This is a genomic window from Rhodococcus sp. PSBB066, assembly GCF_017068255.1.
In the GTDB taxonomy this organism is placed as follows: domain Bacteria; phylum Actinomycetota; class Actinomycetes; order Mycobacteriales; family Mycobacteriaceae; genus Rhodococcus; species Rhodococcus aetherivorans.
In genome coordinates this window covers 2,163,881-2,394,566 of sequence record NZ_CP070859.1, presented here as the reverse complement: position 1 = coordinate 2,394,566, position 230,686 = coordinate 2,163,881, and the positions used below count along the sequence as shown (strand labels likewise).

The window sequence follows — 230,686 nt, the reverse complement described above, 5'->3', positions numbered from 1 at the left end:
GTTGACGGTGCCGCAGTTGCCGCAGATGGGTGCGACATCCGCGTTCGAGATCCGTCCTGAATCGTCCATGTCAGCCGGCTTCTTACTCGACCTACCCGTCCCCCTACACACATCGATCTGCGGCGATCATCTTCGACCTGGTCCGCCTTCGGTCTGGCTTAGGCCGTCTACAGCGTTCCCGATCAATCGTTCCAGGGGGACAAATATAGGAGGAATCATCGTCCTCGGGCGTATAGCAGGTCCCATCAGGCAAGGGAATGCTTCCCAGCGGGCAGTCGGGAGGCTCGTAACATGTTCCGTCCGCTAGGGGATAGCTTCCCGGAGGGCAGTCAGGAGGCTCGTAACACGTCCCATCCGGCAACCGAGGACTACCATCCGGACACGGCTCCGGAGGCTCGTAACACGTCCCATCCGGCAACCGAGGACTACCATCCGGACACGGCTCCGGAGGCTCGTAACACGTCCCATCCGGCAACCGAGGACTACCATCCGGACACGGCTCCGGAGGCTCGTAACACGTCCCATCCGGCAACCGAGGACTACCATCCGGACACGGCTCCGGAGGATCCACAATCGGCGGACAGGTCTGCCCCGCCTGCACCGTAGTTCCATCCGGGCACGTGGTTCCTGTAGTTCCGGGATTCGGTGTTCCCGGTCCGGGGCTTGGTCCGGGGCTTCCCGGCTTGTGAGGCTGAGTCCCCGACCCCGGCGGTACCTGCGGAATCGGGACGCATGGGCCGGTCGGGTGCTGCAGACGCTGCTCTCCCTCAGCGCATTCCGGCGGTGGTGGCGCCTGGGTCGGAATTTCTGGGAAGAAGGAGATGAGGCTGACGCGCCAGTCGTTCCCTTGTTTGACAGCAGCGACACGGTCCACGCGCATGTCGCTCTCCTCGAGAACCGCCCCGTCCGACGCCGTCACCTTCTGGTTCAGCATCACCGCACGCTCGACGGCGTTTTCGGAGTCCTTCGGGTGCTCTCCGAAGATCACCAGGGCATCGGCGATCACCGAAGCATCCGCGGCTTTCCATTCGTCCCACCACACGCTGGTTCCGCGTTCACTGGAGTGATTCGCTGCCGCGAGCTCGGGAGTCAGATACTTCGATGCCCGCTCGTAGGCGTCGCGTGTCGAGGCGTCCGTCGTCGGATACCACGTGAACATGGTTTCGAGGGCACCTTCGATGGCGTCTCGGGCTCCGTCCGGAAGTGAGTCTTCGTCGGTCCCCGTCCATGCCGACTGCGGATCCGGTTCTCCGCCTCCGCACGCCACGACGAACCCCAGCGCTGCGATCAGCGCTACGAATGCCGAGAGGAAGCGCAGCGATCTCATCAACCCTCCTGGGAGTCGATCGTCGCACGCTCCATGGTCGAAGAGCGCTGGCAAGCAACAGAATGCCCGATCGGGAACGGCAGTCGGAACGTTCGAGCAGGCATACCGGACAGCGGGGGCACGGATCCTCGACGAAAGGGCCGAACCGGCCGGCAACCCTGCCGTTGTAGAACAGGTCTGGTGATAGTTGAAGCCGTACAACGGATGCGATCGAGTCCACAAAATGCCGGCGGGATCCATGCCATGAGAATGCGTCGTGCACTCGGACGGCTCGCGGGCCTGCTCGTGGTCGTCCTGACAGTTGCATTGGGTCAACCGGGACCGGCGTTCGCCGACACCGGGGCGGGTGTCCCGTGCCCCATGAACCGGAAACCGGTCGCGGACGGCACGTTCGTCGTCTCGTCCCCGTTTGGTGCCCGAAGTGGGGGTTTCCACCAGGGCGTCGACATGGCCGGGGATGCCGGAACCGACATCTACGCAGCTCTCGACGGCACCGTCTCGGCGGCCGGGCCTGCCAGTGGCTTCGGGCAATGGATCGTGATCGACACACCGACACGTACCGGGGTCGTCTCCACCGTCTACGGGCACATGTACCCCGACGGCGTGCTGGTGCGCACCGGTGATCCGGTGAGGACCGGGCAGCACATCGCCGACATCGGATCCAACGGCCAATCCAGCGGACCGCACCTGCACTTCGAACTGTGGGAGGGCGGGCGCTTCAACGGTCGAGCCGTCGACCCCGCTCCCCTGCTCGACGAGGGCGCATCGTCGGGTTCCTCCGTGGTGGAACTGGTGGCCGCCACCACCGACTGCTCCGTCGGTGTTCTCACCCCCGGACTCGTCCCGCCCGAGTTCGTACCGTGGCTGCTGAAGGCCGGCGTGATGTGTTCGGGTATTACCGCACCGCTCCTGGCGGCGCAACTGGAGGCGGAGAACGGATTCCGGCACGGCCCGTCGGCCCCCGTCTCGTCGACGGGAGCCCGCGGCCCAGCACAGTTCATGCCTGCCACGTGGACGACCTGGGGCAAGGACTACGACGGCAGCGGACCTCCCCCGGACGTCAACAGCATCGCTGACGCTGTGATGGCCCAGGGCGCGCTGATGTGCGAAAACCACCGATCAAGCGCCGACGCCATCTCCACGGGCCGTGTGGTCGGCGATCCGGTGGCCCTGGCGCTCGCCGCCTACAACGCCGGATTCGGTGCGGTGCTGGAGGCGGGAGGCATGCCCTTCGGTGGGGAGTACACCACCCAGACACAGCCCTACGTGAAGAAGATCCTCGAGCGCGCCAAGGCGTTCGCGGCCGCGCCCTGGGCGACGGGGACGATCCCACCGCCGCCGACCGAGGCGCCGCAGCCCGATGTCGGCGACCGGATCGTCGAGGTGGCCCGGACCCTCGAGGGGACATCGTGGGTCTGGGGCGGCGGCAACATCGACGGCCCGACCAGGGGTGGTATCGACAGTCCCGGCCTCACCCGGCATGCGGTGGCGCAGGCAACGGACGGCAAGGTCGTGTTGCCACGTTCGACTCAGGAACAGTGGGAGATCGGCGACCCCGTTCCGGTCAACGAACTCGACCCCGGGGACCTGGTCTTCTCAGGGTGGAACGAGTTCGACATTCCCACCCACGTCGGGATCGCGGTTGGCGGCGGCAAGATGGTGCACGCCTCGACCGACAGTGGCGTGACCGTCTCGAACTTCGACCCCGAGTCGGAGGGGCGGCGAGTGACATGAACCTCGGGAAGTGCTCCGGATCGCTGCTCGCGTCGTGCGCAGTGGTGCTCATCGCGTCCGGATGCGGGGAGAGTGTCCAGGGAACGGCCACTCCGGACATCGACCGGGAGGATCCGCTCGTCGTCATCGAGACCGCACTGGAGACGATGTTCACATGGAGGCCGGCAGAGGACGAATCGGGAGCAGCCGCACTGGAGCGGGCCGCACCGTACCTCGGTCCCGAACTCGGGTCCCAAACCGTCGTCTCTCAACCAGGACCCGGATCACAGTGGGAGCAGTGGAAACGCGACCAGGCGACCGTCCGCGCGGACGCCGCCTTCCTCGCCGACGAGCATCCCCCCGACAGCGACGACACCGTCCACCGTGTCCTCTCGATCAGACAATCGGCAACGACACCGAACGACCTGCTCATCGACGAGAACGAACACGTCGCATGGGCGATTGCGACCAGAGGTGACGACGGATGGCGGCTGACGTCGCTGCAGTTCTGATCTTCCTGTAGAGATGGGATCCCGGCATGCTCGAGAACGGCGGACGGATCTTCACCGCTGCGGTCGGTGTGGTCGCTCTCGTGGTGGCAGTGATCTTCGTCGGCCACGGTCTCCTTACCGGCCCTACTACACCTTCGGCAGTCTCCGACACGTCCATCGCCGCGAACGCACCGCCGGGTGAAGCCGACTCCAGCGCAGCGACGGGTGGCCCCGACCACCCACCTGAGGGAGGCGGAGCGCCCGACTCCGCACCAGCACCGGAGCCCAGCACCGTACCGGGACCGTACGGGAACGGCGGCGCAGGCGGAGGTGGCGCTGGCGGAGGCGGCGGAGGTGGCTCCGGCACCGCCACCCCGGAGCCCTACACCGACGCCTCGACCGAAGTCGTCACGCCGAATCCCGTACCTGTCGATGTCGTCCTCCCCCAGATCACCGGGGGCGACCCCGCCGTCACCGATACCTTCAATGCAGCGATGCGCGCCGCTCTGGACGACCGCATCGCGGAGGTACGGGCAGGTGGTCGATTGACCGGCTCGGACGGCGAGGTCGCCCATATCGGCGAACGCGTCACTAGTGGCGTGCTACTGGTGACAGCCGAATACGAGGAGTCCGCAGAGGACTTCGCAGACACCGTCGTGGTCGGCATCGACTCCGGTGACGTACTCACGCTCGACGAGATTTTCACCGACACCGCTGACGGCCTCGATCGTCTTGTTGCCGTCTCCCGCGAACTCGGCCCGAGCACCGACGCGGGCGCCTCGTTCGACCTGAATGCCGTCAGCGCCGACCCGGCATTGTTCTCTCGCTGGCTTGCGACCCCCGACGGGATGCGGATCTACTTCGCCGAGGGATCCGTCGCACCGACCTACTCCGATCTTGTGGAACTCACCGTGCCGTGGGAGGAACTGAGTACTGTGCTCGACCCGGACATGCATGCAGTCCTCACCAGCTGAGAATCCTGCCCGATCAGATGCACGTTCGGGCAGTCATCGTTGCCCGAACGGCCACGCCTTCGCATCTTTCGTACAGCTGGAGAACGGTGGATGTTCGGTGCGTACCGACGGAAGCGAGAGACCATGCGCACGCACGAGACAGATCACGACGGCGATGCGGAGCTGCGTCCCAAGGCTTCGCGACTCGACGAACCGAACTCGGCTCTCGCTCTGAGAGCGGCGTTGTCCGGACGTCTGGACGTCGCCGGACCCGAAGGCATGGCCGGGTTGCAGCGTGTCGTCGGCAATGCCGGAGCGTCGGCACTCCTCGACGAGGACCGTTCGCCCGTGCACGACGTCGTCGCCTCTGCGGGAACACCGCTGCCCACCGACCTGCGCACTGAGATGGAGGGCCGGTTCGGTCAGGACTTCGGAGACGTGCGCGTCCACAGCGACGGAACAGCGCACGAATCCGCGAAATCCGTCAATGCACAGGCGTACACGGTGGGTTCGGACATCGTCTTCCAGAACGACAGGTACGACCCCGGATCGGACACCGGCAAGCACATGATCGCTCACGAACTGACGCATGTCGTGCAGCAGCGCAATGGCCCTGTCGACGGCACCGACGCCGGCGGTGGGGTACGGATCAGCGATCCCTCGGATCGGTTCGAACGCGACGCCGTCGCGAATGCCGAGCACGTCATGGCCGCACCCGCTCCCACGACCGCGCCCTCCGGCGCACTCCAGCGAACCACGGAAGAGGGATCCGCTGCCGTGCAGCGTGAGGAGGCCGCGGAGGAAAAGGAAGACGAAACCGCCCAGACCTTCGTGCAGCGTCAGGAGGAGGAGTCCGAGGAAGAATCGGCGTGATGCCATGACTGCACCCACTCGAGTCACGAGATCCGTTGCCCCGGAACGCACTCCTGCGCGATCGGCTGCTGCTGTGCGGTCGGATTCCAACTCACTACGCCGCTTGCAGTCCGCCGCGGGCAACCACGCCGTTGCGTCTCTCGTCACCCAGCGTCTCGACGCCGGACCCGTCCAGAGCGGTTGCGTTGCGCCACCCGTAGAACCGACACCGGCTGATCCGCAGAAGGATCCGCAATGGGCCCACGCGAAACATGAGATCGAGACCAAAGCCGATGCAACCAAAGCGCATCCCCCTGCCTCGAAGGAAGTGGGCGAGGCACAGAACGCGGCCGTCGCGCCACCCGACGACAAGGAAGCCCAGGCCAAGGCCGCTCACACCGGCAAGATGGACGCCGCGAAGCCAGGAGGCTTCGACAAGGCGGGCTTCATCGCCGCGGTGAAGGCCGCGATCGCGGCGAAGGCTCCGAAGAACCTGGACGAGGCGGACAAGTTCGCGCAATCCGGCAAGGCGGATCAGGTCAAGAACGAGGTGATGAGCAAGGTCACCGGAGGGAAGCAGGCGTCCGCCCGAGAAATCAAGGATTCGACCGAGGCGACACCGGATACCTCCACTGCGAAGGACAAGCCGGTCACACCGCTTCAGCCACCCCCGTCGCCGTCCGCGCCTCCACCACCGGATCCGAAACTGTTGGCACCGAAACCTGCACCCGCCGACCAGACGAGACTGGGTGCGGACAGCTGCGCCACCGACCACAAGATGGCGGAAGCCGGGGTCACCAAGGAACAACTCGCCAAATCGAACGAGCCCGAGTTCACCGGTGCACTCGAGGCGAAGAAGACTGCCGAGGAGCACGACGCGAATGCGCCCGCTGCTGTGCGCGAGAAGGAAGCTCAGGTCATCGCCGGCGCCACTGCGGATGCCGATGCCACGGCGAAGACCGGATTGAGTTCGATTACCGCCTCGAAAGGCAGTGCGCTGCAAGCCGCCGGTGCGGGCAAACAGGCCACAAAGTCCGCCGACGAAGGGGAACGAAGCCGGATCACCGGCGAGATCAAGAAGATCTTCGACAAGACAAAGGCCGACGTCGAGGGGATCTTGACCGGTCTCGACAAGACCGTGTCCGAGCGGTTCGAGGAAGGTGAAAGGAAGGCCAAGGAAGCGTTCGTCGCCGACCACCAGGCCCGCATGGCTGCGTACAAGGCGAAGCGATACGGCGGTCCTGGTGGGTCCGCGTTGTGGTTGAAGGACCTGCTCCTGGACATGCCGCCCGAGGCGAACGCGCTGTTCCTGGAATCGAAGAAGCTGTACGAGTCGCGGATGGAGGACGTCATCGGCGGCATCGCCGATCTCGTGGGCTCCGAACTCGCACGTGCGAAGGCCCGGGTGTCCGAGGGGCGCGCACAGGTCCAGAAGTTCGTCGCGGAGCAACCCAAGAACCTTCAGAAGCTGGCCGGTGATGCCGCCAAGGAAATTGGTTCGCAATTCGAAGATTTGGAGAAGTCCGTCGACGAGAAGCAGGAGTCGCTCGTCGACGATCTGGCGGACAAGTACATCGAGGCACGCAATGCGGTCGACGAGGAGATCAAGAAGCTTCAGGCGGAGAACAAGGGATTCGCAGGCCAGGCCGCCGAGGCGATCGGCGGCGCTATCGACACGGTGAAGAAACTCAAGGACATGCTGCTCGGCGTCTTCACCCGAGCCGCAAACGCCGTCGAGAAGATCATCAAGGACCCGATGGACTTCCTCGGGAAGTTCGTCAACGCGGTCAAGACCGGCATCCAGAACTTCATGTCGAACATACTCACGCACTTGAAGAAGGGTCTGCAGGGCTGGTTGTTCGGTACCCTCGCCGAAGCCGGCATCGAGATCCCCGAGAAGTTCGACCTGAAGGGCATCATCGGTCTGCTGCTGTCCCTTCTCGGCCTCACGTGGACGTCGATCAGAACCCGGATCGTCAACGTGGTCGGCGAGAAGGCGATGAGCGCGATCGAGAAGGGTGTCGATTTCGTCAAGATGATCCTCACCGAGGGCGTCCCGGCATTGTGGAAGTTCATCGCGCAGAAGATCTCGGACCTGAAAGAACAGGTGATGAGTCGCATCCGCGACTTCGTCATCACCAAGGTGATCACGGCCGGCGTGACGTGGCTGATCTCGCTCCTCAATCCCGCAGCAGCGTTCATCAAGGCCTGCAAGATGATCTACGACGCGGTGATGTGGTTCGTGGACAACGCGCAACGGTTGAAGGACTTCGTCGATTCCGTCCTCGACTCGGTCGAGTCGATCGCAGCCGGTGGAGTCGGCAAGATGGAAGCCCTCATCGAAGGCACCCTGTCGAAGACGGTCCCGATGCTGATCAGCGGCCTCGCCAGCCTCCTCGGCCTGGGCGGAATCGCCGACAAGATCAAGAGCATCCTCGAGAAGGTCCAAGCACCTGTCGGCAAGGCAGTGGACTGGTTGATCGCCAAGGCGGTCAAGTACGGCAAGAAGTTCCTCGACAGACTGAAGAAGTCCAAGTTCGGGAAGGCGGCCGCGAGCGTCAAGGCGAAGGCGAAGGCCGCCTACGCCAAGGGCAAGGCGTGGGCGAAAAAGAAGTATGAGGCCGGCAAGGCATGGGTGAAGAAGAAGTACGAGGGCGCGAAGTCTTGGGTGAAAGGGAAGATCTACGACGACAGTCCGGAAGGAAGGCAGAAGCGACTCGACCAGGGGCTCGCGGCCGGAGTCGCAGCGGCGGACAAGTACGCAGGTAAACCTGTGGGCGAGAGCATCCTGCGACCGTCCCTCGGTTTCATCAAACTCAAGCATGGCCTCCAAGTCCTCGAACCTATTAAGGAAGGAGAAAATTGGGCGATCCACGCGGAGGTACAACGGGCAACCGCCAAGTCGAAGGCTCTCGTAGAATCCAAGAACGAAAAGGCCCGGACCGGTCTCACCAGAGAAGATGCGATCTTCATGGAATGGCATAAGCCTGCCGAATGGTACCCAGATTGCCTCTACCGACCTAATTCGAGAACCGGAAAAGGTCGTGGGGAAAAGATCTGGAAATTCCCGAACAAGACGTACGACAACGGCTTTACTGCAGGCGTCACGTTCTGGCCGCACGAGGGGGTGACCCTGACATGCAGAAGCGGCGAGGAACCGCGCGGTAACGGTGTCAAGAAGTTCAGGGAGGAGCTCCTGGAAGAAGGCATCGAGCTGGACGGCGACCTGGCTTACGAGGTCGACATTGATCATGTTATCGACTGGTCGTTCAATGGGATAGATGGAGGGGAAGACAACGAGAACCTCTGGCCCCTTTACCGGTCGGCGAACAGGAGTGCCGGAACCACTCAGAATAGGCTCCAGAAGGTCTGGTGGGCCGAGTCCAAGGGAGCCCCGCCGAAGCAAACTCCGATAGAAGATGTCCCGCACGGACGATGGTTCGTGATCAAGAGAATGAGGGGATCGGGTGGCAAGCGGGGCTAAGAGCTGCCTACTGGTGGCGCCGGCATTGGACAGCACCGAAGTTTACTGATCGAGTTGTCAGTGCCCTATCGCGCACTCCGCGATGCCTACTCGGCCGTCCCGCAATGTCTGGTTCCCGGTCGAAATGCAGGTCAATATCAACTCATCCACCGAATCCATCCGAGGAGGCGCCATGCCGACCTACCTGTCGCCCGGGGTCTACGTCGAAGAGGTTGACTCCGGATCCCGGCCGATCGAAGGCGTCGGGACCGCCGTCGCCGCCTTTGTCGGGTTGTCGGAGAAAGGGCAGTTCAACGAACCGACCCTCGTCAGTAACTGGACCCAGTTCACCGGTCTCTTCGGTGGTTTCGTCGATGGCGCATGCCTCGCGCGGTCGGTCTATGCGTACTTCCAGAACGGTGGCGGCAACGCGTACATCGTTCGCATCGGCGACAGCAACGGCAGCAGTGGTTCGAAGCCGGTTCCCAAGCCCGTCGAGGCTGCCCCGCAAGGCATTCTCGGCAACTTCCGTGTGCTCGCAATCGATCCGGCCGCAGCCGAATCCGGCATCGAGGTAGAAGTCGCACCGAGTGACGCAGAGCCCGCAGACGGGACCTTCAAGCTCGTCGTCCGCAGGGGCGGTGAAACCGTCGAGGAGCATTCGGGTGTCACGCCCGGACGGGGCAAGGCGAATGCCGCGACCGTCGTCAACGGCCAATCCCGGACGATCAAGCTCGAACAGATCCCCAACGCCCAGGCCTCCGACGAACTCGCCGTCGGCAAGAAGGTGACGCTGGCGGCACCCGCACAACCGGCGCTGCTGCCGTCCGCTCAACTCACGACCGACGACTACGTCGGTGACGTCTCGGAACGCACCGGTTTTTCCGGTCTCGAGGCGATCGACGAGATCACCGTGATCTGCGTGCCAGATCTGGTCACCGCCTACCAACGCAGCGCGATCGACCTCGACACCGTCATCTCCGTCCAGCAGGCCATGATCGCGCACTGCGAGCTGATGGGTGACCGGATGGCGATCCTCGACCCGCCGCCCGGCCTCAACGCGCAACAGATCAAGGAATGGAAGAGCGACAAGGCCAACTACGACTCCAAGTACGCAACCCTGTACTGGCCGTGGGTGAGCACGGACGGTGGAACCTACCTTCCGCCTTCCGGTTTCATCGCGGGTGTCTGGGCGCGCAACGACGACACGCGAGGTGTCCACAAGGCCCCCGCGAACGAGGTGCTGCGCGGTGTCGTCTCTCTGCAGACACAGATCACCCGCAACGAGCACGACCTGCTCAATCCTGTCGGCATCAACTGCATCCGTTCGTTCCCCGGCCGTGGGATCCGCGTGTGGGGTGCCCGTACGCTGTCGTCCGATCCGGCGTGGCGGTATCTCAACATCCGCAGGCTCTTCAACTACCTCGAGGAGTCCATCCTCAACGGGACGGACTGGGTGGTCTTCGAGCCGAACGATCAAGCACTGTGGGCGAAGCTGCGCCGGACGATCAGCGCGTTCCTCGTCAATGAATGGCGGAAGGGCGCTCTGTTCGGCAGCACGCCCGACGAGGCGTTCTACGTCAAGTGCGACGACGAGACGAACCCGTCCGAAGGAATCGACGCGGGCGAAGTGGTCTGCCTGATCGGTGTGGCGCCCGTGAAGCCAGCCGAGTTCGTGATCTTCCGACTGTCCCAGTTCTCCGGCGGCACCAGCCTGGTCGCCGAGTGATCGACGTATCGAACAGTGAGGAACTGTAATGCCTCTACCGGAATTCGACAGCTCGGTAGGCCACTCGTTCGGACTCGAGTTCGACGGGCTTCAGATCAAGGCCATCACCGAGGTGACCGGCCTGAAAATGGAACAGGACGTCATCGAGTACAAGTCCAACGAAGCGAAGGACGGAAAGTACCTCGTCAAGAAGCTTCCCGGACGTTGGAAGGCCGGTGAGGTCACTCTCACCCGGCCGCTCACCGAGGACCACGGATTCGACAAGTGGATCAAGGACTCTCAGCTGGGAAAGATGAAGGACGTTCGCAAGGGGGGCGCCATCGTGGTGTACGACTACGAAGGACAGCCCGTCAAGCGATACACACTCACCAATGCCTGGCCGAAGAGCCTCGAGGTCAGCTCGATGAAGGCAGGCGACACCAGCGTCATGACGGAGAAACTGGTACTGACCTTCGAACGCGTCGAGGTGGACGGTGCGTAGAACCAGCACCTCCACCCTGACAGTGGAGCACGAGCCGGACCGTTCGGCAGAAACTTCGGGTACCCGAGAAGCGCTGCGCACGGAATTCGGTTTCCTGTTGCCCCGTGGCTACATCGATTCGGCAGGCACCGTCCACCGCGACGGTGTCATGCGCCTCGCGACGGCCCGCGACGAACTCGTCTCCCAACGCGACGACCGGGTGCGGGAGGATCCGTCGTATCTGACGGTGGTGCTGATCAGTCGGGTCGTGTCCCGGCTCGGCGGCATCGAGGACGTGCACGCCGGAGTCGTGGAGAACATGTTCGCGTCCGACCTCGCCTTCCTCCAGGATCTGTATCGGCGGATCAATCAGGACGGGCACACCCGGGCGGGCGTCACCTGTCCGGAGTGCGGATGCGACTTCGCCGTCGACATCGCCGGGGGCCGCCTGGGGGAATCATGACGTACGGGACCGAACGTCTGCACGCCGAGGTCGCGTACATCGCCTATCACCTGCATTGGTCGTTCGACACGATCCTCGACCTCGAACACGCAGATCGGCAACGGTATGTGCGCTTGAGCCGGAACTTGGCGCCGGAATCCGCGAGGAGGTGAGCGATGACCATCCGATGGCCGTGGCAGCGCCGGTCGGCCGAACCCGCCCGGACACCGACCGAACGTCCGGACGTTCTCCCCTCGCGGACCTCTCGCGAACGGCTGTCGTTGCCCCCGGTGCAGCGGGTGGTCGAACCGATCGAGTCGACCACACAGTTCGACGGATTCACTCGAACGCTAACAACCTCCCGATCGCCGGCTCTCGTCGAACCGCTCCCGACGGTCGGCGCCGGTGTGCCGTGGTTGTCGCTGACCGCGGCCCCTACGTCTACGCCGGTGTCCCGGCACGACGGTCCACCCCCCCACACCGTCGCACAGCGGCACCACCGGCCACCGGGCTCCCTCCAGCGAGCAAGGGTCGGTGCCGTGCCGTCCACCCCCACCGACACGGCTCCCCCGCCCGCTCCCGTTCGTTACCTCGAGTCGTCGCCCGTATCGAACGAGGTACCCGGTGCACATACCGAGATCGACGAGATGGTCACTGCGTCGCCACCGGACGACGAACGGGCACTCCCTACTGTTCCGACGCCCCCGGTCGAAGAGCTTCCGGTGGGGCAGATCTTGCCTCTCCCTGCCGACGCCGGCCACGAGAGTTCGGACCCCGCGGAGGGTGTGCCGGACCAGCCCGTCGATCCACCGTCGGTGCCGCAGCCGGAAGTCGCACAGCGAACATCCACTGACCCACGCCCCCAAACCCGATTCGAATCCCAACCACAACCGACGCGGGCGCTTCCCACGCATCACAATTCACCGCACGTGCAACGGCAGAGCATCGATCCGCCTCCTCCCCCGCGCGAGCAACTACTCCGTCTTCCCGTTCAACGATCGGCGGCGGAGACATCGACGCCACACCTCGAACGTTCGCCATCGCTCCCGGCCCCGGCCGAGCATTCCGCCACGCCCGAATCTACCCATCGCCCCACTCGCCTCGACATCCGAGCCGACGACACCGCGGTCGAGACGGTGCAGCCCACACTCGACCTACCGTCGGTGCAGACACCCCCGCCTGAAGTACCTCGCCCCGCGAGCACACCGATCCCCGAATCGCCACGTGCACCTCGTTCGAAGTCCACTCCGCCGACCCTCGACGAGCGAGACGTCCAACGGATCATCCCGTCCCCCGAAGCTGCCGCTACACACGAGTCCGTCGCCCCGCCCGAGCTCACTCCGGCGCTCGCTGAAGTTCCGATGAGGACATCACCGTCGCTCCCGGTCTCGGAACCTCCGACAGTGCAGCGCCATATTCTTTGGGTTCCGGAGCACGGAGGCGGTCCGGAACCCGACCCGAGTCCGACCGTCACGGGACCGATCCTCGAGGCGAGTGAACCCTCCCCGGTTGTCCCCGTGGTCGCTCGTCACACCACCGCCCCCGCCCGAGTCGAACATCGATCACGTGGAGAAGAAACTCCGCTGCAGATCGCCCAGAGTGTCCAACGAGTCGACGCCGCTCCCACGATCGCAGCGTCGAGTCGTTCGCGAACGTCCGAACCCGTTCCGAACAGAGCAACAGCGGTCGATCTCCCACCTGCCCGAACCGTCCCCACCGTCTCGAGAAGTCCCGGACCGCCGATCGACGAAATCAGCCCTACAAGCCCTCCGGTGCAGCGGATTTCGACGGACGAAGTAGATCCGATCGAGGCATCCGAGAGCCCGATCGGTACTCCGACAATCGCAGATGACATGTCACCGGTGCCGGACGAGGTCGCGCCCCGGCCGGTCGTGACGACGCACCCTCTACCGCCGACACGGACAACGGACCCGGAGGCGGTCCGCTCCAGCTCTCCCGACCGAAGAGAACTACTCGTCCCACCGCGTCGGATCCCGTTGCAGCCGAACCCCACATCCGAAACCGTCACCGCTCCTGCTACGCCGCAACCCCACCCGACAACGTCGGTGCAATTCGCCCCGGATCCTCCTAACACTGCGGCACAGGATGAGCCGGTTCTGCTCATGCGAGTAGCGGCCGTTCCTGCCGATCCGCCCGGGACGCCCGGCGCCCCGCCCCCACCCCACCGCAACGCGGCCCATGACGTAGACCCAAGCCCCTCCGCACCCATGGTCACCCTTCGCGGTGCACCGAAACCACCGATCACAGCCCAACGACACACCGGAACTTCGCAACCCGCAGGTATCGGATCGCCGATCACGGCTCCGGCGCCGGGACCGATCTCCGGCGGAATCGACCGACCGGTGTCGCTTCGGGAGATGTTCGCCCACGTCGCACGTGAGGTCGACGACGACGACGCCGAGCCGTCCCGGCAAGCCCCCGTCGCTCAGCGCCTGGAGGAGCCTTCCCCTCCATCCGAGCCGGCTTCGACCACGGAACCACAACCTCCGACCACGGCAACTCCGACCGCCGGTACCGCTCCCCCGACCGGCCCCTTAGCGGGCATGAACATCGACGATCTCGCCAACCGCCTCTACGAACCGATCGTCACCCGCATCAAGACGGAACTGTGGCTCGACCGGGAACGCGCCGGTCTGCTCGCCGATCCACGAATCTGAACCGAAGGAGGGTCTGATGCCGACCTCGGACGATGACCCTGCCGTGAGCGTGTGTTTCACGGTGGAGGTGGACGGCACGGACCTGGGCTCCTTCAACAGCTGCGAAGGACTCGGGGTGGAGATCGTCATGGAGCAGCGCGAAGAGGGCGGCAACAACACCATGGTGTGGCAGCTTCCCACTCGCATGAAGTTCACCAACGTCAAACTCACTCGACCGGTCGGCCCGAACAGCCGCAAACTGACCGAATGGCTCAGCCAGGCCCTCGAGGATCTCCAACCCACCACGGCTGGCATCACTGCTCGTACGGCGGACGGAACGGTCATCGCCGGCTGGTCGTTGCGCGGCGTCGTGCCGGTCCGATGGACCGGACCGAGCCTGAACGTCGACACCGCGAAGGTCGCCACCGAGACCCTCGAGATCGCACACCACGGCATCCTGCCGGGACCTACGAAGTGAAGGCCGACGAATGTCCGATCCGATCGCACTGGCCAATACCCCCGGCACGGCCCCGGCAAAGAAGGCCGGAAAGGCTGCCGCGAAGAAACCGTCGCCACCACCCGAGGCGCAGAGCCACGCGGAGTTGCTCCTCTACAAGGCGGAGAAGGCCGTGGGTGGAAGCAAGCGAGGCAGTTCGCTGGGGACGATCGCGTTCCAGTTCAATCCCAAGGAGATCACCATCTCCAAGTCCGCGAAGTGGGACCGGAGCCCGGCCAAAGGAACGAAGAAGGCAGGCCCACCGGAATACTCCGGGCCCGAGCCGTGCAAGCTCACCCTGGAGATGTTCTTCGACGCGACCTTCAAACAGGACACCGACGTCGCGAAGTGCGTCGACAAGCTCTTCTCGTGTTGCGTCCCGGTCGACGAGAAGGACAAGAAGCCCATGCCGCCGCTGGTGGTGCTGAAGTGGGGTGGAACCACGAGTTTCAATGCCTTCGTCACCCAGGTGAGCGCGAAGTACACCCTCTTCTCGGCGTCCGGCAAACCGATCCGCGCTGTGTGCAGCGTGAGCCTGGAGGAGATGCCGGGCGAGACGAGCCGACAGAATCCGTCGTCGGGTTCGGTCACCCACTCCCGGGTCCACGAGGTGATCGAGGGCGACACGCTGCACCTGCTGGCCTATCGCGAATACGGAGATCCAGCCATGTGGCGAGCGGTGGCCGCCTACAACGGAATCGACGACCCGACGCGCCTCCCGCCCGGCCGATCGCTCGTGCTGCCGAATGTGACGGACCTGCTCACGCGGATCGGATCGCTGCGATGACATCGGCATCCGGACTGGAGATCGAGGTCGACGGCGATCGTCTGGCCGACGATCTCGTGGCCGTGCTCGCAACGGCATTCGTGGATTCGAGCCTGCAGGTGCCCGACATGTTTGCCCTGCGCTTCCGCGACACCGACCGGACCCTGCTCGCCAAATCGAAGATCAAGATCGGCTCCGAGCTGAGGATCGCCGTCGTCACCGACGCGGTCGCCGTTCCGGAACCGTTGGTGACAGGCGAGGTCACCGCCGTCGAACTCGAATTCGACGGTACGGGAACGTTCACGACCGTGCGCGGCTACGACGCCTCCCACCGGCTCTTCCGCGGCCGGCACACCCGGGCCTTCACCCAGACGACGGCGTCGGACGCGGCGGTCGGCGTTGCACGTGACGCCGGCATCGAACTGGGCAACATCACGTCCACCGGAACCGTCTTCGATCACTTGTCCCAGTGCGGCCGAACCGACTGGGAATTCCTCGTCGGCCTCGCGCGACGGGTCGGTTTCGAGGTCGCCGTGCGCGAGAACAAACTCGACTTCGGTCCCCGGAAACCCGCCGAGGAGGCCCCGCAGGCCGAGGGCACCTCCAGCCGGGATCCGCTCGTGCTGACCTTCGGAACCGATCTGCTGCGGGTGCGTTCGGTGGTGACCGCCGCCGAGCAGGTCGCCAAGGTTCAGGTACGGGGGTGGGACATCGCGCAGAAGCAGGCGATCGTGGCCGAAGCGCCCGCGGAGACGAAGAGCGCGGTGCTGCCGACGATCACCCCGGCGGAGGTCGCGGCGACCTTCGGGGACCCCACCTACGTCGCCTCCGACGTCGCCTACCGCACCCAGCCCGAAGCCGACTCGGCGGCGACCGCTCTCGCCGAGGTGATCGGCGGGTCGTTCGCTCAGGTCGAGGCCCTCGTCCGCGGGAACCCGAAACTGCGGGCGGACACCCCGATCTGCCTGGCGAACATGGGTGAACCGTTCGACGGGAAGTACCTCGTGACCGCAGCCCGCCATCGGTACGTGCCCGGCGCCGGGGGCTACACCACGTCGCTGTCCGTCACCGGCAGGGAGGAACGCAGCCTGTTCGGGCTGTCGTCCGGCACCGGTGGCGAGGCGGACTACGGAGTGGTCGTGGCCGTCGTCAGCGACGCCCGCGACCCGGAACAGCTCGGCCGGGTCCGTCTGACCTTCCCGTGGTTGTCCGAGGACTACGTCAGCGACTGGGCGCGCGTCGTGCAGCCGGGCGCCGGGAAGGATCGCGGCGCACTCGTCGTCCCCGAGGTCGGAGACGAAGTGCTCGTCGCTTTCGAACAGAACGACCCGAATCGACCCTATGTCCTCGCCGGGCTGCACAACGGAATCGACACACCGGACACGAAGGGACCGGATCTCGTCGACGCCGGATCGGGAGCGGTCAATCGTCGTTCGTTCGTCTCCCGCAACGGACACCGGATCGATCTGCTCGACGAGGACGGGAAGACCGAAGGCATCCTGGCCGAGACCGGTGACGGACGACTGCGTCTGTCGCTGGACAAGATCGGCACCAAGATCGAGATACACAGTGACGGACGGATTCTCGTCGAGGGAACTCAGGGCGTGGTGATCGACGGCGCAGACTCGAAGATCGAGCTCACGTCGGGTGAGATCGTCCTGAAGGGCAAGCGTTCGGTCAAGATCTCGGGCGCCCGGGGAACGGTCGAGGCGGACACCACCGGCGTGAAGGTCGACGGCCCGAGCGTGAAGGTGGCCGCGAGCGCGACCGCCGAGTTCAAGTCCGGCGGACCGGCAATCGTCTCCGGTGCACTCGTCAAGATCAACTGAGGAGGTGGTCGTGCCCCCTGCCGCGCGCGTCGGTGATCCCACAGGCCACCCCGGAGTCATCGGCCCTCCGGGAGTCCCCACCGTCCTCATCGCCGGTCAACCGGCGGCGACGGTGGGAACCCCGCACATCTGCAGCTTCCCGCCTCCCCCACCGCATCCACCCTCGGTGATCGCCGGACCCGGCTCGGCCACCGTTTTCATCGGCGGAATGCCCGCCGCACGGATCGGAGACATGGCTGCCTGCGGAGCTCCGATCGTCTCCGGTGCGCCCACCGTCCTGATCGGAGGTTGACCCATGTCCACCGATTTCATCGGGCGCGGCTGGAACTATCCCGTCGGATTCGACGCCGCGGGCGCGGTGGCACTGGCGTCGGGGCCCCGCGACATCGAGCAGGCGATCGAGCTGATCCTGCGAACCACACCGGGTGAGCGGCCGATGCGACCCGAATTCGGCTGCCGCGTACAGGATCACGTCTTCTCACCCGCCGACGACGGGACCGCCGCCGCGATCGCGGCCGACGTCCACGACGCCCTCACCCGCTGGGAGCCCCGCATCGACGTGGTCGACGTGGCGGTCCGGTTCGATCCGGAAATACCGACGACCTGCTACATCGACATCTCCTACTCGCTCCGCGAGCGCAACGACATCCGCAATCTCGTCTTCCCGTTCTATCTGATCGTCGACGAACCCGTCGAGTCGTTCACGGCCGTCGAACCACCGCAGAGGAAGTGACACCGTGCTCCCCGCCCCGAACCTCGACGACCGAACCTTCCAGCAACTGGTGGATGATGCACGTCGACTGGTTCAGGACAGATGCCCCGAATGGAGCGACCACAACATTTCCGATCCCGGCATCACGCTCATCGAGACGTTCGCGATGATGGTCGATCAACTCATCTACCGGCTCAATCGCGTCCCCGACCGGAACTACCTCAAGTTCCTGGAACTGATCGGCGTGGAGCAGCGACCACCGGGAGTTGCTCAGGGAGCGGTCACCTTCTGGCTCTCCGCACCGCAACCGCAGACGGTCGTCGTGCGCGCGGAGACCGAGGTGGCGACGGATCGCACGGACGTCACCGAACCGGTCGTGTTCTCGACGGTAGAGCGCCTCGACATCGTTCCCTGCAGCGCCGCCTGGGTGGGCGTCCAGCTGGTCGGCTCGGAACCGGTCGAACGCACCAACGAGATGCGCGGCTCGGCCGGGTTCACATGCTTCTCACCGGTCCCCCGCCCCGGGGACTCCCTGGTGATCGGCTTGTCGAACGCCGTTCCGCGCTGCGCGGTACTGCTCCGGATCGACTGCGAGGTCTCCGGCATCGGTGTCGATCCACGACGACCACCGCGGGTCTGGGAGGCCAGGACCCCCACCGGCTGGCAGCGCTGCGAAGTCGACCGCGACCAGACGGGAGGCCTGAACAAGCCCGGCGACGTGGTCCTGCACATCCCCCCGGAGCACACGGAATCGGTGTTCGCCGGCGTGCGCCGGGCGTGGATCCGCTGTCGGCTGCGGGAAACCGAGAGCGGCGAACGCACCTACTCCGAACCTCCCCGCATCCGGAAGATCACCGCCCGGACGATCGGCGGCACCACTCCGGTCATCCACGCCCGTGTGGTGCACGACGAGTTCCTCGGGGTCTCCGACGGTGCTGCCGACCAGCACCTTCGGGTGCGGCACACGCCGGTCCTGCGGTGGCCGGGATGCAGCATGGTGGTCGTCGACGCCGGTCAGGAGTCGCGGTGGCATTACGTGGAACACTTCGCCGAGTCGACCGCGCAGGACAAGGTGTTCCACGTCGACGCCGTCACCGGCGAGGTGTCCTTCGGTCCCGCCCTGCGTCAGGCCGACGGGACCCTGCGGCGGTACGGTGCGGTGCCGGCGAAATCGTCGGCGATACGCATGGCCGCATATCGGACGGGCGGCGGCGCCGAAGGGAATGTCGCGACCGGACGGATCCGGGTGCTGAAGACGAGCGTGCCCTATATCTCCCGAATCGAGAATCGCGGCCCGGCGATCGGCGGTGCACCCCCGGAAACCCTGGAGGAACTCAAGATCCGCGGACCGTTGCTGTTGCGCTCCCGCGGGCGCGCGGTGACCGCCCGCGACTTCGAGGAGTTGACACGCGAGGTCGCGCCGGAGACCGCGCGTGTGCACTGTCTTCCGTCCAACGACGCGTCCGAGGCGGGCGTGGTCCGGGTCCTCCTGGTTCCCCACGTCCGTCCGGACGATGCGGGACACATCGCCCTGGCCGATCTCGAACCCCCGGACGACACCGTCCAGCGAATCCGGCGGTATCTCGACGAACGCCGGCTCGTGGGCACCCGTCTGATCATCGAACCACCGGTCTATCGGGCCGTGACGGTCGTCGTGGTGAACGTGCGTCCGGGACCCGGATTCACTGCCGCCCAGGTCGAATCGGGCCTGCTCGATGTCCTGTACCGCTATCTCGACCCCGTGCGTGGCGGACGGGACGGCCGAGGCTGGCCGCTGGGCCGCGCGGTGCGCGACGGTGAGATCGCGGCGGCGATCAGTGCGGTGCCCGGCTTCGAGATGTCGAGCAGCACGTCGATCCGGTTGTACCCCGCGGATCCCGTCACGGGCAGTCGCGGGGAACGCGCATCGGTCCTGCCGCTGGCCGCGGACACGCTCGTTTACTCGTACGACCACCAGGTGGTGATGACGGCATGAGAGGCACCCTCGCAGCGCTGTCGTCCCCGCGACCACTCGTCGAGACAATGCCCGCGGTGTATCGACAGGATGCGCGCACACAACAGCTCTGCGACGCATTCGACGAGGTCCTCGCGCCGATACTGGCGACCCTCGATTCGTTCTGTGCCTACCTGGACCCACACACCACGCCGGAGGACATGCTCGGCTGGCTCGCCGGCTGGATCGGACTCGCCTTCGACGGCCACGAATCCGAATCCCGCCGACGCGACCTCATCGCCGCAGGAGTCCGGACGATGGCGGTTCTCGGAACCGTGCATGGGATCAGGGAGGCCGTAGCGTCCGTGTTCGACCTCGAGCCCGAGATCGAGGAGTCCGGAGGGACCGTGGGTTCCACGACGGCCGGTGTCGCACCACCGGGAAGTCCCCATCCCCATCTTGTCGTCCGCCTGACCGTCACCGACCCGAGGATGGTCGACGAACGCCGATTCGACGCCTTGGTCGAGGCGGTCAAGCCTGCACATATTCCGCACCGAGTCGAGATTTCCGGAGGCGCCGTTTGATCAACTCTCGACGAGACCGAGTTCTTCCTGCACCCGTCGATGGTCGAGTCGTACCCGTTCGGCGGCGCTCATGTCGCCGGCCTTCTCGCGGATGTCGACCATGATCCGCCAGGGCCGATCCTGGTAAGGGTCCAGATCCACCGCCCGGTGGGCAGCGATGTCGGCGTTCATGCTGTCGCCGAGCGCAACATAGTCTTCGGCGAGTGCCACGGCTGCGCTCGCAGCAGCACTGCGCAGCCGTTGCCGCTCGGAGGCCACGAACTCCGCGGGACCGTCCTCCTGCAGCAGGTCGCCGGTGTAGAGAGTGAGCGCGTATTCGAGGGATGCCACCCGGTCACGTGCCGCCTCCGGGTCGGTTCGGGCGGCGGCATTCGACAACGCGCGTTCGAATTCGACCACGTCCGAGAAGATATACCCGGGCGCCGCCAATCGATACGACTCGTCACTGCGCTGCAGCGTCAGCCCGTACTCACCGAGCAGACCTCGCACGCTCGAGACCGCGACCTGCAAGCGGTGGCATGCCACCTCGTGCGCGGCACCGGGCCACAGTGCGTCTTCGAGGACCTCCCGGTGGTACTCGAGGTCCGGGGTCATCGACAGGAGGTGCAGCAGTATCCGTGCCTGGGGCCGGAGACCTGTGAGGTCGACGATTTGTCCGAAGGCCTCCAGTCGGTATCCGCCGAAGCAGAAGATCCCGATCGCGGGAAGCACCGCATCGCGGATCGGGTCCGTCTGATTCGCCGTCATTGGCGCAAGTTCTCCGAGAGTGGGAGAGCGACTCTTGTCGGAGCCTGTTGCATACGACAGGGCCATTATCTCGGCTCGGTGTAGTCCGACGTCGTGCGCGGCGGCGGCTGCCAGTTTCGACCGGGCGACGATGTCGGGGGCGGCCGGGTTCAGCCCCAGGACGCGACTCCACACCACGAGAACCGGCGCATCCAGGCGCTCGAAGCGGCGTGCCGCATCCTCGAACCGCTCGAACGCCGTCGGGTCACGTCGGTGCAGCGCTACGAGCGCGAGCCCGAATGTCAGCAGCCCAGCGCCCCAGTGATCGTCGACCTTCTCGCACTCGGCCAGCATTTCCTCGCAGATGTCGGCGCGCCACTCGGCGGGAAGATCCCGCATGAGCACCAATTCCTGCAGGCCGCGGCAAACTCTCTCCAGCCACAGAAGGCCCTCCCGATAGCATCTCGACGCCAGATCGTTCACTACCGCAGGATCTGGCATCGCTCCGCGGAGCGCATCGACGATCGTGACCACCAACCGTGACGAGATCGCGGCAATCGGCTCGTCCGCGGCTTGCGCCTCGACCATTGCCTCTCTGGCCGAGTCGACGTCGCCCACGCTGAGGGCGCACATCCCCTCCACGAATCGCGCCTTCGGCGCTCTTGGTTCGGTTGCGGCGTGCCCAGTGGTAGGGGCCCGCAATGCGGCTCGCAGGGGCCCGAGCCAGTGTTGCAGGAGTCGCGCGTCGACCGACGCTCCCGGCAACCACGCCAGCAGTTCGCGCCGCTCGGATTCGCACCGTGCGACGAACTCCGGGTCGTCGAGCAACTCGCGCGCCGCTCGATAGGTTTGTTCGGCTTCGGCGATGGCCCCCTCCCGCACGCGCAAGCGCGCCAACGCGAGTGCCAGCCACGGATCGGTATGCCACTCGCTGCAAGTAATGAGGGGATCGTCGTTCCCTATCGGCACGGTGCAGCTGGCTGCGTGTCGGACCAGTCGCGAGACCGCCGCCCAGTCCGATGCCTTGGCATAGGCGTGGGCGGCATGTCGGTGCTCGCCGGCCTCTTCCAACACCCGGGCTGTCCGTAGGTACCACGCCTTGGTTTCCCTCTCCCCGTTGGCTTCCAGCAATGCGAGCTCGAGGTATGTCCGGAGCACCTCGTGATACCGGAAGGCCCGACCCACGTCATCGCACTCGGTGAACAGCTGACGTTCGGTCAACTGTTGAAGAATGCGCCCGCTGTCGCTGATTCCCAGCAGAGTATCGCAGAGGGCAGGTGTCATGAGCTCGAGCGAGGCGGTGTGCGTCATGAACCATCGCTGATCGGCCGGCAGTTCCGCCAGAACGTTACGGGCGAGGTACGCCCGGACGAGTCTGGAGTGCCCCGTGAGGTGGCCGACGGCACGCTGCCGGTCGCAGTCCGCGAGTTTGGACGTGGCGAGATGGAACAGCTGCAAGCCTGCTGCCCATCCTCCTGTTCGGCGCGTCAGTCTGGCTGCCGGCTCAGGCGAGAGTGGCTCGCCGTAGAAGGTCGCGAACAGCTCTTCCACTTCCCACGACCGGAATCGCAACTGGTCCTGATCGATCACGCGAGCCTCGCCCGACACGACGAGTCGCGGTAGGTTGATATCCAGAGTGCGCCGCGTTCCGAGGATGATGCGTAGACGAGGAGGGCGCAATGCGACGAAACGACCCAGTGCCGTTTCGGCGCCACTATCGGCGATCTCGTGAGCATCGTCGATGATCAACAAGGCATCGACATCGCCGATTCTGTCCAATTCGCCGAGAACAGCGTCGATCGAATTCGTTTCCGGTTCGAGAGAAAAGCCCATTTCCCGAGCAGCAGCGCAGAGACATCTACCGAGGGTATGTTCGGTCGAGTCGTCCTCGGTCACCCGATACCACCCGACCGGGGAGTCAGTCGACGCGGCGACCTGGGACAACAATGTCGACTTCCCCGATCCCGCCGGCCCGACGACGACGACCACGGGGGTCAACTCGTCGTAGCATTGTTTCAACAACCTTTCTCGCCGCAACCCACGTGGAGCGGGCGCTCGAAGTTTTGCCCTCAAAATTTCCGACGTTGACATTTCGGATCCACCCCTGGCACCGGACTGCAATCCCCCACCGTTCGAATATCCTCCCGAACGAAACCGAACGCCAGTGTTCGGTGGGCCAATTTCCGAACTCATTGCAGCTCCGAGGGACGCAACACTTACGGATGCCGCGAACAGTAGAGCCTCGACGGCCGTGTTCGTGAGGATCCGACGCCGGTGCCTACCCGCCGCACAACCTGCCTCGGTCGCGAAACGAATGTTCCGCCTATCTGTACGACGCGCGCAGAGTCTTCTTGTCCAGCTTGCCCAGCGGGGTGAGTGGCAGGGCATCGAGGAAGTCCACCGACTTCGGGGCGTGAACAGAGCCTTTGGCGGCGCGGACTCTCTCGATCAGCTCCTCCGCGCGGACCGACCGGCCGTCGCGCAGCACCACGCAGGCCTTGACGGCCTCACCCCACTTGGCGTCGGGCACGCCGACGACCGCGACGGACGCGACCGCCGGATGCGCGGAGATGACGTCCTCGATCTCGCGGGGGAAGACGTTGAATCCGCCGGTGACGATCATGTCCTTCTTGCGGTCGACGATGGTGAGGAAACCGTTCTTGTCGGCCCGGGCGACGTCGCCGGTGTGCAGCCAGCCGCCCCGCAGCGCCTCGGCGGTCTCTGCGGGCTTGCCGAGGTATCCCTTCATCACCAGCGGCCCGCGCACGCAGATCTCCCCCAGCTCCCCGCGCGGCACCTCGTTCAGGTCGTCGTCGAGCAGCCGCACGTCGAGCCACGGGACCGGCCGCCCGCACGTGGCGAGGCGTTCCGGATCGTCGGCGAGGTGGTCCTCCTTGCGCAGCACGGAGATGGTCATCCCGCATTCGCTCTGCCCGTAGAACTGGAAGAACACCGGGCCCAGCCGCTCGATGCCCTCCCGCAGCCGCGCCGGGGACATCGCCGACGCGCCGTAGAACAGGGTCTCGAGGCTGGACAGGTCGCGGCGGTCGAAATCGGGGTGGTCGAGCAGCAGGTAGATCATCGTGGGCACCAGCATGGTGGCGTTGATGCGGTGCTTCTCGATCGTCTCGAGCACCAGGCCCGGCTCGAAATACGGCAGCACGTAGAGGGATCCGCCGCGCAGCAGCGTCGGGACGAAGAACGCGGCGCCGGCGTGCGAGAGCGGCGTGCAGATCAGGAAGCGCGGCTCGTCGGGCCACTGCCATTCGGCCATCTGGATCCGGGTGAGCGTCGCGCCGGAGCGGAACGAGCCCATGACGCCCTTGGGTTTGCCGGTGGTGCCGCCGGTGTAGACGATGCTCGACGTGTCCTCGGCCGCCACCGGCGCGGCGACGAGCCGCTGCGGCGTGAACTGTGCGGCCAGGGCGAGGATGTCGGTGCCGACCTCCGACGGGCCGAGGGAGAAGACGTTCTTCAGCGTCGGCACCTGTGCCCTCAGTTCGGCGGCGCGTTCCTCGAAGTGGTTCGGATCGAAGATGAGGGTCTCGATGGCGGCGTCGTCGACGATGTAGAGGTGGTCCGACAGCGAACCCAGGGGATTGAGCGCGCTGTTGCGGCAGCCGGCGACCATCGTCGCGCCCATCGAGATGAGAACCTCGGGGCGGTTCTTCGACAGCATCGCCACCGACGATCCCTGCCCCACCCCGACCGAGGCGAGTGCCTGCCCGAACCGGCTGATCTCGTCGCGCATCTCCCCGCCGGTGAGCACGACGTCGCCGAGGTACAGGGCCGGCTTCTCGGCGCTGCGCTCGAGGGCGGTGATGAGCAGGTCCGCGGTGAACACGGGCCGATGCAGGTCGGCGTACTCCTCGGTCATTGAGCGTCCTTCCGGTCGTGGGCGGCGTGACGGCAGCTGGGCGCGACGGGGCCGCCGCCTTCGTCACCATAACCACATCGACACCGAAATTGGAACATGTTTCATTCCGGACGCGGTCCGGTCGCATCCCGATGGTCCTCGTCGACGGATACCACTCGCTACGCCGACGTCGAGATCCTCATCCGGAGATCGAATGTCTCGGCGTAGCAGTTGCCGGGTCGCGCTGAGCCGCGCTGCCGACGCGCATCGCCTCGGCGAACGTTCACCGATCGCGACCCGGTCGATCTCACGCAGCGTGGGTAGCGCCTGATGCTCACCCGTTTCGGGGGCGAGCGGTTGCCCTGCAACGCCGCCGGGCGGGTGGCGGCACACCGCCGGGCCCGAAGACAGGGCAGCATCTGCATCGTCGGGGCGAGCACACCGGCGAATGCTCGAAGGTGTATACCCTGCGGCGGGTCCACTCCGCTGATCGCCGCGGCTGCGCCTTGCCGTCGCCTCGCCCCCTGGCGGCTCTGTCGCACGATGCGGTCGGGTGCCGCAGGTGTCCGGATCAGAGCGCGGATGCGGCGCTTCTGTGCGGGCCGGACGACTGTCTCGGAATCAGCGTGGGCAGCGCTCGGCGGATCGGAGTGCCGACAGGGCCGGCGGCGAGCATCAAATCCAGTGCGGTAGCCGCGATCTGATCGAACGGCGTCCGTACCGATGTCAGCGGAACTGGGAGGCGCTGCGACAACGGGATGTCGTTGTAGCCCACCAGGGCCACGTCGTCGCCTATAGCCAGCGACCTCTGGTGGGCCGCCGCCATGACCCCCAGGGCAAGATTGTCGTTGGCGGCGAAGACGGCCGTTGGGCGCACGGAGGAAGCGAAGAGCCGCCGTCCGGCTTCCTCTCCACTTTCGATGCCGAATCCCGTTTCGACGATCCAGCCCGGATCGACCTCGATCCCGGCTTCCCGCAGGGCCTTCTGTGCACCGGCAAGGCGGCCGGCGGCGGTGGAGGTGAACAACGGTCCCGACAGCACGGCAATGTCGGTGTGCCCGAGGTCGATCAAGTGCCGGGTGGCGAGGTATCCGCCGGCTTCGTCGTCGCCGATCGAGGACGGGCTGATGCCGTCGGTGCGCAACACGAGGGCATGGGGCACGTTCTGCTCGCGAAGCTGGCGGGGTAACGGATCGTCGCGGCGGCTCGAGGCGATGATCAGCCCGTCGACGTTGCGGCCGAGGAGGGAATGCGCCGCGTCCTGCTCGTCGGCGGGGTCGTCGCCGGTGGTGGCAACCATGGTGAAGTAGCCGAGTCGCTTCGCGGCCCGCCCGACCGCCTCGTACATCAGGGCCATAACGGTATCGCTGAGCCGGGGGACGAGCACACCGATCGTGGCGGTCTGGCCACGGCGCAGGCTGGAGGCGAAGGTGTTGCGCCGGTAGCCGAGGGCGGCGGCGACCTCGCGGACGCGTTGGGCCGTCGGTGAGTGCGAAGGGGGAATCCGATCGTCGAGCACCCGGCTCACCGTCGAGGTGCTCACGCCGGCAGCCTCGGCCACCTCGCGCAGCGTGACGACCTTGTGCCTGCTCTCTGCCGCGTTCCCGTTCGTCTTCATGATCGTCCCTGTCTACCGCGTTGGCCCTCGTCTGCCCGGCCAAGGCCGGCTGATCACATCCCGAGTCGAGAGTGACCCTTGACACAGAGACCGATCGTACCGCACGATGAAATCGTTCACGGGAACGTTCCCGGGAACGTTTGCAGAGAAGCGTCATACTTCCAGGAAAGAGCGATCATGAGCACACTCGACCTCCGCGGCCTCACCCCTGCACCGGTCACCCCGTTCACCCGTGACGGCGACGTCGACTACGCCGCCATCCAGCGCCTCGGCTCGTGGCTCGGCAGCGTCGACGGTGTCAAGGGCCTGGTGGTCCTGGGCCACGCCGGCGAGGGCACGTTCCTCACCCAGGACGAGCAGGTGCGCGTCATCGCCGCGTTCAAAGACTCCGTCGACGGCCGTCTGCCCATCATCGCCGGCATCACGGGCGAGGGCACCGCAGTCTCGGTGGAGGAAGCCAAGCGTGCCGTCGATGCCGGCGCCTCGGCCGGACTGGTCTATCCCTCTCACGGGTGGCTGCGCTTCGGTTACCAGGACGGCGCTCCGCAGGACCGCTACAAGGCCATCTACGAAGGATCGGGGCTTCCGCTGATCCTGTTCCAGTACCCGGATGCCACCAAGGCCACGTACAACCTGGACACCCAGCTCGAGATCGCCGCCCAAGAAGGAGTGTTCGCCACCAAGAACGGCGTGCGCAACATGCGCCGCTGGGACCGCGAGATCCCGGTGCTGCGCAAGGAGAACCCGGACCTGCAGATCCTCAGCTGCCACGACGAGTACCTGCTGCACACCGTGTTCGACGTCGACGGCCTGCTCGTCGGCTACGGCGGACTTGCTCCCGAGCCGCTGGTCGAGCTCATCGCCGCCGGCAAGGCCAAGGACTACCCCGCCGCCCGCGCCCTCCACGACCGCCTGCTGCCGGTGACCGCCAACGTCTACCACCGCGGCTCCCACATGGAAGGCACCGTCGCCCTGAAGGAAGGCCTCGTCGCCCGCGGCATCCTCGAGCACGCCACCGTCCGCTCTCCGCTGCTGCCGCTGGCCGCCGGCGCCGGCGCCGAGATCGCGGCCGCGCTGCAGTCGGCCGGCCTCGGGTCGGTCGCCGCCTTCGCCTGACCCTCATCGCTGCGCCCGTCAGCATCCGACGGACCATCCGCATTCCGCGTTCCCGGCCGTCACCGCTTGTGCGTGACGCACAGGTTCGGCCGGCCCGCCGCTCACATGGCCCGGCGGGCCGGCCGACCTCCACCACATGCCACCGGCACCACACTCGTGCATCCGTGGTCACCTTCCCGTCGAACCGTCAGCGCCCGCACGACCTCCTCGTCGTCCACGCAGCCGTCCGCCCGCGGTTCGAGCACCAGAAAGTAGGCTCGTCGATGAGTCAGCACACTTCTCTCTCCACCGAGGCCCCCGGAGGCGAAACAGTGGTCGCGGGCAGCGCCTCACCGCAACAGAGCCGGCCCCGACCCCGACGGAGCTGGGTTCGCACCCTGGCAATGGCCGGACCGGCGTTCATCGCGGGAGCATGGCAGTTCGGCCCCGGCAACCTCGCCAGCGCCGTACAGGCCGGCAGCGCATACAGCTACTCCCTGATCTGGGTCATCGCACTGTCGACGACCTTCATGCTCGTCTATGCCGACATGAGCGTGCGCCTCGGTATCCGCACCCCGGTATCGATGATCAGCTCGGTCAAGGACGTCCTCGGCCGTCGCGTCGGCGTGGCGGCCGGTGCGGGCGTCTTCCTCATTACCTTGTGTTTCTCCGTCGGCAATGCCGTCGGGTCCGGCCTCGGGCTGTCCATTGTCTTCGGGGGCTCCCCACTGCTGTGGTCGGCGATCTGCACAGCCTTCGTCGGGCTGATCCTGCTGTTCCGCAACGTCTATCGCACCGTCGAACGGGTGCTGCTGGTGATCGTCGCCCTGATGGCGGCGACGTTCGTCCTCAGCGCCGTCATCGCCGAGCCGGACTGGTATCAGGCCCTCAGCGGCGCCGTCCCCACCATCCCTGCCGGCGGACAACTACTCATCGTCGCCCTCGTCGGCACCAACTTTTCCCTCAACGCTGCCTTCTTCACCGCCTACGGCACCCACGAACGCGAGCGCTCCGCCGCCGACTACCGGCGGACCACCATCGCCGACACCATCCCCGGCATCGTGGCACCTGGCATCATGACCTGCCTCGTCATCATCGTCGCCGCCGCAGTCCTCGGCCGTACCGGCACCGAAGCCACCACCCTCACCGGCCTGGCCAAAGTCTTCGAACCCATCGCCGGCCCCGTCGGATCCACCATCTTCGCCCTCGGCCTGTCCGGCGCCGCGTTCTCCTCGATGGTCGCCAACGCCACCGCCGGCGGCACTATGCTCTCCGACGCCCTGGACAAGGGCCCCTCGCCCAGCACCCCGACAGCAAAACTCACCAGTGCGGCAATCCTCACCTTCGGCCTGGCCATCACGCTGCTGTTCACCAAGTCCCCGGTCCAACTCATCATCGTTGCCCAAGCCCTGACAGTTCTCATTGCGCCTCTCCTGGGCGTTCTGCTGCTGGTGATGAGCAACAACCGCGATCTGATGGGCACCCTGCGCAACACCTGGTGGAAGAACGCCATCGCCGCGGCCGGCCTCGTCGCCATCCTGTCGCTCTCCGCGCTGCTGCTCTACGAACTGCTCAGCTGAAGCACTTCACGCACACATGGCAGGCAGTGTGGCGGACACCGGGCCTCGGTGTCCGCCCCACTGCTTGCCACACGAAAACCACTCGCCACCACCTCCGGCCCGACAAGGAACCCGAGAACATGCCGCTCTTCGTCGTCGACTACACCTACACCGCCGAGACCGCCACCGGCCGGGACACCTATCGAGCCGCACACCGAACATGGCTCGCCGCCTTGGTCGACCGCGGCACCGTCATTGCCTGCGGCCCCTACGCCGACGACTCCGGCGCCCTCATCCTCCTCGAGTCGGACACCGTCGACACCGTCGACTCCCTCTTGACCCACGATCCTTTTGTCGTCCACGGCCTCGTTCCCCACTACCGAATCGACGAATGGACTCCCGTCCTCGGCCGCCTTCCCGCATTCGACGCGCGTCCTCCAGCACGTCAGGGACTCCCGGGATAACGGCCGATCCGGCTTCGGCCGACGCGCCGAGCTTGTTTCGCGAGAACTCACGATCGTGACCGAAACACTCGATCCCCAGCAGTTGGCGCAGCAGCTGCTCGCGCTGGACGCACGAGTCGCTGATCGTCTGTGGCGAGGTCGCGGTGGGCGCGTGCAAGCCGCGTTGGAGCGGTCCCTAGAGTGGGGCCACCTTCACGCTCGAGCACCGGGAGTCACACCATGCAGCCGGCCGGACAGACCCTGCACACCCCCGACACGGTGTGGTCGGCGACCGTCGTCGAGCACCACCGGCTCCGCCACGACGTCGCGGTGGTACGCCTCGAATGCGACGACGCGATGGTGCCGTTCGCGCCCGGGCAGTACGTCGACGTCACCGTGCCGCAGCATCCCCGGCTGCCGCGCCGCCTCTCCCCCGCACTGCCCCCGTCGCTCGACGGCAAGCTCGAGTTCCACGTCCGTACCGTCCCCGGCGGCTGGGTCAGCGGCAGCATCGTCACCGCCACCCGGCCCGGCGACGTGTGGACGATCGGCGCGCCGCAGGGCGGCAACCTGCACGTCGACGACTCCGGCCGCATCGTGATCATGGTGGCCGGCGGCACCGGCCTGGCCCCGCTGAGGGCGCTGATCCTCGACGTCGCGCGCCGGCCGGACCCGCCCCAGACCTTCCTGTTCGTCGGCGGCCGCACGCCCCGCGACCTGTACGCCGCCGACATGCTGATCCTGCTCGCCGAGACGCTGCCGTGGCTGACCGTGGTGCCGGTGGTCGAGTCGGTCGACGACCCCGGGATCCCCGACGAGTGGTACGACCGCATCGTCGCCCACGTCGGCGATCCCGGGTTCCACCCCGACGAGCTGCTCGAGGGCAGCCTCGACGAGGTGGTCACCTCCTACGGGGCGTTCGGCGACCACCAGGTGCTCGTGTGCGGGTCCGCGGCGATGGTCCGCGCGACCCTGCACACGCTCGTCGAGACCGGGACCCCCGCCGAGAACGTCCGGTTCGACCCGTACTGACCGGGCCGCGACGGCCGGCCGGTTGACCGGGCGGTACGCCCGCGACGATACTCGAGGGGGCCACCAGCGCGACGAGTGAGGGCTGCGCCGGGTCGTGACCGTTCGAATCACGGGAGCTGCCATGGGTATTGCGGATTCGCACGCCGACCCCCCGACGCCGGCAATCCTGTCCCGCGCCCACCTCGACCGGCTGATCGAGGTGCTGCAGGCCGAGGGATATCGCGTCGTCGGCCCCACCGTCCGCGACGACGCCATCGTGCTCGACGAGCTCGGGTCGGGACGAGAGCTGCCCGACGGGTGGGGCGTGTCGACCGCACCCGGGCGGTATCGGCTCCGGCGACGCGACGACACCGCCGTGTTCGGCCATTCCGCGGGTCCGCAGTCGTGGAAGCAGTTTCTGCACCCCGCACGACAGCAACTGTGGTCGACCGCGCCGGACGGCAGTTTCCGGCCCCCACCCGCGGACGAGACCCGGTACGCGTTCCTCGGCGTCCGCGGCTGCGACCTGGCCGCGATCGGCATCCTGGGCACGATGCTGACCCGCGGCGCCCATCCCGACGGGGCCACCGCGCGACGGTTCCGCGGGCTGTTCGTCGTCGCGGTCAACTGCACCGAACCCGGCGAGGTCTGCTTCTGCGCCTCGATGGCCACCGGTCCCGCCGCGGGCCCGGGGTACGACCTGGGCCTGACCGAACGCGTCGACGAGCAGGGACACCGTTTTCTCGTGGACGTCGGGACCGACGAGGGCGCCCGCATCCTGGACCTGCTCCCCCACCGCGACGCCACCGCGGACGAGACCACCGGGGCCCGCAACGCGGTGGCGGCGGCCGGCGACCGGATGGGACGGAGCATGCCCAAGGTCGACCTGCGGGCGATGCTCCGCGACGCCCGCGAGGCGGACGTCTGGGAGGATGTCGCCGATCGCTGCCTGACGTGCGGAAACTGCACGATGGTGTGCCCCACCTGCTTCTGTACGTCGACGGAGGACGTCACCGACCTCGCCGACGGGCACGCCGGCAGGTGGCAGCACTGGGCGTCCTGTTTCGAACCGGACTTCTCCTACATCCACGGCGGTGACGTCCGGGCGTCCGGCCGGAGCCGGTACCGGCAGTGGATCTCGCACAAGCTCGGCACCTGGCACGACCAGTTCGGCAGCTCGGGATGTGTCGGCTGCGGCCGCTGCATCGACTGGTGCCCCGTCGGCATCGACATCACCGCGGAGGCGGCCCGCCTCACCGGCGCGCTCGCCACCCACGACGACGAACCGGACGGGCACCGATGACGACCCCACCGCTCGACGGCATCCGGGCTCTGGCGGGGCTGGGCCCGGAGGCGCGGGATCGGATCGCCGCGCTCGCCCACCCGGTCCGCTTCGCCGCCGGGGAGCACGTCTTCCACGAGGGCGGGGAGGCGCGCAGTTGCTGGCTGCTCCAGGACGGCCGGGTGGATCTGTACACGGTGGTGCCCGGCCGCGGCCCGGTCACCCTCGACACGTTTGTCGACGGTGACGTCCTGGGATGGTCGTGGCTGACGCCGCCCTACCGCTGGCATTACGGGGCCGTCGCGGCCGCTGCGACCTCGGCTCTGGAGGTGGACGCCGCGGCGCTGCAGGCGCTGAGCGAGGCCGACGCCGAGTTCGGATACACGGTGATGCGGGCCCTGTTCGGGGCCCTCCTGGAGCGGTTGCAGGCCACCCGGGCGCGACTGCTGGACCTGTATGCGGGTCCCGATGTTCGGTGACCTCGCGCACGACACCGCAGCGGCGCCGGGCGCGCCGATGCTGCCCAGCGCCCACCGGGTTCGCTCGCGGACCGTCGAGACCGCCGATGCGGTGACGCTGTCGCTGGCCCCGCTGGGGGCGCCGCGACCGCGGTTCCGGCCCGGGCAGTTCATGATGCTCTACGCCCCCGGGGTCGGCGAGATCGCGCTCTCGGTCAGCGGGGATCCCACCGACACGACCGGGGAGCTGGTCCACACCGTGCGGAAGGTGGGTGCGGTGAGCCGGGCCCTGCACGACGCCGAGCCCGGCGCGATCGTCGGCGTGCGCGGCCCGTTCGGGGTGGGCTGGGACCTCGAGTCGTGCACCGGCCGGGACCTGGTGATCGTCGCCGGCGGGGTGGGGTTGGCCGCGGTGCGGGCCGCCGTTCTCGGCGCGGTGGCCGCGCGCGGCGACTTCCGGCGCGTCGTGCTCGTGGTGGGAGCGCGCCGGCCGGCCGAGATCCTGTATCGGCGCGAGCTACAGGACTGGGCCGACGGCGGCGTGGAGATCCGGCTGACGATCGACCAGCCGGTCCAGGGCTGGTCCGGGTCCGTCGGATTCGTCACCGCGCCGCTGAGCCGGCTCGACCTCGATCCCGCGCGGACGACGGCCCTGCTGTGCGGGCCGGAGGCGATGATGCGGTTCTCGGCCCGGGTGCTGCTGGGCAAAGGGATTCGGCCCCCGGATATCCGGGTCTCGCTCGAACGGAACATGCAGTGCGGGATCGGGCTGTGCGGGCACTGCCAGCTCGGCGAGATCCTGCTCTGCCGGGACGGCCCGGTGCTGGATTACGCGGTGGCCGGACCGCTGCTGCACGTACGGGAGCTGTGATGGACAGGCCGAAGCTCGCGGTGTGGAAGTTCGCGTCGTGCGACGGATGTCAGCTGTCCGTGCTGGACTGCGAGGACGAACTGCTCGCGCTGTCGGGGGCGGTGCAGATCGCCCATTTCCTCGAACTGTCGAGCGCCGTCGACGACGGTCCGTACGACCTGTCGCTGGTCGAGGGCTCGATCACCACCGCCGCGGACGTCGCGCGCATCCACCGGGTCCGGGAGCGGTCCCGGACCCTCGTCACGATCGGCGCGTGCGCAACCGCCGGCGGCATCCAGGCGTTGCGCAACTTCGCCGACGTCGCCGAGTTCACCTCGATGGTCTACGCCCACCCGGAGTACATCGAGACCCTGGCGACGTCGACGGCGATCGCGGCGCACGTGCCGGTCGACTTCGAGTTGCGCGGTTGCCCGATCGACCGGCGCCAGTTGCTCGAGGTGATCACCGCGTTCCTGGCCGGCCGCCGGCCGAACATCCCGAACACCAGTGTGTGCACCGAGTGCAAGCGCCGGGGATTGACCTGCGTGATGGTCGCCGACGGCACGCCCTGCCTCGGCCCGGTGACCCACTCCGGCTGCGGCGCCCTGTGCCCGGCGCAGTCGCGCGGCTGCTACGGCTGTTTCGGGCCGACGACCGACCCCAACATCGCGTCGCTGGCCGGGTGGCTGCGCACGTGCGGCATGAGCGACGACGACATCGACCGCGCCTTCGCGACGTTCAACGTCGGCGCCCCCGTGCTCGCCGAGAGGCACCGCCGTGAGCGGGAGCCGTAGAGAGCTGACGGTCCGTGCTCTCGCCCGCGTCGAGGGCGAGGGCAGACTGAACGTGTCGGTGCGCGACGGGCGGGTGCAGCGCGCGGAGCTGAACATCTACGAGCCGCCCCGGTTCTTCGAGTCGTTCCTGCGGGGAAGGGATTTCCGCGAGCCTCCGGACATCACCTCCCGGATCTGCGGGATCTGCCCCGTCGCCTACCAGGTCAGCGCCTGCAATGCGCTGGAGCAGGCCTGCGGGGTCGAGCTCGACGAGCCGGTGCTGAACCTGCGCCGCCTGCTCTACTGCGGCGAGTGGATCGCCAGCCACGTGCTGCACATCTACTTCCTGCACGCCCCCGACTTCCTCGGCCTTCCCGACGCGATCGCCCTCGCCGAGCGTCATCGGAGCGCGCTCGAACGCGGGCTGGCCCTGAAGAAGGCCGGCAATGCGATCCTCGAGCAGATCGGCGGACGGCCCATCCACCCGGTCAACGTGCGGATCGGCGGGTTCTATCGCGCGCCGACCCGCACGGAACTCGCCCCGCTCGCCGAGCGGCTGCGCCGCGCCCTCGACGACGCGCTCGACACGGTCCGCTGGGTGGCCGGGTTCGACTTTCCCGATGTCGATCTCGATCACGACCTGCTCGCCCTGCACCGGCCCGACCGCTACGCCATCGAGGACGGGCAGATCCGGTCGTCGACCGGATCCTCCTTCGCCGCAGCACAGTTCCCGGACCATGTGGTCGAACACCAGGTCCCGCACTCGACGGCCCTGTACGCGCGGCTCGACGGGCGCCGGTACCTGACCGGACCCCTGGCCCGATACACCCTGAACTCCGCGCAGCTGTCGGACACCGCACGACAGTCGGCACACGCGGCGGGACTGGGGACGCAGTGCCGTAACCCGTTTCGCAGCATCGTTGTTCGCGCCGTCGAAACCGTCTATGCGGTGGAGGAGGCGCTCCGCCTGATCGCCGGGTACGAGCGTCCCGGCCGGCCCGGCACCGAGGTCGCCGCCCGCGCCGCGACCGGGCACGGCGTCAGCGAGGCACCGCGGGGACTGCTGTACCACCGTTACGAGCTCGGCGACGACGGACTGATCCGCTCGGCCGTGATCGTCCCCCCGACCTCCCAGAACCAGGCTGCCGTCGAACACGATCTGCGCACGCTGATCGCCGGCCACCTGGAGCTGTCCGATGCCGATCTGACGTCGCTGTGCGAACGGGTGATCCGCAACTACGACCCGTGCATCTCGTGTGCCACGCACTTCCTCGACCTCACGATCGACCGCGGGTGATCGCGACGAACTTCGTGGTGATCGGCGTCGGCAACGAGTACCGCCGCGACGACGGCGTCGGGCCCGCGGCGGCCCGGGAGGTAGGCCGGTCCCGGCCCGGATGGCGGGTCCTGATCTCCGACGGCGAGCCGACGGCAATGCTGGACGCGTGGGCCGGGACGCGGTTGGCGGTCGTCGTGGACGCCACCGTCGGCACCGGTCCGCCCGGCGCGATCCGGCGTCACGAGATCGGGGAGGCGAGTCTCGCCCGCCGCTCGCGACACGCCGGCTCGCACAGCCTCGGCCCCGCCGAGGCGTGGGCGCTGAGCCGGATCCTGGGCGTCGACCCGGGTCGGGTCGTGGTCTACACCCTCGAGGTGACGGAGGTCGGTTACGGCGTCGGCCTGACGCCCGCCACCGCCGCGGCACTGCCCGCCGTGGTGCGGGCAGTGATCGACGAATGCGAGCGGTAAGGCCGTTGCCGAGTCATCCGTTCGCGGGAACGGCTGCCTTCGCGGCGTCCTGCGCGGCGATGTACCCGAACACCAGGCCCTGACCGATCGTCGCCCCCGCACCCGGGTACGTGTTGCCGAACGCGTTCGCGGCGGTGTTGCCGATCGCATAGAGACCGTCGATCACACTGCCGTCCTCGCGCAGCACCCGCGCCCGCTCGTCGGCCTTCACGCCACCGCACGTGCCGAGGTCGCTCAGCGTCATCTTCACCGCGTAGAGCGGCCCTTCGGTCAGCGACCGCAGGTTCGGGTTCGGCTCGACCGTCGGATCGCCGTAGTAGCGGTCATATGCGCTTCCCCCACGACCGAATTCGGAGTCCGTTCCCGACGCGGCGTCGTCGTTGAACCGGCGGAAGGTCTCGGCGAACGCGTCCTCGGGTATCCCCATCGAGCGCGCCAGCTCGACCGGATCCGTGGCCCGGTGCGCGATGCCCGCCTTGTACCAGGAGCCCGGGATGGGCTGGCGCGGGAACAGCCCCGCCGCGAACAGGTAACTGTTGCGGTACTTCTGGTCGAAGACGATCCACATCGATTCGACCGGGTCGCCGGCCCGCTCGCGCTCGAGGACGACCTGACCGAACGACATGTAGTCCGAGGACTCGTTGGTGAACCGGCGGCCCGTGTGGTCCACGATGAACGAACCCGGCAGGGACCGTTCCGCCAGCATCACCAGCGGCGGCTTGCCCGGGGCCGTCGGCGCGACGGCGGGGAACCACCATGCCTGGTCCATCAGGTCGAGGCCGGCGCCCACCTCCTGGGCGACCTTGATCGCGTCGCCGGTGTTGCCTTCGGCGCCGAGACTTTCGTTGTCGGCGAGCCTGTCGGACTGGAACTTCCGTCGCATGGCCATGTCGTGGTCGAACCCGCCGGCCGCGAGGACCACACCGCGACGGGCGGTCACGGTCACCTCACGGCCGTTCTGTTCGAGGACGGCACCGGTCACCCGCTCGCCCTCGGTGACCAGCCGCACCAGCGACGTCTCGGTCCAGACGGGGATCCCGGCCCGCAGCACCCCCGCGAACAGGCCCGCGGCGATTGCCTGCCCGCCGGCGACGTACTGCCGGCCGAGCGCGAGGCCGCCCACACCCTGCGCCAGCCGCCGGAAGATGCGCGGGAATCCCTTGAGGGGGACCCGCATCATGAGGTTCAGCCACTTGTAGTCGGCACCGGTGGTGGGCATCGGCAGCCCCGCCTCCATCAGACCGGGGCGCAACCGGCCGCGCTCGTCGCCGAGCACCGACGTGTCGAACGGCCGGCACTCACAGGTACGTCCGACGGCGGCGCCGCCCGGCTGCTCCGGGTGGTAGTCGGCGTAGCCCTTGGCCCAGAAGAACTTCATCGGCGTGGTGCGCCGGAGCATCTCGACGGTCGCGGCGCCGTGATCGACGAACGCCTCGCCGCGCTCGGCCGGCGCCGAGCCGTCGACCACCGACCGCACGTAGGTGTGGCCCCGCTCGGGGGTGTCGCCCGAACCGGCCTCGCGCAGCACCGGGTTGGCGGGCACCCAGAACGCGCCGCCGGAGCGGGCGGTGGAGCCACCGACGTAGCTGGTCTTCTCCACGATCAGCGCCGACAGGCCGAGCTCGCGCGCGGTGAGCGCGGCGGCCATACCGGTGCCGGACCCGATCACCAGCAGATCCACGGTGGTGTCGTGGGCGGGGGTCACGGCCGGTACGGGACTCGTCGCCATTTCGAATTCTCCTTCACATCGTCGCTGCCTGGTCGGGTCGCGCCTCGGACCCGAGGCGACCCACTGCACGCATGCCCGACGACGCTAGGACAGTTCCACCACGCCGGCGGGCGGGTTCCCGGCCACCGGGACGTCCGTGGGCGCGGTCGCCACCGGCTCACCGCAGCGCGCGCAAACGCGACCCCCAACCTCCCGATGCGTGGGACGACGACCCCGACCGGGTCCACGGTGCCGCTAGCGTCGACTCGTCTCGCGACGAACCGTCGATCCCACAGGAGCAGCCATGACCACGTCCGGCACCGTCACGCACGCCGAACGCATCCGCGCCACCGTCGTCGAGTATCTGGCGGCCGTCGCCGACGGCAGCGGCGCCGACATCGCTGCGCTGTATGCGGAGGACGCCACCCTCGAGGACCCGGTCGGCTCCGCGCCGAGGACCGGACGGGCGGCGATCGCCGAGTTCTACCGCGCACTCGAGGGCTCCCGGCGCGCGACCGAACTGCTGGCGCTGCGGGTGACCGGGTCGTGCGCGGCGTTCCACTTCCGGGTCGTCACCGAGACCGGGGGCCGGGTGCACGAGGTCGAGCCGATCGACGTGATGACCTTCGACGACCAGGCCCGGATCACGAGCATGCGCGCCTACTGGGCGCCGTCGGACATGCGGCAGCGCTGAAAGCCCCGGCACGGTCCGCCGGACGCCGGTCGCAACCCGCCGCCGGAATGACGGACACTGGAGAGATACCGAACGGCGAGAGGAACCTTATGAGCGCGGAACACACGGTGCTCGATCCCCGGACGATGCGCGACGTGCTGGGCAACTTCTGCACCGGCGTCACCGTCGTGACCGGCCACGACGGCCGCGAACCGCTGGGTTTCGCGTGCCAGTCGTTCGCGTCGGTGTCCCTGGATCCGCCGCTCGTGTCGTTCTGCCCCGCCCGCACGTCGCGGACCTGGCCGAAGATCCGTGAGATCGGCACCCTCGCGATCAACGTCCTGGCCCACGACCAGCGCGACACGTGCATGGCGTTCGCCGTCAGCGGCGGCGACAAGTTCACCGGCGTGGACTGGACGCGCGGCGACAACGGCGCGCCCGCCATCGCGGGCGCGCTGGCCCGCATCGAGGCCACCGTCGAGGCCGAGCACGACGCCGGCGACCACACCATCGTCGTCGCGCGTGTGACGGGGCTGACCGCGCTGCACGACGACGGACCGCTGTTGTTCTACCGCGGCGGCTTCGGCAGGTATGCGGGCGAGACGCTCCTCGATCCCCGCACCGCCACCGACGTGAACCCGGTGCGGTGAGCGGCGAGGCGCACGTCACGGAATAGTGGACCGGCCGGTGTGGTTGGACCGATCGTGTGCCCGGATCCCGAACCCGGGCCCCGGACACGCGAAGGATCCAGGTGACCACACCACTATCGATTCTCGACCTGGCTCACATCGGCCGCGGCGAAACCGCGCGCGACAGCTTCGCCGCGAGCGTGGACATGGCGCAGCGCGCCGAGCGGTGGGGCTACCGCCGCATCTGGTACGCCGAACACCACAACATGCCGACCATCGCCTCGTCGGCCACCAGCGTGCTGATCGCGCACGTCGCCGCCCACACGTCCACGATCCGGCTCGGCGCCGGGGGCATCATGCTGCCCAACCACTCGCCGCTGACCATCGCCGAGCAGTTCGGCACCCTCGAGACGCTGCATCCCGGCCGCATCGACCTCGGTCTCGGCCGCGCCCCCGGCAGTGACCAGAACACCCTGCGGGCGCTGCGCCGCGACCCGTCGTCGGCCGACAGCTTCCCGCAGGACGTGCTCGAGCTGCAGGGCTACCTGCGCGGCACGTCGCGCATTCCGGGCGTCGACGCCGTCCCCGGCAAGGGCACCGACGTGCCGCTGTACATCCTCGGCTCGTCGCTGTTCGGGGCGAAACTCGCCGCGCTGCTCGGCCTTCCGTACGCGTTCGCGTCGCACTTCGCGCCGCAGGCGCTCGAGGACGCCGTCGCGCTGTACCGGCGCGAGTTCCAGCCGTCCGAGCAGCTCGCCGAGCCGTACGTCATCGCAGGCGTCGGCGTGATCGCCGCGGACACCACCGACGAGGCGAATGCACTGTTCGAGGCCACCAAGCGACAGCGCATCCGGCAGATGCTCGGCCGCGGCCGCACCTTCACCGACGACGAGGTCGAGATGCTGCTCGACGCCCCCGCCGGGCAGCAGGTGCTGCAGATGCTGCGGTACACCGCCGTCGGCACCCCGGCCGAGGCGCGTGCCTACCTCGACCGCTTCACCGAGCGCGCGCAGGCCGACGAGCTGATCGTGGTGTCGTCGGCGCCCGGGCGCAAGGCGTGGCTGCGTTCGCTCGAACTGCTCGCCGACGTCAGCGGGCTCGTCCCGGCCTGAACGGCCCGTGACCGCCCGTGACCGCCCGTGACCGCCCTGAACGGCCGAATGTCACATCGTGTCGATCTGATCGACGCGATGTGACATTCGGCCACAACGGTATTGGGTGACCGAGGCCGGAGGGGCCGAGCACCTACCTGTCGCGCTGGTGCTTCGGCTTCCAGACCACCAGCGCGTTGCTGCGCGGCACCGGCACCAGCGCGCGGCGCGACGCGTGCAGTTGCGCGATCTCGGCTGCCATCTCGGACAGCCGCTGCTGCAGGGCCTCGACCTGATTGGTCAGCTCGATGATCCGCTTGATGCCCGCGAGGTTCACGCCCTCGTCCTGCGACAGGCGCTGCACCTCACGCAGCAGCGCGACGTCGCGCGGGGAGTAGCGGCGCCCGCCGCCCCGCGTGCGGTGCGGGGTGACGAGGCCGAGCCGGTCGTAGTTGCGCAGCGTCTGCGCGTGCATGCCGGCCAGTTCCGCCGCCACCGAGATCACATAGACCCGGGCGTCCGGGTCCATCGGCGAATCGTGCCGGTTGCGGTTCTCGCTCATCATGCACCTGCCCAGCCCGCCCGCGGATCGAAGCCGCTCGCCTGCTCCGCGTGCATGTAGATCCGCAGTGCGTCGATCGCCTGGTCGTCGAGGTTCTGGGGCACGGCCACCTTGACGGTCACCAGCAGGTCGCCGGCGCCGCCCCCGCGCTTGGGGACGCCGCGCCCGCGTACCCGCAGCACGCGCCCGTCGGCCGTCCCGGCCGGGATCTTCAACCCGACCCGGCCCTCCAGGGTGGGGACCGAGACGGTGGTGCCGAGCACCAGCTCGCCGTAGCTGACCGGCAGCACCAGCGTCAGGTCGTCGCCGTCGCGGCCGAACACCCTGTCGGCGCGCACGTGCACGGTGACGAACAGGTCGCCGGGCGGGGCGCCGCGCAGTCCCGCCTCGCCCTGACCGGCCAGCCGGATGCGCTGGCCGTCCCGGACCCCGGGTGGGATCCGCACCGTGATGGTGCGGGTGCGGTTCTGGATGCCACTGCCGCGACAGTCCGTGCAGGGCTCGTCGATGATCGACCCGGTGCCCCGGCAGTCGTCGCACGGCTCGGAGAACCCGAACGCACCCTGGTTGCGCGAGACGATGCCACTTCCGTTGCAGCGCGGGCACACCCGCGGGCTGGTGCCGGGTCGGGCGCCACTGCCGTGGCAGGTGGTGCACGGCGCCGGGCTGGTCAGCCGCAGCGGGACGGTGACGCCGAGGGCCGCGTCGCGGAAATCGAGCGTGGTCTCGGCGTCCACGTCGGACCCGCGCCGGGGCCGCGACGTGGTGCGCGCGTCACCGCCGCCGGTCCGGTTGAACAGGCCGCCGAACAGGTCGCCGAGACCGGCGTCACCGGCCCCGCCGCCGCCACCGAACAGGTCACCGAGATCGAAGGTGGTGGTGCCGCCGGAGAACCCGCCGCTGCCGGCGCCGGGACGGAACCCGCCGCCGAAGCCGCCGGAGGCGAACATCTGCCGGGTCTCGTCGTACTCCTTGCGCCTGGCCGGATCGGACAGCACGGCGTACGCCTCGCTGACCGCCTTGAAGCGCTCCTCCGTCCGGGTGTCGCCGGGGTTGGCGTCGGGATGCAGATCCCGCGCCAGCTTGCGGTAGGCCTTCTTGATGTCGTCGGCCGACGCGTCGGAGGAGACACCCAGCTCCTTGTAGAAGTCCTTCTCGATCCACTCCCTCTGGCTCACCGGGCGTCTCCTCCTCTCGCTGTTTCCCTGTACTTACTCGTTGTCCGCACCGGAGGCCGGCTTTTCCGCCGGTGCGTCGCCCGCGTCCGTCACGGTCACCATCGCGTGCCGCAGGATCCGCTCACCGAGCCGGTATCCCTTGCGCAGCACCGTGTCGAGCACCGGGTTCGCGCCGTCGCCCTCCATGTGCACGGCCTCGTGGATCTCCGGGTCGAAGGCGTCGCCCTCGTCGCCGAAGGGCTGGAGTCCCAGGCCCGACAGGACGCCGTTCAGCTTGTCCGCCACCGACTTCAGCGGCCCCTGCTCGAGGTCGCCGTGGGCGCGGGCCCGGTCGAGGTCGTCCACGACGTCGAGCAGCTGGGTGACCACCGAGGCCTTGGCCGCCTCGGTCGTGACCACCCGCTCGCGCTCCACGCGACGCCGGTAGTTGGCGTACTCCGCGGTGAGGCGCTGCAGGTCCGCCGTGCGCTCGGCCAGCTGAGCCGACTCGGGCGACGGTTCGGCCGCGAGTGCGGCCTCCTCGTGTTCTCCCGCAGCCGGAGCCTCGGTGTCCGCACCGCCGACGGGCTGCGACCCGGTCTCCGGGTCGCGAACCTCGAAGGTGTCGGGGTCGATCCGACGCTTGTCGGTGACGGTCACCGGCTCCTGCTCGGGCTTCTCCGCCGTCACTTCTTCTCCGAGTCGGTCGGCTCGTCGACGACCTCGGCGTCGACGACGTTGTCCGAGCCGGCAGCCGCGCCGTCACCGGCGGCAGCACCCGCGTCGGCGGCCTGCGACTCGTACAGGGACTGGCCGAGGGCCTGCGACTCCGTCGCGAGCTTCTCGACGGCGGTCTTCACCGCGGCGATGTCCGTGCCGGCGAGGGCGTCCTTGGTCTCCTTGATCGCGGCCTCGACCTTGCTCTTGGCGTCGGCGGCGACCTTGTCCCCGTTCTCCTGGAGGAACTTCTCGGTCTGGTGCACGAGCGACTCGGCCTGGTTGCGGACCTCGGCCTCCTCGCGACGCTTGCGGTCCTCCTCGGCGTGCGCCTCGGCGTCCTTGATCATCCGGTCGATCTCCTCCTTGGAGAGGCCGGAGCCCTCCTGGATCTTGATCGTGTTCTCCTTGCCGGTGCCCTTGTCCTTCGCGGTGACGTGCACGATGCCGTTGGCGTCGATGTCGAAGGTCACCTCGATCTGCGGGACGCCGCGCGGAGCCGGGGCGATGCCACCGAGCTCGAACGAGCCGAGCAGCTTGTTGTGCGCCGCGATCTCACGCTCACCCTGGAAGACCTGGATCTGCACCGACGGCTGGTTGTCGTCGGCCGTGGTGAAGGTCTCGGAGCGCTTCGTCGGGATGGTGGTGTTGCGCTCGATGAGCTTGGTCATCACGCCACCCTTGGTCTCGATGCCGAGGGACAGCGGGGTGACGTCGAGCAGCAGCACGTCCTTGACCTCGCCCTTGAGGACGCCGGCCTGCAGGGCGGCGCCGACGGCGACGACCTCGTCCGGGTTCACGCCCTTGTTGGGCTCACGGCCACCGGTCAGCTCGCGCACCAGGTCGGTCACGGCGGGCATGCGGGTCGAGCCGCCGACCAGGACGACGTGGTCGATGTCCTTGACGGAGATGCCGGCGTCCTTGATGACCTGCTGGAACGGCGCGCGGGTGCGGTCGAGCAGATCCGAGGTGATCTTCTGGAACTCGCTGCGCGAGAGCTGCTCGTCGAGGAACAGCGGGTTCTTGTCCGCGTCGACCGTGATGTACGGCAGGTTGATGGACGTCGACTGCGAGCTCGACAGCTCGATCTTCGCCTTCTCCGCGGCCTCGCGCAGACGCTGCAGGGCCATCTTGTCCTTGGTCAGGTCGACGCCGTGCTGTGCCTTGAACTTCTCGACCAGCCAGTCGACGACGCGCTGATCCCAGTCGTCGCCACCGAGGTGGTTGTCGCCGGAGGTCGCGCGGACCTCGACGACGCCGTCGCCGATCTCGAGCAGGGACACGTCGAAGGTGCCGCCACCGAGGTCGAAGACCAGGATGGTCTGTTCCTTCTCGCCCTTGTCCAGGCCGTAGGCCAGCGCCGCGGCAGTCGGCTCGTTGACGATGCGCAGCACGTTCAGGCCGGCGATCTGCCCGGCCTCCTTGGTGGCCTGCCGCTGTGCGTCCTCGAAGTAGGCGGGGACGGTGATGACGGCGTCGGTGATCTCCTCACCGAGGTAGGCCTCCGCGTCCCGCTTCAGCTTCATGAGCGTGCGCGCGCTGATCTCCTGCGAGGTGTACTTCTTGCCGTCGATCTCCACGGTCCAGTCGGTGCCGATGTGACGCTTGACCGAGCGGATGGTGCGGTCGACGTTGGTGACCGCCTGGTTCTTGGCGGGCTGGCCGACCAGCACCTCGCCGTTCTTGGCGAAGGCGACGACCGACGGGGTGGTGCGCGATCCCTCGGAGTTGGCGACCACTACGGGCTCGCCGCCCTCCAGAACGGAAACGACGGAGTTGGTGGTTCCGAGGTCGATACCGACCGCACGAGCCATAGTGTTTCTCCATTCTTCGCTGCGGCACACCGGTGTGCCGCATAGGTGTCCTTGCACAACCTGAGCCGGATCGGCTCAGCTGAGCGCAGTCGACTCAAGCTTGCACCCGCCCGGAATCCCGAGTCAAGTCAAAGTTGAGCCTGTGACGCTCAAGTTGTCTGCTTCCTCCAACGGCAGACCGCCCCGCGATGTTCCCTTTGTGACTCGGATCACAAGAATTGCGGGAGGCTACGATCCCGGGGTGAGCACGCGCCCGCAGCCGCCCCGCCCGGAGTTCTCCGTCACCCCGCTGCACCCCACCGCCTCCCCCGCACCGCGCGTCGGCGCCGCGGTCTCGGCCTGGGTCCTGTCGTTCGTCGTCTTCGCCGGACTGCTCGGCGCCGTCCTCCTCGACCGCGAACCCGTCCGGGACGCCCTCGAGCACTCGCTGCGCAGCGCCAACCCCGGCACCACCGCCGAGAGCATCGCCGACACCGTCGCCCTCACCCTCGCCGGTTTCGCCGCCGCCGGCCTGCTCCTCGTCCTGCTCGCCGTCGTCTTCCTCGAACTCCTGCGCCGCGGCCACCCCCGGGCACCCCTCGCGCTCGCCGTCGTCTCCGCCGCCACCGTCGTCACGGCCGTCGCCGCCCGCAGCGTCCTCGCCGACGCCGGCGACGCCACCGCCGGCGTCCTGCTGTGGGCTCCCCTGCTCTGGGCCGGGCTCACCGTCGTCGGCGCCGTCGCGGCCCGGCGTCGCTGACGCCGGAGCCAGCCACACAGCTGTCGGACATCGACAACCGTCGCAACCGCTGTCGAGGTCCGGGAGTTGTGTCTACCGTCGGGCACGTTCGGCAGCCCGAGCCAGCCGCTCCAGCACGACGTCGAACCGGAACAGTTCGGCCCACGTCCAGCGCACCACTTCGAGACCCAGCTCCCGGATCGCATCCTCCCGCAGCTTCTCCCGCCGTACTACGTCGGCGGCCACACCCGGTGCCCCGCTTCCGTACTTGCCCATGCCGTCGAACTCGCCGACGATGCCGGGGTCCTCCCAGAAGAAGTCGACCCGGGCGACGAAAAGGCCCGCGGGCGTGCGCAGCTCGTGCTGCAGTTCCGGCGGGCGAGTACCTGCCTCACGCATCCGCAGGCGGCTGAGCGACTCGCCAGGGCTCTCGCTACGCCCGTCGAGGAGACCGGCGATCCGGCGCGCCGCGGCGATTCCCGCCCTGCTCCCGGCCGCGTCGAGCACGGCCCGGAGGTCGAGTGCCGGGTGCATACGCATCGCCGAATCCCCGATCACCACCGCCTGCTCGGGCGGCAGGGTACGTGCGAGGTCGACGACGGTCCGGGCTGCGGAGGTGACGGGCACACCGTCGACGATCTCGACGTCATCGACGGCCAACAGTGCCGCGTGCGAGTGCAGATGCGTGGTGCGACGCGCACCCGTGGCACGGTTGTGCGTGAGGTGGACCCGGGAAAGGTCGGCGTCCCAGACGTCGAACCCGTGGACGATCGCCGCCGAAACATGGCTGATCGCGGCTCTCGATCCGAGCGCACACCGGACGGCGCGAATCCGGGCACGGTGCAGCTCGGTCGCGTCGAGCGTTTCAAGGACGGTGCGGGAAAGGTAGGCACCGGGAGCGATGCGCTGGAGTTCGCCCGTGCGTAGCGCCTGGCGAAGTTCTGCCTCCGTGGTCCCGGAGGCGAGGGCGGCGGAGCGGAGGATCGGATCGACCATGGCGTCGAGTCTGAGATCGATCCGGCCCGGTCGAGGCGACACGGAACCCGCAACCGCGAATCTGTGGATGAGTGCTCCGACTGTGGACAAATGTGTCCACATGCGTCTCGGACTTCGACAACCGTCGCGACCGTTGTCGAAGTCCGAGACCTGTCAGCCTGCGACGTCGGCGAGGATGCCTTCCCCGCTGCGCGCCGCCACGCTGCACGCGTTCGCGGTGAACCGGTCGAGCAGGGGATGCTCGGCGCGGGCACGCCAGGTGCGGACGGCGGCGACGCCGGCGGCGTGGATCTCCGCGGCGGTCGCCTCCGGCCCGAGACCCAGCCGCTGGGCAGGACCGATACCGAAACCGCCGATCAGCCGCTGCAGTTCGAGCAGGTCGTTCTCGCTCAGCGCGACCCGGGTCGAGCGCAGGCGGCCGAGCAAGCGCAGCTCGGTGAAGCCGTGGACGTCGGCGAGCAGCCGCTGCACCGAGGCGAGCAGCGGGCCGTCGCGGTGGGCGCGCAGGACCCGTTCGAGCGACATCAGCGCCGAATGCGCCTTGAGCTGATCGGCGCGCTGGCCGAACTGCACGTCGATCACCTGACGCAGTTCGTCGAGCCCGCTGCGCGCCACCAGTTCCGCGGCCAGCGTCGGCGAGTCCCGTACCCCGAGATGGATCAGCGTGACGGCCATGCGGATCCCGAACAGGCCGAACCGGTCGACCAGGTGCGCCCGCGTCCCCGGATCGACAGGCAGCGCAATGTCGGGGCGCGCGAACCGATCCGCCGACAGCATCGCCACCTGAAGATCCTGCGACGGCACCTGCGCGAGCGCCTCGAACGCGGCGAACTCGCTCTGCCGCAACGTCCGCGCGCCCAGCGCGAGCAGCCCCGCGACCGGCACGACGGCCTGGCACAGTCCGGTGCGCTCGAGCTCGCCCGCGAACCGGGCCGCGACCTCCTTGGCGGACATCATCGCGTCCATGCGGCCGGCGCCGACCTCGTCGGCGCGGGAGACCACGCCGATCACGCCGAGCGGACCGGACTCGCCGCCCACGTGCTGGCCGATCCGGCCGAGGAACTGCACGTCGGCGGCACCGAGGGTGCGCATCAGGTAGACGACGGCGTCGGCGCCGGACGCTTCGTCGTCGGGGGTCAGCAGCTCGAACGTCCGGGCCGAGACGTCCTGTGACAGCGACGACGTGCCCGGAGTGTCGATGATCGTGGTCTGGGCGAGCGCACTGGCGGGCCACTCGACGTCGATGCGGTCCACCCGGTCCGCGGTCAGCTCGCCGAGGTCGAAGGTGAGCCGGCCGTCGCGGCGCTGCACCGGCACCGGGAGGATCCGGTCGCCGTCGTAGCGGGCGGTGACCGAGGGGGTCGAGCCGCTGCGGTACCACGTGACGACGCGCGTGCACTCGGTGGCGTCGGTGGGGGCGATGTCCTGCCCGACCAGGGCGTTGAGCAGCGTCGACTTGCCGGCCTTGAGAGAGCCGGCGAGCGCGACGCGCAGCGGCTGCTCGAGCCGCGCCGCACACAGCGCGAGCTGCTCGGCGGCGCGCGGGTCGCCGCCGTACCGGGCACGCGCGTGGGCGACGAGCTCGCGGGCCTGCTCGACGCTCACGCGCCGGCCCCGGCCAGCTGCGCGGCCCGCTCGCGGAGGGTCGTCAGCGCACGCACGTGCGTCTCGAGTTCGGCGATGCGGCGCTGCCGCTGCGCCTCCTCGACCGTCGCGGCCTCCTGCGCGGCGCGCAGCGACTCGGACAGCGACCGCAGCGTCTGCTCGGCCAGCTCGGTGAAGTGGTCGCGCAGCTGGCGCTGGATCAGCCGGAGCCGGTCCTTCGACTCCTTGCCCACCTGGAAGCCGACGTCGTCGGTGAACTTGCGGACGGCGACCTTGGCGTCGGCGCGGCGCTTGGCGATGCGCGCCTGCTTGTCGTCGCGATAGGCCTTGGTGCCGAGCACAACTCCCGCCCCGACGGAGATCGGGTTGACCAGCGCCATGCCCATGAGCGTGGTGATGAGCCCGAACATGAGCACGCCGCCGTAGGAGCCCTTCATTCCCACGAGCATCTTCTGGCCGACGCCGATGCGGCCCGACTCGAGGTCCGAGAGCCGGGAGACGGGCTCGAGCAGCCCCTCGAGGTCGCCGAGGCGCAGATCCGGCAGGTCCACCGCACCGCTGTCGGCGAAGTGCCGGGCGACGACCTCCGCGAGCCACACCGAACGTTCGTGGGCCCACACGAAGTTGTCGCCCACGGATTCGGCGACCTGCTCGCCCAGCCATTCCCCGATCCGCGGCCATTCCTCACCGGGGTCGCATTCGTCGACGGTGGCCTCCGCCTCGCGGGTGACCCGGCGCAGCCGGTCCCGCAGGTCGTGGTCGATGTCGGCGGCGAGGTCGGCGATGCCGTCGGCCAGGGTCTGCTGCCACTGGGCGGCCCGGGTGCGCAGCGCCTCCGCGGCGGACTTGGCGCGCTGCAGTTCCGCGACGGCCGCCGCACCGGTCTCGGGGTCGCGCAGCGCCGCGAGCTCGCTGCCCAGGCCGAGCGCGACGTGTTCGACGACCGACTTCACGTCCAGCGCGACGGACCGCCGGGCGGCGTCGGCGCCGCGCGCGACGACCCGCTCACGGAGGAACCCGTACACCGATTCGAAGCCCGACTCCTCGTGCAGCGACGCGTCGTCGAGGCGCAGGGCGTGACTGCGCAGCAGCGACGAGACGGGCAGCAGGGGCACGTCGAGGCCGGCGCGCTGCAGGTGCCCGCGGTCGGCGGCGACGATCTCGCGCCAGTGCGGGTACAGGTCCGTCTTGGTGATCAGCACCGCTGCGGCCGGGCACAGCTGCAGCACCTGCCGCAGGAAGCTCAGCTCCGGCTCGGTGAACTCCTGGCTGGCGTCGGAGACGACGAACACCGCGTCGGCCGCCGGAAGCAGACCCAATGTTGCTGCGGCGTGCGGGTTTCCGTGCCCGCCGACACCGGGGGTGTCGACGAGGACGAGACCGTCGGCGAGCAGCGGGCTCGGCACGTTCACCTCGAGCCGCAGCACTTCCCGGCCGCCCGCGCGCGGCGTGCCGGGCGTGACGTGCTGCAACTCGTCGATGGGCAGGTCCACCCGGACGGGATCGCGGCCGGGCTCGGCGAGCACGAGTTCGGCGAAGGTGCGGTCGGCGTTCTGCACGACGGTGGGCACCGCGGTGGTCTCGTCGTCGCCGACCGAGCACACCTCGAGGTTGAGGAGCGAGTTCACGAACTGGCTCTTGCCCTGTTTGAGCTGGCCGACGACGACGACCCGCAGCCGGGGGTCGACGACGCGAGTGCGCGCCGCCTCGAGCCTGGCGGCGAGGTCACCGCGCTCGGCGGCGCGGATGTGTTCGGCGGCCGCGTCGATCAGTTCGACGAGGGCCGCGCGGCGAGCGGCGGCATCTGCGGACGACGTGTGCATGGTGATCGCTTCGACTCGCCTTCTGTCGGAGTGCGGGCTGCACCGAGATTATGTCCTCCGCGACGAACGCCGGCCCCGCGTGGTGCACGCGGGGCCGGCGCCGGGTCCGTGCGGTGGGTCAGCCGAGGAAGGTGTCGAAGTCGGAATCGGTGCCGACACCGGCGCCGGCGTCGATCCCGCCGTGCAGATCGGCGTCGGCACCGGTGTCGGCGGAACCGAACAGGCCACCGGTGCCGCCCGCGCTGCCGAAGACGTCGCCGGCGTCGATGGACGACCACGCGTCCGTCGTGCCGTCGAGGGCTCCCGAGAGCTGGCCACCGAGCTGCGAGGTGCCCTCGGCCGCGCCGCCGAGGCCCGTACCGAGCGCACCGCCGGCGTCCGTGGCTCCCTCGAGCCCGCCCGTGACGGCGCCGCCGACCTGCGACGCGCCGCCCGCGGCGCCGTCGAGGCCACCGCTCAGGCTGCCGCCCAGGTCGGTCGCGCTGCCCAGGCCGCCCGCCAGGCCACCGGTCAGCTCGCCGCCGAGGTCCGCGGCACCCTCCAGGCCACCGGTCAGGCCGCCGCCGAGCCCCGCCCCGAGATCCGCGGCGCTCCCGAGCCCGCCGGTCAATCCACCGGCCAGGTCCCCGCCCAGGTCCGCTGCCCCGTCGAGCCCGCCCGTCAACCCACCGCTCAGGCCGCTGCCGAGTCCGGCGCCGAGGTCAGCGACGGTATCCAGTCCCCCGGACACGCCGCCGGCGAGGCCGCCGACCGCCTCGCCGCCGCCGGCGAGCTGCCCGCCGAGGTCGAGCGCGCCGTCGAGGGCGTAGCCGAGCTGGCCGGTCAGGTCCGCGTCGGCGCCGAGACCGCCGCCGAGGGTGGTGGCCAGCTGGGAGCTCAGGTCCACGGTGGAGTCGAGCGTTCCGCCGAGGCCGGCCTCGAACACCCCACCCAGCGCGGAACCGAGGTTCGCGCCGGCTTCCCCGCCGACGGAGAACGCGGAGCCGAGCACCGCGGAGAGGGTGCCGTCGGCGCTCGATTCGACGGTCGTCGACAGGTCGAGCGCGACGTTGAGGGCGTTGCCGAGCTCGAGGGTCGCGGAGTTCTCGAGACCGAGCGCGCCGCCGAGGAGGCCGCCGACCGCGGTGCCGAGGTCCACGCCGCCGGAGGCGTCGCCGCCGAGGAGGGCGCCGAGGTCGATGCCGCCGACGAGCCCGCCGTCGGCACTGCCCTCGAGTACGGCGCCGAGGGTGCCACCGAGATCACCGGCGACGGAGCCGCCCGCCTCGAGCAGCGCGGACAGGGAGGCTCCGAGTCCCGCGGTCACGCCGGTGAGGGCGTCGAGGCCACCGCCGAGGTCCAGGCCACCGGCGAGCCCGGTACCGACCTCGAGGACGGATTCGAGGGCGCCGCCGAGCTGTCCGGCGAGGTCGGTGCCCAGGCCCAGCGTGCCGCCGAGGGTCGCGCCGACGGCCGTCGCGAGGTCCGCGCCACCGGCGAGGGCCGCCTCGACCGCGGTGGAGAAGCCGCCGCCCGCGGCGAGCGCGGTGTCGAGCAGACCGCCCAGCGCCCCCCCGAGCTGGCCGCCGAGCTCACCGCCGACGCCGAAGGCGGCCTCGAGCGCACCCGACAGGTCCAGGGCGGTCCCGGCCGTCGCGCCGAGCGCCGCGTCGAGCGCTGTACCGAGGTCCGCGACGACGCCGGTCGCGGCGTCGAGCCCGAGGCCACCGGCGAGGGCGCCGGAGAGCGCCGCGCCCAGGTCCAGGTCGCCCGCCAGGTCGAGCGCGCCGGAACCGATGCCGCCGAGCGCGCCGCCCGCGCCGAGGGCCGCACCGAACGCCGCACCGAGCGCGGCACCGAGATCGCCGCCGAGTTCCAGGGCCGCGCCCAGCGTGCCGGCGAGATCGGCGGCCAGCTCGGCCGCGAAGTCGGTGTCGAGGCCGAGACCGCCGCCGAGGCCACCGCCGACGGCACCCGCCAGGCCGAGCCCCGCGCCGCCGGCGAGACCGAGGCCCGCGCCGCCGGCCAGGCCACCGGTGAGACCACCGGCCGCACCGGCACCGATCGCGCCGGCCGCACCCGCCGCCCCACCGAGCGCCGCGGTCAGCTCGGCGGCCGTCCCCGCGAACAGTCCGCTGTCGGCGACCAGGGGCGCGACGGCGACGATGTCGGCGTGGCACACGTCGGCGAGACCGGCCTGGGCCAGGGCGGCGTCGGGGTTCGCGCAGTAGCGGGCGAGGGCCTCTTCGTCGCGCAGCAGGCTGAGGATGAAGTCGAGCACAGCGTTGGTGGACATCGCATCTCCTGAGGTCGGTGTTCTGCGATTCACGCTACGAACGGCCCGTCCCCCGCCCAAGGGGGCGGAGTCCCCCATCGGTCCGGGGCCCGTACGGGGGCGGGGGTTAGGGGATCGGGACGGATAGGGGGATCGCCCCCGCGCCGGGGCCGAAGGTCTCGAATCGGGCTAACGACATCGTGTCCGATTACGACATCCAACGCGACACGGCGGATCCGTCCGCCCCGACCAGGGGAGCGAAACGACATGGCAACAGGACTCGGAGTCACGATCGGTTCGGCGGACTCGGTGGCGGCCACCGCGTTCGATCGCGCCGACACGTACCGCCCGGTCGTCCTGTCCCGCGCCAGCGAGCTGCACCTTCCCGCCGACGACGCGCCGCACCTCGGTCGTCGTCCGGCCGCGCCGGGTTCGCTGGTGTTCACCGACTTCGTGAGCCGGGTCGGGGATCCGGTGGGGGTGCTCGCCGACAACGGGGCGTCGTACTCCGGGGAGGACCTCACCGCCACGGCGATCGGCTGCCTGGTGCACGAGGCGTCGCGTGACCTGCCGGAGGCGCCCACGATCACGGTGGCGCATCCGGCGCCGTGGGCCGGCTACACCGTCGATGCGTTGCGCGATGCGCTGTCGCGGGCCGGTCTGCCCGACGTGACGCTGATGCCCGAACCCGTCGCCGCGGTGCGCTGGCTCGACGCCGCCCAGGGCCCCCTCGGCGACGGCGTGGTCGTCGTCTACGACCTCGGCGCCCGCACTCTCGACGTCTCGGTGCTGCGCACCGGCGCCGAGCCGGTGCTCCTCGGTCGCCCGATCGGCAGCGAGGACGTGTGCGGCGGTCACCTCGACCACCTGGTCACCACCCATCTGCTGGACACCGTGCGCGACGACGTCCCCGACTTCGATCCGTTCGCCGCCCCCATGACGGCGGCGCTGGCCGAGCTGCGTGCCCGCGCGACGGCCGCGAAGGAACAGCTGTCGACCGACACCGAGACGGTCGTCGCGATCGACCTGCCCGGCGTGCGGCGGGACGTGCGTCTCGTCCGCGACGAGTTCGAGGAACTCGCCCGCGGCCCGCTGCAGGCGTCGATCGCGCTGGTGCACGAGGCGCTGCGCGGCGCCGGGGTCGAGCCGTCCGACGTGGGGCGGGTGCTGCTCACCGGTGGCGGCGGCGCGATCCCCCTGGTCGCCGAGCTGATCTCGGCGGAGCTGGGCATTCCGGTGGTCGCCGGCCCGCGGCCCGCCCACACCGCCGCCCTCGGGGCAGCCCAGCCGCCGGTGAGCTCGGCAGCGGCCCAGCCGCCGACGGTGAGCTCCGCGGCCGCGGCGACCGTCACCCCGCCGGCGGACGACGAGGTGCCCACCACCGCGCTGCCCGTGACGACCCTGCACGACCGGCCGGCCGAGACGGTCTCGCCGGTTCGCCCGGCGATCGTCCCGGCCCCGGCCGCCGCGGCGGTGGCGCCGGCGCCTTCCCGTTCGCGGCGCTACGTGCTCGCCGGGGCCGCGGCCGCTGCGCTCGTCGTGCTCGGCGCGGGTGGTCTCGCGATGGGCACGCTCGGCACCTCCGACGCGTCGGAGACCGGTGCGGGCGTCGCCACCTCCGAGACCGTCCCGGGCGCGACCCCGGCCTCGGCGGGGGGCCCGGCGACGACCGCGACCACCGGGGCCGGCACGAGCGGCACCACCCCGGGTGCGGCACCGGGCACCCAGGCCGCGGCCACGGCGGCGACACCCGGGGCGCCGGGCACCGTCGCCCCCGCCGGGAGCATTCCCGCCGGCACCCCCGCGCCCGGTGCGGCGCCGGGAGCGCCGGCCCCCGGTACCCCCGCGCCCGGCACCCCCGCCCCCGGCACCGTCGCCCCGGCACCCACGACCACGGTCGTCCCCGCCCCCGCGCCGGCTCCCGCTCCCGCCCCGGCGCCCGCGCCGTCCCCGAACTACGGCTCGCAGGTCGGTGACGCGCTCGGCGGCGCCGGTCAGGGTGCCGGCGCGGTCCTCGACGGCACCGGCAACGCGGTCGGCGGCGTCGTCGACGGGGTCGGTGGTGCCGTCGGTGGCGTCGTCGACGGTGTCGGCGGACTCCTCGGCAACTGACCGATGCCGCAGCCCACCCCCCTGCCGCGCGACGTCGCGCACGCCGTCGCCGCGACCCCGCCGCGGCTGCTGCTCACCGGTCCCGCCGGCAGCGGCAAGTCCGCATTGCTGTCCTCGGTGCGGCAGACGCTCGCCGGCCGGGGCCTCACCGTCGGAACCGATCCGCGTTCCCCCGCGCCGGCGGCGCTGGTGGTCGACGACGCGCACACCCTGCCCGCCGAGTCGGTCCTCGCGCTCGCCGAGCAGGTGCGGCGCGGCGAGCGGCCGGTGGTCGTCGCGACGGAGCCGCGGCCGCACCGCAGCGATCTGCGGGCGCTGCTGTCCGCGTTCGGCGCGCACTCGGCGCTCGTCGAACTGCACCCCCTCAGCCCGCGCGAAATTGCCGGTCGCGCAGCAACTCTCGGTCTCACCCCGCGCCCGGAACCGATCCGCGCGGTGCACCGGCTGACCGGCGGCGCCCGCGACGTCGTCGACGCGGCCCTCGCGGCGTTGCGCGACGGCACCGATCCCCGGCGGGCCGCCGCGGCCCGCGTTCGCGACCGCCTCGGCGGCGGCGACCCCGACCTGCCCCGGGTCCTGGTCCTCGCCGGCCTCGGCGGCACCCTCGACCCGCTCGAGGTCGCCACCGTCCTCGGCGTCGACGCGGACCGCGCCCGCGAGCTCGTCGACGCCGCGCGGGCCAGCGGCCTGCTCACCGTCGACGGCGACGTCCCGATCCCCGCGGCCGCCGCGGTGCCCGCCGCCGTCCTCGGGACCCACGCCGTCCGCACGCTGGCGCACCGGCTGGCGGCGCTGCGCCTCGACGCGGGGCTGCTGACCGCGGACGCCGCCCGGGCTCTCGCCGAGGCCGGGGTGGCCGACGCCCGCCTCGCCGCCCTTCTCGTGACGCTCGCCGACGCGGCCGAGCCCGCGCAGGCCCGCACGCTGTACGACGCGGCGATCCGTGCCGGCGCCGACGCCGATGCGCTGGACGTGCGCCGCGCCGAGGCCGCCGGGCTCGCCGGCGACCTCGCCACCGCCGGACAGCTCACCGACCGTCTGCTCGACCGGGCCGGTGCCCTGCCCGCCGGCGAGCTGGCCGCCGCCACCCGCATCGCCGCGACCGTCGCCGCGCGCCGCGGCATGCTGGGGCGCAGCGCGGATCTGTACGAGTGGCTCGGCCCCGAACGGGCCGGCGCCGACGCGCCCATCGCCGCGACGGTGCTGCTCGCCGCGGGCCGCCCGGGCACCGCCGCCCGGTTCGGCACAGAGGCCGCGGCGCCGACGTCGTCCGCGGCGGCCGCGCAGCTGCTGGCCGCGGGCCTGCGCGAGTCCGTCGGCGGCGACGGGCGCGTCGCGATGAACACCCTCACGCGGGCCCTCTCGGTGCACGGGGCGACCGACCGGACGCGGCTGCTGCCCGACACCCCGGAGGCGATCACCGCGCTGCTGTGCCTGCACTCCGGCGAACTCGCCCACGCCGGCGCCGTGCTCGGCCGCGCCACCGCGGCGCCGTCCGTGCGGCACCGCCTGCTCGCGGCGTGGACGGCGCTGATCGGCGGCGACCTGCCGGCCGCGACGGCCGCCGCCGACGAGCTCGCCCCCCACGCCACCGAGCAGCGGGACCTGCTGTTCCTGCACGGGCTGCGGGTGGGCCTGGCCCGCCGAGGCGGCGACGTCGGCGCGCTGACCGCCGCCTGGACCGCGGCGCAGGGCGTGGTGGCCGAGTACTCGGTGGACCTGCTGAGCCTGCTGCCGCTCGGCGAGTTGTGGCTCGCCGCGGTCCGGCTCGGCGAGGCCGACCGCATCGCCCACCTGGTCGGTCAGGCCCAGGATCTCCTGACGACCCTCGACGAACCGCCGCTGTGGGGCGCGACGCTGCACTGGTACGGGGTGCAGGCGGCCATCGCCGCGGACCGGCCCGCGGAGCTGCTGCCGCACGCCCGGGCCCTCGGGGCGGCGGCGGAGACCACCGCCTACGCGGCCGCCCTGGCCCGGGCCGGGCAGGCCTGGCTGCGGGTGCTGCAGGGCGATGCCGACCCCGCGCGCGTGCAGGCGGCCGCGGAATCGCTCGCCGCGATCGGCCTGCCGTGGGACGGGGCGCGGTTGGCCGGCGAGGCCGCGCTGCGCGTCGACGACACGGCGACGGCGACGGCATTGCTCCAGGTCGCACGGGCCGTGCGGCACCCGTCGGCCGCGCCGCGCACCGCCGCGCCCACGCCCACGCCCGCGGCCGACGCGCCGGCGGCGCCGAGCCCCCTGTCGGATCGGGAGGCGGAGGTCGCCGACCTCGTCGTCGCCGGCCTGACCTACCGCGAAGTAGGGTCGCGCCTGTACATTTCCGCGAAGACTGTCGAGCATCACGTCGCGCGCATCCGGCGGCGGCTCGGCGCCGGCTCGCGATCGGAGCTCATCTCGATGCTCCGTGCGCTCGGCCACGGCGCCGAGGTTCGGCAACCGGCAACCAGTGGGAACGGGGGGATTTCTGCATGTCCGTAGGCGTGGGCCTGAGAGTCGGCACCATCGTGTCCGCCGTGGCCGTCACCTCCGCCGAGGGCATCCGTCCCGACCCCGAGCCGGTCGAACGCCTCACCCGTCTGCACCTGCACTCCGACGGCACGGCAACGCTCGGCGTCCGTGACCCCGGCGCCGCCGACGAGTGCAGCTCCTTCTCCGGCTTCGTCGACCGAGTGGGCGAACCGGCCGGGGTGCGCGCCGAGGACGGCGCCCTCTCCCGCGCGGAGGACCTCGTCGCGACCGCGATGGAATGCCTGCTCGCCGACGCCGCACCCCTGGTCGGCGACGCCCCGGCGACCGTCGCCGCCGCACATCCCACCGCATGGTCGCCGGCGACCGTGGCGGTGCTGCGCAACGCTCTCGACTACGTCGGGCTGCGGCACGTCACCCTGATCTCCGACGCCGAGGCCGTCGCGGCCTGGTTCGAGTCCCGGGTCGCACAGCAGAGCGGCCGGCTCGTCGCCGTCTATCACCTCGACGCCGGCGGATCGACGGTGACGCTCGTGCGGTCCGGTGTCGCCGCGGGCCGCTCGTTCCGTTACCCCGAGGGGGACGCCCCGTCGGTACCCGCGCAGCTGTCGGCCGCGCTCGGCGCGTTCGGCTGGCTCGTCAGCAACCTCGACGCCGTCGTGATCAGCACCGAGGAGCCGGTGGACCCGTCGGCGGCGCAACTCGTCGCGCAGACAGTGAAGGCCGGTATGGGCGTGCGGTGCGTGCTGCCGCCGCAGCCGCAGCACGCGGTGGTGCGGGGCGCGGCGCTCGCCGCCGCGGCCGGTTCCGCGGACATGCTCGGCGCCACCCGGATCATGCCGGCGGTCCGCACCGGCGCCGCGGCGCGCACCCAGCTCGACCCCGTCGCCCCCGTCGAGCCGCCCGTCGCGGCCACGGCCCCCGTCGCGGCGGCCGGCACTGTCACAGCGGCCGGCACTGTCGCAGCGGCCGGCACCGAGGCGGACGCGGTGCCCGGGGGCCCGGACCGGGCCCCGCACAACCGGCTGGTCGTCGGCGGCGCCGTCGCGGCGGCCGTCGCGCTGCTCGTCGGGATGGGCGCCCTGGTGTTCTCGCTGCGGGACACCCCCGCGGACACACCCGTGCGGGAGGCGGGCGCCGCCTACGAGTCGCTGTCGAGCGCGGTGCAGGTGCCCCCGAGCACCGGCACCCCGACCGGTACCGCCACCACCACGACGACCGCCCCGGACGCGGCGCCGGCCACCGTCGACTCCGGGCTCGTGGCGCTCACCCCCGCCCCCGGCACCGCCGTCGAGGCCGCGCCGCCGAGCACGTCGGCCCGGGCCACGATGTCCCGGCCGGCCCCGTCCACCACCACGCGGTCGACCACGGTCGCACCGACCACGAGCGAAGCCACCCGCGAACGGGACCGGCCCGCCCGGACGACGACCCCCACGACCGTCGCGCCGACCGGGACGTCAACGTCGACGCCCCCCGAAACCACGGAACCGGACCCAACGGACACGACCGGTTCCGAGGCGGCAGGGTGACCCTCCCCGTCCCGTACGCTGTCACACGGTTGTGTCCGCTTCCGCGGCACGACCGCGCACGAAACCCGTCAACCCATTCTCGAAGGGCCCCCATGCGTCACTCGTCGGCGTCGCGCGCCGCTGCTCGTACCACCGTTCGCCGTGTCGTCGTCGCGGCGGCGTCGGCACTGCTGCTGGCCGGGCCGCTCGCTGCGACCGCCCACGCCGCCCCGGCCGATCAGCTGCCTGCGGATCAACTGCCCGCCGAACTCGTCGAGGCCATCAGCCGCGACCTGAAGATCAGCGCCGACGAGTACCTCGCGCGATCCGAACGCGCGCAGGAACTCGCGGACTACGCGCGCAGCTTCCGTGCCGAACGGCCGGAGGACTTCGCGGGGGCATGGCTGGGCACCGACGGCCGGCCCGTCGTCGCGGTCACCAACCCCGACGCCGCCCGGCAGGCCGAGAACGACGGCTACCACGTCACCGTCGCGCCGGTGTCCGCGGACGGGCTCGAGCAGTCCCTCGCCGAGCTGAACCGCTGGGTCGCCGCGCTCCCCCGCGAACTGTCCTCCCAGGTGAACGCGACGTCGATCGACGTGTTCAACAACCGCCTGATCGTCGACATCGCCAACAGCCCGGCCGGCCGCGCCCTGAACCTGCCGACGCTCATCGCCAACGTCCAGGTCATGCTCACCCCGGGCCAGCCGCCGAACGAGCCCGGCCCGCTCGGTGGCGACACCTACATCACCGCCGACGGGGACGTCCGCTCGACGCCGCTCGACCGCATCGGTGTCTGCTCGTTCGGCTTCAACGCCGTCGACGCCGACGGATCGGCCGCCAACATCACCGCCGGCCACTGCGACGCGGTCGCCCGCGAGGACGGCGGCTCCACCGTCTACCTGCCCAACCGGGAGAACATCGACGAGAGCCTGAAGATCGGCGCGTTCACCCGCTCGACCGTCGGCGAGGGCAGCACCCTGGACTACGGCATCATCGGCCTCGACCAGGCGGGCGAGGACGTCGGCCTGAACCGGCCCGTCATCCGCGGCGGCAACGGCTCGACGCTGACCGTCACCGGCACCGCCGCGCCCGTCGCCGGCGCCCCGGTGTGCAAGTCCGGACAGTCGTCGTACTTCACGTGCGGCATCGTCGCCGCCGACCGGATCGAGACCCAGCTGGTCCGTGCCGACGGCACGAGCACCACGATCCGCGGCTTCGCGACCACCGCCTGCACCCTCTCCGGCGACAGCGGCGGCGCCATCGTCACCGGCACCCTCGCGCTCGGCGTGATCAGCGGTTCCAACAGCTCCGGCGCCCCCGACTGTGTGGAGGCCAACCTCGTCCTCGCACCGCAGGGTGGCACCTCCAGCCTGGGCATCTCGATCCAGGACATCGAGGCCGAGACCGGCGCGCGGGTGCGCACCGGCGCTGCAGCCTGACCGGTCCCGCGCCACGCCGCGCGGCTGGGTGTTCGCGCGGCCGACCCCATATGATCGTCCCGTCCAGCACCGGCCCGCCCGGGGCCGGCATCTTCGCGCACCGTCGCGGAGATCAACGAGGAAGGCATCCATGCGACGCTCCTTCGCCCGTCGAGCAGCGGTTTACGGTTCGGCAGCGCTCATGCTGCTCGGCCCTGCCGCCGCCATCGCACAGGCCGACCCGGCCCCGATCGAGGCGACGGCGCTGCCGAACGAACTCGTGGAGGCGCTGGCCCGGGACCTGCAGATGAGCCCCGAGCGGTACCTGACGGATGCTGCCCGCAGCCAGGAGCTGGCCCGCTTCGCCGAATCGGCGCGGGAGGAGTTCGCTGCCGTGTTCTCCGGCGTGTGGCTCGAGCGGGACGGCACGCCGAAGGTGGGGCTGACCGAGGGCGAGGGTTACGACGCGGCCCGCGAGGCCGCCGAGGACGCCGGATTCACCGTCGAGGACACCGACCGCACCGAGACGCAGCTGCGCGACGAACTGAAGGCGCTGAACGACTGGCTGGCCACCCAGCCGCCCGCCGTCGCCGACCTGGTGCGCGGCGTCGCCATCGACGTCGTGAACAACGACGTCGTGCTGCGCACCGAGAACGTCGCCGGGATTCGGCTGCCCGACTTCCTGCAGGGTGCCCGGGTGCTGTTCGCGCCCGCGCCGCTCGTCCCGGAGCCGGCCGCCGGCGACCTGCGGCCCGTCGCCGACCTCGCCGCCCCGACGGCCCTGTTCGGCGGGGACGCCTACGCCGCGCTCGGCGCCGGGGAGGGCCTGCGCTGCTCGCTCGGCTTCAACGCTGTCGACAGCTCGGACCGCCCGGTCAACATCACCGCCGGGCACTGCGACCCGAACCGGCCGTCCGCCGGCACCCAGTTCGCGTCGAAGGTGTACCAGCTGCTCGGTGAGGAGCTCGGCCAGCAGCTCGGCACCTTCGAGAAGACCAGCCTGGACGGCCGCGACTACGCCGTGATCCGGCCGACCACCGAGGCCCAGGGCCGGTTCGAGAACAACGGTGTGCGGGTGCCGCTGGCGGCGCCGCTGCCGATCACCGGCGTCGCCGAGCCCGTCGTCGGTGCGCCCGCGTGCAAGTCCGGCGTCCGCTCGGGCTACAGCTGCGGTGTCGTGACCGCCTCGGGCCAGACCGTCGAGGTCGGCCACCGCGTGCTGGAGAACGGCTTCTCCACCAACCTGTGCGCCCTGCAGGGCGACAGCGGCGGCACGATCGTCACCGGCACCCTGGCCCTGGGCATCTCCAGCGCCTCCAACGTCGGTCAGTACGGCATGTGCGAGATTGCCGGCGTGGTCAGCGGCCTGCTGGGCGAGTCGCCGGAGTTGTTCGCGACGCCGATCTCCGCGGTCCTCGCCGAGAACCCCGGGCTGCGCGTGCGCACCTGGTGATCGTCGCTCCCTGAGAGCTCCACGAGGGCCCGCCTCCGGCCGGAGGCGGGCCCTCGTGCTGTGCGGCGTGTCGCGCCGAGCGAGACGCCGGGAAACCAGCCGCCCGGTTTAGGATCCTGAGGTCCCGAGGTCCGGCCACGGAGTGTGCTCCGCGGCCGGACCGTCGCATATCCCGGCGTCCGTTGACGGCCGGTTCGACGAAAAGGTGAGTGACCGGTGTCAACAGATCTGTTGCTGGTCGGGGTCGATATCGTGGGCTACGCCGTCGAGATCGTGGTGCATCTCTTCCGGTTGATCACACTCAACTCCTGAGACCCGGAAACAGCTGTGGCCCCCCGCCGAGATGGCGAGGGGCCGCAGCTGGATTCTTAGGACTACTCAGCCCACTGCGTGGTGCCCGGAGGCGCAGTGAGGGTCTGGATCAGGCCGATGCCAGCGATAACCAGGGTGGGACCACCGGCAGCGATGGTGCCGACGACACTACCGATACCGAAGCCAGCAGCACACGCCGGCAACGCGCCGACCGCGAGAGTAAGCAGTCCGACAGGAATACCGGCAACGAGGCACCCGATGATGCCGCCCGTCAACCCACCGACCGCGGAGGCGATGCCGAGCTGGGAGGCAAAGTTCTGCTGAGCCTTGAGGTTCTCCTCGGGCGACGCGACGTCGCTCAGCTTGAGGCTGACCGGACTAAGGCCCGGAGCGACCTTGTCCTCGGGCGCAACCGGCGTCAGCTTGTCCTCGGCAACGACCGGCGTCAGGGTGAGGGTCTTGCCGTCCTCGCTGATCTCCCGCTCGAAGGGCAGCTGCAGGTCGCCGAGCTGGATGGCCAGCGGCAGGCTCACGACCGCGTTGCCGTCGCTGTCCTGCAGCTCGACGCTCTTGCCGTCGCCGGACACGGCGAACGAGCCGGCGTCGATGACGGTGACGACGGAGTCGCCCTCCGCCTTGGTCTCGTAGTTGATCTTCTCCGGTGCCGTGACCGCCGGTGCGGCGTAGGACGTGCCGGCGGTGACGCCGACGGCGGCGATGGTCATCGCCGCGACGGCGGCGAGCTTCCTGAACTTCATTCGATTCCGTTCTGTGACTTCGGCGCACGCCCCCGACGGACGCCCCCCAAGTTCTGACACCAATGTGCCCCTGCGCACCGTAGGCCCTGATCGCGGGTGCGCGAAGCACATCTCGCGCAGCATCATAACCGACATCACACGGATCCTCGCGTCCGGAATGTACCGAATCCGTTGCCACTCCGTTGCCGGACTCACGAGTACGTATGCCGAAGCGTGACCAGCTACCGCACGTTAGGTTTGCCTGACTCAATGAGTCGAAAGGTTTAACGCTTAACGTGAGCGGACACTCACGCTACGGCGCGATGCGGCAATTCGGCCGCCCCCCACGCGGTCGACCTCTGCTCAGCACCGCGCCGCAGCACCGCGAGACTAGACTACCGGCCGGTAACTTCCTATAGCTACCGGCTGGTAACTTAGTTCGGGTTAGGATGCGTGGGCTTATACCAGGCGGCGCGCTGCCGCCCCCGACACGAAAGGCCACCTATGAATGCCCTGACGATCACGTTGGGCACGATCGGCGTGCTGCTCAGTCTGGTGTGCTGGTACTCGTTCATCGGTGGCGCGATGAAGATGGTCAACGTCGTCCGGATCGGCCAGCCGGCTCCGGATCGGTGGCGGCCGTTCTTCCCGCGCTTCAAGCAGATGCTCGTCGAGTTCGTCGCACACACCCGGATGAGTAAGTTCCGCACCGTGGGCTGGGCCCACTGGCTGGTGATGGTCGGCTTCATGCTCGGCGCGATCGTCTGGTTCGAGGCTTACGGCCAGACCTTCGACCCGGCGTTCCACTGGCCGCTGATCGGCAACACCGCCGTCTATCACCTGATCGACGAACTGCTCGGCCTCGGAACCGTGATCGGAATCACGGCGCTGATCATCATCCGGCAGCTGAACCACCCGCGGAAGCCCGCGCGGCTCTCGCGCTTCGCCGGCTCCGACTTCCGGGCCGCGTACTTCGTCGAGACCGTCGTCCTCATCGAGGGCCTCGGCATGATCTTCGTCAAGGCCGGCAAGATCGCGACCTACGGCCACGCCAACCCGTGGACCGACTTCTTCACGATGAACCTTGCCAAGCTGCTGCCGGCGAGCGCCGTGATGGTGTCGATCTTCGCGTTCGTCAAGCTGATGTCCGGCATGGTCTGGCTGTACGTCGTCGGCCGCAACATCACGTGGGGTGTCGCCTGGCACCGCTTCGCCGCGTTCTTCAACATCTACTTCAAGCGCGAGGACGACGGTGGCGTCGCCCTCGGCGCCGCGAAGCCGATGACGTCGAAGGGCAAGGCCATCGACATGGAGACGGCCGATCCGGACACCGACACCTTCGGTGCCGGCCAGATCGAGGACTTCTCCTGGAAGGGCTGGCTCGACTTCACCACGTGCACCGAGTGCGGTCGCTGCCAGTCGCAGTGCCCGGCCTGGAACACCGGTAAGCCGCTGTCGCCCAAGCTGGTCATCACCTCGCTGCGCGACCACGGCTACGCCAAGGCGCCCTACCTGCTCGCCGGTGGCCGCAAGGACCTCGGCGGCGACGAGGTCGGCCTGGTCGACGCCGAGGGCAACGCGGACGAGGCCAAGCTCGGGAAGATCCCGGCGGCAGCCCTGGCCGAGGCCGATCGCAAGCTGGTCGGCGAGACCGTCGAGGGTGAGCTCGCGCCCGTCATCGACACGGAGACGCTGTGGAGCTGCACCAACTGCGGTGCCTGCGTCGAGCAGTGCCCGGTGGACATCGAGCACGTCGACCACATCATCGACATGCGCCGCTACCAGGTGCTCATCGAGTCCGACTTCCCGTCCGAGCTCGCGGGTCTGTTCAAGAACCTCGAGAACAAGGGCAACCCGTGGGGCCAGAACGCCAAGGACCGGCTCAACTGGATCTCCGAGCTGGACTTCGACGTTCCGGTGTTCGGCCAGGACGCGGACAGCTTCGCCGACTACGAGTACCTGTTCTGGGTCGGCTGCGCCGGCGCCTACGAGGACCGGGCCAAGAAGACCACGAAGGCCGTCGCCGAGCTGCTCGCGACCGCCGGCGTGAAGTTCATGGTTCTCGGTGCCGAGGAGACCTGCACCGGTGACTCGGCCCGTCGCGCGGGCAACGAGTTCCTGTTCCAGCAGCTCGCGATGCAGAACATCGAGACCCTGAACTCGGTGTTCGAGGGCGTCGAGGACTCCAGGCGCAAGATCGTCGTCACCTGCGCGCACTGCTTCAACGCGCTCAACAACGAGTATCCCCAGGTCGGCGGGAACTACGAGGTCGTGCACCACACCCAGCTGCTGAACCGCCTGGTGCGGCAGAAGAAGCTGGTGCCGGTGGCGTCGGTGAGCCAGGACGTGACCTACCACGACCCGTGCTTCCTCGGCCGCCACAACAAGGTGTACGACGCACCGCGTGAGCTGATGGCCGCGTCCGGCGCGAAGCTCACCGAGATGCCGCGGCACGGCGAACGGTCCATGTGCTGTGGTGCCGGTGGTGCCCGCATGTGGATGGAAGAGAAGATCGGCAAGCGGATCAACATCGACCGCGTCGACGAGGCACTGTCGACGAATCCGTCGAAGATCGCCACCGGCTGCCCCTTCTGCCGCGTCATGCTCAACGACGGTGTCACCGCGCGTCAGGAGAAGGGCGAAGGCGAGGGCGTCGAGGTCGTCGACGTCGCCCAGCTCATGCTCGACTCCATCACCCGTCTCGAGCCCGCGACGCTCAGCGAGAACATCAAGGTGATCCCGCGTGAGCGGCCCGTCGCGGAACCGGTGGCGACCGCCGGCACCCCGGAGGCCGCCGTGGCCGCGGAGGCGACCGCCGAGACGGTGAGGAAGGAGCGCGTCGAGGAGATCGAGGAGGCGGCCGCGACCCCGGCGGCCCCCAAGACGGCCCCGGCCGGCGGCCTGCAGATGAAGGGCGCCGCCAAGGCTCCCGGCTCGAAGCCGGGCGGGCTGCAGATGAAGGGCGGCCTGAAGGCCCCGGGCGCGAAGGCTCCCGCAGCCGGCGACGGTGCCGCGGCCGGCGACGGTGCCGCGGCCGAGGCTCCCGCGGCCCCGGCCGCCAAGCCGGGCGGACTGCAGATGAAGGGCGGGCTCAAGGCCCCGGGCGCCAAGAAGGCCGCTCCGGCCGCTCCCGCTGCCGAATCCGCTCCGGCCGAGGCCCCGGCGGCCCCGAAGGCCAAGCCGGGCGGACTGCAGATGAAGGGCGGGCTCAAGGCCCCGGGCGCCAAGAAGACGGCTCCGGCCGCGGCCGCCCCGGCCGCGCAGGCACCGGCTGCCGAGGCCCCCGCGACGGCACCGGCCGCCGAGGCCCCCGCCGCGCCGTCGGTTCCGAAGGCCAAGCCGGGCGGCCTGCAGATGAAGGGCGGGCTCAAGGCTCCGGGTGCGAAGAAGGCCGCGCCGGCACCGGCCGCCGAGGCCCCCGCGACGGCACCGGCGGCCGAGGCCCCCGCGAAGGCACCCGCCGCCGAGGCACCCGTCACGGAGGCTCCGGCGGCTCCCGAGCCGCCGAAGGCGAAGCCGGGTGGCCTGGCGTTCAAGGGCGGAGCGAAGGCTCCCGGCGCCCGCAAGGCCGCCGCGCCGAAGCCTCCGGCAGAGAGGCCCGCGCCTCCGGCGGAGAAGCCCGAGGCTCCCGCGAAGGCACCGGAACCGGCGCACGCACCCCCGGGTGAGGCGCCCGATCCGGATGCACCGCCGGAGAAGGCACCGGCCCCCGAGGCGCCGTCGACCAACGGCACCGAGGCCTCGCCGACCAATGGCACCGAGGCCTCGCCGACCAATGGCGCCGAGGCACCGGCCCCGCCGCAGGCCAAGCCGGGAGCGCTGGGCTTCAGGTCCGGCGCCAAGGCCCCCGGCCGGCGCGGATAGCACCCACGGCGACGCCCCTCACCCGCTCGGGTGGGGGGCGTCGCCGTTTCCCGGAGCAGACATCCCTTGCACCGTCCTTGCACCTCCTGCCTACGCCTGCAACGGAGGCAAGCACGCAACGACGGGTGCAAGCTCGACGTCAGGCCCTGAACGTCCCGGTGGGCCCCGGCCCACGTCCGGCCCGGGCGATCGCCTCCCGGATGCGGTCGGCGACCACCGAGGGTGTAGCCAGCTCGTCCCACACCCAGCGCACCACGGTCCAGCCGGCGTCGCGCAGACGATCCTCGCGCTGCTTTTCCCGCCACACCGTCTCCTCCGGGGTGATGTCGTCGCCCCGATACTTCACGCGACCGTCGAACTCGCCGATCACCCCGTGTTCCGGGAGCAGGAAATCGACCCGGGCCAGCCACCGACCGCGGTCATCGTGGATCACCGCCTGGGTCATCGGCATCGGTAGCCCGTCGCGGACAAACAGCACGCGACTGCGGGACTCGCCCACGCTCTCGCTACGCCCGTCCAGGAACCGCGCCGCGCGCAGGCCCTTCGCGTGGCCGGGATGGCGGGTGTTGCGAGCCAGTGCGCTGATCACGTCGGCGGTGGTGAGCCCGCACAGCCGCAGCGCGTGATCCCCTGCGACGACGGCCTGCTCGAACGGCAGGGTGCGGGCGAGGTCGGCGACCGTGCGGGCGACGGTGAGCACGCGCGCCCCGCCGACGTCGGTGACCTCGTCGGGAGCGAAGGGCGACGCGTGCAGGTTCCGCCCCGGCGTGCGCTTCGCTCCGCCGATGCGGTTACGGGTCAGGTGGACCTCCCCGAGCGGGGTGTTCCAGAGGGCGAGGCCGTGCAGGACGGCGGCAGAGACGTGGCTGAGCGCGGCGTCGGAGCGGAGCCCACCGGCAACGGCGACGGCTCGCCGGTGGTGACGGCCGTATTCGTCGAGCTGTGCGTAGCTCTCGGCCGGCAGATAGGCGCCGCGGTGGATGCGGTGCCAGTGCCCGCGGCCGCACAGCCGCCGGATCTCGCGATCGGTGACGCCGCGCTCGCGTGCGGCGGCGCGCCGGATGATGTCGTGTTCGTCGCCCATGACGGTCACGGTGCCGTATCCGGGCGGGCGCACACCGCATCAAACGCAGGAGGCGGCCCGATCTGTGGACGAACCGCCCGGCTGTGGACAGCCGGGCGTGCACCCGAAGCCACGTCCCGACAACCGGATTCGACTGCTCCACCTGGTGCGAGCACGCGGGTTAGCCGTGCCGGGCGAGCAGCTCCTCGCGGCGCTTGGGATCGAGGTTCACGCGCGAGATGTCACCGTCGTAGTGGTCGAGCAGGCGCGGGTCCATCACCTTGCGCCACAACGGCGGAACGAACGACAGCAGGATCATGACGGCGTAGCCGGCGGGCAGCTGCGGCGCCTCGTCCATCGTGCGCAGCGTCTGGTAGCGCCGCAGCGGATTGGCGTGGTGGTCGCTGTGCCGCTGCAGGTGGTAGAGGAACAGGTTGCTGCAGCTGTGGTCGCTGTTCCAGCTGTGCCGCGGCGCGACGCGCTCGTACGTGCCGTTCGGACGCGTGCCGCGCAGCAGACCGTAGTGCTCGAGGTAGTTCGCGGCCTCGAGGAACATCACGGCCAGCACGGCCTGCACCACCAGCCAGGGCGCGACGGACCATCCGAAGACCGCGATCAGCCCGGCGTACAGCACGACGGTCAGGACCCAGGCGTTCAGGACGTTGTTGCGCGGGCTCCACCAGGGCAGCCCGCGACGGGCCAGGCGCTCACGCTCGTACCGCCAGCCCGACCGGAGGCCGCCGAACACCGAGCGCGGCAGGAACTCCCAGTACGTCTCGCCGAACCGCGCCGTCGCGGCGTCCTCCGGGGTGGCGACGCGCAGATGGTGACCGTGGTTGTGTTCGACGAAGAAGTGCCCGTAGCCCGACTGGGCGAGGGCGATCTTGGCGAGCCGGCGTTCGAGGTCGGTGCGTTTGTGCCCGAGTTCGTGCGCGGCGTTGATGCCGACGCCGCCGACCACGCCGACGGTGGCGGCCATCGCGAACCGCTCGGGCCAGCCCATCGGCGCGACGGTCCACACCCAGCAGGCGAAGACGAGGCCCGCGTACTGCAGCGGCAGGTACAGGTAGGTGCACCAGCGGTAGTACCGGTCCTCCTCGAGGTCGCGCACGACCTCTTCCGGCGGGTTGGCCTTGTCGACGCCGGTGAACCGGTCGACGAGCGGGACGATCACCGCGATCAGCAGCGCACCGAACGCCCAGAACACACCGAGGTGCAGGTACTCGACGAGCAGCCACGCGACGAACGGGCTCAGCGGGACGGCGAGCCCGCACAGCCACAGGTACCGTTTCCGGTCCTTCCAGCGCGCCCCCGCGCTCCCGTCCCCCACCATGTACACCAACCCCCTGGTTGTCTCGCCCGTCCCCCGAACATCACGGTTCTTACATCCCATATGTCCGCAACGCGCCGGGATGTTACCGAATAGTAGGACAAACGAGACGAACCACCCACGAAGTTGTGACCGGTCCGAATACAGCGACGGCGCCGCACCGTAGGTGCAGCGCCGTCGAACCGTCGGGACGACCCGCTCAGATGGGACGGACTCCCTGGGCCTGCGGGCCCTTCTGTCCCTGCCCGATCTCGAACTCGACCCGGGCACCTTCGTCCAGCGACTTGAAGCCGGAGCCCTGAATCTCCGAGTAGTGGACGAACACGTCGGGTCCACCGCCGTCCTGCTCGATGAAGCCGAAACCCTTTTCGGCGTTGAACCACTTCACAGTTCCCTGTGCCATACCGTGCGACTCCTCAATCCACCCGCGCGTCACCCCGACGCAACGGTCACAAGTGGTCATGATTGCACTTTTCGGGCCGATCGTCGCGGTGGACGCGGCGATGCAGGCGAAATCCGGCTGAAACCCGGTTGCGGCCGGGTGGCACCATGGACGCCGTGAGTACAGGAGAACAGGGCCACCTTCATCACCGCATCACCCGCAAGCTCGAGCAGTCCGCGAAGCTGCAGAACGTGCTGTACGAGATCCGGGGGCCGGTGCACGCGCATGCCGCGCGGCTCGAGGCGGAGGGGCACCGCATCCTGAAGCTCAACATCGGCAACCCGGCGCCGTTCGGGTTCGAGGCACCCGAGACGATCGTGCAGGACATGATCGCGGCGCTGCCCAACGCCCAGGGCTACTCCGAGTCGAAGGGCATCGCGTCGGCGCGCCGGGCCATCGTCACCCGTTACGAGCTCGTGCCGGGCTTCCCGAAGCTCGACATCAACGACGTCTACCTCGGCAACGGCGTCTCCGAGCTGATCACGATGACGATGCAGGCCCTGCTCGACGACGGCGACGAGGTGCTGATCCCGGCGCCGGACTACCCGCTGTGGACGGCGATGACGTCCCTGGCCGGCGGTACGCCGGTGCACTACCTGTGCGACGAGTCCAACGACTGGAATCCCGACATCGAGGACATCGAGTCGAAGATCACGGAGAAGACCAAGGCCCTGCTGGTCATCAACCCGAACAATCCGACGGGTGCCGTGTACTCGCTCGAGGTGCTCGAGCAGCTGGTGCAGCTGGCCCGCAAGTACCAGCTGCTGCTGCTCGCCGACGAGATCTACGACAAGATCCTCTACGACGACGCCAAGCACATCTCCCTGGCCACCCTCGCGCCCGACCTGCTGTGCCTGACCTACAACGGCCTGTCGAAGGCCTACCGGGTCGCCGGGTACCGGTCGGGCTGGATGACGATCACCGGCCCGAAGGACCACGCCGGCGGGTTCCTCGAGGGCATCGACCTGCTCGCCTCGACCCGCCTGTGCCCCAACGTGCCGGCCCAGCACGCCATCCAGGTGGCGCTCGGCGGGCATCAGAGCATCGAGGACCTGATCCTGCCCGGTGGCCGGCTGCTCGAGCAGCGCGACGTCGCGTGGGAGCGCCTGAACTCGATTCCCGGCGTCAGCTGCGTCAAGCCGCGCGGCGCCCTGTACGCCTTCCCGCGCCTCGACCCGGAGGTGTACGAGATCCACGACGACGAGAAGCTGGTCCAGGACCTGCTGCTGCAGGAGAAGATCCTGATGGTGCAGGGCACCGGCTTCAACTGGCCGGATCCGGACCATCTGCGGATCGTGACGCTGCCGTGGGCCCGCGACCTGGCGGTGGCCATCGAACGCTTCGGCAACTTCCTGTCCAGCTACAAGCAGTGACCGCGGCGACCTCCTCGCGACACGCCCGGGATGCACGACACGCCGACCGTTGTCGAAAGTATATGTTGCGACGAACGAACGGCGTCACCGCAGGCAGAGCCGTCGACTCCCCCCGAAAACGAGCGTGCGGCCGGACCCCGGTGAGGACCGACACACGGTAGGTACTACCCCGGGGGCCGACAGAGCCAGTACGTTTGTCTACGGCACCTCAGCGTGCTGGGCTCCCTGATCATCGCCATCCCCCCTGTGCGAGATCAGGTCGAAGGTGGCGGGGACACCCCCCCCCTGCTCCCCGCCACCACCAGCCCTTGTCCCCCGGATGCGGCCGGTCTTCCGCGATGCGACCTCGCCGCGATCTCGTCGTTACCCTGATGCGGTGACTCGCGCAGAGCCCCCCGGCCACGGACACGGACACGGCCACTTCTCCGGGCCGATCCCGGTCGGACCCACCGCTGCGAAGGTCGTCGTCGGACTCCTCGTCGCGATCGGCGTCGCCGTGCTGGCCGGCGCCGTCGCGCTGTGGCCCAGCGGGCAGGCGGTCGACATCCCGGCCCCGTTCCAGACCACCGGCGGCGGAGCCGTCGTCACCGAGGCCGGCACCGTCGTCGAGCAGGACATCGGCCCATGCGGGAGCAGTTCGGCCGGCCGCCCGTTCACCGGCGACCCCGTTCCCCCCGCGACCGACGCCTACCAGTGCCAGCGCAGCATCGTCACCATCGATTCGGGCCCCAACGAGGGCACCCGCACCCTGCTCGAGATCGGGCCCGGCCCGGGGCAGCCGGACCTGCGCGTCGGCGAGGAGATCCGGCTGGTGCGGCAGGTCGACCCGTCCGGCGCCACCCAGTACTCGTTCTACGACTACTCCCGCGGGCTCCCCCTCGCGCTGATCATCACGGCGTTCGCCGTGGTCATCGTGGCCGTGGCCCGGTGGCGTGGCCTGCGCGCCCTGATCGGCCTGCTGATCGCGTTCGGGGTGCTCGTGGTGTTCATGCTCCCCGCGCTGCTCGACGGCAAACCCGCCGTGCCCGTCGCGCTGGTCGGCGGCGCGATCATCCTCTACGCAGTGCTCTATCTCGCGCACGGGGTGAATCTGCGCACCAGCTCGGCCCTGCTGGGCACCCTTGCGTCGATGCTGCTCGCCGCCCTGCTCTCGTACCTCGCGATCTGGATGACACACCTGACCGGGCTGTCCGAGGAACAGAACACCGACGTGCAGCTGTACCTCGAGCAGGTCAGCATCACCGGCCTGCTCCTCGCCGGCTTCATCATCGGTTCGCTCGGTGTCCTCAACGACGTGACCATCACCCAGGCGGCGTCGGCGTTCGAGCTGGCGGCGCTCGATCCCACGGCCTCGCGCCGGAAGGTGTTCTCCTCCGCGATGCGGGTCGGCCGCGACCACATCGCCAGCACCGTCTACACCCTGGTGCTGGCGTACGCCGGTGGCGCCCTGCCCCTGCTGCTGCTGTTCAGCGTCGCCGGCCGGTCCATCTCGGACGTCCTCACCGGCGACGCCGTCGCCATCGAGGTGGTGCGGGCGTGTGTGGGCGGCATCGCGCTCGCTCTGTCCGTTCCGCTCACCACCGGCATCGCCGCGCTGCTGGCCCGGCCCGGCGCCCCCGAGCCCGTCGCACGCAAGGGCCGCCATGCCCGGTGACCGGTTCGTCGTCCGCGGGCGACGGCGGGCGGGTGAACGATAGGTATTCTTCCTCTGTTGTCGTCCGGAGCGAGGGATCCGGGATCACGGCACGCGAGATCGAAGGGCAGGGGCCATGTTCTCCGAGCAGCACGGGCCTGCCGGCGCACCACCAGGAAGTAGCAGCAAAGGTACATCGGTTGCTCTGGAGACCGACTGGGACCGGGAGGAGCCGTCGGTCCTCCTGATCGAGGACGACGCCGGCGACGCACTCATCGTCGAGGAACTGGTGGCGGACAGCGCGCAGGGCATGCGCCTGGAATGGGTCCAGACCATGGCCGCGGCTCGCGCGGAGCTGGCCGGCGGACTGCCCGACTGCATCCTGCTGGACCTGCATCTGCCCGACGCGCAGGGCATGGACGCGCTGGCCCGGGTGCAGCAGTACGCCGCCGGCGTTCCGGTCGTGGTGCTCACCGGTCTCGCCGAGGAGCAGACGGGGCTGGCGGCGGTGACCGCCGGCGCTCAGGACTATCTCGTCAAGGGCCGGGTGGAGCCGGACATGTTCGGCCGGACCGTGCGCTACGCGATCCAGCGCAAGCAGGCCGAGCATGCCGCCGTCGCGTTGCAGGCCAGCCGGCTGCAGGCGCGCGAGAACGCCCGCCTCGAACGCGGCCTGCTGCCGTCGCCGATGCTGCGCGGCACGGGCGACGTGGACGTCGTGGCCCGCTACCGGCCCGGGCGCGAGCAGTCCCTGCTCGGCGGCGACTTCTACGACGTCGTGCAGACCGAGGACGGCACGGTGCACGTGCTCATCGGCGACGTCAGCGGGCACGGTCCCGACGAGGCGGCACTCGGGGTGAGCCTTCGGATCGCGTGGCGCACCCTCGTGGTCACCGGCGTCACCGGTGTCGCGCAGTTGCAGAAACTCGAGCGGATCATGGTCGCCGAACGGGCGAACGAACGGCACTTCGCCACCCTCACCAGCCTCGCCATGTCGCCGGACCGGCGCCGGGTGCAGGTGATGCGCGCCGGGCATCCGGGTCTGCTGCTGCACAGTTCCCGGGGCGTGGACTGGGTGGAGGCACCCGGCGGACCCGCCCTCGGTCTGCTGCCCGGTGTCTCGACGTGGCCCGTGCACGAGCTGGAACTGCCGCCAGGCGGCGGCATCATGATGTTCACCGACGGGCTGTTCGAAGGCCGGATCGGCGACGGCGGCGAACGCCTCGGCGAGGAGGGCCTGCTGCGGCTGGCCCGCGAAGAGGGCCACTTGGCGCCCGAGGCGTTCGTCGACACCCTGATCGACCGGGCCGAGGCGCTGGCGGAGAGTCACGGAGGACTCGCCGACGACGTGGCCGTGGTACACGTGCGCTGGAGCGAGAAGGTGACGGAACAGTCATGAGAGACCCGTCGATGCCCGAACCCAAGGTCGAGCGGGTGCGCTCGCGGCTGACGGTCCAGAGCTGGTTCCAGGTCGCCTTCGCGGTCCTCGCCGTGTTCGTCGTCGTCGGCACGGCGGTCGGCGGGTATTTCATCCAGCGCACGGCCCAGATCACGGACGAACTGGTCGACCAGATCCAGCCGGCCCGCGCCGAGGCGTACCGGCTGCAGGCGGCGCTGCTGGATCAGGAGACCGGCGCCCGCGGCTACGCCGCCACCGCCGACGTCGAATTCCTCGAGCCGTACCTGACGGGCAAGCGGATCGAGCAGGAGGCCGCGGACCGGATGCGGGAGTTCACCGCCGGCCATCCGGAACTGCTCGCCGCCGTCGAGGAGATCGAGGCGGCGGCGGCCGCGTGGCGCGCCGACTACGCCGACCCGCTCGTCGCGAGCGTCGTCCCCGGCGTCCCCGCACCCGTGGATCCCGGCAGCACCGAGCGGGGCCGATCCACGTTCGACGCCATGCGCACCCTCTTCGAGGCGCAGAACGCCGAACTCGTCCAGGCCCGCGCGGAGGGCTACGACAACCTCATCCACGCCCGAACGATCCGCAACTCCGTGCTCGTGGCGATGGTGGCAGGCTTCCTGCTCACCGGCCTGCTCATGGTGATCCTCGTGCACAACCTCGTCGCCATGCCGCTGGTCAGCCTGCGCGCGGCGACGCGGCGCGTCGTCGCGGACGGCAACTTCGACCAGCACATCCGCCCCCAGGGCCCGAAGGACATCCGAGCCCTGGCACAGGACGTCGAAGCCATGCGCGGGCGCATCGTGTTCGCGCTGGCGGCCGCCCACACCCAGCACCAGCGCCTCGCCAGCCAGACGGCGGACCTCGACGCCCAGGCCGAGGAACTGCGCCGCTCCAACGCCGAGCTCGAGCAGTTCGCCTACGTCGCCTCCCACGACCTGCAGGAACCGCTGCGCAAGGTCGCCTCCTTCTGCCAGCTGCTCGAGAAGCGCTACGGCGACAAGCTCGACGAACGGGGCGTCCAGTACATCGCGTTCGCCGTCGACGGTGCCAAGCGCATGCAGGTCCTCATCAACGACCTGCTGGCGTTCTCCCGGGTGGGCCGGGTCAACGACGCCCACGTGCGCGTCGACCTGGATCAGCCGCTGGACAAGGCACTGACCAACCTTTCCGCCGCGGTCGACGAGTCCGAGGCGCGCATCGAGCGGCCCGAGAAGCTCCCCGAGATCACGGGCGATCCGACCCTGCTGACGATGCTCTGGCAGAATCTGCTGGGTAACGCGATCAAGTTCCGCCACCCGGACCGCACCCCCGTCGTGCGGATCACGTGTGAGCGGGCCGACGGCGACGGTGGCGGTGACCAGGCGGGTGCCGGCAGCTGGCAGCTGTGCGTCACGGACAACGGCATCGGCATCGACAAGGAGTTCGCCGAGAAGGTGTTCATCATCTTCCAGCGCCTCCACGGCCGCGACGTCTACACCGGCACCGGCATCGGCCTGGCGGTGTGCAAGAAGATCGTCGAGTACCACGGTGGCAGGATCTGGATCGACACCGAGCACACCGGAGGCACCCGGTTCTGCTTCACCGTCCCCGCCCTGCCCGAGGCAGAACCCGAAGAGCACGCCCCGGCCGACACCGATCTCGAAGGAGCCCCCGCATGACCCCCGCAGAGCCCATCGACGTCCTACTGGTCGAAGACGACCCGGGCGACGAGCTGATGACCCGCGAGGCCTTCGAGGACAACAAGATCGGCAACGAGCTGCACGTGGTCCGCGACGGCGAGGAGGCGCTGGACTTCCTGTACCAGCGCGGCGCGCACACCGGAGCGCCGCGTCCCGACCTGATTCTGCTCGACCTCAACCTGCCCAAGTACGACGGGCGCCAGGTCCTCGAGAAGATCAAGTCCGACCCGGACCTGTCCGACATCCCGGTCGTGGTGCTGACCACCTCGGCCGCCGAGGAGGACATCCTGCGCAGCTATCGGCTGCACGCCAACGCGTATGTCACCAAGCCGGTGGACCTCGACCAATTCATCGGGGCGGTCCGGCAGATCGACGAGTTCTTCGTCCAGGTGGTGCGGCTGCCCCGCCGCCGGTAACCATCGGCGTCGATAGCGACAGTCGTCGCTAGATGCTCCAGCGCATGGTGACGACGGTCCCGGTGTCGGCGGGGGCCACGGTCGCCGTGTCCGCCAGGGACTTGATCAGCGTGAGACCGTGCCCGCGCGAGCTGGTGCCCGGGTCGGTGTCGTTCGCGCGCCAGCTGCCGCGGTCGATGATGGCGACCTCGACCTGACGGTCGCCCGGAATCAGCGTCGCCTCGAGGTCGAGGGTGCCCGACGCACCGTCGCGGTAGGCGTGCTCGACGGCATTGGCGAGGGCCTCGTAGCTGGCCAGCAGCACGTCGCGGGTCAGCTCGGGGCGCACGTGCACCGCGTCGAGCCAGCGCTCCAGGGCCCGCCGCAGCACGGTCAGCTGACCGGGCTCGGCGCGCACGCGCCGATAGGCCAGCGTGACCGAGTCGCACAGCGGGGTGTTCTGCGGCGAAAACATCGTCTGTACTCTAACCCGTCGCGCCGGGCGCCATCGGCCACGAGGGTCCCCGGCGGCGGAGGGGTCCGTCAGATCGGTAGCCGCAGCTCCGGCGGCACTTCGATCGTGGGCAGGGGCGGCAGCGGCGGCAGTGTCGGTACCGGGATGTTGAGCCCGGGGATCAGCGGCGGCGGCGGGGCGGTGGCCACCGGCGGGGGCGGCACCACCCGCTCCGTCGTGGACTCCTCGGTCGGCGGCACGGTGGTTGTCGTCGGCGCCGGCGCCGGCGCGACGGCGGGCGCCGGCTGCGGGGTCCGCGGCGGCGTCGTCACGATCACCTCGGTCGGCCGGGGCTCCGACTCGTCGTCGCCGGCGAAGGTGTTCTGTGCGCCCAGCGCCAGCCCGATCATGGCCACCACACCCAGGGCGGTGCCGGCCAGCCCGGCCCCGCTGATCTGGCGGCCCGACACGTGCGGGCCGGGCGCGGTCGCCGCCCGCTTCCACGCCGGCGCCCGCTCCGGCGGCCCGGCGTCGTCCACCGCGGCCGGCGCGGGTGTCTCGGTCCGCGCGAGCCGCTCGGTGCGCTGCGGCGCCACTCCGCGCGGCGGGACGATGCGTTCGGTCGCCCCCGGCGGGACGATCAGTTCGGTGACCGCCGACGCGGTGGGGCCCGCGGCGACGGCGCGCAGGGCGCCGCCCTTGGCCAGGACGAGTTCGGGTTCGTGCGGCACCACGACGGGCAGCTTCATCCACGTCTCGAGCACCCGGCGCACCAGCCGGACGTGGGCGCCGCCGCCGAGCAGCACGATCGTCTCGGGCCGGGCGCCGGACCGGTGCACGACGTCGCGCAGGAACCGCGCGGAACCCTCCACGAGCGGGGTGATCAGCGGGTCGAAGGTCTCGAGGGACATGAGGATCACGCCGGCGGTGCCCGGCACGGCGACGGCGTCGCTGCCGGACAGCTGTTCCTTGGCCGTGCGGCACTGGGCGACGAACTCCTCGTCCTCCGGGTCGTCGGGTCGCCACACCCCGTCCGAGCCGAGCTGGTGCAGGCGCACCGCGTCGTCGAACAGGCGGCCGGAGACGGTCCTGGTGCGTTCGGTGTGCACGGCACCGGTGGTGCGGTCGACGACGGTGACCGTGAGCCCGGAGGCACCCAGGTCGTAGAGCACCGCGACGTCGCCGGGGAGCTCGCCGGTGGCCCGCAGGTAGGCCAGGGCCGCCTCGGACTCGCCGACGAGGGTGTAGCGGTCGAGTCCCTGCTCGGCCATCGCGGCGCGGAGCCGCTCGGCGTCGGCGGCGTCGCGGTACACCAGGCCCACCCGCTCGACGGTGTCGCCCGCGATGCCGGCCTGCACGAGCACGCCCACGGTCTGCGCCGCGAGCCGTGCCGGATCGTCCTGCCTGGTCTCCACCACCTGGAACTGGTAGCCCGCGGCGGGCGCGGCCGGATCGATCGGACGAACGATCCGGACGGCACTCGTCCCTGCGGTCACCCCGAGAACCGAACTCATCAGCCGCCTTCTGATTGTGTTTTGCGCCGCACATCCACCCCCGGCGCATCCCGACCGCCCGATGCTACCGAACGGTCCGGACACGCCCACCCGGCGAATCGGACACACGCCGTCACAACCGGACGAGCGACCCGTGTGCTGCCTAGGATCGAGCGATGCGGGTTCTGTACGTCTGTACCGGGAACATCTGCCGATCGCCCACCGCCGAGCTGTTGACCACCGCATACGCGACGGAAACCGGCCGGAGTGAGTTGTCCGCGCACAGCGCCGGCACCCGCGGCATGGTCGGGCGGCCCATGGAGCCGACGGCCGCGCTCGTGCTGCGCCAGCTCGGCGGCGAGCCCGACGGTTTCGTCGCCCGGCGCCTGTCGCCGCACCTCGCCCAGGACGCCGACCTGGTGATCACGATGGCCGAGTCGCATCGGGGGGCCGTGCTGCAGGCGGCGCCGCGGATGCTCAAGCGGACGTTCACGCTGCGCGAGGCCGCGCGGCTGCAGCAGCTCAGCGGCGCCGAGACCGTCGCCGAGCTCGCCGCGGCCCGGGCGCAGTTCCCCGCGCCCGGACCGGAGGACGTCACCGATCCGATCGGTCTGGACGAGGACACGTTCGTCGCCGTCGGGACCGAGATCGCCGATCTGCTGCTACCGCTGCTCGCCCGGATCCACGACTGACCCGTTGCGCGGGCCCTGCATGGGCGACGGCGCGACGGGCCGCGACACCGCCGTCGGCACCGCCTGCTCGCGGTAGGCGGGGTCGGCGGTGTACGCCTGCGGGGCCCGGTAGTGCTGTCCCGGCTGCGCGTCGTCGTGGTCCGGCCCGCCCCGATGCGGCTGCTCCGGCCGGTACGGTTCCGGCCGGTTCTGCTCCTCGCGGTAGCGGCGTCCGCCGGTGGTCTGTGCAACAGGACCCGGCTGCACGGGAGCCGACCCGGCCGGGGCGGGCGTCGACGCAGCGGCCGTGGCCTTCTTCGCCGACTCGTCGGACTCGTAGTAGTACCGGTACTCGTAGGCGCCGCGGCCCTTGTTCGGCGTCATCGTGATGATGGTGCCGAGCAGGTGCGCGCCGGCGCTGCCCAGGTTGCCGACCGCGCGGCTGAGCTGCTCCCGGGTGGTCCTGCCGTGGCGAGCGATGAGCAGCGCGCCGTCGGTGGCCGCGGCGAGCACGACCGAGTCGGTGACGGGCAGGACCGGCGAGCCGTCGATGATCACGTACTCGAAGCGCGCCCGCAGGTGGTCGATGACGTGCTTGGCGGTTTCGGAGCCGAGCAGCTCGCTGGGGTTGGGCGGCAGCGCCCCGGAGGCCAGCACCCACAGGCCCTCGTACTGGCTGGGCTGCAGCACGTCCTCCAGACCGGCCTGGCCCGACAGCACGGTGCTGAACCCGACGTCGCCGACGACCCCGAGGTACTTCGACACCCGCGGCCGGCGCAGGTCGCCCTCGACGAGCACCACGGAATGGCCGGCCTCCGCGAGCACCAGCGCGGTGTTGATGGCCGTGGTGGTCTTGCCCTCGGCCGGCAGGGCGCTGGTGACGACGATGACGCGCGGCGGGTTGTCGACGTCGAGGAACTTGAGGTTGGTGCGCATCTCCCGGTACGCCTCCGCGCTGCCGGAGTTCGACTCCTGGAAGTCGATCGCCGCGTGCTCCTGCCGTTCCTTGTCGAGGGGGATGGTGCCCACCAGGCCCGTCCCGGCGAGCTCCTCGACCGTCTTGCGGTCCTTGACGGTGTTGTCGAGCCGGTCGCGCAGCACCGCGAGGGCGATGCCGAGGAGCAGGCCGACGGCGAGGCCGAGCGCGAGGTTGCGCTTCGTCTTCGGCGACACCGGGGTCACCGGGGTGTCGGCGTGCTGCTCGACGACGACCCGCGCGGTGGGCTCACCGCCGTTCTCGGGGGTCTCGAGCTCGCGCGCCATGACGACGAACTCGTCGGAGAGGGCGTTGGCGAGGTCCCGGGCCCGCTCCGGCGACTCGTCGTCGACCTTGACGTCGACGAGGACGGTGTCCGGGGCGGACGATGCGGTGACCTTTCCGGCGAGCTGCGACGGCGTGACGTCGGACAGGCCGAGCCGGTCGAGGGTGCGCTGCGCCAGCGTGGTGCCGGTGAGCAACTTGGTGTAGGAGGCGACGCGCTGCTGCGAGAACAGGTTGCCCTGGTAGATCTCGTTGACCGAGGCCCCGGAGGAGGTGGAGACGAACAGCCGGGTGCTCGCCTGGTAGATCGGGGTGGTGAGCAGGGAGGCTCCGAGCGCACCGAGTACCGCCACCACGGTCGTCACGGCGACGATCTTCCATCGCGCCTGCAGGATGCGTAGGTAGTCGTGTACTTCCATTACGGTGTCTCCCTCGTTGCTGTGACACTGTCGGTGCACCCTACGGGCGCGGAAATCTGTCGTTCGGTCAGGTGCCGGGCGAGCGTGGGGCCGATCAGGGCCAGCGCGCCGGGGGTGGTCAGGTCGGAGTGCGGGTAGGGCACGTCGTGCTCGGTGACGCGGCGGACGTGGCGCCGCCAGCTCGCCGCGAGGTCGGGTCCGGTCTGCCCGCCGGGCCGGGCCCGGAACAGCAGCGCGTCGCCGTCGAGGACGCGGGGGGTGTGCGCGGTGACGGCCTCCTCCAGCGCGGCGCCCGCGGCCAGAGCCCGCTCCCGGATCTCGGCGACGAACGTCGGCGGCAGGCCGGGCACCTCGAGCTCGACGACGGGTTCGTCCGGCAGGGCCGCGACGTCGGGGAGGGTGTCGGGGGTGAGCGTGTCCAGCAGGATCAGCGACGCCACCTGCTCCCCCGCCTCGTGCAGTTGCACGGCCATCTCGTGCGCGATGGTGCCGCCGAGGGACCAGCCCAGCAGGTGGTAGGGGCCTTCGGGCTGGACGGTGCGGATCCGGTCGAGGTAGCGGGCGGCGAACTCGGCGACGGTGCGCGGCAGCGGCGCGAGCCGGGTGGCCTGCAGCCCGTACAGCGCGACTCCGGGCAGGTGCGGCGCGAGTCCCGTGTAGCACCACGACATTCCGCTGATCGGGTGGACGCAGAACAGCGGGGTGCCGTCGGGGCGCCCCGCGAGCGGCACCAGCGTGGCGAGCGGGTCGGTGTCGTCGCCGCCGTGGTCGATCCGGTCGGCGAGGTCGGCGACGGTGGGTGCGGTGAGCAGCCAGTCGAGCGGGACGTCGCGGTCGAGTTCGGCACGCAGGTCGGCGGCGACGGCGACGGCCCCGAGCGACGTGCCGCCGAGGTCGAAGAACCCGAGGTCGGCGGACACCGATCCGGGGGGCCGGCCGAGGTGCCGGGCGAACACGGCGGCGACCGTCTCGGCCGTCGCCCCGTCGAGTGGCACGAATCCCTCTGCGGGCGAGGCGAAGTCGGGCCGGGGCAGCGCGGCGCGGTCGACCTTGCCGGACGGCAGCAGCGGCAGCGCGTCGACGACGGTGATCGCGGCGGGCCGCAGCGCGCGCGGCAGGTGCGCGGCCACGCGGGTGCGCAGCGCGGCGGCGTCGGCGCTGCCCTGCGCGTAGGAGGCGAGGACGGTTTCGCCCGCGGGGCCGGGCACGGCGACGGTGACGGCGGCCTCGACGCCGTCGGCGGCGGTGAGCACCGCGTCGATCTCGGCGGGTTCGACGCGGATGCCGTGCAGCTGGATCTGCTCGTCGACACGGCCGAGGACGTCGAGTTCGCCGTCGGCGGTGACGCGCGCGAGGTCGCCGGTGCGGTACAGGCGCGCGCCCGGCTCGCCGTGCGGGTCGGCGACGAATCGGGTTGCGGTGAGCCCGCTTCGGCCGTGGTAGCCGCGGGCCAGGCCCGCCCCGGTCACGTACAGCTCACCGATCACCCCGGCCCGGACGGGGTGCAGGCGCGCGTCGAGGACGTGGGCGGTGGCGCCGGCGACGGGGGCGCCGACGGTGGGCCGGGCGCCGGGGTCGAACGGCCCGCCGAACGACACGGCGATCGTGAACTCGGTGGGCCCGTACCCGTTGAGCAGACGGTGCCGCCGCCAGCGTTCGACGACGGGCGCGGTGAGCGCCTCGCCCTCGGACAGGACGGTGACCGGGCGCCCCAGCGCGTCCGGGTCGACGGTGCCCAGCACGGTGGGGGTGGCGACCACGTGGGTGACGTGCTCGTCGACGATCAGCCGCTGCAGCGCCGCGCCGGCATAGACGTGGTCGGGGGCGACGACGAGGGTTGCGCCGTGCGCGTGGGCGGCGAGCAGTTCGAACACCGACGCGTCGAAGGTGTGCGACGCCGCGTGCAGCACCCGGCTGCCCGGCGCGACGCCGAGGACGTGCCGCTGCGCGTCGACGACGGCGGTCAGGCCGCGGTGCGGCACGGCGACACCCTTGGGGGTGCCGGTGCTCCCGGACGTGTAGATCAGATACGCAGTGTCGTCCGGATGCGGCTCCGCCGCGGTGTCGTCCGGATGCGGCTCCGCCGCAGTGTCGTCCGGATGCGGTTGCGGCGCAGTGTCGTCCGGATGCGGTTGCGGCGCAGGGATTTCCCGCGACTCCCACTCGCCGGTCAGGTCCACCCAGTCGATGCCCTCCCCCACCGGTTCGGCACCTGCCACGGTCAACCCGACGGTGGCGCCGCTGTCGCGCAGGACGGTCTCGACGCGGGCGGGCGGCTGCGCCGGGTCGACGGACACCCACGCCGCGCCGGTCCGGACGACGGCCCACACCGCGAGCGGCCAGCATTCCCCGCGCGGCACGGCCACGGCGACCACGTCGCCGCGGGTCACGCCGCGCGCGCGCAGTTCCCCGGCGACGACGTCGGCGCGGGCGGCGAGCCCGGCGTAGGTCCAGGCGACGGCCCCGGCCCGCACGGCGATGGCGCCGGGGTGCGTGCGGGCGGTGGCGGCGAGGAGCTGCGGCAGCGTGCGCGGCGCCGCGGCGGGCGCGGACAACGGCGCCGGCGCGGAGGCGGCGAGGTCGCCGACGGCGGTGCCGGGGTCGGCGAGCGCGGCGCCGAGCAGCGCGACGTAGTCGTCGAGCAGCGCGCCGGCGGTGGCGGGGTCGAACAGGTCGGTGGCGTACACGAGACGCACGTCGATGCCGCCGTCGCCGTCGCGTTCGGTGACGTCCCAGGTGAGGTCGAACTGCGCGGCCGGGGTGCCGGCGTCGAATTCGCGCACGCGCAGGCCGGGCAGCTGCGGCAGGTCCTCCCCCGCGGGCACCGTGCGGTGGGCGAGCAGCACCTGGAACAGCGGATGGTGGGTGCCGCGGGCCGGCGCGACCCGCGCGACGACCCGGTCGAACGGGACGTCCGCGTGCGCGAGGGCGTCGAGGCCGGTGGTGCGGATGCGGCGCAGCAGGTCCCCGAACGGCTCGTCCCCGGCGACGGTCGTGCGCAGGGTGAGGGTGCCGACGAACATGCCGACTAGGGCGTGCAGGCGCGGGTCGGCGCGCCCGGCGACGGCGGTGCCGACGGCGATGTCGGCGCGGCCGCTGCGGCGGGCGAGCAGCGCGGCGAGCGCCGCGTGCAGCACCATGAAGCCGGTCGCGTCGTGGGCCCGCGCGACGTCGCGGAGGCGGCGGTGGGTGCCGGCGTCGAGGTGGGCGGTGACGGCGCCGCCGCGGTGGCTGGGCCGCGCGGGCCGGGGCCGGTCGGTGGGCAGCGGCAGCGGCGTGTCGGGCAGGCCCGCGAGAGTCGTTGCCCAGTGGTCGAGTTGGCGGGCGGCGAGGCTGTCCGGGTCCGCGGGGTCGCCGAGCAGGTCGCGTTGCCAGCGGGCGTAGTCGCGGTAGCGCACGGGCAGCGGCCACCAGATCGGCTCCGCCCCGGCGAGGCGGGCGGCGTAGGCGTGCTGCAGGTCGGTCAGCAGCGGCGCGACGGAGCCGCCGTCGAACGCGATGTGGTGGACCGCGGCGGCGAGCACCCATTCGTGGGCGCCGAGTTCGACCAGCCGGATCCGCAGCGGCGCGTCGGCGGTGAGGTCGAACGGCGCGGTGAGCACCTCGGCGACGGCGGCGGCCGGGTCGGTGCCCGGAACCGCTTCGAGCACAGGCGGATCGACCTCGGCCGCGACGCCGTCGGGGTAGGCGGTGCGCAGGATCTCGTGCCGGGCGGCGACGTCGGCGACGGCCGCGGCCAGCGCGGCGGTGTCGAGGTCGCCGGTCAGGTGCAGCGCGACGGGCACGGTGTAGGCGGCGCTGCCGGGCTCGGCGCGGCCGAGCAGCCACAGTCGCTGCTGCGCGGGCGCGAGCGGGGTGGGGGCGTCGTCGTCGTAGCGGCGCAACGGGATCCGGGTGCGGTCGCCGTCGCGGATGTGGGCGGCGAGTGCCGCGAGGGTCGGTGCCTGCAGCACGGCACGGGCGGGCACGTCGGTGCCGAAGGCGTCGGCGAGGCGGGCGGCGAGGACGACGGCGGACAGCGAATCACCGCCGGCGGCGAAGAACCCGGCGTGGATGTCGGGCCGGGCGCCGAGCACGCTCTCGGCGACGGTGACGACGAGGTCCTCGACGTCGGTGAGCGGCCGGTCGTCGGCGGGCGCATCCCCGGCGGTGTCGAGGTCGCGCAGGGCTGCGGTGTCGACTTCGCGCAGGGCTGCGGTGTCGAGTTTGCCGTTGACGGTGGTGGGCAGTTCCGGCAGCAACCGCAGCCGCGTCGGCATGCGGTGCGGCGGCACCACGTCGGCGAGCCCGGCGAGCACGCGGCTCGGCTCGACACCCGGATCGGCGGCGGCGAAGGCGACGAGCGCGCCGCCCGCGGCCAGCGCGACGGCGTGCCGGATGCCGGGCTGCGCGAGCAGGGCGGCCTCGAGTTCCCCGGGTTCGATGCGCACGCCGCGGACCTTGAGCTGCCGGTCGGTGCGGCCCCGGAAGGCGAGGGTGCCGTCGGGACGGCGGTGCACCAGGTCGCCGGTGCGGTAGCGGCGGGTGCCCCCGGGGGCGGCGACGAACCGCTGCGCGGTGAGCGCGGGGGCGCCGAGGTAGCCGAGCGCGACGGACGCCCCGGCCAGGTACAGCTCGCCGACGGCGTCGTCGGGCACCGGGCGCAGGCGGGCGTCGAGCACGTGCGCGACGGTGCCGGGGACGGGCCGGCCGATGCCGCCGCGGCCGTCGACGTCGGTGAGGGTCGCGACGATGGTGGCCTCGGTGGGTCCGTACGCGTCGAGCATGTGCCGGCCGTCGGTCCAGCGGGCGGCGAGCGCCGGCGGCAGGGTTTCGCCGCCGGACGCGACGACCCGCAGGTCGGGCAGCTCGTGCGGGTCGAGGGTGCCGAGCACCGCGGGGGTGGACAGGTAGTGGGTGATGCGCTGCGCGCGCAGCAGCCGCTGCAGGTCCTCCCCCGCGTACACCTCCGGCGGGGCGACGACGAGGGTCGCGCCGGTGGTGTGGGCGAGCAGGATCTCGAGCAGGGCCGCGTCGAACGCCGGATGGTAGCCCTGCAGCACGCGGTCGCCGGGTCCGACGCGGTAGCGGCGGGCGGCCTCGGCGGCGAGCGGGGCAAGGCCGGCGTGGGTGACGGCGACGCGCTTGGGCGCCCCGGTCGAGCCGGAGGTCGACACGACGTACGCGACGTTCGCCGGCGCCGGGCCGGCCGCGTCGGGGGCGCCGGTGAACGCGGCGCCGGTCTTGGTGATCGCCCACAGCCGCAGCACGTACTCGAGGCCGCGGGGCCGGTCGATGGGCACGACGGTGCCGGGGCCGGCGCCGGCGGCGCGCAGTTCGTCGGCGAGCGCGTCGGAGCGGGCGTCGAGTTCGCGGTAGGTCAGGGCGGTGTCGCCCTCGCGCAGGGCTTCCCGGTCGGGGTGCGCGGCGGCGGTGGCGCGCAGCAGGTCCGGCAGGGGTCGGGCCGGGGCGGGGGCGGCGCCGGTCAGCGGCGCGGCGGGACGGTCGACGGGCAGGTCCCCGACGGTGGTGCCGGGCGCGGCGACGAGGTGCCGCAGGACGGCGACGAACCGGTCCGCGAGCCGCCGCGCGGTGGGTCCGGCGAACCGCGACGCGTCGTGCACGAGGGTGCCGGCGTAGCCGTCCGCGGCGGGCGCGAACGCGAACTGCAGGTCGAATTTCGGTGCGCCGCGGACGATCTCCTCGGCCTCGACGGTGAGGTCCCCGATCCGGGTGGGGGCGAGGGTGAAGTCCTGCAGGGCGAGCGCGACCTGCGGGGCGCGGCCGGGCAGGCCGGCGAGGATCTGCTCGTACGGCACCCCGGCGTGGTCGAGGGCGGCGACGTCGAAGTCGCGGACCTGCGCGAGGAGCCCGGCGAACGGCATGTCGGGTTCCACGCGGGCGCGCAGCACGAGGGTCTCGAGGAACGGGCCGACGAGGTCCTCGACCTGCGCCCAGCGGCGGGCGGAGACCACGGCGGCGACGGCGACGTCGTGTCCGGCGCCGACGCGGGCGAGCAGCACCGACAGCGCGGCGTGCAGCACCATGAACTCGGTGGCGCCGTGGGCCCGCGCGAGCTCTGCGATCCCGGCGCGCACGTCGGCGGGCACCTCGAACGCGACGGTCCCGGCCTCCTGCTCCGACGACTCCGTCTCCGAATACCCTGCCTGCGTGGGTAATTCGACCGGGTCGAGCCCGTCGAGGGCGCACCGCCAGTGCGCGGCGTCCGCCTCCGGGATCCCGCGCGCCTGTTCCCACAGCGCGTAGTCGGCGTACTGCAGCGGCAGCGGCTCCCACCGCGGCGCCTGCCCGGCCGCGCGGGCGGCGTAGGCGACGGCGAGGTCGCGCAGCAGCGGCGCGAGCGACGGCCCGTCCGCCGCGGCGTGGTCCACGGCGAGGCGCAGGCGCCGTGGCGTCCTTTCGGTCCCCTCGAGGTCCCAATGGACACCACGGTCTGCCAGGACCTGATGCGGACCCTGCTCGTCGACGGCGATGCGGGTGCGCAGGATCTCGTGCCGCGCCACGACGTCGCCGAGCGCGGTCTCGAGGGCGGGCACGTCGAGCGGGCCGGTCAGGCGCACGTCGGCGCGCAGCAGGTAGGCGTCGGGGTCGAGGCGGCTGAGCCCCCACAGGCGACGTTGCGCGCGGCTGAGCGGGATCCGGGCGGGGCGCGGGTGGACGGGCACCGGCCCGGCCTCGACGTCGAGTCCGCCGGCGTCGAGCGCGGCGGCGAGCCCCTCGACGGTGGGGTGCTCGAAGATCAGCCGCAGCGGCACGGCGACGCCGGTCTCCTCGCGCAGCCGGCCGACGAGCACGGTCGCGAGCAGCGAGTTGCCGCCGACGGCGAAGAAGTCGTCGGTCCTGCCGACCGGGGAGTCGAGCAGTTCGCCGTAGACCCGCGCGACGAGCGTCTCGGTCCCGGTGCCGGGCTCGTCGCGCCCGCCGAGGTCGGGGGCGGGCAGCCGCGCGACGTCGAGCTTGCCGTGCGCGGTGCGTGGCACCGCGTCGAGCGGCACGACGGCGACGGGCACGAGGTGGGCGGGCAGGCTCTGCCGCAGCCGCCCGCGCGCGTCCTCGGCGTCGACGCCGGCGGGCACGACGTAGGAGACGAGCGCCCCGTCGCGCACGACGGTCGCGGCCTGCTCGACGCCGGGCACGGTCCGCAGCGCGGCGTCGACCTCGCCCGGTTCGATGCGCACGCCGCGCAGCTTGACCTGATCGTCGCTGCGTCCCACGAACCGCAACGCGACCCCGCCGCCCGTGCGCGTTTCTGGTAGCTCCGACGACCGGAAACGCGCACGGGCCCAGCGGGCCAGGTCGCCCGTGCGGTACCGGCGACGACCGCCGTCGGCGGCGACGAACCGCGTCGCGGTGCGGCCCGGGTCGTCGCGGTACCCGTCGGCGAGCCGCTCCCCCGCCAGGTACAGCTCGCCGGCCACGCCGGTGGGCACGGGCCGCAGCCGTTCGTCGAGCACGACGGCCTGGACCCCGCGCACGGGGGTGCCGATCACGACGTCCGCGCCGGGCGCCAGCGGCGGCGAACAGGTGGCGAAGACGGTGGCCTCGGCGGGGCCGTAGCCGTTGTAGAGGCGACGGCCCGCACCCCACCGGGCGACGAGCTCGTCGCTCACGGCCTCGCCGCCCAGCATGAGCACCCGCAGGTCGGGCAGCGCCCGCGGCGGCACGGTCGCCAGCGCCGACGGGGTGACACACGCGTGCGTGATGCGCTCGCCGGCGAGCAGGTCGGCGAGGGCGTCGCCGCCGTACGCGTCGGGCCCGGCGACGACGAGGGTCGCGCCGGCGGTGCCCGCGACGAGCAGCTCGAGCATCGCCGCGTCGAAGCTCGGCGACGCGACGTGCAGCATCCGGTCGCCGGGCGCGGCGGCGAACCGCTCGGCGAGGTCCTCGGCGAGGGCGCTCACCCCCCGGTGGGTGATGGTGACGCCCTTGGGGTTTCCACTGGTACCGGAGGTGAACACCAGGTAGGCGGGCGCGCCGGCGCCCGGGTCGGCCACCGCGACACCGCCACCGTGAAAGCCGCCACCGTGGGAGCCGGCACCGTGGGAGCCGGCGACATCGAGCCACGTCACGGCGGCGGGCAGCGACCCGCGGTGCGCGGCGCCGGTGACGCCGACGGTCGCGTCGCCGAGCATCGCGGCGAGCCGCGCGGCGGGCTGGGCGGGGTCGACGAGCATCGGGGCGGCGCCGAGCCGGGCGATGCCCCACACGGCGACGACGGAGTCGAGCGAGCGGGGCAGCGCGCACGCGACGGCCGTGCCGGGCCGGGCGCCGGCGGCGTGCAGCCGGGCGGCGAGCGCGTCGGCGCGCGCGAGCAGCTGCGGGTAGGTCAGTTCGGTGTCGCCGTCGCGCACGGCCACACCGTCGCCGCCGCGGGCGGCGCCGGCGGCCAACCACTGCCACAGCGTCCGCGCCGGGGCCGGCTCGGGGCCGGCGGCGGGGACGAGCGCGGCGCGTTCCCGCTCGGTGAGCAGGTCGATGTCGCCGATCCGCACGGCCGGGTCGGCGACGGCGGCCCGCAGGATCGCGACGTACCGGTCGGCGAACGCGGCGACGGTGCCCGCGTCGTACAGGTCGGTGGCGTAGGCGAATTCGAGGTCGACGCCGGGGCCGGTCTCGGTGACGACGAGCTGGACGTCGAAGTTGGCGTGCTCGTCGGCCACCGGCAGCACCCGCGCGGTCAGGCCGGGCAGCTCGAACGCGTCGACGGTGGGGCGGCGCAGCGACAGGGCGACCTGGAACAGCGGATGCCGGGCGGGGTTGCGGGCGGGATTGAGGCGTTCGACGAGGGTCTCGAACGGCGCGTCGGGGTGGGTGTAGGCGGCGAGGTCGCGGGCGTGGACCTCGGCGAGCAGGTCGGCGAAGGTGGCGTCCGGGTCGACGGGGGTGCGCAGGACGAGAGTGCCGGCGAACATGCCGACGAGGGCGTCGAGCTGCGGGTCGCCGCGCCCGGCAACGACGGTGCCGACGGCGATGTCGTCGCCGGCGCCGTGCCGGGCCAGCAGCACGGCCAGCGCCGCGTGCAGCACCATGAACGTCGTCGCGCGACCGTCCCGCGAGAGCCGCGAAACACCTTCGGCCACAGCATGATCCACCGCCACACGGTGGGTGGCACCGCGGCCGGTCGGGCGCGCGGGCCGCGGCCGGTCGCCGGGCAGGGTCACCTCGTCGGGCAGGCCGGCGAGCACGGTCGTCCAGTGCGCGAGCTGGCCGTCGGCGCCGGCGCGCTGCCAGCGGCTGAAGTCGGTGTACTGCACCGGCAGCGGGGCCCACCGCGGCGCCTGCCCGGCGCGCCGGGCGGTGTAGGCGTCGACGAGGTCGCGCAGCAGCGGGGTGAGCGACCATTCGTCGGCGGCGATGTGGTGCACCACCACCGCGAGCACGTGCCGCCGCGGCGCGAGCCGGTACAGCCGCAGCCGCACCGGCGTCTCGCGGGTGAGATCGAATCCGGGGGCGGCGAACTCGCGGACGAACTCGTCGAGCCCCTCGGCGGGCACGGCGACGGGCTCGAGGCCGGGCCGCGCGACGGTCCGCACCACCTGCGCGGTGGCGTCGGGGTACACGGTGCGCAGGGTGCGGTGCCGGTCGAGGACGTCGGCGACGGCGGCGGTGAGCGCCGCGACGTCGAGCCGGCCGTCGAGCCGCACCGCGAACGGCAGGTTGTAGCTGCCGGATCCGGGGTCGAGCCGGTTGACGAACCAGAGCCGCTGCTGCGCCGGCGACAGCGGCGCCGGGGTGTCGTCGCCGGCCGCGACGAGCGGGGCACGGCGACGGCCGGTGCCGGCGCGGGCGGCGAGGAGCGCGGCGAGGTCGGCGACGGTGGCGGTGTCGAACACGTCGCGGACGGTGACGTCGACGTCGGCGATGTCGGCGAGGCGCCCGGCGAGGCGGGTCGCGAGCAGCGAGTTGCCGCCGAGGTCGAAGAAGTCGTCGCCGGCGCCGACGGGCCCGGCGCCGAGCAGTTCCCGGTACACCTCGGCGACGAGTTCCTCGAGCGGCCCGTGCGGGGCGAGGCCGCCGGTGGGGGCGACGGTGGGTGCGGGCAGGGCCGCGCGGTCGAGCTTGCCGTTGGCGGTGCGCGGCAGCGCATCCAGCGCGACGGCGGCGGCGGGCACGAGGTAGTCGGGCAGGGTGCGGCGCAGCGCGCGCAGCGCCCCGGTGGGTGAGCCGCCGACGAGGTAGGCGACGAGCCGGTCGTCGCGCAGCACCACCACGGCCTGGGTGACGCCGTCGCAGCGCAGCAGGGTGGCCTCGATCTCGCCGGGTTCGATGCGGTAGCCGCGCAGCTCGAGCTGGTCGTCGGCGCGGCCACGGTGGTGCAGCACCCCGTCGCGGCCGCGGCGGCCGAGGTCGCCGGTCCGGTAGCGGCGGGCGCCGCCGGGCGCGGCGACGAACCGGGTGGCGGTCAGGCCGGGGCGGTCGCGGTAGCCGCGGGCGAGTTGGCCTCCGGCGACGTAGAGTTCGCCGACGGTGCCGGGCGGGGTGCGGCGCAGCGACCGGTCCAGGATCTGCACGTCGAGCCCGGGCAGCGGCCGCCCGACGCCGGGCTCGGCGGCGGGGCCGCGGGTGACGTGCACGGTGGTCTCGGTGATGCCGAACATGTTCACCGCGCGCACGTGCGGCCGGTCCGCGAGCCACGGCCGGACCCGCCCGGGGTCGAGGGCTTCGCCGCCGAAGATCAGCAGCCGCAGCGTGGGCAGCGCGGTGTCGACGGTGGCGAGCTGGCCGAACGCGGTGGGCGTCTGGTTGAGGACGGTGACGCCCTCGCTGTCGAGCAGCGCGGCGAACGCCCCGGGGTCGCGGGCGGTGTAGTGGTCGACGACGACGAGGCGCCCGCCGGTGGTGAGCGCTCCCCACATCTCCCACACGGAGAAGTCGAACGCCGGGGAGTGGAACAGGGTCCACACGTCGCGCGGGCCGAACCCGACGTCGCCGGTGGCGGCGAACACCGCCGCGGCGGCCTCGTGCCCGACGAGCACGCCCTTGGGGATGCCGGTGGAGCCGGAGGTGTAGATCAGGTACGCGCCGGCACCGGCGGGCACGGCCGCGTCGAATGCGGCGCCGGCGTCCAGGCGTTGCCGAACCTCGGGCGCATCGACGTGCAGGAGAGCCACATCCGTGTCGACCGCGAACCCGGTGTCGCACAGCACCGCGGCGGGGGCGGCGTCGTCGAGCAGGGCGCGCAGCCGCGCCGGCGGGTGGGTGACGTCCAGCGGCAGGTACACGGCGCCGGCGCGGGCGACGGCGAGGATCGCCACCACCAGGTCGAGCGAGCGGGGCAGCGCGACGGCGACGACGTCCTCGACGCCGTGCCCGCGCTCGGCGAGCATTTCGGCGAGCGCCCCGGAGCGGGCGTGCAGCTGGGCGTAGGTCAAGGTGTCCTCGCCGTGGGTGAGCGCGACCGCGTCGGGGCGGCGGCGTGCCTGCTCGGCGACCAGCGCGGGCAGCGTGGCCGTGTCGGGGGCCGGCCGGGGCGCGGACGCGTCGTCGTCGGGGCCGAGCAGGTCGATGCCGCCGACGGCGACGGCCGGGTCGGCGGTGACCACGTCGAGGATGCGCAGCAGGAACGGCGCCCACGCGGCGACGGTGTCGTGGTCGAACAGGCCGCGGTCGTAGGTGAGCACCCCGTCGAGCCCGGTGGGGGTGCCGGCGGCGGAGCGGGTCTCGCGGACGGTGACCTCGAGGTCGAATCGGGCCGTGCCGGTGGATATCTCGCGCACCCCGGTCACGCCGGGCACGTCGAGGCCGTCCAGCGCGAAGCTCTCGTAGGCGAGCATCACCTGGAAGACCGGGTGGTGCCGCGACGCGGAGGCGCCGAGGGCGTCGACGACCCGGTCGAACGGCACGTCGGCGTGCGCGAACGCGTCGAGGTCGACGCGGCGGGTGTCGGCGAGCAGCTCGGCGAACGTCGCGCGGGCCGGCACGGGCAGCCGCAGCGCGACGGTGCCGACGAACATGCCGGCCACGTCGTCGAGCATCGGGTCGACCCGCCCGGAGACGGGGGTGCCGACGGTGACGTCCTCGGCGGCGGCCAGGGTCGCGAGCAGCACGGTGAGCGCGGCGTGCACGACCATGAACGTCGTCGCGTCGTGGGCGCGGGCCAGCTTGTCGACGGCGGCGTGCAGTTCGGCGGGCACCGAGAAGCGCACGCGCCCGGCGGCGCCGTCGCCGTCGCCGCGCGGACGGTCGGTGGGCAGGGCCAGCAGCGGCGGGGCGCCGGCGAGGGTGCGGGTCCAGTGCGCGAGCTGGCGGGCGGCGAGGCTGTCGGGATCGGCCGGGTCGCCGAGCAGGGTGTGCTGCCATCGGGCGTAGTCGCGGTAGGTGACGGGCAGCGGCGGCCACGCCGGGGTGCGCCCGTCGCGCCGGGCGGCGTAGGCGAGCGCGAGGTCGCGGCCGAGCGGCAGCAGCGACAGCCCGTCGACGGCGAGGTGGTGCAGCACCACCGCGAGGGTGTAGCCGGCGCCGGTGCGGTAGAGGCGGGTGCGCAGCGGCGGGTCGACGGTGAGATCGAAACCGGCGCGGGCGAATTCGGTGAGGGCGTCGTCGAGGTCGGCGGGTGTCGCGTGTGGCGCGAGGTCGAGGGCGATGCCGGGCAGCATCCGCTGTGTCGGCCCGTCCGGGCCGTCGGGGTGGACGGTGCGCAGCACGGCGTGCCGGGCGATCACGTCCGCGGCGGCGGTCGCGAGGGCGTCGAGGTCGGTGCCGGCGGCGAGGTCGACGGCGAACGCGACGTGGTCGCCGGGGGCGGCGTCGGCGACGTCGAGCCGGTTGGCGAGCCACATCCGCTGCTGCGCCGGCGCGAGCGGCACCGGACCGGTGTCGCCGGTCGGCAGCAGCGGAAGGCGTTCGCCGGCAATCGGATCGGACACGGCGACGGCGAGGCCGGCGACCGTGGGGTGCTCGAAGATCTCCCGCACGCCGACGCGGTGGCCGGCGACCGCGCCGAGGCGCGCGGCGAGCCGGGTGGCGAGCAGCGAGTTGCCGCCGAGCGCGAAGAAATCGTCGTCGGCGGCGACGGCGGGCAGGTCGAGCAGGTCGGCGACGACGCCGGCGACGAGTTCCTCGGCGGCGCTGCGATATCCGGTGCTCGGGCGGTCCGGGTCTGCGGTGGGTTCGGGCAGCGCGGCGCGGTCGATCTTGCCGGTGCTCGTGAGCGGCAGCGCGTCGAGGACGGTGACCGTGGCGGGCACCATGTGCCGCGGCAGCCGCGCGGCGACGAACTCCCGCAGCTCGGCCGGGTCGAGGCGGGCGGGGTCGGGGCCGTGCACGTACGCGACGAGCGCCTCGCCCCGCACGACGGTGACGGCGGCGGCGACCGCGGGATGCCCGGTGAGGGTGGCGTCGATCTCGCCGAGTTCGATGCGGAATCCGCGGAGCTTGACCTGATGGTCCACCCGCCCCACGAACTCCAGGGCGGCTCCGCCGCCGGTGTGTCCTTTGGGCTGCTCCGGCCGCCCAAAGGGCACACCGCTCCAGCGCACCAGGTCGCCCGTGCGGTACATGCGACCGCCGCCGAACGGGGACGCGACGAAGCGGCTCGCGGTCAGGCCCGGCATCCCGAGGTAGCCGCGGGCCAGGCCCGGCCCGGCGAGGTACAGCTCGCCGACCACGCCGACGGGCACGGGCCGCAGCCGCGGACCGAGCACGAGCGCGGTGACGCCGTCGAGGCCGGTGCCGATGGTCAGCCGCTCCCCCGGCACGAGCGGCGCGCTGGCGGTGGCGAGCACGGTGGTCTCGGTGGGCCCGTACACGTTGAGCATGGTCCGGCCGGGCGCCCACCGGGCCGCGGTCTCGGCCGGCCACGCCTCGCCGCCGACGGCGAGCACGCGCAGCGCGTCCAGGCCCGTGGGGTCCAGTTGCGCAGGCACGGCCGGGGTGGAGAACCAGTGCGTGATGCGCTCGGCGCGCAGCAGTTCCAGCAGGTCCTCGCCGCCGTACACGTCCGGCGGCGCGACGACGAGGGTGCCACCGGCCGCGGCCGCCATGAGGTATTCGAGCACCGACGCGTCGAACGTGGGCGACGCGAAGTGCAGCACCCGCGCCTGCGGGTCGAGGTCCATGCGGCGGCGCAGCGACGCGACGAGCGGCGCGAGCCCCCGGTGGGTGACGACGACCCCCTTCGGCGTGCCGGTCGAGCCGGAGGTGTAGACGAGGTAGGCGGTGTGGTCGGGCCGCAGCGGCCGCGTCCGGTCGGCGTCGGTGATCTCGCCCGACCGCGCGGATCCCGCGTCCGGGTCGACGAGTGCGACGCCGTCGGGCAGCGACGTACCGGGCCGGGCGACGACGTGCCGCACCCCGGCGTCGGCGAGGATCTGGGCGATCCGCACCGCGGGCTGCGCCGGGTCGACGGGCACGAACGCCGCCCCGGTCAGCGCGACGGCGGCCACCGCGCGCACCGAGTCCACCGACCGCGGCAGCAGAATCGCCACCCGATCCTCCGGGCCGAGACCGCGCTCGATCAGGTGCCACGCCAATGGTGTTGCGGCGGCGATCAACTCGACCGGCACGCCGCACGGCGCCGCGACCCGCAGCGGGTGCGCGGCGAGCAGCTCCGGCAACGTCGCGACCGGCCCGGGGTCTGCCAGGACGACCTCGGGAGCGCCGAGCTCGAGATCGCCGACGGGTGCCTGCGGCGCGGCGACGGCCGCGTCGAGCACCGCGTGCAGGCGGGCCACCGCGGCGGCGACCGTCGCGCGCTCGAACAGGGCACCGTCGTAGATCACCCGTCCGCACAGCGAGCCGTCGGGCAGCTCGCGCACCGCGATCTCCACGTCGAACCGGGCGCGGCCGGGCGGGATCTCCTCGGCGCGCACGGCCAGGCCGGGCAGCGCGAGGTCGGGCACGGCGACGTTGTCGTAGGCGAGCATCACCTGGAACGGCGCGAAGCCGAGCGCGTCGACGACGCAGTCGAACGGCACCGTCGCGTGCGCGTAGGCGTCGAGGTCCGCGCGACGGGCGGCGGCGAGCAGCTCGGTGAACGACGCGGCCGGGTCCACGTCGAGCCGCAGCGCGACGGTGCCGACGAACATGCCGACGAGACGCTCGAGGTCGGGGTGCTCGCGGCCGGCAGTGCCGGAGCCGACGGCGACGTCGCGCCCCCCGGTCCACGCCGACAGCCACACGGCGACGGCGGCGTGCACCGCCATGAACGCGGTGGCGTCGTGCGCGGCGGCCAGGCGGCGCAGCGCCTCGAACCGCGCGGCGGGGACGGCGAATTCGAGCGACTCGGCCGGTCCGGGGCGGCCGGGGCGGGGACGGTCGGTGGGCAGCGTCGGCGCCTCGCCCAGCCCGGCGAGGGTGGTGGTCCAGTGCGCGAGTTCGCGGGCGGCGAGGCTGTCCGGGTCGTCCGCGTCGCCGAGCAGGGCGCGGTGCCAGCGGGCGTAGTCGGAGTACCGCAGCGGCAACGGCTCCCACCGCGGGCCGTGCCCGGCGGCGCGGGCGGCGTAGGCGGCGGCGAGGTCGAGGGTCAGCGGCACGAACGACGCGCCGTCCACGGCGATGTGGTGGGCGACGACGGCGAGCACGTGCCGGTCCGGGCCCACGCGCAGCAGCCGCACCCGCAGCGGGATGCCGGTGGCGAGGTCGAACGGTGCGGCGGCCCACTCGGCGATCAGGGCGTCCACGTCGGCCGGGTCGACGGGTTCGACGTCGAGGGCGGGCAGCACCTCGGCCACGGGCCGGACCCGTTGCCGCGGGCCGGGTTCGGTGTAGACGGTGCGCAGGATCTCGTGCCGGTCGAGGACGTCGCCGAGCGCGGCGCGCAGCGCGGCCACGTCGAGGGTGCCGTCGAGGTGCAGCGCGAACGGCAGGTGGTAGGCGGCGGTGTCGCCCTGCGCGAGCAGCCACAGCCGTCGCTGGGCGGGGGCGAGCGGCGCGGGCGTGTCGTCGTCCGAGCGGGTGGGCGCGGGCATCGCGGCGGCCGGTCCGGCGTCGACGGCCGCGGCGAGTCCGGCGACGGTGGGATGGTCGAACACGTCGCGCAGGTGTACGTCGCGGCCGAGCGCGGCCCCGAGCCGCGCCGCGAGCTGTGCCGCGCCGAGCGAATGCCCGCCGAGGGCGAAGAAGTTCGCGTTCGCCCCCACCCGGTCGACGCCGACGATCTCGCACATCAGCTGCGCGACGAGCGCCTCGGTCGGGCCGGTCGGCGGGCGCGAGCCGGTGGCCGTGTCGACAGCCGGGGCGGGCAGGGCGCGACGGTCGATCTTGCCGCCCGGGGTGAGCGGCAGCGCGTCGAGCACGGTGACCGTCGCGGGCCGCAGGTAGGCGGGCAGGCGCTCGGCGAGGCGGACGTGCACGTCGTCGGGCTCGACGTCGCCGACGACGTAGGCCGCGAGCGTGTCGCCGCGGACGACGACGGCCGCGCTCGCGACGTCGCCGAGACCCGTGAGCGCCGCCTCGACCTCGCCGGGTTCGATGCGGTAGCCGCGAATCTTCACCTGCCGGTCGGCGCGCCCGACGAACTCCAGGACGTCCCCGCCGCCCGTGCGCGTTTCTGGTAGCTCCGACGACCAGAAACGCGCACGGCTCCAGCGCACCAGGTCTCCTGTGCGGTACATGCGACCGAACGGCGACGCGACGAACCGGGCCGCGGTCAGCGCCGGGTCGCCGAGGTAACCGCGGGCGACGGCCGGCCCACCCAGGTACAGCTCGCCGACCGCGCCGACGGGCACCGGGTGCAGCCGCGCGTCGAGCACGACGGCCGTCACGCCGTGGACGGGTGCGCCGATGGGCACTCCCCCGCCCGGCCGCAGCGGCTCGCTGAGCGTGGCGAGGACGGTGGCCTCGGTGGGCCCGTAGGCGTTGAGCATCGTGCGCCCGCGCGACCACCGGTCGGCGACGTCGACCGCCAGGGCCTCGCCGCCCGCGTCGAGCATCCGCAGCGCCGGCAGGTCGGCCTCGGGCGTGACGGCCAGGACGGCGGGCGCGGTGATCGCGTGGGTGACGGCCTGCTCGCGCAGCAGCGCGGTCAGGTCCGGTCCGCCGACCACGTCGGGCGGGCAGACCACCAGGGTGGCGCCGGCGTCGAAGCACAGCAGCAGTTCCTGCAGCGACGCGTCGAAACTCGGGGCGGCCAGGTGCAGCACGCGCGACGCGGCGTCGGCCGGGTACCGCTCCCGCAACGTCGCGACGAGTCCGGCGAGACCGCGGTGGCCGACGGCGACGGCCTTGGGGGTGCCCGTGGAGCCGGACGTGTGGATCACCCACGCGAGGTGGTCGGGGTGCAGCGGACGCAGCCGTTCGCCCGCGTCGAACGGCGCCGGCGACACCTCGCCGCCCGCCGGATCCACGCGGGTCACGCCGTCGGGCAGGGCGACGTCGTCGCCGCACACCGCGACGAGCACGTCGCGCAGCAGTTCGGCGAGCCGCAGCGCCGGGGTGCCCGGATCGATCGGGGTGTAGGCGGCGCCGGCCTTGGCGACGGCCCACAGCGCGACCACCGCGCCGGCCGAGCGCGGCAGCAGCACCGCGACCCGGTCGTCGGGTCCCGCGCCGCACGCAATCAGCCTGCGCGCGAACGCAGTTGAACGCTCGTCCAGTTCTCGGTAGGTCAGCGCGACGGCGCCGTCGCGCACGGCGACGCGGTCCGAGCCGGCGTGCGCGGTGAGCACGTCGGGCAGCAGGCGTACGTCCTCGACGTGCGGGCCACGCGCGGGGACGAGGCCGGCGAGTTCGCCGGGCGCCGCGAGCGGCAGGTCGCCCACCGCCCGGTCGGCCGACCGCGCGAACGCGCCGAGGAAGTCCAGGAACCGCCGGTGGTGCCGGGCGAGCGTCTCGTCGCCGTACCGGCGCGGGTTGGCCTCGAAGTCCACCCGCGTGCTGCGCCCGGCGATCCCGGCGTACACATTCACCGACAGGTCGTCGACCGGGCCGGTGGAGAGCAGGTTGTACTCGCCGGTGATGTCGCCGTACGCGTACTCCGGGTTGAACATCATCAGGTTCACCACGGGCCCGAACGCGCTGCGGGTCTCCCGGTGATCGCCCACGGCGTGCAGGTCGCGCAGCATGTCCTCGTAGCGGTACCGCTGGTGCCGCAGCGCCCCGGTCAGCTCCACCTGCACGCGCCGCACCAGCTCGGCGACGGTGACGCCGGGTTCCACGCGGACCCGCAGCGGCACGATGTTCGAGATCGAGCCGGCCGAGCGGCGCAGCGGTGCGGTGGTGCGCGCCGAGACCGGCAGGCTCAGCGCGACGTCCGTGGTGCCGGTCATGCGGGCCAGGTAGGCGGCGAAGGCGGCGACGACGATCGGCACGTCGGTGGAGTTGGCGTCGCGGGCCAGCTCGGCCACGGCGTCGGTCACCTCGGCGGTGAGTGCCGCACCGACGTGTCGGCACGGCATCGAGGGGGCGGCGGAACCGGCGGCGAGCGTGACGGGCGGCGGCAGGTCCACCAGGCGCTGCCTCCAATGCTCGCGGTCAGTGGCCTGCCGGGTGCTGCCGACGTAGGCGAGCTCGTGTTCGGCGATCTGCTCGAGGCTCATCGCCGCGAGCGGCGCCGGCGCCTCCCCGCGCGCCCACGCCGTGTACAGCTCCGCGCTGCGGCCGAGCATCACCATGCCGCCGTGCCCGTCGAGGGCGAGGTGGTGGATGTAGGTGAAGAGGTAGAAGTGCTCGTCGGCGAGCTGGATCAGCGTGGTGACGATGAGCCGGTCGTGCAGCGGGTCGAGCGGACGGGTGTAGGTCTCGTCCATCCACCGTCGCGCCTCGGCCTCGGGGTCGTCGTGGCCGCGCAGGTCCAGGTAGCCGGGGTAGTCGTCGACGTCGGGGATCACCCGTTGCCGCGGCTCGCCGTCGACCATTTCGAGGAACAGCGTGCCGGATTCGACCTCGCGGGCGGCCTGGTTGCAGGCCGCGCGGATCAGGTCCGCGTCGAGCGGGCCGTGCAGGTCCAGGTACTGGGCGATGGTGAACGGGACGTCCGGGGTGAGCTGCTGAGCAAACCACAGTCCACGCTGACTCGTGGACATGGCAAAAGACGGCACCGCACCCCCTCGTTTTCCCTCGAGACCGACGGGCGTGCAGTGGAACCCCTCGATCGACCACGGCGTGGACGCCTCCCTGCATCCATCACCGTCGAATACATCGACCCTAACGATCCCGAGCGTTACTCACCACTCGAACCGACCATCCGACCGGTTTCTCGGATATGGTCGCCGCGGAGGAATCGAAGGGGGTTTGACCGCGTGAACGATGTTACCGACGAGTCACTTTCGCCGGAACCACGCCGGCGCAAGGTGCGCCGACGCAAGACCGACGAGCAGATCGCCGCCGAGCGCCACAAGCGCCGGACCATCGCGATCGGTTGCACCGCAGGAGCGGTCGTCGTCGTCGGCCTCGGCACCTGGCTGGCTTACGAAGGGCTGCAGGCGAAGTCGAGCCTCGAGCAGGCCCGGGAGTATGCCACCAGTTCGAAAGAGGCTCTGCTGGCGGGTGATACCGAGACGGCCCTGCGCACCGCCGGCGACGCCGACAATTACGCGAATCAGGCCCAGGACTCCACCCACTCGCTGCCGTGGAGCATCGCCGCGGCCATCCCCTGGCTCGGCAGCCCCTTCGCCTCGAGCCAGCAGATGAGCGACGTTGTGACAGGCCTCACATCGGATGTTCTGGTGCCAGCCGTGGACGCCGGCTCGGCGGTCTCCCCCGATCAGCTGATCCTCGACGGCGCCCGCATCAACCTCGCCGCACTGCGCGATGCCGCCCCCGTCCTCGAGACCACCGCGGCGGCGGCGGCCGAACTGGACGCGCGCGCGCAGGACATCGACGGCACCTACCTCGGCCTGATCGACGACGCCCGCGTCCAATTGCAGCACCAGACAGCCGAGTTGTCCGGTTTGCTCCACAACACTTCCCTCGCGGCCGAGATCGCGCCGGCCATGCTGGGCGCCGACGGGCCGCGCAGCTACTTCATCGGCTTCCAGACCAACGCGGAGGCCCGGGGCACGGGCGGCCTGCTCGGCGGGTTTGGCATCGTCCGCGCGGCCGACGGCGCGGTGCGCGTGGACGACCTGGCGAGCAACCGGGAACTGCGCACGAACTACCAGCCCATCGACCTGGGACCGGACTTCGCCCGCACCTACGGGCACAGCCGGCCGACGGTCGACTTCCGCAACAGCAACGTCAGCTCCCATTTCCCGTACGCGGCGCAGATCTGGCAGTCGCTGTGGCGGCAGGAGTCGGGCGAGCGCGTCGACGGCGCGGTGGCCACGGATCCGGTGGCGCTCAGCTACGTCCTCGAGGTGGTCGGGCCGGTGACGTTGCCGGGCGGGGAGAAGATCACGGCCGACAACGTCGTCGAACTGACCGAATCCACGGCGTACTCGCGTTTCGGCGACAACCAGGCGGCCCGCAAGCAATACCTGGAACGGGTGGCATCGGCGGTCGTCCAGAAGATGACGGGCAGCATCAGCCGCCCCCAGGCCCTGCTGGAAGCCCTCGGCCGCGCGGCGAGCGAAGGGCGGCTCGCCGTGTGGAGCGCCAACCCGCACGAGCAGGCGGTTCTTGCGGGAACACCGCTCGGCCACACGGTTCCCGAGGATCCCGCCCCGTACGCGGGCGTGGTCGTCAACAATCTCGGTGGCAACAAGCTGGACTACTACCTGCGACGCGAGATCGAGTACACCGCCGGCTCCTGCGACGGCGATACCCGGAACTCCACGATCACGGTCCTGCTGAGCAACGACCTGCCGGCCGGTGACTACACCGATTACGTGGCAGGCATGTTCGACAACCCGGTGGGTGCTCCGTTCGGTTCCAATCTCACGGACTTGTCGCTGGTCGCCACCCAGGGCGCAAAGCTCGACAAGGTAACGGTGAACGGGACAGCGGCCATGAGCTTCACAGGCAAGGAACTGGGCCACCCGGTGTACAGCGTCCAGCTCCCGGTTCCCCGCGGCGAGACCGCCGAGATCGTCTTCGAGCTGACGGAACCTGTCGTCGAGGGAGAGGCACGCATCCCGGTCCAGCCACTCGTCGACGAGCCGGAATTCAGCGTGGAGGTGCCCGCCTGCGGCTAGGACCGGGCGGGCGGCCTCACAGCCACCGACCCGGCCCACCTCGCTTGTAGCGGCGGTAGGACGCCCAGAAACCCCATGCTGCGATTCCGAATCCGACGAACGACAGGAGATCGGATTCGGTGAGACCGTGGCCCGGGTTGAATACGTACAGCACCCGGCCCTCGAGCGGTCCGCTGAGCGCGAGCCACAGAAACGATGCCACTGCGACGGCTGTGCTCGACAGAGCATTCGGTCGAGCCAGGCACCATGCGGAGGCGGCGAAGAGCGAACACATGAAGACCAGGGCTTGGAAGATTTCCGGACTGACGATCTTGCACCCCTGATCTCACGTGGCGGCCGATTCGATGAGCTTCAACGGTACTGGCCGCGAGGAAGAACCTCGCGGTCAGCGCCTGTTCTATGCCCGGGATTACGTTCTCGGACGGGGTCGCTCGGTCACTTCTCGAGCACCGATTCTCCCGCCTCGCGATAGGTAGTCTCGGTGGCGTCCTTCTGCGGTCGCCACCAGTGCTCGTGGGTGCGGTACCAGTCGATGGTCGCGGCCAGGCCCTCGCGGAAGTCCCGGTAGCGGGGGGTCCAGCCGAGCTCGGTGCGCAGGCGGGTGGCGTCGATGGCGTAGCGCAGGTCGTGGCCGGGGCGGTCGGTGACGAAGTCGAAGTCGCCCCGGTCCTTACCGCACAGCTCGAGGATGGTCTCGACGACGGTGCGGTTGTTCGTCTCGCCGTCCGCGCCGATCAGATAGGTCTGGCCGATCTCGCCCTTGTCGATGATCGTCCACACCGCCCGGTTGTGGTCGTCGACGTGGATCCAGTCCCGCACGTTCGCCCCGGTGCCGTACAGCTTGGGCCGGATCCCGTCGAGGACGTTGGTGATCTGCCGCGGGATGAACTTCTCCACGTGCTGATAGGGGCCGTAGTTGTTCGAGCAGTTCGAGATCGTCGCGGCCACCCCGAACGAGCGCACCCACGCGCGCACCAGCAGGTCCGAGCCGGCCTTGGTCGACGAGTACGGGCTCGACGGGTTGTAGGCGGTGGCCTCGGTGAACCGGGCCGGATCGTCGAGCTCGAGATCGCCGTACACCTCGTCGGTGGAGATGTGGTGATACCGCACCGACTGCCGGCGCACCGCCTCGAGCAGGGTGAACGTGCCGATCAGGTTGGTCTGCACGAACGGCGACGGATCGGCCAGGGAGTTGTCGTTGTGCGACTCGGCGGCGAAGTGCACCACCAGATCCGACTCGGCGACCAGCGCGTCGACCAGGTCCGCGTCGGCGACGTCGCCGCGGACGAAGCGGATCTTCTCGGCGACCGGGTCGAGGGAGGCCGGGTTGCCGGCGTAGGTGAGCTTGTCGAGCACGGTCACCCGCGCCTCGGGGCGGTCGGCGACGGTCCGATGCACGAAGTTCGCACCGATGAAACCGGCACCGCCGGTGACGAGCAATCGCATTGAAATGGACCCTCCGTAATTTCGCCCCAACTCGCCGGTAGCGAACGACAATGAAAGACTGTGCCCCATGCGCGGAATCATTCTCGCCGGGGGGACCGGATCGCGGCTACATCCGATCACTCTTGGTCCGAGTAAGCAACTCGTACCGGTCTACGACAAGCCGATGATCTACTACCCGCTCTCGACCCTCATGCTCGCCGGGATCCGCGACATCCTGATCATCACCACCCCACACGATTCGGAGCAGTTTCAGCGCCTGCTCGGCGACGGGTCGCGCTACGGGGTGAACCTGACCTACCGGGTCCAGCCGGAGCCGAACGGGCTCGCCCAGGCGTTCGTGCTCGGCGCCGAGCACATCGGTAGTGAGTCCGCGGCCCTCGTGTTGGGGGACAACATCTTCTATGGACCCGGAATCGGATCGCAACTGAGCCGATTCAGCAACATCGACGGCGGCGCAGTGTTCGCCTACCGCGTCTCCGATCCCAGGGCCTACGGTGTCATCGAATTCGATGACACCGGACGAGCATTCTCCTTGGAGGAGAAGCCGGCCACCCCGAAGTCGAACTTCGCGGTGCCCGGGTTGTACTTCTACGACAACGACGTCGTCGCCATCGCCCGCGGCCTGCGCCCGTCGGACCGCGGCGAATACGAGATCACCGACATCAACCGCATCTACCTCGAGGCCGGCCGGCTCCAGGTCGAGGTCCTGCCGCGCGGCACCGCCTGGCTCGACACCGGCACCTTCGACTCGCTGCTCGACGCCGGCAACTACGTCCGTACCATCGAACAACGCCAGGGCCTGAAGATCGGCGCCCCCGAGGAGGTCGCGTGGCGGCGCGGCTTCATCACCGACGACGACCTGCGCGCCCTGGCCGCGCCGCTGGTCAAATCCGGCTACGGCAGCTACCTGCTCGACCTGCTCGACCGGGAAGGACACTGACGGTGCACTACCGCGAACTGAAGATCCCCGGCGCCTACGAGATCACCCCCCGACAGTTCGGCGACGACCGCGGCGTCTTCTACGAGTGGTTCAAACAGCCCACCTTCACCGACGCCGCCGGACGCGCCCTCGACCTCGCCCAGGCCAACTGCTCGGTCTCCGCCGCCGGGGTGCTGCGCGGCATCCACTACGCCGACGTCCCCCCCGGGCAGGCCAAGTACGTCACCTGCCCGGCCGGCGCGGTGCTCGACCCGAGTTGCACCAGATTAGTGTGCCAACTCCGTGCGGGGATTCGCGATGCCGAGGGAGTCGAGGATGTGTACGGCGTCGTCGGTGAGCGGATCGAAGGCGGTGTGCTCGTGGCCGGCGATCGTGACGGTGACTTCCTGCAGAGGTCGTAGGGTCCGCACGATCTTCCTGATCGACATCCCGGTCGCATCCTGCAGATAGCGGGAGATCGCCAACGCGGTGAACACGATGGTCAGGTGCGCCTCGATCGACTCCCGGGTGTGGCTGAAAATCGGGCGGGCCCGCAGATCCGTCTTCGACATCCGAAACGACTGCTCGACGTGCCACAGATCGTGGTACTTCTTCATCACTTCCCGCGGATTCATCAGCGAGACAGGCAGGTTGGTGACGTAGCCCTTCAGACCGAGGAGTGACCGCGCCCGGGCCAGAGCGTCGGTGTCGAGCGATTTGCCCTTCGTGGTGGTCTTGACGAACCGGGGCGTTCGGGCAGCGCGGGTGCCGTCGATGACCTCCCGGGCCCGGGTTTCCTGCGCGTTCAGGGTCTGGTTGTCCCGCACGGCACGCGTGGCCGAGTACGCCCAGATCGCCCGCCACGCCGACGTGTCGGCCGGCTCCCACACCGGCTCACCGCGGCGACCGATGTCGTTGACCGTGCTTTTGGCGTGCCGTGGGGTCACGGTGTCGATGATCTGTCCGTCGGTGAACACGTCTCCGTTCCAGTGGAAATGGCTGGCCAGATCCGCCGGCGCCTTCGTCACCCTCGAGCCGACGATGAACTTCAGTCCGGCCGCATCGAGATCCTTCAGGTTCGTCGCCGACAGCATCCCGGCGTCGGCGGCGATGACCATCTCCACCCAGTCGATACTGTGGCGGGCCTGGAACTGCCGCACGATGGGCACGATGGTGCGGGTCTCGGCGTGATTTCCTTCGAAACACCCGATCTCCAACGGAAATCCGGTGCGATCGACGAGCAGCCCGACGACGATCTGTCCCGAGTTGGCTCATTTGGTTAGTGCGTGAGTCCGGGTCCTGAAATTCGGTCGAGCAAGGCCTGCAGGTCGACGTCGACCTGCGGTGGGAAGGTGTGTCGGGTGCCGTTGATCGCGATGGTCGCCGACCGCAGCGGCCGCAGCAGTTTGACGACCTTGCCGATCGCGAGGCCGCTGCGCTCCTGCACCACCCGGGAGACGGCCAACGCCGTGAACACCACGGTCAGGTGTGCCTCGATCGCGTCGCGGGTGCGGTGGAAGATCGGCCGTGCCCGCAGGTCGGTCTTCGACATCCGGAACGACTGTTCGACATGCCACAACTCGTGGTACTTGGCGATGATCTCGCCCGGATCCATCAGGGAGACAGGAAGGTTGGTGACATAGCCTTTCAGTCCGACGAGCATCCTGGCTCGCTCCAGCGAGACGGTGTCCAGGCGCCGGCCCTTCGCGGTGACCGTCACGAACCGTGTGGACTTCGGGGCGGCGTCCCCGTCGACCACCGCCCGGGCGCGGGCTTCCTGCGCGTTGAGGGTCTTCTCGTCCCGAGCGGCGCGGCTGCGCGAATACTGCCACACCGCCCGCCACGCATTCGGATGCTCCGCCGGATCCCACACCGGTTCGGCGCGTTTGCGGGAGTTGTTGACCACCGAGCGCCCGTGCCGCGGTGTGATCGTGTCGATGACCTGACCGTCGGTGAACACGGTGCCGTTCCAATGAAAGTGCGAGGCGAGATCCCCGGGTGCCTTGGTGACACGCGAGCCGACGATGAACTTGAGCCCGGCCCGGTCCAAGGCAGCGAGATTCGCCGCCGACAGCATCCCGGCGTCGGCGGCGACGACCATCTCGACCCCGCCGAGGTCGTGGCGGGCCTGGAACTGCCGCACGATCGGCACGATCGTGTGGGTTTCGGCCGAGTTGCCTTCGTAGCCCCCGATCTCGAGCGGGAAACCGGTCCGATCCACCAGCAGCCCGACGACGATCTGCGGGTCGACCCGACGTTCCTTCGAGTACCCGACTTTCCGCAGGTCATCTTCCTTTTCGGCCTCGAAGTACAAGGTCGTCACGTCGTACAACAACAGGCTCAGACCGCCGGTTTCGGCGGCATGGACGAAGCACTGTTCGGCGATGCGATCCCGGTAGTGACCGGTGATGACCTGCTTCAGGTGGCGCTTGATCGTGGCGTAGCTCGGTGGATCCGCCCCGAGGTCCTGCAGGACCCGGCCGGCGTCGAGCTTCGAGCCGGGTTCGACGATCCGGGCGATCACCAGGTCCCGGAACACCGTGTCGCCGAGGATGCCGAAGCCGAGCTGGTCGTAGACGTCGGTCAGTACCTGGCGCAGCAGCACCGACCCGGTCGATTCCGTCCGTCCCGGCGCGTCCACCTGCACGGGTCCGGGTATGGGCTCGAGCAGGGCACTCTGCCCGCCGGCCAGGGGCTTTTCGACCGGGAACTGGGGCGTGACGCCGAGGTCGAGGGTCTGCTGATCGGGTTCGAGCCAGGTCCGGGCCCGTTCGAGCAGCATGCCGAGTTCGACGTCGGTGTGGGCGGAGCCGATGTGCTTGACGATCTCCTGCCGGCCACCCACGTAGCGGGCGATCTGCACGGCCGTGGCCCCGGACTTGGTGCGCACCTTCCTGACAAACACCACTCGCCGAGCCTAGAACCAGCGCCGTTAGTGCGTGAAATCAGACCGATCCCGACGAGAACCCGCAGCTCACAGACGTGAGCCGTCGATCATCCCGAAAACGTGAGCCAACTCGGGACGCACCGTCTCTACCTGCACAGATACGCGGGACCACCCCGAGAACCGGCTCACCTGGTGCAACTCAGGCTCGACGTCGTCGTCGACCTGCGCGTCGGCTCGCCCACCTTCGGGCAGTGGGACGCGGTGCTGCTCGACGACGTCGACCGCCGCGCGATCTTCCTTCTAGATCCGATTCTACTTTGCTAGCGCCGATTCAACCCTCTGCCCTGGTGAACCTGGTTCAAATAACAACACATCACGAACCCAAGGCGGTCTTAAAATCCCGAGATCCGATACGAGCCTGCGGGTTGAGACGCTGACCTTCCAAACCGCCAGAGTGGAACCCATTCGCACAACCGCTTACCTCAAGTCTGCACAGCCTGATCGTAGCCAGCAAGAACGCAATCAGCACCCACAGCCACGGTCGCCCAAACGCATTATTGAACTGCATCACTCCAGGTAGGAGGGCTAGTGCAACCCACGGCCCCCATACAGTAGGGACGCCGAAACCTGCCCCCACTCGCCGTGGCAAATACCACGAGACCATCCACGCCCATACCAAGAAAAATACCAAGCCTCCGACGCCGAACTTCCAGTAGAAATCAAACGACAGGACATTACTCGTCGTCGGAACCACTCGATTACGCACCACGTCGAACACTTTCACAAACTCAGAGCCAAACGGAGAGAAATCACCACCGTTCGCAAGCCTGATTGCAAAGATGTCCAACTGGCGCGTATCAAGGGACGTTATCTGACGAACCCTCTGCCCCGCACTCACCGATCTGTAAACGAAAAGTCCGGAGAACACGCTGAAGCCAGCAACGAGTGCGAGCGCAGCAGGTTTTGCCCAACGCCTGAGGGCCGGAATTGATACTAATGCCAAGCTCACAGCAATCATCAACGCCGACCGAGTGAAGATTGCCAGAACCAACGCAGCGAGCAAGACAGAGCACCACCGCAGTCCCATCGCCACCGCGCCAGCGAGAATCAGCACCGAAAAAAGTGCCACCCAGGTCGGCTCATTGAATAGCAGTACCGGACGCGGCAGACCAAAAAGTCGGACCCCCATGCTGGCGCTACGCGCCGGAAAAAGGGCCACCTGGATCAGACACCCCAGGGCTAGCGCAACTGTCACCACACGAACGACCGTCCTGAGCTGAGAAGACGAAAGCGAGCAAAACAACCCATACGCCAGCAGGAACAGCGCGCCATTCGCAAAGAGCTGAAGGAAATACCCCGTACGGCTACCCGAACCGAACAACATAACCGCCGGCATACCAACTGCCACGCCGACTACCAGCAACAAGAAGACGGAACCAAACAGCGGCCGAGCACCGCGAGTCCCCATAACAATCATCGGGAACATTATGAAGCACAAGATGTGAGCAAAATAGAACGAATACCCGCCATATCCAATGACCACTCGTTCAGTCGTACTTCCCACAATGAGAAGAACGCATAATGTCACATTCAGGCCACTTACAGGACTGGCACGAGAGAAATCTCCATTAGACGACCTGGCCCAATCTAACGTTCTGGTAGTCATCGTCATAAGTTCACCTGCCCGCCGACTCAGATCTACGTCCTAAACTGCGAGTCGGGTACACACTCGAATCAAGGTTTTGAACGAGGAAATCTTCCGGGTCTCCGAAAGAGCTCGGATATTTCCACACTGAATCGCCATTCATTCCCACGCGTAAGGATTCAAGCTTCTGCAGGTCACCGACCACTTCAACCGAATTTCCCGCAATCAGCCCAGCTAAGCCAGGGTGAAATCTCATTGTGAAGACGGTTCCGCACTCCATCAATCGCCGAAACGGCGCTGTGCAGCTTCTCCATCCGCCAATAAACCTCAAGGCTTCAGTGTCACCGCCCATGTCCGCGTAAACAGAAGCCAAGTCCTTCAGGACCGCACCGTCACTCCAATGAAACTCGAACAGTTCTAACCTCAGGCCATTGCGGCTCCAATCCACCATCCGAACCGCAATAGCACGAAGGTCCTCCTGCCGAAGCGTCTCCTGCGAGTCTCTAGCACGCTCAAAACTCGGCCACCGATACCTATCCAGTAGCACGATGCCAACGGTTCTTGGACGGCGCTTACAAGCCGGTGCCATATGATAAAAGAGACTACTGGCGGGGTCACGTACAAGGACGGCATCTATGCCATTAGCCGCCAGCACATCCACACTCTTCTGATCGCGCACAGAAATCCCTCTTGCCATCGAAAGCGCCTTACAAACTCCTCGGGAAACCCACCTATCCGAATAAAGTACAGGCGACACGCCGATACCGTGCACCAGAACGGTGTAGCCCAGGATCCTTGCTATGAGAAGCTTGCCGCAATATTCCAACACCAACCGATGAACATTGACATCGTCCATCTTTCCCTCAAGCAACCCTCCGCCCCCCAGGATCGCCACATCGAGACTCGATCCAGCACGCGGAATCGATCTCCAGGTCTCGATCAACCCCGCGAACCCGTCACCGCAGAAGTGCATTTGAGCTCCAGGAACGTCCGCCTCAAGGAGGTCAAAATCAGGCCTCCTACCGATCACTCTCACGGAGTCAAAATTCAGCGCACGAGCAGACTCGACAATACTCACAGCAACAATATCGTCGCCAAAGTTCGAATTTCCATATGCACCAATCAGCACCAGCGATCGCCGCGGTGCAGGGGTATCTGCACTAGATTTGCGCGAGCCCGTTCGGCGTTTACTAATCATGAAGGCGCCAGGCCTGGTCCAGGAAAGGGCGATGCAAAACAGCGCCAATGAAAAAACACGGATTCTACGCACGATGTCAGTGACGAGTGAGGACATCGAATACTCCGTCCAGCAGTGAAAGAAGATTGTTCTCCTCAAGCCGAAGTGGGGTAAATTGACCACTCCATGAATACTCCTCCATCCGCGCAATCAAACCATGAACTGCATTCTGGTCTGGGACGCTCCCAACGGCCTTCGTGATAGATTCCGAAATAAGTCTAGGATCACGAACATCCATTGTAATGCCATAGCCGCCGTAGAAGGGGCTTCCGTAGCACACAACAGGCTTTCCTAACTTGAGAGCTTCGAATCCAAGCGTCGAGGCAAGCGTGAATACCACATCACAGCCATTGATCGCATCCACATAGCTTGTTTGCGGATTCAGGAATCCGATGTTCGGAATATCTCTGATCTCTCGCAATAACAGTTGATGGTGCGCCTCAAGGTGATGAGGATGGGGCTTTATCCAGAGCCGATAGCCCGGCGGCAGTGTCGAAGCGACGTACTTCAAGAGGTGCACCTGAGGCACGGCATGTCGTTCGCGAACGGCAACCTGAAAGTCTCGCTCGTCGTGCATCGGATATAGCACATTCACGCCATCCGCCTCTCCAAAAGTCGCCGGCGAAGGAATACGCGACAGAATGGCGGACTTTACACCGCTTATCGACTTGCGCTCATACCAAGTTCGCGGGTAAATTCCTGCATCGCGAATCTTAGTTTCGTAAAGACGAACAAGGGCGTCCCATTTCGAGTCCTGTAGATGGCTTCTGAACGTAGCCCGCGAGACCGCCGCTGCTCGACTCACCCTCGAAGCGCTGCCCGACGGCTTGTAGCCGACCTCCCCCGGAGGTGGAACAAAGGGCGCCGACATCGAAGGGAGTAGCACGAAGCGCTCATCAAGCGGAATAGCGTTAAAGTACAGTGAAACGCAATTGAAGTGCCTACCTAGGGCTTCGAACACAACTCGAGTCGTCTCACCTCCAACGGCAGAGACAATCACGTTCGGACCCCAACTCCGGAAGATGAATTCGCCCGTTGAAATTATTCGAAGTACGTGACGTCGCTTCGCAGCGGCCGTCGCGAAGTGCCAGTCCCGGTCAAAATCCGCCGCCATGCCAGGGTCCGGAAATCCGAGTTGAACCGCGAGCGAAGTATCGAATTGCGAGGTCGAAATATCCTTTGACATCGCGTGAATCGAATCAACGCCACATCCAGATAGCCTGGGAAGCCACGTCACAACGCGACATTCATACCCCTCTTCCCGCATACGTTCAGCCAAAAATCGATAGCCCTGAACTTCCGTTTCACCAACGGCGACAAACAACACCTTACGCTGTTGGACCATTTCACTTTCCTCCCCATGAGGCTCGGGACGACGCCCCCATGCGCAATGCGCGAGGGGCGCCATTATGTACTGGCACCGAACGACCTTCCCGCCGGGACGTGAACCACTGTTGCGAAGCCGCTATCACGAGATAGGATGTCGTTTGAACCAATGCATAGACGATCGTTTCGCTCGGCCGTGATATCGCAATGAACATAGCTGCTATTGCAGTTACTGCAATAAACTGCGTCGAGAGCGCTCCTAACGTGCCGACCGCCAATGATCGTTGACGCCAAGAGGAAAGATATAGCCGCGCGATTGCCCCGAGTAAGAGCACCAGCGATATTTCGATGGAGAACGAATATCCGTCATTAGCGAACTCACCCAATACCGTCGGCAATAGAATCAGCGCCGGAATAGACACTGCGAGTAGACTTGCGGTTGACCATAGGAATGGACCGAGCGGGCGGGTGGCGCCATCCAATAGACGGTTCGCAGAGAAAGTAATAACAGTGACCGCAACTGTAAAAGCAGACTCGATAACCGTCGATGATATTGAGAACTCCGCCATGGCAGTTTCGCCGAGATTGAGGCCCAGCAAATATCGCACCACAAAAACTAGGAGCCACGGCCCTACCAATGTTGGAATCGTTCTAATCCCGTCTAAAAACAACCGCCGAGGGCGCCCATACACTGGAGGCAGTGAATTCACACGAGCGTCTGGTCCGGTTCGGTCCGAAAGCCGCCAAGCTCCGGCCATGACGAGACCTGCCGATAGGAAACACCCCGCAGCCCAAGAAATCAATATTGCCGGCACGCTGGACCAGTTCATAAGATAAGGAATGCACATCGTCCATGTCAGAGCCGAGTTCACCCAAAGCAAGGATGCAGCTGCGGTCGCACGGTACCCAGCCCCGAGTAGGAGCTGGGAGGAAAATATCGCGCACCCAATTCCGTGGCAGACAATTGCTACCGCAAATGCCGAGATTGCCAGTTCCGTACTTGATTTCACGAACGGGCGGAGGACTGCGTACAATCCCACAACGGTCGGCAAGAAGGTGAGACCGCACGCCGTCAATCCTCGGATTATTCCAAAGTGGATATACTGTGTGCCGCTGTTTCTAACGATCTTCTGTAGATGAAGCGGAATGCCAAGGATGACCACCATTGGAAGCAGGCTTGAGACGGTCGTCAGCAGGTTAAGCAGCCCGTACTGTTCGGGTTCCAGCAGCCTGACCATCATGACAAACCGCACGGCAGTGAGCACCGCTAGGATCGACGCACTTCCCACGGACACAAGCAGCGGCCGCTTCCCTGTCTCCATACTGAGAACCCAGGGGGGCGCGACTAGGCGAGATGTCGCCATCACCCGAATACCAGGATTTTCGCGAGGTGGTCGCGCTCCCTCAGTCTTCACGTCGAGTCCCTCCAATCTGCAACGACGGGGTTACGAAGGCTGAATGAAGAGTTGCCCCATGGAAGATGACTCAGAGTGGATCCCGGCTGCCATGAGTAGATCACCGAGCTCCCGGAGAGCCCCGTGGCCACCTCGCTTCTTGAGGACGTGGCGTGCAACCCGCACGACGTCCGGCGCGGCGTCCGCCACAGCAATCGGCCACCCTACGTAGTTCATACACGCCAGATCGTTCACATCATTTCCGACATATGCGACCTTCTGTGGAGGAATCCCCAGCGCACTAATCCACTCGATAACGGCCGGTAGTTTGTTGTCGACGCCCTGGCGTACGTCTACTCTCAACTTTTCCGCTCGTCGGGAGACCACGGGATTTCTTTCCTTGGACAGGATGAGAATCGGTAGGCCGGCGTCGCGCAACATACTGATACCCATTCCATCGGACCGACTGACCTTCACATGTTCGCGGCCGTCCTCGCAGACGTACGCGGTGTCGTCAGTATGGACCCCATCGAAGTCGGTAACCAGCGCCGCTATCCCGGACAGATCGCCGATACTGCTGGCGTCCAGGTGAGCAAGGGATTCGGCAATCCTAAGGTCCACTTCCGTATCAATCTCAATTGCCGTCCACTCCGGAACCTCAAAGCCGACCGTTCTATCCATGAATCGCTGCCGACGCCTTCGAAATTTCTCCGTCCTCATTACGTAGAACGCTCCGGTCTCGGCGTATTCAATTCCGAGATCCTGTCGACGCTTCCTTGGACCTCCGATATGGTTTACGCCGACAAGTGCGCCATCGTGTTCCCTCCAAATAAAGCGGTGAGATTCCGCGACTGATAGCACCGTATCTGCACCGTGCTCATGCAGCCTACCGATCGCGTCGTCAAGGTCATTCGCTCGAATGAACGGACTAGTGCACTGTACAAACACGGTCGTAGAGGGCAACAGGCAATTGCGCTGTTCTAACTCGTCCAACGCATGGAGGAGCGCTGCCTCTGAACTTGCAATGTCCGATGCCAGTTCTTGAGGACGCATGATGACGGTTGCACCTGATTGACGCGACACCGAGGCGATCTCTTCGTCATCAGTTGAGACAACTACAAGCTTGATGCTTGCTGTTGCATTACAGACGTCGACTGCACGGGCTACAAGTTCACGCCCGCCGATTCGACGAAGGTTCTTTCTTAGAATCCCTTTTGACCCGCCGCGAGCGGGGATGATGGCCACCGCCGATCCCGTAGCGATGGTGTGTCCATCCGAAATTCCGCCCATATCAACGCCTCGCTGCGTGCATGCCTGAAGTGGAGGCTGCGATCGCCGAGGCCAGTGTGGCTTCGTACGAGGCACATACCTGCTCCCAGCCAAAGGACTCCGCTGCTCGCCGTTGAGCTGCCTCGCCGTACGCTTCTTGGCGTACGTTGTTCTTCAGTAGGTTGAGGACCGCCGAGGCGATGTCGCTCGGGTTTGGGGAGCAAAATTCGCCTGCAGCGCCGAGCACATGCCTATTGAAGGGGGTGTCCCGCGCGACGATCGGCGCACCACACGCCATAGCCTGAACGAGTGCTGGATTCGTTCCACCTACGCTGTGGCCATGGAAGTAAGCCCCCGCGTTTCTCCATAACGAGAAGAGCCTCAGATCATCACTGACATGGCCCATCCAGCGAACTCGCGGGTTCGTGTCGACAAGGGCTTGAACCTCATCCTCGATCGCCCCGCCATACCCTGAGGACCCAACGATCACGACGTCATAATTGCGACTGATCTCACGCGCTGCCTCAAGGAACTCAGGCACCGTATTCTCCGGAACGAATCGTGCGACGAGCAGAGCATACGCACCTCTTTCAAGGCCGTCGACCGGACCGAGATCACCTACTACGTCGCCTCCGTACGGTATGTAAGTGCCACTTCGGCCAAAGTCGCGCTCCCAGCGTCGCTGAATTTCAGGCGAGTCGTAGACAAGGTGATCGGCAAACTTGGCAGTCATCGTCGCGCCAATCCGAAATATAGACTTTGCCGCGGCCCCCCATTTGGCTCGCTCCCACTCGATTCCATCCACATTGAGCACAGATGGGATATTCGCGGCTTTCAGCATCGGAAGCCAATAACCGTTGGCTACATTCATGATTAGCGCAACATCGGGTTTCCTAGCGAGTGCTGATGCGGTCGACGAGAGGCCATATGTCAGCGTACTGAGGGACTTGGTCTCGATGCCCCAGGTATTAAGTACATTCACTCGTGGATCCCGCTCAGAGGCCTTGGTGGCCGCCGCGGCCGCCCGTCCGTACACAGTCACCGACCATCCACTGCCGGCTAGGTAGGGAGCCAATCGCCGTACCAACGTTTCGAAGCCACCGTAATAGCTTGGGTATCCTCTTGTCCCGATGATTGCGACGGAACGGGTCACCATTTTCTCCTAGCGAGTATTGAAAATACGGTTATTATCGGAACGGACGTGGCTGGGCGAGCGAAGAAGGTCCACAATCGGGCGCCAGCTATCATCGACAGCCTTCACGTACGCCGCATGTGTTTGCGTATCGTGGTGGTTAGCTACAGCAGCTATCGTATGCGGCCAGGAATCGCTATTATTGACGAGACCCGGATAGTCTGCCCCTAGCAGTCTTGTCAAGAACTCCGTTCTTTCACCGACTACAGAAACTCCGCGTTCTACTGCCCGTACCGCGATGCCACTCTGCCAGTATTTCCGATACGGTATGACAACCACGTCACTGTCGTCCAGGGCACGGTCGAGATCGTCTTCACTCACAAAGCGATCGGTAACGCGCCAACCGTCAATATGAGGCCATCCACGTCCAATGATCTGGAGATCGTATTCCTCGGGCGAAAGAGTCTCGGCAATTTCGCGCAAAACGTCGACATTCCGCGAGGGTTTGAATTGTCCCAGCACGGAGACCACGCCCCGACGACCGGGCAATATTTCCCTCGCTGGCGGTGATGTACTCAGGACCGGGTGCAGTGCTATGCGAGGTCTAGTCCCTATAACCTGCACCGCCGCATTTGCGGCGCTTTCCGTGTGGCAGAGCCATTCGACGCGCATTGACCGTTTAGCGACAGCATTCCAGAATCGTCCGGTTAGGAATTGCCGGCGTATCGGGACCGGGTCGTGCGATATCTCAAGAATCCTAGATCGACTCCGTGACCATAACGACCCATCGAGCCATCCGAACGCTGGCCAGATCACGATAGTGGGTAGATCCGAACGTGAGATCTCCCGCGCCTGGCGGATATGCGACAATCCACGTACGACTATGCTCCGAGAAGAGTCAATTGGAACCCGACTGTCGACCTGCGTAACCTCGACCTGAAGCCTCGCCAGAGTGTCGGATAGTTCGGAGGCGTAGTGCGCCAGCGTCGTCGGTAGGCAATTGAAAACGCGAACCTTCATGGCGCTAGCCTGGTGGGTCATCTTCACTCCGACCGGTCGTGCCACCTTCAGACTGCGAAGGAGCTTTCGTTAACTGGGGTCCACTTGAGTTTCTTTCGGGTGGCGATCTCCACGTCCAGCAGTTCCTCCTCCTTGTAACGAAGCGAGGCCGAGACGTGCTTCAGATCCCGTTTTAGGCGCCGGAGCCCGTCGGGTTCAAGGGAAGCCGAGTGGTCTGTTCCCTTGGCGGTGCGGTCTAGGGTGAAATGGCGCTCAACGGTGGTCGCCCCAAGGGTCATGGCCGCAACATCGGCGGCTATTCCAAGGTGATGGCCAGAGAAGCCGACACCGGACAGCTCGGATCCGTACGTATCCTTTAGGCGCTTGACCTCCATCAGCGCGAGCTGATCAAAGGGAACCGGATATCCGGAAGTACACGCATACAACACGACATCGTCGATGCGGCCTTTCGCTCGCAAGAAGTCAACGATCCGTTCTTCCTCCTCCCTCGTGGTCATACCAAGAGAAATGTGGATTTTTCCGCCGTATTCATCAGTCAGCACAGAAAGGACGTCAAAGTTGAGGTTGGTCGCGGACGGAACCTTTATGAATTCGGGGTTGATACTTGCAACCTGCTTCGCCGACGGGACATCCCACACTGAAGTCGAGTAAACGACGCCTTCCTTCCTGCAGTGTTCAGCCAATTCAACGTGCTGTTCTATCGTGAATTCAAGAAACTCTCGGTGGGCACCATATGTCTCGCCGAAGCTGTGCATCGGATTCGGATGCGGCGCGTTGTACTCTTCCTCGGAGAAAAGAACCTTGTTGTCTCGCTTTTGAAATTTGACGGCATCAATCTCGCAGAAGTTTGCCGCGACGGAGATCATCTTCTTTGCGATCTCCAGGTCACCGGCATGATTGCAGCCGATTTCGGCAATGACGAATGGCACAATCGGATTTTGAGACACGACTACCTCCTGGCAGGTGTGGACATGCGCCCAGGTTATTGGAACGCGAACTGATTAATGTAGGTTGCGGCAGCGCTTGTTGTGGTATTCCACTTGATTCCGCATCGGCAAGTTGATCGATCGATGAGGACTCAGTAGGCGCCCTCACCGGCAATAACTGCCTTCACTGTCTTCGCGATTATCAATATATCGCTAACCATCGACCAGTTCTCGACATATGACAGGTCCAGGCGAACCGATTCGTCCCACGAAAGGTCCGAACGCCCACTCACCTGCCATAGCCCTGTCACGCCCGGCCTCACCAAAAGGCGCCGGCGTATCATGCCATCGTAGTTCTCAACCTCTCTACGCAGCGGAGGCCGAGGACCTACGACACTCATTTCCCGACGTACAACGTTGATGAATTGGGGGAGTTCGTCAATGCTATACCGGCGAATAAATCTGCCAACGCGCGTGATTCGCGGATCCTCCCGCATCTTGAAGAGAAGTCCGGCACCCTCGTTCTGCTTTATAAGAGCCGTTACTTGCTGGTCGGCGTCCATGACCATGGAGCGGAACTTGATCATGCCGAAGGGCTGACCGTCCAGACCAATACGTTCGGAACGGTAGAACACCGGTCCCTTGCTGTCCAACTTGATTGCCACGGCAACAACTGCGAAGACGGGAGCTAGCAAGAGGAGCGCAATGGTTGCGAAGATCAGATCAAATGCGCGCTTTCCGCTCCGCTTGGCGCCGTGGTAACTCGGCTTCTCCACGTGTATGAGGGGCAAGCCAGCAACGGGACGCATTTCCATGCGTGGGCCGGCGACGTCGACGACGCCGGTGGCAACCACGAGATCCGCCTCGTAGGGTTCGAGGTCCCAGACCAAGTCGCGGATTCCCTCGTGTCCGAGCGTTTCGGTTGCCGTCACGACGACCGTGTCCGCGCCCGACTCGGCCAGGGCGCCGACGACCGATCGTTCGTCGCCGTAGATGGCGATCCGGTTTCCCTCCACCTCGATGGACTCACCGCGAGCGCCGGCATAGCGCGGAACGCAGACACCGACAACCCGATAGCCATCGGAGGCCTCGCGCTGGAAGGTCCTCGTCATGAGGCGTACCGCGTGCTCCCCTCCAACCACGAGGACGGACGTCTGGAACTCGCCGCGGCTCCGCTTCTGTGCCACTACGCGGCGCCAGATCCATCGGCTGAAGATCAACATGATGAGCCCGGCCGGCAGAGCGATGGCGAGATAGCCCCGCGCCAAGTCGAGCTTGAAGACCAGCGACACAATCGCGACAGCACCGAAAAGCCTTAGTGTTCCAGCAATCACGCGCTGATATTCTTCGTATCCACTGCCGATGACACGGCGCGACCGCGTGCGGAAGAGTACGAGAGTCCCGATCCACGCAACGGCGAGGCAGGCCGACACGACGGCGTAGTTCAACTCACTGAACGATGTAGCCGCGAGCAAATCCGCCTCCCCGAAGCGCACGACGTGCGCAAGGACGACGGCCAACACGACGATGACATTGTCGGTCCAGAAGAGGCGCTCGACGTACGCGCTCTGCCACGACCATCGAGTGTGGCCGGAGCGGTCTCCGACCGGAAAGGCGTCGTGCCTCGCCGGCACTTCCCTGGTGGAGTCGACCGCGGCTTGCGCCCGGTCCGACTGACCCACTGCTGCTTTCATTCTGTTCCCTCCCCGAGCCCGATACGGGCGTGGTGCCCATATCGATGCGATCACCTCAGGCGGAACATGCGTATGCCTTCGACGGTATGCGAATACCTCCCCGTACCGCACACATCTCAAACCTGCGCTTGCCCTCGGTAAGGAACATCTTGGGGCATTCGGCAACGACTTGCATCTCGACGGGTACACGACTGGGACTTGCAATCACGCCCCTTGACCAGCGAAGTTTCACTACTTCTCAGTAACTTCTCAGCAAGTAGCAGGTCAAGCGGTATGTTCCAGCCAGAAGCGTTCCAGCTGTTCGAATGTGGGCGCTTCAGCGTTACGGTGTGAAACATCACATACCAACCGATGCCTCGCCCGGAAATGTGGACAGTTGGACGCACGACCAGTTTGTTCGAACGTGCAGACACTAGGCGGCATACGTTGATACAGAACCTGTAATTGCCGCGCAAGTTTTCGGATCCCGGGACGGCGGTTCCTATGCATATTCACCGGCATGCCGGTGCAGACCGGAACCGTGCAGGACGTCCGACGCCGGCGACATGACTTGACGTGGAGGAACCTTCGATGAACGTTCGGGGGCGTTCTCGTCCACAGCTCCGCCGTCGCATACAAGCAACTACGAATGTCGCGAATCTCGATCGATGAGTCTAAACTCTGCACAATCGCGCATTCCTGCGGCAACTCTCCCACACCGCGACAGTTCGGCGCGTACCTATTCCGACCGACATTCCTGATGGCGCGGGTACGTCCTACCGATGAGTATCCGATTTGCCCCAATCGAGAGACGAGGTGTCGCCATGGGCGAATTGATCGCCGAGAACCCGAGCGTCTTCAAGACTGCGGTCGTGCCGGCTGCCGGCATGGGCACGCGGTTCCTCCCCGCAACCAAGACGGTGCCCAAGGAGCTCCTGCCCGTCGTGGACACCCCCGGCATCGAACTGGTCGCCTCGGAGGCTGCCGAGTCGGGTGCGGGCCGCCTGGTCATCGTCACCGCGCCGGGCAAGGCCGGCGTTGTCGCGCACTTCGTCGAGGACCTGGTCCTCGAGAATCACCTGGCGGCGAAGGGCAAGCATCACCTGCTCGAAAAGGTGCGCAAGGCACCGAGATTGCTCGACGTCGAATCCGTCGTTCAAGCCGAGCCGCTCGGTCTCGGACATGCGGTTGGTTGCGCTGAGCAGGCCCTCGACGACGACGAGGACGCGATTGCGGTCCTCCTTCCCGACGATCTCGTCCAGCCCTGCGGCGTCCTCGAGGTCATGGCCCGTGTGCGTGCCGAGCGCGGCGGCAGCGTCCTGTGCGCCATCGACGTGCCGAAAGCCCAGGTCAGTTCGTACGGCGTCTTCGAAGTCCAGGAGGTTCCCGGCGTCGCGAACCCGGATGTGATGAAGGTTCTCGGCATGGTCGAGAAGCCGAAGCTCGAGGACGCGCCGTCCACCCTCGCCGCAGCCGGCCGTTACCTGCTCGACCGCGCGATCTTCGATGCGCTGCGCCGTGTAAAGCCCGGCGTGGGCGGGGAACTGCAGCTCACCGATGCCATCTCGCTGCTGACCGACGAGGGCCACCCTGTACACGTCGTCGTCCACCGCGGCTCGCGGCACGACCTCGGCAATCCCGGCGGTTACCTGCGTGCGTGCGTCGACTCGGCCCTGGCGAGCCCGGAGTACGGCCCGATGCTGCGATCCTGGCTGACGGACCGGCTCAAGCAGATCGATCCGGACGCTGCGACCGGCGCCCTGCAGTAGGACCTGGCCGCCGGCGGACGTGGTTACTCCGTCATCGGCCCATGCCGCGGTAGCGCCAGCCGTGGGAACGCCAGCGCTGCGCGTCGAGGCAGTTGCGCCCGTCCAGAACGGTGCGCGCCCGAACTGCTGCGCTGATCTCCTCCGGATCCAGTTCTTTGAAGTCTTGCCACTCGGTGAGTACCAGTACAGCGTCGGCACCTCGGCATGCCTCGGGGATGTCCGCCGCGTAGGTGAGGGTGGGGAACAGCCGTCGAGAGTTCTCCATTGCTTTCGGATCGAAGACCGTCACCGCTGCTCCCTGCAATTGGAGCTGTCCCGCCACGTTGAGAGCTGGGGAGTCCCGAACGTCGTCGGAGTCGGGCTTGAAGGCCGCGCCCAAGACTGCGATCCGGGCGCCCAGGAGCGATCCGCCGCAGGCTTCTTTCGTCATCTCGACCATCGTGGTGCGGCGCCCCATGTTGATGCCGTCCACCTCCCGGAGCAGGTGCAGAACGTTGTTGGCACCAAGCTCGCCGGCCCGCGCCATGAACGCCCGGATATCCTTCGGCAAGCACCCACCTCCGAATCCGAGGCCGGCATTGAGGAATCGCCGCCCGATCCGGGCGTCGTAGCCGAGCGCATCGGCCAGCTCGACCACATCTGCGCCACTCGCTTCGCAGACCTGTGCGACGGCGTTGATGAACGAGATCTTTGTTGCCAAGAATGCGTTCGCAGCAGCCTTCACGAGTTCGGCCGTGGCAATGTTCGTGACCAGGAAGGGCACGCCCTCCGCGATCTGGCATGCGTAGAAGTCACGCAGTGTCGCTTCGGCTCGCCCGCCGCGACTGGGGTCGACCCCGACGACCAGCCGATCCGGGGCGAGAGTGTCCTGTACCGCGTACCCCTCGCGAAGGAACTCGGGGTTCCACGCCACCTCGACGTCGTCGCCGGCCGGTGCGGCGCTCCTGGCACGCTCTGCCAGTTGCTCGGCTGTTCCGACCGGCACCGTCGACTTCCCGACGATCAGCGTCGGACGGGTCAGGAGCGGGGCGAGCGCGTCGACGACCGCATGCAGCTGGGACAGATCCGCGGCGAATTCGCCGCTCTTCTGTGGGGTGCCGACACCGATGAAGTGGATGTCCGCAAAGTCTGCCGCCTCGGCGTAGGACGTGGTGAAACGAAGCCGTCCGCATTCGAGGTTTCGTCGCAATACCTCGGAAAGGCCGGGCTCGAAGAAGGGCACCTCCCCTGCCTCCAGCTTCGCGATCTTCCCGGGGTCGATGTCGACGCCCAGGACGTCATGCCCCAGTTCTGCCATGCATGCGGCGTGAGTGGCGCCCAGGTATCCCGTGCCGAAGACTGTGCAACGCATTCTCCCAGAGGTACTCAGCGGGCGTGTTCAGCACACCGATGCACGCTGAGTACTGAACCAACAATGTGTGAAGAGTTGGCGCTGTCGGCCCACTCAGGTCGACTCCGACGGAACTGGCAGTGTTGCCGCGAACACCGTCGCGTGAGGACTCCTGGCCTGTACAACGAGTTCGGGGTCCGAGCCCGGAACCCACGCCGCTTCCCCCCGCTCGAGGTTCAGTATCTGATCGCTACACCGCAGCTGAGCTGATCCCTCCACGCAGAGCAGGATCCGTGACGCCGGGCCACCGAATGCAGCAGAGGTCGGTCTCGAAGTACCCGATAGATCCAATTCGGCGCGCACCAACTCGAACTCGCGCACCGGCGGTGCGTACAGGCATTCGTCCCTGTCGATGCGTGCACGTACCCATGGCACGTCCACCGATCCGAAGTCGAGCACGCGCAGCAGTTCCGGCACGTCCACGTGCTTGGACGTGAGCCCGCCGCGGAGCACGTTGTCCGAGTTCGCCATGATCTCCACGGCTGTGCCCCGCAGGTATGCGTGGAGGTTGCCCGCCGGCAGGAACAATGCGTCGCCCGGTTCCATGCTCACCCGGTTGAGCAGGAGCGACGCGATGACGCCCGGGTCCTCGGCGTAGGCCCGGCCTAGGTCGAGGGCGGTGCGTGCGGCAACGGTGAACTCGTCGTCCGAGCCGGCCCGCGCCGCCAGGTAGCGCTCGCACCCGGCCAGAACGGCGTCCGTCAACGCGACGAGAGACTTGGTCGGCAGCGTCATCCACGCGGTGAACAGGGCGCGCAGCCCCGTCGCGTCGAGGTGGTCGCCCAACTCCGACGCGTAGGGAGTCAGTTCGGGGACGCTCAGGTCACGAAGGAACTCGACCGTCTCGGTCGGGGCCCGAAAGCCGGCCAGCGCCTCGAAACGGCTCAGCGCCACGACCATCTCGGGCTTGTGGTTGTCGTCCCGATAGTTGCGGTGCGGTGCGCCCAATGGAATTCCGGCGTCGTTCTCCCGCGCGAACCCCTCCCGAGCCTGCGCCCGGCTCGGATGCGCCTGCAACGAGAGCGGCTGCTCGGCCGCGAGGACTTTCAACAGGAACGGCAGCCGGCCGTCGAATTCTCGGGCACATTCCGATCCGAGCTGGCCTTCGGGATCGCGAGCAATGAGATCGAGCAGAGACACGGTGGTGCCGTCTTCGTCCACCACGGCCGGGGCCGCCGGATGGGCACCGAGCCACAATTCGGCTTCGGGTTCCTCGGTGGGCGCAGGCCGGCCGGTCAGCTCGGCCAGCGCGGTGTGCGAACCCCACGAATAGTTGCGAACGGCCCCGCGAAGCGGATACATCGAGCTCCTCCCCGGAACCGGATCAGCTTGTCCTACATGTCTCTACACGTCGGTGGAGAACCGGACCCCGCCGTCCGGCAGGACGACTCCCGGCCACACCCGCGCGCCGCGTAGCAGTTCACAGCGGGCTCCGACCTCGGCGCCGTCGCCGATCACGGCGTCACGAACCAGAGCACGCGGCCCGATCCGGGCACCGAATCCCACGATCGAGCGCTCCACCACCGCTCCCGCGTCGATGCGTGCGCCGTCGAACACCGCGACTCCGTCGAGCCGGGCTCCGCCACCGACCACGACGTCGCGGCCGACCACGGTTCCGCCGATCAGCATCGCCCCGGGGGCGACGCGGGCTGTCGGGTGTATGCGGGCCTCGCCGCGCTCACCGTCGAGCGCCGGCAACGGCGCAATTCCCCGGACCAGGTCGGCCGAGCCCTTGACGAAGTCGTCCGGCGTCCCCATGTCACGCCAATACGCGGCGTCGACGTGGCCGAACACGCGGGCGCCGTCGACGAGCAGCGCCGGGAATACCTCCCGCTCCACCGAGACGGGACGTCCGGCCGGGATCTTCTCGATCCACTCGCGACGGAAGACGTAGCAGCCGGCGTTGATCTGATCGGTCGGCGGATCCTGTGTCTTCTCCAGGAACGCCGTGACCCGTCCGTCCGCGTCGGTGGGCACGCATCCGAAGGCGCGTGGATCGGCGACGCGCACCAGGTGCAGCGTCACGTCGGCGTGGTTGACCTCGTGCGTGTGCAGGATCTCGCGCAGGTCGCTGCCGCCGAGAACGTCGCCGTTGAACACCATGACGTTGTCGGAGCGCAGGTGGGGCAGCACGTTGCGGATGCCGCCGCCGGTGCCGAGCGGCTCGGTCTCGGTGACGTACTCGATCTCCAGCCCGATGCTCTCGCCGCTACCGAAGCACTCCTCGAACACCTCGGCCTTGAACGACGTACCGAGCACCACGTGGGTGATGCCCGCGCTCCTGATCCGCGCGAGCAGATGCGTCAGAAAGGGCAGTCCCGCCGTGGGCAGCATCGGTTTGGGCGCCGACAGCGTCAGGGGCCGCAGACGCGTTCCCTTGCCTCCCACCAGGACCACCGCATCGGTCACGGCTCCTCCGCCCATGTCCCTCCCCTATCGAGCGCGCGCCCGGCGCGACCGTGCGCGAATGCAACTGTCACTGCCGCGAAGCACGCGGCGGCGGCATCCCGGGTGGGATGCCGCCTGCGCGTGCCGAAGGTCAGCTCTGCGAGAGGTCCGGCAGCTGATCGCCGAAGAGATCGATCACGAGACCGATCAGCTCTTCGGGGGTGTCGATGACGTCGTCGGTCTCGGGCGCGGCGTCCGCCTGCGGAACGGTCCCCTCCGACTTGGTCGGGGCGGACTGCGCGGCCGGGGCCGCGGGTGCGGGAGCGGCGCCGTCGCCGGCGACGTTCACGACGATCGGGTTCTGGAACGGCGCGCCGGACTTCAGGCCGACGTTGTCCCACTGGGTGCCGGCGGCGTCCTGGCAACCCCAGTACACGTAGTAGGTGCCGGCCGCGATGGGCTGCGGGCCCTGGGAGACGGGTTGGCCGTCCTGGACGAAGGTGATGGCGGAGGTGCTGGTGTTCTCGACGGAGAACTTCGAGCCGGGCGCCTGTGCATCGGCGCGGCCCGACGGATCGGCGGCGTCGAGCCCGCTCTGCTTGGTCGACACATAGGTCACGCAGGTGACACCGCCGGCGACGTCCACCCCGGCGAAGTCGAAATCGACGGTGATCGAGCCGGGCGTGCCCGACGCCCCTACGGACGGGTTACCTGCCGCGACCGCGGTCCCCGGCACGCACAGCGCCAGCGCTCCCACCCCGACAACGGCCACAGCGGTCTTCTTCAGAACGGATTGCATCAAAGCTCCCTCGAATACGGCGTTTTCCGCGGAAGTCGCGGCATGCACTTCGACCCCCCGGTCGGAATGTTCCGAAACACCGTAACCCGAGGCGGCCTCAACTGCGAGTTGGTCGGTCTGTTTCGAGCGGCGCCGCCCGCGCCTACACGCCGCGCCTCCAATCTGCACTCTCGGTGTCGTTTCAGCGGACTATTCCAGTCCACGTCCGTCGCCGCGGACGAAACGATGGACTCGGTCGGCATCGTTCAGGGTTCGACGGATGGACATCGTCTTGCGCCTGGTGGTCCTGTGGGCAGCGCTGTCGGTGCTGATCGCGGTTGTGGCCGGTGATGCTGTCCGGCTCCGGGAGGAACGGTCCCGCCCGACGCGCGCCGGGATTGTGCACGAAGCTGCCGCGGCTCCCGGTCCCTACTCGGCCACGGTGAGGCGCGTCGACTCGGCAGCGCCGATCACCGCGCCCGACGTGGGAAGCGGAACGAGCGCGCACTGGCTGGACCCGGACGTGAGGGCACACAGCGCGGCGGGAAGAACGTAAGGAAGCAGATCGGTACTTCCGGTGTCCGCACTTGCGGTGGCCGGCACGGCGACCGTGATCGCGGCACAGCCCAGGATGCCGGCGAGAAGACGCTTCACGAAGACCTCGATTCGAAGAGGAAGGACCTGACGGTCCATTAAATCGGGCAAATCGCCAAAACATTACGTCTGCGAAATAGCGCTGCTCGAGAGATCGGTACCCGCCGTGCGCTCGCCGGGCTCCTATCCGTGCCCGGTTTGGTCCACCGGCGCCGCTGCGGAACGCAGGAAGCCAGCCGGCACGGTGTACTGATCCACGGGACCGATACCCGGATAGTCCACGGTGCGGCCCCACCCGCAGTGCTCGGCCCTCGACGTCACGGCGTAGGAGCTCGCTCCCGCGAGAAGAAGACCGGAACCACGAGAACGACGATCAGGCCCACCCCGGCCAGGACAGCAGACCACGCATTCAAACGACCTTCCCGCTCCTCGAATTCGACACTCTGTTGCGCGGATTCCGCTATCGCCTTGTTTCTCTCGAGAACCGACCGCCGAAATTCGTCCACTTGGATGAGGAACAGTTCGACCGCTCGGGGTTGCAGATCCGGGTCTGTCGCGGCCGGCACGGCCGGTGGGGTGGGCATGGCAGGAACTTCGGGAGGGCGCGGACTGCTGACGAAGGGTGCGACGATGAAGACGAGTCCCACCGCCAGACTGAGCACACTCGCTTGAATGAAGTACCGCCGCTGCCCCGTCGCTCGATTGACCCACTCCATGAAGAAGATCAACCTCTGCATCTGGTGATTGTGCAGGGTGCCCGTCGGAGGGTGCAGCGTCGAGCGACTCGCAGGCATGAGGAAGGCCAGATAGAACCCGGAAAAGGCGACGGCCATACCCAGAAAGAGCGGGGCAAAGACCCCGCGCAGGGGTAGCGAATTATCGGTCACCGAAAACGACACACCCAACACGCCGATATAGATGGTTCCGATGGCAGCGGCGGCGGTCTGCACGAACTTCGCACTGTCTCGACTTCGCTCGAAACCGCCCTTCGATGCGTCGTACAGGTTCTCCTGGAACAGCTTCCGCAGTTCGTACTCGGCAGCCCAGCCGGCCATCTGAAAGTCGGTCGTCGCCTTGTCGAGCGCGGCGCTGCGCTCCGCCTCCTCCGCACGCTCCGCCTCCAGCCGGAGTCTCTCGAGTTCCTGCGAGCGCCTCGCGGCAGGGCTCCACATTCGCACCAGTGCGACCGCGGATCTCAATCCGCGTCCTCGGGCGACTTGGACGGCATCACGTAGCTGTCCGGAATTCCCCACGCCCGCCCCTGGCAGTGCATATGCACGTCGCCTTGGAACTCCTCGGCCGGAAAGAACTCGTTCTCGACCTCGCACCACTTCCGACCGACAGGCATGGCCCGAGTGTGCTCCGAAATCTGTGGACCGATGTTGCACAGCCGCAACGAGTGGGTATCGATACAGAGCACCGCATGCGGACGAAGCCCGATACACGAGCACGACTGGAAACCGGCCGGGCAGTTCTGCCGGTACCGGCGCCGGATACGGCCGTAGAAATCCTATTCCTGCGCCCGGTGCGCGGCGTCCGCGTGCCCCAGATCCCGCTCCGGATCCACGACGTCCCGCACCCGTTGCTTGAGCGGGACGATGTCGGGAAACCCACCGTCGGTCTTGCGGTCCCACACCACCCGATCACCGGCCGTGACGACGAAGATGCCGCCGGTGCCGGGGACGAGCGCGACCTCGCCCAGATCCGTGCCGAAGGTGTTGAGCAGCTCCTGCGCCATCCAGCCGGCGCGCAGCAGCCAGTTGCACTGTGTGCAGTACGTGATGGTGATGCGGGGTGCGGTGCGCGGCTCGGTCACCGCCCGAGCGTATCGGTCGGTACGCCGCCCGAAAGGGGTGAGGCCCCGCCGATCGTGGTGGCGAAACGGCGGGGCCTCAGCGCGGGCCGGCGATGGGGGGTTACCGGCCTGCGAGCGTCGCCTTCGCAGGGGGGACAGGAAGGCGACACAGGAACACTAGTCCTCAAGATCGTTACTCGCGAGTACAAACACTAAAGCGCTGGTCAAAAGCATGTAAAGCGATGTCAGGGCTGGTTGGTGTGACGTTCGCTCTCGCGCTCGGCGCGCTGGATCTCGACGAGGGATTCCTCCATGTCGGCCACGCGCAGCACCTTGCCCAGCACCAGACCGATCGCCACCGAGACGAGCAGCCAGGCGCCCAGAACCGCCGCAACCCACCACCACATACCCACAGTGTGTACGAACTTGGTCGCCGATGGGTAACGCGCGGAGGACTGTGAGCGATATTGCGTCCACGCTATCGCGGCCGTGTCGCACTTGTCCCACATTTCGTACCGAACAACCGTAAAGTCCCCGATGTGCCGACCCAGACAATTCGCCGCGCCGGACACGCCATCCTCGTTCCCGCCCTGGCCGCGCTGACCGTGCTCGCCGCGGGCCCTGCCGCCGCGCAGGACCCCGTCGCGCCGCCCGGCGACATCGTCTTCGGCACGCAGACGCTGGGATTCGGCGACACGGTTGCCTTCCGCGGCCACAGCGACACCGCGACCCTCACCGTCCCGGTGCCGGACGGGCTGCGGCCCGCCGCGCTCGACGCGACGGTGCAGCTGCCCGCCAACGTCGCCCGCGGCTGGATCGACGTCCAGTCGCAGGGGCTACTGCTCGCCCGCATCGACCTGCCCGCCGCCGGAACTCTGGTGCCGGTCTCGCTGCCCCTGGATGCTGCGCCGATCGCGGACCGCGCCGTCACCGTCACCCTGACCCTTCACCTGCTGCCGTTCGACGGGATCTGCCCCGAGGACTGGACGGATCGCTCGGTGGTGCTGCGCGACGGACGCGTCCGCTACACCGGGGCGGCGACCCCGCCGGCCGTGGTCGCCGACTTCCTGCCGCCGATCCTCGAGTCGCTGGAGCTGGCGCTGCCCGCCGACCCCACCCCCGCCGAGTCGGCCACCGCTCTCGATCTCACCGCGGCCGTCACCGCCCAGTACACGGGCCGGCCGCTGCGGGTGACGGTGCAGACCCTGCCCGGTGACGACGCGGTGCCGCCCGCCCCGGCCGGGCCGTTCACCCGGCAGATCGCGATCGTCGAGACCGACGGCGACGGTGCCGCCACCCTGGTCCAGGTGCCCGGCGGCGGTCCGGCGCTCGCGGTCACCGGCGACGCCGACGCCCTGCGCAACCAGGCCCGCCTCATCACGAGCGACATCTCGTCGGTCGCGGTGGCCTCGGCGGCGACGGTCGGCACGCTGGGCCGGCCGCCGCGGCTGTCCCCCGACGCGACGACGCTCGCCGAACTGGGCCTCGGCGCCCTCACCGACACCGGCGTCGGCGTGGTGGAGGTGCCGCTCGGCATCGACCAGACCCGTCTGGGACGGCCGTCCCACAATCTGCGGATCAACCTGCAGGGCTCCTACACCCCGCTGCCCACAACCGAGGGCGGCCTGGTGTCGGTGACGGTCGGCGACACCGTCGTCGACTCGTGGCCCGCCGACGCGTCCGGCCGTCTCGATCGGTGGATCACGGTGCCGGACAACGTTCTCGGACGGACCACCGACGTAGTGGTGTCCCTGCGCGCCACCGGCGGCACCCACCAGTGCGGCCTGCAGCAGCCGATGACGCTGACCGTCGACGCCGGCAGCCGCGTCACCACCGAGCCCGCCGACCCGCCGCTGCCCGGGGGCTTCCGGTCGCTGCCGCAGGCGCTGCTGCCGAAGGTGAACGTCGCCGCCACCGAGGCCGGGATCGCCGACACCGCCCGGGCCGTCGCGCTCGTGGCCGGGCTGCAGAGCCTGACCTCGGTGCCGCTCGATCCCGAATGGGTGAGCGTCGACGAGGCCGCCACCGGCGGCACCCCCGCCATCGTCGTCGCCGCCGACGGCCGCGTCCCCGACACCCTGGAACTGCCGCTCGCCGGGACGCAGGGCCGCACCCTCGACCTCCTCGACCCGGCCACCGGGAACGCCACCACCGTCACCTTCCCCACCGACATCGAGTTCGCGTCGCTGCAGGTGGCGCGCGACGGCGACCGCACGGTCCTCGTCGCCGCCGCCACCGAGGTGCCCGCCGAACTCGACCGCACCCTCGGCTGGCTCGCCGCGACCCCGCAACGCTGGGCCGACCTCGACGGCGACGTGCTGTTCACCACCGCCGACCGCGACCCGGTCGAACTCGCGCTCACCGACCCGGCCGCCGAGCCCGGCACCCAGGAGTCGCTGGGCCGGACGACGGGCTGGGTGCTCGCCGGTGGCCTCGCCCTGCTGGCCGTGGGGCTCGTCGCCGCGGGCGTCACGGCCCTGCGATGGCGTCGCGGCCGGCCGCGCCCGCTCTGATCGGATGTCGCCATGAGCACCGTCACGACCGCCGAGCGCGCCGCACTGTTCGCACACACCAGCGCACGGTGGACGGTGATCGTCGCCGCCACCGTGCTCGGGTACTGGTCGACGTGGGAGCAACTGCTCACGGAGATCTCCCGCGGCACGGGCGGCGGCTACGTCCTGCTCGTGCCGCCGTTCGCGGTGCTCGCCGCCGAGGGCGTCACCCGGCGCCGCCGCGGCGAGTTGCCGATCCACGACCGGCAGACCGACCGGATCGTCGGCGGCGCCGTCCTGCTGATCGCGCTCGCGGTCAAGTGGCTGCTGCTGCCGCGATACGGGCCGAACTACCAGATGATGCACCTCGACGTGCTGTCGGCGTGGACGTTCGTGATCGGCGCGTGCGTGCTGCTGTTCGGCTTGCGCGTCGCCTCCCGGTACTGGCCGGTGTGGCTGTTGCTGCTGGGCACGTCGCCGTTGTTCTACCGGGCGGTGCTCGTGCAGCTCGGCGGCACCAAGTTCGCCGCCGGGTTCCTGATGGTGCTGCTGGGCGCGATCGCGATCGCCGTCGCGGTCGGCCGCACCCGGCGCCGCACGCTGATCGGCTTCTCCGCGACGATGCTGCTCGGCCTGGCGCTGCTGTTCGCGGTGACCACCCGCTACCCGGACGCGCGGGTCGCCGTCGCGCAGATCGTGCCGTCGGGCACGGCGGCGCTCGTCGTCGGCGGTGCGTTCTACCTGTACCGGTATCGCGGCCTCGCGCCGCGCACGCTGCCCCCGAACCCGGTGTCGCCGCGGGAGGCGACGCGCTCGGCGCTGTTCCTCGTCGTCCCGGCCGCGCTGGTGCTCGCCGTGCTGCCGCTGCCGGATCAGCAGCTCACGCCGGTGTCGGTGGGCCCACCGCCGAGCGGCACCGTCACGCAGGTGGTCCCCACCGGCTGGTATCAGATCGACTCCATCGACTACGACTGGCCGCGAAGGTATTTCGGCTCCACCGCGCAGCTGCGCCGGCAGATGATCCGGGCCGTCGAGCCGCGCGCCGACTGGGATCGGCTGTCGCGGCCGCGCACCGTCGCCGTGCAGACCCTGCAGGTGCGGCGGGTGGGGGTGTTCGAGGTGTATCCGGTGCAGACCTCCTACGATCTCGGGCGGGCGCGGGTGAGCCCGAAGATCCGGGTGGACCTCGGCCACGGTGTGCAGGCCGACTTCTTCACCGTCGTCGACGACGAGTTGCTGCTCACCTGGAGCCTGATGAACTTCATCTGGACGCGCGGCGACGCCCTCGCGCAGCGGGTGAGCCTGCTGACCGTCGACAACCACGAACTCGATGCGCCGTTCCCGCAGCCGACGCCGAACATGGCGTCGAACGGCCGGAATCTGCTGTCGGTGTTCCTGCGCGGGCGGGCGTCGGTGGAGGATTCCGATCCCGAGTACAAGGACTTGGACATGCTCACCGAGCTGGGCCGTGATCTGGTGGAGGCGCAGTGGCGCGGAATCTAGTCGACGAGGAGTTCAAGGCCGCCGCGCTGCACGACGCGGTGTACGGACTGCGGGAGAAGCGGCCGCTGTCGTCGGCGTCGGTGGCGTTCGTGCCGTGGCAGAAGTGGCTGACCCTCGGCCTGGTCACCGCGGCGATCGTGGCGCTGATGTTCGCGACGACGCCGACGCTGACCGTGCTGATGGCGGTGTGCACGGCCGGGTACATCGCGACGCTCGCGGACCGGCTGCTGCTGTTCTCCCGCGGCCTGGCGCGCGACGCGATCCTCACCGTCGACGACGACGTGGCGCGGGCCGTGCCCGGGCACGCGCTGCCGACGTACACGGTGCTGGTCCCGGCCTACAACGAGCCGGAGGTGGTGGGTGATCTGATCGCGGCGATGGCCGCGCTGGAGTATCCGGCCGAGAAGCTGCAGGTGCTGTTGCTGCTCGAGGAGGACGACGCCGTCACCATCGCCGCGGCCGAGGAGGCCGGGCTCGGCGAGAGCGTGGAGATCCTGCTGGTGCCGGCGGCGGACCCGCGGACCAAGCCGAAGGCCTGCAACTACGGGCTGCACTTCGCCACCGGCGACATCGTCACCATCTTCGACGCCGAGGACCTGCCGGAGCCGCTGCAGTTGCGGCGCGTGGCGGTCGCGTTCGACCGGCTCGGCGACGACGTCGCGTGCGTGCAGGCGAAGCTGGCCTTCCACAACGGCACCCAGAACATGCTCACCGGCTGGTTCACCGCCGACTACGCGCTGTGGTTCAACTTCGTGCTGCCCGGCCTGATGCGCTCGAATTCGCCCATCCCGCTGGGCGGCACGTCGAACCACATCCGGCGCGCCGTGTTCGACGAGATCGGCGCGTGGGATCCGTACAACGTCACCGAGGACGCCGACCTCGGGGTGCGCATCGCCGAGTCGGGCTACCGTACGGCCGTATTGGACTCGACGACGCTGGAGGAGGCGAACAGCGATCCGATCAACTGGATCCGGCAGCGTTCCCGCTGGTACAAGGGATATCTGCAGACATGGCTCGTGCACGTGCGACGACCCGTACAACTGTGGCGGGGCATCGGCACGGTCGGGATGCTCCGGTTCACGACCCTGCTCGCCGGGACGCCGATCATCGCGTGCCTGAACATGGTGTTCTGGTTGATCACCATCGCGTGGCTGCTCGGGCAGCCGTTCCTGATCGAGGAGATCTTCCCCTGGTACGTGTACTTCCCCGCGCTGATCTCGCTGGTGTTCGGCAACTCCGCCGTGCTGTACATGAACCTGGTCGCATGCCGGGAGACCGGCAACTCGGCGCTGTGGCTCGCGTGCCTGACGGTGCCGGTGTACTGGCTGATGATGTCGGTCGCCGCGATCAAGGGCACCTATCAGCTGATCCGCAATCCCTCCTACTGGGAGAAGACCTTCCACGGGCTGTCGTCATGAGAGGCGACTCGGCCCGGGTGTTCTGGCTGTCCTGCCTGCTCTATGCGGCGGTGGGACTGTACCTGTCGCTGGATGTGGCCTATTTCCAAGGTGATTCGCTCAGCCGCGTCGCGGCCGCGCGCAGCGCCCTGCACAGCCGCGACCCGCACCTGGCGGCCATCGGGTTCGTGTTCACGCCCCTGACCGCGCTGATGCAGTTGCCGCTCGTGGCGCTGTCGGACTGGTGGCCGGCGCTGACCCGGTGGGGCCTCACGGCCGTGGTGATGTCGGCGCCGTTCATGGCCGGGGCCGTCACCCAGGTCCACCTGTTCGCCCGCGATCGCGGCGCGTCGCCGTGGCTGGTGTGGACGGTGACGGCGCTGTTCGCGCTCAATCCGATGATCGTGTACTACGGCGCCAACGGCATGAGCGAGGCGCCGTTCCTGATGCTGCTGTGCTGGGCGACGCGCCGGCTGGTGCGGTGGATCAGCACCGACGACGTGCACGACCTCGCCGTCGCCGGGATCGCCGTCGGGCTGGCGTATCTGGCGCGCTACGACGCGCTCGCCGTCGGCGCGGCCGTCACCGTGCTCGTCGTCGCGGTGACGTGGTGGCGCACCCGCGTGTGGCGGGCGGCGCTGCTCGACGCGATCCTCGTCGCCGCCCCGGTGGCGTTGGCGTTCCTCGTGTGGGCGGCGACGAGCTGGCTCATCACCGGCGAAGCGCTGCAGCAGTTCTCGTCGTCGTACGGCAACGCGGCGATCCTCGAGCAGAGCGGCGGCGGCTCCACCGGGGGCCTGGGGGCGCTGGCGTTCTCCGTCGCCGAGATCCTGGTGCTCGGGCCGGCGCTGCCGCTGCTCGCGCCCGTCGTCGCGGTGCTGGCGTGGCGCCGCCGGGACTTCGAGCCCGCCGTGCCGTTCGTCGTGCTGGGGGCGGTGCTCGCGTTCGCCGCCCTGTCGTACTTCCGCGGCATGACGTTCCCGTTCCTGCGGTTCTACCTCGTCGCGGTGCCGCTGGCGGCGATGTGGGTGGTTCAGCTCGCGCCCCGTCGCGGGCAGCTGCGGGCGCGCCGGATCGGCGCGCACGCGACGGTGCGGCCGCAGGACCGCGGCACCCTCGCACCGGTCGGGGCGCTCGCGCTCGCGGTGTCGGTGCCGGTCACGTTCGTCGCGATGGGCAACGCGACGCTGTCACAGGAGCAGCACGCGCTGCGCACCGTGCTGTTCCCCGATCCGGACGACACGTCGCAGCTGCGCGACCAGGAGAACCGCATCATCGCGTCGTTCGGCACGGAACGTCGCATCGCGGACCATCTCGACGCGCTCGGCCTGCCCCCGGGTTCGGTGGTGATGGACACCGTGTACGGGTTCGCGGTGCTCACCGCGACCGACCGGCCCGAGCAGTTCGTCATCCCGTCCGACGCCGACTTCACCCGCATCCTCAACGATCCGGCCGCGAACGGCGTGCGGTATCTGCTCACCGTGCCGAACGAGGGTCGCGGCGTCTCGGATGCGGTGAACCGCCGCTACCCCACCGTCTTCGAGACCGGCGCCGACATCGCGACCCTCGATCTGGAGATCCCCAACGACGGCGACAACCAACCGACCTGGCGTCTGTACCGGATCGGTTGACGCACCCGCAGGCCGCGTGCCACCATCGCTGCACCGACCCCGAAAACGGGGCGACCCCGGCCGGTGCGCCAACACCGAACCGGGGTCTGGGCACACGACAGAGAAGAGCTGTCATGCACCGTGAGGTGGATTGTATCCACACGCCGATTCCAGGCGTACATCTCCGGGAGTGGCCGGCGCCGCGCGCCGCGCACCCCGTCTACCGGCCCGGCGCAGCGTCCCGCGCCGCCGACGTGACCCGGACGAGTCCGCCGACGTCCTGACCCGTTCACCAGCCCTCGCACACGACTGTCACCAGCCGTGCCCGGGGGCCACGGGTGTTTTCCCTGCGTGCGTGCGAGGGCCGTTCCGGTGACCGAGGCGCACGCGGTCACGTCGTTTTCCGTGCGGGTCCGACGCTAACCAACCGCATCCGGCATTCCACCGTCCCGGTGAACGGCACCGGGCACCCGATCGAGCACGGGTCGACACGTCCGACCGGGTCCAGCTCAGCCGCTTGCCTTTTCGGCACGCGGCCAGACGTGCTGGCCGAGACGCGGTATCGGGGTATGGTCCGTGGGTTTGCTTGGGGAAGGGGCCGACAAGTCAGCGACCCGCAGGGTCTCCGTTCAGAGCAGGCGCCGGGCCTTCATGCCGGGGAAGACCGCGCCGACGCGCACCACGTCCCCGAACGTCGGGGCGTGCACCATCTGACCGCCGCCGATGTAGATGCCCACATGCCCCGGCCCGTCGGACTGCCAGTTGCCGAACACCAGATCCCCCGGCCGGGCCAGCTGGATCGGGATCTCGGTGCCGACCCGCCACTGCGTCTGCGAGGTGCGCGGCAACCTCACCCCGGTCGCCGCGTACACCGCGTACGACGTCAGGCCCGAGCAGTCGAACCCGCCCCCCGACGGACCGTTGACGTTGCCGCCACCCCACACGTACGGCAGCCCCAGATACCGGAACGCCAGGTCCACCACCCGGTTGCCGGTCTCGGTCATCCCCGGCAACCCGAGCCCGAAGAACGGCGAGAGCAGCCGCGCGAACACCATCTCCGTCGCCCGGATCTTCGCCACGTACGGCTTGGTCTGGTTCTCGTAGTCCGGCGACCCGGACGGCATCCCCCCGGACCGGCGCACCGCCCCCAGCCCGGCGTTGTACGCCGCCAACGTCAGGTCCAGGGTGTCCCCGCGCACCACCCCCTGCGCCTTCCACTGCTCGATCTGCCGGTAGTTGTCGCACAACAGATTCCCCGACGCCATCACCGGATCGGCGATGCCCAGCACATCGGCCCGCCCGTCCCCGTCGGCGTCCTTGCCGTAGGCATCCCAGGTTCCGGGCATGAACTGCCCCGGCCCCTTCGCCCCCACCGGCGAGACCGGGGCGCTGGGCCCGTACCGGAAGCCGTTCTCCGCCGAGTACAGCGCCGCCAGCACCGGCGCGCCGACCCCGTCGCACAACTGGCCGGCCTTGCGCAGCCACGGCGCAAACACCGCGATCGCGCCGATCGGCGCCAGGTTCGTCCCGGGCAGGATCGCCGGGATCGACGGCAACGTCACCGCGTCGCCACCCCACGCCGGACCCGGCGCCCACGCGTCGCTGCCCGTCGCCCCGGTGGCCGGCGCCCCGAACACCGACGGCCGTCCCGCCGGCGCGGCCGGCGCCGGCACCTGTTCGAGCACGGCCTGCACCGGGTTCTCCACCGGCGCCGGCGGCGGTTCGAGCACCGCGGCCGCCTCCGCCGGCAGGTGCGGCATCAGCGCGTCCGTCGCCGCCGACGTCGCGTCCGCCACGGCCTGCTCCGCCGCCGGACGCATCGGCTCGGGCAACCCCGCCACCAGATCGGCGACCTGCCGGTCCAGAGTGCCGGCAGCCTCCTGCACCGCCTCGACTGCCACCCGGGCCTGGTCCTCGAGCGGCTGCGGCAGATCCATCCCCGAGACCACCACGCCGACCGCGGTTCCTATCGCCATCACCATGCTCGCCGGCTCACTCGACGACATCTCCGACCTCCTTCCACCGACCGCCGCCACCGACAATGCACGGCGCCCCTCACCTGGGTGTATTGCCGTCGCCCAGAGCCGATCCGACACCGCTGATTTCGGCGATCTTCCACTCGTCGCGGCTGTCCATGCTCAGCTTGTACGTCGCCGTCGATTGGATGCCCTCGGGGGCCTGGGCGTTCTTGGTCACCACACTCACGAAGCAATCGACCGTGTAGATGCCGTCCGGACCGGCTTCGGCTTTGGCCGTAATCGGCTGCGCCGTCGACGTCCACTGAAGCGGAACGATGATCTGCTCCATCGAGGTCGCCGCGCGAGTGAGCCGCTCCGAGAGTTCGGGGCTGGTTCCGGTGGTCAGCCGGGTTCGCCAGGTCTGCAGGTCGCGGAAGTCCATTTCGGCAGCACCTGTCGCGTATTCGAGCGCGGCCTGTTCGGCACGCTCGAGCGCGGCCGCCTCGGTGCGAACTCGGTCGAGTTCGCTTGCCTTGTCGCTCACCTGCCAGCCGAGGAGGGCCACGGCGGCGCACAGTGCCACCACGAGTCCACCGATGAGTATCTTCCCGGGTTGTAGCCGCACCGTGAACCCGGACCGCTGCGAATCCGCCTGCTCCCGCGGAGGGACACCGTCCTCGGCCGTACTGCGGTCGTTCTTATCGGTGGACTGATCGGAGGTGATCATCTGCATGGTGCGCCTCATTCCTGTTCGTATCGATCTGATGGGATGACGTGCCGGGACCGTCGGACGGTCAGTTGCCCGGCGCCTGCACGTGCACGGTCACTGCGTCCCCCGACGATGTGGAGGTCAGGGCATTGTCGAGCAGACGGCCGACGTCGATCGTGCGGACCGCCCTCGCGCCCTGAGAAACCGAAGGCAGAAGATCGACGCCGATGACCTCGAGGTCCGCGGCCGTCGCATCGAGGAACTTCTGCAGTTCACCGATGAACGGACTGGCACCGTGCGCGATACCGGCATTCAGCGGCCCACGATCGGCAGCGAACTTGATGCCGGCGAGCAGATCGCGGAACCCGCTTCCGAACTCGGCGAGGTGCGGCTCGGCGTTGTGCATCCCCAGGGGAATCGTCGTGCTGTCCAGCAGCAACGGTTGAACGGTCCGCAGCAGCGTGGTGAAACTGTCCGCGTTCTGGGCGAACGTGGCTGCCATCAGTTCCCCCGCCCGCGAAAGATTGCCCAGCACACGCGGATCGTCGGGCAGAGCGACATCCAGCGCCTCGAAGATCTGGCGCACGCCCTCCGGATCGACCTGCGTGAGCAGGCGGGTGAGGCGCTCGGACAACTCCTCGAACGTCGTCGGCACCACAACCTGGGTGGACGGCACGAACGCGCCGTCGTCCAGATACGGTCCGGCCGCCGACGCCGGCCACACGGCGAGATACGGTTCGCCGAGCGCCGACAGATTGTCCACGCGGAACGCACTGTCGGCGGGGACGGGATGGTTCCGGTCGTACTTCCACGACACGTCGATCGCGTCCGCTGATGCGGTGATGTCGGTGATCTCGCCGATCTCCACCCCGCGCAACAGCACCCGCGAGCCCTCCACCAGGCCGTTCGTGTCGGGGACCTGCACCCGTGCCGTGTAGACGTCCTCCATGAACCCTGTCCGCAGGCCCAACTGAGTCATGTACAGGAACGAGAGCACCGCTATCAGACCCATACCCACGATCGACCGCGCTGTACGCCGGCTCACTTCACAGCTCCCAACATGCGCAGGATGTTCTCGGCATCGGCAAGCAACTGATCACCGTCCGCCGTTTCCACCGAGACGATGTCCATCGAGGGATTCTGGGCAAACGGAATCAGTGTTGTCCGAAGGAAATTCGACACTTCCACGGTGGCCGAGGGCCCGCCCCGAGAGACGTCGGTGGTGTCGGCGAGCGATTCGAACATCGGGATCAGCCACAGTCCACCCTCGTACAGGCTTCCGACGGAAGGAAGGATCTGACCGATGTGCGACACGACATCCACCGCGAGCCGCCGCCAGTAATGCACGGTCGACGAGTCGAAGATCGTGGCGAGCGAGTCCGCATTGGCGTCCACGGTGACCGCAGTGGCATCCATTTCCACCAGCAGCCGGTCGATCTCGGCCGTCCGATCGCCGAGGTCGCGCAGGTCCACCGACACGATCGACGCAAGTCGTTCCACTTCCGGGACGGGCGGCATCACCGCGTTCACCCGGGCCATGACGTCCTCGACCCTTCGGATGCTGCCGCCGTTGACGAATGTCGCGAGCACGGCCATGGTGTCCTCGAGCTGCGGCGGCGACGTGGTCCGGCTCAACGGGACGGTGCTTCCCTCCTCGAGGTAGCCCCCGACGGCGGCGTCGGGGTCGCGGACGAGGGCGACATAGGTGTCACCCAACAGGGTGTTCTGCCGGACGATGGCCCTCGCGCCCGCAGGCACCCGCGTGTCCTGCCGGATCCCCGCGACGACGGCGACGCTGTCGTCCGCCACGTCGAGCTCGCGGACCTCACCGACTCGTACGCCGTCCATGATCACATCGGCTCCGGCCGGCAGATTCATGACGCTTTCGAACTCGAGCGAGATCTCGTACCCGTCCCCGACGCCACCGCGGACCGACGGCAGGTCCTCCGGCCGCAGCGAGCATGCCGAGGCGACGAGCGTCAGCAGCAGCGCTGTCGTCACCCGCGCCGTCCGTCCGAGGTCGATCCGTGTCTTCACTGTGCAGCCCCGTTCAGGAGGACGAGATCCATCAGACCCGTCGGCGAAACGCGAGCTCCTGATTCGGTCGGTGTGCAGCTACCCGGCCGGACGGTGTCGAGGAGTGCGCACGGCCGGTCGGCGTCCTCGTCGCTCAGTGTGATGGTGGGGGGCGTGTACTGCATCGTCAGCCCGCCGGCGTTCCGCGTCTGCTGATCCGCGACCGCCGCGAGCGACGGCACCGTCGCAACGAGGCTTTGGATCTCGCCCGTCCGCCCCGCGGCGAGTGCGATCGCGTCGGCGACCTGACCGTGCACGAACGGCCAGATGTCCCCGCCGTACTTGCGTTGGATGTCGTCCAAAGTGGCGACAAGCCAGCCGATTCCCACGCACACGTCGATGGTTCCGGGCCACAGGTCTATTCCCGCCACCGCTACGTCCGGCATCTGCTCCACGACGGACTTGATCGCTGCCCAGTCGGCGAGAGCCTGCTCGCTCAACGGCGCCATGTTCGCGATGGCAGTACCGATGTCGGCGACGAACTTGTCGGGGCTTTCCATGGCATCGGCGGCATGCAGCATCATCGACCGGGCGTTGTCGCCCTGTCCACGCAGAGCCTGGTCCAGGCCCGCGACGGCCATCTCGACGGTGTCCGCGCTCCCTTCGGGAGAAAGGGCCTCGATGAAGTCCGCCGCCGACCCCACGACCTCGGAGATGGCCTTGGGAGTCCGGCTGTTCTGCAGCGGAATACAGGATCCCGGTTCGAGCGTGGGGCCGGATGTGTCGTTGCCCACGAGCTCGAGGCTGCGGTCGGCGAGAATCGACTTGGATCGGGTCACCGCTTTGACATCGGCGGGAAGCGGGCGATCCCCGTCCGTCGAGAACGTCACCTCGACGTGACCGCCCTTCTCCACGATCGACTCGACCCGTCCCACCGGGAACCCCATCCGGGTGACCGGATTACCCACATACAGCCCGACCGCGTCCGGCATTTCGGCGCAGTACGACGGGGCGGGTTCGGCTCCGGCCGTGCGCGCGGCGGTGAAGCCGGCGCCGACGACGGCGGTCACTGCCAGGCCGATCGTTGCTACCTTCTTGACCTTGTTCATCGTCAGCACTGCCGTCCCGGAACCGGAATACAGATGTCCGATGCCATGAGCGTTCCTCCGCTGATCGTGGCCAGCCCCTCGGGCGTGAGCCAGTTCGCCAATTGCTCCCGGGCCGCAGTCAGGGCGTCGATCGAGGGCCCCATGGACGCGTTGAATTCCTCGATCATGGCGCGCACCTGAGTGATGGCCGCCGCGACCTCGTCCCGGTGGTCGAGGTAGTACTCCTCGTACGGTGCCACAGTCATCAGCACGTGCCCGAGCAGCCGGTACGCCTCGTTGAAGCCGGCATGGTTGGTGTTGTACGTCGAGAGCACCATGTCCATCTCACGGATGAGATGGAAGACGAGCTCGCGATTCGCGTTGAAGGTCTGCAGGTACTCCGAGGCGAGTCCCGTGACCGTCCGGACCTGCTCACGCTGCCGGTCCATGACACGTGCGATCGCCGTCATCCCCGAGATGATCGATCCCACCGAGTCCGGGTTCTGCTGTAGCGCCTCGGCGACCTGGACCAGATTCGCATCGATCGTGCCGCCGTCGACGTTGTCGGTGGTGTTGGGGGCCGCCTGGAGTACGTCACCGATCGAGTACGGGACGGTCACCTGTCCCACAGGAAGGGCCCCCTCGTCGAGCGGTCTCACGCCGAGCGGGACAAGCGTGATCGCGTAGCCCCCGACCGGGGTCAGCATCCGGACCTCGACCCGCGACTCGGTGCCCACCAACACGTCGTCCTCGACTTCCATCGAGACCCGGACGGTCGACTGTCCGAGCTCCATGTCCGTCACCTTGCCGACCGACACCCCGGCGATCCGCACGTCCTGGCCGACCGAGATGGCGGACGCGTCGGTGGTCTCGAAGGCCACCACCTTCCTGCCCGGGGGACTTATGTAGAGCACGGTCGTCGCGACGAGCGCGAGGACGGCCACGGCTACCACGCCGGCGCCGATGCGCATGTCGTCGGCGAGCCACGTCGCCAGACGGGCAGTACCGAACCGTGTCCGTGCGGACTTCACCGTGCGCTGCATACCACTACCCCGCTACCGTTGAGGAGAACGTCGACTTCGGTCGGCAGCTGGGCGACACCCTTGCTGCATCCTTCCCGTCCGGGGGAATCCCCGACCGGGATCTGCAGTCCCGCCACCGAACTCGGTAGCAGCCGGAGAGCTTCCGCTGTCTCCTCGAGCGACGAGAACGCTTCGGCCACCATCTGCTCGACGTTCGCCCCCGGCTGCAGGTTGTAGGCGTCGAGCAGCCGCTTGATCGGTGTCAGGAACTCAGGGCCGTACGTGGCGGTCTTCGGAAACTCGTCGAGAACTGTCATCGCCTTCGCGATCGGGAAGCTCATCGAGCGGAGGAACTCCACGACCTCATCCGACCGGCCACCCATGGAGTCGGAAATCCGCGCGAGATTGGTCGTCAACGTCGCGATGACCTGTTCCCGGTCGGCCGCGAGATCGGCGAGCTTCTGCGCGTCGTCGAGCATCGGCTTCAGTCCCCCGCCGTCTCCTTGCAGCAGGGCGATGGCGTTCTCGGTGAAGGTGTTGATGTCCTCGGCACTCATGGTGTCCAGCACCGGCTGCAGACCGTTGAACAGCTCGGTGATGTCGAACGACGGTCGGGTCCTGTCGAGAGACAGAGTTTCGACGGGGACCCCGGAATCTTCCCCGAAGTCGGCATCCACATACCGCACGCCGGTGAGGTTCTGGTACTTGACCGCCAGAGTCGTGTCCGCGGTGAGAACGTATGGCTCCTGCAGCGAGAAACGGACCTCGGCGATGGTGCTGCCCTGGCGAGTCACCAGGTCGATGGCCTCGACCTTGCCGATCCGGACCCCACGCGTGCGAATGTCACCGTTGCCCCCGAGACCTGACACATCGGAGAACTCCGCGGTGTAGGTGCGGGTGTCACCGGCCACGGGACTGCGCATGGCGCTGATCACCAGCACGAACAGCAGGGCCGAGACAGCTGCTGCTATCGCGAGTTTGAGGACGGTCGCGAGGAAGACGGCACGCGCGTTCATCGCTCTCCCCCGTTCGGTTCGGCCGGCGCGGCGGCGATCCCGAGCGGGGCCGCAAGCGCCGGAAATCCGTCGAGCACGACGCGCAACCGGAGGCGTTGCCCGTCTGGGGTGTCGACGAACGCGGAGTCGAATCGACCAACGATCTCCCGCGCCTGCTCCGGCGTCAGGCCGCCGTTGACGAGGTGCGAGAAGACATCCGACACTTCCACGACGATCTGCGTCAGCGGTGTCAGTTCCTCCCCGTGCGAGGCGAGCAGGGCACCGGCTTGGCCGAACAGCTGATTGGCGGCCAGCGTCAGGCCGGCGTTCGACTCGTCGAAGACGGCATCGTCCACACCAATCGAGCCGTCCGGCAGGCGGTTGTAGACGCTGTCGTAGATGTACATCAGTGCCTCGATCGCCTGATCGCTGAATCCTGGTGTTGCCGCGAGGATGTCGTTGAATCTCGTCATCAGCTCGCTCGGTGGCGCCTGCTGCGCCTGTGCGACACGGTCGGCGACCAGCACACCCGTCTCGATCCACGGTGCCAGTCCGTCGAGGTAGTGCACCGACTTGTCGAGCGACGTGACCATCCGGTCGGTCAGGGTTCCGTCGATGGTGAGCGAGCCCTGCTCGATCATCGTCGACATCGTGAAGTCGCCTCCTGGCGTCCGCTGCACTTCGGTGTCGGGCTCGAGGGGGTCGCCGCCGGGCATGACGACGATGTTCACTGCGGATGTTCCGAAGTAGTTCTCGGGACGGAAGTCCACCTCGAACGAGTCCGTCAGCCCGGCGACCTGGTGCTGATCGAGGACGAGCCGCATCTGCACCGAGCCCGCCTCGGTTCGGTCGAGCCGTTCGACCAGACCGACGCTCTGTCCCCGCAGGACCACCTTGGTTCCTTCCGTCACCCCCGGACCGACATAGGGGACCTCGACCCCGACGGCGAGCCCGTCCGGCGCGGTCATGCGTGGATACAGAGACGCGGTGGCGGTGACCACCACACCCGCCAGGCCGATCACTGCGACGCCGGCGACCGCCAATACTCGGGACTGATTCGCTGCGGATCCCCGCAGGAAGTCCTGGTTCCTGGAAGTGCTCATCCCATCATCCCTTGAAGACCAGTTCGGGGCTCAGACCCCAGATGGCGACCGTCATCAGAAAGTTCAGGACGACGATCGCGACGAGGCTCGCGCGGATCGCACGTCCGGATGCGGCTCCGACCCCAGCCGGACCACCGGATGCGAAATACCCGTAATAGCAATGGATCATCGTGACGACACCACAGAAGATCAACGCCTTCACCACGGATGCGGCCAGGTCGGGCACATTCAGGAATTGGGCGAAGTAGTGGTCGTAGGTGCCCTCCGGCTGTGCGTGGAACGTCTTGACCACCAGACCACCGGTGACGAAGCTGACGACGAGAGCCATGAGGTAGCCCGGAAGCACGACGAGCATGCTTCCGATGAGCCGCGGTCCGACCACGAAGGGGATGGCTTGGAGTCCGATCGACTCGGTGGCATCGATTTCCTCCGAGATCCGCATCGAACCGATCTCGGCCGTCATGCGGCATCCGGCCTGGGCGGCGAATCCGATTCCCGTGATGATGGGGGCGATCACACGGACGTTGCCGAACGAGCCGATGATGCCGGTCAACGCGCCGAACCCCAGAAGGTCGAAGGCCATGAACGCCTGGATCGCGACGACGGCGCCCACTGCGATGCCGAGGAAGAACATCAGGCTGATCACGCCGCCGTCCACCACCAACGACCCGTTGCCCCAGGCCATGTTGTTCATCGTGGTGAGAGTTTGCTTGCGGTAGTGACGGGCAGTCTTGGGCAGCAGGTAGACGGTCTTGCCGACGAAGAGCGCGATCTGTCCGACTTCCTCGACGCTCGCCCGGATCCGGCGCGTCGCCGTGCCGGTGATGCGTACGGGGAACGTCGGCGCGGTCGCGCCGCGATGTGCTGGAGTATTCGTCGCCATCATGCCAACCGTGCCGGGAAGAACATCATCTGCAGCTGGCTCACGACAAGATTCGCCGCAAAGATGCAGAAGACGCTGAGCACGACCGACGCGTTGACGGCATTGGCAACGCCGGTCGGCCCGCCCTTTGCCTCGAGTCCCCGCAGTCCGGCGATCAACACCACCATCGCGGCGAAGATCACCGACTTCAGCACCGAGAACGCGAGATCCGTGGGCGTGGCGAACGCGCCGAACGACTGCCAGAAGCTGCCTGGGACGACGTCGTTCACGTTCGCGGAGATCAACAGGCCCGCCGAGACTCCCGCTGCGATGATGATGATGCACAGCATGGGAGCGATCGCGATCATCGCAAGGAATCGCGGGACTACGAGTCGCTGCACGGGGTCGATACCCATGACCCGGATCGCTTCGATCTCTTCGCGGATCGCTCGCGCGCCGAGGTCCGACGCGATAGCGGATGCGGCCGCACCGCTCATGAGCAACCCGGCGGCCATCGGCGCTCCCTGACCGACGACCCCGAGGCCGCTCGCCGCGCCGGCCAGTGAGTTCGCACCCACCTGGTTCATGATGCCGCCGACCTGAACGGACACCTCGGCTCCGATCGGGACGGCCATCAGCAGGGCGGGCAGCGCCGTCACCTTGAGTAGCTTCCACATCTGCTCGACCACCTCGCGTACCGACAGTCTCAGTGCAATGGTGTCCTCGATGCAGTAGCGCACGACGTTGCCACCGAGCCTCGCAGACCGGCCGATGGTTGCGAGGCTCTGGGTCGGTTTGTTCGTGACGTAGCCGCCGATCTTCCGGAGTACGACATTCCGCCGCCAGGGGATCGGCTCCTGATCCCGACGCTCCGGCGGCGTCTCTGTCTCTACCGGCAGCGCCGGACCCGTCCTCATCGCTCCCCCATCAGGGGTTCGACGGCAGTCGTCCTACAGTCCCGCCTTCTCACAGGTCAATACCTTTCTCGTTCGTGGCCACCCGGGGTGGCGCAACAGTTGCCGGCGTGAACTCGCCGCGGCCGGTCTCGACCGTGCGACTGGCGCCGCGTCACAGCGCTACTCGTGGGAGCACCGTCGTCGGGGCCTCTGATCCGATGAAATCCGACATTGTGTTCTCGTGTTCGAAGGATTCGAGGATGGCCTGCTGGGCGGCCTCGGGCAGGGTGTGCAGGATGTGCCGCACCCGCTCCTGCCGGCGGGCGACGGCCTGCCGCTCGGGCATCCCCGGGGTGGCCTTCATCTGCGGCACGATGCCCTCGACGTCCTCCACCCCACCGGCGTGGTGCCCGGCGTCGACGAGGGCCTGCTCCTGCGCCATCGTCGCCTCGTCCTTCTCCTCCGACATCCCGATCGGCCCGATCATCGTGCCGCCCAGGAACTGCTTGACCACCGGCTCGTCGCTGGTGAGCAGCACCTCGCGCGGACCGAACATCACCAGCTCCCGGCGGAACAGCATCCCGATGTTGTCCGGCACCGTCCGCGCCAGGTTGATGTTGTGCGAGACGATCAGGATCGTCGCGTCGATCTCGGCGTTGATGTCGATCAGCGTCTGGCTGATGTAGGTGGTGCGCACCGGATCCAGCCCCGAGTCCGGCTCGTCGACCAGGATGATCTGCGGATCGAGCACCAGCGCCCGCGCCAGCCCGGCCCGCTTGCGCATGCCGCCGGAGATCTCGCCGGGCAGCTTGTCCTCGGCGCCGAGCAGACCGACGAGCTCGAGCTTCTCCATCACGATCTTGCGGATCTCGGACTCGGACTTCTTGGTGTGCTCGCGCAGCGGGAACGCGACGTTGTCGTAGAGGTTCATCGACCCGAACAGCGCACCGTCCTGGAACAGCACCCCGAACAGCTTGCGGATCTCGTAGAGCTCCTTCGAGGAGCACTGCAGGATGTCGGTGCCGTCGATGACGATCGAGCCCCGCTCCGGCCGCAGCAGACCGATCAGCGACTTGAGGAACACCGACTTGCCCGTACCCGACGGGCCCAGCAGCGCCGACACCTCACCCGCCGGCAGCGTCAACGTCACGTCCTGCCAGATCCGCTGAGACCCGAAGGACTTCGTCAACCCCTCGACAGCTAGTTCGACTCCCACGATTTTCCTCCCGTTCGCCGGCACGGCCTCCGAACGCATTGGTCACGATTGCAGGCTGCCGATTGTCTCGTCCCAATTGGACTCCCCCGGAGTGCTTATCGATCGAAACGCTCTTCGAACACTCCGGCGGGATGTGTGATCCAGACCTCGATTGCATGTAACTATGAGTCAGACTACGAAAATTGTCAATTGTTGGTCGCCGACGGCAGGCCATCCCGAACTAGTCCAATAAGGCTCTGCCGGAGCTGAATTGACCGGCACACCGCGAGCAGCACCTTCGTGCAGGATGACATCGGCTTGGCCACAACGGTATAGACGGAAAGCAACAGCAATAATGCACTCGCACAGCTCGATCGAATGTCATTTGTCCTTGTCGGAACGTTCAGCAAGCCGTCGCCGACCGCGATGAACCACAGCGCCGGACAGAGCGCGATCAATTATCCTGCAAACAAGGCATTATCGGCCGGCGTGGACATCCCCACAGAGGCCAGACGGGCATGTGCGCCTACGTAGCCCGTTCGCGGAGATGCCGGCAATCGAAGGAAATCTCGTCGCGGTTGTTCACCCGGCGCGCCTCCTGCCGGCGTCGTGGGCGAACCCGCGCTGGATGAGCCGGTCCAGCGCACCGACGACGACCTCGGGGAACTCCAGCTGGACCAGGTGCCCGGCCCCGCGGACCCGCTTGAGCTCGACGTCCGGCAACGCCGCCGCGAGCTCCTCGGAGCCGGAGAACGGGATGATCATGTCGGCGTCCCCGCACAGCACCAGCACGGGCACCTGTCCCAGCACCGGCAGTGCCGCGGATTCGTCGTGCGACTCGAGGGTGCGCAGGAAGTTCACGATGGTCAGCACCGAGGTTTCCGCCAGCATCCGGTCCGAGAATTCGACGAGCTTCGGGCTGACCACCGTCCCGTAGGACGCGGCACGCAGGATCGGCGCGATGATCGCCTTGGCGGCACCGCGGGCGTACTGCACGAATCCCGGCGCGGTGCGGGCCAGATGCCGGAACGCGTCGATCACCGGGTTCTCGAGGTTACGGCCGATGCCGGTCTTGGTCAGCCCGGCGGCGGTGGTGGCGAGCAGGCCCACCCCGACGATGCGTTCGTCGAACAACTCCGGGCGCTGGGCGGCCAGGGCGATGGTCGTCATCCCGCCCATCGAGTGCCCGACCACGACCACCGGGCCGGTCGGGGCGACCGCGTCGACGACCGTGCCCAGATCGCGGCCGAGCTGGGCGATGGTGCAGGACTTCGACCTCGACACGGCGGATTCCCCATGGCCGCGCTGATCGTAGAACACCATCCGCACGTCCTTGCCCCACCGCTCCTGCAGATGGCGCATCTGCAGATGCCAGGACTGCATGCGCAGGCAGTACCCGTGCACGAACACGATCGTCAGCGGCGCCAGCGCCGAACCCACCTCCCGGACGGCGAGGTCGACGCCGTCCTCGGTACGCACGGTGCGCTTGGGCAGCGCGAGCATCGCGTCGAAGTCTTCCTCGCCGTAGATCTCGTGCGCGGGCAGGCCCGCGGTGCGCACCGCGTACAGCCCCGCGCTCGAGCCGAGCGTGGCCAGGCTCGCACCCAACAGCCCCAAACTGCCCAACAGCGTCATCGCCGCTCGCCTCCTCCGCCACCGACGCAGGTGCGAACTGCACGGGCCGGTGGATTGTGTCCCTGGTGGTCTCGTTCGTCAGGTGACAGCGACCCGCTCGGGTTCGCAGGTGCCGGCACGAACCTTGGACCCTTGCGCTACGTCCACCATGTCGTCTCTGCTCACGATCTTGACCCTGGGCCGTCCCGCACTTCTTCCCAGGTTCCGCTCGTGGTTGTCGATGTTCTTCCACCCCTTCAGGTCGAGCCGCTGAGGTTGCCGGAGGGCGACGAGATCGTCGAACTCGGCCGTTCCCGCTCCGGGAGTCGCCAGGCGGCCACCGACGAAGTCGGCAACGATGCGGCGCGCGGTCTCGATCGAACACGACTTGTTCGTTCCGATCACCCCGGTCGGTCCGCGTTTCAGCCATCCCGCCACGTACGCCCCGCGCACGGCCTGCCCTGTTCTCGGATCGATGACAGCTCCCGCATCGTTGGGCAGCACCCCGCGCACATCGTCGAAGGGCAGATTGCCGACCGTGGCGCCACGGAACCCGATGGAGCGCAGAATGAGTCCCGACTCGATGGTCTCGTAGAAGCCTGTGGGTTCGACCGTCGATCCGGCACCGTCGAGTGCGGCGACGTTCCGCTCGACACGGATGCCGGTCGCTCGCTCGGTACCCAGTATTTCCACTGGGGTACGGAGGAATTGGAGATGAATCCGGCGGTTGCCGGTGCCGGATTCAGTCGTGCCGTAACCATCGAGGACCGCATGCCTCATACGCGTGAGAGAGTCCTCTGCGTCCTTGCGATGCACGATCTCGGAGGTTGTGACGTCCACGCCGGCAAGGTTGCCGAGACCGATCAGCTCGGGGGTGCTGAAGGCGGCGCTGTCCGCGGCACGCCGCCCGAGCACGATCACCTCTCGTATTCGGCTTGCGGCAAGTGCTTCCAGGGCGTAGTCCGCGATGTCGGTCTTCATCAGGCGACTGACGTCACTGACCAGTATGCGCGCGGCGTCGAGTGCTACGTTTCCGTTCCCGATCACGACTGCCCGGCTGCTGGAGAAGTCGAATTCGGCGCCGGCGAAGTCGGGGTGGCCGTTGTACCAGGCCACGAATTCGCGAGCGGAGTGGACTCCCGGCAGGGCCTCTCCGAGAATTCCGAGGGCGCGATCGCCCGCAGCTCCGCTCGCGTATACGACCGCATGATGATGGGCGAGCAGTTCCTCGTGCGAAATGTGCCTTCCGATTTCGACATTGAGGTACGCAATGCAGTTCTTTCGCCCTAGCGTCCGCGCGAAGGTCCCGACTACGTCCTTGGTTCGACCGTGGTCCGGTGCCACCCCGTAGCGGACGAGGCCCCCGATTACCGGCAGCTTCTCCACCACGGTGACCAGCACGTCGAGGCCTTTGGTGGCCGTCAGCTCGTCGGCGAGGTAACAGGCGGACGGTCCGCTTCCGACAATTGCGACGCGGAGCGTCTCGGACGCGGACCGGATCGTCGGCCGCTCCGCCCCGGGAAGTCCGATTTGCCTCGGTTGTATCGGATTGTCTTGGTAGTAGGCGGCGTTCAGGTCCGGAAACGCCTGCATCTCGGGCGTCATGTCCCCTTCCGGAACGATGGCGTCGACGGGGCATTCGTCCACGCACGCGCCGCAGTCGATGCACGTTGCCGGGTCGATGAAGAGCATCTCGGTGCGAGCGTAGGCCCGCTCGTCCGGCGTGGGATGGATGCAATCGACTGGGCACACCGAGACGCAACTGGCGTCGTTGCAGCATGGCTGCGTGATTACATGAGCCATTGGCGACCTGGCTTTCTGTCGGGCCGACTCGACCGCGACGGCAATGCCGTGAACAGCAGGTGACAGATATCATATTTTGTCATTTGACCGAACGTCAACCTACGTGGGCCGGGACCTTTTCATCCGGAGCCGAGGGCCGGCTCGGTCGTGCCGCAGCACTCCGCGCCCGCGGTGCACGCGAAAGCCGGGTGACGCCTCTTCCCCGCCGGGGCTCTCACGCCACCCTTCCAGCCGAGACGTGGCTCGCTCTTACACATGACAATTTTCGTATTTCGTTATATCGCGTGGGTGCGAGCCACGCAAGAGGGACTTTCGCCTCTTGCGGGGTCGCTTAGAATTCGGGCCTGCTCACCGAGCGGCACTCCGGGGCGGACACGCGAAAGGCCCCGAAGCGCAGCGCGCCTCGGGACCCCTGCCGATAGTATTCGTGGTTCAGTTCAGACGAGCGTCGGCCGCAGACGTATCGGTGACGATTCCCGGCAGCATGAACTTGGTCAGCAGTCGTCGATGGTCGGCATCGTCTCCCTGGTCGAAGTCCATTCGTCCGACCAGTATCAGCTCTACCAGAGTTATCCACTCGGCGATCTCGTCGTCGGAAACCCCTTCGCGGACCTCCCCGCGCTCGCGCGCTTCGTCCATCAGCGGCGCCCACATCTCGTGCGTGAGCCGCTTGGCCAGGCCGGAGCTGCCGAGTAGCGCCGTCGCCATGTCCATGTGTTCGGGGCTGACGATCAACCGAATGATCGGGTCCTTCCGCCCCCGGTCCACCAGAAAGATGAGACCGTCGACCACCTGCTCGGCGAAGGTCTTCCGCTTTCGCAAATACGCACGTGCCTGGTCGAACAAACGGCGTGAGCGGACTTCGATGACTGCTGCGATCAAGGTGTCGCGATCGCGAAAATAGCGGTAGATCGTTGGCCGGGAGACGCCGGCCTCCTTCGCGACATCGTCCATGGTGGTCTTGACCACCCCGTACCGCTGGAAGGCCGTTTCCGTGGCCTCGAGGATCTGAGCACGCGCCTCCTCGGCGTCCTCACTGAGGACACTCCCGTTCCGTCGTCGCGCCATGCCGCCTCCCGCAAACTCGGCGAATCACCGATAAATTCGTGTTCATGATACAAGGGCCGGATTTCGTCCGCTGTCCCCACCTCATGCCTCTGCCGACCGTGGCGCAGGCGTGCGGACGAGCCGGTTCCCCGTGGCGGCGGCGCACGACGGATCAGTGAGCGGTTCACACCCGAGGCCGGTGGACATCTGCCTCGAATTGCAGACCGGAGGTGCTGTGGATATCGGTTCTGTGTTCGCAGCGACTCATTCGTTCCGGGCGTGCGGCGATGTCGATCGGTGACGTTCGAGCGGCGGGGCATGCGTGCGCATACCCCGCCGCTCGAGCGCCGACGTCGAACCGTTCTTACGCCTCCGGTGTGAATCGGATGGGCAACCGCATGCACCCCCGCACCTGGGTGGCGTGCAGGAGAGGCGGCTCCTCGGAAATCAGGTCGTAATCGGGAATCCGTCGGTGCAACTCCTCGAGGGCGAGCGACAGTTCGATTCGCGCCAGGTGGGAGCCCAGGCACCGGTGGGGACCCGAGCCGAAGGAGAGATGCCGATTCGGGTGACGTTCGAGCTGAAGCTCATCCGGGTCGTCGAATTCCTCGACGTCACGGTTGGCCGAACAGAGCATGAGGATGAGCTGATCACCCTTCTTGATCTGCACACCACCGAGTTCGACGTCGCGAGTCGCACAGCGCCCGGGCACCACTGCGGCCTCGATCCGAAGGATCTCTTCGACGGCACTGGGTATCAGCGATTCGTCGGCGATCAGGGCTTCGCGCTGGTCCGGATTGTTGACCAGGTGAATAACGCTCCACGCCAGCGAACCCTGCACCGTGTGCAGTCCCGCGATGAGCAGCAGGAAGAACATGCGGTTGAGCTCTTCGTCGGTCAGCAGCCGCTTTCCGTCTTCGAGCTCGACCTCGGTATGAATCAGAGCGGACGTGACGTCCTCGCCGGGCATCTTCCGCCGCTGGTCGACCATGTTCTGGAAGTAGCCGAGCATCTGCATTCCGGCGGCCGCGCGCGCCTGCTGGGACTCCTCTTCGCCGGCACCCGGCTTCCCCATCAGGATGGTGTCGGTGGCCTCGGTGAACATCGGCGCGTCCGCGAGTGGCCAGTCCATCAGCGCCAGGAACACCCGGGCCGGCAACTCGTGAGCGAATTCGGAGATGAACTCCGCCTGTCCCCGGGCGGCGAATCCGTCGATGAGTTCGTTGATCACTCCACGGATCTGCTCGGTCAGTGCCTTCATGCGATTGGGTGAGAACAGCGGTTGCAGCGCCGTGCGATAGCCGGTGTGCTCCGGGGGATCGAGCTCGATCGGGATGAACTTGCCCATGCCGCCCGGTCCGGTAACGAGGTTGTTCGGGTAGCTCGAGAACGTCTCGGGATCGCGCAGGACTTCGTGGATCTCCTTGTAGCGCGTGACGATCCAATGTCCGCCATGCGCTGTCGAGTAGACCACCGGGCCCTTCGCCGCCAATTCGGCGGCCTTGTCCTGAACAGTGTCGACCGGGCCGGCCAACGACGGATCGTAGATGTCGAAGTCGACGACGAGCTCTTCAGGAGCGGCGCCGGCAGCTGTCGTGCTGGTCATGGTGAGTTCCTCGATCACAGTAGGGTCAATTGAATTCGATGCTCAGGGCGCGTTCCGGGCATACCAGGGCCGCCGACTCGGCGGCGGCGATTTCCTGATCGGTACTCAACAACGCCTTCAGCACGACCGGATCTCCCGCGTCGTCGCAGTCGAGTATCTGCGGAGAACGGCCGTAGCACAGTCCGTGTCCGGCGCAGGCCGAACGGTCCACCACCAGTCGCGGCACTCCGGCCCGGCTCGGCGGGGCAAAGCTGTTGTCGTGCAGTGTCATATGAGCTCCTTGCTCGAACAAGGGCCGCCTCCCTGCACGGACGGTGTCGGCAGAGGACAGCAGGAGGTCTCACGGGAGCGACGGGGCGCGTGATAGCCATCCGGCGCGCCCGGCCCCTCTGTGACTCACATTACGACCAGTTACATATTACGTCAATCGATATTTGTCATATGTTGACTGTCCGCGCCACGGCTCCTATAGTTTGTGACACGCTCCACACCAAGCACCCGTGCGGCCCCCTCTCACTCCACCCCTGGGGACCACCTCTGCCTTGTCGCCCGCACCACGGGGACCGTACGCGCCCAACAACTTCCGTCCACACATCGGACAAGAACCAGAACGGGAAAGGACAATCATGGGACGCCTCCCAGACAAGGTCGCTCTCATCACCGGAGCGGGGTCCGGCCTGGGACGCCAGTGCGCTCAACTCTTCGCTTCCGAAGGCGCAAAGGTGGCGGTGGTCGACATCGACCCGGAGCGCACCAAGGGAACCGTGGAACTGATCGAGCAGCACGGCGGCGACGCCATCGCAGTGACTGCGGATGTGCGCAGGGAACAGCAGGTGATCGACGCCGTCGCGGCGACGGTCTCCGCCTTCGGCAAGCTCGATATCGCCTTCGCCAACGCCGGCGTGGTCTCCCGCGGTGGCGTGCCCTCGGTCGCCGGGGGTGAGCAGGTCGAATTCGAGGATCTGACCGATGCCGACTGGCAGGACGTGTTCGGCGTCAACCTCTCCGGTGTTTTCTACACCGCCAAGGCTGCGGTTCCCGCCCTTCGGGCCAACGGCGGCGGTGTCATCCTGGCGACCTCGTCCGCCGCCTCGTTCGTGGCGTACCACAGCATTGCGATGTACTCGGCCACGAAGGCGGGAGTGAACGGCCTGGTGCGGGGACTGAGCCTGGACCTGGGCAAGTACGGCATCCGGGTCAACGCGATCGCTCCAACGCACGGCATGTCGCCGAACTTCCTGGCGCCGGCCGGAACCCCGGTGGTGGGACAGTCCTACGAAGAGGTCGCCGGCCCCTGGGATCCCGGCATCTCCCCCATCCCCCTCAAGCTGAATCGGCCACCGTCACTGATGGACAACGCGCGCGCAGCGTTGTTCATGGTCTCCGACGATTCGGCCTACATCTCCGGCGTCACGCTGCCCACGACGGACGGTGGCACGCTCGCTCGGGTCAGCATGTGGTTCCCCGAAGACCAGGGCACCCCGACGCTCGACACGGACGCCTGAGACCGAAGACGGCGAAGGGTGGGACCGTGAGGTCCCACCCTTCGCTCCCTCGGAATCCCACTGCGAGCACGCGCAGCAGTGCGGACAGCCCGGCGACCGAACCGGCGATCCCCCTACCTCGAGTCCAGGTATGTCGTCACAACCAGGATCAAGATGACCAATCCGAAGACGACTACCTCCTGACGGCGGGTATGGGTCTCGCACTGGCGCTCCGGGTCTTCCACGTTCTTACGAAAGCTCATGGGCCGCTCCCCCGGTTCAGTCCCCCACATGCTCGATTTCCACCAGGAGGTCGCCGGTGTGCTGCCCGGGTGGGGCGCCGGTGATCGACAGGGACGTGGGTAGCTCGGCGACCTTTTCCACGGATCCGAAGTCGGTCATGGTGAGGGTCAAAGGGAGCTGCGCGAGGAGGTCGCGACCGGCAGGGGTGTCCGACAGCGTTCCCGTCAGGCGTTGCCCGTCGACGATGAGTGCGATACGGATGCGGTCCCACTCGTCGTCGACGGTGGGCTCCGGAGACTGCTGCACGCGGCTGCAAGGGTTACGAGAGCCAGCGACAGCGACACGTGCACTGCACGAAAGCGGGTGTCCATCGGGCTTCCTTCGGCGTGGTGGTTCGGGCGCGCCCGTGCATGCGCTCAGGTACTCCGGGCTGCAGATCAACCGAGGGTGGCGGTGTCGATGACGAACCGATAGCGGACATCGGACGCCAGGACGCGCTCGTAGTCGTCGTTGATCCGGTCCGCGGGGATGACCTCGACGTCGGCGCCGATGTCGTGTGCGGCGCAGAAGTTGAGCATCTCCTGGGTCTGGCGGATGCCACCGATCATCGAGCCGGCGTAGGAGCGGCGGCCGCCGATGAGGGAGAAGACGTTCAGGCTGAGGGGTTCGGCCGGGGCACCGACGTTGACCAGGGTGCCGTCCACCGCGAGCAGACCGAGGTAGTCGTCGACATCTATGGCGGCACTGACCGTGTTGACGATCAGATCGAAACGGCTCGAGAGCTGCTCGAATGTGGCCGGATCGCTGGTGGCGTGGTAGTGGTCGGCACCGAGCCGCAGGCCGTCCTCCCGCTTCTTCAACGACTGGGACAGCACCGTCACCTCGGCTCCGAGGGCGTGGGCGATCTTGACGGCCAAGTGCCCCAGACCGCCGAGACCGACGACGGCGACCTTCGTGCCCGGTCCGGCGTTCCAGCGCCGCAACGGCGAGTAGGTGGTGATGCCGGCGCACAGCAGCGGCGCAGCGGCCGCGAAGTCGAGCGTCTCGGGCACGGAGAGCACGAAGTCGGCGTCGACGACGACATGGGTCGCATAGCCGCCCTGGGTGGTGGTGCCGTCCCGGTCGACGCCCGCGTAGGTGGGGACCATGCCGTCGAGGCAGTACTGCTCGTCGCCGTTGCGGCAGTTCACGCACTCGCGGCAGGAGTCGACCATGCAGCCCACTCCGACGCGGTCACCGACCCGGTGGCGGGTGACGTCGGCACCGACCTCGGCGACGAGACCGACGATCTCGTGGCCGGGGACGAGCGGGTAGGGCTGGGGTCCCCAGTCGCCGCGGACGGTGTGGATGTCGGAGTGGCAGATGCCGGCGTACTTGATCTCGATGAGCACGTCGTTGGGTCCGACGTCCCGTCGTTCGATGACCGTCGGGGCCAGCGGCGCGGATGCGGACGAGGCTGCGTAGGCATGGACACGCATGGAGGCTTCTCCTCTGAGTGGAATTGCGGTGGTTTCGGGCCGGGCTGAAGGTTCAGGCGAACGCACGGTGTTCCGGCGTGCCGGCTGTCGGTGGGCGGAGCAGGACGTAGCCGACGAGGCCGAGCAGGGCTGCCGTGACGGTGACGACGCCCAGCGGCACCGCGGTCTCCGGGCCGGCCAGGCCGACGAGGGGGCGGTGACGCCACAGAATGCGAACCGGGCCAGCCCCAGCAGCGAGGCGGCCGAGCCGGCGACCTCGGGATGGTTCTCCAACGCGAGGGACGTCGACGGCGGGGTCGTGACCGCCACCCCGCTGACCATCGTGAGCAGCGAGACGACCATCGCGGCCAGCGGCAGGTGTGCGGTGGCGGTGGCGGTGAGCAGCACGCCACCGGCGCCGGCCACCACCGTGATCAGACCGACGACCAGGGCGCCGTGGACGGACCACCACTCCGCGATTCGGCCGGCGAGTAATCCGAAGACCATGAATCCCAACGAGTTCAGCCCGAACGCTTAGGAGTAGCCCTGCGGCGACAGGCCGTAGATGCCCTGCAACACGAACGTCGCGCCGCTGAGATGGGCGAACAGGGCGGCGTTGACGAACCCATCGTGGACCTGGCCAGGAACCGGGGCCGGAAATCCTCTACCGCGATCACCGCATGCTGGGCGACCACCCGCCGCGCCTCGTGCCGGTCCGCCCCGCGGCCTTCTGCTGGATCTTTGCCGCCTGCTTGCGGGACCGCCGGTAGCCGTTCGACGCCGGGCGTCCCTTGCCCGGTCGCCGGCGCGCCATCGTGCGTTGCGCCTTGGCCAGCAAAGAGACGTTGTCGCGGGTGACGACGAACGAGGCGTACCAGTGCCCCAGCGGATCCCGGCGCGGAGGTCAGGGGCGGAGCAGCACCTTGATCGCGCGCCGCTCGTCCATGGCCTTGTAACCGTCGGCGGCCTGACCGAGTGGCAGCTCGAGATCGAACACCTTGCCCGGGTTGATCTTTCGATTCCATATCAGGTCGATCAGCTCGGGCAGGTACTGCCGGACCGGTGCCGGACCGCCGTGCAGGTGCACGTGCGAGAAGAACAGCTCCTCGCCGGGCAGCTGCACGTCGTGGGCGACCCCGACGTAACCGACGTGCCCGCCGGGCCGGGTGGACCGGATGGCCTGCATCATCGACTCCTGGGTGCCGACGGCCTCGACGACCGAGTGCGCGCCCAGCCCGCCGGTGAGCTCCTTGATCCGGGCCACGCCCGCGTCACCCCGTTCGGTGACGATATCGGTGGCACCGAACTCGCGGGCCAGCCGCTGCCGGGGTTCGTGACGGCTCATCGCGATGATCTGTTCGGCGCCGAGCTGCTTCGCCGCGAGCACCGCGAGCAGACCGACGGCGCCGTCGCCGACGACCGCGACGGTCTTGCCCGGTCCGGCCTCGGCGGCGACGGCACCGAACCAGCCGGTGCCGAGGACGTCCGAGGCGGCCAGCAGAGACGGGATGAGGTCGGGTTCGGGCATGCCCGGAGTGGCCACGAGCGTGCCGTCCGCGAGGGGGACCCGCAGGAACTCGGCCTGGGAACCGAGGCTGCCCATGAGCACCCGGTGGACGCACGAGCTCTGATACCCGGCGCGGCAGATCTCGCAGGTGTTGTCGGACGCGAAGAACGAGCCGACGACGAAGTCGCCGACCTTCACATTCGCGACGTCCGCGCCGATCTCCTCGACGATGCCGACGTACTCGTGACCCATGGGGATCGGGCCGTCGTAGGTTTCGACACCGCGGTAGGGCCACAGGTCCGAGCCGCACACACATGCCGCGGAGAGCCGGAGGATCGCGTCGGTGGGTTCGACGAGGGACGGACGGTCGCGTTCCTCGACACGGACGTCGCCGGGGGCGTACAGGATTGCTCCACGCATGACGGTGCTCCTTGTTCGCACGAGATCTGATGTGGGTGTCCCGGCTGTTTTCCGGGCCGATTCCATGGAACACCGCGCACCACCCCCGCGGGAGGTCGCGTTCATGGGGGGTACAAGCACAACCTCCCACGACGCCGCACCGGACGTACCGTGGACGGCGTGGACAACCGCGCCGATATCCGCAGCTTCCTCGCCACCCGGCGGGCCCGGCTGACCCCGCAGCAGGTCGGGCTGCCCGCCGGCGGCGGGCGCCGCCGGGTCCCCGGATTGCGGCGCGAGGAGGTCGCTGTGCTGGCCGGGGTGAGCACGGAGTGGTACACCCGCCTGGAGAAGGGCCACATCGGCGGCGTCTCCGAGGACGTCCTCGAGGCGGTCGCCCGGGCACTGCAGCTCGACGAGGCCGAACGCACCTACCTGTTCGACCTCGCCCGCGCCGCCCGGCCCACCCACCGCGCACCCCGCGCCCGCAAGCAGGCCCAGGTGCGGCCGAGGGTGCAGTGGATGCTCGACTCGATGACCTCCTCCGCCGCGTTCGTCCGCAACGGGCGCATGGACATCCTCGCCACCAACGCGCTCGGCCGCGCGCTGTACTCGCCGATGTTCGCCGACGACCGCAGAACCGCCAACATCGCCCGCTTCCAGTTCCTCGATCCCGGCGCTCGCGACTACTTCCCCGACTGGGACGGCGCCGCAAACGTGACCGTGGCACTGCTGCGAGCCGAGGCCGGCCGCGATCCCCACAACAAGGACCTGCGTCAGCTCGTCGGTGAACTCTCCACGCTCAGCGACGAATTCCGCGCCCGGTGGGCAGCACACAACGTCCGCATCCATCACGCCGGGAACAAGCAGTTCAACCACCCGGTGGTCGGCACGCTCGACCTCGTCTACCACTCCCTCGACCTGGCAGCGGACGACGACTGGGTCCTGGACCTGACCATCTACACCGCCGAACCCGGAACCGACTCCGAAGACCGGCTCAAGCTTCTCGCCAGCTGGGCCGCGACTCATCTCCCGGCCCACCCGGCGACCGAACCGACCAGCTGACACGGACGGACGGCACCCGCGACGTTCGGTCGATCCTGCCGTCCCCGCCGGCAGACAAGTCCTTCCGCAGCGAGATGGAAGCGCTCCCGTGGGCCTCTACCCGTCGAGAAGCACGCCCGAGGCCGAGATCGGCCGCAGCACGATCCGGACGAGCGCAAGCGGGTTGTCGTCCCCGGCGCAGCGGTTGGCGTCGAGCGTGCCGCAGGTGCGGCACCGGTGGATGATCACCCATTCCCCACCCCCGCGCACGGTCACCGAGATGGGCTCCATCCGGCCCCCGCAGCCGGCGGCCCGGTCGCCGGGCACACGATCGACGTGCCTACTGGACAGGCAGTGCGGGCAGTGGTTGCGGTGCGCGGTTCCGGGCGCCTGCATCGGCACGTCCAGACCGCATCCGAGGCAGCGGAACGATGTTCCGTGCCGCGCGGGTGCGTCGCGATGTGCCGGCTTCGGCCGCTGCACTCGCAGTGTTCGATTGTTCCTGCGGGACACCGAGCGCTCCTACAGTTGTGCGAGATGCTCGAGCGGGAACGGCGGTTGCGCCAGCGGTTTCACCGCGATGCGGAGCAACAGCAACTGGTTGTCGTCCTCGACCACCGGGCACGCGTCGAGGCCACCGCAGGCGGTACAGCGGTGGATGAGCATCCACTCTCCGCCCCGGAGCACCGCGATCGAGATCGGGTGCGTGCGTGCTCCGCACGTGGCGTCCGGTCCGGGTCGGTGCTTTCCGGCGAGGCAGTTCGGGCAGTGTGTCCGTGTTGCACCGGCAGGCGTCGCGGCAGGTACCGTCAGCCCGCACCGGATACATGTGAACGTGGAAAGGTGCGATATCGATGTGCCACTGTGGGACACTTGGGTTCTCCTCTGTGAGATCAACTGTGCTGCAATGTGTGCCGAGCACTTTCGATCCCGCGAAGACCTCACACCGGACAGGCGATCCGATGGTGGGTGCGGATCACCGGTCCGAGCGCTTCACGGGATCGTGAAGGAGCTCGGCGGCTGTCCGGGGCATAATTCACCACTTTCCATCCGAGTTCGACCGGCCTCTCCGCCGGACGCAGCAGACAATATTCACCACGGGGTGAACCCGCAAACGAATTACTGCGAGCGACCGTGTTCCGGTTCCGTATCCGACTGGCGGACAGGTCCGTTCGAACGGTCCAGGAACGGTGGTTCGATGCTGGACGGCTACCGGGCGCACGTCCCTCCACGCGACGATCGACGCGGCACGGGTCAGAAGGTCCGGTGCCGGGCGAGTACCTCGAACGCCGGGTCGCCGGGGCCGATGTCGTACGTGCACTCGCCGCCGCGCGGGTCGGGCACGAACGCCCACAGCAGCGCGCCGGCGGCCCCGGCCTCGCGGTAGCCGGTCAGGGCCGTGTCCACGCGTTCGGCACGTTCGGGCAGCGGCAGACAGCTCCCGGCTTCTATGCCGAGCTCGGCCACCAGGATCGGCTTGGTCACCTGCCCGAGCCGCACCGGCAGCCACGCCGCCTCGTCGTAGTCGTGGTACTGCAGCACGTCCACGTACGGCGACTTCGCGAGCTGCGCGTAGCCGTCCCCGGCGCTGCCGCACTGGTCCCCGCCGATCAGGCCGAGGGTGATCGGGTGCCGCGGGTCCGTCTCCCGCACGATCCGGCCGACCGCGTCGGTCCACGCGCGCAGCAGCTGCGCCGAGTCGGGTGGGCAGGAGCGCCGCGGCAGGCTGCACGCGGCGTCGCCGCACACGCCGGGCTCGGGCTCGCCCAGCAGGTCCCACGCGGCGAGCGCCGGCGACACCCGCCACCGGTCCACGGCCAGGCGGACCCAGTCGCGGTAGCTGACCGCGAAGGGGGCCCGGCGCGTGGTCCAGCCGTGTTCGTACCAGGCGCGGTCCTTGTACAGCTCGTTGCCGCACGCGCCGTCCTGCGGGGACAGCACCGGCATGACGAGCTGGCCGTGCCGCTCGGCGGCGGCGAACACGGCGTCGATCGCCGCGAAGTCCAGGGTCCCCGTGACGCGGTTCAACGCCAGCGCCTGGAAGGCGTTGAACCGCGTCAGCGACGACGGCGGCAGCGACGAAAAGTACGCGTCCAGGTCCACCTGCGCGCCGCAGCCACCGTTGACGTCCCAGTCGGAGGCGAGCTGATAGGCGTTGAGCCCGGTCGGCCACCAGGGCTTCCCGTCCAGAATCAGGCCCCGCCCGTCGACCGTGACACGCGCCGGCGGCGCCGGCGGTGGTGGGTCCGGCGGTGGTGGGGACGCGCACGCGGCCGCGCCGACCAGACAGGCGACGACGACGGCGGCTGCGCGCATGGGCGAACGGTAGTCCCTGCCCGGCCGGACGGGAAGGCGGGTTGGCCACGGCGCACACGTCGGCGGGGTCGGGTGAGCTCGTGGCCCACCGTTCCCCGCCGCGGCGCCCGTCCTAGCCGATCCTGCGGCGGTACGTCACCATGGCGAAGATGTACGCGACGACGAGGATGCCGACACACCAGGCGAGGGCGATCCAGATGTCGGCACCGACCGGCTGCTGTGTGAACAGGTCGCGGATGGCATCGACAATGGCCGTCACCGGCTGGTGCTCGGCGAAGGCGCGTACCGGGCCGGGCATGGTGTCGGTGGGCACGAATGCCGAGCTGATGAACGGCAGGAAGATGAGCGGGTAGGAGAACGCGATCGCGCCGTCCGCGGACTTCGCGGAGAGACCGGGAATCACGGCGATCCACGTCAACGCCAGGGTGAACAGGATCAAGATGCCGGCGACCGCGAGCCACGCCGGCGCTCCCGCCGCCGAGCGGAAGCCCATGAGGAGGGCAACGAGCACGATGACCACGACCGAGGTCAGATTGGCGACCAACGAGGTCACCACGTGCGCCCACAGAACGGACGAGCGTGCGATCGGCATGGACTGGAATCGCTCGAAGATGCCGCTCTTCATATCCAGGAAGAGCCGGAATGCGGTGTAGGAGATGCCCGAAGCAATGGTGATGAGCAGAATGCCGGGCAGCAGGTAGTTCACATACGAATTCGACCCCGAGTTGATCGCGCCGCCGAACACGTAGACGAACAGCAGCAGGAAGGCGATCGGCATGATCGTGGTCGTGGTGATGGTGTCCGGGCTGCGCGTGATGTGGCGCAGAGAGCGCCCCAGCAGGACGGCGGTGTCGCCGAAGAAGTGCTTGGTCATCGTTGTCTCCTACTCTTCCGCGCCGGCGCTGCGTCGTTGCCGGCGTCGCCGTCCTTGCCGTCGGCACCGACGACGGCAAGGAAGACGTCCTCGAGGGTCGGCCGCTTTTCGACGTATTCGACCGTGGCGGGCGGGAGCAACTGCTCGAGCTCGGTGAGGGTGCCGTTCACGATGATCCGGCCCTCGTGGAGGATCGCGATCCGGTCGGCGAGCTGTTCGGCCTCCTCCAGGTACTGCGTCGTGAGCAGCACCGTCGTGCCGTGCTCGGCGAGTTCCTGGACGGCCTGCCACACCTCGAGGCGCGCCTGGGGGTCGAGCCCGGTCGTCGGCTCGTCGAGGAAGATGACCGGCGGATCCCCGATGAGACTCATCGCGATGTCGAGGCGGCGGCGCATGCCGCCCGAATACGTCGACACCTTCCGCGCGGCCGCGTCGGTCAGCGAGAAGCGCTCGAGCAGATCATCCGCGATCCTGCCCGGATCCTCGACGTGCCGCAACCGGGCGACCAGCACGAGATTCTCACGTCCGCTGAGGATTTCGTCGACGGCGGCGAACTGTCCCGTGAGGCTGATGGACTCTCGCACATCGGCAGCCTGCGTAGCGACGTCGAAGCCGTTGACGCCGGCACTCCCTGCATCGGCCTCGAGCAGCGTGGACAGAATCTTCACGACCGTGGTCTTGCCCGCCCCGTTGGAGCCGAGCAGGGCGAAGATGCTGCCCCGCGCCACGTCGAAGTCGACGCCGCGCAGCACCGGCAGGTCCTTGAACGCCTTCTCCAGGCCCTGCACGCGGATCGCGGGCAACTGCACCTGATCGGTTGTCATCCGGATATCCGTTCTCTCGTGCGTCACGATTCGGAGCCCGCGACGCGATCGATGGTGTCGGTCAGCCGTTCCCGTTCCTTGCTGATCCACTGACCCTCCGGGTAGTTCCGGAGAAATGCCTCCGCGAACTCGACCGGGTCCTCCCCGACGACGGCGCGGATCGGCGTTCCGTCCGCCGCGCTCTGCTCGAAGAGATCGGCGAGGTCCTCGAACATCGAAGCCGCGCTGGCGGGGTCCCCCGGCCCGAAGTGCATCAGGTACCGCTCGAGCGCATCGATCGCCGTGCGGTAGTCCGCGGGAAGCTGTTTCGTGCGCGCCTTGTATTGCCGCCATCGCCGCTTGTAGCCGATCATCTTCGAGATGGACATGGTCATCTGTCTCCTTCGCGGAGCTGTTCGAGCCGTTCTGCGAGGAAGCTCCATGTCCCCCAGAACTCTTCGAGGTATTCCTGTCCCTGCACGTTGAGCGAATACACCTTGCGCGGTGGCCCTTTCTCGGACGGCACCTTCTCCACGTCGACCAGGCCTCTTTTCTCGATCCTGACGAGCAGGGCGTAGATGGTGCCTTCGGCGATGTCGGAGAAGCCCTGCTCCCGCAGCCATGCCGTGATCTCGTAGCCGTATGCGGGCCGGTTGGAGACGATCGCGAGGACGATGCCCTCCAGCGTTCCCTTGAGCATCTCCGTCATCTGCTTGCTCACGGAACACCTCCTCAACTACTAAGCGTTACTGACTACTGGTACATAGTAACGCTGAATAGTGACGGCGCAAGCCCCGCGCGTCGAGACTCTCCGACCGACGCCGCAACCACTCGATCACCAGGACCTGGGGGAACTGCCCCGGAAACCCAATGTTCAAGTGGCGGCCATGCCGCGGAGATCCGAAGCCACGACACTGGATGAATCGAGTGCCGATCGATGCAGAGGAGGCACTGACAGGACAGAGGTGGCGGCCCACCGCCCCACCACGCACCCTCTCGGGTATGGCGCTACTGCGCCGAGTGCCCCCGCGCGCCGCACATCGCGGCGGTGTCTCCGCGGGTACGCCGACGCCAGGAGTTCCGTTCGACCACGGTCACAGCACCGCACCAGCACGAGGAGGCCCGAGATGCTCGGACCGAAGTTGCCCATGCCATCGTTGCCGACCCTCCCGCTGCCGGGCCGCTCCCCGGCGAGCAGGCCACCCGCGGACGTGGTCGTGCTCGACCACGACCAGGTCGAGGAACTCGGGCGCGAACTCGATGCGCTGCGCGCCCGCATCACCGCGGACCTCGGCGCCCAGGATCGCGACTACCTCCTTCGCGTCATCAAGGTGCAGCGGGGCGCCGAGGTGGCCGGCCGAGTTCTGATGCATCTGGGGGTGTTTCCGCCGGCGTGGCTGGCCGGCGTGGGCGCACTAGGGATTTCGAAGATTCTCGACAACATGGAGATCGGGCACAACGTGCTGCACGGTCAGTACGACTGGATGCGCGAGCCCGGCGTGAACTCCCAGGACTTCGAATGGGACATCGTCTGTCCCGCCGACCAGTGGAAATACTCGCACAACTACATGCATCACACCTACACGAACATCCTCGGGCGGGATCGCGACATCGGGTACGGCATCCTGCGGATGGACCCCGGTCAACGCTGGAACCCGTACTACCTGGGCAACCCGCTGTATGCGCTCGTGCTGATGCTCACCTTCGAGTGGGGCGTGATGCTCCACAACCTCGAAACCGACCGCGTACTCCGGGGCCGACGCCCGTGGCCCGACATCGCACCCTTGGTCCGCGGCTGGTGGCGCAAGGCCCGCCCCCAGGTCCTCAAGGACTACGTGGTCTTTCCCCTGCTGTCCGGGCCGCTGATGCTCCCGACACTGGCCGGGAACGCCGCCGCCAACCTGGTCCGCAACATGTGGGCGTTCTCCATCATCTTCTGCGGCCACTTCCCGTCCGGCGTGCAGACCTTCACGGAGGACGAAACCGCCGACGAGACCCGCGGGCAGTGGTACGTGCGGCAGATGCTCGGATCGGCGAACATCACCGGCGGCCCGCTGTTCCACATCATGTCCGGAAACCTCTCGCACCAGATCGAGCACCACCTGTTCCCCGATCTCCCGGCGCACCGGTACCCGGCGATGGCGCCCGAGGTGCAGGCTCTGTGCGAGAAGTACCGCCTGCCCTACAACACCGGCGGGCTGGGCCGCCAGATCGGCTCCGTCTGGGTCAAGATCGTCGTGCTCGCGCTGCCGCCGGCCCTGACGCCACCGGTCCCGGCACCCGCAGTCACGATCGAGCGGCGCACCACGAGAGCCGGCGCCTGAGCAACGGTTCGCTGCAGGGCGCGTGCTCAGCCGGCAGGGCGTGTGGTGAGCCGGCAGGGCGTGTGGTCAGCCGGCAGGGCGTGTGGTCAGCGGGCAGGGAGCCGACGTACGGCAACATGTCCGGCATGTGCTCGGATGCCGCGGCGAACCTCCTCGACACCATTCCGGGACGCATGCTCGTCCACTGGTACCTGCGCGCCTACCGTGACGCGGATCCGCGGCCGTCCGTCGCCGCATTCGTCGACGCCGACACCCTCGAGGGCTTCGTCGACGACCTCGTGCTGATCATCGGCGAGTACCTCTACGGCAACGGCGCCAACGACGTCCTGGACATGGCCCTCACCGCACCGGCGACGATCGAGATGGCCGAGGCGATCTGCGCCGCGCTGCGTCACCCGCGCCGGAACACCCTCGACTCCCCGCAGACCCACGAGGGCACGATCACCGAGCTGAGTCTGCCGCGGGTGCGCAACCGCAAGCGGCCCGGCGCGCTGCCCGACGGCGCGTTCTGGACCGCGACGCCCCTGCACGACGGGGCGAGCGACACGTGGAGCGCCAGCGGGGAGAACCTGCGCGGCCTGAAGGATCCCGCCCGCTACACCGTGCACTTCGATCCGGACGTCGCGCGGATCGCCCGGATCGACACCGCCGGCGACTGGGCGGCCCTGATCGCCGACCATCCGCTCGAGTACCGCGGGGCGCGCGTCCCGGACTGGCCGTCGATCGCCGAGGAGTGGGACGCCGTGCACCTGTCGGCCCTCGGCCTGCTGTGCGCCCACCCCCGTCTGTCCGAGGTGCCGTACGACCGGTACGAGGCCGGCGGCTACCGGCACAGCCAGTCGGGGCCGTGGCCCGGGGTGGGCGACTGGTCGACGGTGAGCACCGCGTGGCTGCGGATCCCCGAACGGTTCGAGATCCGGCCCACCACCCGGGCCGCGCGGTAAACGGTTCGCGGCCGGACCCGGCGCGGCTCTACGGTGGGTCGCGATGACCGAGATACGTCCCGCCGAGCCCGCCGACGTCGACCGCGCGACCCGCACCCTGGCGCGCGCCTTCGCCGACTACCCGTTCACCCGCCACACCGTCGATGCCCGTGACCACCTGCGTCGCGTCGAGGAGTTGCAGCGGCTGTACCTGACCGAGATCGGCCTGCGCTGTGGGCGGGTGTGGGTGGCCGACGACGCGTCGGCCGTCGCGGTGTGGACCACCCCCGAGTCCACCGGAATCCCAGAGGCTTTCGAACGCATCGCCGGACGCGTCGCCGAGCTGTCCGGTGATCGGGCCGACGCGGCGGCGGCCGCGGAGGAGGCGCTGGCGCCACTGCGGCCCGTCGGACCGGTGTGGTTCCTCGCGACCGTCGCCGTGGATCCGGACCGGCAGGGCTGGGGCCTGGGCGGCGCGGTCCTCGAACCCGGACTCAGGGAAGCCCGCCAAGCGGGGGTGCCCGCGTACCTGGAGACGTCGTCGGAGCGGAACGTCGCGTTCTACCGCAGGCTCGGTTTCGACGTCGTCGGTTCCGTGACCCTGCCCGGCGACGGGCCGCGCACGTGGGCGATGGTCCGCAACCATACGCAGTAGGTGGCGGAGTTTCATCACGACGTCGAGGACCTCGCCGGGTAACGCTAGAACATGATGTGCATCATCTCTCGAGAATGGAAAGCGGCATCAATCCCGAGACGGTTCACCTCAGTTGTCGCGGACCTGCTTCCTCCGAGTTCCGGGCCGGCCACAGTCGGATTGCTCTGAACGGTTGACCAACACGTCGGCGCCCATGAATGCCACAGGCTGATGTTCGCTGTCGAATCCCACACATCCCCAGGAAGCAAGCAGGTATTTGCCGACGAACCGTCCCGAGCCGGCCATCTGCTTGACGAGGGCGCTGACGTCGAACTCGGAGTCCATCCAGCGACCCACACCGGGCGCTGAGTACCACCGCTGCACTTCGTCAATGATCGACTCGGGAACGCAACCAGCTACCGCGAGACGCGATGTCATAGTCATCAACCGTAGGACCCACGTCCGACATACGCGAGGAGGGTCAGAAGCTCCTGGGGATGTCGAGGACCACGATCCCTGCCTCTTCCTCCAGCGCCTCCCACAGGTCCGGGCGGTCGAGCAGGTTCTCGGTACCGAGCACCGCGAAATCGCTGGGCTCTTCGTCTGTGCCGGTCTGATCGCCGCTGGCCGCGAATACCGCGATGCACGCATCGACGTGCTTGAGATCGTGCCGTGCCCAGTACCGAATGCCGTCGAACCCCGCTTCGTGCAACGCCTTTGCCCACTGCTGGGTCAGCGGATAGTCGGTGGTGGTGAACATCTCGGAGGTCAATCCGAACTGGATCGCCCGGTTGGAGGTCGCGTCGGCGAGACGCAGATCCCTACGGACAATCACCGTTGAAATGTCCCGCTTGACGAGTTCCGGACGTGGGATGACGTAGATGCCGCTCCACGCCTCGAGCAAGGTGATGAGCTCGGTTTCCGCGGTGTAGCAGGTTCCCTCGGACCCGGTGAGATCGAAACGGCCGCCCCCATTGCTGCTGAACCACCACGCCCCCAGGCCGGCGGCATGACTGCGGTAGATCGTCGTACGGGCAGCCAGCCCGGTCTCAGGGAACCGTCCCCGGAGTGTGTCCGGGGACGGTGGCGGTTTCAGGTGTTGTTGTGCGCGGGAAACATTCACGAAGCGAGCCGTTCCGACGCCTGGCGGGCGAGCTTCTCGACATCAGCACTGTCACCGTCGAGCAGGGCCTGCCGCGGTGTCCGGCCGTCGAGTTCGGGTTGCGCACTCGACATCCACGACGCAATCGTCCACGGTTCGACGTCGGCATGGGCCCAGGCGCCCAGGACGTTCTTGATCCCCGCGATCGGTCGGTAGCCGGCGGCAGTCTCGGTGAAGCCATCCGACCAGTACCCGGCAGTGCCGTCCTCGGCGGTCAGGCGCAACACGCGATTGTCCCTGACCCCCTGGCTGAGCGCCTGCTTCGACCAGCCGGTCACTTCGAGGGTCTGCTTGTGGGTCAGGATCGGGCCGATGTGCTTTTCCCACGCTCGGCGCGCTTTGAGGCTCGACAGCATACGTCTCACGCCGTCGGCCACGTACCGCGCGTCGTCGTCGCTGAGCTCTTCCGCGGCCATCCCGCTGGCGTCCAGCTGGTCGTCGACAACCTTCTTCAGTGGAGTGCTCATACCTCGATCGTCCTCGGTCAAGTAGGTCAAGTCAAGTAGGTCAAGGGGACGTGGGCTGCACGTTCGGCGAGGCCGCGCCGCGATCAAGCCCTCACCGAGCCCCCGACCTCCGTGTCCACTGGTTCAGGGGAATCTCAGGCAGGCCGCTGCGCCGGCGACGCGCGGCATCGGTCCCCCGCGGTCGCTACCCTGACACCGCACTCGCGACAAGTATGGAGGACCAGTGAGGCGCCTGACCGGTCGGTGGCGGATCGTGGAGATGGACCTGTGGGACCGCGACGCGATCGACCTCGTCGAACCCGGTTTCATCGAGCTCGCCGCCGACGGGACCGGCCAGTTCGGCTTCATCGCCGTCCGCGGCTGGATGGACTGCCGGACCATCGAACGCGACGGCCGCACCGCCGTGGAGTTCAGCTGGGACGGCGACGACGAAGGCGACCAGGTCAGCGGCCGCGGCTGGGCCGCCCTGGCGCAGGACGCCACACTCGAGGGACACCTGTTCATCCATCGGGGAGACGACTCGGGTTTCCGGGCGGAGCCCTACGACCGCGCCGATCGGCGGGAGGGGCGATGAGTGAGTACCAGCACTACGAGTTCCTCACCGTCGACCGGCCGTTGGACGAGCGTCAGCAGGCCGAAGTGCGTTCCCTGTCCACCCGCGCGAGGATCACGGCCACCAGCTTCGTCAACGAGTTCCGCTGGGCAGCTTCCGGGACGATCCGAACCGGATGATGGAGCGCTACTACGCCGCGCACCTGTACCTGGCCAACTGGGGAACACGGCGGATCCTGCTCCGCCTTCCGCGCGGCCTGCTCGACCTCGACGTCGTCGGGGACTATTGCGTCGACGAGCGGGTAACTGCCTGGACCACGAGCGAATTCCTCGTGCTGGACCTGACCAGCGAGGACGAGTCCGGCGACGTCGATCCGGACGCCGGCGCACCGATGTCACCCGTGCCGCCCCGGACTGGCCACCCTCAGCGCGGCGCAGCGCGCCCTGGCCGAACTTCTCCGCCTCGACGATGACCTGCTCGCCATCGCGGCCCGCACGAGCGCACCGTTCGACTCCTGCTGCGGGTCGCCGAAAATCACACGGTGACCGTCCGGATGGAGATGCTTCGTCGATTCCACAACGGAGCACACCACAAACCTGCCCGCCCCACCTCGCCGGACCGTGGCCGATCTTCTCGAGGCCGCGGCGCGTCGCCGAGGCGACCATGAGCGCCGGGCAGCTGCCCGGCGCGCCGGGGAGGAAGCCCGCCGGCACAAGGCCCGTGGTCTCGCATCGACGCGATGATCGCCACCCGAAAGTCCGGCGAGTACGACGCCGCCGCCGCACTGCTCACCGATCTCCGGACGCTCGCCGAACGCGACGCCGACGTGACACCTTCACCCAGCGCATCCTGGCACTACGTCACACGCTTGCGCGCAAACCACGCCTCATCGAACGTCTCAACCGGGCAGGCCTATGACCCGGCACCAATCCGGGAAGTCGGCGAAGGCCGCCGACCACCTCGACGCCGCAGTGTCGGATCTGTTGGGGTTAAAGGTATTTCCCAAACAGATCTGGAAGCAGATCTGGAGCAATCATCCGCAGGGGGCGCCTCAACAAAAGAAGTCCGTAGGAGAACCAATGTGGTCGGGATCTTTCCGGATCGTACCGCGTTGATCCGTCTCGTCGAGGCGGTGCTCGCGGAGCGAGCACGATGAGTGGATCGAAGGGCGCCGCTACCTCGGACTGGATGTGCTCGCCCGCTCCCGTACCAACACGGCCGAAGAACCGTGACTGAACCCGCCGAGGAGGTTGCACCGGCCTTGACTACCTGACCTCCCGCCGAGGAATCACGCGGCGACGTCGTACACCACCTCACGGGACTTGGCCCCTCGCCGGTGACTCGCACCTCGTGTCACTTTCACGTCCTCCTGGGTACCAGCGGTTGCGGCCGGGATGCAAACTGCCGACGATAGGCGGTGGGTGAAGTTGCGAAGGCGGAGGTGAAGTTCTGCCGGAAGGTGGCGCTGCTGCCGAAGCCGCACGCGGACGCGACGGCATCGATGCTCCAATCCGTGGTTTCGAGCAGAGCGCGTGCCTCCTGCAGTCGGCGCGTGAGAATCCAGCGTGCCGGCGTGGTGCCGGTGGCCTGCCGGAAGTGCCTGACAAAGCTGCGCCGGCTCATCCGGGCCCGATCCGCGAGTCGATCGACCGCGAGCGGTTCGTCGAGCCGGGTCAGCGCCCATTCGAGCACCTCGGCGATCGCGGTGTCGGTGGCGGGCCGCGCGAGGGGACGTTCGATGTACTGTGCCTGTCCCCCTTCTCGGTGCGGAGCCACGACCAGGTATCGGGCCACCCGGGTGGCGATCGCCGACCCGAGGTGTTTGCGGACCAGGTGCAGACAGGCATCGATCGCCGAGGCCGTACCTGCGGACGTGAGGACGTCGTCGTGGTCGATATAGAGAACCGAGGAGTCCACCTCGGTGCCGGGGCAGCGTTCGGCGAGCAGCGGCATCGCCTCCCAGTGGGTGACCGCCGCACGACCGTCGAGCAGCCCGGCGTCGGCGACGGCGAACGCCCCCAGACACAACCCGGCGATCACCGCACCCCGCGCATGTGCCTGGCGCAGCTGTCTTTTCAACTCTGCACCGATCGGCCTCGGGGGCATCGGCCACGACGGGACGATGACGATGTCGGCCCAGTCGACCGTCTCGGGTCCGGTCACCTCACCGATCGGGTATCCCTCGGCGGTACAGACCGAGCCGGCCCGGTCCGACCACAGCCGGGTCTGCCAGTCGGGGGCCGGACCGAGACGGCGCACTTCGGCGAACACCAGCAACGGTGCCGCGAGGTGGAACATGGTGATCCCGTCGAAGGCGTAGACAGCGATTCGCATCCTGTTCTCCCGGGTTGGCCCGATCTCATCGAAAGTGTGCATTCGTGCCACTTCCGGCCAGGGTAGACCTGCCGAACAATCGGGCAGTGAGGCGCTCACCCCGTGGGCGCGACACCCCGAATGATTTCCCAGGGAGGAAACCCGTGACCGCACCCCGCCGTGCCCTCGTCGTTGTCGACGTCCAGCAGGAGTACTTCGACGGACCGCTCGAGATCCAGTACCCGCCGCGCGAGCAGTCGCTCGCCAACATCGAGGCCGCCCTCGATGCTGCCGCCGCCCACGACGTCCCGGTCGTCGTCGTTCAGCACCGTATGCCCGACGGAGCCCCCGTCTTCGTCGAAGGTTCGCGAGGATGGTCGCTGCACCCGGATCTCGAGCGGCGCATCGACCCGACGTGCAAACGCGTGCACAAGCAGTACGCGAGCGTGTTCGCCGGCACCGACCTGGCCGGCTGGTTGCGCGCCCGCGAGGTGGACACCGTCACGATCGTCGGATACATGACCAACAACTGCGATCTCGCCACCGCCGCGGAGGCCGAGGCGCTCGGATTCGCCACGGAGATCCTCTCCGACGCCACCGGTGCGATCCATCTCGCGAACGCCGCCGGGCAGGTCTCCGCGCAGTCCCTGCACACCACCCTGATGGTGCTGCTGCAGTCCAACTTCGCCGCGGTCACCACGACCACCCAGTGGATCGAGGCCGTGCAGTCCGGCTCGACGCTACCCAAGAGCAACCTGGTCGAATCCGCCCTCGAGGGACGCTCGGCAACCGCTCTCGCCTGACGACCGCCCCGCGTCCCGGGGCAGCCCGGTCGCGGAGGAGACGGCCGGCGCGTCGCGCTGGCAACTCACTGACCGGCTCGGCGGTGCCGGTGTGCTTCACATGCACCGGCACCCCGGGCCTGCTCCACCGACGTCGTCGCGGCGGATCCCGGACGTTCAGCGGTTCTTGCTGTCCTTCTTGGCCTGCCGGCGCGCCCCGGCGGCGATGGTCGACGCCTCGTACTTCTTGCGGCCGGCCGAGTTACGAGTGGCATCGACGCGGGTCTTGCCCTTCGACCGCACCTTGCCCTCGGCACCGACATCCTCGGCGGGCGCGGCGGCATCCGAGCGGGCGCGAGCGAGCCGTTCCTGCTTCAGCTCCTCGGCCGAGCGGCGGGCCACCGCCCCCAGCTGGCGGCTGACCCGGGCCAGCGCATCCTCGAACACCTCCGCCTTGCCGGCGTTCCGCTCGTTCGCCGACTTACCGGCCGCACGAGACTTTTTCGCGCCGACCTTCTCGGCACCCTGCCGGCGGTAGAGCTTGACGTACTTGTTGCGGGATCGGCGGATACGGGTGTGCAGATCGATCAGGCCGTCCTCGTCGAGATCTGCCATCTCCGCCTTCTTCGTCTGCCGCACCAACACGAATTCGTCCTCGGACAGCGAGTTCACCAGCTTTGTCATGACCGATTCCGTTCGTCGCACCAGTCCTGCACAGGTGTCGGCATCGTATCCACCTCGGCCCGGCCACCGAGGCCGTTCCAACCGATCCGCCGCCCTCCGGCAGGCGCAGTGACGGGTGCGCGATTACCCGGCCGCGGGCGGGGGTATGCGCGAGGAATGTGGTTCCGGGCGGTGTCCGTGAAGTTCGAGACCGACGGCGGCCCCGGGGCCCGGAGGCGACGGGGACCGATCTCCTCCGTACTGAAGCGTCGACAGGTGTTCGTCGAAGCGGTGCGCTCCCGGCTGTGGCCCGTCCCGACGGCCGCGGTGCTGCTGGCCGTGCTGGCCGGCATCGGCTTGCCCGAGCTCGACGCCGCCCTCGATGACCGGCTGCCACCGACGGTGGCGGGATATCTGTTCGGGGGCGGTGCCGACGCCGCCCGCGAGGTACTGAGCGCGATCGCCGCCTCGTTGATCACCGTCACGGCGCTGACGTTCTCGCTGACACTGGTGACCCTGCAACTGGCCAGCAGCCAGTACTCCCCGCGGTTACTGCGCACCTTCGCCGCCGACCGTGTCGTCCAACGCACCCTGGCGCTGTTCCTGGCGACGTTCATCTACGCGCTGACCGTGTTGCGCACCGTCCGCAGCGACACCGACGGCACCGCGTTCGTCCCGCAGATGGCGGTGACGACGGCATACCTGCTCGCGGTGGCCAGCGTCGTCGCGCTGGTGCTGTTCCTCGGACATCTGGTCCGGCAGATCCGCGTCGAAGCCGTGCTCGAGCACGTGCGGGCCGACACCTGCGCCACCGCCACCCGCCTCCTGCCTCCCGCACGCCGGGACACACCTGCCGTGCCGGTGCCCGCGCCACCGCCGCACCCGCACCTCGTCGAAGCGGCCTCGTCCGGATTCCTCGTCGAGATCGACGAACACGCCCTGCTCACCGCGGCGGAGCGGGCCGAGGCGGTGGTGTGGGTAAACCGCCCGGTGGGCAGCCCGGTCCTGGCGGGCACACCGGTCGCGTTCTCCTGGTCCGTCCGCCCGCAGGAGCCGTTGACCGAGGACGCGGCGCACCGGCTGAGCGAACGGGTACGCGCGGCGCTGCGCACCGGCAGCGAACGCACCGCCGTCCAGGACATCGGCTACGGACTGCGGCAGTTGACCGATGTGGTGGTGCGGGCCCTCTCGCCCGGGATCAACGATCCCACCACCGCCGTGCACGGACTGATCTCGTGCACCGCGGTCCTCGCCGACCTTCTCGACCTTCGGCTCGGCCCGTACACCCAGTGCGACGAGCACGATCGGGTACGGGTGGTGCTGGCGCGGCCGACCTTCGCCGAGCTGCTGGATCTGGTGTGCACCCAGCCGCGGCTCTACGGCGCCGACGATCCGATGGTGCTGGACGCGCTGCTGTCGATGCTGCGGGAGCTGGCATGGAAAGCCGCCCCCGGCGAGCAGCGCACGGCGATCACCGACCAGCTCGATCTCCTGCGCGAGCATGTCACCGACCACGACACCGTGACCCGCCGGCACCTCGACCACCTCGCCCGGCAGGTGGGCGAGGCCCTCGAAGGGCGCTGGGCAGGGCGCCGTCCTACCTGACGTGTGCCGTCGCTTCCGCGGCGTCGCTGGCGGTCGCCGCGGGGCCGGCTCGTCGGTGTCACCGTGGCGCTGCGAAGCCGCCGGCCACCTCGCAGGAGGCCGCCGCCCTCGGGTGATCCGCCCCCATCGACCGCGTTTCGGTCTTCGATTCCACTTCCCGCCCCTCGGACGAACTGTTACAGTCACCACAGTCATTGATTGATCGCTTGATCAGTAGAGGAAACCGCGCTTCGGCGGTGGGAGGCAGAGCATGACGCACAGCGATGTGCCGGTGGCGGTGATCGATCGCGCCGCCCGGCTGCTGGAGGCATTCCGCGACAGCGAGCGGCTCACGTTGGCCGAGCTCACCCGCCTGACGGGCATGCCCCGCTCGTCCACGCATCGCCTGCTGACCCAGCTCGTCGAGATCGGCTGGGTGCGACGGGACGCTCCCGCGTATGCGCTGGGCACGAAGATGCTCGAGCTCGGGTCCCTCGTCCAGCACAACGACACCCTGCACCGGGCCGCCCTGCCCGTCATGCACGAACTGCACGGCCACACCGGTCTCGTCGTCCACCTGGCGGTCCTCACCGGCGCCGAGGTGCTGTATCTGGAGAAGGTGGGCGGCCCCTATTCGATGCGCATCCCGTCACGCGTGGGCGGACGCCAGCCGGCACACTGCACCGCGTTGGGCAAGGCGCTTCTGGCACAAGGAAGAACCGACCTCGACGCGCTGTTCGCCGAGCGTCCGCCGACGGCCCGGACCCGCCACAGCGTCACCGACCCGAACCGGCTGCGCAGCGAGCTCGCCCGGACCCGGGAACAGCACGTGGCGCACGACCGCGACGAGGCTGCCCCGGGCGTCTCCTGTGTCGCGGCGCCGATCGGTCACGCCGGCAAGTGTGTCGGCGCGATCTCCGTCAGCGGCCCCACCTCGTCGATCCGCCCCGCCGCCCTGGCGGGCCCCGTGCGCATGGCCGCCCTCACGACGTGGCGTCGCCTCACCCGACTCCGGTCGGCGGACTCACAGCACGCCGTCTGAGGCTCCACTGATCGTTTGATCAATGGATGTGTCACAATGGACCGGCCGTCGACGACCGAGCCCCGAGGAGTGCCATGGATCCGCACGAGCGCCGCCGCCAGATCCTCGACAGATCCGCACAACTGTTCGCCACCAAGGGAATCGCGGCAACCACCATCCGGGAGATCGCCGACGAGGTCGGGGTCTACTCCGGGGCGCTCTACCACTACTTTCCGTCCAAGGAAGCGATCGTCACCGAACTGATCCGCGAATACATCGAGGACCTGTCCGCCCGGTGCCGCGAGATCACGTCCCGAACCCTGCCGCCGGTCGAGCGGATCGAAGCGCTCGTCCTGCTCGCCCTGACCACCTCGGAGAACTACCGTGGCGCCACGACGATCTGGCAGCGCGAGGGCGAGTACATGCGGGACCGCCTCGTCGAGGCGGACCTGGCCGAGATTGCCGACGAGGTGGAGAAGGCGTGGCGGGAGGCCATCACCGAGGGTGTCGCCGGGGGAATCTTCCGGGACGACATCGATCCGGAGGTGTTCTACCAGCTGATCCGCGATGCCGTCTGGCAGGCACCGCGCTGGCACCGACCGAGCGCGCAGCGCTCCAATGCCGACCTCGCGCGCGACATCACCCGGATCTTCGTCGACGGCTTCCGGCCGCGCACCGGCTGACGACCGCCGCCGGCCCGCGCCGAGACGGTACGGCTCGGCGCGGGCCGGCGCTCGCGGGTCAGCCGCGCAGTGCCATGGTCTCGTCCACTTCCCTCTGCCAGTTCTCCAGTGCCCGACTGGTATCCACCTCGAATTCGAAGCGCTGCACCATCTCCGGAGTGACGTCCTCGACGTCGACGAAGAACTGGCTGTACCAGCGACGCAACTGGTAGACCGGGCCGTCCTCCTCGGTCAACAGCGGGTTCTCGATCCGGGTCTTGTGCTTCCAGATCTCGACGTCCTGCTTGAACTGCGTCTCCACACCCTCGGTGAACATCGTCGCCATCGCCGCGGCTTCCTCGTCCCCGACCCCGTCCACCTTCTTGACGATGGTCCCGAACTGCAGCACGAACGAGTCCTGCGTGACCGGGTAGTGGCAGTTGACGAGCTTGGTCTCGACCGTCACGTCTCCAGCGACCGTGTAGACGGTGTCGAGCATGAAGGACGGTCCGTAGTACATCGCGTCCGAGATCGTCTGCGAATCCGGCAGATCCAGCTGCACACCCGTCTTGATGTCGTCACGGCCGGTCGAACGCATGTGCTGTGCGGCGATGTGACCCTCGAAGACGTTCTTGAAGTACTGCGGCATCTGGAAGTGCACGTAGAAGAAGTGTGCCATGTCGACGACGTTGTCGACGATCTCCCGGCAGTTCGATCCCGTCACGTGGAAGGTGTTCCACGTCCACTCGCTCCAGGTGTCGGTCCCGTAGTCCGGGATCCCGGGGATGGTCACGTCCGCCGGCGGCGGGTTGCCCTGCGGGTCGTTCCACACGAAGAGCAAGCCGTTGCGTTCCATGTTGATCCAGGACTTCGTCCTGGCGATCTTCGGGGTGCGGCGGGCGTACGGCACCTCCGCGCACCGGCCGTCGCCGCCCCATCGCCAGTCGTGGAACGGGCACGCGATCGTGTCGCCCTTGATCTCGCCCCGGGCCAGATTGCCGCCCATGTGCCGGCAGAAGGCGTCGAGGACGTGCAGGGCGCCCTTCGAATCCTCGAAGACCACCAGGTCGGTCCCGAATACCTTGATCTGATGCGGCTTTCCGTCGTGGAACGTCCTCGCCAGTCCGAGGCAGTGCCAGCCGCGGGCGTACCGCGTCGGGTTGCTGCCCGTCTCGATGCTCCGAACCTCGATGGTCTCGGGTTCAACAGTCATGAAGTCCTCCAGGTGATGTGCTTCCGGGTGCGGCGACGGACGCCGGACCGACTACGGTTCGACCCGCTGCGAGGGCACGAGCCGGCCGTCACGCACGGCTCGATCGACCGACTCGTGCAGCGCTCCGCAGCGGGGCAGGTAGGTCGTGGTCTCCCCCGGACGGGCCGCCGCGGCGAACTCGCGGCAGGTGTCGCGGGCCGGCCCTGTCCACTGAATGCTCGTGTGCACGGGGCTGTACTTCGCCACGAACACGGTGTTGCCACACGCATGACAGTCGAGCGACTGCATCGATCACTTCCTTCCTCGGGTACCTCGAGCGTAGGAATTTCCCCGCGCTGTGGCTGCGGGGTGTCAGCTCAACGGGACACCTTTTCCGAGGCGGGATTCGGGACCGGGGTCAGGACGCATCGCGTGCCGGTGTGCGTGCCGGCCGGGTCGGTGACTCCGCCGAGCAGAACGAGCGGGGCGCGCACCACCGCTCACCGGTCGGCGATTTCGCGAAGGTGATGCCCCAACCGGTCACGCTCGGCGTCCGACTGTTCGGCAAGCTCGCACCGAAGGTCTACCCGTATCGGGACCTGCATCCCCTGGAACAGGCTCCGCAGTTCCTGCCCCTCAGACGTCCCGCTGGGGCAGGATCTCGACGTACCCGTCGGTTCCGTTCACGCGGATCTGTTGCCCGTCGCGAATCAACCGGGTGGCGCCCTCCACACCCACGACGGCCGGCAATCCGTACTCCCGCGCGATCACCGCCCCATGGGTCATCACTCCGCCCACCTCCGTCACCAGGCCTTTGATCGCGACGAACACGGTAGTCCAGCTCGGATCGGTGTAGGCGGTGACCAGGATGTCGCCCGCCTCGAGATCGGCCTGCGCCATATCCGACACGACACGGGCTCGCCCCTCGATACTCCCGGCGGACACCGGCGTACCGGCCAGCGCTCCAGGCGGGACGCCTTCGCGCCGATACCTTCCGGCGACGACCTCGCCGTCCGATGTGAACACCCGGGGCGGCGTGAGCGCCTGGTACGAGCGGAATGCGGCCTTTCTCTCACGGATGAGCTGGTCACACGATCGGTGCGTGAGCACGACCTCGCGCAGCTCGTCGAACCTCAAGTAGAAGATGTCTTCCTTGCGGCGAAGCACACGCGCCTGCACGAGCCGCTCGGCCTCGCCCAACAAGGCTTGCTTGTATACAAAGTAGCGGCTGACCATGCCGTATTTCGGATACTCCCGATACCCGGAGAAGGCGCGGACACGGTCGATCATCCGCTTGGCCTCACAGGCTTTTCGCTCTCCGTCCGGCAAGGCGCGCAGACGCTCCAGCAACTGGTGTTCCTTCTTGCGAGCCTCCCGCCGCCCGTGCTCGAAGCGTCGCTTTCCAGCGCCCGGCCCGAAGTTTCTGAGGTTGCTCATGAGCATCGGCACCAAGGTGGTGGGGCGTTCGCTCCAGCGCGGTCTCGTGATGTCGATCTCGCCGACGCAGCGCATGCCGTGCTTGTCGAGGTAGGCCTCGATCGCCGCGCGCGCCTGCGGGCCGCCGGCGCGTTTCGCCAGCTCGTCCAGGAAGCTCCCCTCCTCGAAGCCCGCGTCCTCGACGTGCTGCAGAAAGGCCACCACGTCCGGGTGCGGCCGGATCGCGTCGGCCACGCCCACGAGCGCCAGGCCCATCTCCGACGTGACGTTGCGCGGGACCGATTGCGTGAGCGTGTCGGCTGCGTTCTTCTCGCCCAGCCAGGCCTGAAGCCGATCGTTGAGCCACCAGGCTGCTTCCATCGCCGCCGTGATCACCTGGTGGCTCCGCGGGTCGAACAGGATCCGCCTCAGCTCCTTGAGGTCGGCCGAGATGAAGTCGAGCAGCGCCGCTCCGCACTTGGCCCGGATCTCGCGCTTCAACATCGCGACAGAGGCCTGGCTCTGCGCCATCAACTCGGCGACGATGCCTTCGTCGGCCTCGATCAGGGCAGGTGCATCGCCGGCCGGTACACCGCCGGCCCCGTCGTCCGGACACCACCTGATGAAGTCGACGCGTTCGACGATGGTCGCCAACGCATCCCCGAGAAGCGGATCGGACTTGCCGAGAGCGTCCAGCAGTCCCGTTCTCTTCACCGGCGAAGCCAGAGCCTGGGTGACATCGACGAACAGCCGACCTCCCGCCTCCCTCGTGGGTGCCGGACTCGTCAGTTGCCACAGGGAGATCCCCAGGGGCTTCATCGGGTCGGTCATCATCTGCTGGTGGCCGACAGAGACGTACACACGGTTCTCCCCGTCGTCGACCACGGGGACCGGGAACAGCGTGGTGATCGGGCGACTTTGCACGATTCGGAAACCGTCGTCGACCAGGCACCATTCGATGTCCTGAGGACTGCCGAAGTGCGCTTCGATTCTTCTGCCCAGCCGCTCGAGTTGCACAACTTGCTCATCTGTCAGCACCGATCGGTTCTGCTGCTCCTGCTCGATTCCCCGCATGTGCGTGCCACCGGCTGGCGCTGCTTGGACGGCGCGTTGTTTGGTGGCGACGGTCCTGTCCGTGACTTTGCCGTCACGCACTTTGTAGACGTCCGGGTTCACCAAGCCGGAAACGAGGGACTCGCCGAGTCCGAAGCCTGCCTCCACCGACGCGACCTTCCGATTGGAGGTGATGGGATCGGCCGTGACCAGAATCCCGGCCGCCCACGGGAACACCATCCGCTGGACAACCACCGCCATGTGAACCTTCCGCTGGTCGAAACCGTTGCGCAGACGGTAGGTGACGGCTCGCTCGGTGAACAACGAAGCCCAGCACCGGCTCACGTGCCGGAGAATCGCCGCTGGGCCCGAGACGTTCAGGTACGTGTCCTGCTGACCGGCGAAGGATGCGGTCGGCAGATCCTCGGTCGTCGCGCTGGATCGGACCGCATATGCGGCTTGTTCACCGAGCCGGGCGAGAGAGCGGACGATCTCCGACACCACATCGTCAGGGATGACGCACTCTTCGACCGCACGGCGGATCTGCGCACTGAGCACGCGGATCGAATCTCGATCCGCCGCCTCGAGACGCGACAATCGATCGAGCCGATCGTCGAGGGACGGCACTTCTGCCACGACCCGCCGGAAGGCGTCAGTCGTCACGCAGAACCCCGCCGGCACACGTATGCCTTCGATTCGCGACAGCTCTCCGAGGTTCGCGCCCTTGCCGCCGGCGACCGCAACCTGCGTCCGATCGATCTCCCGGAAGTCCAGTACATATCCCATTCCCCTGCCCCTCACCTGTAGGTTCCGGCGTTCCGCAGGCGATTATCGGCCACAATTCCGGGCCTCATGAGAGCCTCGAATCGTGTATAACGTAGAAGGGGGGCAGGGACAGCACACCGTCGTGGCGGACCGATATGCCCCGGCATGGTTGATCAGGGCGGAACATCCCTTCGGCCTTCTCCTCCTTGATGATTCGATTGCACATGGCCACGGGACCGAGCCGGGCCGGACCGGGCCGGTGCGAGCACATCGGGCATCTGGACGTTTCTCTCTTCCGCGACAAGGTACGAGTAGCGATGTCCGTCGCACGTCTCAGCGCATCAGCGCTTGACCGCCGTCGACGGGGAGCGAGTGACCGGTGATGTACCGTGCCGCCGGACTGCACAGGAAGACCACCGCCGGACCGATGTCGGTTTCGGGGTCGCCCAGCCGCCCGAGCGGCACGGTGTCGAGATACGCCCGCGCTTCGTCCGGACTCTCCTGCGCCCACACCTCGAGGGCGGATGAATTGGCCAACGGGAGAATCGCATTGACTCGAATCCCGTCGGCGGCCCACTCACACGCCGCCGTGCGGGTGAGGACGCGGATCGCCTCCTTGGCGGCCGCGTAGCCACCGTATCCGGACGGGTCCCAGCGCACCCCCGCCGCGGACCCGAGATTGACGATCGAGCCGCCGCCCTTCAGATGCGGGTGACACGCCCTCATCAGCCGCAGTGTCGCGGTCGGCCCGGAATCCATCCCCCGCTGATAGACCTGTTCGTCGAGGTCGAGCAATCGTCCGTGGACCGTCGACTGGGCGTTGTTCACCAGGATCGACAGGCCGCCGAATCGCGCGATCACCCGCTCCACCAGGAGATCGATCCCGGCCGCATCGGTGACATCGCACACGAAGGCGGCAGCGCGGCCGCCGCGCTCCTCGATCTCCGCCGCCACCTTCTCGATCTTGTCGGCCGTCCTCCCCACCACGGCCACCCGGGCTCCGGCCGCAGCCAACGCCAGGGCGATGCCGCGTCCCACCCCCTGACCCGCTCCCGTCACCAGCGCCGTCTCACCGTTCACAGAGTTCACGTCCGTCTTCCTTGCTCGGGACCGCACACCGCTGCGCGCGCTCATTGAGTAATCGATCAATCAATTACGATCGATGATGCCGGTTGCGACCGGACCCCGGTAGGTGTACCGGCGGGTAACTTCTGGCACCCGCGGACGTCCTTGCGTTGCGATGAGACCCTGACAGCTGTGGAAATGGTGATCGCGGTGAATCCGGAGCCGGCGTCCAAGCTGGGCTACCTGCTGCGGGTACCCCTCGACGGCGGGCTGGTGTTTCGCACCTCGGGAACCTGGCCGCGCACGAAGGCGCTGTACTGCCATCCGGTGCCGATCGACGAATGGCCCGACGACCCCGAGGTGGTCGAGCGGGTGGCCGTGCGGTCGTGTGCGCGGCGCGGCGCGGCAATCGATCTGGTACTCGATCGGGGCCGGGAGAACCGATCGCAGATCGTGTACACCACCGCGCGCGGGCGCGAGGTGGTGTTCTGGCAGTCCCCGCGGACCCGCAAACAGGCCCGGCCGAACGTGCGCACACCCACCGCGCGGGCCGCCGGCATCGCCGAGCTGCCCATCGTCGTCGACTCGCACGAGCGTTACGCCTACCGGTTCGCCGACCAGCAGGTCGGGCTCACCAAACGCGCACTGCCGTGCGGGGACTACGGGGTCTTCCTCGAGGACCGCCTCGTGGCCTCGGTCGAACGCAAGTCGGTGCCGGACCTGGTCTCGAGCCTGACGAACGGCACGCTGCGCTACGCGCTGGCCGAATTGGCGGCCCTACCGCGGGCCGCGATCGTGGTCGAGGACCGGTACTCGGCGATCTTCGCGCTCGAGCGGGTGCGGCCGGCGACCGTCGCCGACGGTCTGGCCGAGTTGCAGGTGCGCTGGCCGAACGTGCCGATCGTGTTCTGCGACAACCGCGCCCTGGCGGAGCAGTGGACCTACCGCTATCTGGCGGCGGCCTACGTCTGGGCCGAGGCAGAGAACACGGCGATCGCCCGCATTGCGGCACCGCGCCCGGTCGACGCGCCCGCTGCCGAATCCGGGGACATCGCCGAATCCGAGAGCGGCGCCGGGGAGGTGGCACCGCCGGCGCCGTCCACCGCCGAGGTTCGGGCCTGGGCACGTGCCCAAGGCCTCCCGGTGCCGGATCGGGGCCGGCTCCGTCCCGATATCTGGCAGGCGTGGAGCTCGGCTCACCCCGAATAACGACCCCGCCCCGAGCCGGACCGCATCGACGACGCCGGCACCGGGGCGGGCGGTCACAGCCGGCACCTGCCCGGACGGCTCAGGGACCATGTACCAATCCGACTGCGGCCCTGATAATCTCGCTCCTCGCTTCCGCCGAACGACCGACGCCGACCGTCGAGTGGACAATGGCCGAACCTTCCACCAGGCTGACCACGGTCGCCGCGACCGCGAGGCTCCGCGACCGGTCGAGATCGGGGCGAACGCAGGCCACGAGGTCGGCCACGTGACCGACGTATCCGGTGTAGAAGTCGCGGACGACCGCGGCCGTGCTCTCGTCGCTCATGGCAATGGCCCAGACCTCCACGAACAACCGCACGCACGACGGATCGTCCTGCTCTGCGAGCAGGATCTCGAACAGACTCGTCGTTTCCGACCTGGTCAGGGCCGGCTGCTCACCCCGTTCCTCGACCGGCCCCAGTGCGGACGACAGCCGCTCGAGCGAGCGCTGCAGCGCCCGCTCGAGCACAGCCCGGATCAGATCGGCGCGAGTCGGAAAATAGTGCTGGAGGTGCCCGATACGCACGCCCGCCGCAGCGGCAAAGTCACGCAGAGACGCATCGGCGTTGCCGCGGGTCGTGAGTACCCGTTCGGCGGCATCGAGCAGTTCGGCCTGCCGTTGGCCGCCCTTCGTCGAGATCATTCCCGCAATACTTCCACTCCGTGCTCGGGTAGCGATCGCAGGATCGAGGCCGGATCCGGATGCAGCTCGGGGTAGGTGACACCGGGCTCCGACCCCGTCGGATCGAGCACTCTTCGCAAACCGAGGAAGCCGCCGAGCGCAGTCAAGTGGGCTTGGCCTCGCGGATCGACGACCGTTGCCGATGTCCTTCCCCCCTCGCCGTCGACGTCGACCCGGATCTCGGCGTTCCCTCCCTCGCCGGGCGAGTACAACAACGACCGGCGTACGGATGTCCACCGGTCCCCCTTGCCCCACCTGAACAACCCGACCTTCTTCGCTGCGAGCAACGCCGTGGTGGCCGCGCCCGAGCTGAAGCCGATGCGTGTGGACACGGTGCCGACATCGAGGGTGATCGGCAGCGTCAGCTGTTCGGGGGTGTCGATTCGGACCACCTTGGTGCGCGACCCGGCGATATTCACGATCCGCGGATCTGTCAACGGCGCCACCGTCACCGGTAGTCCGCCCCGACGAACCTCGTAGTCGTATCCGAGCCGATCCATGAAGTCGACCGAATCGATGCCGGCCATGTCGTTCATGTCCCAGCGAACTGCGATATCGACCGAGGTGGCACCTCCGCCGCGCTCGGATATCAGGGCAGCGGCTACCACACTCGTGATTCCGCCCATCCACGCCGACGAGAAGAGCACCGGCGCACGTGGCCTCATCACGGCTGCCGCGGCGACGGCGCGGGTCATGCGGCTGGTCCATCGCGTGATGTCGACGTACGGAACGCCCGCGCCGACCGCAGCCGTCAAGACCCGGTCGATCGGATCGTTGACCGTTCCGATCACCGCTCGGACCGCCGCCCGAAATGGCGCCGGATCCGTTAGATCCCAGCGCCGCACCGTAGCCCCGTGCTTGTCGGCGAGCGCCGCGCCCTTCTCGGGATTGCGCCCGGTCAGCAGCAACGGCCAGTGCGGAGCGGCGAGTTCGGTCAGTGCGGAACCCACGGTTCCGTATCCACCGACGATCAGGACCGGACCTTCGTGGTCTCGTGTGAGCGTGTCAGCCATGGCCAAAATATAGGTCATTTGACCTATATTGTTCACTGTGCCGGCCCTCACACCCCGGCAACTCGGGATGGCCACAGCGTGCGCGCACCTCCCGCCGAGTCGATATCCGCGCCAGGACACCGCAAGCCGCGGGCAACGAAGACGAGGGGCCACCGGTGTCGTGCTGACCTGGTGTTCGGTCGAACGCGCGATCGCCCGGCGTCTGCTGCCCGCCGCCGCGATCCTCATCGGCGCGATCACCGTCACCGCCGGCCCGTCGGGCATCATCTGCTTCGCCGCATCGATCGCCGGCGCCCGCCCGATCGCCCGCATCCTCCATCACCGGCTCGCAACATGGGATGGTTGCCGCTGCTCGCTCCGATGGTCGCGGCCGGGCTGGTGGTGCTGGTGCCGGTCTTCTCGGCCCAGACCCCTGCGGCTGTGCTGGAGATGCAGCACGTACACGAGGTCGGCCCGAATGTGCCGTGGTTCCAGGGGTATCTGCGCTATCAGTACCTGCTGCAGATCACCGTGGACGGGTCCCTGGCGCGCCGGTTCGCGGTCTTCACCCTGGTGCTGTGCCTGCTGGTGGCGATCGTGGCGATGCTCGCTGCCGTGGCGACCGGCCCCGCGGTGTTGCGTTCGCGGCGCAATCGGGCGCTGTTCGCGGCAGCGGTGTCGTTCGTGGTGACCATGTCGTTCATCGGGCCGAACGGCTGGTGGTATGTGTCGAGCTGCGGGGTGCCGTGGTGGGACAAGCCGCCGTCGATCGCCGAATTCGGGTTCTCCACCGTGGTCTTTGCCGCGACCGTCGTCGCATTGCTTTGACTGATGCGACCTCGGACCATGCGTCGTAGTAGGCCTTGCGCAATCCGCTCCGGTCTCTCCGAGTCCGACAGTGCGCGCTCCTAGGATCGAGATATTGTCAAGACCTGTGGATGGGCGAGTTTCAGGCGACCTCCAGGGTGGTGGGTGGGTCGATCGGTCGTTCTGCGAGTTTCCCGGGCAGCAGTCCGTCGAACTGCTGGTGGATGTCGAACAGGCTGCCGTGCAGCAGCAGTACTTCCGTGCCGCTCGAGTCGTGTATCTCGTAGTGCATCCGCAGCTCGCCTGGCTGTGTATGTCCGATCAGTCGTGTTTCGCCTCGTAGCGCAGGAGCACCGTGCCACCCGGGAAGGTGCGGTTCTCCAACAGTCGCAGCGAGATCCATGACGGCAGGGTCGGGAAGAACGGGGTGCCGCCGCCCACGGCGATGGGCGCGACCACGATCCGGTATTCGTCCACCAGTCCGGCCTGCACGATCGGTGCTGCCAGCGTCGCGCCGGCCACCTCCAGCCTGCCGTCGGTTTCGGCTTTCAGCCTCGTCACCACCTCGACCGGGTCGCCGCGTTCCAGGCGGGAGTTCCAGTCGACGGACTCCAGGGTGTGCGAGAACACGACCTTGGGCATGTCGCGCCAGATGCGGGCGAAGTCGACGATCAGAGGGGTGGCATCCGGGGCCTTGTCGGCAGTCGGCCAGTACGCGGACATCAGTTCGTAGAGCCGCCGCCCGTAGAACGACAGAGCGGTCTCCCGCTCGAAGTCGTTCCAGTACTGGTGCAGTTCTTCGCTCGGATCGGTCCAGTCGATGTTGCCTTGCGCATCGGCGATGTACCCGTCCACCGACACGTTGAAGCCATAGATGAGTTTGCCCATGCAGATCAGACTGCACCGGAGGGCAAAACTCATCGCGACGCCACACGAGTTATTGTCAAATCGTTGTGGATGGGCGAGCGTCGGGCGACCTCCTTCGTAGTTGACGCATCAACCGGTCGTTCTATGAGTCTTCCCTTCTCGAACACGGCTCCGGCCCGAACGAGGGCGACCAGGTGCGGCGCGTTCACGGCGCGTCAGCGTGCCTCAGCGGCCTCGATCACCGTGAACGCCAGCGCGAGCCCGGCCGTCCGCGAGCCCGGCCCCTTGGTGACCTTGCTCCTCAAACGCACTGGCGCGAAAATAGATTCGATGGGGCAACACAATCAGCCAGATACCGCCGAACTGGCTCGACCACCTCGCCCACATCGTCGTAAACGAGCCAGGGCACAATGCGGCTCTTCCTAATCCAGGGTGTAGCAGCGGCCTGAAGCCACCGGTCTCGAGTAGCGATCCGGCGATGTAGGTGGTGAGGTTGCCGAACCCGAGGGCGGAGCCGCGGAGGTGTTCGAGTCGTCCGTTGATCGCCTCGGTTGGGCCGTTGCTGGTGCCGGGTCGGTCGAAGTAGGCCAGCACGTCGACGGCGCGCTTCTTCAGCGTTCGGCCCAGCGTGATCACCTCGCTCAGCGCAGCGGGAACGCCGGCGCTGACCGACCCGATCAGGTTCCGCATCGGCTCGCGCCCCTTCGTTCGATCCGGGTGACGGTAGGCGGCGATCATCCGCTGGTAGATCCCCCAAGTCGCCTCGACTTCGACATGCTCTTCGGCGGCGAACAGGGCGGTGAGTCGGTCCTGCTGCTTGTCGGTGAGTAGGTCGGCGCCGGTGTGCAGGGTCCTCCTGGCGGCGTAGAGCGGGTCGTCCTTGTGACCGCAGTGGCCGTGGATCGCGAGTTGGACCCGACGCCGGCACTTGTCGAGCGCGTCACCGGCTACGCGGACCCCGTGGAAGGGATCCATCACCGCGACCGCTGCGGGGATCCATCGACGCCGAGAACCTGGACGCCGTCGAGCCGGTGCGGATCGTCTATCAGGACCCGCTTGCCCTCGGCCAGGACGGCGTCGTTGGCGGTGTTCCAGGCGCCCACGAGTCCTTCAGCGACACGCGCGACGGTCAGGTGCTGGCGCACGACGCCTTCGAGTGCCCACCGCAGACCACCTCGCGAGAGCTTCGCCCGCGGCTCAGCAGCCAGGCTGGTGTCCTGGCGCCACATGCTCGCAGCCGGAGCACTGATAGCGACGGATCGGGACCACCAGCGTGGTCGGCCGCCAACCCAGCGGCTCGTGCGCCAGACGCCGGGTCACGGTGTCGCGCGACGATCCCTCGCATCCGCAGCGGCGACACCACCTCTCATCCGACCCGTCGGGTTCGACGACGCGACAGGCCAAGACAGCACGGTCCGGCTCGAACCGCGGCCTGGTCACTTCGAGACCGAGCTCGTCGAGTCGGCAGAACACGGTCAGATCAGGGCAGGCACAGCCCGCCCCAGGGGTAGCGTCAGGCACGTCGCGGTCTAAGGAGAGCCCCGTGGGCAAGGTGGTCATGTACAGCTCGGTGTCGGTGGACGGCTTCGTCGCGGACGAGAACGACCAGCCCGGACCGCTGTTCGACTGGTTGTCCAGCGGTGACGTCCCGTTGGACGAGAGCGGCGAGGTGAAGGTGTCGCAGACGTCCTACGACTACACCCGGCCGTACTGGGACCAGATCGGGGCGACAATCGTCGGCCGCCACGTCTTCGACATGACGGACGGCTGGGAGGGGAAGCCTCCGGGCGGGGTCGACCACGTGGTCGTCGTGACGCACCGGCCGAAGCCCGAGGGCTGGGCCCCCGAGGCGCCATTTCACTTCGTCGACGGCGTCGAGGCAGCCGTGGCCAAGGCGCAGGAGCTCGCGGGTGACCGCATCGTCGAGGTCGCCGGTGGCGACGTCGGTGGCCAGGTGCTTGCCGCGGGCCTGGTCGACGAGGTGCGCATGGACGTCGTACCCGTCGTGTTCGGGTCCGGCAAGCGCTACTTCGGGTCCGTCCACGTACAGCACCTGTTGGAGGATCCCGACGTGGTGATTCAGGGCAACCGGGTGCTTCACCTGCGCTATCGGGTGCGCCGTTGACCGATCTGAGCGGGTACTCGAAGAAGTCCACTGCGAACGGTGACACAAGATCGGGCCTCCGGCTGCGTTTGCGCATCGCTGCCCCGGGACCGACGCGCCAGCCAACATCCAGCCAGCGATTACACCCTCAACTGTGAAGAGCCCACAATGCCACCGCCTCGCTCGACACGGCCCCATTGCGGCAGTCTGATCGACCCGATATCCCGCTGCGTCTCGTCGGACAACGTCCCTCACCTCCGTGTTTGAAAGATACCTACGCGGCCGTGCAACGAGTCCGGTGTCGGCAGGACGGCGTGTCGCTACGTAGTCCGGTCACCAGATCGATGCCGTTTTCCGGATGGTAGATCCGGCCTGTCGACGGCAGGCCGGAGTCGGCTCTGGCCCCCTTTCCGATTGCGTCGTCAGGCATGCCTGACGGCCGAGCATTACGAGAGAATCGTGCGCGAGCAGTTGTGCGCCGGCTGACCGCCGACCGGGACACCACGTTGGCTACCGAAATCCCTGCAGGCGTTGGCGGAGGCAGTGCTCTCCCTGAGCGGTCGAGAACAGCGATCCGGCGACGTCGTCACCTCACCCATCCAGAGGATCGTGAGGCACCCTGCGGTCCCTGATATTCCCCGCCTGTGGGTACTGCAGCGCATGATCGTCGAGACCGAACTGCTCGGCCAGCACGTCCATGAAGTCGATGTGGCGCGGTACTCGGCGTAGCCCTCCGGGGCGAGTTTCGGGATAGGTGTCAGGCAGGTCGTACACCTTGGCGACTTCGGCTTGGCCACTCTCCGATGAGTTTGACCGGCCCGTGGAGTCTCAACCTCTGCAGGCGGCGCGATGCAAGGACGTCCGGCTCGGCGGCGGGGCACCTTGCTCAACTGAATGAAAGGGGACCGACCGTGAACAACCTGCAGTCCGGGGTACCGCCAACGTACGACGGCCTCGCCGACCTGCTCGACTCCGCGCCCACCGAGACCTGGGACACCCCGTCGCTCTGCGCGACGTGGCAGGTCCGCCACGTGGTCGCGCACGTAACGATGCCGGCGCGGCTCACACCCGAGCAGTTCGGAGCCGAGATGGCGGCGGCAGGCGGCGACTTCACCCTGCTGTCCAACACCGTAGCCGCCCGCGACGCCTCCCTGCCGGTCGCCGACCACCTGGCCCACCTCCGGTCGCCGCTGCTGCACGAGTGGCAGCCGCCGGGTGGCGGGGCGGCCGGGGCGCTCAGCCATGCAGTGATCCACTCCCTCGACGTCACGGTCGCGCTCGACCGGCCGACGGTTGCGCCGGTCGAGGCCGTGGTAGCCGTCCTCGACCAGCTCACCGCCGCGAACGGCGCACTGTTCGGGGTCGACCTGACCGACGTCCGGCTCGAGGCTGCCGACATCGACTGGAGCTGGGGAAGCGGCAAGGTCGTGCGGACCGACAGCGGACGCCTGGTGGCGCTTCTGAGCGGCCGAACCCTGCCCGATGGCCGCGCCCTACGCCGCGGCTGACCCACCCAGGTGGACGCGAGGGTGTACGCCGCCACCCACCGGCCGTCGCGGGCGGTGTAGTGGATCTCGAGCTGCAGCGGCCAGGTGCCGTGCCCGCCCCGGATGGTGGCCTCCGTCCGCGTCCGGCCGGAGGCGACGTCGGCCAACCATTCGGCCTTCGACTGCTCGTACGCGGTCATGTGTGTGAGCGTGAAATCTTCATCGAGCAGTTCGCGGAGCGCGACCGCATCGCCGGTGACCATCGCGTCGCGCTGCTGTTTGCAGTCGCGCACCGCCGCCTCGACGTCGTTCCCCGCCTTCATCAGCCGTTGTACTCCTCGTCGGTGACGTGCTCGAGCCACGTCGTGGTCGTCGCCGGGTCGTCGGCGTTGTCGAGCATCGCCAGATGCTCCATGAACGAGTCGGCGGCCGCACCGTGCCAATGTTCCTCGCCGGGCGGGCAGTAGATCGTCCGGCCGGGGTACGCCTCGATCTTTTCCCCGCCACGGGACTGCACCCACGCCACGCCCTGTGTAACGTGCAGCGTCTGGCCGCGGGCGTGCGAGTGCCAGGCGGTGCGGGCGCCGGGCGCGAACCGGACTTTCGCGACGATCATCCGCTGACCGTCCTCGCGGGGGAAGGCAATCGGGTCCAGCCACACGTCGCCGTGGAACTGTTCGGGCGGGTTCTTCGTGGTGGGGGTACGCGGGGCGATCCGCATCTTCCGTTTCCTTCGATCCGGCTCGCCCTGCGAGCGGTGATGTGACAGCCGCGGGTGCGACAGGCAGTCAGAGCAGGCCGGTGCGCTGCAGCCAGGAGTCGACTGCGGCGCCGGCATCGCGGACCTCCTCGCCCCGAACGGCCAGACCCTCACCGAGAGTTGCTCCGCGACAAGCATATTCGTAATCGTCCGGGACGCTCCCGAGCCCGCTCACGGTGTGGGTGGTGATCGGGTGGACCCTCGTGCCGGCGAAGTCGAGCCCCTCGGCGAAGGTCCACATGATCATCGGCGCACTGCTGTTCCACACCGGGCTCGCCAGCAGGACGACATCGTAACCGGCGAGCGAGCGCAACCGGTTCGCGATCGCAGGACGTGCGGCTTCGCGTTGCTCACGCCGATTCAGCTCGACGGTCTGCTCATATTCGTGCGGATACGGATCGACCGGTTCGATGCGGTGCACGTCGCACGCGATCCGGTCCGCGACCATTCCGGCCAACACCTCGGTGTTACCGACGTCGAGATCCATGCGGCCGCCGTAGAAGTAGTTCTCCCCGGGGCGCGAGAAGTACGCCAGCAACACCGACCTCGTACCGGCCGGTGCCGAAGGCGTCGGCGCCGGTCGTCCGGTGACGCCAGCTGCCGACCCGGTTTCGGTCGGGCGACCCGAACACCCGGCTGCGCGTGAGGCGCAGGCAGCGATGCCCAGCGCCGCACAGCCGCGCAACACTGCTCGTCGCGCAAGGCCGGGACGGTCTTCCACGGGCATCAACTCCTCGCCGGTGCCGTCAACGGTGCCGGTCAGTCGGTCAGAGACGGACAGTGCCGAGCCGGCTGACGATCTCGGGGTCGCGGTGATCGAAGAACAGACTGGCGCCGGTGTCCATCGCGGCGATACTCGCCATCTGTTCGTCGGTGAGCTCGAAGTCGAAGACGTCGAAGTTCTCCGCCATCCGGTCGGCCCGCACCGACTTGGGGATCACCACCACGCCACGCTGAATGAGCCAGCGCAGTACGACCTGGGCGACAGACTTGCCGTGCGTCGCGCCGATCTCGGTCAGCACCGGATCGGCGAACAGGTTGTTGCGACCCTCGGCGAACGGACCCCACGACTCGATCTGGACACCACGCTCGCGCATCAAAGCCTGGTCGGCGGTGCGCTGGAAGAACGGATGCGTCTCGATCTGATTCACCGCCGGAGTGATCTCGTTGTGCTCGATCAGATCCACCAAGCGATCCGGGTGGAAATTCGAGACCCCGATGGCCTTGACGCCGCCCTCACCGAGCAGGTGCTCCATGGCGCGCCAGGAACCGTAGACGTCCCCGAAGGGCTGGTGGATCAGATACAGGTCGAGGTAGTCGAGGCCGAGCCGCTGCAGCGACTTGTCGAAGGCCCGTTCGGTGTTCTGCTCGCCGGCGTCCTGGATCCACAACTTGGTAGTGACGAACAGTTCCTCCCGCGCAATGCCGCTGTTTCCGATCGCGCGGCCGACGGCTTCTTCGTTCCGGTAGGCAGCTGCGGTGTCGAGGAGCCGGTAACCGGCGGCGAGGGCGTCGGTGACGGCGTGCTCGGTCTGCTCGGGCGGGATCTGGTAGACGCCGAACCCCACGACCGGCATCACCACGCCGTTGTTGAGAGTGACGGTCTGCATCTGTCTTCCCTTCTTCGAAAATCCTGGGTCGGTACGAAACGTTCGGCCGAGATCGTGTCCTCGATGACCGATGCACTCCGCGCCGCGGTGCCACCTGGGGACGACTCCGCACCGGCCCTCGGTCGAGATCACCTCGATGATCCGTTACGGACGGATCAGGACCTTGAGGGCCTCACGCTCGTCCATGGCACGGTACCCGTCAGGCACCTCATCGAGATCGATGGTGCGGTCGAAAACCTTGCCCGGCTCGATCTTTCCCTCGAGGACGTCGGGCAACAGTTCCTCGATGTAGGCCCGCACGGGGGCCGGTCCGCCGGTGAGAGTGATGTTCGGCCCGAACAGGCTGCCGAACCCGATCGGGGCCATCTCGTACTGGGGCACGCCGACACGGCTGATCACACCACCGGGGCGGACCACGCCGAGGGCCTGCTCGTAGGCGGGGATGTGACCGACGGCTTCGAGCACCGTGTGAGTGCCGTCGCCGCCGGTGAGCTCCCGCACCCGGGCAATGCCTTCCTGTCCGCGCTCGGCGACGACGTCGGTGGCACCGAACTCGAGACCGAGATCGGTGCGAGCCTTGTGTCGGCCCATGAGGATGATGCGCTCGGCGCCGAGGCGCTTGGCTGACAGCACCGCCATCAGGCCCACAGCGCCGTCCCCGATCACGGTCACCGTGGTGCGCGCGTTCACGCCGGCCTTGACAGCGGCGTGGTAGCCGGTGCCGAGCACGTCGGACAGCGTCAGCAACGACGGCAGCAGCGACGAGTCCTCACCGACCGGCGCCTTGACCAGGGTGCCGTCGGCCAGAGGGACACGCACCGCCTCGGCCTGACCGCCGCCGATGCCGTTCGCGGCCCAGAATCCGCCGTGGCGGCAGGAGGTGTGCAGGCCCTCGCGGCAGAATTCGCAGGTGCCGTCCGACCAGGCGAACGGGGCGATGACGAAGTCACCCTTCCGCAGCGTCGCCACCTCGGCGCCGATCTCCTCGACGACGCCGAGGAACTCATGGCCCATCGGCGTGCCCGCCGGGGTCGCCGGCAGGTTGTGGTAGGGGTGCAGGTCCGATCCGCAGATGCACGAACGCACGATGCGCACGATTGCATCGGTGGGTTGCTGCAGCACCGGGTCCGGGATGTTCTCGATCCGGACGTCACCGGCGCCGTACATGAACGTTGCTCGCACGAAATTGCTCCAGTTCTCGTATTTTTCGGGGTCTCGCAGGCGCGCTGTACGGTCACAGCGGGAACGCCTCACGTCGCCTCTGTTCTCCAGGAAACACCCGATCACGAAGGTGCAGGAGTCCCTGATGATCCTGGTACTGCCAGAACCCCCTTTCAACAGCCGGGCGCCGCACGCCCGGGGGCGGTGACGAGTGCCGAAGTCAACGCGATACTCCAAATGTTCACCGTGGCATGCCGATACATTTCCTTCGGTACGCTGATCACACGTGCCCGTCACCGCCTGCCGATCGCAACTCGCGGTTCCGCCCGGACGTTACGACGACACGTCGGGCTCGCGCTGGGGGCGACCGTGCTGCTCCTGCAGTGAGGTCGCAGCCCAGCTGGCGAGCAGGTCGAGCGACTCCTGCGTCGCGCTGTCGGGCTCGGCGGTGTAGACGAGCAACGTCAGCCCCGGACTCGACGTGAGGTCGAGCGCCTCGTAGGTGAGGTCGAGGTCGCCGACGACGGGATGGTGCAACGATTTGCGACCGGTGCGGTGGAACAGCACGTTGTGGGTGGCCCATCGGGTGCGGAACTCCTGGCTGCGCGTCGACAGTTCACCGATCAGCGCGGTCAGCTCCCGGTCGTTGGGAGTGCGCCCGGCTTCGGCGCGCAGGACCGCCACCATGTCGCTGGCGGTGCGTTCCCAGTCACCGTAGAAGTCGACCGCACGCGGATCGAGGAACGTAAACCGCGCCGTGTTCGGCCGTTTCGTCGATCCGTCGAACAGCGGCCAGTACAGGGCCCGGCCCAAGGTGTTGGTGGCCACGACGTCGGCCCGGCCGTTGCGTACCCACGCCGGCGCCATGACGGCATCGAGGACGCGCTGCACCGACGGGCTGACCCGACGGGGAGCCCCCCGGCGCCGACGGGGGTCCCGGCTGTCCATCGCCCGCGCCAGATCGTACAGGTGAGCCCGCTCGGCCTCGTCCAACTGGAGAGCACTGGCGAGAGCGTCCAGGACACCGTCGGAGGCACCGCCGAGGTCACCTCGTTCGAGCCGGGTGTAGTAGTCGACACTCACCCCGGCGAGCAGGGCGACCTCCTCCCGACGCAGACCCGGGACGCGCCGCTTGCCGCCGAAGGCCGGAAGCCCCGCCTGCTGCGGGGTGATCCGGGCGCGACGGGTGGCCAGGAACTCACGGATCTCGCTGCGGTTGTCCACACAGAAAGCCTAAGAACATCCGGCAGCAGGTGGGAGGCCCTACGAGTACCTGCTTCGACAGGGCCTGCCTCGCCGGCCGGGACGGTGCTGTAGTGGGTGAGGGCACGAGAGACCGGACATCGAGTTCTCGGCCGGCATCAGCCCTCCGCCCATTCGCACCCCGTCACCTCGAAGAAGGCAACGTGACCGACACCGCAACGGATCCCGCTACAGCACAGCGACCTCGGCCGACCGCCATCCTCACGATCATCCTCGTCAGCTACTTCATGATCCTGCTCGACAACTCGATCATCTTCACCGGACTGCCGACGATCGAGCACGAACTGGACCTGTCCCCCACCGGCCTGTCCTGGGTCCAGGACGCCTACACGCTCGTATTCGGGGGCCTCCTACTGCTCGGGGCCCGGCTCGGCGACATCCTCGGCCGTCGACGTGTGTTCGTCGCCGGCCTGACCGTCTTTACCGTCGCCTCCTTCCTCGTTGCCGCCGCTCCCACCGGCACGTTGCTCATCGCGGCTCGCGCCCTCCAAGGCGTCGGCGCCGCGATCGTCGCACCGTCGTCGCTGTCGCTGTTGACAGCGAGTTTCCCGGAAGGCCGCGAACGTACCCGCGCCCTCGCTTGGTACGCCGCCACCGCCGGTCTCGGCGCCAGCCTCGGCCTGGTCCTCGGGGGTGCCCTCACCAGTGCCATCTCGTGGCGGGCCGGCTTCTTCGTCAACGTGCCGATCGGCATCGCGATGATCGCCCTCGCCCCGCGCTATCTTCCGCAGACGCAAGGCACGAGCGGCCGGTTCGACGTCGTCGGTGCGCTGGCGGCGACCCTCGGCATGGGCGCCCTGGTGTTCGCCGTCGTCGAATCGGCCGAGGTCGGCTGGGCCGCGACGAGCACCATCGCGGCGCTCGGGGCGGGCGTGGTGCTGCTCGCCGTGCTCGTGTTCAACGAGTCCCGCGTGGCCCAGCCGATCATGCCGCTGCACCTGTTTGCCAGCCGTATCCGCACCGGCGCCTACCTGACCCGGATGCTCTACCTCGGCGCGATGATCGGCTTCTTCTTCTTCACCACCCAGTTCCTGCAGGGCGTGCTCGGCTACACCGCGCTGCAGGCCGGCGTCGCCTTCCTCCCGATGACGATCGTCAATTTCGTTGTCGCCATGGCCATTCCACGCCTGACCCGTCGTGTCGGCAACGCCTCCCTCCTCACTGTCGGCGTTCTGCTCACCCTGATCGGGATGGTCTGGCTCAGCCGGGTCGACGCCGGCAGCGCCTACCTCACGGCGCTCGCCCTGCCGATGGTGCTCATCGGCGCCGGTCAGGGCCTTGCCTTCGCCCCGCTGACGGCCGCCGGGATCAGCGGCGTCCACCCCGCGGATGCCGGTGCGGCATCCGGACTGGTCAACACCGCCCACCAACTCGGGAGCGCCCTCGGTCTCGGCATCCTCGTCGCCGTCTCGACCACCGTGTCGACCTCCACGGACACCGTCGACGGACTGGCCGAGCACGTGTCCACCGCGCTCACCACCGGCGCCGCACTGCTGGCCCTCGCCCTGGTCGCGACCGTGACGCTGCTCCTGCCCTCGACGATCATCGAACGTCGCCCGACGCGCCGGGCCCGCGATACCACTCTCCGGCGCACCCAGAAGCCCGACCGGTCGACCCCGACCCCAGCCGCTGTCTGCACTCGCTGACGGCGACCGGGCTCACCTGCCCATCTCTGCAACATCGTGCACTCGGGCGGACGGAAAGAGGATCTGGCGCACTTTGCGCGAAGGTGTTGCTACGAATCGTCCGATCATCCGATTCGGTCAGAAGCCGGCACCATCGTCGGCAGTGCGATCGACTACACCCGCAACCCGATAGTTCGTCCGTTGCCCTGGCGCAACGAACGCGTCGACCCGCCCCGCGACGACGAGCTCTTCCAGCACCGCGAGAACGACCGTCCAGTCCATCTCGAGCCGATCGGCAAGCTCGACGACCGGATATTCCTCACTCCCGAGTGCCTCCACAATGGTGTCAGCCAGCGATGACGACACCGGCGTGGCCACCGACGACTCGGTGAATCCGGAACGCTCGACGTCGGACACAGCAACGACATCCGCACCCTCGGAGGTAATGCCGCGCCGCTCGAGCTCGCCCCACAGCCCCGACATCGACGCGTCCGGGTCGAGGTAGTACTCGGATTCGCGGACCCTCCAGAACCTCCACCCGCTCCGGCGCAGTTCACGTTCACGCTCGAGGTCGGCGCGCTGCCGGTCGGGAGTGGTGTGCCACTGCTCGCCGTCGCACGCCACAGCCAGCTTGCCTGCCGCACCGGTCACCACCAGATCGATGACGTGACCGTTCACCTCCACCCGGGGGTTCACGTGATATCCGCGGGCAGCGATGTCGAGGAACGCCTCCTGCTGGAAGAGACTGTCGAATGCCTCGTGCCGCTCCTCACCCGTCACACCCGCCGGCATCGGCGCCGCAGGCATCGGCGACGTCGACTGCATGTAGGTGAGCAGCGAATGGCGCAGGTCCGTCGGCCGCAACGTGTCGACGGACCGCGAATGGAACAACCACAACTGGTCCTGTGCCCTCGATGCGGCGACGTTGAACCGTCGTTGATATTCGGTCCTCGTCATCGCCGCGATGTTCTGGTCGGGCGCGACCACCATGGACAGAAACACCACGTGCCGCTCGTCCCCTTGGAAATCCGGAGGCGTGCCGACACGGAGTCTGCGTTCGTCCCATTGGTGCGGGGTGAGCCGGTCGAGCAGTTCGTTCTGGATGACGTCGACCTGCGACTGCCCCTGCAAAACCACCACGCCGAAGGTTTTCCCGTCGTAGGCGGGGTCTTCGACACACTGCACCACAGTGTCGACGAGGGCACCGGCCTCGACACGGTTCGTCAACGTCGAGTTCTGTCCGGTGACGACACCACCGTCGACGTAGGTGGTGCGCAGAGGCGGAAGGCGGTCGGACCCATACTGCCGCAACGGAACCAGGGGGTCGTCTGCATAGAACTGTTCGCTCGACCAGGCGATGATCTCCGGCATCGATCGGAAATGCTCACGCAACCGGACGATGCTCCCGAACCGCGACCGCAACAACGAGAACATGCTCGAGCGGGGAGTGAAACTATCGCGCAAGTACTTCGGGATGTCGGGCAGGGATGAATCGAGACGACGGAACACTCCGTCGAGCGCACCCAACGACACCGCACTCGGCGCGCATTGCTTATCGTCCCCGACCACGATCACACGCGGCGCCAACCACAGCAGGAACAAGCTACTGATGTCGACCTGGCTTGCTTCATCGACAATGACGACATCGAACAGGTTTTGTACAGGCGGAACCGAAGACAGCACCTGCTGCAACGGCATCACCCACGCCGGCACCGCACCCTGCGCGACCTGCATGGCCTCACGCGCTGCAGCCCGATACCGCTCTGCATATCTCCCGGTACCCTTTCCGATACTCGCGACATGGTCGCGGTACGAGTGCAGGGCTTGGACCTGCTCGGCGGTCGTGCGGTCGAGACACGCGCTCCACGCCTTCTCCGCGACGAGCTGCGTGGTCAACCGCGAGATGTCTTTCTCGACCGCGTCGAGGTCACGTTCGAACTGCCCGTCCTCACGCCCCTCGTTGACGTTCCGCACCCACTGCTCTGCGCGACGCCACGCCCACGCGCTCTCGATGTTTGCCAGACGAACCGGCCACTGCGGCCACGACGGATCTTCGGCGATGGCCTGCGCGAGCGCCGGTGCGGCGTCGGTCAAACGCGCGTGCAGCGACAAGAGTTCGAGCTCCTCCCGCTGTTCACCGGCCGCACGATCCCATGCATCCAAAGCTGCATTGATACCGTCGAAGTCCGCATCGTGGAAGGCCCGTGCCAGGGCGCGCCCTTCGGGCGACGCTCCCCCGGCGATCTGGCCCCGCACATACAGGCCGACGGATTCGAGCCAGGCCTTGCTGGCTTGCGCAGTGCCGACCGCGGCGATTGCCCGCGCCGACTCCGCAACCGACCGCGCCTGTTCGACACTCACAAGCCGCGGCGCACCAGGGTGGATGTCTCGTAACGCCGATTCGACATCCCGTACCCGTGTGACAAGGTTGTCCACGATGCCACGGTCCCGGTTGATCAGTGCCAGGGTGCCGATGGCACGGCTGCGTGACTCGTCGAGTGCGATGTCGATACCGAGATCGCGCAGGACGATCCCCACGACCCGCACCGCGTCGAGCGCACGGAGGTGCTCGGCGACGATACGCACCGAGTGGGCGGTCGTGGCCGCGACCCCGTCGACGGTCGCAGGCTCGCCGAGCGCCTCGACCGCCGACTGCTCGTCACTCCTCCGGAACCGGGAGAGGCCACTGCGCCATGTGTCCCCCGCCTCCAGCTTGCGAGCCAGCGCGTCATACGCCTCGAACGCGGGCCGCCCGGTCACCGGCGTTGCCACCGTGCTGGCACCGACGACGCGATCGGCCTCCTGCGCGGCCTGCACGAGACCTGCGAACTCGGCGGTCTTTCCCCACAGGTGCTGCGCCCTCCCCGACAGGACATCGTCGGCCACGCGTTGAAATCCCAGGTCGAGCCGTTCTGCATCGTGCAGAGCGCCCTGCAGTTGTTCGCAGAGATCGCGGATACGGGCCAGTATGTCGGGGGAGGCGCCCTCGAGTACCCGCAGCAACTCCGGCATTTCGCCGGTCACGTCCTGCGATGCCTGTGCGACCGCGGCGCACGCGTCCTGCACCTCTCTCTGGGTGGGCAGGGACAAGTCTGGGAACACTTGGTGCCGGCGACGCGCCCGCTCGACGCTCGACCGCTGATGAAGCGCATGGAGGGTGATGAATTCGTCGACGCTCAGAGGTGGGGCGTCGGTGAACAGCGGTGCGGGCAGCCACCCCTGTCCGGATTCCTGTGCGCGGACCCTCCGGACGATCGACGCGACCGTCCCCTCGTAACCGGCGGCGACCGCGGTGTGAACGACCGTCTCCTGCGCGCGCGTCTGCCGAATCTGTTCCGTCAGGATCGCCCGACGGTTGAGCACGTCGTTGCGTTGCGTGGTGAGTTCGTCGATGCGCTGCGCTGCGCGCCGCCCGTTGAATTGCGCCTTGCGGGTAGCGATCTCGCTGACACTGCGGTTGAGCTCCGCAGACCCTCCCCGCGCCGGGTCGGTCACCGCCACACACAGTTCTTGCAGTTCGAGCGGAAGTTTGTCGCGCAGTACACGCAGCGCCTGAGCCTTCTCACTGGTGACCAGCACGCGCTGGCCACCCGCGAGCAGCGCGGACACCAGGTTGGCGATGGTGTGTGTCTTACCAGTACCGGGTGGGCCTTCGACCACGACGCCGCTGTCGCCGGTGAGGCGATCGAGGATGTCGCGCTGCTCATCGTTCGCGGGCAACGGGAACAACGGATCATCGGCGAACAGCGCGGACGGTGTGCCGATGCGGTCGAGCCATGCGACACGGTCGGCCGGTTCGATCGCTTCGACGAGTTGCGCCAGACCCAGCGGCACCTGGTTCGACTCGTCGGCGACGGCCTCGCTCATGCGGTTGTAGTACTCGATGAGCGCATAGGCGCCGCGCTTGCGGAGCACCAGAGCCGGCGACGGTCTCACGAACGCCTCGGGCGACGATGCCTCCTCCGCCTGGTCGACGACGTCCACGCGCACTGTAAGTGCCCGGTCGGTCCAGTCCTTGAGAAACACCCGAGCCGCGGGGTCGAGGGGCGACGCGACCTGAGTCGCGAGGGATTGGTGCAGGTCGCGGGTACTCGATGGATCGAACACTTCCAATCCGGTGAGGAGCTGGGTGTCTTCGAGCGACGGGACGGCGTCGGGATTCAGCCGGACCAGCAGGTCGCCGGATTCCTCGTGCCGCTCGATGAGGGCGGACTGGGTGATCAAGTGTGTGTGCACCCGCGCGCCTGCGACATCGTCGGAGAGGTGCAGCAACCCCGATGCGACGACGAGCTCGAGCGATTCCGGTTGGGCGTCGAGGTCCAGCATCGCGTGCTGCAGGAACGTGTACAGCTGCGACGCGGGCCGTCGTTCCCGATCCACAGCCGCCCACGCCCGCCATTGCGCCAACCAGGTCTCGACGCCGTCGACGGCGTCGGGGGCCTGTGGGTCGAGTGGGGGTTCAGCGGCAGAGTTGTCGATTGCTCCCTGCACATACTTCGCGACCAGCGCGGGAGGACGCGGTGGATCTTCGAGAACAAGACGCCGCGCACGGAGGAAGACGTCGCCTGCCGCGGCATCGGCGGTCAGGCCGACGTCGAGGTTTCCCTCGTCGAGAGACATCACGGCACGGTGTTTGTCGAGGGTACGGACAGGTGCGCTCCGTGCTTTGACGAGCTCGGCCAGAAAGGCAAGCAGGCGTTGCACGCGATCCCTGAGTTCAGGTTCGCTCACCCTCGGCTCCACACCCACTCCACTCTCCCTGCGGACGTCCTTCCGCCCGTCGACGGAAACCGGGCAACTCCAGCTTAGGAACCACCTCCGGCATGTCCGTGTCCGGTCTCGCTTGTCGCCGATTGCGTCCCTCCGAACCCGTCACCGCGATCGCACCTGGCCTGTGCGAAGAACAGCTATCGAGTGCACGGGGGATGGTACGGGCGGGTACGTCACGGCAGACGCAAGCTCATAGCCCCCGGGGATACCTGCCGCCGACCCGGTCGGGGTCGTCGGCCAGCAACACCACGTCCCGGCGGCCATGGTTGAAGGCGCGGAAGTTGTCGTAGTCCCAGCCGGCAGGGACGTAGTCGTCGTTCCACCGCACTCGCGCGGCGGGCACGAGCCCGGCCTCGGCATACAGGTCCGGCAGCACGGTGTCGAACAGTCCAGACGGCGGCCATCGAGCGCGGTGGCGTACCGGACCATCGCGCGTGCCGCGCGCGGGTGGGCGCAGTCCCGGTGCGCGGACACCGAGACGATCTCGACGCCGTGCAGGGCGGCGCCGGCCTTGCCGTCGTCGGTCACCAGTAGCCGCATCCGCCGGTAGTCGTCGTGGATGGACACCGAGGCGGCATAGGGATTCTTGTCCCGGCCGTCAGCGCACCACCAGCTCCGCGCACGCCCGGAACGGTATCGCGTCCACATCGACGACGCCCTTGCCGGCGAGGGTTTCGCCCAGGTCGGGCAGCGGCGGGATGCTGAATCCGGCGGCGAGAGCGATGTCCTGGCCTTCTTGTACCGGTGCGAGGCTGTGCTCGTCGCCTTGGCCCCGGTCTGATCGGCCAAGACCGCGAAGGTCCACTCCGGGTGGGTGGTCTCGAGTTGGGCGGCCGCCTTGACGACCGGAGCGAGGTCGGCGCTGTCGAGGAACGCCGGCAGTTGCGCGATGGTCTGCTGTGCGGGGCGCACCGCCGGCCGGAGGTACCGGCGGTGGGGTCACCTCGTCGAAGTGGGCGAGGTCCGCCGCGACACGAGCGGCACCGTCGCGCGGTGCCACGGGCTCGGCAACGGCGGCCGTCGGTGCGCCGGCGCGGGTGTCGACCGCACGGTCGATGGCCTGTCTCGTCACGACCGTTCCGGCTCAGCCGCGTCGTCGCGCCCGCAGCACCGAGTCGCGGACGGTGACCTGCTCCCCGGAGTGCGGGTGTGCCGTGGTCCGGGACCGGACCTCGCAGAGCTCGACCTCCCACTGACCGTCCTCGAGCGCCGGAATCAGCGACTCGGGGGTGAAGAGGAACCAGTGGTGACCGTGGCGCAGCCCGGTCGCCAGGTCGTCGGGGTGGTGACCGACCACCAGCAAGGTGCCACCGTGGGCGACCGCGGAGCCGAGGCGCCGGGTCAGCTCGACCATCCCGCCGTCGGGAAGATGCAGGAACTGCGAGGACACCAGATCCCATCGCTGCTGGCCGGGCTGCCAGCTGCGGACGTCGGCGGCAACCGTGGTGACACGGTCACCGACGCCGGCCTCGGCTGCGTGCGCGGCCGTCTTCTCCAGGGCGGCGACCGCGAAGTCCAGGGCCGTGACCGACCAGCCGCGGCCGGCCAACCAGACCGTGTCGGCGCCCTCACCACAGCCCACGTCCAGGGCCCGTCCGGGTGTCAGGGACGAGACCTCGGCCTCGAGTTGGGGATTGACGCGTCCGCTCCAGACCCGCTCCCCGGAGTAGCGATCCTCCCAGGCGGGCTGCTCGAACAGCTCGGCCCGGCGCTCGCCGACCGCGCGGTCGGCGTCCTCGGCGGCCAGGTCGGCGTTGACGAACGCTCCCACCCGGGTGCCGTGAGCGGCCGCGCCGATCAGGGTCATGCCGATGTCGGTGGCGTTGCCGGCCGCGTACAGGCCCGGCACCGCGGTCGCCCCCACCGGGTCGACCGCGATCACCGACCCCACCGGCGCCCCGCCCCACTCGACGTGCTGCGGCTCCAGGCCGAGGGAGGTCAGGAAGTCGAGGCGTACCTGCGGCCGGGAGGCCACCACGATCGCCTCGCGCTCGAGCAGCGAGCCGTCGGCCAGACGCACCCCGATCAGCCGGTCGCCGTCGGTGACGACCTCCCGCGCAGTGCCGTGCTCGATCCGCACGCCGATCGCGGCCATCCGCTCCACGTCGGCGGCCGGCAGCTCGACCCCGTCGGCGACGACGAGGACGACGTCGCCGGTGAGCTGGCGCCAGAGCAGACCCTGGTGTCCGGCGACGGGGCTGGTCGCCAGTACCGCAATCGCTCGACCGCGCACCTCCCAGCCGTGGCAGTAGGGGCAGTGCAGCACGTCGCGGCCCCAGCGTTCGGCGAGGCCGGGGACATCGGGCAGTTCGTCCACCACCCCGGTGGTGACCAGCACCCGCCGGGCGGTGACCTCGCGTCCGCTGCCGGTGGCCACGGCGAAACCGTGCTCGGTGCGGGTCACGGCCGTCACGCGGTCGCTCGCCAGCTCCACCCCGTACGCCGCCACCTCGGCCCGGCCGTCGGCCAGCAGGTCGAGCGGGGGCACCCCTTCCCGGCCGAGATAGTTGTGGACGTGCTCGGCCGGAGCATTGCGAGGCTCACCCGCGTCGAGCACCAGCACCCGGCGACCGGACCGCCCCAGCACCACCGCACCACTCAAACCGGCAGCGCCGCCGCCGACCACCACCACATCGAAACTCTCGTTCTCCGTCATGCCTCCAGGGTGCAGACCCCTCCCAAGATATGGCAAACATACTTGCCGTAATGGCAAAACTCCGGCACACTGAGCGACATGGAAGACCAGGACGTCTTGAAGAACGTGGGCCCGAGACTGCGACAGCTTCGACTCGAACGGGAAGCCACCCTGAGCGACCTGGCGGAGGAGACCGGCATCTCGCTCAGCACCCTCTCCCGACTGGAATCCGGACAGCGCAAGCCCACCCTCGAGCTGCTGCTCCCCCTCGCCCGCGCCCACCGGGTCGCACTGGACGAACTCGTCGACGCCCCGGACACCGGCGACCCCAGAATCCGGTCCAAGCCGGTGACCCGGCACGGCCGGACCTTCCTCTCCTTGACCCGCCGCCCCGGGGGCCTGCAGTCCTTCAAAATGGTGCTGCCCACCGTGGACGACGTCGCCCACCCGACGCTGCAAACCCACGAAGGCTACGAGTGGCTCTACGTGCTCAACGGCCGACTGCGCCTGATCCTGGGCAGCCGCGACCTGGTGCTCGATCCCGGAGAGGTGGTCGAATTCGACACCCGCACACCGCACTGGATCGGCAACCCCGGACCCACCCCCTGCGAAGTGCTCGCAATCTTCGGCCCCCAAGGAGAACGCATGCACGTGCGCTCATGACAAGCGCCCAGCCCCCGACCACGCACCCCCGACACCCCACCGACACCGGCGGCCGGCGACGAGCACGGCCTTGGCGCAGCGATACCGATCCTCACCGCCCCGACAACCTCGGACACCGGGCCCACACCGCCAACGTCGGCACGACCACACCACCCCCACCCACCGGAAACTGCACCCTCAACTCCATTGCGCGGGAGGAGTTGCGCCGTACATGACACTTGAGGCTACGGACGTCCAGCTCTGCATTTACGCGGGTATGCGTTTCGCTGGGGGCCTGCACGTCACTCACCATCTCGCCGCGCCCCGCACGCGAGGGGACCGCAGGCGCGGTCGAGGCTCTAGACCGCCCCCAGAACCGCGGGCAGCGTTGTCGGTCGCAACCCGAAAGCTTCTCGACCGACGTGACAAGGCGTGTCGAGACCGCTGACCGTGAGGTCACGTGGCCCAACCCGCCCGCATGATGTCTTCGAGCGCGCCGCCGGACGTCTCATCGGCCAAGGCGGCCTCCCGCACCCAACTGATCGCGAGCACGTTCAGGAACAAGTCTTTGCCTCGCACGGTCGGTCGGGCGCCGCCGTCGCGTTGGGGAAAGAAGTTGGCTCGAGGTCGGTGGCGCCGCGGCGAGGCGCGCGTGGACCTGCCCGATACCGGCACCACCCGGTGCCAGCCTGGCGGCGACGGCGCAGGCGGTGTACGAGGTGGCCACCGCACCGATCACCGTCAGCGGCGTGCTCACCTGCCCCACCACGTCCCTCGCCGCCCTCGCTGCCCAAACCGTGACGGTGCCAGGCAGCAACGCCGCCGAGATCGTCCTGCCGAAACGCGCAGACACGCCGAAAGAGATTCTGCAACAGCGCAAGAACATCGCCGAAGACGTCGAAAGGATGCTCGACGACCACCCTCTTTCCCGAGTCTTGATGTCGATGCCCGGCATCGGTGTCAGCACTGCAGCTCGCATCCTGCTCGAGGTCGGCGACGGTTCGGCGTTCACTTCCGCGGCCCATCCGGCCGCCTACGCCGGCATCGCCCCGGTCACCCACCGGTCCGGCCCCTCGATCCGCGGCGAGCACCCCGCGCGGTCGGGCAACCACAAGCTCGAACGAGCGCTGTTCCTGTCCGCGTTCGCGGCGTTGCACGACCCGACCAGCCGTGCCTACTACGACCGCAAACACGCCGAAGGTAAGAAGCACAACGTCGCCCTGATCTACCTGGCCCGGCGACGTTGCGACGTCCTCTACGCAATGCTCAAGAACAAGACCTTCTATCGAGTCCGTGATTCCGTCTCGAGAAGAACGTCGGGCTGCGCGGCGGACCCGCCCCGGTGCGGGGCCTACCTCCCCGACCTGCTCGACCGGGTTTGGAACGGACGCATCGAGCCCGGCAAGGTCTTCGACCTCACCCCGCCCCTCGCGCTGGTCGCCGAAGCCTACGCAGCCATGGACAAGCGGCGCGCCACCAAGGTCCCACTGCGCCCCTGACCGGATTCCGGCACCCCTGCGAGCGGTCCAGCCATGACGCCACCGCCCGCGACGGTTCAGCGCGTGCCGCCGCTCACATTCTCGTGTGCCCCCGTGTAGTGCATCGGACTGTCCAGCAGATGCGCCGGCGGCAGGTTGCGATCGGGCGTGTGCACGACGGGCGCGTCCGCCGGGATACGGCCCGATGCGCGGTCCCAGCCTGCCCGGGCCCGCGGGTGGTAGCGATAACGACGCGGAATCAGCTTTTCCCCCAATCCGATCGAGCGGCCGACGAGCCGATGCAGCCGCTGTTCGCGTGGGGAGAAGGTGTAGCCCATGAGTTCGCGCACCGGTGGGTCGTACAGCCCGATCGTGAGCCAGACGAACCCGCGCGTCATCGGCGGCCGCAGCACCGTCCACACGCTCGCGGGCACCCACCGCAGGAACGGCGGCCGGTCGAGGTGCGACAGGTCCAGCACGTCGCGGGTCGCCTTGTTGTCCTCGAGCACCTCCCGACACATGCGGTCCCAGTAGGCGAGGAAGTCCTCCCAGCTGCCGGGGACGGGCCGCATCGACACCCCGTAGAGCCGGTACCACCGGACGTGCTCGTCGAACAGCCTGTGCTTGTCCGCGACGGACAGCGGGCCGTCGAACCACTCGATCGAGACACGAGACTGTAGAAGAACGTCGCGTGCGCCCAGTAGAACGTGTCGGGGTCGAGGGCGTGGTAGCGCCGGCCCTTCTTGTCGATCCCCCTGATCGTGTCGTGGTAACCCCGCACCTGCGCGGCGGTCTCCGGGGCGCGCGGGCCGTCGAAGACGACGCCGTAGATGGGGTACAGCGACCGGTAGAGGCGTTCCCAGCGCTCGTCGAAGAATTGCGAGTGCTCCTCCACGGCCGCGCCGAGGCCCGGGTGCATGTTCTGCATCGATCCGGCCCAGGGGCCGAACAACATTCCGCGCCAGCCGCCGAAGTATTTCCACGTCAGACTGTCGGGGCCGAGTGGCACGAGCTCACTTTGACTACGCACGTTGTCAGTTTGGGCGCGGCAACGACGCGTGTCAAGGTCGCGAAAGCTCGGCCCCCGAGGCACCCCCTTGCCACTCGACGATTTCGGACCTATGGTCAGTCCAATACTTCGGAAAGGGGTCCTCGTGGCGGTCCAAGTCGGTTTGTCGATCACCAATTCCCTGTTGGTTCCCGACCCCGCCGCGCGACGGCGACTGCTCAACTCGGCCGCCGACGCCGGGCTCGATCACATCACGGTCGGGGACCACATCAGTTTCCACGGCGGTACCGGCTTCGACGGGATGGCCTCCGCCACGTCGGTGCTCGCTGCCCACGACACGCTCTCCGTCGTCATCGGTGTCTATCTGCTGGGGCTCCGGCATCCGATGCTCGCAGCCCGGCAGATCTCGACCATCGCACAGCTCGCCCCGGGACGGTTGGTTCTCGGCGCGGGCGTCGGCGGCGAGGACCGCTCCGAGATCTCCAACTCCGGGGTGGACCCCCGCACCCGGGGTCGCCGCTTGGACGAAGCCCTGGAGGTTCTCCGAGCGTTGCTCTCCGGCGAAGAGGTCACCCACACCGGAGAGTTCTTCACCCTCGAACGCGCCCGGATCCTGCCCTCACCCCAACCGGCCGTGCCGATCCTCATCGGCGGCCGAGGCGACGCCGCGATCCGTCGAACCGCGAAGTACGGCGACGGATGGCTCGCCATCTTTTCGACGCCCCGCCGATTCGGCGAAACGCGCACTGCGATTCTCGAGGCCGCCGTCCGGGAGCACCGCACCCTGAGCACCTTCGGTGTCAACGTCTGGTGCGGTCTCGACGACGACGCTGCCACGGCCGACCGCCTGGTGGGCGAGCAGATGCAGGCGCTCTACCGCCTGCCGCGGGACAAGTTCCGGCACCTGGCACCGGCTGGCACGCCCGAACAGGTGGCCGAGTGGCTGCGCGCGTTCATCGACGCAGGAGCGGACAGCATCACGCTCATCCCGGCCGCCACCTCGATGGAGGCGTCCGTCGAACACGCCGCCGCCGTAAGGAAGCTGCTCGTCGAGAGCTGATCGCGCCGCACCTCGGGCTCCGATTCCGCACATGCCGGCTTCGCGTCCGTCGGCGTGCTTGTCGCAGACGACTCCCGCGGGGTGCTCCTACCCGGCACCAGATCCGTGTCGACACCGCGCCGCGTTCGCTCGGGCTGCCCTCTGGTGCGCCGCGCACTGAACTCCTCCGACGCCGTCCACGCATCGGGCCGATCGCTGTCCGGAACCGACGTCGACGGCCCCGGCGTCGCCCGGGCGGCTTACTGTGACTGTCGGACGACGGTGAAGCACCGCTCTCCTTCTCGTCCTTACCGATGCCGATCCCACAGCCGAGTTCACTGTCCGGCAGAGAACTGCCCTTCCCACGGTCCGCACGCTGCTCGACGACGCCGCCACCACCGTCCTCGACGCGGAGGAATACAAGCGGCGGTGGCGAGACCTCGAGCAGAGCCGAAAACTCGCCGCCGAGGGAACCTGGGTCAACTCGTACGCGGTACCGGAGCTTTGGACGATCTGGAGTTGCGCCGTACGCCGCCAGGATGTTCGACTTCGGTGCCGCGCCGCTCCCGAGCGCCGCGGCACCGAAGCGCATCGGCCACAGGGTGCGGACGGCGGTGGCGGTCAGCCGCGGAAGGCGTCGAGCCCCTCGTTGGTGAGACGGACGATGAGGTCGGCCAGTCCGGGGGTGCGGCTGACCTTGGTCGGCCAGTAGGCGATCGAGAAGATCGTGCCCAGGCAGGTCTGGGTCGCGACGGCGACCTCCGCTGGCGTCGCCCGAGGGAGGCACCGGGCCACCGCGGCTTCCCAACAGCCGACGTAGAGCTTGCGCCGGCGGTTGACCTTGCGACGCCACGGGTCCACCAGTGACCGGTCTTCACGCTGGGTCACATTGACCAGGTGCCGGTGCCGGATTGCGAACTCGACATGATGGCGGACCAGACGCTCGAAGTCGGAGTCGGCGTCCTCGTCCACAGGTTCCGCGGCGCGGATCAGCTCGTCCATCGCCTCGTCGAACAGGGTGGCCAGGATCTCGTCCTTGCCGGAGAAGTGGCGGTAGATTGCCGGCCCGGTGAGCCCCGCGCGAGCGCCCAGCTCGTCGACGCTCGTACCATGGAATCCCTTCTCGTAGAACAGTTCCGCGGCGATATCGAGAATCTTCCGGCTCCTGTCCACTCGGCGAGTGTAGCACGATGCGTGAACGATCGTTATACTCCGGGAACGCTCCCCGCCATGCGGCGCCGACCCGGGCGACAGGAACGGCGCCCGCCGACAGTCGCGCCGAGCAGATCTCGATGCGCCGGCAACCGACCGCAACCGTCAGGAGACCCCGTGACCGACACCGTCACCCTGCCCACCTACGACCAGGTCGTCCGTCTTCCCCGCGAGTACGGCCCGCTGGTCGTCCCGCCGGAGTTCGAGGACGCGAACGGCCACATGAACATCCGGCACTACTTGGACCTGGGTGCCGAAGCGATCGACACCGCGTTCCGCCGGATCGGCCTCACCGACGACTACCGGGCGACACGCAAGCAGGGCTTCTTCACCGCCGAACATCACCTGAAGTACTACGCGGAAGTGCACGTCGGCCATCGAATCTCGGCCTACTTCCGGATCGTCGAGCGCTCCGACAAGATCATCCACGGCATGGCCCTGCTCGTCGACGACACGACCGAGGCGCTGGCGAACACGCTCGAGGTCGTCGCACCCCATGTCGACCTCACCACCCGTCGCGTCGTTCCGTTCGCCCCGGACGTCGCGGAGGCGGTCGATCGGGAACTCGCGATCACCGAGCGGGTCGACTGGCCGGCGCCGGTGTGCGGCGTGATGGGGATCAGGTCACGGCGAAACAGAGCCGGTCGATGACCGACGCGTACTTGTCCGCGATCACGCGCCGGCGCAGCTTCATCGTGGCCGTGACCTCGTCGCCGCCCGGCGTCCACTCCTGATCGAGCAGCGTCCACGCACGGTCTCCGACCCGAGGCGAGGCGCCGGAAGTCATCGGCGGCGTACGCCCCGGCCCAGCCGACCAGTGCATCCTTGCCCGGGCTGCGCCATACGAGCCGCTCGAGCATGTCGCCCACGACCATTCGCATCTCGCGCTGGTCGCAGATGCCGACTTCTCCAGAAATCCCGCGCGAGGGATCGACCCGAATCGTCCCTCGTCCCGGCCTCGCCTGTGGGCAGATCGTGCGGTTCCCACCCGGCCTCCGGACGCGGCAAGCAACTCGCCCTTGAAAACGATCGTTAACGCGGATACATTTGTCATACGGTCGGACCAAACCCGACGATCCCGTCCCCGCGACCTGTTCTCGCGGCGACGGCGAGCCACCAGAGCAGGAAGGGACCAGCAGGTCGATGACTGATTTCACCGCTTTCACGGACGTGACGTACGAGGTCGACAACGGGCTCGCCTGGATCACGATCAACCGGCCGGACCGCTACAACGCCTTCCGCGCCCGCACGGTCGACGAGCTCGTCAAGGCCTTCAAGGCGGCCTGGGGCAGCGCCGAGGTCGGCGCCGTCGCACTCACCGGTGCCGGCGAGAAGGCCTTCTGCTCGGGCGGCGACCAGAAGCAGCGCATGGAGACCGGCGACTACGGCCCGTCCGACAGCGGCTTGTTCGAGGTCGAGGCCCTGCACCGTGTCATCCGGGACACCCCGAAGCCCGTCATCGCCGCCGTCAACGGTGTCGCCGTGGGCGGCGGACACGTACTGCACCTGCTGTGCGACATGTCGATTGCCGCCGAGCACGCCATCTTCGGACAGAACGGCCCGCGGGTCGGATCCTTCGACGCCGGCCTGGGCACCGGCTACCTCGCCCGCGCCATCGGCGAGAAGCGGGCGCGGGAGATCTGGTTCATGTGCCGCCGCTACAGCGCCCAGCAGGCCCTGGAGTGGGGTCTGGTCAACAAGGTCGTGCCCGGCGACCAGCTCCGCGCCGAGGTCCGGGCGTGGGCCGACGAGATCCTGCAGCTCTCCCCCACCTCGCTCAAGGTGCTCAAGCAGTCGCTCAACGCCGACACCGAGCACTTCATCGCCCAGGGCAACATGGCCTACTCCACGCTCAAGTTGTTCGGTGAGTCCGCCGAGGCGCTCGAGGGCATCAGCGCATTCAACGAGAAGCGCAAGCCCGACTTCTCGAAGTTCCGCGGCGCCTGACCACCCCTTGCTCCCGGGCGGCGGGAGACCACCGTCCCGCCGCCCGGTGACCTGCCACCAGATTCCGTCGCCCGCCCCGATCCTTCACAGAGAGCAGTTGTCGACATGCGCTTCAGCCGAGAACAACAGGAGTTCGCACTCGCGGTCCGCGAGTTCTGCGACGCCGAGTGCAAGACGCTTCAACAACGCGATGCGCTGACCGACGGCGGCACCGTGGCCAACAGCCAGGTCATCCTCGACAAGTTTGCGGGGCTCGGCTGGCTCGCGGTGTCGCTGCCCGAGGAATACGGCGGAGGCGGCGCCGGGATGGTCGAGGAGTGCATCTTCCTCGAGGAGACCTCACGCGGGCTCGCCCCCATCACCGGTTACTCGACCGGCCTGACCGCCGCCCAGACGTACCTGCGCTACGGGACCGAGGAGCAGAGGCGCACGATCGTCTCGAACATGGCCGCGGGCAAGCTCGAGGCGATTGCCCTGAGCGAGCCCGGCGCAGGATCCGATCTCGGCGGCGTCCGCATCAGGGCCGAGCTCGTCGACGACCATTACGTGATCAACGGCCAGAAGACGTGGATCTCCGCGGCCCACGTCGCCGAGCACATTCTGCTGCTCGCCCGCACCGATTCCTCCCGCACCAAGCACGAGGGTCTGACCCTGTTCATGGTGCCCACCGACACCCCCGGCCTCGAGATCCACGGCATCGCCACCATGGAGGCCCGCACCTGCAACGACCTCTACTTCACCGATGTGGCCGTCCCGGTCACCGCAGTGGTCGGCACTCCGAACCAGGCGTGGCGTCACCTCATGCGCGGTCTGAGCGTCGAGCGTCTCATCATCGCCACGATGTCGCTCGGTGCGGCCGAACGCGCACTCGACGACGTCATCGCGTTCGTCACCGAACGTGAGCAGTTCGGTCGCAAGATCGGCAGTTTCCAGGCGATCCGCCACCGCATCGCCGACCTCGCCACCGAGATCGCCTTCGCGAAGTCCTTCGTCTACGAGGTTGCAGAACGCATCGATGCCGGCGAGGAGGACAATCTCAACCGTGAGGGCTCGATGGCCAAGCTCAAGTGCACCGAGGTCGCGAAGAAGACGACGCTCGAGGCCATGCAGATGATGGGCGGCTACGGCTACACCCGCGAATACGGGATGGAAGAGCAGGTGCGCCGATCCCTCGCACCGACGATCTACGGCGGCACCAACGAGATCCAGCGCGAAATCATCAGCAAGAGCCTGGGACTGTGATTCCCGTTCCCCGACCGATAGGACCCCTGGCATGACCACTTCCCCGTTCACGTCCGACGCCCTCGCCGGCAAGCGAATCCTCATCACCGGCGGCGGAACCGGCCTCGGTCGCGGCGTCGCACGTCACCTGGTCGACCACGGCGCCGAGGTTCACCTCTGGGGTCGCCGGCCCGCCGTCCTCGAGGAAGCCGCCACCGAGGCGTCCGTCTCGCGGCCCGGCTCGGTCCACTGGCAGACCGTCGATGTCCGCGATGCGGAGATGGTGTCCGCCGCGATGGACGAGATCTGGACCCTGCACGGCCCGCTCACCGGCGTGATCAACAACGCCGCCGCCAACTTCATCGCACCGACCGAATCGCTCAGCCCGCGGGCCTTCGAAGCGGTGACGTCCACGGTGATGAACGGTTCGTTCAACACCACCCACGCCGCCGGTCGACGCTGGATCGAGGGCGGCACGAAGGGCGTGGTCCTGTCCACGCTGACCACATGGGTCTGGAGCGGCTCGGCGTTCGTCGTCCCCTCCGCGATGGCCAAGGCGGCCGTGCATTCGATGACCATGTCCCTCGCGGTCGAATGGGCGCGTTACGGAATCCGCCTCAACGCTATGGCCCCGGGTCCGATCCCCACCGACTATGCCTGGGAGATGCTCAACCCCACCGACAAGAGTTCGGTCGGCGCCACTCAGGCCGACCAGGTCCCGATGGGGCGGATGGGCACCATCGAGGAGCTTGCCAACCTGACGATCTTCCTGCTTTCGGATGCCTGCGACTACCTCACCGGTCAGACCATCGCCATGGACGGCGGCCAGATGCTCGCCGGACCCGGCACTTTCGCCGGTCTGACCTCCATGACCGATGCGGACTGGGCCTCCGCACGCGAACGCAGCAAAGCCGCAAGCGAGGCCGCCAAGGCCCAGCGCGGCGTCTGAGCTCCCCGCCCGACGGGCCTTACCGCCGGAAATCACTCTCCGGTAGTAAGGCTCTCGGGCGCGTTCCCGCACTCGGCTACACCGCACGGCCGTCAGGAGAGCCATGACCACCGACAATCCCACCGCGCTCCGGTTCTTCTCCACCGGCGCCGAACGGCTGTTTCGAGTCGCCGACGTGACCGGTGACGACACCAACGGGTACACCGAAATGGTCACGGGGCCATGGCTTGCCGACGAATTCGGACGAGCGTGCCGAGGGACTCTCGGTGTCGTGATGGACGACGTGATGGGACATCTCGTCAATGGAACGACCCCCGAGGGATTCTGGGCGGTGAGCACCGAAATCCACCTCGACTTCGTAGCGGATCCACCGGTTGACGGATCGGTTCTCCGCGCCGAGAGCTGGGTTCTCGGCCGAGGGGCGCAGACGGGGCTGGCCGGTGGTCGGGTCGTCGACGCGCAGGGCCGTCTGATCGCCTGCGGGTCCACCCGCCTTCAGACGGTGCCGCTCACCGACCCACCGGGCGCACCCGTGGTCTCCCCCGACGATCTGGACTCTCGAGTCCGTGCCCGCTCGATCGTCGAACTGCTGGGAGCCGAACACGCGTGTGGGGCCAGTGGGATCGAGTTCGGCCCATCTCCGATGCTCGCGAATCCGATGGGCAACATCCACGGCGGTGTGCTTCTGTGCGCCTCCGAGATCGCCGGCTCGGCTGCGCTGGCCATCGACGCGGACTTCCGCACCACTTCGATCCACATCTCGTATCTGCGGCCGTGCCCGTCGGACGAACCCGTCACCTTCGCACCGAAGGTTGTGCACCGGGGTCGCAGCCTCGGGATCGTCGAAGTCTCCAGTCGCAACGCAGCCGGGAAGACGTGCACCGCCGCCACCATCACCTGCAGTGCCGTCCACTGACCGGCGAGGACACCCCTTTCGACCCGCAACAGCCCCAGGGAGTGCTCATGACAGCCTCGGTCGTCGTCGCCGGCGCGGACTGGCAGAGGCACGGCCGGTGCCGAGATGCGGATCCCTCGCTGTTCTTCGGACCGGAGAACGAAGGCGGTCACGAACGAGCGCTGCGCGAAACTGAGGCGAAGAGCGTGTGTCGGCGATGCCCCGTGCTTCTCCGATGCCGAAAGCATGCACTGGCGCATTTCGAGCAGTACGGCATCTGGGGCGGCCCGACCGAGAGCGAGCGCAAACGACACCGGCGACCGCTGTGGAGATTCCCGTAGCCATCGGGCGTAGGGCCGGAATGGAACCGATCCCGGCGGTATCCACCGGTTCGTCCATCAGATCGGCGCCGGTGACGAATGCAGCCTGCCCATTACAACAACCCGGGGGTATGCAGTATCGTGCAAATGGTACGACCGAAAGGATCTTTATGGACGCCGTGGTGATGCAGGAGTTCGGGGGGCCTGATGTCTTGAGGTGGCAATCGGTCCCCGATCCGATAACCGGCCCCGGGTGGATCACCGTCCGACTGAAGGCCGCCGCACTCAACTGGCACGACGTCCTGGTGCGACAGGGCAAGTATTCGTCACCCCTGCCGCACATCCTCGGCGCGGACGGAGCGGGTATCCGCACGGACACCGGCGAGGAGGTCCTCGTGCTCCCCTCGCTGTGGTGGGGCGATCGCGAAGCCGCCCCGGGCGCACAGTGGGAGATCCTCGGTGATCACCAGCGCGGCACCTACGCCGAGTTGGTGCGAGTCCCGAAGGACTGCGTCGCGCCCAAGCCGCGCAGCCTCACCTGGGAACAGGCCGCTGCACTGCCCCTCGTCGGCCTCACCACCTACCGCGCCCTGTTCACACGCGGCCGCCTCCGCGCCGGCGAAAACCTCCTGGTCCTCGGCGCCGGCGGCGGCGTCGCGACCATCGCCGTGATGCTCGCGGCCGCCGTGGGCGCGCGCGTCACCGTCACCTCCTCGTCCACGTCCAAGATCGCGCAGGCGCAAGAACTCGGCGCGACGAACGGCGTGTTGTACACCGACCCCACATGGCCGGACGCCGCTCGCCGACTCTCACCCCATGGCCAGGGCTTCGATCTCGTCCTGGACTCCGTCGGGACGTGGGAACAGTCCATCGCCGCATTGCGACCAGGGGGCCGATTGGTCGTGCTGGGGGCGTCACGCAGCGAACACGCCACCCTCGACGTCCGCCCGTTCTACTTCGGGCAGTACGAACTGATCGGGACCACGATGGGCAGCCCGCACGACTTCACGGGCCTCCTCCGTCTGCTGGACGCCGAAACAGTCCCCCCACTGCCCATCAGCGCGGTGTTCCCTCTCGCCGAAGCGGCCGCCGCACACAAGCACCTCGAGCAGGGAAGCGGGTTCGGGAAGATCGTTCTCTCGCACAGCTGAGAGCCGTTCGCGCACCGGCAGTCGACGCCCCTGTCGCTATCATCGAATCCCGATACAACTGACTGTCGGTGCGAGACACGGTTCGGCGACGACGAGAGGACGCGTAGTGGCGAGTGAACGGCCGACGCCTGCCCGCGACAGCCGCGACGTGATCGACTGGATGCGCGCCGAGTGGTCGGAACGGCGGGATTCGGCCGAACTGGAGTTCGCCACCACGATGGCCCTACTTCGTACGCATCAGTGGGTCGTCCGCGCCATGGACCGGGAACTGCGCTCACTTCGATTGTCGCGCAACGCCTATCTCATTCTGACGTCGCTGCAACTCTCGGAGGATCGAACTCGCCCACTCGGAAAGCTGAGCAAGTACCTCATGGTCCATCCCACCACGGTGTCGATGGCGGTCGACCAACTCGAGAAGTCCGGCCTCGTCGAACGCCATGCTCATGCGACGGATCGCCGGACCGTCCTCGCCACTCTCACCCCGGCCGGCTTGGACGTGGTCGAGGAAGCGAACGATCGACTCGCCGGCGCCCGGTTCGGTCTCGCCTCGGTCGACACCGAGACTCTGGAATCGCTGATCGCACACCTGCAACTCGTCCGCCACGCCGTCGGCGACATCGAGACCGGCCACTGAACGACTGAGCTTCTCGCGGCCGAAGCCGTCGAGTGCCGCGCTCCCCTGCGTCGACCGCACACCTCTTGCCACTTGAACTTTGTCGACCTACTATTCAAACCTAGAGTTCTTTCCGGCAGGGAACAGGTCCACTCGCCTTCACATTGTGCGTCAGCACTTCCCTCGCCGTGATCACCCCCGATCGAATCACGCACAGGAGCACACTCCGATGGTTTCCTTCGCATTCACCGACGAGCACGAGGAGTTCCGAAAGACGCTGACAGCGTTCAGCGACCGCGTCCTCCTCCCCGGCTACCGCGACCGAGCCGCATCGACGGACTTTCCCTTCGACATCCTGAAAAGACTCGGCGACATCGGCCTGCTGGGCATCGGGCTACCCGAGCAATACGGCGGGACCGGCACCGAAGATCCGATTCTGCTCGGAATCGCCACCGAGACTCTCGCATACGGCGACGTGAACATGGCATCGGCTCCCGTACAGATCGGTCTGGTCGCCTCCCAGCTGGCGCTGTGCCGGGACGAGGTCCAGGAGCGTTACCTTCCACCACTGATTCGCGGCGAACAGACCGTCGCCATAGCCTTGACCGAGCCGGGCTCGGGATCCGACGCGAGCGCCCTTCGCACCACCGCCACCGCCGTGGAGGGCGGGTGGCGCCTGACCGGTGAGAAGACCGCGATCTCGTGGGCGATGAACGCCACCGCGGCACTCGTCTATGCCCGCGAACCCGGATCGGAGCGGGCGCGGGGCGTCACCTGCTTCGTCGTCCCGCTCGACGCGGACGGAGTCACACTCAGCCACATGCCGGGCATGGGTTGCCTCCCGCTGGGCTGGGGAAGCATCCACCTGTCCGACGTCTTCGTCCCCGAATCGCATCTCGTCGGCGAACTCGGCAAAGGCTTCCACTCGGTCATGGAGCACTTCGACTTCAGTCGTGCCGCCCTCGGGCTGATGTGTCTCGGAGCCGCGAAACAGAGCCTCGAGGAGGCCGCCGACTACGCCCGCCATCGGGAAACCTTCGGGCAGCCGCTCTCCGAACACCAAGGCCTCGCGTTCCAATTCGCCGAACACGCCACCTACCTCGAGGGCGCTCGCTGGATCTGCTATCGGGCGCTGTGGCTTCGGGAAACCGCGCAACCGCACACCGCCCTCGCGTCGATGAGCAAGTGGTGGCCGCCCGTCGTGGCCAAGAACGCGATCGAGTTCGCCATGCGGGTACACGGAAACCTCGGCTACTCGACTGAATCACCTCTGCAGCAGAGATACCGCGACGTCACCGCCTACCTCGTCGCCGACGGCACGGCCGAGATCCAGAAGCGCATCATCGCCAAGGACATCTTCGCCCGCGGCACGGTATCGCTCTGACCCACCACTCGCGAACGGACTACACGAATGAACACGCGTGACATTGCAGCACCGAAGGAACTGAAGGACAGCAGCGCCCTGGTCGTGGGAGGCACAGCCGGAATCGGCCTGGCGACCGCCGTGGGCCTCGCCCAGACCGGCGTACCGCGGATCATGATCGTCGGTCGCGGATCGCAACGTGGAGCTGCTGCCCGAGAACGCATCTCGTCCGCCAACTCGTCGTGCGACGTGACCTTCCTGTCCGCCGATGCGACCACCGTCGACGGCGCCACGCACATCGCGTCCGAGGCCGAACGGGTCCTGGACGGCGTCGACATCCTGGTCTCCACGACGGCCGCCGACACCCGGCCGGAACTCTTCGCGAACATCCCCACCGACGACATCGCACGCATCTTCAACCAACTCGCACTGCCGTGCATGTACCTTGCGAGCGAAATCGTTCCGCACATGTCTGCAAGGAAGTCCGGGGTGATCATCAACGTCGCCTCGGATGCCGCGAAGACCGCCACGCCCGGCGAAGCGGTCATCGGAGCAGCCAAGGCGGCGATCGTGATGTTCACCCGAACCCTCGCCATCGAAGCCAAACGCAACGGGATCCGAGCCAACGTCCTGACCCCGTCACTGGTCGCCGGCACCGGTTCGACCGCGCGGATCACCTCCGACGGATTCAGCGCCAAACTGTTCGCCAAGGCCGCCCAACAAGCGCACCTCGGCGTCCCTGAATCCGAGGACCTGGCAGCACTCGCGGTCTTCCTCGCCTCCCCCGCTGCACGACGGCTCACCGGTCAGGCGATCAGCGTCAACGGGGGGATATCCGCGGCCTGAGAACTGCCTCCGAAGCGGGGCAAAACCCCTCACCTGGGTGACGCGACGGCACCGCAATTGCATGAGACTCGAGTCCCAGCACGACAGGACATGCAACGAGAGCGCCGGTACGTCCTGACACTGTTGAACCCCCACCCAGAGAGAAGGTTGATCATGACGACGATCGAGTCCGCAGAAATTGCATTGATTCCAGACGAGATCGCACGACAGATCGTGCTCCCCGAGGGACACAGCGATGACACGAAGCTGCACGAAGCCTACCGGTGGCTGCGCGAGAATCAGCCGCTCGCGCAGGGACGGGTGGAGGGATACGACCCACTCTGGCTCGTCAGCAAGCATGCCGATCTGATGGAGATCGAGCGACAACCGCACATATTCAGTGCCGGTGGGGGCGAGAACAAGGGCTCCCACAATCCCATTCTCGCCAACCAGGCCGGGGACGAGTTCACAAAGAAGCTGACCGGGGGAACTCTCCGCATCCTGGAGGCGTTGCCCTATCTCGATCCTCCGGAACACACCACCATCAAGGATGTCGCGTTCGACTGGTTCCGACCGGCAAACCTCAAGAAGTGGGAAGAACGCATTCGCGAGACCGCGAAGGAATCCGTCGATCGCCTCGTGTCCGGGAGCCACGATCTGGACGCCGTGCAGGAATTCGCGGTGTTCTTCCCGCTGCACGTCATCATGTCGCTTTTCGGTGTCCCCGTCGAGGACGAACCGCGCATGATGGCGCTGACCCAGGACCTCTTCGGGGTCGCAGATCCGGAAGCGACGCGCGAGGATATCGAAAACGTGTCTCCCGATGCCGCAGCCCAGCAGTGGGCGGCCGCGATCTCGGACTTCTACGCCTATTTCGATGTTCTCGTCGAGAACAGGCGAGCCGAACCGCGAGACGATCTCGCGACCCTCATCGCGGTTGCCAAGGATGCGAACGGCGAGTATTTCCCCAAGACGTTCGCCTACGGATGGTTTGTTGCAATTGCGACCGCGGGCCACGACACGACAGCGAGCACACTCGCGGGATGCCTGCAACAACTGGCCCTGCGTCCCGACGTCCTCGATCGAGTGCGGGGCGATCTCGACCTGGTACCGCACCTGGTGAACGAGGCGCTGCGCATCGTATCGCCGGTGAAGCAGTTCACCCGCGTCGCTCTCAGCGACTACGAACTCCGCGGGCGCACGATCAAAGCCGGCGACCGCCTGATGCTGTTGTTTCAGTCCGGCAACCGCGACGGAGAAGTGTTCGACGACCCCGATACCTTCGACATCGACCGGCGTCCGAACAAGCAGATCGCTTTCGGGTACGGACCGCACATGTGCATCGGACAACATCTCGCGAAGCTCGAGATGCGGGTCATGCTCGAGGAACTGCTGCCGAAGCTTCGCCGCGTCGAGGTAACCGGGGAGCCCAAGATGATCCAGACCAACTTCGTCGGCGGGCTACGGCACCTTCCCGTCCATCTGACCTTCGCCTGACCAGGGGGTGTGCCGAGGCGATGATCGCACTCGGCGCACCACCCTTGAGTGAGAAAGCACCCGGAGCACATGACGAAAGTTACGTACCATCTGCCGGACGGGACATCGGCGCGGATTGACGTCGAACCCGGCGAGACGTTGATGAACGCCGCGTTGCGCAACAATCTTCCCGGCATCGTCGCCGAATGTGGCGGCAGTTGTGCATGCGCGACCTGCCACGTTCACCTCCCCAAGAAGTACAGCTACTGCTTCACCCCACCGACCGACGAAGAGACGGATCTGATCGCGTATCTGGACGCCGCGGACGACGAGTCCCGCCTGTCCTGCCAGCTCGTCGTCGACGACAGCGACAACGAGATTCACATCCGCGTCGCAGACAGTAGGTGAGTCGATGACGACTCGGATGCGCGGGGACACCACGATGAACGTCAGGCACGCCTTCTACCTCGTCGTCGGGATCGCTGCAGTACTCTTGACGTGGCCATTCGCGTTCGACTGGATCGGCGACGGCGGCAACATCCTCAACCCGGTGGCATTCTTCGGTGATGGTCTCGCACCTGGCGGAACAGCTGCCTTCCTGAGTATCGACATGTTGATCGCGTGGACGGTATTCGTTGTGTGGGTGCTCACGGACACCGCTCGGATCGGCATGGGCCGGAAGTGGGGCGTGGTATTCGTGCTCCTGTCCTACATCGGCGTGTCGATGGCCTTCCCTTTCTATCTTATTGCCCGCGAGCGCTTCCTGACTCGCACGACGGCCGGTCGACCGGTGACGGCCGAGGTGCACTCCCCGGGATCCGGTGTGATGCAGGACTAGCAGCCGACAAGACCCTGTGTCGAGCCGAGCTCGACATCGCCGTCCCTCGGAAGGTGCACGACCACCGCCAAGGGACCGACATGGAGGACGGGCGCGCGAACACGTCGCTTCTGCCGCAGAAGTGCGTATTCACAAAACAACTCGAACTGACGACAGGAACCGGCCATGACCGAGAACAACTACGCCTTCCTCATCGGAGGTAAGTGGCGCGCACCCACCTCGCGCGTCATGATCACCGAGGAATCTCCCAACGACGTACACGTGGTCTGGCACGGCCCCGAAGACGCCGAGGCCGACGTGGACGCGGCAGGGCGCGCTCGACGATCCGACCGGGTAGTCCCGGCGGGACCGATACACCGGGTGCAGGCGAGCTGGGCCCCGAAGCAGTCGAGGCGTACCTCCCCCGAAGTCGATCTACCTGGGACCACGCGGGTGGGGATGCGGCATATCCGCGCCCACACCCGACGGCTCATCCCATCGAGACATTTCCTTCGCCCGGAAGGCTGAGATCGCGGCCGAACCGTTCTTTTCCCTCATTCCGGTCGACATCATGATTCGACCACCAACTTGGGCCCGCCTCCCGCTGCGGAGGGGCACCTGAAAGCAAGGATCTGCACATGGATGTCATGGAGCACTCAGGGGCAATCCTCCCCGAGGACCGCTACAGCGCGAGCACTCTGCACGCGTTCCGGTCGCACGGTTACTGGCGCGACGAATGCCTGACCGAGCACATCGACCGCTGGGCGGAGACAGATCCGGATTTCGTCGCCGTCACCGACGGCTACGGCGTGCTCACCCGCAGCGAGCTTCGCGCGCAGGCGTACCGTCTCGCGGCGTCCCTGAGAAAACTCGGAGTCGCCCCTGGCGACCGGGTGCAGGTGCAGCTGCCGAACTGGAACGAATTCGTCGTCATCTATGTGGCCGTGGCCCGGATCGGCGCCGTTCTGGTGCCCACGATGCCGGTCTACCGACATGACGAGGTGCGCTACGTCCTCGAGCACTCCGGCGCCAAGATCTCCTTCGTCACCGAGGAATTCCGCAAGTTCCGCTATGCCGACATGTTGACCGAGGTACGCCGCGAGGTGACCGGACTCGAGCACGTCGTCGTCGTACGCGGGGCGGTAGGCGTTGGAGAGCTCGCGTTCGATTCGCTGATCGCCGGCGACCATGTGCCCGGTAACGACGAGCTCGGATCGCCACCGTCGGCGGATGCCGCCCACGCAATCATCTACACCTCCGGGACGGAATCACGCCCGAAAGGTTGCCAGCACACGTTCAACACCCTGTCCTTCACCGTCTACGGTCTCGGTCGCGAGGTGATGGGCTTGAATTCCGACGATGTGGTCTTCATGCCGTCCCCGGTGACGCATGCGACCGGGCTCGCCGTGGGAGTGGCGACACCGTTGATCCTCGGAAGCGGAATTCACCTTCTCGACGTGTGGGAGCCGCACGAGGGACTTCGACGTATCGCGGAGTACAGGACCACGGTCAGCATGGCCGCGACGCCGTTCCTCCAGATGGCGCTCGGGGCGATCGAGGCCGGCGCAGTTCACGACCTGAGCTCGATGCGACTCTGGGTGAGCGCCGGGGCCCCGATCCCCGAAACCCTACTGCGGAATTGGAAGGCGGCGCTCCCCGATTGCACCCTCCTTCCGGTGTACGGCAGCAGTGAGGGACTTCTGGTGACGGCCGTGCGCGTCGACGATCCCGTCGAGAAGGTGCTCTCCTCCGACGGGCGGGCTTTCGACGGTGTCGATCTCGAGATCCGCGACGGAGAGGGGGCCGTCCTGCCGGCAGGCGAGGAAGGTCAGATCTTCTACGGAGGACCGGGCATCTTCCTCGGATACTGGCGTGATCCCGAGCGCACGGCCGCGGCGGTCGACGGCCGGGGATTCCTCGCGTCCGGTGATCTCGGCCGCGTCGACGCGGACGGCTATCTCCGGGTCACGGGACGAATCAAGGACCTCATCATCCGGGGAGGCATGAATATCTCGGCACGGGAGGTGGAGGAGCACCTCTTGGCACATCCGCGGATCATTGCGGCAGCGGCGGTGTCGATGCCTGACGCCCGCCTCGGCGAGAAGGTGTGCGCCTTCATCGTCGTCAACGGCTCCGCGCCGACTCTGGAGGAGGTGGCCGACTTCCTCCGGAACGAACGCAAGGCCATGATGCAGAAGATTCCGGAAAAGCTCGTGGTTGTGGATCAACTCCCTACCACCGCGACCGGAAAGATCCAGAAGTTCCTCCTCCGCAAACAGGCAGCCGAATCGGTTGCCGACGCCTGATCGGCTACCGCCGCCCGGGGCGGCTCATCGGGAGCCGACCTCGGACGGCAGGCCACGAAGGAGTCGTGCACTTCGAGATCGCTGGCCGCCGCGTATCTGCCCGTCAGCGAAAGGACTCGAGCTGCCTACCGCGAGCCTGTCATCTCGAGGTAGCGGTAGATGGCTTCGGACCGATTCATCGCGCCCAGTTTTCGGAGAATCTTCTTGACGTGTGTCTTCACCGTGAAGATGCTGATCACCAACTCCTCGGCGATGTCGGCGTTGGAGGCGCCCCGGACAACCAGTGCGAAGACCTCGCGTTCACGAGCAGTCAGAGAGCCGAGCACCGGGGTACCCAGGTCTTCGTTCAAGCCCCCCGCCGGCGCGACGGCCCACCGAGTGGAGTTCTCGTCGACGAAATGCACATCGGCATGCTCGAGAAGCTCGGCTTCCCTGGCCTCCTGCTGCAATCGTTGGACTATCAGATTCTTCTGTTCGCTGAGGCAATCGGCGAGCATCACCCGTTCGAACAGCGTTCCGGAACTTCGCGCGAATGCGCCAACCACATCTCGTACCACCGCATCCAACGCTTCACCGGTGGTGCGACTTCCGTGCACGAGCCCGATCACACCGGTCGACACGGTGATCGGAGCCACCACGTACGAGCTCGAGGCGAGCATCTGCGCAACCTCCGGGCTCGGTCCGATGTCGGCGTCCGATCCGGCGAGTACCGCCGACCGTGTCTCCCAGGCCCTGCCCTCGGCCGATTCGGAGGTGAGGGGTAGGGCGTGCGGCAACTGGAGTACCTCTTCCGTCCTTGCCACGCTGTAGAGTTCGAGCGCTGTCCACGTTCCGTTGTGTACCTCGGACAACAGTATTCGGTCGAGGTGGGCGGTGTGCGCCACTTCTCGGCAGATGAGTTTGCGGAGACCGGCGACCGACTCGGCTCCGCGAAGACGACGGATCGCGCCGGCGAAGTCGTGGGGAGAGAACACATGTTCCGGTCCGGAATGCTCCGTGCGGATTCGCCGGCGCAAGTCCTGGAGATCGACGATGAGTCGACCGAGTGCCCGTTGCCGCTCGGGGTCGAGTTCGGTAAGCACGGTGAACGCAGATTCGGTGGCTTCGTCCAGCAGTGTCACTCGAGTGTCGAGAGATTCCGACCGAGTCTTGCAGGTACGCGGGCCGACGCCGTAGGTGTTCCGGAGCTGGTCGAGGAGGGCGATGACGGCGTGTGACAATTCGCGGTCGACGGCGGCCCGGGCGGCTCTTTGCCCGTGAGATTTCTCCTTCATCGCTGTCGTCGAGCCTGGCCCGAGTAGAGAGCAGCCGCGGCAGCGCGCGTAGGTGCGTGCAGCTTCTTGAGTACCGCTTTCACGTGCGATTTCACGGTGCCCTCGGAAATGACCAGTGCTCGGGCGATCTGGCTGTTCGTTGCTCCGGTGGCGAGATGGGAGAGGATCTCGCGTTCCCGGAAGGTCAGTACCGAAGCCAGTTCGACCACATGGTGGTCGTCGGGCTTGCCATCGGCACCGTCCGCCGGACCTTCGGCACGGCGGGAGAGAATCGCGTCGGCCTTCGAGATCCGATCGAGCATGGCCTGAGTTGCGTCGAATGACTTCTCGATCCGTGCACGCTGTAGTTGTAATCGATGCTTGAGAACGGCCTGTTCGTAAATGATCGCCAGGATGGTTGCGAACGTGTCCAATCGGTCTCGATCACCCGGGTCGAGCGCATCGGTCGACCCAGGACGATCGGCATGGAGCAGCCCGATGACCTTTCCCCCGGACATGACCGGCGCAGCAACGTACGCCGACGTCCGGGACGCACTGACCATCTCCTTGTGTGTGCGGTTGTCATCGGCCGGGGCCGCAACCAGCGCCGGAACCCGTCGACGTACCAGCTCGGTTTCCAGAGGTGCCTCCACCAACGAGAGTTCGGCGGAGTCTACGTAGTCGGAGAAGTCCAGTGGGGAGCCGTCGAGTTCGGGCCGCAGATAGAGGCGGCGCGGCTGCCACCGAGTGCCCGACACCGCGGAAATCAACGAGCGTGCGAACGGCAACGCGGTGCAGACGACCTCTGGAGCCGACTCGATGATCTCGCGCGGCGGAAGCTCCCGAAGTTGGAGTGCCGCGTCGTGCACCTCGACCACTTCGGCGACAGGACGAATCGCCTCGACCTTGGCGAACTCCTCCTCGAGGTGTTCGATGCGGACGAGAACTCGACACGCGTCCTCGATGTCCGTTCCGCTCACCCGTCCCTCGGTCAGCGCCCTGGCGAGTCGACGCCGTGCCATGGCCAGCGACACCGACAGGGCGGAAGAGCGCATGTCGCAGGATTGGTCGCCCAGCAGTTTGCCGGCCGTACAGAGGCACTCGGCGGCTCGCTCTACGAGATACGTGAAGTCATCCGACTCACCTTCGGATCGCATCCCGACCTCGTTGTCCACGGCACTCCCACCTCTTTGTGATTGAAATCACCGATCGATTGTACCTAGACCGAGGCCCTACAGTCCAATGGTATGACCTATCGAAGGAACTCCGGAGGACTTCCGCTGGATCAGCGGCCCACCCGGGCTCCGCCCACAGGAGCACGCTGCGCCGCATGTGCAGCACGATGTTGCCTCCTGTCCCACGTCATCCGAACGCTTTGGACTGTCCTTTACATTGGACTGTCCGTATGTTCTCATCGTGTGACGGAGACCACTCCTCGTGGTTCCGTGCGCAGCATCGCCGCCCCGACCACCGATATCAATCACAGGAGCTTCCATGAGCGCAGTCGGCACGACTGGGTTGCAGGCGCCCACGCGGCACTTGAATCGCTGGTGGTACGTCATCACCGGCTTTGTCACACTGTTGTTCGGCACCAGCACGGTCAACGTTCTGTTCAACGTCCTCGGCAAGCCTATGACCGAGGAGTTCGGATGGGACCGCAGTGTCATCGCCAACGGCCTGTCCATCGAGACGGTGATGGTCGGAGTCAGCATCGTCATCCTCGGCTTCCTCATCGACCGCTACGGTCCGAGGATGCCCTCGGTACCGATGGCCTTGGCCTTCGGAATCGGACTCATGCTGATGTCCGCCCTTCCGAACAACGAAATGCTCTTCTTTGCCCTCTGCATCCTGATCGGTGCCGGTGCGGGTGCCGTGAACCCGGTGGCGCACTCCACCGTGGTCAGCGCGTGGTTCCAAGATCGCCGGGGCATGGCGCTGGGCGTCCTCATGGCCGGTCTCGGCGCCTGCGGGGTGCTGATGCCCTACCTCGCGAACTGGGTGCTGGGCATGGGTGGCTGGCGCCTCGCCTTCCTCGTCATCGGCGCCGTGTGCACCGTCGTCCCGGCTTCGGTCTATGCATTCGTCACCCGGATGCCTGCCGAACACGATGCCGAGCGCGCGGCCGCACGTCTGCAGGGCCGGATGGCCGGGGAGTCCCTCCTCACCGTGGCGCGGAAATACCGGCAGTTCTGGCTGCTCTCCGTCGCGATCTTCGTGGTGTCCTCGGCCACCTTCGGTCTGATGTCGCAGGTCGTGCCGATGACCACCGATAAGGGCATCAGCCAGGGGACTGCCGTTTCGATCCTGTCCGTACTCAGCCTGGCGTCGATCTCCGCTCGTCTGCTCGTCGGCTACCTGCTCGACCGGTTCTACGCTCCAGTCATCGGCTCGATCATCTTCGCTTTGTGCGCCGTCGGGGTCTTCCTCATGATCACCTCGTCGGAGATCGGCCTGCTCTTCGTGGGTTCCGCACTGATCGGCCTGGGTTTGGGATCCGAGGGCGATCTCGCCGCCTACATGGTGAGCCGATACTTCCCCAAGCACTCGTACGGTCGGGTGCTGGGATTCATCTACTTCCTCTACGCCCAGGGCGCGGCATTCGGCATCTTCCTGCTCGGACAGATCTACGGCGCCACGGGCTCCTACAGCGCCGGCGCGCTACCGATCATCGTGCTGGTCGGCATCGGAATCGCCTGCCTGCTGATGATGGGCTCCTACCGCTTCACCCTCGACCACAAAGAGGTCGACGCTGCTGATGAGGCTCAGGAGACGATGACATCACCGGTTTCCAACTGATACCCCGTCGACCAGAAGGAGCACGAATGACCGACGGATTCCACGACGCCCTGGTAACCCGGGCCACCCCGGACATGCCGGAGAAATTCTTCGACCGGTTCATGTTCAATCTCCATCCGGACGGCAGCACCGCACCGTCGGTGATCCTCGGTGCCGGGGTCTATCCGCCGCGCAACGTCGTAGACGGCTTCGTGGTGCTGACCACCGGGTCCGAGCAACGCAACCTCCGCTTCTCCACAGAGCACAACACCACCGACGCCGCGTCCGTCGGACCCCTGCGCTGGGAGACCGTCGCGGACAACACGGCGTGGCGAATCCAGCTCGACGAGAACAAAACCGGACTCGAACTCGACCTCCTCTGGCACGCCCGGGCGCCCTACTGGCTCGGGTCGGTGGATGTGGCGAACACCGACGGAAACGTCACCTCGTTCGACCATCTCTTCCAGCCTGGCCGCTACGAGGGCACGCTCACGTTGGACGGCACCACGACCGATGTCACCGGTTGGTACGGACTACGGGACCGCTCCCGCGGAGTACGCACCATGTCCGGAGGCCAGGGCCTGCACATCTGGTACCAGGCCCAGTTCCCGGACCGCACGTTCGGATTCCTCCTCGTCGAGGACCGAAACGGCGGACGGATCCTGTTGGAGGGCGCCGTCATGCACGACGACGGCCGACTCGACGACATCACCGATGTCCGGCACCACCTGGCGTTCACGGCAGGCAACGACCTGACCAGCGGCACCGTGGAGATCGTGACCGCCGCCGGCGCGACCTACCGCGTCGACGCCGACGCCTCGGCCGGCGGTGGATACATGGCCGGTGGCGGTTACGGCGGACACCACGGAAAGGTTCGCGGTCGCGACTTCGAAGAGTTCGACGTCTATCCCCTCGACGGGACGGTGGGACCGACGACACTCGACTCCGCCCTGACGGACCGATGCTGCACGTTCGAGTGGAACGGGCAGACCGGATTCGGCATTTTCGAATTCGCCCTGTCGCGGTCGTCGTCGTACGCCTACCGCCCCTCCTTGGCGTAACACGCCGAGCCCGTGACTACCCCTGCGCCTATCTGAGGGTGCAGGGGTGGCCCAGGGCCGAATCACCTTCAGACTCGAGCTCGCATCCGCACCATGAGATCGGCAGGCCCGGCCATTCGGGTCCGCCCTTCGCCTGTCGGTAGGTGATGGACACTCGACGAACTCACTGTGTCGCCGGCGCCGGGCGGACCGCTCCTCTCTGCCACGACGAGGCCGCGTCGCTGCCGCGCCTCTCGTAGGGAACGAAGTCGGTCCCATACTTCTCCCGCATGATGATGACCTTCTGGATCTGTGCCGTACCGTCGGCGATCTCGACGGACATCACATCACGCAGGCGTTGCTCGAACGGAAGTTCCTGCGAGTACCCGTAGTTGCCGTGCAGGAGGAGACATTCCTTGACCGCTGCGCTCGCGACGAGCGGGCCGTACCACTTCGCCATCGCCGCCTCGATGGTGTGGGGCAGACCGAGGGAGCGCTTCTCGAGCGCCGCGTAGCAGATCATCCGCGCCGCCTCGACGTCACCCAGTGGGACGGCCGTTGGCTGGTGATCAACGTCCCGGTTCCCGAATCTCACCGCTCGAGCCGGAAGAAACTGTATGCGGCATTGCGGTGGGCCGGCTTCGGAAACCCGACCCCCGGGGTCTGGGTGACCCCCCATGTCGATCGCGCCGCGGAGGCCGCGAGGACGATCGAGCCGCTGGGGTTGACCGACAACACGGTCACCTTCGTCGGTCCCATCGGCCAGCCGGGCATCACCGAGGCCGAACTCGTGCGGCGGTCCTGGGATCTCGACGAGGCGGAGAAGGTCTACGACGAGCTGCTCGCCCGGTTCGACGTGCGCGGATTCGCCTCGGACGACGAGTTGCTCATCACCCACCTGCGGCTGGCCGATTCCCTGCGCCGGATGCCCTACCTGGATCCCCGACTGCCCCAGGTCCTGCTGCCGGGCTGGGCCGGACTGCGGGCGGCGAAGCGACTGCGCGACCTGCGTACCGAGTGGACACCGGCAGCGCACGCTCGCTGGCGTGAGATCGCGGGCGTCGAGTAGGGACCACCGGGTCGGAGACCGGCTGGCCCCGACCCGATCAGACGCCGGCCGCCGTCAGGCCCGCCGCCCGGTGAGCGGCGTCGAGAAAGGCACGCACCAGGGCGCCGTCGCGGTAGTACTGGTCCCCCACGCCGGCGACGGCCCGCCGCCGCCCGTATTCGTACAACACCGCCAACTTCCACAGAGCCAAGGCGGTGTACCAGTTCAGGTTCGACAGATCGGCGCCGGTGGCAGCCGCATACCGCTGGGCGAGTTCGTCGCGGGTCGGGTAGCCGTCCTCGAGGACCGCCACACCGAGATCTTCGGTCGGCGTGCGGTCCTGTCCTTCGACGGGATACGACGCGAGGAAGTACCCCAGATCGAACAGCGGGTCGCCGATCGTCGCAAGCTCCCAGTCCAGCACCGCCGCAATATGCCCCGGCGGTTCAGGAGCAAGGATGACGTTGCCGATGCGGTAGTCGTTGTGGATGATCGCCGCACCGGACTCGGCGGGAACGTGGGCGGCGAGCCACGCATCGATCTCCGCGAACTCCGGCGGCGGCGTCCCGTCCTCGGCCGCCACCAACCGGCCCATGCGGCGCAGGTGACGCTCGTTGAAACCGTCCGGCCGGCCGAGGTCACCGAGGCCGGCGGCCCGCCAGTCCACCGCGTGTAGTGCCGCGAGGGTGTCGATCAGCGCCTCACCGATCCGGCGACGGTCGGCCGGCGCGCTCAGTGCCGCCGGAGTCTCGGTGGTGACCACCGGGCCGGCGACGTAGTCCATCACGTAGAACGGGACGTCGAGCACGTCGCCGGTCTGCCCGACGGCAAGCACGGCCGCCACCGGCACGCCGCTGCCGGCGAGTGCACCGACGAGCCGAGCCTCCCGCAGCATGTCGTGGGCACCCGGCGGGACGGGCGGCGGCGGCGGTCTGCGGACGATCACCCGACGTACCCCGTCGGACACCAGGAACGTCAGATTGGAATGCCCGTCACCGATACGCGACGTTGTCAGCGGCCCATCCGTAATGCCCCGCTCACGCAGAAATCGCTCCAGCGCGCCGAGGGTGTCGGGAGTCCATTCCCAGGTCATATGCTCGCCTCCATCAGATTGTGCCGCGGCGTGCGCCGCCCGGCCCGGGTCCTGCACGCAGTCGCTCGTCGACGTCTACGCCCCGGTGAAACGCGGAGCTCGCTTCTCCTTGAAGGCGGCCAGCGCTTCCGGCATGTCGGCGCATCGGGTCAGTAGCGCCTGCCCCCGGTTCTCCAACTCGAGCGCCGCCGCGTACGACGTCACTTCCTGGTTCCGCTGCAACGCGCGCTTCGACATCCGGATCCCGCCGGGGGAATTCGTCGCGATCGTCTCGGCCAGCGCGACGGCCTCGTCGAAGAGGTTCTCGCTCGGCACCACCCGGTTGGCCAGCCCGATCCGGACCGCCTCCTCGGCGCCGACGAAGCGTGCCGTGTACGCGATCTCGGCCGCCCGGCCCGGCCCGACGAGGCGGGTCAGTTGCCAGGAGGTGCCGAGTTCCCCGACGGACAACCCCACCTTGACGAAGGCCGCGTTGAACTTCGCGGTCGGGGCGACCAGCCGGATGTCGGCGGCGAGGGCGAGCGACATACCGCCGCCGGAGGCAGCACCGTGGATCGCCGCGATCACCGGGAACGGCAGATGCCGCAGCGCAGCAAGGCCCCCGGTCGCGGTCTCCTGGAACTTCAGGAATTCGCGCACGCCCATTTCGGTGATCACACTGATCTCGTCGAGGTCGAACCCGGCGCAGAACACCCGATCTCCCGCACCGCGGATGATCAGCGCCCGCGCGTCGGTGTCGCGCAATGCGTATGCGGCGGTGTTGAACTCTTCGAACATCTTCACGACCATCGAGTTCATCCGGTCGGGCCGGTTGATCGTGAGAACGGCGATCTTGTCCTCGAGCACCTCGAGGGTGAGGGTCTCGAGCCGGGGTGGCTCGTAGTTGCTCAGCACGGACGTATTTTCTCGCGTGTCCATCTGCGTCATGTCGATCACCGGCCCGTGAACTTCGGGGTGCGCTTGTCCTTGAACGCGGCCAGCGCTTCGGGCATGTCCTCACCGCGGGTGAGCAGCGCCTGGCCGCGGTTCTCCAGTTCGAGCGCCGCGGCGTAGGACGACACCTCCATGTTCGCGTGCAGTGCGCGTTTCGACAGCTGCACGCCGGCAGGCGAGTTCGCGCAGATGAGGCGCGCCATCGCGAGCGCCTCGGCGAGCAGCGACTCGGCGGGCACCACCGCGTTCAGCAGCCCGAGCGACTCCGCTTCGACGGCCTCGATGAATCGGCCCGTGTACGCGAACTCCGCGGCCCGCGCCGGGCCGATCAACCGGGTGAGGTGCCAGGAGGCGCCCAGGTCCCCGGCCGAGAGGCCGATTCGCACGAACGCCGCGTTGAACCGCGCGGCCGGCGAGCCGATCCGGATGTCGGCAGCCAGGGACAGGGACAGTCCTCCACCGGCCGCCGCGCCGTTGACCGCCGCGATCACCGGAACGCGGATGCTCCGGATCGCCGAGAGCGCCCGCGCCGCCAGCTCCTGCTGATCGAGCATCCCCATCGGCGTCAACGACGACAGCCCTTCGGCGTCGTCGAGATCGAACCCGCCGCAGAACGCCTTGCCGGCGCCGGTGAGGATCACCACACGCAGGTCGTCCTCGCGATCGAGTTGCAACGCCACTTTCTCGAGTTCGACGAACATCGTGTTCGTCATCGAGTTCATTCGTTCGGGACGGTTCAACGTCACGACGGCGATCCCGGGTTCGGGTCGCTCGAGCGTGAACGTTTCCCATGTCGTGGGCTCGGTCACGGGTTCACTCCTTCTTCGGTCCGGCGGTTCCAGGTGGGCGCCGTGAGTTCGTGTGATCGGTCAGGCTTCGGCGGGGGTTTGTCGTACCGCGCCCGAACGCAGCCATTGGTCGGTGCGGTCGGAGTCGATTCCCCAGTCGGTCAGAATCTCGGTGGTGTGCTCCCCCGGACTCGGCGGACGGCGGTCCACCGCCGCCGCCGAGCGGCTGAACCGGGGAGCGGGGGCCGGCTGGACGAGTCCGTCGACCTCGACGAAGGTCCCGCGGGCGACATGGTGGGGATGCGACGGCGCCTCGTCGACGTCGAGAACCGGGGCGATGCACGGCGTGTGCCCTTCGGCCGCGTCGAGCCACTCCGCGAGGGTGCGGCCCCGTACGGCGTCGGCGAACACCTTCTTCATCTGCGGCCATTGCGCGCGGTCGTTCTGATCCGGCAGATCGTCGGGCAGGCCCAGCAGGGCTACGAGGTCGGCGTAGAAGTGCGGTTCGAGCGCGCCGACCGAGAGCCATTTGCCGTCGGCGGTCTCGTAGGCGTCGTAGAAGGGTGCGCCGCTGTCGACGAGGTTCGTGCCGCGTTCACGGTTCCACGACCCGCTCTGCGCGAAGCCGAAGAACGGCGTCGCAAGGAGGGCGGCCCCTTCCACCATCGAGGCGTCGATCACCTGCCCGATGCCTGAGCGCTGCCTCTCGAAGAGCGCAGACAGCACTCCCAAGGCGAGAAGCATTCCGCCACCACCGAAATCACCGACCAGGCTGAGCGGCGGGGTGGGCGGCTGACCGTGGCGTCCGATCAGCGACAGGACACCACTGAGTGCCACGTAGTTGATGTCGTGACCGACGTGCTGCGCGAGAGGGCCGTCCTGCCCGAAGCCCGTCATGCGACCGTAGATCAACCGCGGATTGCGCTGGGCACAGTCGTCCGGTCCGACCCCGAGCCGCTCGGTGACGCCGGGGCGGAAGCCCTCGATCAGGACGTCGGCGTCCGCCACGAGCGACAGCACCACCTCCGCTCCGTCCGGGTGCTTGAGATCGACGGCAAGCGAACGGCGTCCCCGGTGCAGCAGTTCGGTGCGGAAATCTGCATTCGGCCCGACCAACCCTGCGCCGGTGGCACGGTCGACCCGCACCACGTCCGCACCGAGATCGGCCAGCAGCATGGCACAGAACGGCCCCGGGC

At 68.3% G+C, this 230,686-nt stretch carries 184 protein-coding genes and 9 pseudogenes (1 of these 193 only partly in view); 91 read left to right on the top strand and 102 right to left on the bottom strand.

Translation table 11 applies throughout. The features are described from left to right. Nucleotides 1-1,570: 1,570 nt before the first annotated feature. From JYA75_RS11045 to JYA75_RS10975, 16 genes are all read left to right on the top strand, one after another. Nucleotides 1,571-3,061: a peptidoglycan DD-metalloendopeptidase family protein gene (locus tag JYA75_RS11045; RefSeq protein WP_185712962.1), complete on the top strand. Its 1,491-nt coding sequence runs from the start codon at nt 1,571-1,573 to the stop codon at nt 3,059-3,061. After that, entirely contained in the window at nt 3,058-3,552 is a 495-nt protein-coding gene (locus JYA75_RS11040; protein WP_203330022.1) for a hypothetical protein, read from the top strand. The genes JYA75_RS11045 and JYA75_RS11040 overlap by 4 nt, the downstream gene beginning before the upstream one ends. Before the next feature lie 80 nt (nt 3,553-3,632). Further along, nucleotides 3,633-4,505 carry an RsiV family protein gene (locus JYA75_RS11035; protein WP_185712963.1) on the top strand — a complete coding sequence of 291 codons (873 nt, stop codon included), beginning with the start codon at nt 3,633-3,635 and terminating at the stop codon, nt 4,503-4,505. A gap of 123 nt (nt 4,506-4,628) precedes the next feature. Beyond that, complete coding sequence (locus tag JYA75_RS11030; RefSeq protein ID WP_050036417.1) at nt 4,629-5,357, top strand: DUF4157 domain-containing protein; 729 nt, start codon at nt 4,629-4,631, stop codon at nt 5,355-5,357. Nucleotides 5,358-5,460: 103 nt separating this feature from the next. Then, nucleotides 5,461-8,820 carry a hypothetical protein gene (locus JYA75_RS11025; RefSeq protein WP_203330021.1) on the top strand — a complete coding sequence of 1,120 codons (3,360 nt, stop codon included), beginning with the start codon at nt 5,461-5,463 and terminating at the stop codon, nt 8,818-8,820. A gap of 172 nt (nt 8,821-8,992) precedes the next feature. Further along, nucleotides 8,993-10,528, top strand: coding sequence for a phage tail sheath subtilisin-like domain-containing protein (locus JYA75_RS11020; protein ID WP_050035729.1), 1,536 nt, complete (start codon nt 8,993-8,995; stop codon nt 10,526-10,528). Nucleotides 10,529-10,556: 28 nt separating this feature from the next. Continuing rightward, nucleotides 10,557-11,009 (top strand): phage tail protein, encoded by a 453-nt coding sequence (locus tag JYA75_RS11015; protein ID WP_050035730.1) that lies wholly within the window; start codon nt 10,557-10,559, stop codon nt 11,007-11,009. After that, nucleotides 11,002-11,451 carry a hypothetical protein gene (locus tag JYA75_RS11010; protein WP_231772565.1) on the top strand — a complete coding sequence of 150 codons (450 nt, stop codon included), beginning with the start codon at nt 11,002-11,004 and terminating at the stop codon, nt 11,449-11,451. The genes JYA75_RS11015 and JYA75_RS11010 overlap by 8 nt, the downstream gene beginning before the upstream one ends. Further along, nucleotides 11,403-11,603 carry a DUF6760 family protein gene (locus tag JYA75_RS29180; RefSeq protein WP_338109683.1) on the top strand — a complete coding sequence of 67 codons (201 nt, stop codon included), beginning with the start codon at nt 11,403-11,405 and terminating at the stop codon, nt 11,601-11,603. Before JYA75_RS11010 ends, JYA75_RS29180 begins: the two co-directional genes overlap by 49 nt. A gap of 2,521 nt (nt 11,604-14,124) precedes the next feature. Next, nucleotides 14,125-14,565 carry a phage tail protein gene (locus tag JYA75_RS11005; RefSeq protein ID WP_050035731.1) on the top strand — a complete coding sequence of 147 codons (441 nt, stop codon included), beginning with the start codon at nt 14,125-14,127 and terminating at the stop codon, nt 14,563-14,565. 10 nt (nt 14,566-14,575) lie between these two features. Beyond that, nucleotides 14,576-15,370 (top strand): LysM peptidoglycan-binding domain-containing protein, encoded by a 795-nt coding sequence (locus JYA75_RS11000; RefSeq protein WP_050035732.1) that lies wholly within the window; start codon nt 14,576-14,578, stop codon nt 15,368-15,370. Then, nucleotides 15,367-17,178 (top strand): VgrG-related protein, encoded by a 1,812-nt coding sequence (locus tag JYA75_RS10995; RefSeq protein WP_168579978.1) that lies wholly within the window; start codon nt 15,367-15,369, stop codon nt 17,176-17,178. Before JYA75_RS11000 ends, JYA75_RS10995 begins: the two co-directional genes overlap by 4 nt. Then, on the top strand, nt 17,156-17,470 hold the full coding sequence (locus JYA75_RS10990; RefSeq protein ID WP_317550403.1) for a PAAR domain-containing protein: 315 nt from the start codon (nt 17,156-17,158) through the stop codon (nt 17,468-17,470). Before JYA75_RS10995 ends, JYA75_RS10990 begins: the two co-directional genes overlap by 23 nt. A gap of 3 nt (nt 17,471-17,473) precedes the next feature. Beyond that, the gene (locus JYA75_RS10985) at nt 17,474-17,911 is read left to right on the top strand and encodes a GPW/gp25 family protein (RefSeq protein WP_050035735.1); all 438 of its coding nucleotides are present in this window, start codon (nt 17,474-17,476) and stop codon (nt 17,909-17,911) included. A 4-nt stretch (nt 17,912-17,915) separates the two neighbouring features. Beyond that, nucleotides 17,916-19,865, top strand: a complete 1,950-nt coding sequence (locus tag JYA75_RS10980) for a putative baseplate assembly protein (RefSeq protein WP_168579979.1) — start codon at nt 17,916-17,918, stop codon at nt 19,863-19,865. Beyond that, nucleotides 19,862-20,407 (top strand): phage tail protein, encoded by a 546-nt coding sequence (locus JYA75_RS10975; protein WP_168579980.1) that lies wholly within the window; start codon nt 19,862-19,864, stop codon nt 20,405-20,407. The genes JYA75_RS10980 and JYA75_RS10975 overlap by 4 nt, the downstream gene beginning before the upstream one ends. On the opposite strand, the gene JYA75_RS10970 is transcribed toward JYA75_RS10975, so the two are convergent. The 3 genes from JYA75_RS10970 to JYA75_RS10960 all read right to left on the bottom strand — a co-directional run bounded on the left by JYA75_RS10970 (nt 20,408) and on the right by JYA75_RS10960 (nt 26,607). Then, the gene (locus JYA75_RS10970) at nt 20,408-23,224 is read right to left on the bottom strand and encodes a BTAD domain-containing putative transcriptional regulator (RefSeq protein ID WP_338109682.1); all 2,817 of its coding nucleotides are present in this window, start codon (nt 23,222-23,224) and stop codon (nt 20,408-20,410) included. A gap of 232 nt (nt 23,225-23,456) precedes the next feature. Next, on the bottom strand, nt 23,457-25,010 hold the full coding sequence (locus tag JYA75_RS10965; RefSeq protein WP_203330019.1) for an AMP-binding protein: 1,554 nt from the start codon (nt 25,008-25,010) through the stop codon (nt 23,457-23,459). Nucleotides 25,011-25,560: 550 nt separating this feature from the next. Then, the gene (locus tag JYA75_RS10960) at nt 25,561-26,607 is read right to left on the bottom strand and encodes a LacI family DNA-binding transcriptional regulator (RefSeq protein WP_029545453.1); all 1,047 of its coding nucleotides are present in this window, start codon (nt 26,605-26,607) and stop codon (nt 25,561-25,563) included. A gap of 177 nt (nt 26,608-26,784) precedes the next feature. Between JYA75_RS10960 and JYA75_RS10955 the strand changes: the two genes are divergently transcribed. The 10 genes from JYA75_RS10955 to JYA75_RS10910 all read left to right on the top strand — a co-directional run bounded on the left by JYA75_RS10955 (nt 26,785) and on the right by JYA75_RS10910 (nt 35,827). Continuing rightward, the gene (locus JYA75_RS10955; protein ID WP_006931219.1) at nt 26,785-27,723 is read left to right on the top strand and encodes a dihydrodipicolinate synthase family protein; all 939 of its coding nucleotides are present in this window, start codon (nt 26,785-26,787) and stop codon (nt 27,721-27,723) included. Between the two features lie 383 nt (nt 27,724-28,106). Further along, nucleotides 28,107-29,282 carry an Nramp family divalent metal transporter gene (locus JYA75_RS10950; RefSeq protein ID WP_037201097.1) on the top strand — a complete coding sequence of 392 codons (1,176 nt, stop codon included), beginning with the start codon at nt 28,107-28,109 and terminating at the stop codon, nt 29,280-29,282. A 119-nt stretch (nt 29,283-29,401) separates the two neighbouring features. Next, complete coding sequence (locus tag JYA75_RS10945) at nt 29,402-29,725, top strand: YciI family protein (RefSeq protein WP_006945155.1); 324 nt, start codon at nt 29,402-29,404, stop codon at nt 29,723-29,725. A gap of 219 nt (nt 29,726-29,944) precedes the next feature. Then, nucleotides 29,945-30,736 (top strand): FAD-binding oxidoreductase, encoded by a 792-nt coding sequence (locus JYA75_RS10940; protein WP_043796686.1) that lies wholly within the window; start codon nt 29,945-29,947, stop codon nt 30,734-30,736. A 121-nt stretch (nt 30,737-30,857) separates the two neighbouring features. Further along, complete coding sequence (locus tag JYA75_RS10935) at nt 30,858-32,018, top strand: 4Fe-4S dicluster domain-containing protein (RefSeq protein ID WP_203330018.1); 1,161 nt, start codon at nt 30,858-30,860, stop codon at nt 32,016-32,018. After that, the gene (locus JYA75_RS10930) at nt 32,015-32,476 is read left to right on the top strand and encodes a cyclic nucleotide-binding domain-containing protein (protein WP_029545463.1); all 462 of its coding nucleotides are present in this window, start codon (nt 32,015-32,017) and stop codon (nt 32,474-32,476) included. Before JYA75_RS10935 ends, JYA75_RS10930 begins: the two co-directional genes overlap by 4 nt. After that, entirely contained in the window at nt 32,466-33,326 is an 861-nt protein-coding gene (locus tag JYA75_RS10925; RefSeq protein WP_029545466.1) for an FAD/NAD(P)-binding protein, read from the top strand. Before JYA75_RS10930 ends, JYA75_RS10925 begins: the two co-directional genes overlap by 11 nt. Beyond that, nucleotides 33,326-34,099, top strand: coding sequence for an oxidoreductase (locus JYA75_RS10920; protein ID WP_029545468.1), 774 nt, complete (start codon nt 33,326-33,328; stop codon nt 34,097-34,099). Before JYA75_RS10925 ends, JYA75_RS10920 begins: the two co-directional genes overlap by 1 nt. Further along, complete coding sequence (locus JYA75_RS10915; protein ID WP_203330017.1) at nt 34,083-35,375, top strand: Ni/Fe hydrogenase subunit alpha; 1,293 nt, start codon at nt 34,083-34,085, stop codon at nt 35,373-35,375. The genes JYA75_RS10920 and JYA75_RS10915 overlap by 17 nt, the downstream gene beginning before the upstream one ends. Then, a complete protein-coding gene (locus JYA75_RS10910) occupies nt 35,372-35,827 on the top strand; it encodes a hydrogenase maturation protease (RefSeq protein ID WP_043796679.1) in 456 nt (151 codons plus the stop codon). Before JYA75_RS10915 ends, JYA75_RS10910 begins: the two co-directional genes overlap by 4 nt. A 13-nt stretch (nt 35,828-35,840) precedes the next feature. Here JYA75_RS10910 and JYA75_RS10905 read toward each other — a convergent pair whose 3' ends face one another. Further along, nucleotides 35,841-37,556, bottom strand: coding sequence for a 3-ketosteroid-delta-1-dehydrogenase (locus JYA75_RS10905; RefSeq protein ID WP_203330016.1), 1,716 nt, complete (start codon nt 37,554-37,556; stop codon nt 35,841-35,843). 283 nt (nt 37,557-37,839) lie between these two features. On the opposite strand from JYA75_RS10905, the gene JYA75_RS10900 reads away from it, so the two are divergent. The 3 genes from JYA75_RS10900 to JYA75_RS10890 all read left to right on the top strand — a co-directional run bounded on the left by JYA75_RS10900 (nt 37,840) and on the right by JYA75_RS10890 (nt 39,949). After that, nucleotides 37,840-38,229 (top strand): nuclear transport factor 2 family protein, encoded by a 390-nt coding sequence (locus JYA75_RS10900; RefSeq protein ID WP_043796674.1) that lies wholly within the window; start codon nt 37,840-37,842, stop codon nt 38,227-38,229. An 89-nt stretch (nt 38,230-38,318) separates the two neighbouring features. Next, the gene (locus tag JYA75_RS10895) at nt 38,319-38,858 is read left to right on the top strand and encodes a flavin reductase family protein (protein WP_029545566.1); all 540 of its coding nucleotides are present in this window, start codon (nt 38,319-38,321) and stop codon (nt 38,856-38,858) included. Nucleotides 38,859-38,959: 101 nt separating this feature from the next. After that, nucleotides 38,960-39,949, top strand: coding sequence for an LLM class flavin-dependent oxidoreductase (locus JYA75_RS10890; protein ID WP_043796671.1), 990 nt, complete (start codon nt 38,960-38,962; stop codon nt 39,947-39,949). A gap of 133 nt (nt 39,950-40,082) precedes the next feature. Here the strand turns inward: JYA75_RS10890 and JYA75_RS10885 are convergent, their stop codons facing one another. The 4 genes from JYA75_RS10885 to dnaK are packed head-to-tail and all read right to left on the bottom strand — an operon-like array spanning nt 40,083 to nt 44,178. Next, complete coding sequence (locus tag JYA75_RS10885) at nt 40,083-40,490, bottom strand: helix-turn-helix domain-containing protein (RefSeq protein ID WP_006945118.1); 408 nt, start codon at nt 40,488-40,490, stop codon at nt 40,083-40,085. Continuing rightward, nucleotides 40,490-41,668 (bottom strand): molecular chaperone DnaJ, encoded by a 1,179-nt coding sequence (gene dnaJ, locus JYA75_RS10880; protein WP_168579988.1) that lies wholly within the window; start codon nt 41,666-41,668, stop codon nt 40,490-40,492. The genes JYA75_RS10885 and dnaJ overlap by 1 nt, the downstream gene beginning before the upstream one ends. Before the next feature lie 33 nt (nt 41,669-41,701). Beyond that, on the bottom strand, nt 41,702-42,337 hold the full coding sequence (grpE, locus tag JYA75_RS10875) for a nucleotide exchange factor GrpE (protein ID WP_006945115.1): 636 nt from the start codon (nt 42,335-42,337) through the stop codon (nt 41,702-41,704). After that, nucleotides 42,334-44,178 (bottom strand): molecular chaperone DnaK, encoded by a 1,845-nt coding sequence (gene dnaK / locus JYA75_RS10870; protein ID WP_006945114.1) that lies wholly within the window; start codon nt 44,176-44,178, stop codon nt 42,334-42,336. Before dnaK ends, grpE begins: the two co-directional genes overlap by 4 nt. A 241-nt stretch (nt 44,179-44,419) precedes the next feature. Here dnaK and JYA75_RS10865 point away from each other — a divergent pair, with 241 nt between their 5' ends. Next, the gene (locus tag JYA75_RS10865; protein WP_029545573.1) at nt 44,420-44,917 is read left to right on the top strand and encodes a hypothetical protein; all 498 of its coding nucleotides are present in this window, start codon (nt 44,420-44,422) and stop codon (nt 44,915-44,917) included. Nucleotides 44,918-44,989: 72 nt separating this feature from the next. Here JYA75_RS10865 and JYA75_RS10860 read toward each other — a convergent pair whose 3' ends face one another. From JYA75_RS10860 to JYA75_RS10845, 4 genes are all read right to left on the bottom strand, one after another. Then, nucleotides 44,990-45,892 (bottom strand): hypothetical protein, encoded by a 903-nt coding sequence (locus JYA75_RS10860; protein WP_044476423.1) that lies wholly within the window; start codon nt 45,890-45,892, stop codon nt 44,990-44,992. A 153-nt stretch (nt 45,893-46,045) separates the two neighbouring features. Further along, nucleotides 46,046-47,497, bottom strand: coding sequence for a dynamin family protein (locus JYA75_RS10855; protein ID WP_050035742.1), 1,452 nt, complete (start codon nt 47,495-47,497; stop codon nt 46,046-46,048). Beyond that, the gene (locus JYA75_RS10850; protein WP_006945110.1) at nt 47,494-49,320 is read right to left on the bottom strand and encodes a dynamin family protein; all 1,827 of its coding nucleotides are present in this window, start codon (nt 49,318-49,320) and stop codon (nt 47,494-47,496) included. Before JYA75_RS10850 ends, JYA75_RS10855 begins: the two co-directional genes overlap by 4 nt. A gap of 118 nt (nt 49,321-49,438) precedes the next feature. Continuing rightward, nucleotides 49,439-51,595 (bottom strand): IniB N-terminal domain-containing protein, encoded by a 2,157-nt coding sequence (locus tag JYA75_RS10845; protein ID WP_203330015.1) that lies wholly within the window; start codon nt 51,593-51,595, stop codon nt 49,439-49,441. Nucleotides 51,596-51,841: 246 nt separating this feature from the next. Here JYA75_RS10845 and JYA75_RS29105 point away from each other — a divergent pair, with 246 nt between their 5' ends. From JYA75_RS29105 to JYA75_RS10820, 5 genes are all read left to right on the top strand, one after another. Further along, on the top strand, nt 51,842-53,686 hold the full coding sequence (locus tag JYA75_RS29105; RefSeq protein ID WP_203330014.1) for an Hsp70 family protein: 1,845 nt from the start codon (nt 51,842-51,844) through the stop codon (nt 53,684-53,686). Between the two features lie 3 nt (nt 53,687-53,689). Beyond that, nucleotides 53,690-56,164 carry a LuxR C-terminal-related transcriptional regulator gene (locus JYA75_RS10835; RefSeq protein ID WP_203330013.1) on the top strand — a complete coding sequence of 825 codons (2,475 nt, stop codon included), beginning with the start codon at nt 53,690-53,692 and terminating at the stop codon, nt 56,162-56,164. Next, nucleotides 56,155-57,681: a hypothetical protein gene (locus JYA75_RS10830; RefSeq protein ID WP_203330012.1), complete on the top strand. Its 1,527-nt coding sequence runs from the start codon at nt 56,155-56,157 to the stop codon at nt 57,679-57,681. Before JYA75_RS10835 ends, JYA75_RS10830 begins: the two co-directional genes overlap by 10 nt. Before the next feature lie 92 nt (nt 57,682-57,773). Beyond that, the gene (locus JYA75_RS10825) at nt 57,774-59,102 is read left to right on the top strand and encodes a S1 family peptidase (protein ID WP_065922207.1); all 1,329 of its coding nucleotides are present in this window, start codon (nt 57,774-57,776) and stop codon (nt 59,100-59,102) included. Nucleotides 59,103-59,232: 130 nt separating this feature from the next. Beyond that, nucleotides 59,233-60,534, top strand: a complete 1,302-nt coding sequence (locus JYA75_RS10820; RefSeq protein ID WP_006934301.1) for a S1 family peptidase — start codon at nt 59,233-59,235, stop codon at nt 60,532-60,534. 374 nt (nt 60,535-60,908) lie between these two features. Here the strand turns inward: JYA75_RS10820 and JYA75_RS10815 are convergent, their stop codons facing one another. Then, the gene (locus JYA75_RS10815; RefSeq protein WP_185712977.1) at nt 60,909-61,604 is read right to left on the bottom strand and encodes an ammonium transporter; all 696 of its coding nucleotides are present in this window, start codon (nt 61,602-61,604) and stop codon (nt 60,909-60,911) included. A 483-nt stretch (nt 61,605-62,087) separates the two neighbouring features. Here JYA75_RS10815 and JYA75_RS10810 point away from each other — a divergent pair, with 483 nt between their 5' ends. Continuing rightward, nucleotides 62,088-65,447: a heterodisulfide reductase-related iron-sulfur binding cluster gene (locus JYA75_RS10810; protein WP_203330011.1), complete on the top strand. Its 3,360-nt coding sequence runs from the start codon at nt 62,088-62,090 to the stop codon at nt 65,445-65,447. 139 nt (nt 65,448-65,586) lie between these two features. Here JYA75_RS10810 and JYA75_RS10805 read toward each other — a convergent pair whose 3' ends face one another. The 3 genes from JYA75_RS10805 to JYA75_RS10795 form a co-directional block, all read right to left on the bottom strand. After that, nucleotides 65,587-66,531, bottom strand: coding sequence for a type IV toxin-antitoxin system AbiEi family antitoxin domain-containing protein (locus tag JYA75_RS10805; protein ID WP_044475797.1), 945 nt, complete (start codon nt 66,529-66,531; stop codon nt 65,587-65,589). Between the two features lie 160 nt (nt 66,532-66,691). Continuing rightward, entirely contained in the window at nt 66,692-67,843 is a 1,152-nt protein-coding gene (locus JYA75_RS10800; RefSeq protein ID WP_203330010.1) for an alkane 1-monooxygenase, read from the bottom strand. Nucleotides 67,844-68,039: 196 nt separating this feature from the next. After that, nucleotides 68,040-68,243, bottom strand: coding sequence for a cold-shock protein (locus JYA75_RS10795; protein WP_003938894.1), 204 nt, complete (start codon nt 68,241-68,243; stop codon nt 68,040-68,042). A gap of 146 nt (nt 68,244-68,389) precedes the next feature. On the opposite strand from JYA75_RS10795, the gene JYA75_RS10790 reads away from it, so the two are divergent. The 5 genes from JYA75_RS10790 (at nt 68,390) to JYA75_RS10770 (ending at nt 74,788) form a co-directional block, all read left to right on the top strand. Continuing rightward, nucleotides 68,390-69,655: a pyridoxal phosphate-dependent aminotransferase gene (locus JYA75_RS10790; RefSeq protein ID WP_029545602.1), complete on the top strand. Its 1,266-nt coding sequence runs from the start codon at nt 68,390-68,392 to the stop codon at nt 69,653-69,655. A 319-nt stretch (nt 69,656-69,974) separates the two neighbouring features. After that, nucleotides 69,975-71,309 carry a YibE/F family protein gene (locus JYA75_RS10785; protein ID WP_239010571.1) on the top strand — a complete coding sequence of 445 codons (1,335 nt, stop codon included), beginning with the start codon at nt 69,975-69,977 and terminating at the stop codon, nt 71,307-71,309. Nucleotides 71,310-71,424: 115 nt separating this feature from the next. Then, complete coding sequence (locus JYA75_RS10780) at nt 71,425-72,687, top strand: fused response regulator/phosphatase (protein ID WP_203330008.1); 1,263 nt, start codon at nt 71,425-71,427, stop codon at nt 72,685-72,687. 11 nt (nt 72,688-72,698) lie between these two features. Continuing rightward, complete coding sequence (locus JYA75_RS10775) at nt 72,699-74,351, top strand: sensor histidine kinase (RefSeq protein WP_203330179.1); 1,653 nt, start codon at nt 72,699-72,701, stop codon at nt 74,349-74,351. After that, nucleotides 74,348-74,788, top strand: coding sequence for a response regulator (locus tag JYA75_RS10770; RefSeq protein ID WP_100056882.1), 441 nt, complete (start codon nt 74,348-74,350; stop codon nt 74,786-74,788). The genes JYA75_RS10775 and JYA75_RS10770 overlap by 4 nt, the downstream gene beginning before the upstream one ends. 28 nt (nt 74,789-74,816) lie before the next feature. On the opposite strand, the gene JYA75_RS10765 is transcribed toward JYA75_RS10770, so the two are convergent. Further along, on the bottom strand, nt 74,817-75,242 hold the full coding sequence (locus JYA75_RS10765) for an ATP-binding protein (protein ID WP_006934328.1): 426 nt from the start codon (nt 75,240-75,242) through the stop codon (nt 74,817-74,819). Nucleotides 75,243-75,310: 68 nt separating this feature from the next. Beyond that, a complete protein-coding gene (locus JYA75_RS10760; protein WP_203330007.1) occupies nt 75,311-76,735 on the bottom strand; it encodes a chaperone protein in 1,425 nt (474 codons plus the stop codon). Between the two features lie 155 nt (nt 76,736-76,890). Between JYA75_RS10760 and JYA75_RS10755 the strand changes: the two genes are divergently transcribed. Next, on the top strand, nt 76,891-77,406 hold the full coding sequence (locus JYA75_RS10755; protein WP_102799605.1) for a protein tyrosine phosphatase: 516 nt from the start codon (nt 76,891-76,893) through the stop codon (nt 77,404-77,406). Here JYA75_RS10755 and JYA75_RS10750 read toward each other — a convergent pair. Together JYA75_RS10750 and JYA75_RS10745 are read right to left on the bottom strand one after the other, a co-directional pair. After that, nucleotides 77,377-79,065 carry a polysaccharide biosynthesis tyrosine autokinase gene (locus JYA75_RS10750; RefSeq protein WP_203330006.1) on the bottom strand — a complete coding sequence of 563 codons (1,689 nt, stop codon included), beginning with the start codon at nt 79,063-79,065 and terminating at the stop codon, nt 77,377-77,379. The two genes, JYA75_RS10755 and JYA75_RS10750, sit on opposite strands and share 30 nt — an antisense overlap. Further along, nucleotides 79,065-98,027 carry a non-ribosomal peptide synthetase gene (locus tag JYA75_RS10745; RefSeq protein ID WP_203330005.1) on the bottom strand — a complete coding sequence of 6,321 codons (18,963 nt, stop codon included), beginning with the start codon at nt 98,025-98,027 and terminating at the stop codon, nt 79,065-79,067. The genes JYA75_RS10750 and JYA75_RS10745 overlap by 1 nt, the downstream gene beginning before the upstream one ends. Before the next feature lie 267 nt (nt 98,028-98,294). On the opposite strand from JYA75_RS10745, the gene JYA75_RS10740 reads away from it, so the two are divergent. Then, nucleotides 98,295-100,076: a DUF4012 domain-containing protein gene (locus JYA75_RS10740; protein ID WP_203330178.1), complete on the top strand. Its 1,782-nt coding sequence runs from the start codon at nt 98,295-98,297 to the stop codon at nt 100,074-100,076. A 16-nt stretch (nt 100,077-100,092) separates the two neighbouring features. Here JYA75_RS10740 and JYA75_RS10735 read toward each other — a convergent pair whose 3' ends face one another. Beyond that, on the bottom strand, nt 100,093-100,278 hold the full coding sequence (locus JYA75_RS10735; RefSeq protein ID WP_237210703.1) for a hypothetical protein: 186 nt from the start codon (nt 100,276-100,278) through the stop codon (nt 100,093-100,095). Between the two features lie 233 nt (nt 100,279-100,511). Then, nucleotides 100,512-101,522, bottom strand: a complete 1,011-nt coding sequence (gene rfbB / locus JYA75_RS10730; protein WP_203330004.1) for a dTDP-glucose 4,6-dehydratase — start codon at nt 101,520-101,522, stop codon at nt 100,512-100,514. A 67-nt stretch (nt 101,523-101,589) separates the two neighbouring features. Here rfbB and rfbA point away from each other — a divergent pair, with 67 nt between their 5' ends. Both rfbA and JYA75_RS10720 read left to right on the top strand, forming a co-directional pair. Continuing rightward, a complete protein-coding gene (gene rfbA / locus JYA75_RS10725; protein WP_203330003.1) occupies nt 101,590-102,462 on the top strand; it encodes a glucose-1-phosphate thymidylyltransferase RfbA in 873 nt (290 codons plus the stop codon). A gap of 2 nt (nt 102,463-102,464) precedes the next feature. Further along, nucleotides 102,465-102,713 (top strand): annotated as a pseudogene (locus JYA75_RS10720) (dTDP-4-dehydrorhamnose 3,5-epimerase family protein); the annotation flags it as partial. A gap of 15 nt (nt 102,714-102,728) precedes the next feature. Here the strand turns inward: JYA75_RS10720 and JYA75_RS10715 are convergent. Both JYA75_RS10715 and JYA75_RS10710 read right to left on the bottom strand, forming a co-directional pair. Next, nucleotides 102,729-103,700: pseudogene (locus JYA75_RS10715) on the bottom strand (IS1634 family transposase); the annotation flags it as partial. A gap of 20 nt (nt 103,701-103,720) precedes the next feature. Further along, the gene (locus JYA75_RS10710) at nt 103,721-105,349 is read right to left on the bottom strand and encodes an IS1634 family transposase (protein WP_203330002.1); all 1,629 of its coding nucleotides are present in this window, start codon (nt 105,347-105,349) and stop codon (nt 103,721-103,723) included. Between the two features lie 183 nt (nt 105,350-105,532). Between JYA75_RS10710 and JYA75_RS10705 the strand changes: the two are divergent. Continuing rightward, nucleotides 105,533-105,634 (top strand): annotated as a pseudogene (locus JYA75_RS10705) (dTDP-4-dehydrorhamnose 3,5-epimerase family protein); the annotation flags it as partial. 67 nt (nt 105,635-105,701) lie between these two features. On the opposite strand, the gene JYA75_RS10700 reads toward JYA75_RS10705, so the two are convergent. The 9 genes from JYA75_RS10700 to JYA75_RS10660 all read right to left on the bottom strand — a co-directional run bounded on the left by JYA75_RS10700 (nt 105,702) and on the right by JYA75_RS10660 (nt 116,971). Further along, nucleotides 105,702-106,871, bottom strand: coding sequence for a hypothetical protein (locus tag JYA75_RS10700; RefSeq protein ID WP_203330001.1), 1,170 nt, complete (start codon nt 106,869-106,871; stop codon nt 105,702-105,704). A gap of 133 nt (nt 106,872-107,004) precedes the next feature. Then, on the bottom strand, nt 107,005-108,267 hold the full coding sequence (locus JYA75_RS10695; RefSeq protein ID WP_203330000.1) for a polysaccharide pyruvyl transferase family protein: 1,263 nt from the start codon (nt 108,265-108,267) through the stop codon (nt 107,005-107,007). Continuing rightward, a complete protein-coding gene (locus JYA75_RS10690; RefSeq protein WP_203329999.1) occupies nt 108,248-109,555 on the bottom strand; it encodes a hypothetical protein in 1,308 nt (435 codons plus the stop codon). The genes JYA75_RS10695 and JYA75_RS10690 overlap by 20 nt, the downstream gene beginning before the upstream one ends. Before the next feature lies 1 nt (nt 109,556). Then, nucleotides 109,557-110,144, bottom strand: coding sequence for a hypothetical protein (locus JYA75_RS10685; RefSeq protein WP_161995315.1), 588 nt, complete (start codon nt 110,142-110,144; stop codon nt 109,557-109,559). A gap of 837 nt (nt 110,145-110,981) precedes the next feature. Next, entirely contained in the window at nt 110,982-112,175 is a 1,194-nt protein-coding gene (locus JYA75_RS10680; RefSeq protein WP_203329998.1) for an acylneuraminate cytidylyltransferase, read from the bottom strand. A 46-nt stretch (nt 112,176-112,221) separates the two neighbouring features. Continuing rightward, nucleotides 112,222-113,355 (bottom strand): glycosyltransferase, encoded by a 1,134-nt coding sequence (locus JYA75_RS10675; RefSeq protein WP_203329997.1) that lies wholly within the window; start codon nt 113,353-113,355, stop codon nt 112,222-112,224. A 6-nt stretch (nt 113,356-113,361) separates the two neighbouring features. Continuing rightward, on the bottom strand, nt 113,362-113,862 hold the full coding sequence (locus JYA75_RS10670; protein WP_161995312.1) for a glycosyltransferase: 501 nt from the start codon (nt 113,860-113,862) through the stop codon (nt 113,362-113,364). Between the two features lie 536 nt (nt 113,863-114,398). Continuing rightward, nucleotides 114,399-115,298: an N-acetylneuraminate synthase family protein gene (locus JYA75_RS10665; protein WP_203329996.1), complete on the bottom strand. Its 900-nt coding sequence runs from the start codon at nt 115,296-115,298 to the stop codon at nt 114,399-114,401. Between the two features lie 131 nt (nt 115,299-115,429). Further along, the gene (locus JYA75_RS10660) at nt 115,430-116,971 is read right to left on the bottom strand and encodes a sugar transferase (protein ID WP_239010570.1); all 1,542 of its coding nucleotides are present in this window, start codon (nt 116,969-116,971) and stop codon (nt 115,430-115,432) included. Between the two features lie 803 nt (nt 116,972-117,774). On the opposite strand from JYA75_RS10660, the gene JYA75_RS10655 reads away from it, so the two are divergent. Beyond that, the gene (locus JYA75_RS10655) at nt 117,775-118,719 is read left to right on the top strand and encodes a UTP--glucose-1-phosphate uridylyltransferase (protein WP_203329995.1); all 945 of its coding nucleotides are present in this window, start codon (nt 117,775-117,777) and stop codon (nt 118,717-118,719) included. 31 nt (nt 118,720-118,750) lie between these two features. Here the strand turns inward: JYA75_RS10655 and JYA75_RS10650 are convergent, their stop codons facing one another. From JYA75_RS10650 to JYA75_RS10610, 9 genes are all read right to left on the bottom strand, one after another. Then, a complete protein-coding gene (locus JYA75_RS10650; RefSeq protein ID WP_043797029.1) occupies nt 118,751-120,070 on the bottom strand; it encodes a UDP-glucose/GDP-mannose dehydrogenase family protein in 1,320 nt (439 codons plus the stop codon). 93 nt (nt 120,071-120,163) lie between these two features. Next, nucleotides 120,164-121,411, bottom strand: coding sequence for a mannose-6-phosphate isomerase, class I (gene manA, locus JYA75_RS10645; RefSeq protein ID WP_050035770.1), 1,248 nt, complete (start codon nt 121,409-121,411; stop codon nt 120,164-120,166). A gap of 42 nt (nt 121,412-121,453) precedes the next feature. Beyond that, entirely contained in the window at nt 121,454-122,533 is a 1,080-nt protein-coding gene (locus JYA75_RS10640; protein ID WP_203329994.1) for an NDP-sugar synthase, read from the bottom strand. A gap of 115 nt (nt 122,534-122,648) precedes the next feature. Further along, nucleotides 122,649-123,296, bottom strand: coding sequence for a hypothetical protein (locus tag JYA75_RS10635; RefSeq protein WP_203329993.1), 648 nt, complete (start codon nt 123,294-123,296; stop codon nt 122,649-122,651). A gap of 408 nt (nt 123,297-123,704) precedes the next feature. After that, the gene (locus JYA75_RS10630; protein WP_144415044.1) at nt 123,705-123,929 is read right to left on the bottom strand and encodes a hypothetical protein; all 225 of its coding nucleotides are present in this window, start codon (nt 123,927-123,929) and stop codon (nt 123,705-123,707) included. A 257-nt stretch (nt 123,930-124,186) separates the two neighbouring features. Next, nucleotides 124,187-125,041: a hypothetical protein gene (locus JYA75_RS10625; RefSeq protein WP_043797022.1), complete on the bottom strand. Its 855-nt coding sequence runs from the start codon at nt 125,039-125,041 to the stop codon at nt 124,187-124,189. 23 nt (nt 125,042-125,064) lie between these two features. Further along, nucleotides 125,065-125,217, bottom strand: coding sequence for a hypothetical protein (locus tag JYA75_RS10620; RefSeq protein WP_157127564.1), 153 nt, complete (start codon nt 125,215-125,217; stop codon nt 125,065-125,067). A 162-nt stretch (nt 125,218-125,379) separates the two neighbouring features. Continuing rightward, the gene (locus tag JYA75_RS10615) at nt 125,380-125,685 is read right to left on the bottom strand and encodes a SelT/SelW/SelH family protein (RefSeq protein WP_203329992.1); all 306 of its coding nucleotides are present in this window, start codon (nt 125,683-125,685) and stop codon (nt 125,380-125,382) included. Nucleotides 125,686-125,909: 224 nt separating this feature from the next. Continuing rightward, complete coding sequence (locus tag JYA75_RS10610; protein ID WP_168580011.1) at nt 125,910-126,071, bottom strand: hypothetical protein; 162 nt, start codon at nt 126,069-126,071, stop codon at nt 125,910-125,912. A 132-nt stretch (nt 126,072-126,203) separates the two neighbouring features. Here JYA75_RS10610 and JYA75_RS10605 point away from each other — a divergent pair, with 132 nt between their 5' ends. Genes JYA75_RS10605 through JYA75_RS10590 form a run of 4 tightly spaced genes read left to right on the top strand, consistent with a single transcriptional unit; the run spans nt 126,204 to nt 132,687 of the window. After that, nucleotides 126,204-128,177, top strand: coding sequence for a hypothetical protein (locus tag JYA75_RS10605; RefSeq protein ID WP_203329991.1), 1,974 nt, complete (start codon nt 126,204-126,206; stop codon nt 128,175-128,177). A 12-nt stretch (nt 128,178-128,189) separates the two neighbouring features. Beyond that, nucleotides 128,190-129,659 (top strand): archaeosortase/exosortase family protein, encoded by a 1,470-nt coding sequence (locus JYA75_RS10600; RefSeq protein WP_203329990.1) that lies wholly within the window; start codon nt 128,190-128,192, stop codon nt 129,657-129,659. Beyond that, nucleotides 129,644-131,077 (top strand): glycosyltransferase, encoded by a 1,434-nt coding sequence (locus JYA75_RS10595; RefSeq protein WP_203329989.1) that lies wholly within the window; start codon nt 129,644-129,646, stop codon nt 131,075-131,077. Before JYA75_RS10600 ends, JYA75_RS10595 begins: the two co-directional genes overlap by 16 nt. Next, on the top strand, nt 131,074-132,687 hold the full coding sequence (locus JYA75_RS10590; RefSeq protein WP_239010569.1) for a glycosyltransferase family 39 protein: 1,614 nt from the start codon (nt 131,074-131,076) through the stop codon (nt 132,685-132,687). The genes JYA75_RS10595 and JYA75_RS10590 overlap by 4 nt, the downstream gene beginning before the upstream one ends. A gap of 608 nt (nt 132,688-133,295) precedes the next feature. On the opposite strand, the gene JYA75_RS10585 is transcribed toward JYA75_RS10590, so the two are convergent. The 16 genes from JYA75_RS10585 to JYA75_RS10510 form a co-directional block, all read right to left on the bottom strand. Beyond that, nucleotides 133,296-134,672 carry a bifunctional lytic transglycosylase/C40 family peptidase gene (locus JYA75_RS10585; protein ID WP_235431090.1) on the bottom strand — a complete coding sequence of 459 codons (1,377 nt, stop codon included), beginning with the start codon at nt 134,670-134,672 and terminating at the stop codon, nt 133,296-133,298. A 49-nt stretch (nt 134,673-134,721) separates the two neighbouring features. Further along, nucleotides 134,722-135,357 carry a hypothetical protein gene (locus JYA75_RS10580; RefSeq protein WP_006930733.1) on the bottom strand — a complete coding sequence of 212 codons (636 nt, stop codon included), beginning with the start codon at nt 135,355-135,357 and terminating at the stop codon, nt 134,722-134,724. Between the two features lie 61 nt (nt 135,358-135,418). Continuing rightward, nucleotides 135,419-136,378 carry an MlaD family protein gene (locus JYA75_RS10575; RefSeq protein ID WP_006930734.1) on the bottom strand — a complete coding sequence of 320 codons (960 nt, stop codon included), beginning with the start codon at nt 136,376-136,378 and terminating at the stop codon, nt 135,419-135,421. After that, nucleotides 136,375-137,370, bottom strand: a complete 996-nt coding sequence (locus tag JYA75_RS10570; protein WP_203329988.1) for an MlaD family protein — start codon at nt 137,368-137,370, stop codon at nt 136,375-136,377. The genes JYA75_RS10575 and JYA75_RS10570 overlap by 4 nt, the downstream gene beginning before the upstream one ends. Then, complete coding sequence (locus JYA75_RS10565; protein ID WP_239010568.1) at nt 137,367-138,458, bottom strand: MlaD family protein; 1,092 nt, start codon at nt 138,456-138,458, stop codon at nt 137,367-137,369. Before JYA75_RS10565 ends, JYA75_RS10570 begins: the two co-directional genes overlap by 4 nt. A gap of 2 nt (nt 138,459-138,460) precedes the next feature. Further along, nucleotides 138,461-139,468, bottom strand: a complete 1,008-nt coding sequence (locus JYA75_RS10560; RefSeq protein WP_006930738.1) for an MlaD family protein — start codon at nt 139,466-139,468, stop codon at nt 138,461-138,463. Further along, entirely contained in the window at nt 139,465-140,475 is a 1,011-nt protein-coding gene (locus tag JYA75_RS10555) for an MlaD family protein (protein ID WP_203329986.1), read from the bottom strand. Before JYA75_RS10555 ends, JYA75_RS10560 begins: the two co-directional genes overlap by 4 nt. Beyond that, nucleotides 140,472-141,557: an Mce family protein gene (locus tag JYA75_RS10550; RefSeq protein WP_239010567.1), complete on the bottom strand. Its 1,086-nt coding sequence runs from the start codon at nt 141,555-141,557 to the stop codon at nt 140,472-140,474. Before JYA75_RS10550 ends, JYA75_RS10555 begins: the two co-directional genes overlap by 4 nt. Nucleotides 141,558-141,561: 4 nt before the next feature. Further along, complete coding sequence (locus JYA75_RS10545) at nt 141,562-142,440, bottom strand: ABC transporter permease (protein WP_006930741.1); 879 nt, start codon at nt 142,438-142,440, stop codon at nt 141,562-141,564. After that, nucleotides 142,440-143,336 carry an ABC transporter permease gene (locus tag JYA75_RS10540; protein ID WP_006930742.1) on the bottom strand — a complete coding sequence of 299 codons (897 nt, stop codon included), beginning with the start codon at nt 143,334-143,336 and terminating at the stop codon, nt 142,440-142,442. The genes JYA75_RS10545 and JYA75_RS10540 overlap by 1 nt, the downstream gene beginning before the upstream one ends. A 151-nt stretch (nt 143,337-143,487) precedes the next feature. Then, a complete protein-coding gene (locus JYA75_RS10535; RefSeq protein WP_203329985.1) occupies nt 143,488-144,531 on the bottom strand; it encodes an ABC transporter ATP-binding protein in 1,044 nt (347 codons plus the stop codon). A gap of 561 nt (nt 144,532-145,092) precedes the next feature. Beyond that, nucleotides 145,093-146,145, bottom strand: coding sequence for an alpha/beta hydrolase (locus tag JYA75_RS10530; RefSeq protein ID WP_203329984.1), 1,053 nt, complete (start codon nt 146,143-146,145; stop codon nt 145,093-145,095). Between the two features lie 78 nt (nt 146,146-146,223). Further along, complete coding sequence (locus JYA75_RS10525; protein WP_338109681.1) at nt 146,224-147,816, bottom strand: 4Fe-4S binding protein; 1,593 nt, start codon at nt 147,814-147,816, stop codon at nt 146,224-146,226. 543 nt (nt 147,817-148,359) lie between these two features. Continuing rightward, nucleotides 148,360-148,995 carry a TetR/AcrR family transcriptional regulator gene (locus JYA75_RS10520; protein WP_006936621.1) on the bottom strand — a complete coding sequence of 212 codons (636 nt, stop codon included), beginning with the start codon at nt 148,993-148,995 and terminating at the stop codon, nt 148,360-148,362. A gap of 343 nt (nt 148,996-149,338) precedes the next feature. Continuing rightward, nucleotides 149,339-150,580, bottom strand: a complete 1,242-nt coding sequence (locus JYA75_RS10515) for a cytochrome P450 (protein WP_203329982.1) — start codon at nt 150,578-150,580, stop codon at nt 149,339-149,341. 25 nt (nt 150,581-150,605) lie between these two features. Continuing rightward, complete coding sequence (locus JYA75_RS10510; RefSeq protein WP_203329981.1) at nt 150,606-150,851, bottom strand: ferredoxin; 246 nt, start codon at nt 150,849-150,851, stop codon at nt 150,606-150,608. Nucleotides 150,852-151,206: 355 nt separating this feature from the next. Here JYA75_RS10510 and JYA75_RS10505 point away from each other — a divergent pair, with 355 nt between their 5' ends. Further along, complete coding sequence (locus JYA75_RS10505; protein WP_203329980.1) at nt 151,207-152,085, top strand: SDR family NAD(P)-dependent oxidoreductase; 879 nt, start codon at nt 151,207-151,209, stop codon at nt 152,083-152,085. Between the two features lie 258 nt (nt 152,086-152,343). On the opposite strand, the gene JYA75_RS10500 is transcribed toward JYA75_RS10505, so the two are convergent. After that, entirely contained in the window at nt 152,344-152,613 is a 270-nt protein-coding gene (locus JYA75_RS10500) for a cyclophilin-like fold protein (RefSeq protein WP_203329979.1), read from the bottom strand. A gap of 131 nt (nt 152,614-152,744) precedes the next feature. Beyond that, nucleotides 152,745-153,785 (bottom strand): NAD(P)-dependent alcohol dehydrogenase, encoded by a 1,041-nt coding sequence (locus JYA75_RS10495; RefSeq protein WP_203329978.1) that lies wholly within the window; start codon nt 153,783-153,785, stop codon nt 152,745-152,747. A gap of 196 nt (nt 153,786-153,981) precedes the next feature. Between JYA75_RS10495 and JYA75_RS28785 the strand changes: the two genes are divergently transcribed. Further along, entirely contained in the window at nt 153,982-154,302 is a 321-nt protein-coding gene (locus JYA75_RS28785; RefSeq protein ID WP_239010566.1) for a hypothetical protein, read from the top strand. A 366-nt stretch (nt 154,303-154,668) separates the two neighbouring features. Here JYA75_RS28785 and JYA75_RS10485 read toward each other — a convergent pair whose 3' ends face one another. Continuing rightward, a complete protein-coding gene (locus tag JYA75_RS10485) occupies nt 154,669-155,691 on the bottom strand; it encodes a zinc-dependent alcohol dehydrogenase family protein (RefSeq protein ID WP_203329977.1) in 1,023 nt (340 codons plus the stop codon). 150 nt (nt 155,692-155,841) lie between these two features. Here JYA75_RS10485 and JYA75_RS10480 point away from each other — a divergent pair, with 150 nt between their 5' ends. After that, nucleotides 155,842-156,735 carry a helix-turn-helix transcriptional regulator gene (locus tag JYA75_RS10480; RefSeq protein ID WP_203329976.1) on the top strand — a complete coding sequence of 298 codons (894 nt, stop codon included), beginning with the start codon at nt 155,842-155,844 and terminating at the stop codon, nt 156,733-156,735. Nucleotides 156,736-156,831: 96 nt separating this feature from the next. Here the strand turns inward: JYA75_RS10480 and JYA75_RS10475 are convergent, their stop codons facing one another. From JYA75_RS10475 to JYA75_RS10445, 7 genes are all read right to left on the bottom strand, one after another. Then, nucleotides 156,832-157,197, bottom strand: a complete 366-nt coding sequence (locus JYA75_RS10475) for an RNHCP domain-containing protein (protein ID WP_255326705.1) — start codon at nt 157,195-157,197, stop codon at nt 156,832-156,834. A gap of 39 nt (nt 157,198-157,236) precedes the next feature. Continuing rightward, a complete protein-coding gene (locus tag JYA75_RS10470) occupies nt 157,237-157,587 on the bottom strand; it encodes an RNHCP domain-containing protein (protein WP_185713003.1) in 351 nt (116 codons plus the stop codon). Nucleotides 157,588-157,968: 381 nt separating this feature from the next. Beyond that, nucleotides 157,969-159,030: a beta-mannosidase gene (locus JYA75_RS10465; protein WP_065922184.1), complete on the bottom strand. Its 1,062-nt coding sequence runs from the start codon at nt 159,028-159,030 to the stop codon at nt 157,969-157,971. Nucleotides 159,031-159,142: 112 nt separating this feature from the next. Further along, nucleotides 159,143-159,904, bottom strand: coding sequence for an ABC transporter permease (locus JYA75_RS10460; protein WP_203329974.1), 762 nt, complete (start codon nt 159,902-159,904; stop codon nt 159,143-159,145). Beyond that, nucleotides 159,901-160,728, bottom strand: coding sequence for an ATP-binding cassette domain-containing protein (locus JYA75_RS10455; protein ID WP_275408355.1), 828 nt, complete (start codon nt 160,726-160,728; stop codon nt 159,901-159,903). The genes JYA75_RS10460 and JYA75_RS10455 overlap by 4 nt, the downstream gene beginning before the upstream one ends. A gap of 23 nt (nt 160,729-160,751) precedes the next feature. Then, nucleotides 160,752-161,102, bottom strand: coding sequence for a DUF1048 domain-containing protein (locus JYA75_RS10450; RefSeq protein WP_203329973.1), 351 nt, complete (start codon nt 161,100-161,102; stop codon nt 160,752-160,754). Beyond that, nucleotides 161,099-161,428: a PadR family transcriptional regulator gene (locus tag JYA75_RS10445; protein WP_006936644.1), complete on the bottom strand. Its 330-nt coding sequence runs from the start codon at nt 161,426-161,428 to the stop codon at nt 161,099-161,101. Before JYA75_RS10445 ends, JYA75_RS10450 begins: the two co-directional genes overlap by 4 nt. Before the next feature lie 406 nt (nt 161,429-161,834). Between JYA75_RS10445 and JYA75_RS10440 the strand changes: the two genes are divergently transcribed. The 3 genes from JYA75_RS10440 (at nt 161,835) to JYA75_RS10430 (ending at nt 164,609) form a co-directional block, all read left to right on the top strand. Beyond that, entirely contained in the window at nt 161,835-163,031 is a 1,197-nt protein-coding gene (locus tag JYA75_RS10440; RefSeq protein ID WP_203329972.1) for an acyl-CoA desaturase, read from the top strand. A gap of 125 nt (nt 163,032-163,156) precedes the next feature. Beyond that, on the top strand, nt 163,157-163,975 hold the full coding sequence (locus JYA75_RS10435) for a hypothetical protein (RefSeq protein ID WP_239010565.1): 819 nt from the start codon (nt 163,157-163,159) through the stop codon (nt 163,973-163,975). Between the two features lie 43 nt (nt 163,976-164,018). Further along, nucleotides 164,019-164,609 (top strand): GNAT family N-acetyltransferase, encoded by a 591-nt coding sequence (locus JYA75_RS10430; protein WP_029545662.1) that lies wholly within the window; start codon nt 164,019-164,021, stop codon nt 164,607-164,609. A 108-nt stretch (nt 164,610-164,717) separates the two neighbouring features. Here the strand turns inward: JYA75_RS10430 and JYA75_RS10425 are convergent, their stop codons facing one another. Genes JYA75_RS10425 through JYA75_RS10415 form a run of 3 tightly spaced genes read right to left on the bottom strand, consistent with a single transcriptional unit; the run spans nt 164,718 to nt 166,217 of the window. Further along, on the bottom strand, nt 164,718-165,026 hold the full coding sequence (locus JYA75_RS10425; protein ID WP_144415045.1) for a hypothetical protein: 309 nt from the start codon (nt 165,024-165,026) through the stop codon (nt 164,718-164,720). 43 nt (nt 165,027-165,069) lie between these two features. Further along, nucleotides 165,070-165,711 (bottom strand): RES family NAD+ phosphorylase, encoded by a 642-nt coding sequence (locus tag JYA75_RS10420; protein WP_083662307.1) that lies wholly within the window; start codon nt 165,709-165,711, stop codon nt 165,070-165,072. Next, nucleotides 165,708-166,217, bottom strand: a complete 510-nt coding sequence (locus tag JYA75_RS10415) for a hypothetical protein (RefSeq protein WP_203329970.1) — start codon at nt 166,215-166,217, stop codon at nt 165,708-165,710. The genes JYA75_RS10420 and JYA75_RS10415 overlap by 4 nt, the downstream gene beginning before the upstream one ends. A gap of 223 nt (nt 166,218-166,440) precedes the next feature. Between JYA75_RS10415 and JYA75_RS10410 the strand changes: the two genes are divergently transcribed. The 4 genes and pseudogenes from JYA75_RS10410 to JYA75_RS10400 all read left to right on the top strand — a co-directional run. Further along, nucleotides 166,441-166,791, top strand: coding sequence for a hypothetical protein (locus tag JYA75_RS10410; RefSeq protein ID WP_006936658.1), 351 nt, complete (start codon nt 166,441-166,443; stop codon nt 166,789-166,791). Continuing rightward, complete coding sequence (locus JYA75_RS28780) at nt 166,788-166,949, top strand: hypothetical protein (RefSeq protein WP_232334161.1); 162 nt, start codon at nt 166,788-166,790, stop codon at nt 166,947-166,949. The genes JYA75_RS10410 and JYA75_RS28780 overlap by 4 nt, the downstream gene beginning before the upstream one ends. Continuing rightward, on the top strand, nt 166,946-167,242 hold the full coding sequence (locus JYA75_RS28775) for a hypothetical protein (protein ID WP_239010564.1): 297 nt from the start codon (nt 166,946-166,948) through the stop codon (nt 167,240-167,242). The genes JYA75_RS28780 and JYA75_RS28775 overlap by 4 nt, the downstream gene beginning before the upstream one ends. A gap of 478 nt (nt 167,243-167,720) precedes the next feature. Then, nucleotides 167,721-168,043: pseudogene (locus tag JYA75_RS10400) on the top strand (transposase); the annotation flags it as partial. Nucleotides 168,044-168,129: 86 nt separating this feature from the next. Here the strand turns inward: JYA75_RS10400 and JYA75_RS10395 are convergent. Then, nucleotides 168,130-169,104, bottom strand: coding sequence for a helix-turn-helix domain-containing protein (locus JYA75_RS10395; protein ID WP_043798401.1), 975 nt, complete (start codon nt 169,102-169,104; stop codon nt 168,130-168,132). 143 nt (nt 169,105-169,247) lie between these two features. Here JYA75_RS10395 and JYA75_RS10390 point away from each other — a divergent pair, with 143 nt between their 5' ends. After that, nucleotides 169,248-169,886 (top strand): isochorismatase family protein, encoded by a 639-nt coding sequence (locus JYA75_RS10390; protein WP_043798402.1) that lies wholly within the window; start codon nt 169,248-169,250, stop codon nt 169,884-169,886. A 156-nt stretch (nt 169,887-170,042) separates the two neighbouring features. Here JYA75_RS10390 and JYA75_RS10385 read toward each other — a convergent pair whose 3' ends face one another. Beyond that, nucleotides 170,043-170,549 carry a hypothetical protein gene (locus tag JYA75_RS10385; protein WP_203329969.1) on the bottom strand — a complete coding sequence of 169 codons (507 nt, stop codon included), beginning with the start codon at nt 170,547-170,549 and terminating at the stop codon, nt 170,043-170,045. 156 nt (nt 170,550-170,705) lie between these two features. On the opposite strand from JYA75_RS10385, the gene JYA75_RS10380 reads away from it, so the two are divergent. The 3 genes from JYA75_RS10380 (at nt 170,706) to JYA75_RS10370 (ending at nt 173,816) form a co-directional block, all read left to right on the top strand. Beyond that, nucleotides 170,706-172,133: a DUF2254 domain-containing protein gene (locus JYA75_RS10380; protein ID WP_203329968.1), complete on the top strand. Its 1,428-nt coding sequence runs from the start codon at nt 170,706-170,708 to the stop codon at nt 172,131-172,133. 250 nt (nt 172,134-172,383) lie between these two features. Beyond that, the gene (locus JYA75_RS10375) at nt 172,384-173,154 is read left to right on the top strand and encodes an IclR family transcriptional regulator (RefSeq protein WP_006936671.1); all 771 of its coding nucleotides are present in this window, start codon (nt 172,384-172,386) and stop codon (nt 173,152-173,154) included. Nucleotides 173,155-173,228: 74 nt separating this feature from the next. Further along, nucleotides 173,229-173,816: a TetR/AcrR family transcriptional regulator gene (locus JYA75_RS10370; protein ID WP_043798406.1), complete on the top strand. Its 588-nt coding sequence runs from the start codon at nt 173,229-173,231 to the stop codon at nt 173,814-173,816. A 58-nt stretch (nt 173,817-173,874) separates the two neighbouring features. Here the strand turns inward: JYA75_RS10370 and JYA75_RS10365 are convergent, their stop codons facing one another. The 4 genes from JYA75_RS10365 to JYA75_RS10350 all read right to left on the bottom strand — a co-directional run bounded on the left by JYA75_RS10365 (nt 173,875) and on the right by JYA75_RS10350 (nt 179,310). Further along, nucleotides 173,875-175,008 carry a Rieske 2Fe-2S domain-containing protein gene (locus tag JYA75_RS10365; RefSeq protein WP_203329967.1) on the bottom strand — a complete coding sequence of 378 codons (1,134 nt, stop codon included), beginning with the start codon at nt 175,006-175,008 and terminating at the stop codon, nt 173,875-173,877. A 51-nt stretch (nt 175,009-175,059) separates the two neighbouring features. Continuing rightward, entirely contained in the window at nt 175,060-175,296 is a 237-nt protein-coding gene (locus JYA75_RS10360; RefSeq protein WP_006930830.1) for a hypothetical protein, read from the bottom strand. A 327-nt stretch (nt 175,297-175,623) separates the two neighbouring features. Continuing rightward, the gene (gene rph / locus JYA75_RS10355) at nt 175,624-178,242 is read right to left on the bottom strand and encodes a rifamycin-inactivating phosphotransferase (RefSeq protein WP_203329966.1); all 2,619 of its coding nucleotides are present in this window, start codon (nt 178,240-178,242) and stop codon (nt 175,624-175,626) included. A gap of 312 nt (nt 178,243-178,554) precedes the next feature. Further along, nucleotides 178,555-179,310 (bottom strand): SDR family NAD(P)-dependent oxidoreductase, encoded by a 756-nt coding sequence (locus tag JYA75_RS10350; protein WP_029545691.1) that lies wholly within the window; start codon nt 179,308-179,310, stop codon nt 178,555-178,557. A 174-nt stretch (nt 179,311-179,484) separates the two neighbouring features. Here JYA75_RS10350 and JYA75_RS10345 point away from each other — a divergent pair, with 174 nt between their 5' ends. Next, entirely contained in the window at nt 179,485-180,495 is a 1,011-nt protein-coding gene (locus JYA75_RS10345) for an ERCC4 domain-containing protein (protein WP_037201126.1), read from the top strand. A gap of 79 nt (nt 180,496-180,574) precedes the next feature. On the opposite strand, the gene JYA75_RS10340 is transcribed toward JYA75_RS10345, so the two are convergent. Further along, complete coding sequence (locus tag JYA75_RS10340; RefSeq protein WP_029545695.1) at nt 180,575-181,177, bottom strand: TetR/AcrR family transcriptional regulator; 603 nt, start codon at nt 181,175-181,177, stop codon at nt 180,575-180,577. After that, nucleotides 181,174-182,493, bottom strand: a complete 1,320-nt coding sequence (locus tag JYA75_RS10335; RefSeq protein WP_239010563.1) for a saccharopine dehydrogenase — start codon at nt 182,491-182,493, stop codon at nt 181,174-181,176. Before JYA75_RS10335 ends, JYA75_RS10340 begins: the two co-directional genes overlap by 4 nt. On the opposite strand from JYA75_RS10335, the pseudogene JYA75_RS10330 reads away from it, so the two are divergent. After that, a pseudogene (locus JYA75_RS10330) lies at nt 182,384-183,033 on the top strand (arabinosyltransferase domain-containing protein); the annotation flags it as partial. The gene JYA75_RS10335 and the pseudogene JYA75_RS10330 overlap by 110 nt on opposite strands. A 124-nt stretch (nt 183,034-183,157) precedes the next feature. Here JYA75_RS10330 and JYA75_RS10325 read toward each other — a convergent pair. The 4 genes and pseudogenes from JYA75_RS10325 to JYA75_RS10310 all read right to left on the bottom strand — a co-directional run. Continuing rightward, a complete protein-coding gene (locus JYA75_RS10325; protein ID WP_161780434.1) occupies nt 183,158-183,307 on the bottom strand; it encodes a hypothetical protein in 150 nt (49 codons plus the stop codon). Nucleotides 183,308-183,336: 29 nt separating this feature from the next. Beyond that, nucleotides 183,337-183,903: a dihydrofolate reductase family protein gene (locus JYA75_RS10320; RefSeq protein WP_043798707.1), complete on the bottom strand. Its 567-nt coding sequence runs from the start codon at nt 183,901-183,903 to the stop codon at nt 183,337-183,339. Nucleotides 183,904-183,932: 29 nt separating this feature from the next. After that, a pseudogene (locus tag JYA75_RS10315) lies at nt 183,933-184,217 on the bottom strand (hypothetical protein); the annotation flags it as partial. Between the two features lie 88 nt (nt 184,218-184,305). Then, nucleotides 184,306-185,403 (bottom strand): annotated as a pseudogene (locus JYA75_RS10310) (transposase); the annotation flags it as partial. A 22-nt stretch (nt 185,404-185,425) separates the two neighbouring features. Here JYA75_RS10310 and JYA75_RS10305 point away from each other — a divergent pair. Both JYA75_RS10305 and JYA75_RS10300 read left to right on the top strand, forming a co-directional pair. Beyond that, complete coding sequence (locus tag JYA75_RS10305; RefSeq protein WP_203329965.1) at nt 185,426-186,007, top strand: dihydrofolate reductase family protein; 582 nt, start codon at nt 185,426-185,428, stop codon at nt 186,005-186,007. 890 nt (nt 186,008-186,897) lie between these two features. Further along, nucleotides 186,898-187,494 (top strand): maleylpyruvate isomerase family mycothiol-dependent enzyme, encoded by a 597-nt coding sequence (locus JYA75_RS10300; protein ID WP_043798414.1) that lies wholly within the window; start codon nt 186,898-186,900, stop codon nt 187,492-187,494. A 301-nt stretch (nt 187,495-187,795) separates the two neighbouring features. On the opposite strand, the gene JYA75_RS10295 is transcribed toward JYA75_RS10300, so the two are convergent. The 5 genes from JYA75_RS10295 to JYA75_RS10275 all read right to left on the bottom strand — a co-directional run bounded on the left by JYA75_RS10295 (nt 187,796) and on the right by JYA75_RS10275 (nt 192,228). Continuing rightward, a complete protein-coding gene (locus tag JYA75_RS10295) occupies nt 187,796-188,194 on the bottom strand; it encodes a cupin domain-containing protein (RefSeq protein WP_043798416.1) in 399 nt (132 codons plus the stop codon). Nucleotides 188,195-188,261: 67 nt separating this feature from the next. Beyond that, the gene (locus JYA75_RS10290) at nt 188,262-188,774 is read right to left on the bottom strand and encodes a flavodoxin (RefSeq protein ID WP_239010562.1); all 513 of its coding nucleotides are present in this window, start codon (nt 188,772-188,774) and stop codon (nt 188,262-188,264) included. Between the two features lie 226 nt (nt 188,775-189,000). Continuing rightward, complete coding sequence (locus JYA75_RS10285) at nt 189,001-189,843, bottom strand: aldo/keto reductase (protein ID WP_203329963.1); 843 nt, start codon at nt 189,841-189,843, stop codon at nt 189,001-189,003. Nucleotides 189,844-189,987: 144 nt separating this feature from the next. After that, nucleotides 189,988-191,025 (bottom strand): zinc-dependent alcohol dehydrogenase family protein, encoded by a 1,038-nt coding sequence (locus JYA75_RS10280; RefSeq protein ID WP_203329962.1) that lies wholly within the window; start codon nt 191,023-191,025, stop codon nt 189,988-189,990. A 312-nt stretch (nt 191,026-191,337) separates the two neighbouring features. Continuing rightward, the gene (locus JYA75_RS10275) at nt 191,338-192,228 is read right to left on the bottom strand and encodes a helix-turn-helix transcriptional regulator (RefSeq protein WP_203329961.1); all 891 of its coding nucleotides are present in this window, start codon (nt 192,226-192,228) and stop codon (nt 191,338-191,340) included. A gap of 182 nt (nt 192,229-192,410) precedes the next feature. Between JYA75_RS10275 and JYA75_RS10270 the strand changes: the two genes are divergently transcribed. Then, entirely contained in the window at nt 192,411-193,913 is a 1,503-nt protein-coding gene (locus tag JYA75_RS10270) for an MFS transporter (protein ID WP_239010561.1), read from the top strand. Nucleotides 193,914-194,030: 117 nt separating this feature from the next. On the opposite strand, the gene JYA75_RS10265 is transcribed toward JYA75_RS10270, so the two are convergent. The 4 genes from JYA75_RS10265 to JYA75_RS10250 all read right to left on the bottom strand — a co-directional run bounded on the left by JYA75_RS10265 (nt 194,031) and on the right by JYA75_RS10250 (nt 201,318). Then, on the bottom strand, nt 194,031-198,623 hold the full coding sequence (locus JYA75_RS10265; protein WP_239010560.1) for an AAA domain-containing protein: 4,593 nt from the start codon (nt 198,621-198,623) through the stop codon (nt 194,031-194,033). Nucleotides 198,624-198,852: 229 nt separating this feature from the next. After that, on the bottom strand, nt 198,853-199,038 hold the full coding sequence (locus JYA75_RS10260; RefSeq protein ID WP_203329960.1) for a hypothetical protein: 186 nt from the start codon (nt 199,036-199,038) through the stop codon (nt 198,853-198,855). A gap of 222 nt (nt 199,039-199,260) precedes the next feature. Further along, the gene (locus tag JYA75_RS10255) at nt 199,261-199,467 is read right to left on the bottom strand and encodes a hypothetical protein (RefSeq protein WP_029545710.1); all 207 of its coding nucleotides are present in this window, start codon (nt 199,465-199,467) and stop codon (nt 199,261-199,263) included. A 279-nt stretch (nt 199,468-199,746) separates the two neighbouring features. Then, nucleotides 199,747-201,318, bottom strand: coding sequence for an FAD-dependent oxidoreductase (locus JYA75_RS10250; RefSeq protein ID WP_203329959.1), 1,572 nt, complete (start codon nt 201,316-201,318; stop codon nt 199,747-199,749). Nucleotides 201,319-201,396: 78 nt separating this feature from the next. On the opposite strand from JYA75_RS10250, the gene JYA75_RS10245 reads away from it, so the two are divergent. Then, nucleotides 201,397-201,960 carry an XRE family transcriptional regulator gene (locus JYA75_RS10245; RefSeq protein WP_006941778.1) on the top strand — a complete coding sequence of 188 codons (564 nt, stop codon included), beginning with the start codon at nt 201,397-201,399 and terminating at the stop codon, nt 201,958-201,960. Between the two features lie 752 nt (nt 201,961-202,712). After that, nucleotides 202,713-203,216 (top strand): annotated as a pseudogene (locus JYA75_RS10240) (transposase); the annotation flags it as partial. Between the two features lie 278 nt (nt 203,217-203,494). On the opposite strand, the pseudogene JYA75_RS10235 reads toward JYA75_RS10240, so the two are convergent. Further along, nucleotides 203,495-204,372, bottom strand: a pseudogene (locus JYA75_RS10235) (oxygenase MpaB family protein). A gap of 199 nt (nt 204,373-204,571) precedes the next feature. Here JYA75_RS10235 and JYA75_RS10230 point away from each other — a divergent pair. Then, complete coding sequence (locus JYA75_RS10230) at nt 204,572-205,486, top strand: LLM class flavin-dependent oxidoreductase (RefSeq protein ID WP_203329958.1); 915 nt, start codon at nt 204,572-204,574, stop codon at nt 205,484-205,486. A 600-nt stretch (nt 205,487-206,086) separates the two neighbouring features. Here the strand turns inward: JYA75_RS10230 and JYA75_RS10225 are convergent. Further along, entirely contained in the window at nt 206,087-206,638 is a 552-nt protein-coding gene (locus JYA75_RS10225) for a TetR/AcrR family transcriptional regulator (RefSeq protein ID WP_138844999.1), read from the bottom strand. A 156-nt stretch (nt 206,639-206,794) separates the two neighbouring features. Between JYA75_RS10225 and JYA75_RS10220 the strand changes: the two genes are divergently transcribed. Further along, nucleotides 206,795-207,328, top strand: a complete 534-nt coding sequence (locus tag JYA75_RS10220; protein ID WP_203329957.1) for a thioesterase family protein — start codon at nt 206,795-206,797, stop codon at nt 207,326-207,328. Here the strand turns inward: JYA75_RS10220 and JYA75_RS10215 are convergent. After that, on the bottom strand, nt 207,297-207,464 hold the full coding sequence (locus tag JYA75_RS10215) for a hypothetical protein (protein ID WP_203330234.1): 168 nt from the start codon (nt 207,462-207,464) through the stop codon (nt 207,297-207,299). The genes JYA75_RS10220 and JYA75_RS10215 overlap by 32 nt on opposite strands. Nucleotides 207,465-207,820: 356 nt before the next feature. Between JYA75_RS10215 and JYA75_RS10210 the strand changes: the two genes are divergently transcribed. The 14 genes from JYA75_RS10210 to JYA75_RS10145 all read left to right on the top strand — a co-directional run bounded on the left by JYA75_RS10210 (nt 207,821) and on the right by JYA75_RS10145 (nt 220,560). Then, nucleotides 207,821-208,624, top strand: coding sequence for an enoyl-CoA hydratase-related protein (locus JYA75_RS10210; RefSeq protein ID WP_203329956.1), 804 nt, complete (start codon nt 207,821-207,823; stop codon nt 208,622-208,624). Between the two features lie 105 nt (nt 208,625-208,729). Further along, nucleotides 208,730-209,866: an acyl-CoA dehydrogenase family protein gene (locus JYA75_RS10205; protein WP_203329955.1), complete on the top strand. Its 1,137-nt coding sequence runs from the start codon at nt 208,730-208,732 to the stop codon at nt 209,864-209,866. A 31-nt stretch (nt 209,867-209,897) separates the two neighbouring features. Further along, on the top strand, nt 209,898-210,794 hold the full coding sequence (locus JYA75_RS10200; RefSeq protein WP_138845001.1) for an SDR family oxidoreductase: 897 nt from the start codon (nt 209,898-209,900) through the stop codon (nt 210,792-210,794). A 103-nt stretch (nt 210,795-210,897) separates the two neighbouring features. After that, a complete protein-coding gene (locus JYA75_RS10195) occupies nt 210,898-211,710 on the top strand; it encodes a PaaI family thioesterase (RefSeq protein ID WP_203329954.1) in 813 nt (270 codons plus the stop codon). Between the two features lie 47 nt (nt 211,711-211,757). Then, nucleotides 211,758-212,030 carry a WhiB family transcriptional regulator gene (locus tag JYA75_RS10190; protein ID WP_203329953.1) on the top strand — a complete coding sequence of 91 codons (273 nt, stop codon included), beginning with the start codon at nt 211,758-211,760 and terminating at the stop codon, nt 212,028-212,030. 149 nt (nt 212,031-212,179) lie between these two features. Next, nucleotides 212,180-213,160 carry a zinc-binding dehydrogenase gene (locus JYA75_RS10185; RefSeq protein ID WP_203329952.1) on the top strand — a complete coding sequence of 327 codons (981 nt, stop codon included), beginning with the start codon at nt 212,180-212,182 and terminating at the stop codon, nt 213,158-213,160. Nucleotides 213,161-213,266: 106 nt separating this feature from the next. Continuing rightward, nucleotides 213,267-213,794, top strand: a complete 528-nt coding sequence (locus JYA75_RS10180; RefSeq protein WP_203329951.1) for a MarR family transcriptional regulator — start codon at nt 213,267-213,269, stop codon at nt 213,792-213,794. Between the two features lie 208 nt (nt 213,795-214,002). Beyond that, the gene (locus JYA75_RS10175) at nt 214,003-215,157 is read left to right on the top strand and encodes an acyl-CoA dehydrogenase (protein ID WP_203329950.1); all 1,155 of its coding nucleotides are present in this window, start codon (nt 214,003-214,005) and stop codon (nt 215,155-215,157) included. 27 nt (nt 215,158-215,184) lie between these two features. Next, nucleotides 215,185-215,982, top strand: a complete 798-nt coding sequence (locus tag JYA75_RS10170; protein ID WP_203329949.1) for an SDR family oxidoreductase — start codon at nt 215,185-215,187, stop codon at nt 215,980-215,982. A gap of 153 nt (nt 215,983-216,135) precedes the next feature. Then, nucleotides 216,136-217,458, top strand: a complete 1,323-nt coding sequence (locus JYA75_RS10165; RefSeq protein ID WP_203329948.1) for a cytochrome P450 — start codon at nt 216,136-216,138, stop codon at nt 217,456-217,458. 69 nt (nt 217,459-217,527) lie between these two features. Next, nucleotides 217,528-217,845: a 2Fe-2S iron-sulfur cluster-binding protein gene (locus tag JYA75_RS10160; protein WP_006941812.1), complete on the top strand. Its 318-nt coding sequence runs from the start codon at nt 217,528-217,530 to the stop codon at nt 217,843-217,845. 4 nt (nt 217,846-217,849) lie between these two features. After that, nucleotides 217,850-218,275, top strand: coding sequence for a DUF2834 domain-containing protein (locus tag JYA75_RS10155; protein ID WP_102799262.1), 426 nt, complete (start codon nt 217,850-217,852; stop codon nt 218,273-218,275). A gap of 165 nt (nt 218,276-218,440) precedes the next feature. After that, entirely contained in the window at nt 218,441-218,782 is a 342-nt protein-coding gene (locus tag JYA75_RS10150) for a hypothetical protein (RefSeq protein WP_203329947.1), read from the top strand. A 110-nt stretch (nt 218,783-218,892) separates the two neighbouring features. Next, nucleotides 218,893-220,560, top strand: coding sequence for an AMP-binding protein (locus tag JYA75_RS10145; RefSeq protein ID WP_029545730.1), 1,668 nt, complete (start codon nt 218,893-218,895; stop codon nt 220,558-220,560). A 125-nt stretch (nt 220,561-220,685) separates the two neighbouring features. Here the strand turns inward: JYA75_RS10145 and JYA75_RS10140 are convergent, their stop codons facing one another. Then, a complete protein-coding gene (locus JYA75_RS10140) occupies nt 220,686-221,681 on the bottom strand; it encodes a helix-turn-helix transcriptional regulator (RefSeq protein ID WP_239010559.1) in 996 nt (331 codons plus the stop codon). Nucleotides 221,682-221,830: 149 nt separating this feature from the next. Then, nucleotides 221,831-222,988 (bottom strand): LuxR C-terminal-related transcriptional regulator, encoded by a 1,158-nt coding sequence (locus tag JYA75_RS10135; RefSeq protein ID WP_203329945.1) that lies wholly within the window; start codon nt 222,986-222,988, stop codon nt 221,831-221,833. 319 nt (nt 222,989-223,307) lie between these two features. Between JYA75_RS10135 and JYA75_RS10130 the strand changes: the two genes are divergently transcribed. Together JYA75_RS10130 and JYA75_RS10125 are read left to right on the top strand one after the other, a co-directional pair. Then, the gene (locus JYA75_RS10130; RefSeq protein WP_203329944.1) at nt 223,308-224,609 is read left to right on the top strand and encodes an MFS transporter; all 1,302 of its coding nucleotides are present in this window, start codon (nt 223,308-223,310) and stop codon (nt 224,607-224,609) included. Between the two features lie 26 nt (nt 224,610-224,635). Beyond that, nucleotides 224,636-225,649: a hypothetical protein gene (locus JYA75_RS10125; protein WP_203329943.1), complete on the top strand. Its 1,014-nt coding sequence runs from the start codon at nt 224,636-224,638 to the stop codon at nt 225,647-225,649. A gap of 163 nt (nt 225,650-225,812) precedes the next feature. On the opposite strand, the gene JYA75_RS10120 is transcribed toward JYA75_RS10125, so the two are convergent. Next, nucleotides 225,813-226,151, bottom strand: coding sequence for an acyl-CoA dehydrogenase family protein (locus JYA75_RS10120; RefSeq protein ID WP_239010558.1), 339 nt, complete (start codon nt 226,149-226,151; stop codon nt 225,813-225,815). On the opposite strand from JYA75_RS10120, the gene JYA75_RS10115 reads away from it, so the two are divergent. Beyond that, complete coding sequence (locus tag JYA75_RS10115) at nt 226,104-226,697, top strand: PaaX family transcriptional regulator C-terminal domain-containing protein (RefSeq protein ID WP_338109680.1); 594 nt, start codon at nt 226,104-226,106, stop codon at nt 226,695-226,697. The two genes, JYA75_RS10120 and JYA75_RS10115, sit on opposite strands and share 48 nt — an antisense overlap. A 37-nt stretch (nt 226,698-226,734) precedes the next feature. Here the strand turns inward: JYA75_RS10115 and JYA75_RS10110 are convergent, their stop codons facing one another. From JYA75_RS10110 to JYA75_RS10095, 4 genes are all read right to left on the bottom strand, one after another. Further along, the gene (locus JYA75_RS10110; RefSeq protein ID WP_203329942.1) at nt 226,735-227,769 is read right to left on the bottom strand and encodes a phosphotransferase family protein; all 1,035 of its coding nucleotides are present in this window, start codon (nt 227,767-227,769) and stop codon (nt 226,735-226,737) included. 75 nt (nt 227,770-227,844) lie between these two features. After that, nucleotides 227,845-228,696, bottom strand: coding sequence for an enoyl-CoA hydratase-related protein (locus JYA75_RS10105; protein WP_203329941.1), 852 nt, complete (start codon nt 228,694-228,696; stop codon nt 227,845-227,847). 5 nt (nt 228,697-228,701) lie between these two features. After that, the gene (locus tag JYA75_RS10100) at nt 228,702-229,511 is read right to left on the bottom strand and encodes an enoyl-CoA hydratase-related protein (RefSeq protein WP_203329940.1); all 810 of its coding nucleotides are present in this window, start codon (nt 229,509-229,511) and stop codon (nt 228,702-228,704) included. A 60-nt stretch (nt 229,512-229,571) separates the two neighbouring features. Further along, nucleotides 229,572-230,686, bottom strand: partial view of a CaiB/BaiF CoA-transferase family protein gene (locus JYA75_RS10095; RefSeq protein WP_006934175.1) — the 3' portion only. 76 nt of this gene lie beyond the right edge of the window; the window shows 1,115 of its 1,191 coding nt (coding positions 77-1,191); the start codon falls outside the window, past its right edge; the stop codon is at nt 229,572-229,574.

Coding starts and splice junctions, on each gene's coding strand:
- JYA75_RS11045 (WP_185712962.1), top strand. CDS start 1,571: ATGAGAATGCGTCGTGCACTCGGACGGCTCGCGGGCCTGCTCGTGGTC.
- JYA75_RS11040 (WP_203330022.1), top strand. CDS start 3,058: ATGAACCTCGGGAAGTGCTCCGGATCGCTGCTCGCGTCGTGCGCAGTG.
- JYA75_RS11030 (WP_050036417.1), top strand. CDS start 4,629: ATGCGCACGCACGAGACAGATCACGACGGCGATGCGGAGCTGCGTCCC.
- JYA75_RS11020 (WP_050035729.1), top strand. CDS start 8,993: ATGCCGACCTACCTGTCGCCCGGGGTCTACGTCGAAGAGGTTGACTCC.
- JYA75_RS11015 (WP_050035730.1), top strand. CDS start 10,557: ATGCCTCTACCGGAATTCGACAGCTCGGTAGGCCACTCGTTCGGACTC.
- JYA75_RS29180 (WP_338109683.1), top strand. CDS start 11,403: ATGCGACTTCGCCGTCGACATCGCCGGGGGCCGCCTGGGGGAATCATG.
- JYA75_RS11005 (WP_050035731.1), top strand. CDS start 14,125: ATGCCGACCTCGGACGATGACCCTGCCGTGAGCGTGTGTTTCACGGTG.
- JYA75_RS11000 (WP_050035732.1), top strand. CDS start 14,576: ATGTCCGATCCGATCGCACTGGCCAATACCCCCGGCACGGCCCCGGCA.
- JYA75_RS10995 (WP_168579978.1), top strand. CDS start 15,367: ATGACATCGGCATCCGGACTGGAGATCGAGGTCGACGGCGATCGTCTG.
- JYA75_RS10985 (WP_050035735.1), top strand. CDS start 17,474: ATGTCCACCGATTTCATCGGGCGCGGCTGGAACTATCCCGTCGGATTC.
- JYA75_RS10975 (WP_168579980.1), top strand. CDS start 19,862: ATGAGAGGCACCCTCGCAGCGCTGTCGTCCCCGCGACCACTCGTCGAG.
- JYA75_RS10970 (WP_338109682.1), bottom strand. CDS start 23,224: ATGTCAACGTCGGAAATTTTGAGGGCAAAACTTCGAGCGCCCGCTCCA.
- JYA75_RS10965 (WP_203330019.1), bottom strand. CDS start 25,010: ATGACCGAGGAGTACGCCGACCTGCATCGGCCCGTGTTCACCGCGGAC.
- JYA75_RS10960 (WP_029545453.1), bottom strand. CDS start 26,607: ATGAAGACGAACGGGAACGCGGCAGAGAGCAGGCACAAGGTCGTCACG.
- JYA75_RS10955 (WP_006931219.1), top strand. CDS start 26,785: ATGAGCACACTCGACCTCCGCGGCCTCACCCCTGCACCGGTCACCCCG.
- JYA75_RS10950 (WP_037201097.1), top strand. CDS start 28,107: ATGGCCGGACCGGCGTTCATCGCGGGAGCATGGCAGTTCGGCCCCGGC.
- JYA75_RS10945 (WP_006945155.1), top strand. CDS start 29,402: ATGCCGCTCTTCGTCGTCGACTACACCTACACCGCCGAGACCGCCACC.
- JYA75_RS10940 (WP_043796686.1), top strand. CDS start 29,945: ATGCAGCCGGCCGGACAGACCCTGCACACCCCCGACACGGTGTGGTCG.
- JYA75_RS10935 (WP_203330018.1), top strand. CDS start 30,858: ATGGGTATTGCGGATTCGCACGCCGACCCCCCGACGCCGGCAATCCTG.
- JYA75_RS10930 (WP_029545463.1), top strand. CDS start 32,015: ATGACGACCCCACCGCTCGACGGCATCCGGGCTCTGGCGGGGCTGGGC.
- JYA75_RS10925 (WP_029545466.1), top strand. CDS start 32,466: ATGTTCGGTGACCTCGCGCACGACACCGCAGCGGCGCCGGGCGCGCCG.
- JYA75_RS10920 (WP_029545468.1), top strand. CDS start 33,326: ATGGACAGGCCGAAGCTCGCGGTGTGGAAGTTCGCGTCGTGCGACGGA.
- JYA75_RS10905 (WP_203330016.1), bottom strand. CDS start 37,556: ATGGCGACGAGTCCCGTACCGGCCGTGACCCCCGCCCACGACACCACC.
- JYA75_RS10900 (WP_043796674.1), top strand. CDS start 37,840: ATGACCACGTCCGGCACCGTCACGCACGCCGAACGCATCCGCGCCACC.
- JYA75_RS10895 (WP_029545566.1), top strand. CDS start 38,319: ATGAGCGCGGAACACACGGTGCTCGATCCCCGGACGATGCGCGACGTG.
- JYA75_RS10885 (WP_006945118.1), bottom strand. CDS start 40,490: ATGAGCGAGAACCGCAACCGGCACGATTCGCCGATGGACCCGGACGCC.
- dnaK (WP_006945114.1), bottom strand. CDS start 44,178: ATGGCTCGTGCGGTCGGTATCGACCTCGGAACCACCAACTCCGTCGTT.
- JYA75_RS10860 (WP_044476423.1), bottom strand. CDS start 45,892: ATGGTCGATCCGATCCTCCGCTCCGCCGCCCTCGCCTCCGGGACCACG.
- JYA75_RS10850 (WP_006945110.1), bottom strand. CDS start 49,320: ATGCACACGTCGTCCGCAGATGCCGCCGCTCGCCGCGCGGCCCTCGTC.
- JYA75_RS10845 (WP_203330015.1), bottom strand. CDS start 51,595: ATGTCCACCAACGCTGTGCTCGACTTCATCCTCAGCCTGCTGCGCGAC.
- JYA75_RS29105 (WP_203330014.1), top strand. CDS start 51,842: ATGGCAACAGGACTCGGAGTCACGATCGGTTCGGCGGACTCGGTGGCG.
- JYA75_RS10835 (WP_203330013.1), top strand. CDS start 53,690: ATGCCGCAGCCCACCCCCCTGCCGCGCGACGTCGCGCACGCCGTCGCC.
- JYA75_RS10830 (WP_203330012.1), top strand. CDS start 56,155: ATGTCCGTAGGCGTGGGCCTGAGAGTCGGCACCATCGTGTCCGCCGTG.
- JYA75_RS10825 (WP_065922207.1), top strand. CDS start 57,774: ATGCGTCACTCGTCGGCGTCGCGCGCCGCTGCTCGTACCACCGTTCGC.
- JYA75_RS10820 (WP_006934301.1), top strand. CDS start 59,233: ATGCGACGCTCCTTCGCCCGTCGAGCAGCGGTTTACGGTTCGGCAGCG.
- JYA75_RS10815 (WP_185712977.1), bottom strand. CDS start 61,604: ATGAAGTTCAGGAAGCTCGCCGCCGTCGCGGCGATGACCATCGCCGCC.
- JYA75_RS10810 (WP_203330011.1), top strand. CDS start 62,088: ATGAATGCCCTGACGATCACGTTGGGCACGATCGGCGTGCTGCTCAGT.
- JYA75_RS10805 (WP_044475797.1), bottom strand. CDS start 66,531: ATGGGCGACGAACACGACATCATCCGGCGCGCCGCCGCACGCGAGCGC.
- JYA75_RS10800 (WP_203330010.1), bottom strand. CDS start 67,843: ATGGTGGGGGACGGGAGCGCGGGGGCGCGCTGGAAGGACCGGAAACGG.
- JYA75_RS10795 (WP_003938894.1), bottom strand. CDS start 68,243: ATGGCACAGGGAACTGTGAAGTGGTTCAACGCCGAAAAGGGTTTCGGC.
- JYA75_RS10790 (WP_029545602.1), top strand. CDS start 68,390: ATGGACGCCGTGAGTACAGGAGAACAGGGCCACCTTCATCACCGCATC.
- JYA75_RS10785 (WP_239010571.1), top strand. CDS start 69,975: ATGCGGCCGGTCTTCCGCGATGCGACCTCGCCGCGATCTCGTCGTTAC.
- JYA75_RS10780 (WP_203330008.1), top strand. CDS start 71,425: ATGTTCTCCGAGCAGCACGGGCCTGCCGGCGCACCACCAGGAAGTAGC.
- JYA75_RS10775 (WP_203330179.1), top strand. CDS start 72,699: ATGCCCGAACCCAAGGTCGAGCGGGTGCGCTCGCGGCTGACGGTCCAG.
- JYA75_RS10770 (WP_100056882.1), top strand. CDS start 74,348: ATGACCCCCGCAGAGCCCATCGACGTCCTACTGGTCGAAGACGACCCG.
- JYA75_RS10765 (WP_006934328.1), bottom strand. CDS start 75,242: ATGTTTTCGCCGCAGAACACCCCGCTGTGCGACTCGGTCACGCTGGCC.
- JYA75_RS10760 (WP_203330007.1), bottom strand. CDS start 76,735: ATGAGTTCGGTTCTCGGGGTGACCGCAGGGACGAGTGCCGTCCGGATC.
- JYA75_RS10755 (WP_102799605.1), top strand. CDS start 76,891: ATGCGGGTTCTGTACGTCTGTACCGGGAACATCTGCCGATCGCCCACC.
- JYA75_RS10750 (WP_203330006.1), bottom strand. CDS start 79,065: ATGGAAGTACACGACTACCTACGCATCCTGCAGGCGCGATGGAAGATC.
- JYA75_RS10745 (WP_203330005.1), bottom strand. CDS start 98,027: ATGTCCACGAGTCAGCGTGGACTGTGGTTTGCTCAGCAGCTCACCCCG.
- rfbB (WP_203330004.1), bottom strand. CDS start 101,522: ATGCGATTGCTCGTCACCGGCGGTGCCGGTTTCATCGGTGCGAACTTC.
- rfbA (WP_203330003.1), top strand. CDS start 101,590: ATGCGCGGAATCATTCTCGCCGGGGGGACCGGATCGCGGCTACATCCG.
- JYA75_RS10695 (WP_203330000.1), bottom strand. CDS start 108,267: ATGTCCTCACTCGTCACTGACATCGTGCGTAGAATCCGTGTTTTTTCA.
- JYA75_RS10690 (WP_203329999.1), bottom strand. CDS start 109,555: ATGGTCCAACAGCGTAAGGTGTTGTTTGTCGCCGTTGGTGAAACGGAA.
- JYA75_RS10675 (WP_203329997.1), bottom strand. CDS start 113,355: ATGGTGACCCGTTCCGTCGCAATCATCGGGACAAGAGGATACCCAAGC.
- JYA75_RS10660 (WP_239010570.1), bottom strand. CDS start 116,971: ATGAAAGCAGCAGTGGGTCAGTCGGACCGGGCGCAAGCCGCGGTCGAC.
- JYA75_RS10655 (WP_203329995.1), top strand. CDS start 117,775: ATGGGCGAATTGATCGCCGAGAACCCGAGCGTCTTCAAGACTGCGGTC.
- JYA75_RS10650 (WP_043797029.1), bottom strand. CDS start 120,070: ATGCGTTGCACAGTCTTCGGCACGGGATACCTGGGCGCCACTCACGCC.
- manA (WP_050035770.1), bottom strand. CDS start 121,411: ATGTATCCGCTTCGCGGGGCCGTTCGCAACTATTCGTGGGGTTCGCAC.
- JYA75_RS10640 (WP_203329994.1), bottom strand. CDS start 122,533: ATGGGCGGAGGAGCCGTGACCGATGCGGTGGTCCTGGTGGGAGGCAAG.
- JYA75_RS10635 (WP_203329993.1), bottom strand. CDS start 123,296: ATGCAATCCGTTCTGAAGAAGACCGCTGTGGCCGTTGTCGGGGTGGGA.
- JYA75_RS10625 (WP_043797022.1), bottom strand. CDS start 125,041: ATGTGGAGCCCTGCCGCGAGGCGCTCGCAGGAACTCGAGAGACTCCGG.
- JYA75_RS10620 (WP_157127564.1), bottom strand. CDS start 125,217: ATGCCTGTCGGTCGGAAGTGGTGCGAGGTCGAGAACGAGTTCTTTCCG.
- JYA75_RS10610 (WP_168580011.1), bottom strand. CDS start 126,071: ATGTGGTGGTGGGTTGCGGCGGTTCTGGGCGCCTGGCTGCTCGTCTCG.
- JYA75_RS10600 (WP_203329990.1), top strand. CDS start 128,190: ATGAGCACCGTCACGACCGCCGAGCGCGCCGCACTGTTCGCACACACC.
- JYA75_RS10590 (WP_239010569.1), top strand. CDS start 131,074: ATGAGAGGCGACTCGGCCCGGGTGTTCTGGCTGTCCTGCCTGCTCTAT.
- JYA75_RS10585 (WP_235431090.1), bottom strand. CDS start 134,672: ATGTCGTCGAGTGAGCCGGCGAGCATGGTGATGGCGATAGGAACCGCG.
- JYA75_RS10580 (WP_006930733.1), bottom strand. CDS start 135,357: ATGCAGATGATCACCTCCGATCAGTCCACCGATAAGAACGACCGCAGT.
- JYA75_RS10565 (WP_239010568.1), bottom strand. CDS start 138,458: ATGAACAAGGTCAAGAAGGTAGCAACGATCGGCCTGGCAGTGACCGCC.
- JYA75_RS10555 (WP_203329986.1), bottom strand. CDS start 140,475: ATGAACGCGCGTGCCGTCTTCCTCGCGACCGTCCTCAAACTCGCGATA.
- JYA75_RS10550 (WP_239010567.1), bottom strand. CDS start 141,557: ATGAGCACTTCCAGGAACCAGGACTTCCTGCGGGGATCCGCAGCGAAT.
- JYA75_RS10545 (WP_006930741.1), bottom strand. CDS start 142,440: ATGGCGACGAATACTCCAGCACATCGCGGCGCGACCGCGCCGACGTTC.
- JYA75_RS10540 (WP_006930742.1), bottom strand. CDS start 143,336: ATGAGGACGGGTCCGGCGCTGCCGGTAGAGACAGAGACGCCGCCGGAG.
- JYA75_RS10530 (WP_203329984.1), bottom strand. CDS start 146,145: ATGACGCTGTTGGGCAGTTTGGGGCTGTTGGGTGCGAGCCTGGCCACG.
- JYA75_RS10525 (WP_338109681.1), bottom strand. CDS start 147,816: ATGCTCTTCATCGACCCGGCAACGTGCATCGACTGCGGCGCGTGCGTG.
- JYA75_RS10520 (WP_006936621.1), bottom strand. CDS start 148,995: ATGGCGCGACGACGGAACGGGAGTGTCCTCAGTGAGGACGCCGAGGAG.
- JYA75_RS10515 (WP_203329982.1), bottom strand. CDS start 150,580: ATGACCAGCACGACAGCTGCCGGCGCCGCTCCTGAAGAGCTCGTCGTC.
- JYA75_RS10510 (WP_203329981.1), bottom strand. CDS start 150,851: ATGACACTGCACGACAACAGCTTTGCCCCGCCGAGCCGGGCCGGAGTG.
- JYA75_RS10505 (WP_203329980.1), top strand. CDS start 151,207: ATGGGACGCCTCCCAGACAAGGTCGCTCTCATCACCGGAGCGGGGTCC.
- JYA75_RS10495 (WP_203329978.1), bottom strand. CDS start 153,785: ATGCGTGTCCATGCCTACGCAGCCTCGTCCGCATCCGCGCCGCTGGCC.
- JYA75_RS10485 (WP_203329977.1), bottom strand. CDS start 155,691: ATGCGTGGAGCAATCCTGTACGCCCCCGGCGACGTCCGTGTCGAGGAA.
- JYA75_RS10465 (WP_065922184.1), bottom strand. CDS start 159,030: ATGCGCGCAGCCGCCGTCGTCGTCGCCTGTCTGGTCGGCGCGGCCGCG.
- JYA75_RS10460 (WP_203329974.1), bottom strand. CDS start 159,904: ATGACCAAGCACTTCTTCGGCGACACCGCCGTCCTGCTGGGGCGCTCT.
- JYA75_RS10455 (WP_275408355.1), bottom strand. CDS start 160,728: ATGACAACCGATCAGGTGCAGTTGCCCGCGATCCGCGTGCAGGGCCTG.
- JYA75_RS10450 (WP_203329973.1), bottom strand. CDS start 161,102: ATGACCATGTCCATCTCGAAGATGATCGGCTACAAGCGGCGATGGCGG.
- JYA75_RS10440 (WP_203329972.1), top strand. CDS start 161,835: ATGCTCGGACCGAAGTTGCCCATGCCATCGTTGCCGACCCTCCCGCTG.
- JYA75_RS10435 (WP_239010565.1), top strand. CDS start 163,157: ATGTGCTCGGATGCCGCGGCGAACCTCCTCGACACCATTCCGGGACGC.
- JYA75_RS10430 (WP_029545662.1), top strand. CDS start 164,019: ATGACCGAGATACGTCCCGCCGAGCCCGCCGACGTCGACCGCGCGACC.
- JYA75_RS10425 (WP_144415045.1), bottom strand. CDS start 165,026: ATGACATCGCGTCTCGCGGTAGCTGGTTGCGTTCCCGAGTCGATCATT.
- JYA75_RS10415 (WP_203329970.1), bottom strand. CDS start 166,217: ATGAGCACTCCACTGAAGAAGGTTGTCGACGACCAGCTGGACGCCAGC.
- JYA75_RS28780 (WP_232334161.1), top strand. CDS start 166,788: ATGAGTGAGTACCAGCACTACGAGTTCCTCACCGTCGACCGGCCGTTG.
- JYA75_RS28775 (WP_239010564.1), top strand. CDS start 166,946: ATGATGGAGCGCTACTACGCCGCGCACCTGTACCTGGCCAACTGGGGA.
- JYA75_RS10395 (WP_043798401.1), bottom strand. CDS start 169,104: ATGCGAATCGCTGTCTACGCCTTCGACGGGATCACCATGTTCCACCTC.
- JYA75_RS10385 (WP_203329969.1), bottom strand. CDS start 170,549: ATGACAAAGCTGGTGAACTCGCTGTCCGAGGACGAATTCGTGTTGGTG.
- JYA75_RS10380 (WP_203329968.1), top strand. CDS start 170,706: ATGTGGTTCCGGGCGGTGTCCGTGAAGTTCGAGACCGACGGCGGCCCC.
- JYA75_RS10375 (WP_006936671.1), top strand. CDS start 172,384: ATGACGCACAGCGATGTGCCGGTGGCGGTGATCGATCGCGCCGCCCGG.
- JYA75_RS10370 (WP_043798406.1), top strand. CDS start 173,229: ATGGATCCGCACGAGCGCCGCCGCCAGATCCTCGACAGATCCGCACAA.
- JYA75_RS10365 (WP_203329967.1), bottom strand. CDS start 175,008: ATGACTGTTGAACCCGAGACCATCGAGGTTCGGAGCATCGAGACGGGC.
- JYA75_RS10360 (WP_006930830.1), bottom strand. CDS start 175,296: ATGCAGTCGCTCGACTGTCATGCGTGTGGCAACACCGTGTTCGTGGCG.
- rph (WP_203329966.1), bottom strand. CDS start 178,242: ATGGGATATGTACTGGACTTCCGGGAGATCGATCGGACGCAGGTTGCG.
- JYA75_RS10345 (WP_037201126.1), top strand. CDS start 179,485: ATGGTGATCGCGGTGAATCCGGAGCCGGCGTCCAAGCTGGGCTACCTG.
- JYA75_RS10340 (WP_029545695.1), bottom strand. CDS start 181,177: ATGATCTCGACGAAGGGCGGCCAACGGCAGGCCGAACTGCTCGATGCC.
- JYA75_RS10335 (WP_239010563.1), bottom strand. CDS start 182,493: ATGCCCGACGGGCCGGCGGTGACGGTGATCGCGCCGATGAGGATCGCG.
- JYA75_RS10325 (WP_161780434.1), bottom strand. CDS start 183,307: ATGCACTACGAGATACACGACTCGAGCGGCACGGAAGTACTGCTGCTG.
- JYA75_RS10320 (WP_043798707.1), bottom strand. CDS start 183,903: ATGGGCAAACTCATCTATGGCTTCAACGTGTCGGTGGACGGGTACATC.
- JYA75_RS10295 (WP_043798416.1), bottom strand. CDS start 188,194: ATGCGGATCGCCCCGCGTACCCCCACCACGAAGAACCCGCCCGAACAG.
- JYA75_RS10285 (WP_203329963.1), bottom strand. CDS start 189,843: ATGCAGACCGTCACTCTCAACAACGGCGTGGTGATGCCGGTCGTGGGG.
- JYA75_RS10250 (WP_203329959.1), bottom strand. CDS start 201,318: ATGACGGAGAACGAGAGTTTCGATGTGGTGGTGGTCGGCGGCGGCGCT.
- JYA75_RS10245 (WP_006941778.1), top strand. CDS start 201,397: ATGGAAGACCAGGACGTCTTGAAGAACGTGGGCCCGAGACTGCGACAG.
- JYA75_RS10215 (WP_203330234.1), bottom strand. CDS start 207,464: ATGACTTCCGGCGCCTCGCCTCGGGTCGGAGACCGTGCGTGGACGCTG.
- JYA75_RS10210 (WP_203329956.1), top strand. CDS start 207,821: ATGACTGATTTCACCGCTTTCACGGACGTGACGTACGAGGTCGACAAC.
- JYA75_RS10205 (WP_203329955.1), top strand. CDS start 208,730: ATGCGCTTCAGCCGAGAACAACAGGAGTTCGCACTCGCGGTCCGCGAG.
- JYA75_RS10200 (WP_138845001.1), top strand. CDS start 209,898: ATGACCACTTCCCCGTTCACGTCCGACGCCCTCGCCGGCAAGCGAATC.
- JYA75_RS10195 (WP_203329954.1), top strand. CDS start 210,898: ATGACCACCGACAATCCCACCGCGCTCCGGTTCTTCTCCACCGGCGCC.
- JYA75_RS10190 (WP_203329953.1), top strand. CDS start 211,758: ATGACAGCCTCGGTCGTCGTCGCCGGCGCGGACTGGCAGAGGCACGGC.
- JYA75_RS10185 (WP_203329952.1), top strand. CDS start 212,180: ATGGACGCCGTGGTGATGCAGGAGTTCGGGGGGCCTGATGTCTTGAGG.
- JYA75_RS10175 (WP_203329950.1), top strand. CDS start 214,003: ATGGTTTCCTTCGCATTCACCGACGAGCACGAGGAGTTCCGAAAGACG.
- JYA75_RS10170 (WP_203329949.1), top strand. CDS start 215,185: ATGAACACGCGTGACATTGCAGCACCGAAGGAACTGAAGGACAGCAGC.
- JYA75_RS10165 (WP_203329948.1), top strand. CDS start 216,136: ATGACGACGATCGAGTCCGCAGAAATTGCATTGATTCCAGACGAGATC.
- JYA75_RS10160 (WP_006941812.1), top strand. CDS start 217,528: ATGACGAAAGTTACGTACCATCTGCCGGACGGGACATCGGCGCGGATT.
- JYA75_RS10155 (WP_102799262.1), top strand. CDS start 217,850: ATGACGACTCGGATGCGCGGGGACACCACGATGAACGTCAGGCACGCC.
- JYA75_RS10150 (WP_203329947.1), top strand. CDS start 218,441: ATGACCGAGAACAACTACGCCTTCCTCATCGGAGGTAAGTGGCGCGCA.
- JYA75_RS10145 (WP_029545730.1), top strand. CDS start 218,893: ATGGATGTCATGGAGCACTCAGGGGCAATCCTCCCCGAGGACCGCTAC.
- JYA75_RS10130 (WP_203329944.1), top strand. CDS start 223,308: ATGAGCGCAGTCGGCACGACTGGGTTGCAGGCGCCCACGCGGCACTTG.
- JYA75_RS10125 (WP_203329943.1), top strand. CDS start 224,636: ATGACCGACGGATTCCACGACGCCCTGGTAACCCGGGCCACCCCGGAC.
- JYA75_RS10120 (WP_239010558.1), bottom strand. CDS start 226,151: ATGATCTGCTACGCGGCGCTCGAGAAGCGCTCCCTCGGTCTGCCCCAC.
- JYA75_RS10110 (WP_203329942.1), bottom strand. CDS start 227,769: ATGACCTGGGAATGGACTCCCGACACCCTCGGCGCGCTGGAGCGATTT.
- JYA75_RS10105 (WP_203329941.1), bottom strand. CDS start 228,696: ATGACGCAGATGGACACGCGAGAAAATACGTCCGTGCTGAGCAACTAC.